Origin of the sequence: Rhodococcus sp. SJ-3, from assembly GCF_051918125.1 — a bacterium.
Classification (GTDB): Bacteria; Actinomycetota; Actinomycetes; order Mycobacteriales; family Mycobacteriaceae; genus Rhodococcus.
The window spans coordinates 4,348,295-4,578,980 of sequence record NZ_CM123306.1 but is presented as its reverse complement, the minus strand read 5'-3'; the positions used below and the strand labels follow the sequence as shown (position 1 = coordinate 4,578,980).

Sequence of the window (230,686 nt, the reverse complement as noted above, 5' to 3'; positions counted from 1 at the left end):
TGTCCTCGCTCATCAGGAGAACTGCGGCCGCGCCGTCGCTTACCTGCGACGAGTTACCGGCAGTGTGAATGCCGTTTTCGATGACCGGTTTCAGACCTGCCAAGCCTTCGGCGGTCGTCTCGCGGAGGCCGCCGTCGCGGGTGACGGTAGCGATCTCGCCGGTGGGCTCGCCTTCCTTCGTGACGACCGGCGCCTCGACCGGAACGATCTCGCGGTCGAACCGGCCCTCGGCCCACGCCTGCGCCGCCCGTCGCTGCGACTCCAGGCCGAATGCGTCGACGTCTTCGCGCTTGATGCCGCGCAACTGTGCGATCCGTTCGGCAGAAGTGAACTGGTCGCCCATGTCGATCGTCCAGTCGTCCGGGTAGGGGTTTCCGGTGCCGGGTGCGTTGGCCTGACCGAGGAACACCCGGCTCATCACCTCGACACCGCAGCCGATTCCGGCGTCGATCTGGCCGGACGCGATCAGACCTGCGACCATGTGCACTGCTTGCTGCGACGAGCTGCACGCACAATCGATGGTGGTCGCTGCGGTCGTGTACGGAAGCCCCGCGTGCAGCCATGCTTGTCGCGTGACGTTGTTGGACTGCTCCCCGGCCTGGGTCACAGCACCGCCGACGAGCTGACCGACCTGTTCGGCCGGCAGGCCGGTCCGCTCCAGGACTCCCTTCTGAGCAGCGCCCAGCAGCACTGCGGGGTGCACCCCGGCAAGCTGGCCGCGGCGACGACCGATCGGCGTCCGTGCTGCTTCGACGATGACAACGTTGTTCATGTCACTCCCTGCTTTTCGGCGATACTGAAATTTATTCTATTTCTGCCGAGAGATGGAGAACCGCATTGTCCCACCGAGCGAGACCACACTGGTCATCAACGCGAATCGATGCGGCCGGGATCCCGCCTCACACGAGTCCTCCGAGCAATCGATCGCATGCGATCCGCAGGTCCGATTCGATCTCGGGGATCGAAGTGCGTCCATTGAGCGCCGACTGCACCAGCCCGAACCACAACGCAACGACGAGCCTGAACACCGTCGCGTCCAGGACCGTCGGCTCTTCGATACCCGCGGCATCGAGAAGCAACCCGTCGAAAAGCCGGTCGATCCTCGCTACATCAGGGATCGTCGCCGCATTCGACATTCCGGCCGACTGGATCATGGCCGTCGCGAGGTGCGGCGTACGCAACAACGCTCGCGTCGCCTGTAGCAATGCGTCACACACCGCCTCGGGAGGTGTCGTTCCACCGACTGCTCGCCTCGAGAGCTGGCTGCCCATGCGGTCGATCTGATCGACCATGACCGCGACGAACAGGTGGGTCTTGGACGGAAAGTAGCGGTAGAGCGTGCCGATTGCGACACCGGCCAGCTTCGCGACCTCCTGCATCTGGACACGTTCGAGCTCTTTCTCCCCGCCGAGCTGGGTGGCCGCCTTCAAGATGCGGCCGTGCCGCGCGCGCTGCTCCATCGAACTCGGTTCGGCCGCGTCACGAACCTCTGAGAGCCTGGGCATTCCTCACCTCTTCCTCTGCCCGGACGGAGCCCGACAGTAGATCCGGCACACACGACACGGACGATTCCGTCCTGGTCAGCAGGATCTGCAACCGCAGGCCTGCCGACTCCCGTACAGCGGGACAGCATCCGCCTGCCGAGTCGGCCGAGCGCAAACTAGAATGAATACTAATTCTGGTTCGGAGCCGCTTCCAAGGAGCCGAACCGATCGAACACGGGAGACATCCATGGGTGAATCTGTCAGCCTCGCCGGACGCGCCGCAGTGGTCACCGGCGCCGGAGCCGGCCTCGGACGCTCCGAGGCCCTCGCGCTTGCCGCCGCCGGTGCCGCCGTCGTCGTCAACGACATGGGCGACGCTGCACACGCAGTCGCGGAGGAGATCGTTGCAGCAGGCGGACAGGCCATCGCCGTGACCGGCGACGTCTCCGACTGGTCGCTCGGTGGCCGCCTCGTCGAGGAATCCGTCAAGGCGTTCGGCTCGTTCGACATCCTCGTCAACAACGCAGGCATCATCCGCGACAAGATGATCTTCAACCTCACAGAATCCGATTGGGACGATGTGATCCGCGTGCATCTCAAGGGTCACGCCGCGACCTCCCACGCTGCTGCGGTCCACTGGCGTGCAGCCAGCAAGGAGACCGGCGGCCCCGTGTACGGCCGCGTCATCAACACCTCGTCGGAAGCCTTCCTGTTCGGCTCCGCCGGACAGCCCAACTACTCGGCCGCCAAGGCGGGCATCACCGCCCTGACACTGTCCACCGCCCAGGGACTCTCCCGCTACGGCGTCACCGCGAACGCGATCTGCCCGCGCGCACGGACCGCTATGACCGCCGAGGCATTCGGCGACGCCGACACTGCGCATGCCGGTCTCGACCCGCTCGCACCCGAGCGCGTCGGAACCCTCGTCTCGTACCTCGCCTCCCCCGCCTCGCACGAGATCAATGGCCAGGTGTTCGTGGTCTACGGCAAGATGGTCGCACTCATGGCATCGCCGAAGGTCGAGAATCGTTTCGACGCAGCAGGTTCCGCGTTCACGGTCGAAGAGCTCGATGAGCAGCTGTCGTCGTACTTCACCGGTCGCGGCAAGTACGAGACGTACGCTGCCTACAGCATCGCGGAACTGGAGAAGGCCGCACTCGCAGTCGACTGATCACCTCACCCGAAGGAGCACGGCATGAGACTTGCAGGGAAGGTCGCGATCGTCACCGGCGGAGCCGGTGGTATCGGTCGCGGTATCGTCCGAGCATTCACCAAGGAGGGCGCTCACGTCCTCTTCGTCGACATCGACGAAGCCAAGGGCGCCGACCTCGAGACCGAACTCGGCGGCGCGGGAAAGTTCATCAGTACAGATATTTCCCAGAAGGACAGCGCCGCAACGATTGTCGATGCTGCGGTCCAAGCATTCGGGAAAGTCGACGTCCTCGTCAACAACGCGCACGTGTCCCGTCAGGCACCACTGCTCGAGACCACGCAGGAGATGTTCGACCTGTCCTTCGGCACGGGCTTCTATCCGACACTCTGGCTCATGCAGGCGGCGCACGCAGAACTCGCCGCGAATCAGGGTTCGGTGATCAACTTCGCGTCCGGAGCCGGCATCGACGGTAACGTCACGCAGGCCTCGTACGCCGCAGCCAAGGAAGCAATCCGCGGGATCAGCCGGGTTGCTGCCAACGAATGGGCCTCCGACAACATCAACGTCAATCTCATCTCGCCGCTGGCCTTGACCGAAGGTGTGCAAGCGTACATCGAGGCCAATCCCGGTGTCGAGGACGTGTTGCTCGCCAAGACGCCGCTGCACCGGTTCGGTGACCCCGAGTCCGACATCGGGCGTGTCGCAGTGTTCCTCGCAAGCGATGACGCGTCGTACATGACCGGTCAAACGCTGATGGTCGACGGCGGCAGCATCAAACTGCGCTGACGCGTGTGCGGCGAAAGGCGTCCGCGGCGGCGGGTAGTCCAACGCACCGAGGCGGACGAGGTCACGAACTCGACAGGGTTCGTGACCTCGTTTTCCGCGGTTCGCAGACTATCGTTGTCTCATGGACCCGCCTGTGACGCGGTACGTCCAGCGCGACGGGCACGCACTGGCGTACCAGATCGTGGGCGAGGGGACGCACCCCGTGGCATGGTTCTTCGAAGACATGATGCACCCGGACCTGATGTGGACCGACCCTCACCTGCACTACAACTTCGAACGCTGCTCCAACTTCGCGCGCTCGCTGTTCTTCCAGCGCCGCGGATTCGGACTGTCCGACCCCGTCGACCACGTCCCGACACTCGAGGAGCAGGCCCACGACGTCCTCGCCGTACTCGACGACGCTGAAGTCGCGCAGGCCACCCTTGTCGGAGCATCCAGCACCTGCGGAGCAGTCGCTCTGGCTGCCGCCCGATGTCCCGACCGGGTTTCCGGACTGATTCTGGCCGAACCCTGGTCCGAGGCCCTGGTCTCCGACGGGGATCCACCTGCGGGGTGGACTACCTCCCAACGAGACCGGTTCGTCGATTGCTATCGCGGTGCGTACGCCCGCTGGGGCCACGGCGACCTCACGTCCCTGGCGCACCCTGCCCTCGATGTTCCGCACAACCGGCGCATCATGGCTCTGCTCGAACGATGTTCGGCCACACCGGCAACCGCACAACAACATCTCGAGTGGGCAATCCGGGCGAATTACGCGTGGGCGTTGCCGTCCATCCAGTGTCCGACGGAAGTGTTGCATCAGCCCGACAGTCTGTTCGCCCGGGCCGCAGTCCGCCGGGTCGCCGAACTCGTCCCCAAGGGCCGGTTCCACGACCTGCCTCCTATCCCCGCCGGCGCGACCCTGGGCGAGGCGCTGATCCCAGTACTCGACCACGTGGAGGAACTCGCCACCGGTTCGATCCGTCCTGTCGACGCGGACCGTTTCCTCGCCACCGTCCTGTTCACCGATGTCGTACGCTCGACCGACCTACTCGCGGAGATCGGCGACCTCGACTTCGCGTCCTTGCTGGCCGCGCACGACAGACTGGTGCGTGTCGAGGTCGAGGCAGGCTCGGGCGCGCTGGTCGGTATCGCGGGCGACGGCACTCTGAGTGTGTTCGACGGACCGGCAGCAGCCATACACTGTGCGCACCGAATCATCCGGAGCACGACGGGTCTCGGGTTGTCGGTCCGATCCGGTGTGCACGTCGGGATGATCACCCGCGCGGGCCCGGAGCTGACCGGGATGACGGTGCACCTCGGAGCCCGCATCGCCGCGTCTGCCGGGCCCGGGCAGGTGCGATGCTCCCAAAGCGTGCGAGATCTCGCGAGCGGCGCCGACATCGATTTCGCCGACCTCGGCAGACATCGGCTGAAGGGCGTCCCTGGCCAGGTTCAGATGTTCACCGCGACGCACCGGACCCGGCCCACACATCCGGCGGTGCCGCCCCGCACGTCCCTTTCCGACCGCGCAGTCCTCACCATGGCCCACCGGGCTCCCGGCATACTTCGTGACCTCGCACGTCTTGCGGGCCGACGCAGCCGATTCTGACAGACCACTCGGGCGGAACTCGGCCCCCGACAGGTGCCGCAGGGGCAGTACTCGGTCGAAACCGGGAGCGCGTCAGGCGCTCTTGTCGCGGCGTTCGCGATCGGGCTTGCGTGGCACGATCGTCGGGAGCACGTTGTCGGTCACGGTTTCTGCGGTGATGACAACCTTCTCGACATCATCGCGGCTCGGGATGTCGTACATCACCGGCAGCAGGACCTCTTCGATGATTGCACGAAGCCCGCGGGCACCGGTACCGCGCAGGATCGCCTGGTCGGCGACGGCCTCGAGTCCGTCCCTGGTGAAATCGAGCTCGACCCCATCCATCTCGAACAGTCGCACGTATTGCTTGACGAGTGCGTTCTTCGGCTCCGACAGAATCTCGACGAGCGAGTCCTTGTCGAGGTTGGTCACCGACGCGACAATCGGCAGGCGACCGATGAATTCGGGTATGAGCCCGAACTTGATCAGGTCTTCCGGCATGACGTCGGCGAAGTGATCGGTGGTGTCGATCTCTGCCTTCGACCGCACCTCGGCGCCGAAACCGATCCCCCGCTTGCCGACTCGGTCGGAAACGATCCGCTCGAGACCAGCAAAAGCACCGGCGACGATGAACAGCACATTCGTGGTGTCGATCTGGATGAACTCCTGATGCGGATGCTTGCGGCCGCCCTGCGGTGGCACCGACGCCTGCGTACCCTCGAGGATCTTCAGCAGCGCCTGCTGGACACCCTCGCCCGACACATCGCGAGTGATCGACGGGTTCTCGCTCTTGCGCGCAATCTTGTCGACCTCGTCGATGTAGATGATGCCGGTCTCGGCGCGCTTGACGTCGTAGTCGGCAGCCTGAATCAGTTTGAGGAGGATGTTCTCGACGTCTTCACCGACATATCCGGCCTCCGTGAGAGCGGTGGCATCGGCGATCGCGAACGGCACGTTGAGCATCTTCGCGAGAGTTTGGGCGAGGTAGGTCTTGCCACAGCCGGTGGGCCCGAGCAGAAGAATATTCGACTTGGCGAGTTCGACCGACTCACCGCGTGCATCACGCGTCTTGTCACCGGCCTGGATGCGCTTGTAATGGTTGTAGACGGCCACTGCGAGCGACCGCTTCGCAGAATCCTGGCCGATCACATAATTGTCGAGGAATTCCCGGATCTCGGCCGGCTTGGGCAGTTCGTCGAGCTTGACCTCGTTGGTTTCGGCAAGTTCCTCTTCGATGATCTCGTTGCAGAGGTCGATGCACTCGTCGCAGATGTAGACCCCGGGGCCCGCTATGAGCTTCTTGACCTGCTTCTGGCTCTTTCCGCAGAACGAGCACTTGAGCAGATCCCCGCCGTCACCGATACGTGCCATCTGTCAGGTCCCTACTTCCTCGTGTGCGTGCAACCGATCCCGTGTCCGTCGACGAACGCCGGCCCGGGGAGCGGGCCCTTTGATCGACCGTACCCGGACTTCGGTACGCGGGTCGACAGGTTCTCCGCGTTTCCGGTCATATTTGTGCGCGCCGACAGGGGCGCAGCTCACACCCTGCACAACGGCCCGGCCGAACACACTCAGGGGGTTCGACCGGGCCGGGCGTGACTATGCCTGAGCAGACAACTTGCGGTATTCGAGCACGTTGTCGATCAGACCGTACTCGACCGCCTCGGCTGCCGTGAGGATCTTGTCCCGATCGGTGTCCTTGCGAATCTGTTCGGGATCCTTACCGGTGTGCTTGGCCAGCGTCGTTTCCATCAAGCGGCGCATACGCTCGATCTCTGCGGCCTGGATCTCGAGGTCGGAGACCTGACCCTGGATGCCGCCGGTGGCCGGCTGGTGGATGAGCACGCGGGCGTTCGGCAGCGCAAGGCGCTTACCCGGGGTCCCTGCCGCGAGCAGCACGGCTGCCGCCGAGGCCGCCTGACCGAGGCACACAGTAGTGATGTCGGCGCGGACGTACTGCATGGTGTCGTAGATCGCCATCAGCGACGTGAACGAACCACCGGGCGAATTGATGTACATGGTGATGTCGCGGTCGGGATCGAGCGACTCGAGCACGAGCAGCTGAGCCATGACGTCGTTCGCGGACGCGTCGTCGACCTGGACTCCCAGGAAGATGATGCGCTCTTCGAAGAGCTTGTTGTACGGGTTGGATTCCTTGACGCCGTAGCTCGAGTGCTCGATGAACGACGGGAGGATGTAACGGCTCGCCGGTGAATTCGGGGCCTGGCCGCCGAGCTGGCGCGGATCGAACATGTTGGTCATCGCTTCTCCAAGAAAGTGTGGGACGTGGAGCGGGTCGGGGCCTCGTGGACTAGTTCGACGTGCCGCCGGCCTGCTGGGCCCGCGCGACGACGTGGTCGACGAAGCCGTATTCGAGTGCCTGCTGTGCCGTGAACCAGCGGTCGCGGTCCGAGTCGAGGGTGATCTGCTCGACGGTCTGCCCGGTGTGCTCGGCGATCAGCTCGGCCATCTCACGCTTGGTGTGTGCGAACTGCTCGGCCATGATGGCGATATCGCTGGCAGTACCACCGATACCGGCGGACGGCTGATGCATCATGATCCGCGCGTGCGGCAGAGCGTAACGCTTGCCTTTGGTTCCTGCCGAGAGGAGGAACTGCCCCATCGACGCAGCCAGACCCATCGCAAAGGTCGCCACATCGCACTCCACGAACTTCATCGTGTCGTAGATCGCCATGCCCGAGGTGACCGAACCACCCGGGGAGTTGATGTACAGCGAGATGTCGCGGGTCGGGTCTTCCGCCGACAGCAACAGGATCTGCGCGCAGAGCTTGTTGGCGATGTCGTCGTCGACCTGGGTGCCGAGGAAGATGATGCGCTCGCGGAGCAGGCGTTCGTACACCGAGTCGCTGAGGTTCAGCCCAGCGGTGGCCGAGGTCATCGTCGGACCGATGGATGTCGCCGGATTCTGAGGAGTCACGGGTACCTGCCTTCTCGTCAATCGTGGATTGCTGTCATTGACAGTAACGAAACAGGGCGGCACCGGATGCCCGGTGCCGCCCTTCTTCGCTCAAAGCGGAAAAGATCCGATTACTCGGATGCCTTCTCCTCGGTCGCCTCGGCGTCCTCGGCAGCTGCGTCCGAGTCGGCCTTCGCGCCACCGAAGAGCTCGGAGGTGTCGACGGTCGCGCCGGTGGTGTCGGTGACCTCGACACGGTCGACGACCGTGCCGAGAGCCTTGCCGCGACGAACGTCCGCGAAGATCGCGCCGAGCTGGTTGGCCTGGCTGATCTGCTGGATGAACTGCTCCGGCGGGATGCCGTAGCGCTGCGCCTGGAAGAAGATCCGCTCGGTCAGCTCTTCCTGCTCGACCGTCGTGTTCTCCGACTCGGCAATCGCATCGAGGAGCAGCTGGGTCTTGACGGACCGCTCTGCCGACTCGCGAGCTTCCTTGTCGAACTCTTCGCGGCTCGAACCCTGGGCCTCGAGCAGCTTGTCGAGCTCGGCCTCGTCGTGGTCGAGTTCGTGAATCGCGTCGTGCAGGGCACTGTCGATCTCGGCCTGAACGACTGCCTCGGGCAGCGGCACCTCGACCTTCTCGAGAAGCTCTTCGAGCACCTTGTCGCGGATCTGACCTGCCTGCTCGACCTGCTTGACGCGGCCGACACGCTCACGCAGGTCTGCCTTCAGTTCGTCGAGGGTGTCGAACTCGCTCGCGAGCTGGGCGAACTCGTCGTCCTCAGCGGGAAGCTCGCGTTCCTTGACCGTGTTCACCTTGACGGTGACGACGGCTTCCTTGCCCGCGTACTCACCTGCGACGAGCGTGGAGGTGAACTCCTTCGACCCGCCGGCCTCGAGCCCGACGACAGCTTCGTCGAGGCCCTCGATGAGCTGGCCGGAGCCGACCTCGTGGGACAGACCCTCTGTGGCAGCTTCGGTGACCTCTTCGCCGTCGACAGTGGCCGACAGGTCGATCGACACGAAGTCGCCGTCCTGCACAGCGCGCTCGACACCGGTGAGCGTTCCGAAACGCTGCCGCAGCGACAGCAGCTGCTCCTCGATGTCCTCGTCGGAGATCTCGACGGGATCGACGGTGACCGCGATCTCGGAGAAGTCGGGGAGGGTGACCTCGGGGCGTACGTCGACCTCGGCAGCGAAGACGAGTTCGACGTTGTCCTCGAGCTTCGTGATGTCGATCTCCGGCTGACCGATGGCCTTGACCTCGTTTGTGGTCACTGCCTCGGAGTAGCGCGACTGGATCGCGTCGTTGACGACCTGCTCGAGCACCGCACCGCGACCGACGCGAGCCTCGAGGATCTTGCGCGGGGCCTTGCCGGGACGGAATCCGGGGATCCGCACCTGACCTGCGAGGGACTTGAAGGCGCGGTCGAAATCAGGCTGGAGCTCCTCGAAGGGCACCTCAACGTTGATACGGACTCGCGTCGGGCTCAGCTGCTCGACGGTGCTCTTCACGGACATGACTCCTTCTTGTCGTGCTCTTGTCGGTCGTTCGTTCTCACTACTGAGCGCCCTGACGCTGTTCGATCTGGTCGGGATGACAGGATTCGAACCTGCGACCCTCCGCTCCCAAAGCGGATGCGCTACCAAGCTGCGCCACATCCCGTCGTACCTACTGCTCCCGCCGCGGTGCCGGGGGCCGGACTGAATCCTACGGCCCCCCGATTATGAATTCCAAAGCCGGGTTCGGTACAGTCTCATCCTGCAAGCGGCGAACGCCGGAGAACACCGGAAAACCACCCGGTGAGCACCGACGAAGCCACAGGCACGGGGATGTAGCTCAATGGTAGAGCCCCAGTCTTCCAAACTGGCTACGCGGGTTCGATTCCCGTCATCCCCTCCAGCGAACCGCCCGGATCTCATCGAGATCTCGGGCGGTTCTCGTTTCTGCACCGCCCGGATCACCGTTTCGACTCGATCCCCCGACGCCGACTCGAATCCGAGACCGAACACCCGACTGCTGTGAGAGCGTCGCCAGTGTGAGCGAGACACCCGACCGCACGTCGATGAGGTCCGGCGCGGCGGGGGCCGCCGCCGCCTCGCGGTCGTCCGTCGTCGCTGCAGTACTTCTCGACGCCGTTCCGGAATGGGATCGTGTCACCGCGATGCTCGCGCCCGGAAACCTGGAAGCAGCGGCGTTCCGGCACAGGGTGGTCGAGGTTCCCATCGGACTCGATGTCACTCGTCGCAGTGCTGAGTACGACGATGCACCGTGGCACCTCGACCGGATATCGCTGACGGGCACCGCCGGTTTCCCGGACGTGCTGGCGCTGACGCCCGCCGTCCCCGAGACCATCGAGAGCCCTCGTGCGAGCTGGGGCCTCACGCTCGTGGACGGCCTGACCGGTGGCCAGGCAGCGCTCGTGATCAGCATCGTCCGTCCCGAACGGGGCGGACACGGTGCACCCGGGCAGACCGACCGCGAACACCACGGCTCGGTATGGACGTGGCTGCGCAGCCTGTCGGAACACACTGCGGAAGCGATTCGCTCGTCGACCGAACTTGTCGTGGGCAGCACCACCGACCTGGTGAAGGCAATCGTCACACCGGCGTCGCAACCACTCCCGCACCATGCTCTCCCGACGAGCGGCCCGCACCGACTCCATACCCTCGACATCCCCCGGGGCGAGATGAGAGCCGCAGCGGGGCGCGCCGGTTGCGGACTCGAAAGCGGTGTCGCAGCCGCTGTGCTCCTCGGATATGCGTCGTATCGGCACATGCACGGCTCCCCCGCGGACGATCTGTTCGCCGCGATCCCCGGTGCCGGATCCGAGGAGCCCGCTCAGGTCTGCCTCGGCGGCACCGAGATCGACGACGGACCCGTCGCCTTGATGCAGCGCATCGACCGTGTGACCGCGGGCATGCCCGACGACCCGAGCGCACTTCCCAGCACGCGGATGTTCGGTCACGACGACGTGCTGACCTGCACGGTCCCAGGTTCGGCGACCCCACTGTTCGTAGCGGGCGCCGGCATCGCCCGCTATTACGGTTTCGGCCGCACCCTGGGGTCGGCGATCAACGCAACCCTGATGTCGTACCTGGACATGTGCTGTGTCGGTCTCACTGTCGACCCCGCCGCGGTGCCCGACCACACAGTGTTCGACGAATGCCTGCGCACGGGTCTGCGGACCGTCCTCGACAGCTGACCGAGTCGGTACGCTGGAGCGCAGACCGGAAGACCTCGTCGTAGGGACTCACCGTGGAACTCCTGCTGATATTCGCCGCTGTGGCGGTTGTCGTGTACTTCGTGGCCCGCTCACAGAAATCCACCACTCGCCACGCCGCCGGCAACCTCGATGACGCCAAAGCCGAGGCCCGTCAGGCCATCGAACGGCTCGGAGGCCAGGTCTACAACCTCACCGGTACCGACGACGCGTCCCGTCAGTCACTCGCCGACGCCGCCGAACGCTTCACCGCGGCGGGCTCACAGATCGACCAGGCGCAGTCGCCCGTCCAGGCCCGGCTCGCGAAGCAGACCGCGCTCGAAGGGCTCTACTACATCCGCGCTGCCCGCACCGCGATGGGCATGGATCCCGGTCCGGAGATCCCTACTCTCGACGGACAGAAATCGGCCGGGGCCGTGACCGAGGAACGGCAGGTCGAGTTCGAGGGCCGTCAGGTCGCTGCGTCGCCGTCCCCGTCCGCGCGCACACCGAACTACTTTCCAGGGGGCCGAGTCGCGGGCCGTCCGGTCCCGGCAGGGTGGTACTCGGAGCCATGGTGGAAACCTGCGCTCGTCGCGGGCGCGTGGGGAGTCGGGTCGATGCTGCTGTTCTCATCGTTGTTCGCAGGCATGGCCGGTGTGCCGTACGACGCACAGGCATTCGAGAGCGGTGCAGCGGACGGCACGGGCGGTGCCCCGGATGAGGTCGGAGGCAACGACGATCTCGGCGGTGGCGACGGCAGCAGCGGGTTCGACGGTGACAGTGGCTTCGACGGCGGGGGCTTCGACGGCGGGTTCGAGTTCGGTGGGTTCGACTTCTGATGTCGACGAACTCGTCTCAGTCGGACTGACAGACCGGACACCAGAACAGATTCCGCGCGCCCATCACCTTGTGGAGTACCGGCGTGCCGCAGACTCGGCACGGCTCGCCGGTCCGTCGGTACACATAGGTACGGGGCCGATCCTTCGCATAGGCCGGCGCGCCCTGATCGTGTTCGACGCGCACGACATGCATGCGGCCCCTCGCCATTCCCACCTGCATCAACTCGACCAGATCAGCCCAGAGTGCATCGAATTCGGCGTGTGAGAGGTTCTTTCCCGGTCTCTCGGGATGGATGCCGTGCCGGAACAACACCTCGGCCCGGTACACATTGCCGACCCCTGCGATCACCGATTGGTCCATGAGCAGACCACCGATCGGACTGCGGGAACGGCTGATCCTCGCCCACGCCCGCTCCGGTTCGGCATCGGCGCGCAGCGGGTCGGGACCGAGACGCGCTTCGATGGCGTCGACCTCGCCCTCGGTGAGCACCTCACACGCAGCCGGGCCGCGCAGATCACTACCGTGCCCGGATCCGACCATCCGCATCCGAACCTGACCCACAGGCTCTCCGAGCGGAAGCTCGGAGTCGGTGAATGCGCCGTAGATGCCGAGGTGCACGTGCACCGTGAGCGCGCCTTCGTAGTGGTGGAAAAGGTGCTTTCCCCACGCATCCGCGTGGGTGAGCACGCGGCCGCTCACGGTGGCCGCGCCGTCCTCGAAACGTCCCTGAGGACTCGATACCCGCACCGGCGCACCCGCATACCACTGGTGGTGCAACCGGGCGAGCCGGTGCAGGATGTGTCCTTCGGGCACCGGTCAGTTCGCGCCCGGCACCGCAGGGGCATCCCCGGAGGTCTCGTATGCCGCGAGAATATCGATGCGACGCTGGTGGCGTTCCTCGTTCGACCACTCCGTCGACAGGAAGGCGTCGACGATCGCGAGCGTCTCCTCGAGCGAGTGCATCCGGCCGCCGATACCGATCAGCTGGGCATTGTTGTGCTCACGGGCGAGCTTCGCCGTCTCGACGCTCCAAGCGAGCGCGCAGCGCGCACCGGGGACCTTGTTCGCGGCGATCTGCTCGCCGTTGCCGCTGCCTCCGAGGACGAGGCCGAGGCTGCCCGGGTCCGCAACGGTGCGGCGTGCGGCCTCGATGCAGAACGCCGGGTAGTCGTCGAGTGCGTCGTATTCGAAGGCACCGCAATCGACGGCTTCGTGACCGTTCGCCGTCAGGTGCTCGATGATCTGATTCTTCCGTTCGAAACCGGCATGGTCGGCTCCCAGGTAAACGCGCATGGGCAGAGTCTAGCCAGGAGTCTTCGGCGGACTTGAATCGCTGGCATCACCCGGGGACTGAGGTTTCCCTCACCTAACCCGACCCGTTAAGTTGAGCGAATGTTCACATCACAAGGACGATCGACACGCGTCCTCCTGGTCGCGGCCGCTGCCGCGACAGCAGTTCTCATGTCGGCCTGTGCCTCGACCTCGTCGGACGAGGCAGCACCCTCAGACGAGTCCTACACCGTGGAGCACGCCATGGGTGAGACGACGATCGAAGGCACTCCCGAGCGCATAGTCGTCATCGACTCCCCGCACCTCGACGCCCTCGGCATCACGCCGGTCGGCGCCACCGAATCAGGTGCCGCGACCGGCGTTCCCGCGTACCTCGCCGATGACCTTGCGGGCATCGAGATCGTCGGCTCGACGATGGAGCCCGATCTCGAGGCCATCGCAAGCCTGAACCGTTGCCTTCTGGTGAGCAAACGTGAGCACGCTCTGGGTGCTTCTTCATCAGGCAGCCTCACCTTCCGATGAGACAGTCCCGGTCTCACCCAGCAACTGCTGGTGCCGGGTTGACGCTTCCTCGCCTGCAGCGTTGACCACTCCCGTAGTCGCGGACTCCCGCGTGGCTCCACGTCCGTCCCCACCCGAATCGGTGGCGGCCGGGCTACTCCCGGTACCGGTCCCCGTAGCACCCATGCGCTGAGTCTCGCCGAGGCGGGCGAGGTTGATCGCGGCATTACGATCACGATCGATCGTCACTCCGCAGTGGTCACACACATACATCCGGTCCGCGAGAGCCAGGTTTGGTTTTCGCCTGCCACACCCCGAACACAATTTACTGGACGGAAAGTACCGGCCGGCCTCCACCAACACCGAGCCGTACCACGTGGTTTTGTAGCCGAGCATCCGGCGGACCTGCACCAACGCCGCGTCGGACAGAGCCAGGTTCAGGCCCCTCTTCCGCGCCCCACCCGCCGACCGCATCCCACTCGCGTTCAATGTTTCCACCGCGATCACCCGATGCCGCTGCGCCAACTCGGTGGTGGCGTTGTGCACCACGTCGCGGCGCACCGCAGCGGCGTGGGCGTGGGTGCGGCCGATCCGGCGTTGCTGTGTGATCCAGCGTTTCGACGGTTTCTGCTTCGTCTCGGTGGCCACATCGTAGGGGCCGTGCTGCCGCGCGACCCTGCGCTGCAAGGCCCGCAGCCGGGCTTGGGCTGCGGTCAGGGACTTCGGTGCCGGAACCCGGTCGAGTTCGCGTCCGTCCGGCGTCGCGACAACGATCAGGGAATCGGCCTTGACGCCGACGTCGACACCGACCACCGGCTCACCGGCCCCGATGTGACCGGGTACCGCGACCGCGCGCTGCACCAACACCTGAAAGGCGACGTGCCACCGACCGGCCGAATCCTCACTCAGGGTGGCGGACAGTATCCGGGCGGTGCCCGCCTCGAGGCGGCGGGCCAGTTTCCGGGTGGACTCGCAGGTGTGGATCCGCCCCAACCTCGGGAGGGTGACATGGCGTCGGTCGGTCTCGACACGGATCGTTCCGGTGGTGAACCGCACCGACCGGCGGGACTTCGCGGTCTTGAATTTCGGGAACCCGATGGTTTTCCCGGCCCGCGTACCTTTGCGGGACGTCGACCACGCGTCCAATCCCCGAGCGAGCGCGTCCAACCCGGAGTTGTAGGCCTCTTTGGAGTTCTCGGCCCACCACGGCGCCACCTCGTGCTTGCGGGCGTTCCACTGCTTGCGCAACGCAGGCAGTGACCATCCCAATGCGGGTGTCAACTCGTCGTCGGTGAGACCGTAGGTGCGTTCGGCCTGCCGCTGGTTCATGACCGCTTTCACGGCGGCGAGCATCGTGTTGTGCGCCTTACGGGCCCCGCCCGCGTGCGAGCGGAATGCCCGCACCTGGGTGGGTGTGGGGTCGAGAGCGAACTGGTAGGCCTGCGCGGTCCAGCCGTCCGGGATTTCGAAGCGCGCCATCACGCGACCTGCGGTTCGGGTATGTCCTGTGGGGTGGCAGTGACCGCCCGCATCGCACGAGTGCGCGCACGGCTGTGGCGGTAGAGGCGGGGACACCTCGAGGTCGGATCCTCGATGAGGTCCCGCACCGGATCGTGTTGCTGGCCATGGTCGCCCGCCACGATCCTGCAGCCCTGCGCCGGCAGGGCCGCCGTTGGGTGCAGGGCTCCGAGCCGGACCGGACGGTTGCGGTACGTCACGAGGATCATGCTCGCAGAGGGGTCCGACATGTAGCCTGTGGGTGCGCCCATTCGGTCGGCTTCACACACCTTGTGAACACATTCGATCATGTTTGTTCACATTTGCTCACAGAATGTCGAGCAGTTCGTAACCCCGATCTCATCATCGGCGCGCAGGTGCGACACGAGGCGCTCTACGAGCAGCTCTCGGCGATCGCGCCGACGGTCTTCTCCGTGAACTCTGGAACCGACTGGGAGGAGCAGGCCCGCATCACCGCCGCCGCGGTAGGCGAGACGGATCGGATGGAAACGTTGCTCACCGGGGTCGAGGAACGTGCCGCACAGATCGGCGACGAGATCGGTGCCGAAGGACAGACCGCCTCGATGGTGCGGTTCCGGCCGGACAACTTCCGTCTGTACGGTCCCGACACCTTCTCCGGCACGATCCTCACCCAAGTCGGCTACGACCTCGGCGCAGACCGCGCGTGGAACGAGTACTCGATGCTCGAACTCAGCCCCGAGAACTACACCGAGATCCCCGAGAACTACACCGAGATCGACGGCGAGGTCGTCTTCTTCACCAACCCCGGAGGCGATCCGGCCGCAACCACGATGGCAGCGGTGACCGGGCTCTGGGGCGCACAGCCCGGTGTCGCGGCAGGAAACGTCCACGAATTCGAGGACGAGACCTGGATGGTCGGCATCGGCGTGGTGGGTGCGAACACCATCCTCGACGACCTCGAGGCCACACTCGGCTGATTCCACCTCCACCAGGACTACGGTGCCCCTCCTGCTCGTGCGAGCAGGAGGGGCACCGTAGTCATAGCCGGATGATCAGTCGAACGACGGATCTTCGTCGCGGCTGCGCTTGAGCTCGAAGAAGTGCGGGTACGACGCGAGCGCAACCACTCCGTCCCACACCTTGCCCGCGTCTTCACCACGCGGGATCTTCGACAACACCGGCCCGAAGAACGCAACACCGTTGACGTGGATCGTGGGGGTACCCACGTCAGGGCCCACCGCATCCATCCCCTTCGCGTGACTTGCGCGTAGCGCCTCGTCATAGTCCTGGCTGTCGGCGGCCTGCGCAAGGACAGGGTCGAGGTCCAGCTCTGCAAGGGCACCGGCGACGACGTCGGTGAAGTCCTTGTTTCCCTCGTTGTGGATGCGGGTGCCCATTGCGGTATAGAGACCCTCGAGAATCTCGTCGCCATACTTCTGAGATGCGGCGATCGCCACACGCACTGGCCCCCACGCCGTCTTCATCATCTCGGCGTAGTCGTCGGGCAGCTCACGGCCTTCGTTGAGGACGGCGAGGCTCATCACATGGAAGCGTGCTTCGATATCGCGGACCTTGGTGACTTCGAGAATCCACCGCGAGGTGATCCAGCACCACGGGCAAAGCGGGTCGAACCAGAAGTCGGCGGTGTCCTTACCGGCGGCACCGGTTGTCTGGTTGCTCAAGACGGTCTCCTCACACGGATCGGTTTGCAGAGGGTGCAACACAGTCCCGCGGGGCATTCTTCCCGATCTTCGCCGCAGTCACGCGCGGTCCCCGTACCGTCGGACACGAAGACCCGGGACGTAGCGCATCGAGCGACGTAGCGCCATCGCGTACGGACAAGCGAACGAGAGGTCATGCGATGTCTGGTGAGAAGACCTTCGTGATCGTCGGTGCCGGACTCGCCGGCGCAAAGGTGGCGGAGGAACTGCGTGCACGCGATTTTCCGGGCCGGGTCGTACTGATCGGCGCCGAGGAGCATCTGCCGTACGAGCGACCGCCGCTGTCGAAGGAGTACTTCGCCGGCGCCAAGAGACTTCTCGACTTCACCGTGCAGCGCGGCGACTGGTACCGGGACCACCGTGTCGACCTTCGTCTCGGGACGACGGTCACCGCGATCGACCCCGCCGCGCACACGGTGTCGTTGCCGGACGGCTCGACGGTCCACTACGACAAGCTGGCACTCGCGACCGGATCGCGACCCCGGCGCCTCCCACTGCCCGGCGCCGATGCGCCGGGAGTTCACGTCCTGCGCACCGTCGGGGAAGCCGACGAACTCCTCGCCGCGATCCGCCGCGACGATGGCACTGCCGCTCGTCTGGCGATCATCGGGGCCGGGTGGATCGGTCTCGAGATCGCGGCGGGCGCACGAGGCCGCGGCGCTGAGGTCACGGTGATCGAGTCGGCGCACACTCCTCTGTCCGCGACGCTGGGCCAGGAAATGGGCGCGGTGTTCGCCGACCTGCACCGGTCCCATGGCGTGGACCTGCGGCTCGGGGCTTCCGTGGCCGAGATCGCCGTCGCGGGCGGCCGCGCCACCGGTGTCGTTCTCGCTGACGGTACAACGGTGGGAGCCGACGCGGTGCTCGTCGCTGTCGGCGCAGCACCGAATGTCGAACTCCCCCGGGAGGCCGGTCTCGACGTCGACACCGGAGTGCTCGTCGACGCATCACTGGTCACAAGCGATCCCGACATCGTTGCGGTCGGCGACATCGCGGCGGCCGAGCATCCCACACTCGGGTGCCGTGTCCGGGTGGAGCACTGGGCCAACGCGCTCAATCAGCCTGCAGTGGCCGCGGCCACGATGCTCGGAATCGACGCCTCCTACGACCGGCTGCCCTACTTCTTCACCGACCAGTACGACCTCGGGATGGAATACGTGGGGCTCGCCCCATCCGACGCGCACGTGGTCACCCGAGGAGACGTGGCGGAACACGAATTCCTCGCGTTCTGGCTCGACGACGACAACACGGTGAGGGCAGGCATGAACGTGAACATCTGGGACGCGGGCGACGACATCCGCGCACTCATCGCGTCGGGTTCGCGCGTCGACCCCGTCCGTCTCGCCGACGCGAACGTGCCGTTGGCGGACGTCGCCACCTGAACGCGGCCCCACCATGATGGGATGGATCCCGACCGACATCCCGTCGTGAGAAGGAGTTCTCCTGTGGCACCACCGAACCTGACCCGTGAGCAGGCCGCCGAGCGGGCAGCGGTCCTGCGCGTCGACAACTACACCGTCGTCCTCGACCTCACCGATGGGTCCGGAGGGCCGGGAGCCACCACTTTCCGCTCCGTCACCACGGTGACGTTCGATGCGACGGAGGGTGCGTCGACCTTCATCGATCTGATCGCACAGACCGTGCATTCGGCGACACTCAACGGCTCCCCCGTGAATATGGCCGGATACAGCGAGGACACCGGCATCGCGTTGTCCGGACTCGCCGCGCGCAACGAACTCGTGGTCGACGCAGACTGCATGTACACGAACACCGGCGAGGGTCTTCACCGATTCGTCGACCCGACCGACGACGCGGTGTACCTGTACTCGCAGTTCGAGACGGCCGACGCCAAGCGGATGTTCGCGTGCTTCGACCAGCCCGACCTGAAGGCCACCTTCACTCTGTCCGTGACCGCGCCCTCGGACTGGAAGGTGATCTCGAACTCCGAGACCGTGCAGACCACCGCGGCGTCGCCCGGTCAGCACCTCTTCCGAACCACGCCGCGGATGAGCACCTACCTCGTCGCGCTCATCGCGGGCCCGTACGCCGAGTGGACCGACACCTACACCGACGAGCACGGCACGATCCCTCTCGGCCTCTACTGCCGCGCGTCCCTGGCCGAGTTCATGGACGCCGAGCGCCTGTTCACGGAGACCAAACAGGGGTTCGGCTTCTATCACGAGAACTTCGGCATGCCGTACGCCTTCGGCAAGTACGACCAGCTGTTCGTGCCGGAGTTCAATGCCGGCGCAATGGAGAACGCCGGCGCCGTGACGTTCCTCGAGGACTACGTCTTCCGCTCCAAGGTCACCCGCTACTCCTACGAGCGACGCGCCGAAACCATCCTGCACGAGATGGCACACATGTGGTTCGGCGATCTGGTCACGATGCGCTGGTGGGACGACCTGTGGCTCAACGAGTCCTTCGCGACGTTCGCATCCGTCCTCTCGCAGGCCTCGGCAACCGAATACACCAACGCGTGGACGACGTTCGCCAACGTCGAGAAGTCGTGGGCATACCGGCAGGATCAGCTGCCGTCCACTCACCCGATCGCCGCGGACATCCCCGATCTCGCCGCCGTCGAGGTCAACTTCGACGGCATCACCTACGCGAAGGGCGCCTCGGTCCTCAAGCAGCTCGTCGCCTATGTCGGGCAGGAGCCGTTCCTCGAAGGCCTGCGCGCATACTTCCGCGACCACGCCTTCGGCAACGCCACCTTCGACGATCTGCTGGCCGCGCTGGAGAAGTCCTCGGGCCGCGACCTGTCGGGGTGGGGTGCCCAGTGGCTCAAGACGACGGGTCTGAACATTCTGCGCCCCGACTTCGAGCTCGACGCCGACGGCAAGTTCACGCGTTTCGCAGTCGTGCAGGAGGGCGCGCAGCCCGGAGCCGGTGAGTTCCGCGTGCATCGCCTCGCCATCGGTGTCTACGACGACAACGGTTCGGGCACACTCGTGCGCACCCACCGCGTCGAGGTCGACGTCGACGCAGCCGAGCGCACCGACATCCCCGAACTCGTCGGCGTGGATCGCGGCAAGTTCGTGCTCGTCAACGACGACGATCTGACCTACTGCTCGGTCCGGCTGGACGACGACTCGCTCGGTACCGTGATCGAACGCGTCGGCGACATCGCCGAGTCGCTACCGCGCACGCTGGTGTGGTCGGCGGCGTGGGAGATGACCCGGCAGGCCGAACTCAAAGCGCGCGATTTCGTTGCACTGGTACAGCGCGGCATCGCCGCAGAGACCGAGGTGGGTGTCGTGCAACGCCTGCTGATGCAGGCGCACACGGCAGTCGGCAGCTACGCCGACCCCGCATGGGCCGACGCCTCGGGTTGGAGCGACTACGCGAACCGGCTACTCGAGCTGGCACGTGAAGCGGAGCCGGGATCGGACCATCAGCTCGCCTTCGTCAACGCCCTGTCCACAGCTCGGCTCTCACCGTGGCACACCGAAGTGTTCGAAGAGCTGCTCGGCGGTGATCCGGCGAAGGTCGGACTGCCCGGCCTGGTTGTCGACACCGATCTGCGGTGGCGTCTCGTGCAGGCGCTCGCAGCCGCAGGTGAAGTCGACGCAGAGGGAGTGGAGTCGCCGTTCATCGACGCGGAAGCCGAGCGCGACCCGACCGCGGCCGGTGCCCGGCAGGCAGCGGCGGCACGTGCGGCGCGTCCGCAGGAAGAGGTCAAAGCCCAGGTCTGGCGGACAGTGGTCGGCGACGATACCGTTCCGAACATCACTGCCCGTTCGATCATCGGCGGTTTCGCGCCTGCCGGTCAGTCGGAGCTGCTCGAGCCCTACGTGGAGCGGTATTTCGCGGAGGTGCCCGATGTGTGGGAGCGCCGGTCCAGTGAGGTCGCGCAGACCGTCGTCGTGGGCCTGTATCCGTCCTGGTCGATCAGCGAGGCCTCGGTCGCTGCGGCCGACGAATTCCTTGCCGGTGATCGTCCTCCTGCGCTGCGCCGATTGATCACCGAGGGGCGCGCCGGGATCGTGCGGTCGCTGCGGGCACAGGCGTTCGACGCGTCCTGACATAGAACGCATACGGCCCGATGTCACCTTCGGTCACTCGAAGTGACCGAAGGTGACATCGGGCCGAAGCGGGTCCTACGGGGCGATGATCGCGTTGGCGATCACGCGAACGGCGCTGATGATGCCGTCGATGAGCTGTCCCTGACCGAACGGTCCGATCGCTGCGGTCACGCCGAGCTGAGCGATCCGGTCGGTGACCTGGGCGGCATCGCGTCCACTACGGACCTCGACGGCCTTCTGATTCGGGTACACCGCGATGAGCACCGAGTTCTCCGCCTCGGGCGTCGACGGGAAGATCGTGTCAGTGGCTGCAGCCGGGTCCGAGGCATCGGCGATGTATACGTTGAAGCGCACACCGGTGGCTCGGATCGCAGACGTGAGCGTGTCGTCGAGGGCGATCATCTCGTCGTCCTTGAACGGCGGGCCCGCGAACTCGATGCCGTCGGCACGAGCTTCGGAGATTCGGCCGCTCGGAGTCAGCGCCGCGGCATGCGGCAGGGGCGCGTCGCTGCGCGCCGGGGCATGAATCACGTCACCACTTGCCACTTGCGGTACCTCCGATCAGCTCTGCCGGTGCACCGGCTACGTGTCCGTGATGCGCGTGCCGACCGTGCTCGGTCACCTCGTCGGCGGCGGTCCACAGCAGTGCACTGTGGTTCCATTCGTCGCCGAGCTTGTACGGATGGTCGGACGCGGCCGGGCCGGGCTTGCGGGGCGCGGTCCAGGAGATAGCCCCGAAGACCAGAACGATCAGCAGCGGAATGCCGACGAATATCAGCGTTGTCTCGAGAATGCTCACACGGAGAAGGTATCCCAGGTGGCTGCGAAAGACCTCACATGCCCCGGATTTGGTCCCGACGAGAGGGCACTTGCCCGGCCTCGCCGATCAGGCAGCACCCTCGCCGAGGTATGGAAGCCAGGTCGGATGCAGGTCCTGCAACGTGGCCAGCAGGCGCCAGTGTCTGCCTTTCGGCGGAACCAGCGACGCACGCAACGTCCATCCGAGTTCGCTCAGTAGCTTGTCGGCCTTCTTGTGGTTGCAGGGCGCACAGCATGCAACGCAGTTCTCCCAGGCATGCGCACCACCGCGGCTGCGGGGAACCACATGATCGATCGTCTCGGCCTTGGATCCGCAATATGCACAGCGATTGCCGTCGCGGTGCATGAGCGCGGCCCGGGTCATAGGCACCCGAGCGTGATAGGGCACCCGGACGTAAGTGCGCAACCGGATCACCGACGGCAGCTGCACCGACCATTCGGCCGATCGGACCATCGGCGCGAGCGGGTCGTCGTGCACGGTGTCGGCCTTACCGCCGGCCATGAGAACAACGGCACGTCGTGCAGGCAGCGCCGTGAGCGGCTCGTAGGTGGCGTTGAGCAGCAGCACTCGACGTTTCACCCAGTCCGGCAGTCCGACGTCGTCGCGTACCACATGCAATGTGGTGGCCCCCGGCGTCCCGATCGGGACGTCCGCGGGCGGGAGTTGTCGATGTGCTGTGCTGCCGTGCTTCATACGACCTCCGGAAGACTGGAAACAGTGCACCACGGATACCTCCGAATCGCACCCGATTTCCGCGGACGAATCAAGGACTGTCCGATGAACATCCTGTGTTACGGGTACCGGCGGGTAAGCGACCCCGTACGGGCGCACCCGTGCCCGTACGGGCACAATGGCCGGTGAGAGGGAGGTAAGCAGAAAACGATGACCGACCAGCAGACCTTCTACGACGAAATCGGCGGCGCCGACACTTTCCGCAAGATCGTCGCGCGCTTCTACGAAGAGGTGGCGAAGGACGAGATCGTCCGGCCCCTCTACCCCGAGGAAGATCTCGGCCCGGCGGAGCGCCGCATGCGGATGTTCCTCGAGCAGTACTGGGGTGGTCCACGCACTTATTCGGACGAGCGCGGTCACCCGCGACTGCGGATGCGCCATCATCCGTTCAAGATCGGCCCCCTCGAGCGCGACGCCTGGTTGCGATGCATGCACACCGCGATCGCCTCGATCGACGATCGGACCCTCGACTCCGCGCATCGTCGGCAACTGGTCGACTACATCGATATGGCGGCGGATTCACTGATGAACTCGCCGGTGTGATCGGCCGAGGTCTCGCTCCGGACTTTCGTCAGAGAACGGTCAGACCGAGACCTCCGCTTCTGCGCAGGTAGACCGATCCGTAGCGGGCGTCGAGGCGGATCCAGGTGTTCGAGGCCCGCACCCGTACCACCTCGTCGGCGGCGATTCCGTCAGCGGCCATCGGGTCACGGCCGGTGGTGGGCACGAACCCCATTGCCCCGAGCGCGAACACCATCCGCATGGGCACACCGACGACGGTCTCACCGCCGCTGACCTCGAGCACCTCCTGCGCCAGCAGCGACGCAGGCGGCCCCTGTGCACCCGCGTCCCGTGTCAGCGCGACTCCCTGCTGGGCGAGTTCGACGAGAACCCGGGCCGGAACATCGTCGACATGTGCAAATCCCTCGTCCGGCGGCAGTGCTCCGCGCCACGCGGAGTCCATCGCCCATCCCGGATCGATCGCCTTCGCGGCTCCCACGGACGCGGTGAGTGCGGTGCGCAGCGAATCAGCGGCGACACAGAGGTCTGCGGGGTGGACGGTTCCTCGCACGAGCCGAGCCGCGAGCACATCGAATCCTGTCTGGATCCACGCGCTGAGCACGTCGTCGCCACGACGCCGCAACCTCACGACCGCGGCCTCGTCGAGACGCAGTGCGCGGGTGAGGAAGGCGGCGAGATCGGTGCGGTCGCTCTCGCCGGCGAGTGCGACCGCCCGCTCTCCGAAACTCGACGTGAGGTCAGTCACGTTTCCACCGAAGCAGGTAGGCACGTTCCTCGTCGGTGAGCCGACGGAGTTTCTGCCCGTCGATGTCGAATGCGGCGATCTGGGTGGACGCGACGATCGAGGGTGTCGAGTCGGCGGGCGCACCGCCTGGTCGTACCTCGTAACCGATCGTGAAGTCGACGGCGCGCACCTTTTCGGTCCACATCATGACGTCGAGGGGGCCGTCGTCGTGTCGCAGCTGTCTGCGATAGCGCACGTGGAGGTCGGCGATCACGGCGCCCTCGCGCAAGCTCTGGGTGGGTCGCCCGTCGGCGAACAGCCACGGTATGCGGGCTTCTTCGAGCAGAGTCACCATCCGTGCGTGGTTGATGTGCTGGAAGACGTCCATGTCGGACCACCGCACGGTCACTTCCGTGTGGAATCCGAACTGCTGGCCCGCATCACTCACGCGTCTACCTCCGATCGGGTGCGCCGGTGCGCACCATGCTCCTGATCTGCCGTGCGGCCACCGACAGGGTGGCCAGGTCCAGACTCCCAGATGCGAAGATCTCGTCGAGTGCCGACCTCGCGCGCACGAGTCGCGAGCCATTCGACATCTCCCAGTCCTCGATCATCTCCGGGCAGGTCTCCCCCGGCTCTGCCCCGGCGAGGACATCGAGGACGAGGGTGCGCAACGATCCGTACAGTTCGTCGCGCAGCGCGAGTCGTGCAAGGGAATGCCACCGGTCGCCGCGAGCGAGTTCCGTGACCGCCGACAGGAGCCGGTCGATGCCGAGGTGCGCATCCATCGCGTAGTACAGCTCGGCGACCTCGTCCTCCTCCCGTTCGACGATATCCGCGATGTCGATGACGTCGAGAATCGGGAATTGGTCGAGTAGGCGGTACACCATCGCGACCAGCTCCGGCGGCACCTCGCGCGACAGGATTCGCCGCGTCCGTTCCTCCAGATCCTGTACGTGGTGCCCGCGCATCCAATCCCCCACCATCGGTGCAAGATTCGCGAACAACTGCCGGTAACGGCTGATCTCTGCTCCCACCGCCAGCGGCTGGGGCCGATTCGACAAGAGCCACCGCGATGCACGGTCGAGGACACGACGGGATTCGAGCAGCAACTCGTCTGCCAGCTCGGTGGGCAGGCCGGCGGAGCGGATCCGGTTCCAGATCCCACGCAGGCCGAAGATCTCGGTGACCGCGGCGAACGCTCGGACGGCGTCGGTGCGCGAGGCCCCCGTCTCTTCACAGAGACGGAAGACGAAGGACACACCGCCGTTGTCGACGGTGTCGTTGGCGAGAATCGTCGCGACGATCTGTCTGCGGAGTGGATGTGCCTTGATACCCGTACGGAACTTCGTGCGGAGTGCGGGCGGAAAGTAGTCGGGTAACCGGGTCGCGAATGTGTCGCTGTCGGGCAGGTCGGTGTCGAGCAGGTCATCGACGAGGGAAAGTTTGACGTGGGCGAGCAATTGCGAGAGTTCCGGTGAGCTCAGTCCTTCTCCGTCGGAGCGACGCTGTTCGATCTCGGTGTCGTCCGGGAGTGCGTCGAGGACACGGTCGATTCGCCGTTCCTTCTCCAGTTCGGCGATGAGCCGCTGATGGACACCGAGCAACGCGGGTGCCGATGCTCGTTCCAGGCCGAGGACACCGTTCTGGTCGATGTTGTCCTCGAGCACGAGTTCGGCGACATCGTCTGTCATCGAGGCGAGCAGCGGGTTACGTTCCGCGAGGTCGAGGTCGCCGGAGGTGACCATCGAGTCGAGCAGGATCTTGATGTTGACTTCGTGGTCGGAGCAGTCGACACCGGCGGAGTTGTCGATAGCATCGGTGTTGATCTTTCCGCCGTTGCGCGCGTATTCGATCCGCCCGAGCTGCGTGACGCCGAGGTTTCCTCCCTCTCCGATCACCCGGACACGCAGATCCGCGCCGTCCACGCGAACCGTGTCGTTGCCTTTGTCACCGACGTCGGCGTGCGATTCGGTTCTCGCCTTGATGTAGGTACCGATACCCCCGTTCCACAACAGATCCACGGGTGAACGCAGGATCGCGCGGATCAGTTCGGATGGGGTGAGTTCCGTGACGTGACCGGGCAATCCCAGCGCCGCGCGAGCCTGTTCGCTGATCGGAATCGATTTGCGGGTGCGCTCCCACACTCCCCCTCCGGTTCCGATCAGGGCCGGGTTGTAGTCGGCCCAGGACGAGCGCGGCATCTCGAAAAGCCTGCTGCGTTCGGCGAACGAGGGCTCCGCCCGGGGGTTCGGGTCGAGGAAGATGTGGCGATGATCGAACGCGGCGACCAGCCGGATGTGTTTGCTGAGCAGCATCCCGTTGCCGAACACATCGCCGCTCATGTCGCCGACTCCGACCGCGGTGAAGTCCTGGCTCTGGGTGTCCACTCCGAGTTCACGGAAGTGCCGCTTGACGCTCTCCCATGCACCGCGCGCGGTGATCCCCATCTCCTTGTGGTCGTACCCGGCCGACCCTCCCGATGCGAATGCGTCGCCGAGCCAGTACCCGTATTCGGCGGCAACCGAGTTGGCGAGATCCGAGAAGGTCGCGGTGCCCTTGTCCGCGGCGACCACCAGATAGGTGTCGTCGTCGTCGTGTCGCACCACTCGCCGCGGCGGAGTCGCGGTGCCACTCGTGCGGTCGAGGTTGTCGGTGAGGTCGAGCAGTGCGGCGATGAATCGCCGGTAGCAGGCTTCGCCGGCAGCGCGTGCCGACTGCCGGTCCGTGGCCACATCGCCGGTGGGTGCCGGTGGACGCTTGACGACGAACCCGCCTTTCGCACCGACCGGGACGATCACCGCGTTCTTCACCGCCTGCGCTTTCACGAGGCCGAGGATCTCGGTGCGGAAATCTTCGTGGCGATCCGACCAGCGGAGGCCGCCGCGCGCGACAGCGCCGAATCGCATGTGCACACCCTCGACATCCGGGGAGTACACGAATACCTCGAACTTCGGCCGAGGCTCCGGGAGTTCCGAGATGCCGCTGGGGTCGAACTTGAACGCCAAAGTCCGGCCGCGCGCCTCGTCGTCCGTCTCCGGCACGAAGAAGTTGGTCCGCAATGTGGATCGGATCAACGACAGCACCGCCCGCAGGATGCGATCGGCCACGAGTGCGGTGACCGCGTCGATCTTCTCGAGCAGTTCGTCGGTGATCGTCTGTTCGCGCACATCGGATGCGTGATCGGGATCGAATCGGGCAGCGAACAGTTCCACGAGAAGCGCCGTCGTATCGGGTGTGCCGAGCAGGACACCTTCGATGTTGTATTGACTGTACGGAAACCCTGTCTGTCGAAGGAATTTCGCGTACGCGCGGAGCATCGTGATCTGCCGCCACGTGAGACCGGCGCGAAGTACGAGTTCGTTGAAACGATCCGTCTCGGCGTGACCACGCCACACCGCAGCGAACATATCGGTTATCCGGCCGGCAAGTGTGTGGTCGGTGCCGAACAGGCCGGGATCGACATCACCCGGAAGGTTCAGGCCGAAGTCGTAGATCCAGCAGTCGACGCCATCGGATCGCGGCAACAGGTAGGGCCGCTCGTCGACGACTTCCACACCGAGGCTCTGCAACACCGGAAGGACACGGCCGAGCGTCACCGGTTCCGCTCCGACGTACAGGGTGAAACGCCAGCTGCGGTGGTCCTCGGTGTCGGAGCGGTAGACGAAGGTGTCGAAGTCGCCAGGACCGAGCGCTTCGAGGCGCATCAGGTCGGCGAGTGCGCGTTCGGAACTGAAGTCCTCTTTGTATGCCTCGGGAGCGGCATCGACGTACCGCTGGACCAGTGCAGGGTCGACACTCGGACGGGACCCTGCAACCTCGGTGATCCGATCTTCCCAGCTGCGACTGGCCTCCGCGAGGAGTGACTGAATTCGTTGTCTGTTGCTCTCGGAGGTGTCGACCCGAGGACGTACATGCTCGGGAAACCGGACGGTCACGTGCAACAGCGCCAAGTCGCCTTCGGACACCCGCGCGGTGTAATCGAGAGTGCCACCGCCGAATTCGTGGAGCAGTATGTTCTGCATCCGGACCCGGACCTTCGTCGTGTACCGATCACGGGGAAGGTACACCAGGCACGACACATACCGTCCGTACGTGTCCACCCGAACGAAGAGCCGCACCTGTCGGCGGATCTCCACGACGGAGGTCACCGTCTCGTAGAGGGTATCCGGGTCCATGGACAGCAACTCTGCACGCGGCAGGGTCTGCATGATCTCGAGCATCGACTGCCCGCCGTACGACGACAACTCGACACCCGCGCGTGCGATCACTTCGCGTGCACGGCGTCGGAGCAGCGGGATATCGAGGATGTTCTCGTGCATCGCCGTCACAGTGAGGATGCCGAGGAAGCGGTGCTCGCCGACCGTTCGGCCCTCGTCATCGAGGATCCCGACACCGACGAAGTACGGATACACCGAGCGGTGCACAGTCGCCGGACGAGCACCTTGAGTGAGCACAAGCAGTGGCCGGCGGTCCGGATTCACCTCGGAGGGCAGGTCGATCGGGTCGTCCGTATCGGAGAGTGTGCGCAGCACACCGAGGCCGCTGTCCGGGACAGCACGGGAACGGCTCACGCCGGCAGTGTCGAGTTCGTCGAATTCGTAGCAGCGATACCCGAGCATCGCGTAGTTCCCGCGAGCGAGCCATCGCAGCAACTCCGCTGTTTCGGTGAGGTCGTCCGCGGACTGGGTCGACGGCGGGTCTGCAACGAGCACGTCGAGTTCCTCGGCGAGCCGGTTCTGCACGGTACTCATGGCATCGCTGTCGATGACGACCTGTCGCACATCGTCGAGTACACCATCGATCTCGCCTTCGATTCCGGCGAGGACGTCCGGCGGTGTGGACGGTTGCAGCTGGATATGAATCCACGATTCCGCGGGTGCGTCGCTCTGCAACGCACCATCCGGCGTCATTTCGAGAAGCGCCCCGTCCGAGTCGCGGTCCACCGCGAAGACCGGGTGGACGAGCGCGGCAATGATCGCACCGAGACGAGAGAGCAGTGCAGTGATGGACTCCACGAGCAGCGGCATGTCGTCGGTGACGATCTGGACGGCTGCACCGGCCGCCTCGTCCGTCCGGTATACACGCGTCGCGGTCGTGCCCGCAGGTCGGTCGAGTCCGAGCGCCAGATGCGCCGCTGCAGCAGCCTCGGGGTCACCTATTCCGTCGGGCGACTGCGCATACGCGCGTTTCAGAACTCGCACCGTAGACGAAAGATCGCGCGAATCCGCGGATTCCGACATCAACATCACTCCCCTCGCTTGCCGCCGAAACCGCAGACGCCGCGGACGGGCCCGTTGTCGAGCCTATCCGCGGCGTCCGATGCCAGGAGGTGAAAGCGCACGCAGTCACCGATCCGATCCTGCTGTCAGCTCGTCGCAACAACCCGATGCCGGGCGAGGACCTCGCGTTCACCGTCGGTGATGGGTCGCGGACGCTCGGTCGCCTGGTCGAACCCGACCAGGACCGCGTCGCCGCGGGCACACACGCCACCGTTGCGGTCGAGCACCGTATGCCTGAGCGTGTAGGAGGTGTTTCCCACATGCAGGGCGATGATCTCGATCGTGAGCGGGCCCGACTCGTCCTTGATGGGTCTCAGGAACTCGACGTCCATTTTCCTCACGGCGATCGCACCCCGCCTCAGTTCACCGGACTGCAGGAACTTGATCCGCCCTTCCTGCATGTACTCGACGACCTTGGTGTTGTTGACATGTCCGAGCCGATCCGAATCCGCCCAGCGGACCTCGATCTGCGCCCGGTAGGGCTCGACCGAGTCGCCGGGCACGGACCGCTCAGTCACGCGTCAGCTTCCGGTGGGTGACCCGGTGCGGACGTGCCGCGTCGGCACCGAGACGCTCGACCTTGTTCGCCTCGTATGCTTCGAAGTTGCCTTCGAACCAGAACCATTTGCCCTCTTCGACGTTCCCTTCCCACGCCAGGATGTGGGTACAGGTGCGGTCGAGGAACCAACGGTCGTGGGAGATCACGACAGCGCAACCCGGGAACTGCTGGAGCGCGTTCTCGAGCGAGCTCAGGGTCTCGACGTCGAGGTCGTTGGTCGGCTCGTCGAGCAGGATCAGGTTGCCTCCCTCTTTGAGGGTCAGCGCCAGGTTCAGGCGGTTGCGCTCACCACCGGAGAGCACCTCGGCCTTCTTCTGCTGGTCCGGCCCCTTGAACCCGAAGGCGGAAACATACGCGCGGGACGGCATCTCGTTCTGGCCGACCTCGATGAAGTCGAGTCCGTCGGAGACCACTTCGAACACCGTCTTCTTCGGGTCGATGTTCGCGCGGGACTGGTCGACGTAGCTGAGCTTGACCGTCTCGCCGACCTTGACGGTGCCGCTGTCGGGCTCTTCGAGGCCGACGATGGTCTTGAACAGCGTGGTCTTTCCGACACCGTTGGGACCGATGACACCGACGATGCCGTTACGCGGCAGCGTGAAAGACAGGTCCTTGATAAGGACGCGGCCGTCGAATCCCTTGTCCAGATGCTCGACCTCGACGACGACATTCCCCAGGCGCGGAGGCGTCGGGATCTGAATTTCCTCGAAGTCCAGTTTGCGGTGCTTCTCGGCTTCGGTCGCCATCTCCTCGTAGCGAGCGAGACGCGCCTTGTTCTTCGTCTGCCGGGCCTTCGCACCGGAGCGGACCCACTCGAGCTCCTCCTTGAGGCGCTTCTGCAGCTTCTGATCCTTCTTGCCCTGGACCTCGAGGCGCTCGGCCTTCTTCTCCAGGTAGGTCGAGTAGTTGCCCTCGTAGGGGTGCAGCTTGCCGCGGTCGACCTCACAGATCCACTGGGCCACGTGATCGAGGAAGTACCGGTCGTGGGTCACGGCCAGGACTGCGCCGGGGTACGTCGCGAGGAACTGCTCGAGCCACAGCACCGACTCGGCGTCGAGGTGGTTGGTGGGCTCATCGAGGAGCAGCAGGTCGGGCTTGCTCAGCAGCAGCTTGCACAGCGCGACACGGCGGCGCTCACCACCTGAAAGATGGGTGACAGGCTCGTCCGGCGGCGGGCAGCGCAGCGCATCCATGGCCTGCTCGAGCTGCGAGTCGATGTCCCATGCGTTGGCGTGGTCGAGCTCCTCCTGCAGCTTGCCCATCTCGTCCATGAGCTCGTCCGAGTAGTCGGTCGCCATGAGCTCGGCGATCTCGTTGAACCGGTCGAGCTTGACCTTGATCTCGCCGAGGCCCTCCTCGACGTTCTGCTTCACCGTCTTCTCCTCGTTGAGCGGGGGCTCCTGCAGCAGGATGCCGACGGTCGCCTCCGGATCGAGGAATGCCTCGCCGTTGCTGGGCTGGTCCAGACCCGCCATGATCTTGAGGATCGACGACTTACCCGCGCCGTTGGGCCCGACGACACCGATCTTCGCGCCCGGGTAGAAGCTCATGGTGACGTCATCGAGGATGACCTTGTCACCGTGCGCCTTGCGCACCTTCTTCATTGTGTATATGAACTCCGCCATGGCGACCAGCGTATCCGTCTCGCGCGCAGATCCCATATCCTGCGGTTCTGCCTGCGCCCCGGCATAGCCGAAGGCGACATTCATGCAGTTCAGCGCACCCGAGATGACATCGGGCCACGAGGCCGTAGGTCAGGGTGCGGTGAACAGGTCCGCGACGAACGGTGTGGTGTCGGGCAGCGACGCAGCCATCGTCTCCGAATGCCCCGTCGGGTAGGTCCGGAACAGCGGTGCTGCACCCCCGGCGGTCAGGTCGGCGGCGAGCTTGAACGACAACGGAGCCGGCACCATCGTGTCGCGTAGCCCCTGGGCGAGGAACATCGGCCGGTCGAATCTCGTGACGGGAACACCGAGGTAGTCGATGAACGCGGCACGGAAGCGGTCGTCGGAGAGCGGTCTCGTCAGCAGGTCGCCGATGCCCACGCCCGCGTAGCGCTCGGTCAACTCGTCGTAGCAGAGGTCCTCGGCCGCGGCGAGCACCTCACGACCGGTATCGGTGAGATAGCTGTCCAGGTTCAGGTCCGGGTCCGCGTCACGGAGCCCGGCGAAGATGTAGGCACTGAACGTGGTGAGGCCGTCGAGACCGAGACCGAGATCGGGGAATCCGGGGAAACCGAGAGGGAAGACCAGTTCAAGATTGGACGGTGCACCGGTGGTCACCGTGCCGAGGAAGTCGAGTTCGGGCGCACGGGTGGTCGCGAGGTGCGCGGTGTGGAGCGCGGCGTGGCCACCCTGCGACTGTCCGACCACGACCCACTCGGCAGACACATTCGGCTCGGCTGTGCGAGCGGCGCGAACGAGGTCGACGATACTGTTCGCGGCGCTCTGTCCGTCCAGATAACGGTGCAGTCCCTCACTCCCCAGCCCGGGGTAATCCGCTGCCACCACCGCGTAGCCCTGCCCCAGCCAGTGGTCGAGGTAAGCAGTGTCGCGGGCACTGCGCGGGTTACGCGATGGGGCACAGGAATCCGACAGTCCCGTCGTGCCATGCGCCCACGCGAGTGTCGGCCACCCACCCTCGGGTGCCTCACCGGGCGGTAAGAACAGCACACCCGTACCGACCGTGTCCGCCCCGGAACGCCATTGCGTCCGGTAGGTGATCTTCCGAATGCTCGAGGCACCGGGCACCGACAGTTCGTCGGCCGGCGATTCCACCGAGACGACGGCACCGGGCGCTTCCTGTGCGTGAGCCGGTGGTGCAGCCACCACGGCGGCGGCGAGTAGAACACACATCACGATGCCGGTGACGGTCGGTGTCACCCGCCGGCGCACAGCAGGTGCGCTCATCCTATTTCGGCTCGACACACCGAGCACAATACGTGCTACACAGGCCGGTTCGTCTGCTTCGGTGAACACGTCCCGATTGAGGCCTCGGGTTGTGGGTAATCAGCGCGTATGACACAGCCGCCTTCCATCACACCTACACCGTCCGAAGATCGGTTGCACCGCACTGATCACCTCCGTGTCGTCGTGGTGGCGGTGAGCTCGGTTGTAGCCGTGGCCGGGTCATTCTTCGGCTCCGGCGCTGTGGCAGGCACACCGGTATCGGAGGCCGCAGGCGGCGCGCTGGGATCCGACGCCACAGCCGTTGCCCCCGGTGGCGCCGCCTTTTCGATCTGGACGCTCATCTATCTCGGGCTTCTCGCGCTCGCCGTGTGGCAGGCACTGCCGGCCCACCACGCCGACTCCCGCCAGAGGACCCTGGGATGGTGGATCGCTGGGTCGATGATTCTCAACGCCGCGTGGATTCTCGCGATCCAGTTCGACCTGCTCTGGGTGAGTGTGGTCGTGATAGCGGTGCTCCTCGCGCTACTCGTTCGCATCTTTCTCGGCCTGAGCCACTCCGAACCCGCGAGCACGTTGGAAGCGGTGGTCGTCGACGGCACCATGTTCCTGTATCTGGGCTGGGTCATGGTTGCGACCGTCGCCAATACGGCGGCCGCCCTGAACTCCGACGGCCTCGATCCGTTCGGATGGGGTGCCGACGCATGGGCCGTCATCGTGCTCGGTGTGGTCGCGGCGGTGTCGGTGCTGGTGGCTTTCGCAGGCCGCGGGCGACTGGCCGTAGCCGCAGCGACAGCGTGGGGCCTGATCTGGATCGCCATCGCCCGAACCGGCGAGGGCGGGCTGGTTTCGACGCCCGCTGCGGTGGCTGCGTCGGTCGCGGCGGCAGTCGCAGTGGTTGCCGCGGTGGCTGTCCGACTCTCGACCCGCAGCCGTCGAGCGGACTGACCGCTATCTGTTCTCCCGGTCCCGTCGCGCCAGTTCGGCGAACATCGCATTGTGCGCGGCCAGATCTGCATCGTCGTCGCGATCGGCGGCGCGGTCCACGCGACGCGCCGTGCGTTCGTCACTGTTCGACCACTGCACCAGGAGCGCGATCATCACGAGTACGAGCGGAATTTCCCCGGCCGACCACGCGATACTGCCACCAACTTTCTGATCCGAGAACAGATCGGCGTTCCACGGCAGGGCCAGCCCGCGATAATAGGGCTCGGCCATGACCGAACCCATGCTCATCAGCGTCACGCCGAAGAACGCGTGGAACGGCAGTGACCCGAACACCATCGCCAGCTTCGTCACGGGCTGCACATCGCGTGGCGCCGGATCGACCCCGATCACTACCCAGTAGAAGAGGTAGCCGCTCAACAAGAAGTGCAGGTTCATCAGCACGTGCGCGGTGTGACTGTCGGCAAACGTGGTGAAGATCCCGCCCAAGTACAGGGCATAGAACCCGCCGACGAACATCACGGAGGCGACGAGCGGGTGGGTGAAGAAACGTGACGGGGGGCTGTGCAGAAACTCGAGGATCCATTCGCGCGGACCGGGAGGCGCACCGCGCCCTGCGGGCTTGAACGCACGCAACGCGAGCGTCATCGCACCGCCGAGTGCAAGCAGCACCGGAGTGAGCATCGACATCGCCATGTGGGCGCCCATATGGACACTGAACATGGCCGGCGAGTACATCCCGACACCGGAACTGGTCGTCACGAGCAGGACGAAGCATCCCGCGAACCACGCGATGGACCGACCGATCGGCCAGGTGTCGCCGCGCTTGCGAAGCGTCCACAGCCCGATCGCGTAACCGGCCGCGAGCACCAGCGCTGCCGTGCCGAAGATCAGATCGAAACGCCATTCACCGAAGAACAGGCTCATGAACGTGGGAGGTTCGCTGAGGTTGTAGCCGAGTTCCACCTCGAGTACCGAGGGTGGTGCCGCGGGCGCGGGCGGGGGCGTGCGTCCGAGTCCCACCGCCAGGCCGACGGTCGCGGCGAGGACGAGGGACTCGACCGCCGCGAACCGCACGAACGCGCCGCGGTTCGTCGGATCGGCTTCGAGGTCGGGTAACGCTCGCCGTCGCTGCGCCCAGCCGAAGATGCCGAGCACGACCAGAGCCACGGTCTTCGCGACCACCAGCCTGCCGTACGTAGTGGTGAACAAATCCTCGAACGGCACCCGCACCGCCGAATTGATCACACCGCTGATCGCCATGACCACGAACGCGATGGACGCCACGAACGAGAATCTCCGGGCAGCCAGGTCGGAGTGGTCACCTCTGCGCCAGGCGTGGGCGAGCACCGCGAACAGCCCGCCTGCCCATACCGACGCAGCCACCAGATGCAATACCAGGCTGTTCGTGGCCATATCGTGGGAGCCTCCGGTGGACGAGTGTCCCGTCAATGCGATCGGCATCAACGTCACGAGCGAGAGCAGCAGCAGATACGGAGTCCACGACCAGCGCAGGGCGAGCCGGATCAGGATCGCAGTGATCAACGCAAGCACCGTGGTCCAGGCCCATGCGAGGGACGTCTCGACCTGGCCGAGCGCCGAGAACAAGTTCTCAGGCCGGATCGCCTCGGCAAGCGGTTGGCCCGAGGTGTCCGACAGTGTCAACGGAACCATCAGCGCGGCTGTGACGGCCCACACCATCGCGGATACGCCAGCGGTCCGCACCGCGCGATATCCGCCGACGTCGAGGACCCCGTTCGCCTGCGGAGGCACGAGGAACGCGGCGAAGAACAACGATCCGATGGTCAGAACCGTCGCGATCTCCGACACCGCACGTACCATCGGCAGGCCGTAGGTGGTGAGCGGACCGGGGTCGGGAATGCCGAGCAGGACCAGCGCCTGCGCTGCCGACAGACCCACGACGATCGCCGCGACGATCGCCGCGACGATGCCGAAAAGGACGAACAGCGCCGAGGTGTTGCTGCGCGCAGAGGTCGGCGCGGGCTGCGGCGCCTCCTGCTCGAGATCCGGTGTTGCCATACCTACCAGGGTAGGACCTCGCTGAACCCGGCTACGACGCCCCGTCGGAGACTCGTGTCACCCGGCGATGCTCACTCACGACGCGATTCCCCGGGGTGACGACACCGTGATCGAAGGCATACACGATGGCGGCGGCGCGGTCGCGGAGATCGAGTTTGACGAAGATGTGGCCCACGTGACTCTTCACCGTCACACCGGCGATACCGAGTTCCTGCGCAATCTCCGCGTTACTGAATCCGCGCCCGATGAGTGCGAGCACATCGACTTCGCGAGCGGTCAGCTCGTCGAGCCCCGGGCTGCCGTTCCCCGTGGGCTGTGCGGCGGTGCGATAGGTGGAGAGCACACGACCGGTCACCGTGGGGTCGAGGAAGCCGTCACCCGACGCGACCCTCCGAACCGCGCGGATGAGATCCTCGGCCGGTGAGTCCTTGAGGATGAAGCCCTCCGCGCCCGCACGCAGGGCGCCGGACAGCAGTTCGTCGTCGTCGAACGTCGTGAGCACGAGCACCGGCGGTGAGGTCTCGAGGTATCGAAGCGCACGGGTCGCCTGGATTCCGTCGACGTTCTTCATTCTGATGTCCATGACGACGACGTCGGGGTTGTGTTCGACCACGGCCGAGGGTACCTCGGCGCCGTCGCCGCACTCGGCGACGATCACGAAGCCGTCCTTGCGACGGAGGATGCGTCGCAGGCCGGACCGTACGAGTTCTTGGTCGTCGACGAGGAGCACCCCGATCTCCGGGGCGGTCACGTCAGCCCCGGGATACGGCGCACGATCGGGCACGAATCTGCCGCGAGCGGGACACGAGCGTGTACAGACCACCCTCCGCCGTCCGGGCCGGCGCGCAGTTGACCGCCGAGCAGCGCCGCGCGCTGCCGCATGCCGCGCAGCCCCGAGCCCACCTCACCGCTCGGGGGCATCGCCGGGGTACGGAGGCCGTTGTGGATCTGCAGAGTCAGCACCTGTGCTCCGATCTCGAGCCGCACGTCCGTCTTCGCGGCGGGGGCATGTTTGACGATGTTGGCCAGCGATTCCTGGCAGATGCGGTAGATGCCGTGGCCGATGGCGCCGGGGGCCCCGTCCACGTCTCCCGACATCTCGAATGTCACGGGAAGACCCGCACGACGGAAGTCGTCGATCAATTCGGGGATGTCCCCGATCGTCGGTTCCGGCCGGGTACCCGAGGGCCCCGCATCGAGAAGACCCACTGTGCGCCGGATGTCGGCCATCGCTTCGCGCCCCAATCTTTCTGCGTCGGTCAGGGCATCGACGGCCTCGTCGATGTCGCGGTCCTGCTCCAGCGCGCGACGAGCAGCCGTCAGATGCAGCAGCGTGACACTCAACGAGTGCGCCACGACGTCGTGGACCTCGCGGGCGATGCGTTGGCGCTCGGAGGTCGCGGCCTGTTCGGCCTGGATCGCTTGCGAGGCGCGCTCCTGGTGCAGAAGGCGCAACTGGGTGAGGAGCAGGCGCCCGACGATCCACCCGAGCACGACGCCGCCGAGGTAGTACAGCACGCCCTCCAGATGACCGGCGAACGCGAACGCCGAGAGCGTTGCTGCGGCCGCGGCCAACGCCCCGACGCTGATCGAGAAGGGCGTCATGGCCGCGATCTCACCGACCATCAACACGAGAACGAGTGGGGCGAAATCGAAGGCCGTGTCCGGTGGCTGCACGAGCAGCAACGAGGTCGCCGCCAGCACCACGAGTCCCATGAGTAGTCGCACGAGCATCGAATCCGGTTCGATCGCGTCACCCAGGATCGGTGCTGTCGCGGCGATCAGCCCGAACAGGAGCACCCACCCCGGCGGCACGATCCCGTCACGCTGCGCCACCGCGATACCGGCGACGACGACCAACCCGATGTGGCCGAACAGCATCACACCGACCGGATAGTCGTAGCCGCTCGACGCAATACGACGACGGAGGTACGCCATCAATTCCACACGATCAGCGTAGGCGGAGAAATCCGCTTCGGCGTCGTTCCCGGAGCGGATTCCTTCTCCACCCACGGTAGGAGAGAAAGACTCGACGGTGGCACGACGAAACAGGGGCCGGATCTCCGTAGCGTTTCCTCGAAAGCAGCGAACGTACCGATTCAGGGGGTTGACGGGGATGTCCTGGGAAACATACAGAGCACGGCAGGCTGTACTCGATGACGTGCTCACCCGAGCACAACGAGATCTCGACGCGTCGCTCCGGTTCGATGAGATCCCCCGCGCGATGGAGCTTTTCGGATCCGGAGACAACGTCCTGCTCACCTTGCAGCGTCATTGGACCACGCACCTCGCCGTCCGCCTCGATCAAGCGCTCGAGGACGGCACATCGCTGGACGCGGCATACGTCCGGCTGGCAGACGATATGCCGATGGTTCGAGCAGTCCTCGACGCAGGCACTCGCATGTCACCGGCGTTGCGAAATGTTCGACGCGGTGAGGTCGCAATGATCGATGCCCACAAGGCAATCGAGCACAACACAACGCGCACACACGGCGTACTCCGCAGACTCTGCGAACGGGCGGCAGCGGTGAAAGCACCGGCGGCACCCATGACCACGGCAAGCCTGTGGGCAGGTAACTACGCGTGGAGGTGAGACCGAGCGCAGCGACGCCTACGACACCGCAATCCGCTCGAACGGCGATGTCCGGAGTCTCGCGAACTGCGCACCGGCGACGACATCGATCGCGTCGTGCAGGGCAGTTAGAGTGTCTGCAGGTAGCAGCGCGTCGCAGTGCGGCAGGGCCGCAGTCATCGACCCTGTTGCCGGGGTGAAATCGCGCAGACCCGCACGCGGGTTGAGCCACACCACCCGGTGCGCGCGGCGACGGATCTGTCTCATCACGTGCGCCAGGTCGTCGGGATCGTCGCTGTCCCACCCATCCGACGCGATCACGACGATCGCGCCGCGCAGCACGTGGCCACGATGTGAGCGGAGGACGGAGGACAGCGATCCCGCGATGCGGGTCCCGCCGAAACGCGTATCGACGCGGTCGTTGAGGGCGTCGATCACCTGCTCGACGGATCGGTTCTTCAACGTCGGTGTCAACCGGGTCGCTGTGGTCGAGAACGCGAAGACCTCGGCGTCGACAGTGCGCACGACGACGCGCATGAGGTGTAGATAGATATCGGCGTAGACGCGCATCGAGCGGCTGACGTCGCAGAACAACACAAGTCTTCTGCGACGCCGCGCAGACCGGGCACGAACGAGCCGTACCGGCTCGTACCCCGTGTGTCGTGACGCCGCGATGGTCGCGCGCAGCTCGAGTCGTCCGCTGTGATGCGATTCGCGGCGGCGTCCGACCCGGGTCGGCCACGTCACCGCAGCGTGCTCGAGCCACGAGGTGATCTCAGCGACGCGAGCGGGGTCGAGGTCGGAAAACCGCTGATCAGCGCGCACGACGAGCGCACTGGGGATCCGGTCTCCGGGCCTGGTACCGTCCCGCGACGGCCTCTCCCCCAAGGCGCCGGTCACAGTGCGAGTCACCCACGGCACATCGCCACCCCCGTCGGCGCGTCCACCGACGATGGACGACGAACTCGTCGGCGGCCGATCGTGCCCGCCCTCGTGGAGTCCCGCACGGCGAGCGTGCGGATCCAGCGGCACGACACCGTGATCGAACACCGCCGCGAACACGGCGTCGAACCTCTCGAGGTTGTCGCGTCGATCCACGAGGGTGAGCCGCGCTGTCCAGTACAGCTGCGAACGAGTACGCGGAGGTTGCAGACGCAGCGCACGCGTGAGAGTCGCGGCACCATCGACCGTGACGGGGATGCCGGATCGGCGAAGCCGATCGGCGAGCCCCACCGCGAATGCCGCCAGATCGATACCCGGGAGGAGAAAAGCGGTCACGGTGCGCCGGCCACCAAGAAGTCGGTGAACGCCTCCACCACGACGTCGCGATCGTCGGGGGTCTTGGCGAGCGCCGCCAACGACACACCGGCGCCGGGACGCGCCAGATCCGAGACACCGAGAGCCGAGAGCGCGGACACCCAGTCGATGGTCTCCGCGATGCCGGGTGCCTTGTCCAGGTCGAGTGCGCGCACGGTCGCAACGAAATCGGTGGCCCGCTCGATCAGCGCTGCACTGGCCTCCGGGACTGTGCGCCGCAGAATCGCGACGGCACGCTCACGGTCCGGATAGTCGATCCAGTGATACAGGCAGCGCCTCCGCAACGCGTCGTGCAGATCGCGACTGCGGTTGGACGTCAGCACCACCACCGGTCGCTGTGCAGCAGTGAGTGTTCCCAGTTCCGGTACGGTGACGGTGAATTCACCGAGGAACTCGAGCAGGAGAGCCTCGAATTCGTCGTCGGCACGGTCGATCTCGTCTACGAGCAGAACAGCCGGAGCGTCACCTCGATGTCTGACGCACTGCAGGATCGGGCGCTCGAGCAAGTATTCCTCGGTGTACAGATCGTCTTCCGTCGGCGTGGTCCCGTGCGCTTCGGCAAGCCGAATCGCAAGCATTTGACGTCGATAGTTCCAGTCGTACAACGCTTCCGAGATCGACAGTCCCTCGTAGCACTGCAATCGGATCAGTGGACTCCCCAGGATCTCTGCGAGCACCTTCGCCGCCGTGGTCTTGCCGACACCGGGTTCCCCCTCGAGAAGCAGCGGCCGGCCAAGTTCGACCGCCAGATACATCGCGCTCGCAGTGCCCTCGTCGAGGAGATGGTCACGAGCATCGAATCGTGCGACGACATCGCCGACGTCGTCGAAGGCCCCAGGTCGGGTCGGGTCGGTCACGCTGCGTGTTCCTTCTGGTAGGCGCGTCGGCAACCGGGGCAGCAGAACCACACGTCGGTGTCTGCGACGACGAGGTGTGGCGTCGAGTCCGTCACCGTCACCGTCATCCCGCACACCGGGTCGACTGAGGTCCGTGTCGCCGAACGAACCGTACGCGGCACCCGGCCGAGTTCGCCGCTACGCACCACCCGCACGATGTCGGTGACGATGGACAGCCCTATCTCCGCGGCGGTGCGCGCCCCGACATCGAGTCCCGCGGGGGTATGGATCCGGGCGCGTTCATCGGAGGTCAGCTCGAGCTCGTCGAGGACGGCGGCACCGCGTGTCCGGCTTGCGACGAGTCCGATGTACCCGGCGCCGACATCGAGCGCGCTGCGGATCACACCTGCTTCGTCGCCGCCGTGCATCGCAAGGATCACGACCGACGCGCCCGGCGGAACGAAGGATTGGTGTATCGCTTCGACCGTGTACCCGACCCGGCGGGCGAAGTCCTCAACCGCCTGCGCCACCGGAGATGTGCCGGACACGGCGACCAGCGTGGGCGGCAGCTGCGGCTCGAGGAAGATCTCCATCGCCCCGCCCGACATGCAGGGGTTGACCGCAATCGTCGCACCCGGCGTCTCGGGAAATCCTTCCGATTCGGCGGGCACTACCCGCAGAAGCAGGCTTTCGCCTCGGTCGAGCACCTGCTGAGCGGCGGCACGCACCGACGACTCGGTGCACTGCCCGCCCACGAATCCTTCGATCGTGCCGTCTAGGAGAACGAGCGCGCAATCGCCGGAGTGCGCCGAGGTCGGTGGCTGCGCCCGCACCACGGTCGCCCGAACGAACGGGAGCCGTTTCTCGTGCAACTGTGTCTCACGGATGCTCAGATCCATGCCCGCTTCTCCTCTCGCTCCCGGACGGTTCATCAGATCGGGGGTGCCGCCCGCCCCTGCATCGCTTCCCACACCCGCGACGGGGTCAGGGGCATGTCTGCGTGCCTGATCCCGAGCGGCTTCAACGCATCCAGCACCGCGTTGACGATGGCGGGCGGCGAACCGACCGTCGCGGATTCACCGATTCCCTTCGCACCGATCGGATGGTGCGGCGACGGGGTGACGGTGTGCCCGGTCTCCAGTGCCGGGACCTCGAGCGCAGTGGGGATCAGATAGTCCATGAACGAGCCACCGAGGCACGTGCCGTTCTCGTCGAACGCGATCATCTCCATGAGGGCCATTCCGATGCCGTCGACGATGCCGCCGTGCACCTGGCCCTCGATGATCATCGGGTTGATCCGGGTGCCGCAGTCGTCGACCGCGAGGAATCGACGGACCGTCACCTCGGCCGTGCCGGGATCGATGTCGACGACGCAGAAGTATGCACCGTATGGATAGGTGAGATTCTCCGGGTTGTAACAGATCTGGGCTTCGAGACCACCCTCGAGCCCTTCGGGGAGATCGCCGGCACCGTGCGCACGCATCGCGATGTCCTGGATCGTCACGGCCGCGGACGGGTCACCCTTGACGTGGAACGAGCCTTTCTCCCACTCCAGGTCGGCGACGGAAACCTCGAGCATGCCCGATGCGATGATCTTCGCCTTGTCTCGTACCTTGCGGGCGACGAGGGCGGCGGCCGCACCCGATACCGGGGTGGATCGGCTTCCGTAGGTGCCGAGACCGAACGGGGTGTTGTCGGTGTCTCCGTGAACGACATCGATGTCCTCGGGAGGGATGCCGATCTCCTCAGCGACGATCTGCGCGAAGGTGGTCTCGTGTCCCTGCCCCTGGCTCTGTACCGACAGCCGCACCACTGCTTTACCGGTGGGGTGGACACGCAGTTCGCAGCCGTCGGCCATGCCTAGTCCGAGGATGTCCATGTCCTTGCGGGGGCCGGCGCCGACTGCTTCGGTGAAGAACGCCATGCCGATACCCATGAGTTCGCCGCGGGAACGCCGCTCTGCCTGTTCGCGCCGCAGGTCCTCGTAGCCGATCATGTCCATGGCCTTGCGCATCGTTGTCTCGTAGTCGCCCGAGTCGTACTTCCAGCCGGTCTTGCTGGTGTACGGGAACTGGTCGGGCCGCAGCAGGTTCTTCAGCCGTAGCTCCGCCGGATCCATCCCGAGGTCGAATGCGAGGCAGTCGACGAGTCGTTCGACGAAGTACACGGCCTCAGTGATCCGGAACGAACACGCGTACGCGACCCCGCCGGGCGCCTTGTTCGTGTAGACGGCCGTCATGTGGCAGTAGGCCGCGTCGATGTCGTAGCTTCCGGTGAACACGCCGAAGAACCCGGCCGGATACTTCACTGGCGCGGCGGTGGCATTGAAGGCGCCGTGATCAGCGAGGACCCGCGAACGGATCGCAAGGATCCTGCCTTCCTCGGTCGCCGCGATCTCGCCGACCATGATGTAGTCACGCGCGAAGCCCGTACTCATCAGGTTCTCGCTGCGATCCTCCATCCACTTGACGGGCTTGCCCAGGATCAGTGATGCGACGATCGCACCCACGTAACCGGGGTAGATCGGCACCTTGTTGCCGAAACCACCGCCGATGTCGGGTGAGATCACCTGAATCTTGTGTTCGGGCAGGCCGGCGACCAGCGCATACAGCGTGCGATGGGCATGCGGTGCCTGGGATGTCGACCAGAGTGTCAGCTTTCCGGTGACCCGGTTGTAGTCGGCTACGGCACCGCAGGTCTCCATCGGCGCAGGATGCACTCGCGGGTAGACGATCTCCTGACGGGTGATGACGTCGGCTCGCGCGAACACCGCATCGGTCGCTGCAGCATCACCGGCTTCCCAGTCGAAGCAGTGGTTGTCGGTCTTGCCGTCGAGGTCGTCCCGGATGACGGGCACATCGGGCGAGAGAGCAGTGCGGACATCGACGACCGGATCGAGGATGTCGTAGTCGACATCGATGAGCTCGAGCGCATCGCGGGCCGAGTAGCGGTCCTCGGCGACGACGAACGCAACTTCCTGTCCGTGGAACCGCACCTTGTCGGTGGCGAGGACCGCCTGGACGTCGTTCGACAGGGTCGGCATCCACGCCAGGCCCTTCTCTGCGAGGTCGGCGCCGGTGATGACAGCCTTGACCAACGGATGCGCCAATGCCGCGGCAGTGTCGATCCCGGTGATCCGGGCATGCGCGACCGGAGAGCGCAACACCGCGAGATGCAGCATGCCCGGCAGCTGGACATCGTCGACGTAGTGTCCCTGGCCCCGGATGAACCGGGGGTCCTCCTTGCGGAGCATGCGGCCGTGCCCGCAGGGCTTGTGGTCGTTGTCCTCTGTCACCGGGGCTTCGAAGCCGGGATCGACGGTGGTCATGAGGTGGCCCCCGCGTTCTGTGACGAGTGAGCATCCTGGGCTGTGTGCTCGGCCGCCCATCGCACCGAGCGCACGATCGTGGTGTAGCCGGTGCACCGGCAGATCTGTCCGGAGATCGCCTTGCGGATCGTGGCTTCGTCCGGGTCGGGGTCGCGGTCGAGCAACGCACGGGCAGTGATCATCATGCCCGGCGTGCAGAAGCCGCATTGGAGTCCATGACACTGCATGAATCCCTCCTGCACCGGGTCGAGAATTCCGTCCTGCTCGAGGCCTTCGACAGTCCCGACCTCGTGGCCGGAAGCCATCACAGCGAGCGTCGTGCACGACTTGACGGGCTCACCGTCCACAGCAACGACACACGTCCCGCAATTGCTGGTGTCACAGCCCCAGTGGGTTCCGGTCAGCCCCAGATGGTCGCGGAGGAAATGCACGAGCAGCGTGCGTGGTTCGACGTCGGCCTCGACGTCTTCACCATTGACGGTCATCGAGATTCTCATCGACGTCGATTCCCTTCGAACAAGTCGAGTCGTTCGGCCGCACGGCGCAGTGTCCGTACGGTCAGCTCCGAGGCGAGGTGCCGCTTGTATTCGGCGGTGCCACGCTGGTCGGATTCCGGCGAGCAGGCAGACGATGCAAGTGCTCCGGCGTCACGGAAAAGCTCTTCCGCCGGGGCCCTGCCGCGAAGCAGATCTCCGATCGCAGCGAGGGCGTCGTCATCGGCGCGGACTGCCGTGAGTCCGATGCGGACGTCGGAGAACACGCCATCGGCCATCCACACCGCAGCGCCGACCGCAGCGACGGCCCAGTCGCCTGCGCGACGCTCCACCTTCGCGTAGGCGCTCGAGCAGGGCCCCTTACGTGGCAAGCGGATCTCGACGAGAAGCTCGTTCGGAGCCACCGCTGTTTCATATGGGCCGAGATGGAACTCTGCGAACGGCAACTCACGCACTCCCGACGGGCCGCGGAGGACACACCTGGCGTCGGACACCGAGCACACCGTGGACAGATCCTCGGCAGGGTCGGCCTGACACAGCGAGCCGCCGATCGTGCCGCGGTTGCGCACCACCGGATCGGCGATGACCTTCTCGGCGTCCCGGAAGATCGGGAAGACCTCGGCAAGGTCGTCGGACTCGAGCAGCGTGCGATGACGGGTGAGCGCGCCGATCCGGACCACGTCGGGCTCGATCTCCACATAATCGAGCTCGCCGCCGAGATCGTTGATGTCGATCAGATGCTGTGGATCGGCGAGCCTGAGCTTCATCATCGGCAGGAGGCTGTGCCCGCCCGCGATGACTCGGGACTCCTCACCCAACCGGTCCAGCAGCGCTATCGCGTGCTCGACGCCGGTAGCGCGCTCGTAGTCGAATGGGCCCGGAACCTGCATGTTTCACTCCCCACTGGTGTGAACCCCGCCACATCGAACATGCGATGTGTACGCCATCTCCCCCGTGATGCCCAGGGTAGCGCCGACGTGGCATTTCAGAGCCGAAATCGGACTTTTACGACTCACTTTCGTGCAGTCCCGACGAAGAACCAGAACGGCCACTCCCCGAGAGCGTCCGAAGCCACCGACCGAGCCGGGACAGAGATCGGGACTCACCCTGATGTGCTCACACACGACTGCGAATACCGTAGAAGCAGTAACCTCCGTGACCCGACAGGAGTATCACCGCCCCCCATGGACGTGATCAACGAATTCATCATCGGCCAGGCAGCAGCCCTGTGGGTCTATCCACTCTTGTTCTTCGTCTGCATCATCGACGGTTTCTTCCCTCCGGTGCCGAGCGAGACCATCCTGGTCACCCTCGCGTCACTCTCGGGTTCCACGGGCAAGCCCTATTTGTGGGCGGTCATTCCTCTCGCAGCACTGGGCGCAATCGTCGGCGACAACATCGCTTACACGATCGGACGGAAGGTCGGCACCGAGAGGTTCGGGTGGATGCGCAAACCCAGAGCCCGAGCAGCGTTCGCCTGGGCACGCAAGGGCCTCGACAAGCGCGGCGCCGCGATCATCATCACGGCTCGGTACGTCCCGATCGGCCGGATCGCGGTGAACATGACCGCAGGCGCGACGCGCTACCCACGCAAGAAATTCGTGCCGCTGACCATCATCGGAGGAATCACCTGGGCGGTGTACTCGTCGATGATGGGTCGACTCGTGGGCGGCTTCTTCCACGAGCAACCGCTCCTCGGCGCGGCGGTCTCGATCTGCGTCGCGGTACTGCTCGGCATCGGGGTCGACCACGTGATGCAAAGGCTGCAGAGCAGCAAGGCAGATGCGAGCGACGACGACGCGGCGCCGTTTCACGACGCCAGCGAGACCGGCGACGTCGGGGATTCCGGAGAACCGGGACCCACCCGCACCCTGTAGTCGACCCTGCCTGCACCCGACACCGCGGCCCCGTTAAGATTCTGGCCGCGCCCCCGTAGCTCAGCTGGATAGAGCAAGAGCCTTCTAATCTCTAGGTCGCAGGTTCGAGTCCTGCCGGGGGCACCCACATCGCAAGCACCCCGACCAGGCCGGATTCGCCCGGACGGGCAAGACACCCTGGATCGCGCCGTACGCACTGGTCACGGCCATGCATCACTTCGAAGTATCCGGACGTTCATCGGGCGCGCCGGTAGACTCCTACGTGCTGCTCGAGCACCCGCCGCGATCGAGAACATGCGCCCCATGCGCCTCACCGACGCTCATTTCCACGATCCTCGACAGCTGTGTTCCTTCTCGCACAAGCAGACCGGATTACCAGACAGTATTGATCGGCCCCTATAGTTCACGACGTAAATACGGTGTAACAGTCTTCTCACAGTCAGGTAGGTGGGCGTGTCGACCTCGGACCGCATCGAAGAGATCTACGAACAGGTCAAGGCCCGTAACGCGGGTGAACCCGAGTTCCATCAGGCTGCGGCCGAGGTGTTCGAGTCTCTGCACGTCGTACTGGAACGGCACCCGTCCTACTTCGATTCCGGGCTCATCGAGCGTCTCTGCGAACCTGAGCGCCAGATCATCTTCCGCGTGCCGTGGATCGACGACGACGGCCAGGTGCACGTCAACCGCGGCTTCCGCGTGCAGTACAACAGCGTGCTCGGTCCCTACAAGGGCGGACTGCGCTTCCACCCGAGCGTCAACCTCGGCATCGTCAAGTTCCTCGGCTTCGAGCAGATCTTCAAGAACGCGCTCACCGGCCTGCCCATCGGCGGCGGCAAGGGCGGCTCGGACTTCGATCCCAAGGGTCGCTCCGAGCAGGAGATCATGCGCTTCTGCCAGTCGTTCATGACCGAGCTGCACCGCCACATCGGTGAGTACACCGACGTTCCCGCAGGCGATATCGGCGTCGGTGGCCGCGAGATCGGCTACCTGTTCGGTCAGTACAAGCGTCTGACGAACTCGTACGAATCGGGTGTCCTCACCGGCAAGGGCCTCACCTGGGGCGGATCACAGGTCCGCAAGGAAGCCACCGGCTACGGCGTCGCGTACTTCGTGGCCGAGATGGCCAAGGCGCGTGGCTACTCGCTCGAGGGGTCGACCGCTGTGGTGTCGGGCTCGGGCAACGTCGCGATCTACGCGATCGAGAAGATCCATCAGCTCGGCGGCAAGGTCGTCGCGTGCTCGGACTCGTCCGGTTACATCTACGACAAGAACGGCATCGACTGTGCGCTGCTGAGGGAGATCAAGGAAGTTCGTCGCGGTCGTATCTGCGAGTACGCGGACGAGCGCACCGACGCCGAGTTCTTCGCCGATGGCAACATCTGGACCGTGCCGTGCGATGTCGCACTCCCCTGTGCCACCCAGAACGAACTCGACGAGGATGCCGCCAAGACCCTCGTCAAGAACGGTGTCAAGGTTGTCGCCGAGGGCGCGAACATGCCGACCACGCCGGGTGGTATCTCCGTGTTCCGTGAGGCGGGTGTCCGCTTCGCTCCTGGCAAGGCAGCCAACGCAGGTGGCGTCGCCACCTCCGCGCTGGAAATGCAGCAGAACGCATCGCGCGATTCGTGGCACTTCGACTACACCGATGAGCGTCTCGCAGGCATCATGGCCGACATCCACGGTCGTTGCATCGAGACCGCCGCCGAGTACGGCAAGCCGGGCGACTACGTGCACGGCGCCAACATCGCCGGCTTCGTGAAGGTGGCCGACGCGATGTTCGCGCTCGGCGTCATCTGACGAAGATCGCAGACCTGATGTAGAGCTCGCAGCCCTGGTGGTCGTCCACCAGGGCTGCGAGTTCTCGGTTCGTCCTGCTTATTTCTCGTCGAGGTTCTCGTCCTTGCCGAAGACCTCGTCGCTGCGGTGATCACTGCGCGCCTTCCGCGAGGCTTCGCGCATCTCGATCCCTTCGGTGATCAGGTCACCTATTTCACGGGTCACGTCGCGGACCGCGCCTGCGATGATGCTTGCGATCGCCCCGACATGTGTCGCCGTCGATTCGGTGACCTCCTGGATCACGTCCTTGTTTCGCTCGAACTTTCCAACCATGCCGGATCCCCTCACGCGTTGTCCCGCGCGAGAGTACCCGCAGTCTCGACACCGCGCGCGGAACTGGGCACCCGATCGAGGAACACCGTCGTCCCCGGCTCCGGCGACACCAGCGAAGGCGGAAGAGCGAACCGGAAGATCTTCCTCCAGACGGACGAGACCTGCGCAAACAGACCGCCGGTGTTGTAGGGCAATCCGTGCTTCTCGCAGAGCGCCTGTACCTGCGGTGCCAGTTCCGGATACCGGTGCGCGGGCAGATCCGGGAACAGGTGGTGTTCGATCTGATGTGACAGGTTGCCCGACATGATGTGGAACAGCGGGGTGCCGCTGATGTTCGCGCTGCCCAGCATCTGACGGACGTACCACTCGCCGCGTGTCTCGTTCGCGGTCTCTTCTGTCGAGAAGGACTGCACTCCCGACGGGAAGTGGCCGCAGAAGATGATCGAGAAGGTCCACAGGTTGCGGACCAGGTTGGCGGTCGCGTTCCCGACCAGTGTCGGAACGAACATCGGGCCGCTCAACAACGGAAACGCGATGTAGTCCTTGACCACCTGACGCCGCACCTTGCGCCACCAGCCCTTCGCCAGCGGAATCACGTCGCGCCAGTTCCGCTCACGCGAGACTATTCGCTCCACCTCCGCGTCGTGGAGCATCACGCCCCATTCGAACAACAGCATCAAAGCTGTTGCATACACGGGGTTTCCGAGATAGTACGGATGCCACTTCTGCGCGGGGTCCATCCGAAGGATGCCGTATCCGATGTCCCGGTCCCTCCCCACGATGTTGGTGTAGGTGTGATGCATGTAGTTGTGCGAGTGCCGCCACTGGTCCGACGGACAGACCGTGTCCCATTCGAAGGTGCGGGAGTTCAGCGACGGCTCGCGCATCCAGTCGTACTGGCCGTGCATCACGTTGTGGCCGATCTCCATGTTGTCGAGAATCTTCGACACGCTGAGCGCGGCAACACCGGCCACCCACGCCGGAGGAAAGAAGCCGAGGAACAACAGTCCGCGACCGGTCACCTCGAACCCTCTCTGGGCCTTGATGATCCGGTAGATGTAGTCGCGATCCTCGGTGCCGAGCGAAGCCACAGTACGCTCCCGGAGCGCATCCAGTTCGCGTCCGATCTCGTCGATCTGATCGCGACTGAGCACGATTGGTTCCGCGACGGCGGGTTCCGCACGACTGCGCGACAGAAACGGCAGGAACGGGATCGTCGGAAGAGTCAAGCCGAACATGCTGTCCTCCAATGTTTTCGGTTCTGAATGAAGTGTCGTCTGCGTTCGACGGTGGTTTACGTCAGAGCTCGACGGTGACGTTGCCGATCGGCGCGCTGACGCAGATCTGGATGCGCGCACCCGGTTCGGAGTCGGTTTCGCCCGTCCTGATATCGCGCGTACATCCGGACGACCGGATCGCGGTGCAGGTGTGACAAATTCCCATGCGGCAGCCGTGTTCTGGCGTGAGTCCCGCATTCTCGGCCTGCTCCAGAACGGTCGCACCACTGTTCGCAGCGACGATTCCGGATTCGGCGAACGACACCGACCCCGACACATCGTCCGGGTCGACGACGTATGCGGGCGGCATGAATTCCTCGGTGTGCAACAGCTCCGAGGAGCCGGTTTCGGCGTACAGCTCGCGTACGCGCTCGACCAATCCGGACGGCCCGCATACGTAGGTAGGGGTGTCGGCGAACCACGGTGCGACCGCATCGAGGTGCGCGCGTTCGAACCGACCGCGCAGGTGCCCGCCCTCACCACGAGTGTGGACCAACACGACCTCGACGTTGGGGAGCGAGGACAGCGCATCGAGTTCTGCGCGGCGGGGGACGTGCCCCGAACTACGCGCGTAGTGCACGAACGTGACCGCGGTCGCGCCGCTTTCGGAAGCAAGCGATCCCAGCATCGACAACACGGGGGTGATACCGGACCCACCGCTGATCATCAGCAGACGCAGGGGCCGCGGCTCCGGGAGCACGAAGTTCCCCGCGCCGTCACCGACTTCGACGACATCTCCCACCCGCGCATGTTCCGCGAGATGACCCGATACGAGCCCACCGGGCCGCGTACCGACGGTGAACACCACGTCGCGCGACCCGGGCATGATCGCAGGTGAGAACGTACGCACGTGCCGCACCCCATCTATCACCACCGCGAGCTGGACGTGCTGCCCCGGAACGAACCGGCAGGGTCGTGCTGGGCGTACTGTCAGCGTCGTCGATCCGTGCACACTTGTATCGATATGTGTGATCCTCGCCCGATTCGACGCGGTCGCGAGTAGCGGGTCGGCAAGTTCCAGATAGCGGTCGAGGTGGTGCGGTGAGGACAGTGCACCAAGCGCTCCGAACAGGAGTTTTCTGGCTTTTCCCCCGACTGGGGCACGGCTCGGCACTTGGGTCGAAGTCATGGTGTCCACCCTTCCTGATCCGGAGGCGCTATTTCAGTGCACATTCGTACACTGAACCCAGTGTGCCAGGAGCGGGCCGAACGCTGTCAACCCTGCTGTGACGGCGGTAACACCCCACGAGGGGGCGACACGACCGCGCAACACACCGCCTGCCTACACTCGGGACCGTGCCCGTAGCCCCCACTCCTGAACCGACCAGCCGGGCCGAACGCAAGGAGCGCACCCGCCAGGCGATCCTCGACGCCGCACTCGAGCTGTCCTCGGACCGCAGTTTCGCGAGCGTGAGCCTGCGCGAGGTCGCCCGATCGGTCGGCATCGTGCCCACGGCGTTCTATCGCCACTTCGCGTCGATGGAGGAGCTCGGTGTCGCACTCGCCGACGACACGATGCGGTTGCTGCGCTCCGTCCTGCGCGACGCGCGTCGTAATCCGGGTCCTTCCAACGCTCAGGCGTCGCTGGCCGCACTACTCGGGCAGGTTCGCGACCACGAACTCGCCTTCCGATTCCTCGCGCGCGAACGTCATGGTGGTCACCCGGAAGTGGCGCGGGCCTTCACGGTCGAACTGCGCCTGCTCACCCGCGAACTCGCAGTCGACCTCGCTCGTATCCCTCAACTCGCCGGATGGGGATCCGACGATCTCGAGATGGCCGCCGACCTGCTCGTCACCTCCATGTTCGAAGTCGCGTTGGACCTGCTCGCCGTCACTCCAGGGCGCGCCGCCGAAGCGGAGGTCCTCACCCGCGCAGAGAAGCAGATGCGCCTGATCATGCTCGGAATGGCTGCGTGGAATCCGCTACACGGCTGACTTCGGGACGTACCGTTGAAGGGTGCCTGAAACAGCAGCATCCGAGTCAGCAGGGTTCGCGTCTGCTGCCGTCACACTCGGTGATCTGACCTTCGACGTCCGGGTCGCGGGCCCGGCGGACGGACCTCCCATCCTGTTGTTGCACGGATTTCCCCAGACCTCGCGCTGCTGGAATGCGGTGGCCGCGGGGCTCGCCGGCGACGGTATGCGGGTGCTGCTGCCCGATCAGCGCGGCTACTCTCCCGGCGCCCGCCCGAGCGGGGTAACTGCGTACACGATCGACCACCTGAGCGCTGATGCCCTCGGAATTCTCGATGCATTCGACATCGACGACGCGCACATCGTCGGACACGATTGGGGTTCATCGGTCGCATGGCATGTAGCTGCACACCACCCCGAACGGGTGCGAACACTGACCGCGCTGTCGATTCCGCACCTGGCTGCGTTCGGTATGGCATTGCGTGGAAACGACGACCAGAAAGCACGTTCGACGTATTTCTCCCTGTTCCGTGAAGCAGGCAAGGCCGAAGACGTCCTGCTTGCGGACGACGCACACCGACTCCGCGCTCTGTACGGTCACGCCGTGCCGTCGGACGCGGTCGCCGAGTACGTGCGCGCACTCCGTGAACCGGGCGCGCTCACCGCTGCCCTCAACTGGTACCGGGCGATGACCGCCGACACCGGGCGTCTCCCGCCGGTGAAGATACCGACCACCTACATCTGGAGCACCGATGATGCTGCGGTCGGCCGGTTCGCCGCGGAACTCTGCGGCGACTTCGTCGATGCCGACTACACCTTCGAGGCGCTCGACGGCGTTTCTCACTGGATCCCGGACGAGGCTCCCGGTGCCGTCACGACCGCCATCGGCACACGGGTGAGGCAAGGTCGATGAAACGCGGTGCGCTGTTGCTGGTCGTGTTGATCGCAGCCGCGGTGGCGGCGTTCTTCATGGTGTGGGAGCAACCGAAGGATCCGCAACAGCACGCCCTCGACGACAGCGCGTTCGTGTTGGACGGGCACTCCACGACCTGCACCGCATTGTTCGGCAATCCCTGCGACTACGAAACCCAGCTCGAATTCAACCGTCGCGGCACGGACCTCGACACGTTCGTGCACTCGACCGACCTCGGCCCGTGGGGCAACTCCCTGCCTTTCGCGGACGCGGCCGAGCTCGTTCTGCAAGCCTGCGTGTACTCGCGCACAGCGGGAAAGACGGCCCTCGAGTTCATCGAGCTGGGGCAGCGCGATCACCCTGACGCCGGACCGGTCGAGCTCTCGCCGTTCTGGAACAAAGCACGTCAGGAGTTATGTGCCACACCGTGGCAGTAGTTCCTCGGCCATGTTCGACGACGCTTACCCGGGTGGTAATCGAGCGGCGTCGTCGACTCTGGTTTCATGTCGTCATGTCCGAAACCGAGAACGCCGTCCACGTCTTCGACGCCGCTGTCGAGCTCACCGCTATCGACGCGGGCCGCTATACCGGAAACACGCACTCCGCATACGCAAACATGGTCGGACCGTTCGGAGGTGTCACGGCCGCCACGCTGCTCCAGGCCGTACAGCTCCACCCGGAGGTCCTCGGAACACCGTTGTCACTGACGGTCAATTTCGCCGCGGCGATCGCGTACGGGGAGTTCGAGATCGTCGCCCGACCGGTGCGTACCAATCGCTCGAGCCAGCACTGGGTGGTCGAGCTGACCCAGGACGGGTCTGTCACGACCACCGCTACCGCAGTGTTCGGCAATCGTAAGGACACCTGGGCATCGACCGAGCTCGCCGCGCCCACCGCACCACCTGCGGACGAGGTGGCGGCCACTCCCTTCCCCGATTTCGTGGCGTGGGGCAAGAACTACGAGATGCGCTTCGTCGAGGGCCCGATTCCCGGCCCCGACGCCGCCCCGCACCCCGATTCCACCTCCACCCTCTGGGTCCGTGACGAACCCGCACGCCCACTCGACTTCACCTCACTGACCGCCCTGTGCGACGTCTTCTACCCCCGCGCGTTCCTGCGCCGCGGCCACGCGCTGCCCGCAGGCACGGTGACGCTGACGATCTATTTCCACGCGGACGCCGCCGAGATCGAAGCCCAGTCGGATCATCCGATCCTCGCCACAGCCCGCAGCCACCGGTTCGGTCGGAACTACTTCGATCAGACCGCGCATCTGTGGGGCTCGGGCGACACATTGCTCGCCACCGCCCATCAATTGGTGTATTTCAAATCCTGAGACCCATTCTCCTGACAGATCAGGCACACCCCGTCATGATGATCGTCATCAGACGACGGGGGGGCACGTGCGCTGGTCGAACGAATGTCGATTCTCTGCAGCCGCCTTCGCAGCGGCCGGAGTTGTTGCTCTGAGCGTCGCACCACCGGCATCGGCGGAGCAGGCGATCGGCTCGTACGTCGCGCTGGGTGATTCGTTCGTGGCCGGACCGGGAATCCCACCGAGCACGAGCGACGAGTGCGGACGTTCCGAAGTGAACTACCCCACCCTGGTAGCCGAAACGCTCGGCGTCGACGAATTCGTCGACGCCTCGTGCAGCGGTGCCGTCTCCAGCGATCTGCATGGTCGACAGATCTCCGTCCTGACCCGCTCGGCAGTGCCACCGCAGTACGACGCACTGCGGCCCCACACCGACCTCGTCACGGTCGGAATCGGCGGAAACGACATCGGCCTGGTCCAGCTGGCGATCTCCTGCACCAATGTCGCTCCTCCCCCGCAGGGTGTGTCGTGCGCGGAGAGCAATTCCGGCCGGCCCGATCCCTACGACATCGCGATCGATACCTTCGCGTCCAGGTATGCCGTGATAGTCGAGGAAATCCGGACGCGGTCACCGCACGCAGACATCGTGTTCGTCGGCTACCCGACGGGGATCCGTGACGGCGGCTGCTTTCCGGAACAACAGATGTGGCCGCAGGACGCCACATATCTGCAGTCCAAGATCGACCGGCTCAACACGGTGATGGCCGAGCAGGTCGTCGGCGCCGGAGCCCGATTCGTGGACCTTCGCACATCGACGATCGGGCACGACGCGTGCGCCACCCCCGAGCAGCGATGGATGGAAGGGATCGTTCCGACATCTCCGGGTATCCCACTGCACCCCAATGCAGCGGGCCATCGCAATGCGGCGGAGCGGGTGGTCAGCGCGTTGTCAGCCGACAACTGAGCGTTCGGGTGCACGCACGGCGAGCAGCGCGACCAGACCCGACGCCAGCACGAGAAGCAGACCCGCGATGCCCGCCCGGTCCGCGCCGAACCACCACGCGAAGAATCCGAACAACGTCGGCGCCAGGAACGACACTGCACGGCCTGTAGTGGCATAGAGACCGAACATCTGGCCTTCGCGGCCGGCCGGGGTGATGCGAACGAGGAAGGTACGCGCCGACGACTGGGCGGGGCCGACGAACAGGCACAGAAGAAGGCCGAAGACCCAGAACATCAGGGGCCCGGACACCACCAACAACACCCCACCGACCACGATCATCGACGCCAACGAAGCGACGATGACTGCCTTCGGGCCCACCCGATCGTCGACGCGGCCCGCTACGAGCGCACCGACCGCCGACACCACGTTCGCGGCCACACCGAACAACAACACGTCGGCGGCGCTGATCTCGTACACGGTGACCGCGAGGACCGCCCCGAAGGTGAACACCCCCGCAAGACCGTCGCGGAACAAGGCGGACGCACCGAGATACCAGACGATGCGCCGGTCCTCGTTCCACAGCTCCTTCAGATCGTTCCACAGCACGCGGTACGACTCGACGAAACCCACCCGGCGGTCGTCGTCGGAACGTTGGTGGGGTTTCTCGGGCACGGCAAACAACACCGGCAAGGCGAACACCGCGAACCACACCGCAGCGAGCAATGCCACCAGCCGGATGTTGAGTCCGTCGCCGGTGGTGATCGACAAGAATCCTCGGGTGTCGCCGTCTCCGGCGATGAACCCCGTATAACACAACAGCAAGAGCACAATGCCACCGAAATAGCCCATGGACCAGCCGAATCCGGAGACCCGGCCGATGTTCTTCTCGGTGGAGACCTGACTGAGCATCGCGTTGTACGGAACATTGGCGAGTTCGAAGATCACCGAGCCTGCTCCGAGGAGTACAAGCCCGAGCCACAGGAAATGGTGGTCGTCCCGAACGAAGAACATTGCTGCCATCAACGCCACTGTCGCGAAGGTCAGAACCCCCAACGAGCGTTTCCGGCGCCCGCTCGCGTCGTACTTCTGTCCCGACACGGGTGCGAGTACGGCGATGGCGAATCCTGCGATGCCGAGAGCCCAACCGAGCCAGGTACTCGCCGAGATCGACCCGGGAAGATCATCGCCGACCGCATCGGTCAGGTACACCGAGAACACGAAGGTGAGGATCACCGCGTTGAATGCTGCCGAACCCCAGTCCCACAGGCCCCATGCGAAGACCTGCCGACGTGTCGCGTCAGTACCCGTGCCGGGTCTGAAGTCCGTATGTGCGTTCATGCCCCGCAGCTTATGAGCGACCGGTCGGCGATGCGACTGCGCGCACGCAGTGGTTAGTCTGTCGTCTCATGGTCCCGAAGATCCGCGCCGCCAGCCTTCGCGGATTCGCGTCGTTGGTCGAAGAACTCGGCGGCGATCCGGATCGGCTGCTCGGGCGGTTCGCGCTGTCTCGGGAACTCCTGACGTCCGATGACGAACTCATCCCGATCGATGCCCACGACTTGATGCTCGAGACCGCTGCGACCGAGCTGGAATGTCCCGACCTCGGTCTGCGACTGGCAGCGGTGCAGGACGTGAGTGTCCTCGGACCGCTCGCATTGGCGATCCAGAAGTCCTCGACCGTGGCCGAAGCACTCCATTGCGCGTCGCGGTTCCTGTACGTACACAGTCCCGCACTCAGGGTGGACGTCGAGCCCGACCCCTACGGCCGCCGCGGGGTCGTCGCGTTGACGTACCGCAAGGATCTCCGGGAATCGTCGTACTCACGGCAGGGCATCGAGTTGGGACTCGGCCTCTTCTTCCGGATCGCGGAACTGCTCATCGGAGGCCGGATCGGACTCCGATCGGTCGAGATCCCACACCGTCCGCTCTCATCCGTCCGCCGATACACCGACTTCTTCGGCAGCGACGTGAAGTTCGGCCGCGCGGTCGCCGCCATCTGTGTCGACAGGCGGATCCTGGACGAACGCTTCGCGCATGCCGACGAGACCATTCGGCAATACGCTTTCCAATTCCTGGCAGAGAACTTTTCCGACCCGGCCACCGAGTTGCCTGCACGCGTGCGCAGCATCCTCGCCGCGACATTGTCCGCGCCGCCGTCCCTGCCCGAGGTTGCGCGCGCGCTCGCGATGCACCCTCGAACATTGCAACGGCGGCTCGCCGCGGAGGACACCACCTTCGACACGGTTCTCGACGCCATTCGCCGCGACACTGCTCATCGACTCATCACTACCGGCAATGTGCCGTTCTCGCAGGTGACCGGACTCGTCGGTTTCACCGAACAAGCCACTCTCAGCCATGCGGTCCGGCGCTGGTACGGGATGAGCCCCAGAGAACTCCGCAACACCGTCGAACCCAGATTGTCGCGCTGAAACAAGTTTTCGCGAGACGCGCCTTGCACCCTGGACCGAGGACGATTCAGCCGCAAGGAGTGATCTGATGGCGACTCAGGCAGAGCGAACCGACGTCGAGCTTTCGAACATCGGGGCACGCATCATCCCCGAGTTCGAGGGTGTACACGACGTCTGGCCACGGGGTGAGCGTCTGAAAGCCGTGCGCCGCGCCGCGCAAATGTACAAGCAACGCTTCACGTCGCAGGGCCGCATCCGTGCGATCAAGTCGGTCGATATCGCCGCAGCACCGTACCCGGTCGAATACGCCTTCCACAACGCCGTGGCGGCACCGACCCTCCCCCTGATCTCGATGATCAACCGCATGATCGTCGTTCAGTACGACGACTGGAACGGCACCGCACGCACACTGGTGTTCGAACCCACCGTGCCTGATGGGTCGGCCGAAGCCCCGTTCTACCGAAACCTGCGCGCGCTCATCGACAAGGTCCCCGGTGGCCGCCTCGCGGAGAAACTCGTCCTGAGCTACTACAACGAGCCGAGCGACGTGCTCGAGAAGCTCGGCCTGGCACCGGACGACATCGACTTCTGCACCTTCGACCACCTTCACGTGCAGGACCCACGGATGATCCTGGGCTCCACCGAGATCATCGAAGGCGAGACCGAACCACGCAGAGCGCTGTTCGGCGACGCGAAAATGCTGGTGCACAGGCGCGAGCTGGCCACCTTGCAGTCCCTCCACCCCATGCAATGGGCGTGGTACGTCGACGGCGGGCTCGGCGGGGTGGATCCCGCCAAATTCGTGGCATTCGACGGCGACATCGAACTCGGCCCGGGAATCGCGCTCCTGTGGACGCCCGGCCATACCGACGGCAACCATTCTCTGGTGGTCAACACTCCGGACGGGGTCTGGGTCTCGTCGGAGAACGGTATTGCCCTGGACAACTGGCAACCGGAGCTCTCGAGGATTCCCGGTGTGCGCAAGTACCACGAGCGATTCGGCCGCGAGATCTGCCCCAACGCGAACACGCTGGAAGATTCTCTCGATCAGTACGATTCGATGATCAAGGAGAAGACGCTCGCCGACCCCTGCAAGACCGACCCTCGCTGGCTCCAGATTCTGCCCTCGACCGAGCTTGCTCCGCGCAAACGGCAGTGGCCTGTCGTACCGACCTACGTTCACGGCGGTATCGAGTACGGCACGATCGAGGCCGGGCAGCGATGAGTCGTGCTCGCGCAGGCGCAGTCGTCACCGGTGCAGGCCGTGGCCTGGGCAAGAAGATCGCTGCCCTCCTCGTCGAGCGTGGCTACCGGGTGCTGGTCACCGACGTCGACCCCGCGACTGCGCAGGCAACAGCCGACGAACTCGGCAGCCGCACCATAGCTCTGGCGGTCGACGTCCGTGACCATGCCCAGGTCGACGCCGCCCGCAAGGCGATCATCGAACACGCGGGACGTCTCGATCTGTGGGTGAACAATGCCGGAGTGTTGCTCACCGGCCCGGCCTGGGAACAGGACGAAGCGACCCGCCGGCTGATGATCGAGGTCAACGCACTCGGCACGATCAACGGGACCGTTGCCGCCATTACTGCAATGCGAGACACCGGCGGCGGCCACGTGGTCAACATCGTGTCGCTCGCGGGCCTGACCGCCGTGCCCGGCGAAGCGGTGTACGCGGCGTCCAAACACGCAGCCCTCGGATTCAGCCTGAGCACGATGGCCGATCTCCGGCTCGAGGGCATCACGAATATCGACATCTCCTGTGTCTGCCCGGACGGCATCTGGACACCGATGCTGCACGACAAGCTGGACGATCCGGCCTCGGCGCTGTCGTTCTCAGGAAAGCTGCTGGGGGCCGACGACGTCGTCGATGCGGTCCGCGCAGTGCTCGACAAACCCCGACTCGTCACCACGATTCCGCGTTGGCGTGGACTCGTCGCCCGGTTGGGCGACGCTCTGCCCCGATTCGGCCTTGCGGCCGTCCCACTCATGGTCGCGCAGGGTCGTCGCGTACAGAAGAAGCTGAGAACCACCGGCGGACAGCGTAACTCGTGATCCCGGCCGGGCCCGCATCATCCCAACGCGACGTGAACAGCTGCTGCCAGGAGCGCAGAGACCGATTGGCGCATGACCGCGACCGCTTCGTCCACCGTAAGCTCGTATTCGTCGCGCAGCACCGACCATGAGGCCCATGTGGATGCGATCCCGAGCGCCTGCACTGTCTGGGTGCGGCGGTGACGAGTCAAGACGGCAAGCTCGCGCGCGAACAGGACCTCGATCTCGTCGGTCACACGATTGATGTGCAGCAGTCGATTTGCGCGGAGTTGTGGCGAGACCGCTTCACGAAGCCCAGCGGCCCGCGCCTGCGGCGCAACGTATTCGAGTAGCCGCGCCCGCTGGGCGCAGAATGCGTCGATCCGGTCGGGAAGACTCAGTTCCGGAGCGACCGGTACGAACTGTGAGTCCTGACGGCGCAAGACCTCCTCCCCTGTCGCAGCGAACAGAGTTTCGAGATCGCTGAAGTTGGCCCACAGCGCGCGAAGTGAGACCCCCGCAGCCTCTGCGATCTGCCCGCCGGTGGGCTTCAGTTCGCCGCCCTCGATGAGCCGGATGTGCGCCTCGATGACCAACCGGCGGGTGCGCTCGGCACGGGCGGTCCGGCCGTCGGAGCCGTTCATCCCCACACTTCCTCGCTTCGTTCGTGACACATCTGGATCCCACACAGTCTGCCAGTGGATCGGAGGCACGGCCGCATACTTCGCACCTGGCTGCGCCACCCACATCGCCAACTTTCGCCGGACAGTAGGAATCTACACTCTCAGTGTTGTAACCTTTCGCCGAACGTGATGTCGATCTCAACTTCAACACGGTTCGCGCTCAACATCCGCGGATCACCAATCAGAAGGTGCATCGCCAGTGCAGCTACCAACCCTTTCTCGCACCGACAGTGCCGACACCGCACGACTCGAACTGGCCGGTATCGGAGTTCGCTTCGGAGGTATCGTCGCGCTCGACGACGTCTCCCTGCAGGTCCCCGCCGGGTCCGTCGTCGGGATCATGGGACCGAACGGCGCAGGCAAGACCACATTGTTCAACGTCATCTGTGGTTTCATCCGCCCCGGCGACGGCACCATGTCACTCGACGGGAAGCCGTTCACCCCCGTCCCACACCGGCTCTCCGCCCGCGGCGTCTCCCGGACCCTGCAGAGTCTCGGCCTGTTCGCCGGACTCACCGCCGTCGAGAACGTCGCTGCAGGCGCCTCGGGGCGACATCGTTCGCCGTTCGTCGCCGGCATGCTCGGACTACCCCCCGCAGCCCACCGCAATCGACAGGCCCTCGCCGACGCCTCGAACCTGCTCGATGACCTCGGCATCGGCAGCTACGCACATACACTCCCGCCTGCGCTTCCCTATCCGGTCGCAAAGAAGGTCGCGATGGCGCGCGCACTCATCTCCGACCCCACCCTGCTACTTCTGGACGAACCCGCCGGCGGACTCGATCAGACCGATATCGACGACCTGCGCGAGCTCATCAGAGCTCTGCCGCAGCGCGCGGACAGCGTCGTCTCCGTCATGCTCGTCGAGCACAACGTCGACCTGATCATGTCGGTGTGCGACCACATCGCGGTCCTCGACTTCGGCCGGGTGATCTCGCAAGGCGCGCCCCACGAGATCAAAGCCGATCCCGTGGTCGCACAGGCGTACCTGGGTGACCGGGAGGCATCATGAGCACTCCATTACTCGCGGTCGAAAACCTCACGGCCGGTTACGGTCCCGTACCCGTCCTCCAGGACGTCGGATTCGAGGTACCGTCGGGCACGATCGCGGCTGTCGTTGGCCCCAACGGAGCGGGCAAGACAACGCTGCTGCGCGCGCTCTCCGGCACACTGCCTACTGTCCAGGGCTCGATCAGTGTCTCCGGCACTTCTCTGATCGGGGTACCGACCGAAAAACTGGTCCACCACGGCGTAGCTCATGTCCCCGAAGGACGCGGCGTGATCGGCGAACTCACCGTCGACGAGAATCTCCGCCTCGGCGGGTTGTGGCGAAAGGACCGCGCCGACGCCAAGCGCGCAGTTGCCGAGATGTACGAGATGTTCGAGCCGCTTGCCCGGCGCCGCGACAGCTCGGGACACCAACTCTCCGGCGGGGAACGACAAATGCTCGCGATCGGCCGCGCCCTCGTCGCACGACCGACGTTGCTGTTGCTCGACGAACCGTCGCTCGGACTCGCCCCGCGCATCGTCGAACTGATCATGACCACCCTTCGCGACCTGCGCGACCGGACCGGACTCACGGTCGTGCTCGTCGAGCAGAACGTCCACAGCGCTCTCCCCGTCTCCGATCAGGCGATCGTGCTTTCACTGGGGCGCGTCGCGGCCGCCACATCCGCTGCCGAACTCGCACACGATCCCGAGTTCCGTACCACCTACTTGGGTTTCTGAGGAGGCACCATGGACAGATTCCTGTTTCTCACCGTCGACGGCTTCGCCCGCGGCGCCGTTTTCGCTGCATTCGCCCTCGCTCTCGTCCTGATCTGGCGTGGTACCCGGGTGATCAACTTCGCGCAGGGTGCGATGGCAGCGGCCACGACCTACATCGCATATTCGGTCACGTCAGCAACGGGCTCGTACTGGTACGGCCTCATCGCTGCCGTAGCAGGTGGTTTCGTCCTCGGCGCGCTCGTCGAGCGGGTACTGATGCGGCGACTAGACCCGAAGCGCCCATTGTCCGCGGTCATCGTCGCGCTGGGCCTGGTGATGGTTTTGCACGCTGTCCTCGGAATGCTCTTCGGCAACGATTTCCGTCCGATGCAGCTGCCCTTTGCCCGCGAGCCGTTCCGCGTCGGCGACGTCGCGTTGCTCTCCCCCTACGACCTCTTCGTGTTCGCCACGGTCGGCATCGTGGTCCTCGCGCTGGCAGTCCTGTTCACCCGGACCGACATCGGCCTGAAGATGCGCGCATCCGCATTCTCACCGGATGTGTCGCGGCTGCTGGGCGTGAAGGTCTCAGCGATGCTCACCCTCGGCTGGGCCCTGGCCGGCGCCGTCGGCGCCCTTGCTGCGTTGCTGGTCGTCCCCACCGAGCTCGGACTCAACCCCCACGCCGTCGATCTGGTGTTCATCTTCGCTTTCACCGCCGCCGTCATCGGCGGACTCGACAGCCCCGTCGGCGCAGTCATCGGCGGCCTGGTCACCGGACTGCTACTCGGCTACGTCAGCGGCTATCTCAGCGGAAGCATCGCGCCGATCGCGGTACTCCTCGCACTGATCGGAGTGCTGCTCATCCGACCCAATGGCATCTTCTCCGGCACAGCAACAAGGCAGGTCTGACATGTTGTCGACACAACTCGCCGCCTCCGCAACCCGTACGGCGTGGATCGTCGCTGCAACCGCAGTGGTGATCGTTGCGATCTTCGTCCTGCCCCCGTTCCGGAACTACCAGCTGGCCACCATCGCCGCGTACGCGTGTGCCACAGCCGGTTTGACGGTGCTCATCGGACGCAACGGCCAGCTCTCACTCGGCCACGGAGCACTCATGGCCTTCGGCGCCTACACCTTCGCACTCACCGCCAACAGCATGGGCGACGCGGGAAGCACCGGCATCGCAGTACTGCTCGTCCCGCTGGCCGCCGCGGTCGTACTCACGTCGGCTCTAGGGGTGATCCTCGGTGCGGCCGCCGCACGGCTGCACGGCCCGTATCTGGCGGGCCTGACCCTCGCGCTCGTCGTTGCGATCCCGTCGATCACCACCACGTTCTCGGGGCTTCTCGGCGGAGATCAAGGATTGTGGGCGTACGTCGAAGGCCCGCCGACCGGGATCGCCTCGCTGTTCACCGTCGAACAGTGGCAGGCCACCGTAGCGGTGCTCGCTGCCACGGTGACCGTCCTCGCGCTTTCCAACCTGATCTCCGGTGATTTCGGGCGACGAATGCAGGCGGTCCGCGACGACGAGATCGCCGCTCGGCTTGCCGGAATCGACGTCACGCGCACCAAGATCGCCACTTTCGTGGCGAGTTCCGGAGCAGCGGGGCTCGGCGGCGGCGTCCTGGCGATGGTGACGCAGAGCGTGTCGCCCGGTGCGTTCGGTGTGACATTCTCGCTGTTCCTGCTCATGGGTGTCGTCGTAGGGGGTGTCGGTTCCCTACTCGGCGCGGTGTGCGGCGCAGTGCTGCTGGTCGTGCTGCCCGCACTGGTCGCAACAGTCACCGATTCACTGCAGATGTCCCCGGCCCTCGCCGAACGCCTCGACGGCAATCTCGCGATCGCGCTGTTCGGTCTCGCCGTGATCGCCGTCGTGCTCGTAGCTCCGTCAGGTCTTCATGGCCTGCTCTCTCGCGCTGTGCACGCCGTGTCACCGGGCGGGCGCTCCCCGCGCCACCGATCAGGTTCGGTTCCCGCGACCATCCCCGTTTCCACCACACCGAAAGCAGAGGCACACAGATGATCAGATCCCGGCGACACCTGATCCCGATCGTCGCACTCGCGGCGACCGTGGCTCTCACCGCGGCCGGATGCGGCAGCGGAACCAGCGCGACGGACGGCACCACCGGCGAGGGTGACACCACCGGTGTCACCGACACATCGGTCCTCATCGGCACCCACATGCCGATGACCGGTCCTGCTGCGGCCGGCTATTCGAAGATTCCGGCCGCCACGCAGGCGTACTTCGACCACGTCAACGAGCAGGGTGGTGTACACGGGCGCACCATCGAATACAAGGTCCTCGACGACGGCTACAACCCGGCGAACACTCAACAGGTGGTGCGCGAACTGGTGCTGCAGGACCGGGTGTTCGCGATCCTGGGTGGTCTCGGCACACCCACCCACTCTGGTGTTCTCGATTTTCTCGACACCAACGGAGTGCCCGACCTTTTCGTCGCATCCGGATCGCGCACCTGGAACCAGCCCGACAAGTACCCGCTGACGTTCGGGTTCAACGCCGACTACACGGTCGAAGCGAAGGTCATGACCGACTACGTCCAGAAGAACCTGCCGGGAAAGCAGATCTGCACATTCGGCCAGGACGACGACTTCGGAGCCGACTACCTCGGCGGGGTCGAGCAGATCGTGGGGGCCGAGAACGTCATCGAACGCCAGACCTACTCCACGAGCAACACCAACGTCGCACCTCAGATCGGGGCTCTTCGAGCCGCGGGTTGCGAGGTGGTCATGCTGGCCACGATCCCCGGCTTCACCGCGCTGGCGATCGGCACTGCAGCTCGTCTGGGGTTCGCTCCCCAATGGACCACTGCGTCGGTCGGGGGCGATCTCGTGACGTTGTCCGCGACGCTCGGTGAAGCCGCTCCACTTGCGGAAGGTCTGCTGAGCACCAACTACCTACCGTCACATTTCAGTGAGAACGACGAGTGGACAACCCTCTTCCGGGAGATAAACGACCAGTACAACGACGGCGCCCAGTTCGACGGGAACATCGTCTACGGAATGTCGATGGCGCACCTGTTCGTGCAGGCGCTCGAAGCGGCCGGGGAGAATCCGACCCGAGAATCGATCGTCGCCGCGATCTCCGAGAACGATTTCGACGGGCCGAACCTCGTCCCGTTCCGCTTCTCGGCCGATGATCACGCGGGGGCAGGCGGGGCGCGCATCAACCAGGTCCGAGGCGGGATCCAGGAGTACATGGGGCCGTCCTACACCACCACCGACGCTCCCGGCGACCCCGTCGTCGAGTACGCAGCAGGATAAGTGTCACTCCGGATCGGATCTCGGGGTGCGGGGTCGGTCGTCATCGGGGGACGACCGACCCCTCTCTCGTTCGACCGGAATTTGCGATCGGACAAGGTCTGCTCTCTTGTACGAGAAGACCGGTCGCCGACCTGTCCCTTCCGATAGTCTGCTGCGTAGCAGCGAATTGTCGCGACGATGGGAATCCAGATGGCAAAGCTTGTGAACACGCTGTCCGAGGACGAATTCGTTCTCATCCGGGAAACGAAGAAGTCGCAGATTGCCGAACTCACCGAAGACGACCTCATCGACCTGCACACTCGGACCCGTCGGGCGCGCAACAAGTACGTCAAGCTCTACCGCAGAAGCGGCGCAGACAAGGTCGGTGAGAAGAAGTCCCGCGCCTCGGGTCGTGCAGCGAACAAACGCAATGCCGGTAAGGCCGAGTTGTTCGAAGATGCACTTGCGCGAGTCAGCAGTCGACTGGCCAAGGTTGCACGGCAGTCTGCTCGCGAACTCAAGGAAGAACGGCTGGCGCTCGCCAGAAGCGACTCCCCCGTGTCATCGGACGGTGCTGAAGGAAAGGGCGGCGCGGGAAAGGGCAAAGTGAAATCGGCGGGAAAATCGCGCGTCGATTCGACCCGTGATTCTTCCGGCCGCAAGAAGTACGAAGCATCGACGATCGCCGCGGGTGCACGCCGTCAGGCCAAGAAAGACAAGAAGAACGCGTGACCGGCACAGGGGTCGGCCGTTCGAACGAGAGATTCTGCCCGGCTAGGCTGAACGCCGTGACTCTGCCGAACCCCCACCCCGATGCCCGTGCCGTTGTCACCGGAGCCTCCTCCGGTATCGGCGAGGCTCTGGCCACCGAGCTCGCGGCGCGCGGGCATTCGCTGATCCTCGTTGCGCGACGTGGCGACGTCATGGAGAAGCTCGCGACCGAGCTCAGGTCCGCACACCGCGTCGAAGTCGACGTGCGCGCGTGCGACCTGTCCGACCCCGAATCCCGTACCGATCTCGTCGACGAGTTGTCCTCGCGACGGATCAGCATTCTGTGCAACAACGCGGGTATCGCCACGTTCGGTGCTGTGGCCGAGCTGGACCCGTCCTACGAGCGCGCGCAGGTCGAACTCAATGCAGTTGCGGTGCATGATCTTACGCTCGCTGTTCTTCCGGGAATGGTGGAGCGCAGGTCCGGCGCGATCCTGATGGTCGGGTCTGCAGCAGGCAACATGGCGATCCCCAACAACGCGACCTACGCCGCGACCAAGGCGTTCGTGAACACCTTCTCCGAATCGCTTCGCGGGGAACTCAAGGGCAGTGGCGTGCATGTCACCCTGCTGGCTCCCGGACCTGTGCGCACCGAGGTGCCGGATCCGTCCGAGGCGTCGATCGTCGATCGGATCGTTCCCGACTTCCTGTGGATTTCGAGCGAACACACCGCGAAGGTGTCGTTGGACGCGCTCGCACAGAACCGCATGCGCATCGTTCCCGGCCTGATCTCGAAGGCGATGTCGGCGGCGGGACAGTTCTCTCCCCGGTCCATCTCCGCCCCTATCGCTGGCGCGTTCTACAAGAAACTCGGAGGCTGACGCCTCCACCTGCTCCCCAGACCGGCGTCCGGCGCATCTCGCATCGGACGCCGGCCCCGTCGTATTACAGTGATCCCCCTCACTCTCCGAGGGCGTGCTTCCCACTTCGTTTCACCTGCTCCCATCTGCTGTTTCCCTGTCAACCCGAGCGCAGTCGGCATGCGTCTCGAAAATTCCCACAAATCGATACCTGTGTTAACAAGTAGTTACGGAAAATTTTCACAAACACAGGGAGTAGTGCATTGTCGCCGAAGATCGCGATTCTTGGAGCAGGACCGAGTGGGCTCGCGCAGCTGCGCGCCTTCGAGGCAGCACGGAAAGCCGGTCTCGACGACGTCCCCGACATCGTGTGCTTCGAGAAGCAGGCGGACTGGGGCGGAATGTGGAACTACACGTGGCGCACCGGCCTCGATGCACACGGCGAACCGGTCCACGCGAGCATGTACCGGTACCTGTGGTCCAACGGCCCCAAGGAATGCCTCGAGTTCGCCGACTATTCCTTCGAGGAGCATTTCGGACGACCCATCCCTTCGTACCCGCCGCGCGCGGTCCTCCTCGACTACATCATGGGTCGGGTCGAGAAAAGCGATGTGCGCAAGTACGTCCGGTTCAACACAGCGGTGCGGTGGGTGGACTACTCCGAGCAGACCGAGAAGTTCACCGTTACCGTGATGGACCACGACAAGGGCGAACTCGAATCCGACGAGTTCGACTACGTGGTCGTCGCGACCGGGCACTTCTCCACTCCGAACGTGCCCGAGTTCGAGGGCCTCGACCGGTTCCCCGGTCGCGTCCTGCACGCGCACGATTTCCGTGACGCCGCCGAATTCGCAGGCAAGCGACTGCTTCTCGTCGGTAGCAGTTACTCGGCCGAGGACATCGGAACGCAGTGCTACAAGTACGGTGCAAAGGAGGTCACGTTCAGTTACCGCTCCGCACCGATGGGACACGACTGGCCCGATGCGTTCTCCGAAGTGCCACTGCTCACGCGTGTCGACGGCAGCACAGCACATTTCAAGGACGGCAGCACCCGCGAGGTCGACGCCATCGTCCTCTGCACCGGCTACCAGCACCACTTCCCGTTCCTACCCGACGAGCTGCGACTGCGTACCAACAACCGATTGTACCCGCGAAACATCTACAAGGGCATCTTCTTCCAGAACAACCCGCGCCTGATGTACCTCGGCATGCAGGACCAGTACTTCACATTCAACATGTTCGACGCCCAGGCCTGGTACGCGCGCGACGTGATACTGGGACGGATCGCGTTGCCCGACTTCGATGGACGCGACGCAGATATCGAGTCGTGGCGAACCCGCGAAGAGGCCCTGAGCAACCCGATCGAGGACATCGACTTCCAGGCCGCGTACATCCGGGATCTCGTCGCACCGACCGACTATCCCGAGTTCCACGTCGAACGCCAGGGTGAAGTGTTCAAACAGTGGAAGAAGGACAAGAAGGACGACATCATGGGCTACCGCAACCGTAGCTATACGTCCACCCTCACCGGAACCACCGCACCGCCGCTCCCCGCACCATGGCTGGACATTCTCGACGATTCCCGAGAATCCTTCCTGTGCAATGATTTCGAAGCCGATACAGAGGACGCACCCGGGGAGAAAATCGTCGCCACACGAACCGAGCGTCTACGCATCCCGGGCACCCTCCGCTCTCCCGAGGCGCGCGTCACCGCGAATGTCTAGCGACTAGCGTCGGCGGCGCCTGCCGGTCCCGAAGATGCTTCGTGAGATCTCCCGGCCCGCCGCCGACGCTGCCGAACGCAGAAACCCCTTCACTGCACTGCTGCCGAGCACCTGCTCGACGAGGGACGGTCCATCGTCGGGCGGTGCGGCGGGTGCCTGCCCTGCGGCGTGGTCAGGAACAGGTGGCGCCTCGAAATCCGGATCGTTGTTCGGGGCGCCCGCCACCGTCGCGGTGAGCTTCTCGTATGCCGACTCGCGATCGATGGTGCGGCCGTACTTCCCGTACATCGGGCTCGCCTGCGCCGCCGCCCGCATGGCGTTCTCACCGACCGTGTCCATCAGCGATCGAGGCGGGCGGATGCGCGTCCACGCAACGGGCGTCGGGGTTCCCATCTCGGAGAGCACCGTGACGATGGCCTCACCTGTTCCCAACGTCGTGAGCGCTTCCTCGAGGTCGTAGAACTCCGTCATCGGGTACGTACGGACCGTCTTGGTCAGTGCTTTCTGATCATCGGGGGTGAATGCGCGCAGCGCATGCTGCACCCGCGCGCCGACTTGCGAGAGCACCGCGTTCGGAATGTCGGTCGGCAGCTGGGTGCAGAAGATCACGCCGACGCCCTTCGACCTGATCAGCTTCACCGTTTGCTCGACCTGCTGCAGGAACGCTTCGGAGGCGTCCGCGAACAGCAGGTGGGCCTCGTCGAAGAGAAATACCAGTCTCGGTTTGTCGAGGTCGCCGACTTCCGGTAGGGCTTGGAACAGGTCTGCCAGCAGCCACATCAGGAAAGTGGAGAACAATTGCGGGCGCATTGCCTGATCACCGAGCTCGATCAGGTTGAGCATCCCCTGCCCACCGACGACATCGAGCAGATCCTCGGTTTCGAGTTCAGGCTCCCCGAAGAACGTGTCGCCGCCTGCAGCCTCCAGGTTGACGATCGCGCGCAGGATCACGCCGGCGGTCGCCTTGGAGATCCCGCCGATCCCCTGAAGTTCTGCCTTCCCCTCGTCGCTCGTCAGGTGCGCGATGGTCTGGCGCAGATCCTTCAGATCGAGCAGGGCGAGTCCGTTCATGTCGGCCCAATAGAAGATCAGTCCGAGTGTGGATTCCTGGGTCGCGTTCAGTTCGAGCACCTTGCTCAGCAGGATCGGACCGAACGCGGTGACAGTCGCGCGAACGGGGATCCCCACGCCTTCGGTTCCCAGTGAATAGAACCGCACCGGAAAACCGGTCGGGCTCCACCCATCGTCGCCCGTGTCCACTGCGCGCGCAGCGAGCACATCACTCGTCTCCCCTGCCGCAGACAGCCCCGACAGGTCACCCTTGACGTCGGCAACCACAACAGGCACACCCGCAGAGGAGAGCTGTTCGGCAATGAGCTGCAGTGTCTTCGTCTTGCCGGTGCCCGTTGCGCCGGCAACCAGGCCGTGCCGATTCAGGGTTGCCAACGGTATCCGCACGTGGGCTGTGGGATCGACTGTGCCGTCGTGCACGACAGCACCCAATTCCAGTGCCTCTCCGATGACGGCATAACCGTCGGCGATCGTTGTGCTCGGACGCGAAGTTTCGGCCATCCGATCTCCCCTATCGATGTGTGACAGACCTCGGCGCACCCCACCGACGACTTTAACCGTTCTTCCTCCTGGCTACTCTGTGAGTCGTGCAGGACAAACTCGTATGGATCGATTGTGAGATGACCGGGCTGCGGATCGGCAGCGACAAGCTGATCGAGATTGCCGCGCTGGTCACCGATAGCGACCTCAACGTGCTGGGCGACGGAGTGGACATCGTCATCCACGCCGACGACGACGCTCTCGCCTCCATGCCGGAGGTGGTGCAGCAGATGCACGCGAAGTCCGGACTCACGGAGGAGGTGCGCCGCTCGACGGTCAGTCTCGCCGAGGCCGAGAAACTTGTGCTCGACTACATCCGGGAGCACGTCGCGGAACCGGGCACCGCACCGCTGGCAGGTAACTCGATCGGAACCGATCGCACCTTCATCGCACGGGACATGCCCGAGTTGGACGGCTTCCTCCACTACCGGATGGTGGATGTGAGCTCGATCAAGGAGCTGACCCGGCGCTGGTTCCCGCGGATCTACTTCGGTCAGCCCGAGAAGGGGCTCTCGCACCGCGCGCTGGCCGACATCAAGGAATCGATCCGCGAGCTGCGCTACTACCGGCGTACCGCATTCGTTCCCGAGCCCGGACCGACGTCCGCCGAGCTCATCGCCGTCGTGAAGGAGCTCGGACCCGCCTGACCAGGCGATTCGGTGTTTCCACCAAAGTCACGCTAGTATCTGTACCGCAAGCGCACGCGGTCGAAGACCGTACGCGATTGCGATGGTGAGTGTAGTTCAGTTGGTAGAGCACCAGGTTGTGATCCTGGCTGTCGCGGGTTCGAGTCCCGTCACTCACCCCCAAGGGAAAGCCCCTGACCAGTGGAGACACCGGTCAGGGGCTTTCTGTTTCCTGCTCCATGCAACAGGATATGCGGGTTATAGGGGACCGTTGACGCGGAAGAGTCCCGCGACGAACGGCGTCGTATCGGGCATCGACCGTTCGATGGCGGTGAAGTGCCCGGCCATGTAGACGCGATAGTCCACATCGGCGCCCGACGCGGTCATCTCCGCGGCCAGTTTCGCCGACAGCGGGATAGGCACCATCACATCGTGTATGCCGTGGCCGAGGAAGACCGGACGGTCGTAGCCGTCGGTGGGGACGGCCAGATACTCGGCGAGGACGGCGGGCAACTCTCCTTCGAACATCGGACGCGCCGGCAGGTCACCGATGCTCACCGATTGCGCGACCGCGTCCAGATCGTCGTAGCAGAGCACCTCCGCCTGATCGAGGATTTCCTGACCGGCCGGAGTGAAGTAGCTGTCGATGTCGACGTCGGGATAGGCATCACGGACTCCCGAGAACAAGTACCCACTGAACGACACGAGCCCCCACAGACCGGGATCAGGCAACCCGGGGACTCCGAGGGTGAACGCCGACTCGAGATTGGCCGGGGCCCCGGTGGCGACAGTGCCTCGGAAGTCGAGTTCCGGCGCTCGGGAGGTCGCGATGCGGGCGGTGTGCAGGGCCGCGTGACCACCTTGCGAGTGTCCGATCACCGCCCAGCTGTCGGACAGGGTCGGATCGGCTGCGCGGGCGGCGCGAACACTGTCGACGACACTGTGCGCGGCGCTCTGGCCGTCGAGGTACCGGTGGAGGCCCTCCGAACCGAGTCCTGGATAGTCGGCCGACACCACCGCGTAACCCTGGTCGAGCCAGTGCCCGAGGTACATCTTTTCGACATCGGAGCGGGGGGTACGGGTCGTCAGCGAACAGTCGTCACCGACACCGGTGGTCCCGTGCGCCCACGCGACGACGGGCCGGCCGCCCTCGGGCGGATCGCCCTGCGGCACGAACAACGCGCCGGTGGCGATGGTGGCTTCACCGGAGCGCCACTGCGTGCGGTATTCGATCTTCTCCGCAACTGCGGTGCCGGGCAGGGAGAGTTCGACCGGGAGCGGTTCGACCGAGACGAGTGCGCCGGGTTCCGGCCCAGCGGGTGCGCCCGCAGCGGGTGCGGCGGCCGCAATGTGCGACCCGATCAGCTGAGGAACAACGAGGCCCAGCGCCGCAACAGCGCTGAGCCACGTTCGAATGCCGGTCACCGGCTATGCATTCGCGTTACCGGCTTTCCAGGTGTCCCACGGAATGTTCCAGTCTCCGAGCCCATCGGTGCCGGACAGCACCCCACCGACGGTGTTGCTCACGATGACGATGTCGCCGCGTTTGGTGTTGTCGAAGATCCACTTGGCGTTCGCGGGGCTCAGGTTCAGGCACCCGTGGCTGGTGTTGCGGTACCCCTGGTCGCCGAGTGACCACGGAGCCGAGTGGAAGAAGATACCGCTGTAGGACATGCGGGTGGCCCAGTCGACCGGTGTGCGGTACCCCTGAGACGAGTCGACGGCCACTCCGTACGTCGACGAGTCCATGATCATGTGATCGAACCGGTCGCCGATCGTGTAGACGCCGTTGGGGGTGGGCGTGTCGTTCTTCCCCATCGAAGTCGGCATCGTGATCACGTCGGCACCGTTGCGGTTGACGACCACCTGCTTGGTGTTGTCGTCGACCCTGATGATCACCGAGTCGCCGATCGTGAACGAGGTCGCGACATCGGACTGGCCGAACAGGCCGTCGCCCAGATCCTTGCCGTAAGCCTTCACATCGACCGAGACGGTGGTGCCGGGCGTCCAGTAGTTCTCCGGTCGCCACCGCACTTCGCGGTTGTTGACCCAGTAGAACGCACCCTCCACCGGCGGGTTCGTCGTGACGGTGATCGCTTCCTCGGCAGCGAGGCGATTCGGGATGTTCTCGTCGAACTGCACCGCGACCGGCTGACCGATACCGACGACAGACCCTTCACCGGGCATCACGTACGGCTGGGTGAGATTCGACGGAGACGATGTCGTGAACGACAGGCTCGAGGTGGTGGCACCTCCGAGTCCGTAAGCGACGGCTTCGAGAACGTACTGGCGGTTGTACCCGAGCGGCTCGGTGTTCACCCAGGTTGCATCGTCCTCGATCGCACCGGAGACCGGTTCTCCCTCTGGGGTGAGGAGGGTCACCGATTCGAGCTTGCCGTTGACCACCGACACCGTGACCGGGTCGATCGGAGAGAAGCCGACGCCGCCGTCTTCCACACTGGCCGACACTGTCGGTTTGATGAGTGCCGCGAGTGGGTTCGAGTCGATCGGCACTTCATCGGCCCCGCCACCCGATCCCGGCGAGCAGGCAGTGACGAAGGCCATAAGCCCGACGATCATCAACCCCAGTACCGCCGCGGTCCGCCGCCGACGCGGACTCGTCACTTGTTCTTGTTGCACTGCCACTCTCCGCTCCCGCCTCCCCACAGACACCAAAACTGCAGGTAACACATGTAAAAGCAATCTTGCCAGCCCATGTTTCGGGCAGGCCCTACGACGCCCCCCGACGTCGATAACGTTCGAATACCGAATCGCACCCACCGCGCCATCCGTTACAGCTCCAGCGCCTCGAAAGGCCCCTGAGCAGGCGATTTGGCGCGATCTTCCGAGGTGTGTAATCTTCTCTTCGTCGCCGGGACAACGGACCGGAGACAGAAACACCAAGCGCCATTAGCTCAATTGGCAGAGCAGCTGACTCTTAATCAGCGGGTTCGGGGTTCGAGTCCCTGATGGCGCACAGCGGAAAGCCCCACATCCGGAACACTACCGGGGTGGGGCTTTTTCGGCACTGTAGAAAGAATCACCCTTCGATGATCACCGGATCTCCGAGTTTCACGTTCTCGTAGTACCAGCCGGCGTTCTCGGTGCTGAGGTTGATGCAGCCGTGACTGACATTCGCGTATCCCTGAGAATCCACCGACCACGGTGCAGCGTGCACGAAGATTCCGCCCCATGTGAGCCTCACCGCATATTCGGTGTCGATGCGGTACCCCTCGGGCGCGTCGATCGGCACTCCGTAGGTAGACGAGTCCATCACCAGATGGCGGAATTTCTCGAGCACCGGGAATGTGCCGACGGGGGTTTCGTATCCCGGTTTACCCATCGACGTCGGCATCGTCCTGACGACCTCGCCGTTCAGACTGACCGTGAACTGGTGCGTCGAGCGATTCGCGACCGCGATGAACGAGTCACCGACCTGGAAGTGGGTCCGCGACCCTCCGACCAGGACCGTGACGTCAGTACCTCCGGGCCAGAAGCCGTCCGGTACCCATTGCAACTCCCGATCGCTCACCCAGGACGTATACCCCTCGACGGGCGTCGCGGTGATTATCTGCACTGCGTTCTCGGCCGCTACCCGATCCGTGACGGGTGCGGTGAAACGCACGATCACCGGATGCGCGACCCCCACCACGTCCCCGGTAGCGGGCTCGACAGACGAGATACCGACGCCTCCGGGCGGCGCCTCGACGACGGTTCCCGCAGCGGCGGCGGCTCCGGAGCCGAACCACACGGCGGTTGCGAGAATGGTGGCCAGAAGCAGTCGTGCGCTCCGCTGACAACCCCGCATGACGGTCGCCTCCTTCGAACCAGGCCAGACCCCGACCCATCCAGTGAAGCACGTCACACCTATGGGCGCGGCATATGAAAGGTTGTCGTGCACGAATGCACAGTGCCCGCGTCCGTAAAGACGCGGGCACTGTGCGGATCCAATGGGGTCAGCGCAGAATCTTGCGCAACACGAGCAGACCCACCACCGCACCCACAGCGATGGCGGCGTATTTCTTGACCTGAGGCTGATTGACCTTCGCCACGACGCTCTGCTTGGTGTTCGCCACCAAGGTCTTCGGGTTGGCGCGGAGGCTCAGTTCGTCGAGCGTGCTCGCGAGCTGGTTGCGGGCCTTTTCGATGTCCCGCTCGATGTCGCCGGTGTCCCTAGCCACGTGATCCTCCAGAAAGTCGCTGCAGTGTGCTGCGACCACGGTAATGGACGAACGGTCTACTACTGTCGCGGACATGACGGAAAACAGCAGACTCTCCCCCGGTGACACCGCACCCGACTTCACACTTGCCGACGCCGACGGCAACGAGGTGTCGCTGTCCGACTACCGCGGACGCAAGGTCATCGTCTACTTCTACCCCGCTGCGAGCACGCCCGGCTGCACGAAGCAGGCTTGCGATTTCCGCGACAACCTCGCCGAACTGGGCGATGCCGGACTCGACGTGGTCGGAATCTCCCCCGACAAGCCCGCGAAACTGGCCAAATTCCGCGACAGCCAGGAACTGAATTTCCCGCTGCTCTCCGACCCCGAGAAGACCACGCTCACCGCATGGGGCGCCTTCGGCGAGAAGAAGATGTACGGCAAAACAGTGACCGGCGTGATCCGATCGACTTTCCTCGTCGACGAGCAAGGCAAGATCGAGGTTGCGCAGTACAACGTACGGGCGACCGGACACGTAGCGAAGCTGCGACGCGATCTGTCCGTCTGACTATTCGGCCAGGGAGCTCAGCAGCACCGCTTCCGCGACGGCGAGGTTCTCGATCTCGGACGGATCGACACTCTCGTTCGGGGCGTGGATGACGCAGCGGGGCTCCTCGACCCCGATCAGGGCGATCTCCGCTGTCGGCACCGCGCGTTGAAGTGCGGTGCACAACGGGATCGACCCGCCTTGACCGGCGGTGCCCACCTCATGTCCGTACGCAGCCTCGAGCGCAGACCGTAGAGCGGTGTATCCGGGCCCGTCGGTCACGGCGCGGAAGGGTTCGCCGACGGCTTCGCGCTCGATCCGTAAGTGGGCACCCCATGGAACATGCGCTTCGAGGTGGGCGACGAGCGCGTCCTGCGCGGCCGTCGCGTCGACCCCGGGCGGTACCCGCAGGTTCAGGCGCGCCGATGCGCGGGGCACGATCGCGGCGGCCGAGCCGACGACCGGGGGCGCATCGATTCCGAGTACGGTCAATGCAGGACGGGCCCAGACGGCGTCGGCAATCGAGCCCGAGGTCGGCAGCGTCACTCCGTCGAGCACACCGGCGTCGGCGCGAAATCTGTCTTCGGGATACGGCACGCCGTCCCAGGTCGCGGTGGCGTCGAGACCGTCGATGACCGTGTTCCCGTCGGTGTCGCGCACGGTGGCGAGCATGTGCACCAATGCGGCGAGCGCGTCGGGTGCTCCCCCGCCGTACATGCCGGAATGCACTTCGCCCGTCAACGTCTCGATGTGGATGTCGACGTTCGCGATACCGCGCAAGGTGGTAGTCAGTGTCGGCTTTCCCACTTCGGCGTTGCCACTGTCGCCGATGATGATGAGGTCGGCCTGAAACAACTCGGGCCGCTCCTCGACCAGGTGGTCGAGCCCTTCGCCGCCCATCTCCTCGGATCCTTCGATCACGATCCGTACACCCACCGGGATGCGCCCGTCTTCGAGGACCGCCCGCAGCGCGAGCAGGTGCATCATGATGTTGCCCTTGCAATCGGCGGCGCCGCGCCCGTACCAGCGGCCATCTCGTTCGGTGAGCGTGAACGGCGGACTGTCCCAGAGGTTTTCATTACCGGGAGGCTGTACGTCGTAGTGGCTGTACAGCAGGACGGTGGGGACTCCGGCGGGGGCGGGGGTGTGCCCGACGACGGCGAGCGATCCGTCGGAGGTCTCGATGAGTTCGACGTGTTCGATCCCCGCCTCGGCGAATGCGTCACGAACCCAGGTTGCAGCTCCGACGCATTCTTCGACGGGGAACTGCCGGGGGTCGGCCACCGAGCGGAAGGCAACCATAGTAGCGAGCTCGTCACGAGCCGCAGGCATCGCTGCGCTGACGCGGGTCCGCATTCGTCGGGTCAAGCCTGTCATCTGTTTGCCTCCTTGTTTCGGATGAGCACGTCGATTCCATCGAGGAGCCGCTCTAGTCCGAACCGGAAGTCGTATTCGTGCCATACCGCGGGGTCTTCGTCCTCGTCTGTATCGAATGCTCCCGCAGCAACGGCTGCGAGTACCCACGGATACTTCTCCGGGTCGAGGATGCGAGGCATCACCGAGGGGTAGTCCACCCGATCGTCGACGACGGCGGATTCGAGTTCCCATGAGAAACGCGCACGACTGATGACATACAGCGAGATCGTGAGCGTGACCTGCACCTTCTCCTCCTCGTCGAGGAGGGTGTCGGACATCGCACCGAGGCCGGCGTCGAGCCAGCGCATGTTGTTGGGCCAGTAGGGAGCCGTTCGGATCTGATGCTCGGTCAGCCATCGGTATTCGCGCAGCGCTCGGTACTCCGCTGTGGCCCAGGCGTCGAGTCGCTGCCGCCAGGACCCCTCGGCGGGCAACTCGGGCGGCGGTCCGAGCGCGCGGTCCCACGCGAGTTCGACGAGTTGATCCTTGCTGTCGACATAACGATAGAGCGACATCGTGGTGAAGCCGAGTTCCTTCGCCACCCGGCTCATCGAGAGCGCCCCGAGCCCTTCGGTGTTGGCCACGGCGACCGCGGCGTCGAGCACCTGATCCAATGTCAGGCCTCGGCGGGGCCCCCGGGTACCGGGGTTGTTCAGCCCCCACGCCAGCCGCACGTCGCGCGGTAGCTCGTCGTCGGTTCCGGGACTGTGCATAGCTCTCCGTCGTTCGGGGTCTTGCCGCAATCCTAAAACTGCGTATCATCTACACAAAAGTCTATGACATACACAGTTAAGGACCGGGACATGTCCGATCGCTTCGCCGCTCTCCATGTGCAGGCACTACGCAAGACATTCGGCTCCACCACGGTGCTCGACGGCATCGACCTGCGGGTCGCGCCCGGATCCGTATTCGCCCTGCTCGGCGCTAACGGCGCCGGAAAATCCACGACCGTGCGGATCCTCACGACACTGCTGCCCTTCGACTCCGGCACCGTCGAAGTCGCCGGGCTGGCCCTACCCGCCCACGCCCGTTCGGTCCGTCAACGAATCGCCCTGACCGGACAATATGCCGCTATCGACGACGTGCTCACCGCACGAGAGAACGTCCGCCTCGCCGCGCAACTGGCACACCTGCCCTCGTCGACGATCAACGGCCGTGTCCGAGAACTGATCGAGCGATTCGATCTCGGGCACGTCGCCGACCGGCGCGCGGGCACCCTCTCCGGCGGCACCGCTCGCCGGCTCGACATCGCGATGAGCCTGGTCGCTTCACCGCAGGTGCTCTTCCTCGACGAACCCACCACAGGCCTCGACCCCCGCAGCCGCCTCATCATGTGGGAGGTCATCCGCGAACTCGCCGCCGAAGGAGTCACCGTCTTTCTCACCACGCAGTACCTCGAGGAAGCCGATCGCCTCGCCGATCGGGTCGCGGTCCTGGATTCGGGACGCATCGTCGCCGAAGGCACACCGGACGAGCTCAAAGCGCTGGTGCCGGGCGGTCACCTGGAATTGCGATTCACCACCGAACCCGACCTCGATCATGCTGCGGCACTACTCGGCGGCGAGACCGACCCGAGCACCCTCACTCTCGAAGTCCCCACCGACGGCGATCTCCCCCACGTGGCCGCCCTACTCACCCGGCTCGCCGACGACGCAGTTCCGGTCGAGAAATTCGGCCTCCACTCCCCCACACTCGACGATGTCTTCCTCACCCTCACCGGCACGGCCAACCGAAAGAAGTTCTCGCAGTGACGATCACCGACTCACCGACCCGCACTGCCGGTCACCTGCCCCGCGACTATGCGGCGGTGACCGGAAGAAACCTCAGACGCATACTCCGCAGCCCCGACGCTCTGCTCATGGGGCTCGCGTTGCCGGTCCTGCTGCTCGTGCTGTTCGTATACGTGTTCGGCGGCGCCATCAACACCGGCACCGACTATCTCAACTACGTGGTTCCGGGCATCGTGCTGCTGTCGGCCTCGTTCGGCGCCGCGCAGACCTCGGTTGCCGTCGCGTCCGACATGCAGCGAGGCATCGTCGATCGGTTCCGGTCGATGCCCATCGCGCGTTCGGCAGTCCTCACCGGCCACGTCGTCGCCAGCCTGCTCCGCAACCTCGCCAGTACCGTCGTCGTGTTTGCCGTCGCCGCGGTGATGGGATTCCGGGCCGACGCCACCTTCGTCGAATGGATCGCGGCCATCGGGGTCATCGCGCTGTTCATTCTCGCGATCTCGGCGGTGTCCGCGGCATTGGGGATGCTCGCCGGAAATGAGGAGGCCGCAAGCGGCTTCACCTTCTTCCTCCTCTTTCTTCCGTATGTGAGCAGCGCATTCGTACCGCCGGACACGATGCCCAGCTGGTTGCGCGGATTCGCCGAACACCAACCGGTGACGCCGGTCATCGAAACGGTACGGGGCTTGCTCACCGGCACCCCGGTCGGCAACTCCGCACTGGTCGCGGTGGGCTGGTGTGTGGCATTCATCGCCGTCGGACTGGTCGCGGCCACGGCATTGTTCCGCCGTCGAACCGCGCGGTGAACCCGTGCCGATGGGAGCACAACCCGTTTGGTGACACTTCTTTTCACACTCATGTTCGGCTTTCGCACAGTGTGCCGCTAGCCTGGGCGCGTGGAGTCAGCAACGAACGGCCGCCGCGCCCCGCAACGGATCGACCCCGCACTCGAGGTCCAGGCGGAGCCGCAGGAACTCGTGCCCAGACGACGTCCGACGCAGGAACGCAGCCGGCGCAAGTTCGACGCGCTCCTGGCAGCCTCCCGCGACCTACTCACCGAAGTCGGATTCGAGTCGTTCACGTGCGAAGAAGTCGCATCCCGCGCCGACGTCCCCATCGGTACCCTCTACCAGTTCTTCGCCAACAAGTACGTGATCGTCTGCGAACTGAATCGGCAGGATCTCGTCGGTGTCCAGAACGAACTCGCCACCTTCAACGGCAGGATCCCATCGGTCGACTGGCTGCGATTCCTCAACAATTTCGTCGATCACATGGCGGGTCTGTGGACCACCGATCCATCCCGACGCGAAGTGTGGCTGGCGATGCAGTCCACCCCATCGACGCGTGCCACCGGCGCCATCCACGAGAAAGAATTCGCCGAACAGGTCGCGCGGATGCTGGCGCCCCTCACCCCGGACACTCCCCGAGCACGCCGCAAGCTCATGGCCGAGGTGCTCGTCCACATCGTGTACTCGATGTTGAACTTCTCGGTGCAGGACGACCAGACCCACGCCGACGCCGTGGCCGAACTCAAGCGGATCATGGTCGCATATCTGCAGGTCGCCGAACAGGACTCGCGTGCCCAGGCGAAACGTCAGAAGCGACGTGAGGATTCCGAACGCGCACGCGCCGCCACGTCCGGCGCCGCCGGTTCCGAAACGACCAAGGCCGAGGAAGCATCCGCTCCCTCGGCCTGATCGTGTGTAGCTCCCCGCTGCTACCTGTCGTCCTCCCCGGACGAGTACCCGCCGGCGGCGTCTTCGAGTACCACGAACGCGCCGGCCATGTCTCCGTCGTGCGTCAGTGACACATGGATCCGCCGATCGCCGAGATGCTCGGCAACCTCACGGTGCAACCGGATGCTCGGCCGTCCCCATGCGTCGGACACCACCTCGATCTGCTGGTGGATCGTCTCCGGCAGCACCGGCGGACTCCCGAACAACGACGCCGACCACGCTTTGATCACGGCTTCCTTCGCCGCCCAGCGCGCGGCGAAATGCCGGGCAGGATCGGAGCTGCGGGTATTCGCATCGCGACGCTCACCCGGGGTGAAGTTCGCCAGCATCGTCGTGCCCGGCCGGCGCAACTGCGCAGCGAACTCCGGCACCGACACGAGATCGAACCCGACACCCGCAACTCCCATCACTACGTGGTTCCCTCGAGTCCCCGGCCTACTTGCAGCCGGGCATACCCGAGCGGTACACGTCGCCGTCGCCGAGGCGTGCTTCCTCGGTGAGCAGCACATCCGCTTCGAGCTGACGTGCAGCTGCGGCAGGCACCGCGTCCCCACCGAACCGGCGATCCGCGGGACGCTCGTACAGTGCCGCGCCTCCGGTCATCGCCGAGACCAAGCGCCGCTTACCCGAGATCGTGCGCTCGGCAGCCTGTGCGAGGTACGCCTCACGACGGTCGGCAGGCAGCGACTCCACGAACGCCTGCGGGTGCACCACCGCGATCAACCCGGACACGTGGCCGAAGCCGAGGCTGGTCAGCAGACCCGCCTTCAGCGCGTACTGCTCGCCGAAACGGATCGGCGTACGTGCCCATACGAGGTGCTCGTACTCGGCCATCTTCTCGTCGACGCAATCGAGGCTGCGGTTCGGCGGGACGACACCCTGGCTGAGTACCTGGCAGAGACCGACCAGCTGGAAGGCCGCTGCGCCACCCTTGGCGTGTCCGGTGAGCGACTTCTGTGAAACCACGAACAGCGGGTTTCCCTCGCCGCGGCCCAGCGATCCGGCCAGGCGCTCGTGCAGTTCCGACTCGTTGGGGTCGTTCGCCGCAGTCGACGTGTCGTGCTTGGAGACGACCGCGATGTCGTCCGCAGTGACACCGAGCTTGCGCAGTTCCTTCGCCAGGGCCGACTCACGTCCGCCGCGACCCGCGCCGAGCGCGCCGATGCCGGGCGCCGGGATCGACGTGTGGACACCGTCCGCGAACGAGCTCGCGTATGCCACGACACCGAGGACAGGAAGCCCCATCTCCAGCGCGAGGTCGCCGCGCGCCAGCAGGACGGTGCCGCCACCGGCCGACTCGACGAAACCACCGCGCCTGCGATCGTTGGCCCGCGAGAAGCGGCGATCGTCGATGCCCTTGGCGGTCATCTCGTCGGACTTCGCGGTCGCCGACATATCGCCGAACCCGACGATGCCCTCGATACCGAGATCATCGAAACCACCGGCGACAACCAACTCGGCCTTGCCCAGCTTGATCTTGTCGACGCCCTCTTCGACCGACACCGCAGCCGTGGCGCACGCCGCGACCGGGTGCACCATCGCACCGTAACCGCCGACGTACGACTGGACGACGTGCGCGGCGATGACGTTCGGCAGGGCTTCCTGCAGGATGTCGTTCGCGCGGTTCTCGCCGAGCAGCGTGTCGATGTACAGCGACCTCATCGAGGTCATGCCGCCCATGCCGGTGCCCTGCGTGTTCGCCACCATCGACGGGTGCACCCAGCGCAGCAGTTCGGACGGGGTGAAGCCACCGGTGAGGAACGCATCGACCGTGGACACGATGTTCCACAGACCCACTCGGTCCACCGCATCCGCCATGTCGGCGGGGATGCCCCAGCGGGTGACGTCGAACCCGGTCGGGATCTGGCCACCGACCGTGCGGGTCAGCTTCGCCTTACGCGGCACGCGGATTTCGGTGCCTGCCTTGCGGGTGACCGTCCAATCTCCGGACTCAGGATCGACCGCAGCGACCGTGTTCTCCGGATCGGAGTCGACGAACGCACGGGCTTCCGCTTCGGAGCCGACCACGAAGGACAGATCCTTGTCGAGGAACACCGACGTCATCAGCGGAGCCGTGTTGTCGACCATCGCTCCGTCGTCGGCGTAACGACGGATGCCGCAACGCTCGACAACCGCGTCGTTGTAACGGTCGGCGATCTCCGACTCGGGGACGAGCTCACCGGTCTCGGCATCGTAGAAGCCGGGCTTCGGTTCGTTCTCCCACTCGATCAGACCCGTGACCCACGCCAGTTCGAGCACACCGGCAGCCGACAGTTCCTCGTCGACCTCCATCTCGAAGCGGGTACGCGACGATCCGTACGGGCCGAGCTCGCCTGCACCGACGATGACCACGAGATCCTCGGGAGCCGCGGTGACCTGGCTCCACTCGGGAGCCGGAGTGGCATTGAGACGCGGAGCCGCAGGCAGTGCCGCGATGGTCGCGGCCTCATCCTCGATATCCTCGTCCGCGGCATCGGCCGCGTCCTGTGCCTGCTTCGCGAGCGCAGGCAGATCGAGCCCCGCGTCGGCGAGTCCGCCGGTGAGGTCCGCGACCAACGGCGCATCCTTCGCGAGACGCTTGGCCTCCGGACCGACGAGCTTCAGCAGTTCGGTCGCCATCTCGGGCGTCGACCACGTGCGCACACCGACAGCTTCCACGGCCTCGACCAGCGGATCGTTGCCACCCATCAGCCCGGTGCCGCGCACCCAGCCGATGAGCGCGTGCGCCAGGGTGACGCGCTCGGCCCACGTGCGCTCGGCGCCCCAGCGAGTGACGATTGCGTCGAGCGCTGCCTTCGACTCGCCGTACGCGCCGTCGCCACCGAACATGCCGCGGTTCGGAGACCCGGGCAGCACCACGTGCAGGTGGGTGTCGACGTCGTGATCGGCACCGATACCGGACAGGCCGGCGATGAGCCGCTCCACGGACCACAGCAGGACCCGCATCTCCATCTCGGCGCGCGCACCGGCATCGGCGAGCGAACCGGCCACGCGAGGTGCGGCGAACGGGAAGAGCAGCGTCGGGGTCAGCGCATCCTTGATGAGCTTCTTGGCGCCGCCCGCGTTCTCCACGGTTTCGGTGCCGATCCACTCGATCAGGGCGTCGACGTCGGCGTAGGACGCCATGTTGGCGGGCACGACCCACAGGGCCGCGCCGGTGCGAGCGTGGCGTGCGTACAGGTCCTTGTAGAACCCGAGACGGTTCGAATCGAGCCGCGACGTGGTGACGATCACCGTCGCACCGCCGCCGAGCAGCTTCGCTGCGACGGCAGCGCCGATACCACCCTTGCTGGCACCCGTGACGACAGCGACCTCACCTGCGTACTCGGCGTCGCCCGTGTGTGCCGCAGCCGTCGCGATGCGCCCGTAGGTGTCGGCCAGCAGCGTGCGACCTGCGTCGCTCGCCTTGGCCTGCCAGTAGGTCGCATGAGCGGCAACCGTCTTACCGGCACCGTCGAAGCGTTCGACCTCCACCGTGTCGCCGAGCCAGACACGCGCAAGATCCTCACGCGCGGTGGCCCATCGGTCGTCGATGAGGACGGCCTTGCGGGCGTCGAACGCGGGTGCAACCTGCCGCGGCCAATCGGAACCGAGCTCGGCCGAGACCAGATCGACGAGTTCGTCGTCGGCCTTGTCCGCGAGGCCGGACACCTTCTCGTTCAGTCCCAGCTGCTCGAGCACGAGGCGCGCGGCGCTGGCGAGCACACCGTCGCGACCGGTGATCTGCTCGGTGAACTCACCGAGAGCAGCAGCATCGACAGTGGCTCCCCCGCCACCACCGGCCGACGGCATCGACACAGTGATTCCGCGACGTGAGCCGACCGACTGGACGGCGGCGTCGATCAAGGCGTCGACCGAGGCGGTGTCGCCGAGCGCGCCCTGCGACAGACCACCCAGATCGCCACCGCGGATCGAGGATCCGTCGCGGCTACCGAGAGCCACCTCCGCGGTCACGTGCTGGGTCCAGCCTTCGCCCAGACCCCACACCTTGGTGACGCGGTCGGCGACGTAGCCGGGCCGCTTGCCCGACGGGCCGAACACCTTGCGCAGGTGATCGTTGATCGAATCCGACAGCACCGGGCCGAACGGGCGGTAGGTGCGGGCGAGGCGGTCGACCGTGCCTGCCAGCGCGCCCATGTCGGCGTCGGCAGCACCGTCGATCGCACCGAGCGACAGCTCGGAGCCGAGGTCGACGAGAAGCTGGTTACGACGCGAGGACACGCCGTCGCACAGTGCCTCGATCGTGTCGACGGGGCCGATCTGATCGGGACGCAGCTTGGTCCACAGCGCGATGAGCACCTTCGTGGCATCCGCGGCCTTGAACACGATGTCGTCGGGGGTCGGGCCGCCGGTCGGCGCTGCCGGAGCAGCAACCGGAGCCGTGGCAGCAGCAGGCGCAGCAGCCTCGGACGACGGCGCTTCGGGCTCGTCGTCCTCGACCGGAGCCGGATCCACATCGGTCGAGTACACGATCGACGCTTCGCGCTCGATGTTGAGCACCTCGACCGGCTGACCGAACCGACCCGGCAGCTTGAGGGTCTGCGACGCGAGGTTCGCGACCGTCGGGGCGGCACCGAGACCGACCTCGACGAAGCGCTCCACACCCAGACCACCGTCGGCTTCCTCTGCGAACAGGAGGTCTTGCGTCTCGATCCAGCGCACCGGCGACGCGAACTGCCACGCCAGAAGCTCGGCGAGCACCACACGGGTCAGCGCAACCGGCTTCGCGGCCCACGCATCGAAGTCCGCGAGGACCTCGGCGAGCGGCTCCGACGGCACCAGATCAGCGATCTCCTGGATGAACTCACGACCCAGGTTGAACGGCTTGGGCACCAGATTCGGGATATAGCGGCCGATGAGGATGTTCGGGTCGATCTCCTCGGGCAGCAGGTTCAGCAGCCGCTCACGGAAGTCGTCCACACCGCCACGCAGGACGGTCGAGTGGAACGGCACATCGATGCCCGGGACCAGGATGAACGCGCGCTTGCCACCGAACTCGGCGACCTTGCGTTCGATGACGAGCTCGAGTGCTTCGAGCCCCGCCACCGTTCCAGCGATCGCGTACTGCGAACCGCGCAGGTTCAGGTTGACGATCTCCAGGAATTCGTCAGCACTCGCTCCGACTTCGGCGATGAAGTCATGCAGGTCCTCGTCGGCGACACCGAACTGCGACGGCCGAATCGCAGCCATGCGGTAGTTCGAGCGGCCGCGCTCGTCACGCGGCACGAGGGCGTGCATCGCCGAGCCGCGCTGGAAGACGACCTCGAGAACCGCTTCGAGCGGAAGCACACCGGCGACCGCGGCGAGAGCGTTGTACTCACCGACCGAGTGACCGGCCAGCAGCGAACCTTCGACGAATGCGCCTGCCTCGCGGAGTTCCGCGATCTGCGCGACACCGAGCGTCGCCATCGCGACCTGGGTGAACTGGGTGAGGTGCAGTACACCGTCCGGGTGCTTGTGGGTGACACCGCGGGCCTTGAGGACCGTCGGGTTGTCGCGCACCACAGCAAGGATCGAGAAGCCGAGGGCGTCGCGGGTGTGCTTGTCGGCGCGCTCCCAGATCTCACGGGCAGCCTTGCTGCGGGCGCGAGCGTCCAGACCCATACCGGGGCGCTGGATGCCCTGGCCGGGGAAAGCGTAGATCGTCTTCGGTGCGGCGATACGGCCCGTCGCGACCATCACCAGGTCGCCGTCGACACGGCAGCCCACCTCGACGATCTCGGCGCCGCGATCGGTTGCGATGCGATCGACGCGCACATCGATCTTCGCGCCCGGGCGGACCATACCGAGGAATCGCGTCGTCCACGCCGTCATCCGGCGCACCGGCAGCTTCGCATCCGACTCGATGGCCGTGGCGACCTGCTGCGCAGCGGCGGACAGCCACATGCCGTGGACGATCGGGCTACCCAGACCGGCCAGCAGCGCGGCATTGTCCGACGTGTGGATCGGGTTGTGGTCGCCCGAAACCCGAGCGAACGCGCTCATGTCGGTCGGGGCGACGATCACGGCATCGCGACGCCGGCGACGCGGCGTCTCGATGACATCATCACTCAGCGAACCACCGGCACGGACCGGATCGGCCAGCTCGGCGGTGCCGGTGCGGCCGCGGATCGCGAAACGCTCGATCAAGGTCGCAACCGTGTTGTCGCCCGAGCCGTCACCGTTGTCGGCGGAGATGGTCACGTGGACCTCGACGACGCGGCCCAGATCGGTGTCGGCGACGTTCTCGACCTGCGCCTTCACACCCAGGATCGACGGGTCGGTGGACAGGCCGTTCTTCACGTCGATCGCGTGATCGAGGTGGACGAGATCGAGCATGCCCTCGATGACCGACAGGTTCTCGTCGGTGCGGGCAGCACCCAGCGCCGCGAACACGGCCGGCCAGCACGCGCCGACGAGGACATCGGGCACACCGTTGGTGCTCGGGCTCAGGTTCTCGGGCAGACCCGCACCGGTGACACCGGCGTGATCGGCGATCTTCTCCGGCAACCAACCGAGGGTGATACGCGCGGCACCCTTCTTGACGGTCGGAAGTTCCTGTCCCGCAGCCACACCGAGCAGCGCCGACATGGCGGCGTCGGCGTCGGCCTCGGTGATGACAGGTGCGCCGCCGGTGCTCACGGATGCGGGCACGGTGATGCGGATCTCGACGGCGCGATCGTTACCGAGGGGCACCCGCAGGCCGACGTGCTCGGCATCGAGGACCGTCAAGGTCGCGCCGGTAGGCGCATGCACCGCAGCAGCCTCCGACTCGACGACCCACTCGTCGAGGTCACCGAGACGATCGATCGGATTACGCGTCTGGCGGCCGGCCCACGCGACATCGGGCGACGACAGCACAGCGTCGAGCAGACCGGTCGCGACGTCGCGGTGACGGCGAGCAACCACCGGGGTGGGCTCGACACCGGACTCGACAAGCTCGTCGACCGTGGCCTTCTCGAAACGGTCGAGCAGCTCACCGACCGGCTCATCGACGCGGGTGATGCCCGCGACGGCGACGGTGCCGGGGATGACGCAGACCTGATCGGCGGTGTAGCGCGGATCGTGTGCCTGCCACAGCGAGTCGGACCGCCACCAGCGACGCACATCCTGGTCGACGACCGGCACGAAGTTCACCGGCTTGCCGGGGGTCTTGCAGAGCGAGACGAAGAACGGGACGTCCGCGGGGTGTAGAACCACGTCGCCTGCATCGGTGTACTGAGCCGTGAGCGACTTGACCGCCGCGTACGGACGCTCGAGCACCGCATCGTCGTCGAACAGCGTCGGGATCGGGCCGCGATCCACAGGATGCAGACGGGCCTCGGCGCGCTGCAGCATCTCGCGGAAACGCTCACGCCACGACACGTCGAGCCACGGGCTGACATGCGCGTCGGCGACGGCGTCGCCCAGATCGCTGCCGCAATCGAACTCGGTAGCGCAATCGGAACCGATCGCGAGCTCGAGGTAGCGAGTCAGCCACTGCAGGTAGGTCATCTCGGAGACATCCCCGAAGTACGGCTTCGCGGTGATGTCGAGCGCGGCAATGATCTCGTCGCGACGGGCAGCCACAGCATCCGCATCGCCCGCGACCTCGTCGAGCAGACGACCCGTACGGGAAGCAGCGTTGTCGATCTCATGGATATCGGCGCCGAGCTGGCTCCGTCCCGAAGCCATTCCACCGTTCGCGGTACCTGCTCCCACCCAATCGGGGGTGCCGGGCGTGTCGACCAGAAGCTGCTTGACCTCGGGAGCCGTGGTGGCCTCCAGCGTCGCCATCGCAGCGGTGCCCACCAGGATGCCGTCGAGCGGCATCGCCGGGAATCCGTGCACGGTCGACCAGCGGCCCGTCAGGTAATCGGCGGCCTTCTCCGGCGTACCGATACCGCCACCGACACACAGCACCAGATTCGAGCGCGTGCGCAGCTCCGCGTAGGTGTCGAGGAGCAGGTCGTCGAGGTCTTCCCACGAGTGGTGACCACCCGCGCGGCCGCCCTCGATGTGAACGATGATCGGGTAGCTCGGGACCTCGTTCGCGATGCGGATCACCGAACGGATCTGCGCGACCGTGCCCGGCTTGAACGCAACGTGCTCGATGCCCGCATCACGCAGATCGGAGATGATCTGCACGGCCTCTTCGAGCTCAGGAATACCCGCGGTGACCACGACACCGTCGAACGGTGCGCCCGCGGCACGGGCCTTCGGCACGAGACGCTTACCGCCCACGTGCAGCTTCCACAGGTACGGGTCGAGGAACATCGAGTTGAACTGCGCAGCGCGACCGGGCTCGAGCAGATCGGTCAGCTCGGCCACATGGTCGGCGAAGATCTGCTCGGTGACCTGGCCGCCACCGGCGAGTTCCGCCCAGTGACCGGCGTTCGCGGCAGCAGCCACGATCTTCGGATCGACCGTGGTGGGGGTCATACCCGCCAACAACATCGGCGAACGACCCGTCAAACGGGTGAAGGACGTCTCCACACCGATCCGGCCGTCGGGCAACGCCACCGGCTTCGGAGCGAACTCCGACCATGCGCGCGGCACCTCGGGCTCGGCACCCGGCGTCAGCAGGTTGCGCTGACCACCGCGGGTTGCAGCGGCGATGATTCCGACGCCCTGACCACGCAATCCGGACTGGGTCAGGCGGGTGAGAAGCTCGCCGGGGCCCAGATCGAGGATCCAGGACGCACCCGACGCAACAGCGCCATCGACCTGCTCGACCCAGTCGACCGGTGTCACGAGAATGGACTCGGCCAGCGTGCGAGCCAGCTCGGCGTCCAGATCGCAGCGCGACGCCCACTCCACGACCTGTTCGACGGCGTCCGCGAACGCGGGGTGGTGGAAGCCGACCTCGGCGGGAACAGACTCGAAGGTGGGCGCGAACACGGCGCCGCCACGCTTCTTCGAATCACGCTCGCGGGTTTCGGTTGCGGAGATCTCCTCGCAACGCTGCTGCACACGCTCGAGCGCAGCCGGCGGGCCCGACAACACGACGCGGCGACGGCCGTTGCGGATGGCGACAACCGCGCTGCGCTCGGGATCCTGACCCTCGAACACCTCCGCGACGACCGCGCGCACGCGTTCGCTGTCGGCGCCCGACACCGCGAGCATCGGGAACTTTCCTGCGCCGGCGATCAGCCCGCGGCGACGGCCGACGAGCGAGGCAGCGGCACCGATGAGCTGAGCGATCGCGAGGATCTCGGCGTCCTTACGACCACCGGCCGCGACTGCCTCGACGGCGAGAACGCCCTGCGAGTGGCCGATCACAGCGCTCGGCGCGTGGGTGGCGACGTCGAAACCCTGGTTTGCGAGCGCGCGCAACGCAGCGACCTGGGTGAGGAAGACACCGGGCTTGGAAACCGCGGCGGAGGTGAGAGTCGCTTCGGACGGGCCGTTTGCGGGGGTCTCGTCCTCGTCGTCGACGAGTTCCTGCTCGAGAATCCACGCGATGGGATCGAACCCTGCCGGGCGCACAACCATCAGTTCGCCTGCGACGGGCGCGAGGTGTGCTGCCGCCGAGTTGACCAGTTCGGTCAGGACCGGCTCGAGGCCGTTGTCGCGGCTGAGTTCTTCGAGGGAGCTGAGCCAGGGCGCACCCTGGCCGCCGAAGGCGAGCGCATAGGGCTCACCCGCGAGAAGCTTGTCGACCAGTGCACCGTTCGGGGCGGTCGCCGCCCGCTGGCCGGTGCGTCGTGATGCCTTCGAGTTCCGTCCGTTGTCGCCTGGTGTGGTCTCGTCGATCGTCACGCGTGTGGTTCCTCTCCTGAACACCCCTGCGTGGAGGCATTTCGTGTTGCAGCGCTGCCCGCGCCGGTGTGTTGCATGGACTGGTGTTCTGCTCAAACGGGCACGCCAAGGTTCGCACAGAATCATGAGGGGTTCCTCATGTTTCTTCTCCCGTAACCCACAGGGCGACGCAGCTACCAGTGACTTCACTCACACAACCCGGAAAAGTGACCGATGGGTAACCCGAATCCGCCCAGGCTGCGTCGATGCGTGGACGTCCACGAACCCGAGGAGTCCTCACGTTTTATTGTTATCCAATCGTTACCATCTTGACGGCCGGTCCGGGCCGTGCCTCACCTCCCGGAACATGTCGGACCCTCCCGCTAGCTTCAACCACGATCGAACATTCATTCGACAAGGGGGCACTATGAGCAGGGCGGTCAAGTACACGAAGGAACTTCTGGAGGAGGCAGTGCGGGCCTCCTCGAGCATGTCAGGCGCGCTTCGATGGATGGGTGCAAGGCCCGACGGTGGCACGCATACGCACATCAGCAGACGGATCAAGAGGCTGGGAATCGATACATCGCATTTCACAGGCCGGGACTCCCAGAAAGGGAAACCGCCGCAAAACCGACTCGATTGGACCGAGATCCTCGTGCTCAAGCCGGTCGAATCGAATCGCCAGGCTCCGAAACGCCTGCGCCGCGCCCTACTGGAGTCCGGGCGGCAACACAAGTGTGAAGGATGCGGTATGGATCCGATTTGGTGCGGGGAGGCTTTGATCCTCCATGTCGACCACATCGATGGAAACCCGAACGACTCCCGCCCTGAGAATGTGCGCTTCCTGTGTCCCAACTGTCATAGCCAGACGCCGACTTGGGCCGGCAGGCGACGTTTCGGCTTCAACTCGGATCTGTCGGAGTCATGACGTAGTGTGTCCGTGACGCGCGAGTGGCGGAATTGGGATACGCACCAGGTTTAGGTCCTGGCGCCCTTACGGGTATGGGGGTTCGAGTCCCCCCTCGCGCACCACGGATAGTGAGTGTGGATCCAGCCCCATTACGGGCCCGGATCCACACTTTCGTTCACTCCCCTTCACCCTCTGCGGGTGAAGCGCACGACCAACCGCGGTAGCAGTCTTGGAGCGGCATCGGTGCGGGCGCAAGCCGTGCGCTCCGGCGGGCACGTAAAGGCAGGTCTGTCATGACAGGCTCCGACGACCGATCCGAGAACACACCGCTGAATGCCGACGAACGGCGCGAACTCGAAGTACTGCGCGCTGAGGTTGCCAAGTTGCGCGGTGAGTCCACCGTCGCGCCGGCCGAGACTGTTTCCCGGCCACATCGACACACTCTCCGCTGGGCCGGTGTGGTCATCCTGCTGGTGCTCGTGTTCCTGCTGGCCATCTCGTCCGTCGTCGCCCGATACGCGCGCAGTCAGATTCTCGACACCGACCGCTACGTGACCATGGTGACCCCGCTCGCGTCCGATCCCGAGATCCAAGGGGCAATCACCAACCGTGTGACGGATGAAATCTTCGCCCAGGTCGATGTCCAGGGCCTGACGGAAGAAGCATTGACAGCCCTGACCGAAGATAGGCCGCGACTCGAACCCGTGGTGGGTCTGGCGCCGGTCATCGCCGGACAGGCGGAGAGTTTCGTGCACGACACCGTCGGCAGCCTGGTTGCATCGGACCAATTCGAAACCCTCTGGGTCCAGACGAATCGCGCCGCGCACGACAGACTGGCCGCAGTGTTGACCGGCGATACGCAAGCGGACGCAATTTCGATCGACGACAGCGGGACGGTAAGCCTGAATCTCGCTCCGATCATCGACAAGGCCAAGAGCCTCCTGGTCGACCGGGGGTTCGCATTCGCCGATCAGATCCCGGAGATCGACAAGCAGTTCGTGCTGTTCCAGTCGCCCGAACTCATCAAGGCGCAACGCGCTGTCAATGCGCTCGACAGAGCATCCGGCATTCTCCCGTGGCTGACGCTGCTGACGGCTGCGGGCGCGATCTGGACGGCCCCGCGCGGCTCCCGGCTTCGAACTCTGGCCATCACAGGCGTCACCTTCGTCGTCGCGATGCTCGTCCTCGCACTCGCGATCATGATCGGCCGGTCGCTGTACCTCGACAACCTTCCGGCCGAGATCCGCTCGCCGGGCGCAGCGGCAGTGCTTTTCGACGCTCTCGCCACACCGCTACGTTCGACATTGCGGGCGGTGTTGGTCGCGGGATTGGTCGTGGCGGTCGGCGCCTACCTCATCGGTGGATCGGCGTCGGCGATGGCGGTCCGTCGCGGGTTCGCCTACGGGATGGACAAGTTACGGAGGCCGGACAGCACCCGCACGCCGAGCACCGTGGAGGTGTGGCTGGCCCGCGCCCGAGTTCCGTTGCGCGCCGCAATCGTTGCGGTGGCCGTGCTGGTTGTCGTGTTCTGGAATTACCCGACAGGCGCGGTGGTGGGGTGGACGGTGTTCATCGCCTTGCTCGCTCTACTGCTGCTCGAAATCGTTGTCCGGCCATTGTCCCAGGCCGGTCGCCCTCAGGTGTAGTCGACGACCACTGTGTCGATGGTTCCGCTGAAGGGGAACGGCGCGCGGTCGTAGTAGTCGAGCGAGACCGGGGAGCCGAGGCACGTCCCGATGTCGAGGCAGTCGTTCGCCGTGAACAGCAGCGGCGCGCTGACCGGCACCGTGGTCTCCCCCACCGTCTCCTCGTCGACGAGCATCCGGACGTTCAGGGGCCCGCCAGGGCGCGCCTCGGCGTATTCGGTGATCACCTCGATGGTGTGATCGCCGGGCGGGATCTGCGTCGCCGAGCGCATCTTGGTGCGCATCAGGATGAACAGGTTGTACTCGTAGCAGAGGTAGCCGTCGTCCAGGTAGCAGGTCAGTCCACCACCATTTCCGCCGAGGGCATAGAGGACACCACTGGCCCGGTCGGGTGCAGTCAACTCGACGGTGACATGGTTGTTCTTGTTTCCGAGTGCGGGGGCGCAGAATTCGGGCATTCGGGTGACGTCCCCCGTGAATTGCCAACTCGTGTAGGGAGTCGAGATGCGTTGTTCGGGATGCATCGCGACGACCCAGAGCCCTCCGCCGACGGGCAGGACATTGTTCTTGGCCGCCTCGATCGCGAACATCTCGCGTAGCTGAGCCAGTTTCTCGGGATGCTGCTGCGCGAGGTCGCGGTTCTGGGTCCAGTCTTCGTCGAGGTGGTAGAGCTCCCATACGTCGTCGTCGGGGTTCCAGTCGCGGATTCCGCCGGGCATACCCTGCAGCCAGGGTGCGCGTGGTCCGAACGCCGATGCCATCCAGCCGTCGTGGTAGATCGCGCGGCTGCCCATGATCTCGAAGTACTGGGTGAGCTTGCCTGCTTTCGCGTTCCTGTCGCTCAGGGTCTGCGCGAAGCTGGCGCCGTCGATCACGTCCTGAGGGATTCCGTTCACGGTGCGGGGCGCGGTGATGCCGAGCAGGTCGTAGAAGGTCGGTACGAGGTCGTTGCAGTGCAGGAACTGGGGCCGCGGAATCGGGTCCGGAGTGACCTGCGCCGGCCACCGCACCACCATGGGATTGCGGGTCCCTCCGAGATGCGAGGCGAGAAGCTTCATGCCCTTGTAGGGCGTGCTGCCCGCCCACGCCCATCCTGCGTGGTACATGTTGTCGGTTTTCGGGGAGCCGAGCACGTCGAGTCCACCGAGCTGGTCGAGCGCTTCGATGTGCTGCGCCGTGGTCGTCGGGATCCCGTTCTGCGCCAGCAATTCGCTGATGGTGCCGTCCTGGCCCTCACCGGACGAGCCGTTGTCGCCCCAGATGTAGACGACCAGGGTGTTGTCGCGGTAGCCGAGTCGGTCCAGCTCGTCGAACAGCCTGCCCACCTGAACATCGCAGTGCTCGGCGTATCCGGCGGCCACTTCCATCAGTCGTCGCTGGAATGGTTTTTCCTCGTCGGGAATGTCGTCCCAAGCGGCCATGGTCGGGTCGCGGTCGGTGAGTTCCGCTTCCGGCGGGATCCAACCCGTCTCCTTGGCCCGGGCGAACACGCGCTCGCGGTAGGCGTCCCAGCCGTCGTCGAACTTCCCTGCGTACTTGTCGGCCCACGGTTTCATGATGTGGTGGGGGCCGTGCAGGCAACCGCTGGCCCAGTACATGAAGAAGGGCCTGTCGGCGTCGAGCGCTTTGTGCCTGCGAAGCCACCCGATGGCGTCGTCCGCAAGATCCTCGCTGAGGTGGTAGCCCTGCTCGGGCGTCTTCGGCGGCAGGACGACGGTGGTGTTTCGGACCAGGTTCGGCTCGTACTGCGATGCCTCCCCGGCGAGGAAACCGTAGAAGTAGTCGAATCCGACGCCGGTGGGCCAGTTGTCGAAGGGGCCGGCGGCGGTGGTCTCCTCGGCCGGAGTGTTGTGCCATTTCCCGAACGCCGCCGTGGTGTAGCCGTACTGCTTGAGAACCTCGGCGCCCGTCGCGCTCGACTTGGGGATGTGTCCGGAGTACCCGTCCCAATCGTTGGCCAGTTCGGCTATCTGCCCGTTACCGACGCGATGGTGATTCCGGCCGGTGAGCAATGCAGCCCGCGTCGGCGAACACATGGCTGTCGTGTGGAAACGGTTGTAGCTGATTCCTTCGCCGAGCATGCGGTCGAGGGTTGGGGTGTTCACCTCGCCACCGAAGCCACTCGGCAGTCCTGGTCCCGCGTCGTCGATCAGAACGACGAGGATGTTCGGGGCGTCGTCGTCGAGTCGTTTTTCCTCAGGTCGGGGGCTGTAGACGGACTCCTGCATGGTTCGGCCCGCGATGCTGCCCGACGGGGTGGGAGGGAACGGCAATGTGTCGCCATTGGGTATCGGTTTCGCCCGCAAGTCGTTGCTCATTGTCGGTTGCCTCCCCGTGCCCCACCTGCTCGGGTCAGTACACCAGGCAGATCGCACCTCGGCTTCACCCTGATGGGGTGAAAGATCGGCAGGATCATGCAGGTGACCTCGCCCACTGCGCCGGATCCGTCTTGGCAGGTCGGTGCCGCGCTCGGGTACCGTCGATGTCGTGTCCGAGTATCGTCCGCCGCGCCGTGTAGCCCTGATTGTGTTGGTGGTCGTCGCCGCGGCCGGATGCCTGGCTCTCGGCTATTGGCAGTGGACGCGCTTCGAGGAGGTCGGCGGTAACGGACAGAACCTCGGCTATGCGTTCCAGTGGCCGGCGTTCGCGTTCTTCTGCATCTACGCGTACCGGCGGTTCGTCAAGCTCGAGGCCGAGGAAGCTCAGACGGACGATCCTGACGATGCCCGAGCATCGAAGGCCGAGGAGCCCACAGAGATCCCGGCGGAGCTCCTGCCGAGCCGCCCGAAGGTCGCGATCGACGACGCCGCGACCGATCTCGAGGCGAAACAAGTCCGGGAGTACAACGAATACCTCGCGCAACTCTCGCGCGGGTCCGATAGGAGCGGTCAGTGAGCACCACCCCCGAGGCGTCCGATCAGGCTGCCGCGACGCCCCGCAACGTCAGCGACGCCGATCGCAAGAAGATCGGCTCCGCGTTGCTGCGGTACCGCGTTCTCGCGTACGCCACCGGTATCTGGCTGCTCGTACTCACCGGTGAGATGATCGCGAAGTACGTCATCGGGATCGAGAACGTGCCGTCGTGGATCGCAATCGTGCACGGTTGGGTGTACGCGGTCTACCTCGTACTCACCTTCGACCTGTCGATCAAGGTGCGCTGGCCGGTCTCCCGCACCATCGGCACGCTGCTCGCGGGCACCGTCCCGTTCCTGTCGTTCTACGTCGAACACCAGCGCACCAAGCAGGTCAAGGCCGACTTCGGGGTCTGATCGACCCCCGGCTACCCGCGCTCAGCGCGTGGGTAGCCGCACCACCTGGACGAAGAACTCATCGATCTGTTTGACGGCCTTGATGAACTGGTCGAGGTCGACGGGTTTCGTGACGTATGCGTTGGCGTGCAACCGGTAGCTGCGCAGAATGTCCTCTTCGGCCGACGACGTGGTGAGCACAACCACCGGGATCGGCGCGAGGTCGGGGTCGGACTTGATCTGCTCGAGCACCTGCCTGCCGTCGTACTTGGGCAGATTCAGGTCGAGCAGGATCAGGTCCGGCTTGGGTGCATCAGCGTGAGCGCCTCGGCGATAGAGGAAGTCGAGTGCCTCCTCACCGTCGCGGGCAACGTGCAGAGAGTTTCCGATCTTGTTGTCCTCGAACGCTTCACGCGTCATCAGTTCGTCTCCGGGATCGTCCTCCACGAGCAGGACGTCGATCGGCTTACCGGTAGGGGTCATGCTGATGCTCCTTCCAGAGCAGTGTCGGTCGCAGGTTCTTCATCGCCCTCGACCGGGATTGTGAAGCAGAAGCGAGTACCGTCGGTGTGCGCTTGGTCGATCCAGATCTCCCCACCGTGGTACTCCACGATCTTGCGGCAGAGTGCCAGCCCGATGCCGGTGCCTCCATAGGACTCCCGGCCGTGCAGACGCTGGAAGATCACGAACACCTTCTCCGCGAACTCTTCGGCAATGCCGATACCGTTGTCCGTCACGCTCACCGTCCACACGGCGTCGGTCTGCTCGCATGCGATGTGCACCACCGGGGTCCTGTCGGGATGCCGGAATTTGATCGCGTTTCCTACCAGGTTCTGCCACAGCATGATGAGCAGAGTCGGATCTCCGAGGACTTCCGGGAGTGATTCGGGACGCTCGATCACGGCATCCGAATCCTCGAGGGCTTGCCCGAGGTTGTTCAGACCCGAATCGAGTGCCCGATCGAGACCGATACGAACGTGCTCGTCGCTGATCCGCCCAACACGTGAGAACGTGAGCAGATCGTTGATGAGGACCTGCATCCGCTTGGCGCCGTCCACTGCGAAGTCGATGTATTGGACGCCGCGCTCGTCGAGTTTGTCCCCGTATCGCTTCTCGAGCAGCTGGCAGAACGACGCGACCTTCCGCAGCGGCTCCTGCAGATCGTGCGACGCGACATACGCGAACTGTTCGAGTTCTGCGTTGGAGCGGCGCAGGTCGACCGCCTGACTTTCGACCTGCTCGTGGCGGCCCCGGGAAATCGTGAGTTCCTCTGCAAGACGCTCACGCATGCCATCGACATCCGCGGCGAGTGCCCTGATGTCTGCTGGTCCCTGCGGGACGATCTGCTCGTCGAATCTGCCTCCGGCGACCATACGGGTTTGCTCTCGCAATCTGTCCAGTGGGCGCACAACGAGAATCTGGACAAGCACGGTGAGCCCCACACCGCTGAGCAGAAATGCCGCAACCATCGAGCCGAGGACACGATCGCGCACGGTCCGCACATGCTCGAGCTCGGCGATACCTTGCGCTCTCACCTCCTCCAGATCCTTGTTCTGGATCTCGAACAGGGCCCGCAACTTGTCGAATGCCACCCTCCCCGCTTCGACAGCGCCGACGTCCACGGGCTGCGGATCGCCCGGTACCACGCTACTGACGAGGGGGAGGGTGTAGGCCCGGCGCCATTCGTCTGCCGCGTTCTCGATTTCCTCGAGGTCGTCGAGCAGCTGCCCTTCCTCATCGGGCATCGGGCCGGGACGCTCGATCAACGCACGCATCGTGTCGGCGGCGTCCTGTTCCTCGGCCCGTCCGGTCTCGTATGGTCCGAGGAACTCGGGATCAGCGGTGATGATGTATCCGCGCGCCCCCGTCTCCTGACTGATCAACGCTGCCTGAAGCCGGTGGGCCTCGACCCGTGCGGGTTGCACGACATCCCTCAGGTAATTGGAGACCTCGGTAGTACGGGACAGGAAATGGCTACCGACGACGGTGCCGATCACCACGAGCACCCCCATGAACCCGAGCACCAGGAGGATCCAGCCCTGCACTGTCACCTGGGATCGTCGCGTCTTCCGCGGTGCCTCGCTCGGCACGTCGGAGGCTTCGGTGTCTGTCGGGTTCGTCATTCAGCCGGTGTCGCTTTCCCGTTCCATCGCACATGCACGACTGCTACGTCGTCGGTCAATCCGCCGTGGGCATCGGCGAGCTCTTCCGCGCCCTGGATGAGAGTGTCGGCGAAGTCGTCGGGTCCGAGGTGCCCGCACCGGCGGGCGAGCTCGAGGAGTCCTTCTTCGCCGAGTCGCTGTCGGCCGGCGCCGGTATGACCTTCGAAGAGTCCGTCGGTGAACAACACGACAGCTCCCTCGGCGGGCAGCTCCAGTCTGTGAACCGGCCACGATGCCGAGCCGGGCAGCAGGCCCAGAGCGGGCCCACCGGGCGCTTCGACCCATTCCACATCGCGTCCACGACGCACGAGGATGCCGGGGTGGCCTGCTCGCATCACCGTGAAGGTTCGGCGATCGGGCGTCATGGCCAGGCTGGTGACGGTCGCGAAAACGCGGTCGGCCGCTCGCTCTGCGACAAGGATCTCTTCGAGCTTCGCCAACTGCCGTTCTCCACTGATGCCGGTGAGAACGAGTGTGCGCCATGCGATTCGCAATCCCACGCCGAGGGCGGCCTCGTCGGGACCGTGCCCTGCGACATCACCGACGAGCACGTGGACGGTGCCGTCTCCGGTCTGCACCACGTCGTAGAAGTCACCTCCGAGGAGGGCAGAGGTACGCCCCGGTCTGTAACGCGAGACCACTTCGAATTCGTCGGTGCACAACAGCGGGGACGGCAGCAGCCCACGCTCGAGTCGGGCGTTCTCCTGGGCGCGCAGTTGGCTGGCCTGGAGCGCGGCGGCGTTCTGTTCGGCTTGTTTGCGCTGGATCGCGTAGCTCACCGCGCGCCCGAACAGCTCCGGCTCGACTCTGCCCTTCACGAGGTAGTCCTGAGCGCCGACGGCTACGGCTGCGAGTCCGGTCTCTTCCTCCGCCATACCGGTGAGCACGACGATGGGGACGGATTCGGCGTATTCCTGTACCCGTGCGACAGCTTCGAGTCCGTGCGCGTCGGGGAGGTGGAGATCGAGCAACACGCAGTCGGGTAGACCGGCCGCGAGAGCGTCACGTGCGGCAGCGAGTGACTGCACCCACACGACGTTCATCTCGGGCGCACTGTCCGCGACGAGTTCCTCGACGAGTAACGCGTCGCCGGCGTCGTCCTCGATCAGCAACAAGGACGCGGGTGATCCCGAGTTGTGCGGTCGTCCATGCGTGTGCACGGCGGTCGTCCTTCCTTCGGCGGTGGATCCCTCCCGAGGATCGGCACACCGCCGACGCCACCGCTGAACAATACCCAACCTTCTCGTACACATGTGCGCACGACCTCAGGGCCTCTGCCTGCGCGTCTCGCATGTCCGAGCGCCATCCTGCATGATGGCCACGTGAATGAACGATCGAGCGAACATCCGCATATGGGCCTGAAGACGACCCGCTCGGATTCCGTCGCGGTGTTGTCGGTGAGTGGCGATGTCGACTTGTCCAGCGCTCCGTTGCTGGAAGAGGAAGCTCTCGGGTTGCTCGACGAGGATCTGTCCGGCCTGATCGTCGATCTCACCGATGTGCATTTCCTCGCGTCGATGGGTATGGCACTACTTGTGGACCTGTCCAAGCGCGCGGCCGACAGCGTCGCCTTCGCCGTAGTAGCAGAGGGCAACGCCACCGCGCGGCCACTCGAGCTGCTCGGGCTCGGCGATGTCCTCTCCATCCATCCGCGCCTCGAGGACGCGCTCGCGGCCGTGAAGCCGGCGGAGATTCCTGAGAAGTAGGCAACTGCGCACGCGCTGTCCGTCTAGAACCGAGGAGCCATGCAGACTCACACCGACGGGTCCGCATCGTTCACCTCCAGGGGGATCTTCTTCCGGGGTGTGCGCGCGGACGCGACTCAGATCGCCGGCCTGCGCCAGGCTGTACGGCAATGGTTGGGGACTCTGCACCTCGAACCGGACCACGAGCATGATGTGGTGTTGGCCAGCTACGAGGCGCTGGCCAATGCGGTGGAGCATGCCTACTCGGCCGACGACGAGATGGCCACGGTAGACCTGGAAGTGACTTTTCGCCCGCACGAGCGTCATCTCGAGGTGACCGTTGCCGATCACGGGCGGTGGCGCGACGTGATCCACGATCCGAATGCCTCGCGCGGGCACGGTCTCGCCCTGATTCGTAAACTCACGACGGAGATGGTGGTCACCCCGGGGTCGGACGGTACCCACGTCGCGATGCGCTGGGCGCTCTGATCACCGATGAGGTCCGGAATTCCGGACCTCATCCCCCGGGCTCGATCTCCCTCAGAGTTCGAGGGCTCCGACGTCGGCGCGAGCACCCGCGAATTTGAGCCGGAGTTCTCGTCGTGCAACCCGGTCGCCGAGATACTCCAGGAAACGCCGCCCCTCCGGTGTCCTCTTGATCAGCGTCGATTTCACGACGTTCTTCGCGATGACCGGCGCCACCGCCACAGGCGGTACCGTCGGCAACCCCAGATCCTCGAGGCCTCGTTTGCCGAGGAAGAATCGAAGCATGCTCAGCAGTCTCAGTCGCTCGTATCGACCGACCAGACCCGAGAATCTCCCGTAGTCGAGGGTGCGGTGGCCGTCGACGAGTGCGCGCGAGAGAGCGGCGCCCGCGGGCGTGACGTCGTCCTGCACCAGCACCACGTGGTAGTTGAAGTGGTGTTGTTCGCGCTCCGTGTCGAAAAGGAAGTCGTCATCGACGCCCATGAGCCATCCGATGTACTTCCACATGTGCATGATTGCGGCGGATTCCTCGCGCGTGACCAGATAGCCGAGGGCACGCGCGCCGATCAGTAGCGTGCCGTTGAACAATCCGAGTGTTGCGGCCTGGTCGGTCTGGTTGATGGGTAATCCCCAGTACCCGATGTCCCATCGACCGTTCGTTTCGAACCGCTGGTTGACGAGGGCGTGCATGGCACGCACATGCACGGTGAGCTTGAATCCGTCACCGTCACGACGCATAGCGCCGGGTTCCCCCACCGCGGTGCCCCACTTCTGGGTTTCGCCGAGGCGTCGCATCGCGGTGGATCCGGTCAGGCCGCCGGTCTCGACCAGAAGGTCGGGTGGTCCACCGAATCGGTAACCGCCGATGAGTGCGAGTTGCAGCAGCACGTCGTTGCGCGTCCGCCCCATCCGCCGGAATGCGCGTGCTCCTCTTTCCAGCAGGTTCCAGTCCACCCAGTCGGGAACTTGTTCGACGTGGGAGAAGAATGTGCGAAGAGCGCCGGGTGCGTTCGGGACGGTGTCGACGCCGTGCTCGAGTGCCTGATGGAACTGACGCATGGTGACGCGCTCGGGGTCGTTGCGGTCGAGGCGCATGGCCTGTACGAGGGCGGCGCCCACCTCGTCGCGGGCATACATGCGGCGTCCGATCCGGTCGAGCAGTTCGTCGTCGACCTCGCGAATCTTCGCGAAACGCGTCAGAGGCCTGCCGATGGCTTCGTTACGGGGTCGGTTGCCCTCGTAGCGGCTCGGGTACGGGGATGCCTCGAGGTGCGAGTCGAGTTCCTGCGTCATCATGTCGCTATGCTCACACGAGTGATTACTCGCATTCAATTCGTATTTCAGGCCGCGAGATGACCTCGCCGGAACGGCGCCGAACCCGACGGGCACCTCAGCAGGATCGCTCACGCGCAATGGTCGAGCGCATCATCGACGCAGGCCGGGCCGTACTGCTCGAACGCGGCTACGACGGTGCATCCACCAATCGCATCGCGGAGCAAGCCTGCATCAGTCCCGGGTCGTTGTACCAGTACTTCCCGGACAAGGACGCGATCGTCGCCGAGGTCGTCGACAGATGGACTGCGGAGCTCCACACTCGCATTTCGCGTGTGTTCACGAGGGCGTTGGAAGGCCCTGCGGAAGACATGTCGGTACGCGAGACACTCCTCGAACTACTGGGCGCGCTCGGCGAGAATCCGCGTCTGCTCCGCGTGTTGATCGAAGAGCTGCCCAAGGCTCCCGACAGTCGCCTCTCCGACTTCGAGAAGCGAATCGATGCGCTGCTCGGCATGTGGCTGCGGTTCCACCTCACCGATCGCGGACGTCGCCCTGTCGACGCGATCGCGTGGATGTTGGTGCGCACTGTCGAGAACGTCGCGGTGTCCTACGTTCTGGAACAGCCGGACATCACCCGCGAGCAGGTGGCCGACGAACTCACGGCAATGGTCACCGCGTACCTAGGTGAGATGACCGGTGTCGGGTAACGCGTCCGGGTGCATGCCCGGGATGCGGTGGGTCGCATCCCGGGCCAGGGGATCAGCCCGCGGAGAATGCGGCGAGGGCGGGCACCAGCAGGGCGAGCGCGCGACCCCGGTGCGACGCAGCGTCCTTTTCCTCGGCGCTGAGTTCCGCTGCAGTGCGGCTTTCCCCTTCTGGCACGAAGACGGGATCGTAGCCGAATCCGTTCTCGCCGCGGGGGGAACGGGCGATCGCGCCACGCCATTCGCCGCGCACCACGGTCACCGCGACCGCGTCGCCTTCGGGGACTGCGAAGGCGCAGGCGGACACGAAGGCTGCCCCGCGCTGCGGATCGGGCACATCGCTCATCTGTGCGAGCACGAGCGCGGTGTTCGCAGCGTCCTCACCGTGAGTGCCGCTCCAACGTGCCGACAGCACACCGGGCATGCCCCGCAGCGCATCGACCTCGAGACCGGAGTCGTCCGCGATGCACGCCATCCCGGTCGCGCGGGCGCCGTCTCGTGCTTTCGCGGCCGCGTTCTCCTCGAACGTCGCGCCGGTCTCGGGGGCCTCGGGGTATGACGGGACGGCATCGAGGCCGACCAGTTCGATCCCCGCGATGTCTGCCGCGTCGAGGACCCGCTGCAACTCTCGGAGCTTCTTCGCGTTCCGGCTCGCCACGAGGACCCGCGTAGGCATGTCAGGCACCGAACTTCTTCTTCGCCGGCTCGGCGACGAGGGGTTCGGGCAGAACACCCGGGTACGGCTGTTCGAGGACCTCACGCTGGATGCGGCACAGTTCCTCGATGCCACCGAGTGCAGAGTCGAGCAGTTTGTCGAGGGTCGTGCGAGGGAAGGTGGCCCCCTCGCCGGTGCCTTGGATCTCGACGAGGGTTCCGGTGTCGGTGGCGATGACGTTCATGTCCACCTCTGCGCGTGCATCCTCCTCGTACGGCAGATCGAGCCGGACACGGCCGTCGACGACACCGACGCTGATGGCCGCGATCTGGCACGAGAGCGGCTGCGGATCCGCGAGGCGGCCTGCCGCGCGGAGCCAGGTGACCGCGTCGGCGAGTGCCACGTAAGCACCTGTGATGGCTGCGGTTCGGGTTCCTCCGTCGGCCTGCAGGACGTCGCAGTCGAGGGCGATGGTGTTCTCGCCGATGGCGGCGAGGTCGATGCACGCTCTCAAGGAGCGGCCGACGAGCCGGCTGATCTCCTGGGTACGACCGCCGACCTTGCCTTTGACGGATTCACGTCCGCTGCGAGTGTGGGTTGCGGCGGGCAGCATCGCATACTCGGCGGTGAGCCAGCCCAGACCCGATCCGCGACGCCACCGCGGCACCCCTTCTTCGACGCTCGCGGTGCACATCACACGGGTCTGTCCGAATTCGACGAGGACCGAACCCGCGGGGTGATTGGTGAACCCCCGGGTGATCTTGATGTTGCGGAGTTGGTCGTCTTCCCTGCCGTCTGCTCGTGTCGTCACCCGAACGAGCCTAGGGGATGCACGTCGAACCGACTCGGAGGACCGCTTCAGATGCGGTACACGTCTCCGGAGGTCACTGCATGTACCGGACCGTGGAACTCGGCCTTCGCTTCCGCGATGACGTCTTCGCGAGACGTCCACGGCGGGATGTGGGTGAGCAGCAGTTCGCCGACCCCGGCGCGGGCGGCCACCCGTCCTGCCTCGGTTCCCGAGAGATGGATGCCTTCGGGCCGCACTCCGGGCGCGTGGGTCCAGGACGCCTCGGACAGCAGGACGTCCGCGCCACGGGCCAGTTCGATCACCTGATCGCACATGCCTGTGTCACCGGTGTAGACGAGTGTGCGACCGGAGTCGCTGGTGATGCGGAATCCGTAGGCCTCTGGGGGATGGTTGACCTTGGTGGGGCTGATGGTGAGCTCACCGAAGCGGAACGCTTCTCCGTCGCTCAGCGACCTGACGTCGAGGGTGTCGGAAATATCGTCGAGCTCTCCCGCAACCTCTGCCGATGCGACACCGAGGCGTCGCGCGGTACCGGCAGGACCGTAGACCAGGGCTCTGCCGGTGGGGGCATTCGGGGAGTAGCGGCGCCACACGAGGAGACCCGGAATATCGAGACAGTGGTCGGCGTGCAGGTGCGACAGGAGCACGGACACTTCGCCTGGGTCGGCGTGGCGTTGCAATGCTCCGAGCACTCCCGGGCCGAAGTCGATGACCAGGGGCGGGGTGTCGGGCGCGGTGAGCAGATACCCGGATGCGGGAGAATCCGGCCCGGCCACACTGCCCGAGCACCCCAGAACGGTCATGCGCATATGGCTCATGCTGCCATGCCGAAGGTCCCCGATGAAGCCAACACCCGTTTTCCGGTCGGACTCACAATGACAACGGAGCTGTGACCCAGGGTTCGACACCCGGGCGGTGCGTGACGGCCGTCGCTGTATTCAGTGCAGCCGGTCTGCGGTTCTCACCGATCGTGCGCGGCGCGCATCCGACGAGAGCACCCACGCCGCGATGACTCCGCCGATCGCTCCGAAGAGGTGCCCCTGCCACGACACGAACGGATCGCTGGGAAGGACGCCCCACAGCATGCCGCCGTAGAAGAACAGCACAACCAGCCCGAGCACGATCTGCCCGCCCTTGCGGGTGAAGATCCCGCGGATGATCAGGTAGGTCAGCCAGCCGAATATGAGCGACGACGCGCCGATGTGGTTGTCGCCGGAGCCGGCGAACAGCCAGGTTCCGACGCCGGCGACAACCCAGATGATGGCGGTCGCCGCGATGCCCCGGGTGATTCCCGATGACCACAGGACCAGGAAGCCGAGGACGAGCGCGGGCACCGTGTTTGCGGTCAGGTGCGTCCAGTCGCCGTGCAGGATGGGTGCGAACAGGATTCCCCACAGGCCGTCCCCGGTTCGGGCCTCGATCCCCGCCGACTGGAGATCGGCGGGCAGGATCCGATCCACGATCTCGACGACGTAGAGGAAGGCGACGAAACCGCCGATCCATATACCGGAACGCAGCCACGTCGGCCGTTCGGTCGGTGGTGTGCCCGTCGGAATGGTCATGCGTCCATTGTGACGTCTGTCCGGGTGGCGTGTGGGTTTGTCGTGGTCACAGCTTCCGCGCGGACGGAAAGGTGTCGAGGTAGGTGGGGATTCCGGCGACGGATTCGGCGGCGAGCACGGCGTCGACGATGGCGCGTTCGACCGCGTCGGCCGCGGCTACGCATACGGCAGCGAGAATCGGCAGGTCGGCGGGGAAGGCGTCGGGCACGCCCTCCGGTGGTGGGAGCTCTGCGGTGCCGGTGGAGAGCGCGAACAGCGTGTCGCCGTCGAGGGGTGAGTGTGCGGGTCGGATCGCCCGGGCCAGCCCGTCGTGTCCGGCCACGGCGACCCGGCGACACGCAGCTTTCGTCAGGGGGGCGTCGGTCGCGACGACTCCGATGGTCGTGTTGAGCACGGTGCCTTTGTCGCCGAGCGCATTGGCGGCGGCGAGTTCGTCGGCATCAGGGACGCCGAGGCCGAGATCGGCGGCGCGAATCGCGTCGAGCCCCCACGGCAGACCGGTGTGGGGGTCGAAGACCGACCCGACAGGATTCGCCACGACCAGCGCGGCGACGGTGACTCCCGCCGCGGGCCCCGCCGTCAGCCGGACACTCCCGGTACCGATGCCGCCTTTGAGGACACCGGCGCGTGCTGCGGTCCCTGCTCCGACGGAGCCTCGCCGTAGTTCCGTGTCGGTGGCCGCCACAGCCGCCGCGTGGCCGCTGTCGGCAGTGGGCCGGGTGTGCCAGCGCCCGACCGGCAGATCGAAGATCACCGCGCCGGGGACGATCGGCACCACGGCGCCGGGCGCGCCCATCGGGATGCCGCGACCCTGTTCCTCGAGATAGCGCATCACTCCGTCGGCGGCAGCCAGGCCGAACGCGCTTCCCCCGGTGAGCAGGACAGCGTCGACGTGCTGAACCGAGTGGCTCGGATCGAGCAGGTCGGTTTCGCGGGTGCCCGGACCTCCGCCGCGCACATCGACGGCCCCGACCGTGGGTCGGTCCGCGAGGATCACGGTGCAGCCGGTAGCGGCTCCGGTGCCGGGTTGTTCTCCAGCGACGGTGACGTGGTCGTCGAGTTGCTGCCAGTGCCCGACGCGAAGGCCCGGTACGTCTAGCAGGGAATCCGTGGGACCGGGGGTCATGGCAGCAATGCCTGGACGAGCGAGTCCTGCATCCAGGTCAGCCAGTGGTAGACGTCGAGGTGCGGCGCGCGGGGGTCGTCGTCGTCGAGGGTTTCGGGGGTGTCGGCGTCGATGCCGAGCGTGGTGCCCAACGCGAGTCGGACGTCGTTGAGCCCGTACAGCCAGGCTTCGGCCTGCTCCGGGTTGAGAACGACCTTTCCGCCGTCCTCGGGAACGGTCCGCAGGATGACGGCTCCGGCGGCCAGTTTCGCGTCGATGATGCTCGGCTCGTGGAGGCTGCGGAGCGCTCCGTTGAGGTCGCCTGCCTCGTCGTCGGGGTTGACGGTGGCGTCTGCGCCGGGTCGGTGGAAATCGGGAAGTAGTCGCTCGAGCGCGGGTATCTCGGGTGGGGTCGGGTTGCCTGTGCGCAGCCCGGTGAGTTCCGCCAGGTCGTCCTGAGGTGCCTGCGCGGAACGATCCTCGAGCATCCCGAGCACCGAAGCGACGAGGGAGCGCAGTACGGAGGCCTCGTGGCCGTCCATCTCCGAGCGAAGTTTGGGGCCGCTCAGCGAATTCTTCCTGGTCCACTGCCGCACGTCGGTCGGATCCTCCTGTAGGCGCCTTATTCGTCTCGTTGCATCGTGGCCCACAGCCCTGCGGCATGTAGACGCTGTACATCGTGTTCCATCTTGTCACGGGACCCACTCGACACAACGGCTCTGCCTTCGTTGTGCACCTTGAGCATGAGTTCGGTCGCTTTGGCCTTGCTGTAGCCGAAAAGCTTCTGGAAGATGAACGTCACGTAGTGCATGAGATTGACGGGGTCGTCCCACACCACCGTCACCCACGGTCGATCGACCGCCTCGGCTTCTTCGACGACTTCCGCTTCGGCAGGCATGGCCTGGCCCGCGGTGATCAAGTGGACGTCGAGGGGGGTTGTCCTGGAACACGGCGCCATGCGTCAAGGGTACGGCGTTCTCGCGGCTCGAAAAACCCGTCGTCACCGTGCTCGCTCTAGAGTGAGCGGATGGCTGTCACATCCGCCGGTACGAAGCCGGTGAGCACCGCACTGTTCACGGACAAATACGAACTGACGATGCTCGAAGCCGCTCTGGCCGACGGCTCGGGCAACCGCCCCTGCGTCTTCGAACTGTTCGCCCGCAAGCTTCCGGCCGGTCGCCGGTACGGGGTGGTCGCAGGCACGGGGCGGCTGCTCGATGCTCTACCGGCGTTCCGATTCGGCGACGCCGAACTCGCTGTGGCGGCGGAGTTCCTCGAACCGTCGACCGTCGACTGGTTGCGCAACTTCCGGTTCAGCGGCGACATCGACGGCTATCGCGAAGGCGACTTCTATTTCCCCGGCTCGCCGGTCCTGTCCGTCCACGGCACGTTCGCCGAATGCGTCCTGCTCGAGACGCTGGCCCTGTCGATCTTCAATCACGACAGCGCTATCGCATCCGCTGCAGCGCGCATGGTCAGCGTGGCCGACGGTCGCACCTTGATCGAGATGGGTTCGCGCCGCGCGCACGAGGAAGCAGCTGTATCGGCAGCGCGCGCGGCATACCTTGCGGGCTTCGACTCGACGTCCAACCTCGAAGCTGCGCGTCGCTACGGCGTTCCCGCAGCCGGAACCGCGGCCCACGCGTTCACACTTCTGCACACCACTGCCCACGGCCGCGACGAGGCGTCGGCGTTCCGCAGTCAGATCGAGTCGCTCGGTGTCGGTACGACCCTGCTCGTCGACACCTACGACATCACGCAGGGGGTGGCGACGGCGATCGAGGTGGCGGGTCCGGAACTCGGCGGTGTCCGGATCGACTCCGGCGATCTCGGGGTCCTTGCACGTCAGGTGCGCAGACAGCTCGACGGCCTCGGCGCTCGGCGGACGAAGATCGTAATGTCCGGCGACCTGGACGAATACGCGATCGCCGGACTGCGCGCCGAGCCGGTCGACGCCTACGGAGTGGGGACCTCCGTGGTCACGGGTTCGGGTGCACCGACCGCGGGCATGGTCTACAAGCTCGTCGAGGTCGACGGTATTCCGGTCGAGAAACGCAGTACGGCCAAGGAATCGCGGGGCGGCGCGAAGCGCGCCGTGCGGTATGCGCGCCGCACCGGCACCGTCGTCGAAGAGGTCGTCTACCCCGAACACCTCGAGGTGCCGACGGGTGAGGGGCGGTCTGCGACCGACCTGACGGTTCCGCTGGTTCGCGGTGGCGAGCCGGTCCCCGGCCTCCCTACCCTGGAGGACAGCAGGAAGTATCTGAGGAGGTCGATGGTGAGTCTGCCGTGGGAAGGGCTGACGATCTCGGCAGGCGACCCGGCGATCCCCACTCGTTTCGTGACTTCGGCGGAGCAGAGGTGAGGGCGGTGCGAGCACTACTCGTGGTCGACGTACAGAACGATTTCTGCGAGGGAGGCGCGCTCGCAGTGACCGGTGGCACCGCGGTCGCGTCCGCCATCACGTGTCTCCTCACCGAGCGTGGGGACGACTATTCCCATGTGGTCGCAACACGCGACCATCACATCGATCCGGGTGAGCACTTCTCGGACGATCCCGACTTCCTCGATACCTGGCCGCCGCACTGTCGCGCCGACACCGCCGGCGCCTGCTTCCATCCGGATCTGGAGCTGTCACGGATCGAAGCGGTGTTCTCGAAGGGCGCGTACGAGGCCGCGTACTCCGGTTTCGAAGGCGTCGACGAGTCGGGGCAGCCCCTCGCGCGGTGGTTGCGCGAGCGCGGTGTGACGGACGTCGACGTCGTCGGGATCGCCACCGATCACTGCGTGCGCGCGACCGCGTTGGATGCCGTCGAGGCGGGATTCGGGACGCGGGTGCTGCTGGGTTACACGGCCGGTGTCGCCGAGGCGACCATCGAGTCCGCGCTCGATCAGATGCGCAGCGCAGGCGTCGACCTGGTCGAATGGGTCGGCGCCGAAATCTGACGGTGGGTCCCGCTACCCTGGCTCGGTGCCTGAACTCCCCGATGTCCCCGAATTGCTACGTACGGCGGTGCACGCTCTGGGCGGCAAGGAGCGGCGCAATCAGCTGACCATGGCGTCCGCGGTAGCACACAGCATCGACACCGGTGAGCACCTCGCGGTGCAGGCGGGCACCGGCACGGGAAAGTCGCTCGCGTACCTCGTTCCGAGCATCCGGTATGCGGTACAGACCGGCCGCACGGTTGTGGTGTCCACCGCGACGATCGCGCTGCAACGTCAGCTCGTCGACCGCGATCTCCCGCGTCTCGCCGAGGCACTCGAGGACGCCCTCGGCAGGAGGCCTCGCTTCGCCATCCTCAAGGGCCGCGGAAACTATCTCTGCCTGAACAAGATCCACACGGGTCTCGCCGAGGAGGCGCCGGCCGAGGCCCAGCTCTTCGACGCGTTCACGCTCTCACGCATCGGCCGCGAGGTGCGCCGCGTGACGGAATGGTCGTCGAGCACGGAAACCGGCGACCGCGACGACCTCTCCCCCGGCGTCTCCGACCAGGCGTGGCGCCAGCTCAGTGTCACCGCACGCGAATGCCTCGGCAAGGCACGCTGCCCGGTCGGCGACGACTGCTTCGCCGAGATCGCACGCACCGAAGCGTCTCAGGTCGATGTGGTTGTCACCAATCATGCGCTCCTCGCGATCGACGCCATCACGGGAATCGCGATCCTGCCCGAACACGACGTGGTCGTCATCGATGAAGCCCACGAGCTTGTCGACCGGGTCACCGGTGTCGCTACCGCCGAGTTGTCGAGCAGCAGCATTTCCGCAGCCGCGCGGCGCTGTCTCAAGCTCGTCGAGGACGAAGACGTCGATCGGCTAGAGGGTGCGGCCGAGAACTGGGAGTCGCTGCTCGAGGAGCTGCCCGCCGCCCGGTGGGATTCGATGCCCGAGGGTGCGGCAGCTGCCCTTGCGTCGATCCGCGATGCCGCGTGGGCCGTACACACCGCCATCGGGCCGGCCAAGCCCGGCACCGATCCGGAAGCCGCCGCAGCCCGCAGCCAGGCTCTCTCCGAGATCGACGAAGTGCACGATTGCGCGGTGCGGGCTCTGACGACGTTCGAGCAGCCCGATCCCGCACAGCGTCAGGATGTAGTGTGGCTGGCGGCCGACGAGTTCCGCGGAAATGTGCGGCGCACGGTACGGATCGCGCCGTTGTCGGTCGGGGGTCTGCTGCGGTCTCGACTGTTCGGCGAGTCGACGGTGGTGCTCACTTCTGCGACGCTCACGGTCGGCGGATCGTTCGACGGTCTGGCCGTCAATTGGGGGCTCCCCCCGCAGGCACCCTCGCGCAGCGAGACCACTGCCGCATCGGGGGTCGAACCGCCCGCCGACAAGAGTGAACTGAAGTGGAATGCCGTCGACGTCGGGTCGCCGTTCGACCACGCGAAATCCGGGATTCTGTACATCGCGAAGCACCTGACGCCGCCCGGCCGCGACGGGCTTGCGTCGTCGCATCTCGACGAGATCGCCGAGCTGGTCACGGCAGCAGGTGGTCGCACCCTGGGTCTGTTCTCGTCGATGCGCGCCGCGAAGGCCGCGAGCGAAGCTCTGCGAGACCGGATCGATACCCCGATCCTGTGCCAGGGCGACGATTCCACGGGTGCACTGGTCGACAAGTTCGCAGCCGACGAAGCGACGTCGCTGTTCGGCACCCTGTCGCTGTGGCAGGGCGTCGACGTGCCGGGCCGGTCGCTCTCGCTCGTTCTCATCGACCGGATCCCGTTCCCCCGCCCCGACGATCCGCTGTTGGTCGCCCGGCAGCGTGCTGTCGAGTCCCGCGGCGGCAATGGGTTCATGGCCGTCGCAGCGAACCATGCTGCGCTGCTCCTCGCCCAGGGTGTCGGCAGGTTGTTGCGGTCAACCGACGATCGAGGGGTCGTTGCCGTGCTCGACTCTCGCCTGGCCACGGCCCGTTACGGTGGTTATCTGCGCGCGTCGCTCCCGCCGTTCTGGGAGACCGCCGACCCTCAGGTCGCCCGGAAGTCGCTCTCCCGACTCACCGGTTCGTGAAAATGTGGGTTCCGAGCCCGGATTCCGGCCTCGGAACGACACTTTCGTCACTCACGGCAGCGCGACCATGCCGAACTCGGCGGGAGTCGCCATCAGGTCGTGGTGCGGGAGTACCCGGACGGTGTAACCGACCGCACCCGAGAGCGGCAGCGGCACGTCGACGGTGAACTCTTCCCCGAGCGGATCGGAGCCGGAGTGTTTCATCGCCACCGTCACCGTGTCCGTGAGGGTGTCGTCCGATCCGACCTTGCCGAACACCGCCTGTACCTGCACATCGTCGGGCGACAGTCCGCCGAGTTGGACATGGGCGATCAGGCCGAGACTCGATCCGATGACGGGGCTTTCCGGCAGTCCGTGACTGTCGACCTGCGCGACCCGCACCGCCGGCCATGCGGAGTCGATACGGTGCCGGTAATCGGCCAGCGCCTTGGCTCCCGCGAAGTCGTCGGCGACAACCACGCGCGCCGCCTCCGCAGCGGGTGTGTAGTAGTCGACGGCGTAGTCGCGCACCATGCGTGATGCGAGGACCTTGGGTCCGAGCTTCTCGAGGGTGTGACGCACCATCTCGATCCATCGGGTGGGCACGTCGTGATCATCGCGCTCGTAGAAGCGCGGCAGTACCGAGCGTTCGAGCAGCTCGTACAGGGCTCCGGCTTCGAGGTCGTCGCGTCGCACGTCATCGACGCCGTCGGCGGTCGGGATGGCCCACCCGTTCTCGCCGTCGAACATCTCGTCCCACCATCCGTCGCGGATGGACAGGTTCAGTCCGCCGTTGAGTGCCGATTTCATGCCCGACGTTCCGCATGCTTCGAGCGGGCGCAGCGGGTTGTTGAGCCATACGTCGCATCCCCAGTACAAGAAGCGCGCCATCGACATGTCGTAGTCGGGCAGGAACACTATGCGGTGCCGCACGTCGTGCTGGTCGGCGAAACGCACGATCTGCTGGATCAGGCCCTTGCCTCCGTCGTCGGCGGGATGGCTTTTACCTGCGACGACGAGCTGCACGGGCCGTTCCTCGTCGAGCAGCAGGGCGCGCAACCGTTCGGGGTCGCGCAGCATCAGTGTCAGCCGCTTGTAGGTGGGCACGCGGCGCGCGAAGCCGACGGTGAGGGCGCCCGGATCGAAGACGGTGCTGACCCAGCCGAGCTCTGCCTCGGTGGCGCCGCGTTCGAGCCACGAGTTGCGCAGACGGCGTCGAACCTCGTCGACGAGCTGTCCGCGCAGCACGTTGCGGGTGGACCACAGTTCGGCCGGGTCGACGCTCTGCAGCAGCTCCCAGCCGCGGGCTTCCTCGACGCGATCCGGTCCGGCGAGCCGGTTGGCGAGGGTGATCCATTCGCGGGCGGCCCAGGTAGGTGCGTGGACGCCGTTGGTCACCGACCCGATAGGCACCTCGGCGGCATCGAATCCGGGCCACAGCCCTTCGAACATCCCGCGGCTGACCTCACCGTGCAGTCGGGACACGCCGTTGGATCGCTGTCCGAGACGCAGACCCAGATGGGCCATGTTGAACACGTGGGGGTCGTCCTCGCGACCGAGCGCAAGGATCCGGTCGACCGGCAGGCCCGGCAGCAAAGCCGATTCGTTCTCTCCGTTGGGACCCGCGAAGTAGTGACGAACGAGATCGACAGGGAAACGGTCGATGCCCGCGGGCACCGGGGTGTGGGTGGTGAACACGGTTCCGGCGCGCACCGCGACCAACGCTTCGTCGAAATCCAGGCCGGTGGTGGTGACGAGTTCGCGGATTCGTTCCGCCCCGAGGAACCCGGCGTGGCCCTCGTTCATGTGGAATACCTCGGGATCGGGAAGCCCGTGGATGCGGGTGTAGGCACGCACGGCCCGTACCCCGCCGATGCCCGCGAGGATCTCCTGTTTGATGCGGTGGTCCTGTCCGCCGCCGTACAAGCGATCGGTGACCTTGCACATGTCCTCGTCGTTGCTCGCGATGTCGGAATCGAGGAGCAGCAGCGGCACGCGGCCCACCTGCGCGATCCACACCCGTGCATCGAGGGTGCGGGCACCGGGCACGTCGACACGCACGAGTGTCGGCGTGCCGTCGGATTCGGTGAGGAGCCGCAGCGGTAACCCCTGGGGGTCGTACGACGGGTAGTGCTCGAGCTGCCAGCCATCGGCGCTCAACGACTGTTTGAAGTAGCCGGAGCGATACAGCAATCCGACGCCGATGAGCGGTACTCCCAGATCGGAGGCGGCCTTGAGGTGGTCGCCTGCGAGGATGCCGAGCCCACCCGAGTAGTTCGGAAGGACCTCGGTGACACCGAATTCCATCGAGAAGTACGCGATGCCCTCCGGCATAGCGGTGCCGCGTTCGCGTTGGAGTTGGTACCAGGCCGGGCGCGACAGGTAGTGGTCGAGATCCGCGGCGGCTGCGTCGAGGCGCGCAAGGAATTCACTGTCGGTCGCCAATGCATCGAGACGCGACGGTGCGATCTCACCGAGCAGTCGGACCGGATCCTCGTCGACCTTCGCCCACAGCTCAGGGTCGATGGAAGCGAACAAGTCCTGTGTCTGCGGGTGCCACGACCAGCGCAGATTCGTTGTCAGTGCCTCCAGCGCGGCGAGCGGCTCGGGCAGATGGGCTCGGACAGTGAACCGACGCAAGGCTTTCACCCCGCGAATCCTACCCAGGTTCTCGTGTGTGCGACGGGTCCTGTTGCGGCCCCCTCAATTGACGTGACCCACGGGTCGACCGATCCGGACAGATGCTACAAAGGGGGTGTTTCGCCCTTCCGGCATGCATGACCGGAACTCTGGGGTCGCCTGGAATAGGGTTGTGGTCGTACACCCCACGGTTCATTTCGGCGCGGGCCGCCCGCCCGCCCCAGCGAACGGAGAACACGTGACAGGTCGTCTCGCCATCGACGACGTTCGGCCCGCGATCGACGGCGGGAGGTACCCGACCAAGGCTGTCGCCGGTGAGGTCGTCCCTGTCTCGGCGGTGGTGTGGCGCGAAGGCCACGACGCACTCGCGGCGACGCTGGCGGTGCGCGGTCCGGCCGCGGACCCCGAGACCATGGGCAAGCTCGTGCGGATCCCCATGGCACCGGGCCGCGAACCCGACACGTTCAACGCGGTGTTCACCCCGACCAGCCCTGGCAGATGGACTTACCGTATCGAAGCCTGGAGCGATCCGATCGGCACGTGGCGTCACGCCGTCGAAGCGAAAATCGATGCGGGCCAGGGGCCGGAGGATCTGGCCAACGACCTGGAGATCGGCGCCCGGCTGTTCGAGCGCACCGCCGAGGCGGCTCCCCGCGGGAGCCGGCCGGCGCTGCTCGCAGTATCCGCAGCGCTACGGTCGCATCGCACACTTCCCGAACGTGTCGCGCCTGCCTACTCTGCCGACGTCACCGAGGTCCTCCGCGCGCATCCACTGCGCGAGCTCGTCACCCGCGGTCGCGCGTACACGGCGATCGTCGAGCGGCGCCGCGCGCTGTTCGGTTCGTGGTACGAGTTCTTCCCCCGGTCCACGGGGGGCTGGAACGATGACGGCACCCCGCGGCACGGCACATTCGCGACAGCAGCTGCCGACCTTCCGCGCATCGCCGCGATGGGGTTCGACGTGGTGTATCTGCCGCCGATCCACCCGATCGGCAAGATCAACCGGAAGGGCCCGAACAACTCGTTGGTCGCGGGACCCGACGATGTCGGATCGCCCTGGGCGATCGGATCAGCAGAAGGCGGCCACGACGCCATTCACCCCGACTTGGGTACCGAGGAGGATTTCCGCGACTTCGTCACGCGCGCCCGCGAACTCGATCTCGAGGTTGCCCTCGATCTCGCGCTGCAGTGCGCACCGGACCACCCGTGGGCGCAGTCGCATCCCGAATGGTTCACGGTGCTGCCCGACGGAACGATCGCATATGCGGAAAACCCGCCCAAGAAGTACCAGGATATCTACCCGATCAATTTCGATCTCGACCGCGACGGCATCTACGCCGAGGTGCTACGTGTGGTCCGGCACTGGATCGCGGCGGGCGTACGCATCTTCCGGGTCGACAATCCGCACACGAAGCCACCGGACTTCTGGGAGTGGTTGATCGAGGAGGTCCGCAAGAGCGATCCGGATGTGGTGTTCCTCGCCGAGGCGTTCACCCGCCCCGCACGAATGTACGGTCTCGCGCGCCGGGGCTTCGCGCAGTCCTACACGTATTTCACGTGGCGGATCGCGAAGTGGGAGCTCACCGAGTTCGGGTTGGAGATCGCAGCCAAGGCGGACGAGGCGCGGCCGAATCTGTTCGTCAACACCCCCGACATCCTCCACGAGTCGCTGCAGCACGGCGGTCCAGGAATGTTCGCCCTGCGAGCAGCGTTGGCCGCAACCCTTTCTCCGACGTGGGGTGTGTACTCAGGTTACGAACTGTACGAGCATGTTCCGCTGCGACCCGGCAGCGAGGAGTATCTCGATTCGGAGAAGTACCAATTGCGTCCGAGGCGGTTCGACGACGCCCGCCGTCGCGGGGAATCCCTCGAGCCATGGCTGACCGAGCTCAATCGGATCCGGCGGGCGCATCCGGCGCTACAGCAGCTCCGCAACATCACGTTCCACCACATCGACAACGACGCTCTGATCGGGTACTCGAAGTTCGACCCGACGACCGGCGATACGGTGCTCACCATCGTCAACCTGAATCCGTATGCCGCGGAGCAGGGCACGATCTGGCTCGACATGCCCGCCCTCGGCCACGACTGGCACGACCATCTGCCGGTGTACGACGAAGTGAGCGGCGAGCAATACCACTGGGGCCAGGCCAATTTCGTACGGCTCGAACCGTGGCGATCGGTCGCTCACATCCTGGTGTTGCCCCGCATCGGAGTTCCCGTTCGCACAACTCTCGCGCACAGGAGGCAACCGTGACCGTGCCGCCGTCATCACCGGAGCCCACACCGGAGCGTGGTCGAGCTACGCCCCCGCGCGACCGGTCGAGCACGTCCGCGCCGCGTCACGCGCCGCATCCCGACGAGCTGGCACGCCTTGCAGCCGGCGAGCACCACGATCCCCATTCGATCCTCGGTGCGCATCCGCACCCTGAGGGCACAGTGTTCCGGGCGTTGCGGCCCGGTGCACAGAAGGTCGACGTGCGTGTGGGGGGAACGGATCATCCTCTCGAATCGGTCGGACACGATGTGTTCAGCGCGTTGCTTCCGATACACGATCCCGCCGATTACCGGTTGGTCGTGACATATCCGTTCGATCACACAGTGGTCGTCGCAGACGGGTACCGGTTTCTGCCCACTCTCGGCGAACTCGATCGTCATCTGATCAGTGAAGGTCGGCACGAGCGGTTGTGGGAAGTCCTCGGTGCCCGTCCCCGCTCGTACGACACTCCCGACGGCACGGTCACCGGAACGTCGTTCGCGGTGTGGGCTCCAGGTGCTCGGGGCGTGACGGTGATCGGCGAGTTCGACCTGTGGGGCGGTGGTACCGCTCCGATGCGCGTTCTGGGGTCGAGCGGTGTGTGGGAGTTGTTCGTGCCCGGCGTCGAGCCGGGTCAGCTGTACAAGTATCGCGTCCACGGGCACGATGGTTCGATCCGCGACAAGGCCGATCCCATGGCATTCGCCACCGAGGTGCCACCGGCGACCGCGTCGGTGGTCACACGCAGCTCGCACGAGTGGCGCGATGAGCAGTGGCTCGCCGCGCGCGCCCAAGCCCAGCCCTGGCAGGAACCGATGAGTGTGTACGAGGTGCATCTCGGGTCGTGGCGTCCGGGACTGACGTATTCCGAGCTCGCCGACCAGCTGGCCGAGTACGTGCGGGAGACCGGTTTCACCCATGTGGAACTCATGCCCGTCGCCGAGCATCCGTTCGGTGGGTCGTGGGGTTACCAGGTCACCTCGTACTACGCGCCGACAGCGCGGTTCGGGACACCCGACGAATTCCGCGAGTTCGTCGATCGACTGCACGCCGCGGATGTCGGCGTGATCATGGACTGGGTGCCCGCGCACTTCCCGAAGGACGAGTGGGCACTTGCCCGTTTCGACGGCACCCCCCTCTACGAACACGCCGATCCCCGGCGCGGCGAACAGCTCGATTGGGGCACCTACGTGTTCGACTACGGGCGTAAGGAGGTGCGCAACTTCCTCGTCGCGAACGCGCTGTACTGGATCGAAGAGTTCCACATCGACGGATTGCGAGTCGACGCCGTGGCGTCGATGCTCTATCTGGACTACTCCCGGCCCGAGGGCGGCTGGACCCCGAACGAATTCGGTGGACGCGAGAACCTCGATGCCGTCGCGTTCCTGCAGGAACTCAACGCGACAGTGCACAAGCACCATCCCGGTGTCGTGACGATCGCGGAAGAATCCACGGCGTGGCCCGGTGTGACGCGGCCGACGAATGTCGGGGGGCTCGGGTTCTCGATGAAATGGAACATGGGCTGGATGCACGACACCCTCGGGTATCTGATGCACGACCCGGTCCACCGGACTTTCCACCACCACGAGATCACGTTCTCCCTGATGTATGCGTGGAGCGAGCATTTCGTGCTGCCGATCAGTCACGATGAGGTCGTCCACGGCAAGGGCACGTTGTGGACGCGCATGCCCGGCGACGACCGCACCAGAGCTGCCGGGTTGCGCGCGATGCTCGCGTACATGTGGTCGCATCCCGGGAAACAGTTGCTGTTCATGGGACAGGAATTCGGACAGGTCGGTGAGTGGTCCGAGGAGCGCGGTCTCGACTGGTGGCAGCTCGACGATCCACACACCGGAGCACTGCATACCGGTATCCGCACGCTGGTCGCCGATCTGAACCGCATTTACCGCCACCACCCGGCGCTGTACACGCTCGATACCACCCCCGGCGGGTATTCGTGGATCGATGCCAACGATGCCCACAACAATGTGCTCAGCTTCCTGCGCTACGGCAGCGACGGTTCGGTGATCGCGTGCCTGTACAACTTTTCGGGCAGCATCCACGCCGACTACCGTGTGGGGCTGCCGGAGCCGGGTGCCTGGGAGGAAATTCTCAACACGGACGCGACCGCGTATCAGGGAAGCGGCACAGGTAATCTCGGCGCGGTGATCGCCACGACGCATTCGTGGCACGGTCGCCCGGCTTCGGCTCGGGTGACGCTTCCGGCGCACGGCGCGCTCTGGCTGTCGCCGCGGCGGTGATCGCCGGCAGCGACTGATGGAGAATGGTTCGACGTGACACGACGACGCCGATGGTTCACCCCGGTACTTCCGGCTCTTGCGGCTGTCCTGGTGGCCGGTTGTACGCAGCAGGTCTCGGGAACAGCGGTGTCGATCTACGACAATCCGTTCACCGTCGCAGGTCTACCTGTGGTGTCGGGCCCGACCGGGCCACGCAGCGGTGTCGCCGATGCCGACGTGACGATCGAGAACACCGATGGCGGTGAGATCGACATCCTTGCGGGCAACGCGATCGCCGACCTCGAGGAGTACTGGAGGCAGGAGTACAGCGCGGTCGCGCGAGGCGACTTCGAACCGGTCGGCACGATCATCTCGTGGGATCCCTCCGAGCGTCGCGGCCCCCGTTTCTGCGGCGAGTCCACCTATGACTTCATCAATGCGGCGTACTGCAGCGGTGGGGACGTCATCGGCTGGGACCGCGCCTACCTCATGCCGCAACTCGTCGAGGACTTCGGCCCCATGTCGGCGGTCACCGTGCTCGCCCATGAATACGGGCATGCCATCCAGTACTCGGCGGGGATCGTTGGTGACGATGATCCCGGCATCGTGTTCGAGCAACAGGCGGACTGTTTCGCCGGGGCCTTCATGCGACATGTCGCCGAGGGCGACTCCGAGCATTTCGAACTCAATACTGCGGACGGCCTCAACAAGGTCCTGGCGTCGATGGTGTTGTTTCGCGACAGCGACCCGAACGATCCGGATTCGATCCACGGATCCGCGTTCGAACGCGTAACGGCGGTGCAGATCGGCTTCACGGACGGCGCCGCGACCTGTCCGCGTATCGATGCGGCAGAGATCGAATCCCGGCGTGCGGATCTGCCCCAGTATTTCGACAGCATCGACGACGGCGAACTACCTGTGACTGCGGAGTCGGTCGAGACCATCTTCGAGTCGTTCCACCACGTGTTCGATCTCGAATCGCCTCCCGAACTGGAACTGTCGGGTGCGGATCTCGGCTGCCCGGACGCGAAGACGACGGTGCCGGTGTCGTACTGTCCGGCAACGAATACCGTGGGGGTCGACCTCGAGGAACTCGCCGCGGTCGGCACCCCGGATAGTTCACGACGCGACGGTTTCAGTGCCGATGTGCGCGGTGACTACAACGCCTACGTCCTTGTCGCGTCCCGGTACGCGCTCGCGGTGCAGCAGGATGCGGGCCAGGGTCTCGCAGATGCCCGGACCGCCTTGCGTGCTGCATGCCTGTCGGGGGTGATCAGCGCGGCCTTGAGTCCTTCGAGCACCGTCGCCTCGGAACTCGACTCGGACGCCGAGATGGTGTGGCTCTCCCCTGGGGATCTCGACGAGGCCGTGTCCGGATTGCTCCGCGACGGCCTCGCGGCGAGCGATGTCAACGGCAACACCGTGCCGAGTGGGTTCGCGCGGGTGGATGCGTTCCGCACCGGGGTCCTCGGCGGCGAGAACTCGTGCACCGGCCGCTACCGCTGAGACAGCGGCCGGTGAGTCCTCGTCGCGAAGGGATGGAGTCGCGAAGGGATGGAGTCGCGAAGGGACTGGTCAGTAGAGCGCTGCCGCAAGCTTGCGACGTGCAGCCACCACGAATGGCTCCGCCGTGTCGAACAGCTCGAACAGCTCCAGTAGCCGTGTGCGTGCTGCAGTGCGGTCGTCGCCGGCGCTGCGCTTGACGAAAGCGATGATCCGCTCGAAGGCCGCCTCGGGGTCCTGCGCGGACAGTTCGGCGTCGGCCGCAACGAGTTGCGCCTCGAGATCTGCGGGAGCAGCATCCGCACGCGCTATCGCATCCGCAGGAATGCCCTGGGACCGGGCCAGGAATTTCACCTGCCGTAGCGCGGCCTTGGCATCGGCATTGTCGGGCTCGGAGTTGAGAATCAGGTTGTACGCGGCTTCGGCGCCCTCGAAGTCGCCCTGCTCGAGAGCCTGTTCGGCAGTGGTGAAACGCGGATCCGCGGGCTGCTCGGCCGGCTCACCTTCCGCAGAGGGAGGGCCCGACAACTTGCCTTCGACAGCCTGGGCGATCGCCTCCAGCCACTGTCGCAGAGCCGGTTCGGGTTGGACGCCTTGGAAGTCTGCCAGTGGCTGCCCTGCGGCAATCGCAACGACGGTCGGTACCGACTGGACTCCGAAGGCCTGGGCGATCCGAGGGTTGGCGTCGACGTCGACCTTGGCGAGCACCCACGCGCCTGCGGCCTCGGTGGCGAGCTTCTCGAGAAGTGGCGAGAGTTGTTTGCAGGGCTCGCACCAGGTGGCCCACAGGTCCACGATGACGGGCACCTGGGTCGAGCGCTGGAGCACTTCGGTTTCGAAGGTGGCCTCGGTGACGTCCACGATCGGCGGGAGTGCACCTTGCGTGCCGTCACCGGAGGGGGGGTGGAGGAGGCGGCGTGGCAGCCCTCTCTTTGAGGGGCGCGAGATCCACCGCGCCGGACAGCGCCGCGGCCGCGGCGGCGGAACGTGAAGGACGGGAACCGGGTCGAGTCACGCCTTCCAGTTTGGCATGCCGCGGCCGCTGAAGCTGCGGACGGTCAGACGGTGGCGGGTGCGTCCTTGCGGCTACCGGGCTCGGAGAGTTCCGCGAGGCGGCCGGTCTTGACGGCCCAGCGCTCGAAGACGATGGTGCCGAACGGCGGGACACTCGACACGAGCGCCAGGAACGTGGTCTTGATGTCCCACTTCAGCGCCCACGCGGTGATGAAGGTGACGACGACGAACAGCATGAATCCGGCAATGCCGTGCACCATGCCGGGGATGCGGATGGCTTCCTCGTACCCGAGAACCCATTTGAAGAACATCGCGATCAGCAGGGCCAGCCAGGTCACGGCCTCCCAGATGGCCACGAGGCGGAACCTCTTCGCGGGAGTGGACAGGTCGAAGATCGTCGTCATAAGGGCCATTGTGCCCATTAATCTACGACGACTCGTAGTGGAGTGAGAGACATCACGGCCCTCGACGCTGGACGTCGAGGGCCGTGAGGGGTTCGAGTTCGAGGATCAGGCCTTCGGCACCCGTACGATCAGCGCGTCGCCTTGCCCGCCACCACCGCACAACGCAGCCGCACCGATGCCGCCGCCGCGGCGCTTCAGCTCCAACGCGAGATGCAGCGCGATGCGGGCGCCGGACATACCGAGCGGGTGTCCGAGTGCGATCGCCCCACCGTTGACGTTGACCTTGCCAGCATCGATGCCGAGCTCGCGAGCCGATGCGATACCCACTGCGGCGAACGCCTCGTTGATCTCGACGAGATCGAGATCCGCGGGGGCGATGCCCTCGCGGTCACACGCCTTGGCGATCGCGCGGGCCGGCTGCTGCTGCAACGTCGAGTCGGGGCCTGCGACGACACCCGACGCACCGATCTCCGCGATCCAGCTCAGACCGAGCTCCTCGGCCTTGGCCTTGCTCATCACGACCACCGCTGCCGCACCGTCCGAGATCTGGGATGCCGAGCCTGCGGTGACAGTGCCGTCCTTCGCGAACGCAGGACGCAACTTGCCGAGCGATTCGACGGTGGTGTCGGCGCGGATGCCCTCGTCGGTGGCGAATACGATCGGATCGCCTTTGCGCTGCTGGATCGACACGGGCACGACCTCGTCGTCGAACAGACCGTCCTTCCAGGCACGCGCCGCATTCTGGTGCGAGGCCGCGGCGAACGCGTCCTGCTCCTCACGAGAAACGAAATCGGAATCGGCATTCGCCGATTCGGTCAGCAGTCCCATCGCCTGGTCGGTGAAGATGTCGTGCAGACCGTCGTAGGCCATGTGATCGCGCAGAGTGACATCGCCGTACTTGAATCCGGCGCGGCTCTTCTCGAGCATGTGCGGGGCCTGCGTCATCGACTCCTGGCCGCCTGCGACGACGATGTCGAACTCGCCCGCGCGGATCAATTGATCGGCCATCGCGATGGCATTGAGGCCCGACAGACACACTTTGTTGATGGTCAGAGCCGGTACATCCATCGGGATGCCTGCGGCAACAGCGGCTTGACGTGCGGGGATCTGGCCGGCGCCTGCAGTGAGCACCTGGCCCATGATCACGTAATCGACCTTCTCCGGCTCGACCCCGGCTTTGTCCAGGGCGCCTTTGATGGCGACACCGCCGAGATCGGCTCCCGAGAAGTCCTTCAACGAACCCTGCAGGCGGCCCATCGGTGTACGGGCTCCAGCGACAATGACAGAACTGCTCACGGGAAATGTCCTCCGAATAGACAATGCGGATGCTCACTCGGTGGAATACCTGGGACCCGATATGAGCTTGACCAACGGTACCGCTACCGTCAGAGGCATGACCGAGACCTCTCCCACAATGTCGCCTGCAGCGGCCGCTCTGTCCTCCGGGCTCGTCACGGCGATCGATCACGTCGGCATCGCCGTGCCCGATCTCGACGCCGCACTCACGTGGTACGCCGAGAACGTCGGGCTCGTGTCCACGCACGAAGAGATCAACGAGGAGCAGGGTGTCCGGGAGGCCATGCTCTCCGTTCCCGGCAGTCCCGACGGCGCCACCCAGATCCAGCTGCTGGCCCCGCTCGACGAGAACTCGACGATCGCGAAGTTCATCGACCGTAGCGGCCCCGGGTTGCAGCAGCTCGCTTACCGGGTCACCGACCTCGATGCGATCTCCACGCACCTGCGTGAACAAGGCGTGCGGCTTCTGTACGACGCACCGCGCCGCGGCACCGCCGACTCGCGGATCAACTTCCTGCATCCGAAGGATGCCGGTGGCGTTCTGGTGGAGCTCGTCGAGCCCGCCGCGAACTCCGCTCACTGACCCGATGCGTGGGTAGCTCCAGCACTGTGGTGCTGGAGCTGCCCAAGTGATTCCGGATTCGAGCGGGTAGATTGGCTTCATGGTCTTCGATCGTGATCGCGCTCCCAGTCACCTGCCGTTCTCCCTCGTGCGGAAGGGCTTCGACCGCGACGAGGTGACCAACTACTTCGCCCGATTCGAAGCCGAGCTCCGCGTGACGGCAACCGACCGCGACGCGGCATCCGCACAGGCCCGGGATCTGGCCCGTCAGCTGGAGAATGCACGGAACGAGATCGACGATCTGCGCAAGGACGTCGATCGCCTCTCGGTTCCTCCGACCACCGCCGAAGGCATGAGCGACCGCATCTCCCGGATGCTCCGATTGGCATCCGACGAAGCGTCGGAGCTTCGAGCCCGCGCTGAGAGTGATGCCGCCGAGATGGTCTCTCTCGCCGAGCAAGAAGGCATTCGTCTCCGCGGTGATTTCGAGAAGCGACTCGAGGACCTCGAGAATCGGCGCCTCGCCTGCGAGGAAGAACACTCCCGCACGATGGCTGCCGCGCGCGCCGAAGCCGACCGGATCATTGCCGCCGCGCGCGCCGAGGCCGACCGTCGTGCCGCCGAGGCCGAAAGCAAGCGCGAGCAGGTGCAGCAGGACTTCGAGATCACGATGTCCGAACGCCGGTCGAAACTACTCGGTTCACTCGACGAGCTCGAGCGCTCGAGCAAGGGCGAAGCAGAGCGTCGCCTCGAACAGGCCACCTCCGAAGCGAGCCGACGCCTCGCGGTGGCCACCGAGGCCTCCGAACGCAAGATCGCGAACGCCAAGGGGCTCACCGAGGAATTGCTCGTCATGCGGGGACGCATTCTCGGCCAGCTCGATGCCGTCCGTGAACAACTCGACGGCGTACCCGACATGCTCGCGGCGGTAACCGAGGAAACCGACCTCCTTGCCCGCAACCTCTCGGACGACACCGCAGCACCGTCGGATGCCGGGGACGACTCGTCCGCCCAGCCCGCACCGAAGGCCGAGCCCGACAGTGCCCAGCGCGGAGGCAACAACGGCGACCCCGGCACCACGAACTCGGGACCGGGGTCCGGCAAGCCCGGCGCCCGCACCGAAAAGAGTGCGAGCAACAGCACGGACTCGAGCGAAGCCGAAGCACGCGTGAGCGATCGAGGCACAACGCCGAAGGCTCCGAAGCAGACTCAGCAGCCCGCTCCGGCCCGAGGCGAGTCTCCGCGTCCCGGTGGCAGTGGCCGTTCGCCTGCGGTGGCGAGCAGAGTACGGCGGTAGTCGCAACCACGCCGGGTCCAGGATCGCAGTCAGGTCAGGACCGCCGTCGGGTCAGGACCGCCGTCGGGTCAGGACCACCGTCGGGTCGGCCCCCGCCGTGCGCGGGCCGACCAGCATCCGTTGTGCCAATGCCGACGATCATCGGCGCCGCCGGGAACGTCGGTCGACCACGCCACGATGTGGGGCGTCCCGGGCGCGATCTCGTGGTCGCATCCCGGACAGCGATACGGCTTCGTCGCTCGCGACCCCGGCACCGTCCGCACCGTGAACTGTTCGGACTCCGCACCGGCAGGTCCCGACTCGGACCGCGTGGTCGCCCAACCGAAAGACGACGACTCCGAGCCCGACGACTCAGCGTCCGCCTTTGAGTGTTTGCGCGACGCATGAGGACGATTCCGGCGTGGCATGGCTCAGAACAGCCGGAATTCGGTGCTCTCGGTCCCCCGCAACGCCTCGTAATCGAGTACCAGGCAGCGGATACCGCGATCGGTCGCGAGCGTCTTGGCCTGCGGCTTGATCTGCTGGGCGGCAAACACTCCGCTCACGGGCGCGAGAAGCGGATCCCGATTGAGCAGTTCGAGATAGCGCGTGAGCTGTTCCACCCCGTCGATCTCGCCACGCCGCTTGATCTCGACCGCGACGGTAGCGCCGTCGGCATCGCGGCAGAGTAGGTCGACAGGGCCGATGGCCGTAGGAAACTCGCGGCGCACCAGACTGTATCCCGCACCGAGGGTTTCCACATGTTCGGCGAGCAGTTCCTGCAGGTGCGCTTCGACGCCGTCCTTGATCAGGCCCGGATCGACTCCGAGTTCATGGCTCGAGTCGTGCTCGATCTCCTCGATGGTGATGCGCAACTGCTCGCCGGCCTTGTTCGTGACCACCCAGAGCGCCTCGGCATCCTCCTCTGGAGCCTCTTCCGACAACCAGCACGGCGGGCTCATCCAGTTGAGGGGTTTGTAGGCACGGTCGTCGGCATGCACGCTCACCGACCCGTCCGCTTTCACCAACAACAATCGGCGTGCGGTGGGAAGGTGTGCGGTCAGACGTCCGATGTAGTCGACACGGCAACGAGCAATCACTAGGCGCACAGAGCCCACCCTAAAGGATGACCTCGTCTACGCTCGAACGACCATGTCAGCACGCAACAGCCGTACCGCGCCGCTCGGTTCCGCGATCCTGGGACAGCCGGAGGAGCCGGTCCGGCGACTCCGAATTCGGGTCCAGTCGTTGCTGACTCTCTCGCTGGCAGGCACTCACATCGTCGGCGCATTGATCGCAGCGACCCTCATCAATGTCGTGATCCCCGGGCCGTCGTTGCTCACCTCGGAGTTTCTCATTGTGATCGCCGTCCTCGCCCCGGCGTATGTGGTCGTGGCGATCGTGGTCGGGACCATTCTCGGCACCCGCTACGGTGTGGATCATCTGGGCTGGGCTCTCGACGGCCGTCGTCCCACCGCCCGAGAGCAACGGACAGCCCTGAATCTGCCGCTGCGGATGACCCTGCAACAGGGTTTGCTCTGGGTCATCGGGCTGGTCCTGTTCACCACGTGTCTCGGGATAATCGATCCCGACACTATTCCCAAGGTGTCCATCACGATCCTGCTCGCCGGAACCACCGTGTGCGGATTCGTCTACCTGTTCACCGAATTCGCGCTTCGGCCGATCGCAGCAAGGGCGCTCGAGGCAGGGGCACCCCGACGTCATCGCTTTGCCGGAACCACCGGCCGGGTGATGCTCGCGTGGGCCCTCGGCAGCAGTATCCCCGTGATCGGACTGATGCTCATCGCGGTGTTCAGTTTCATTCGGCCGGTAACCCCGGTCCGTTTCGCTGTGACCATCCTCGCGCTCGGCAGCATCACCCTGCTCGTCGGTTCGTTGCTGCTGTTCCTCAGCGTGCGCTCGAGTATTGCCCCGATCGAATCGGTGCAATACGGCATGTCACAGATCGAGAAAGGCGACCTGGACACCAAGATCGTGGTGTACGACGGGACCGAACTGGGCGAACTCCAGGCCGGATTCAACCGTATGGCCGATGGATTGCGGGAACGCGAGCGCATCAGAGAGGTCTTCGGTAGGCACGTCGGACGAGATGTCGCAGCCGAAGCTCTCGAGAGCGCAGACATCCTCGGCGGCGAGGAGCGTGATGTCGCGGTGCTGTTCATCGACATCGTCGGGTCTACGGCCCTGGCAAGCGAGCGGCCCCCTGTCGAAGTCGTCGCCTTGCTCAATCGCTTCTTCGCGGTGGTCGTGGAGGAAGTCCACCGCGCCGGTGGGTCGGTCAACAAGTTCGAGGGTGACGCGGCGCTGGCGATCTTCGGTGCACCGCTGCGGGTCGACGATGCGTCGGGTCGTGCGTTGCGGACCGCTCGCACGATGGCACATCGACTCGCAGCCGAGGTCCCCGAGTGTCGCGCCGGGATCGGGGTCGCGGCAGGTCGGGCGGTCGCGGGAAACATAGGTGCCGCAGAACGTTTCGAGTACACCGTCATCGGCGACCCGGTGAACGAGGCGGCGCGTTTGTCCGACCTCGCGAAAACCGTGCCGGGCTACGTCCTTGCATCGAGTCGCGCCCTCGACACCGCCACGAGCGACGAGGCATCCGAATGGACCGTGCAGAACGAAATCACATTGCGCGGCCGGGCAGAGGCCACTCGGCTGGCAGTACCGACCGAGTGACCTCGATCCCTCACTCCCCTGCGAGGACTGCGTCGAGAAACTTGCGTGTCCGCTCCTCTGTCGGATTGGTGAAAATGATCTCGGGCGGTCCCTGTTCGATGATTCGCCCCTTGTCGAACATCAGAACACGGTTGGAGACGTCCCGAGCGAAGTGCATTTCGTGCGTGACGATCAACATCGTGATATCGGTGGTGTCCGCGATCTGCCGCAGAACGTCGAGCACGTCGGCGACCAGCTCCGGGTCGAGCGCTGATGTCACCTCGTCGAGCAGCAGGATGTCGGGATCCATCGCCAGTGCGCGGGCGATGGCCACGCGCTGCTGTTGACCACCCGACAGCTGAGTCGGGTGCGCTCTCTCCTTGTCGGACAGACCCACCATCGCGAGTAGTTCGCGCGCCCGAGCTTCCGCGTCGGCCTTCTTGCGACCCAGCACGTGGATGGGCGCCTCGGTGAGGTTCTCCATGACGTTCATGTTCGGAAACAGGTTGAAATGCTGAAACACCATGCCGATGCTCTGCCGCACTTTGCGCAGATGCTTCTCGGAAGCGGGAACAAGCTTCGTTCCCTTGCGTTCGTGGCTCAACGGCTCTCCCTTGACCCACACCACGCCGCCGTCGACTTTCTCCAAGGTCATGAGAAGCCTCAGGATCGTGGTCTTGCCCGAGCCACTCGGCCCGATCAGGGTCACTCGGTCGCCGGGGGCGACATCGAAGTCGAGGTGGTCGAGCACGACGTTGTCGCCGAACTGCTTCACTACGGATTCGAACCGGATCATCGGCTCGTCCGACGTTCCGCCACTGGATGGATCCGCACCTCCACCGGTGTCCTTGGTCAGATCAGTAGGCAAGGCGACGCTCCAATCGGCGAATCAGCAATGAGGTCGGGTAGCTCGCAATCAGGAAGATCAATCCGGCCAATGTCAACGGCTCGAGATACTGGAAATTCCTGGCACCGAACTGCTGTGCTGCAGTGACCATCTCGACCACGGAAATGGTGAAGAGAAACGGCGTGTCCTTGAACATCGAGACTGCGTAATTTCCCAGCGCAGGAACCACCCGGCGTACGGCCTGCGGCAAGATGACCGCCCGCCACGTACGGATGCTCGGCAACGACAACGCCCTTGCTGCCTCCCACTGCCCCACAGGTACGGCTTCGATCCCAGCCCGATACACCTCGGCCATGTACGTCGCGTAATGGATGCCCAATACCGTGATACCGATCTGCAGCGCACTGAACTGCGGAAGCATGTAGTACACGAAGAGCAACTGGACGACCAACGGTGTGAGGCGAATGAACTCGACGACGGCGCCGAGCACCATCGACAAGGGACGCGGCAGACTTCGTCGGGCGATTGCCACGACCAAGCCCAACACTGCGGCGAGAACGAAACCGAGGACGGTGGCGAGCAGGGTTATCTTGAATCCTTCGAGCAACACCGGAAGCGCATCCCAGGCGCGTTGCCAACTCCAGTCGACGGTCATGTCTTCACCTCCTCGGGCTTGTCGATCACCGGTGCGAGGCCGAAGATCTCACGCATCGATGGACCTGTCCCCAGCCTGCTCTTCGCCCGTACCTCGAGCGCATTCATCAACAGTGTCAACGCATATCCCACAATGAAGTACAAGACGAGCCCGACACCGAAGGCAAACAGGGTGTCGCCGGTGGTGCGACGTAACTGCTCGATCTCGAAGGTCAGGTCCTGCAAGAGGATATAGCTTGCGAGCGCTGTCCCCTTGAGCAGCTGGATCAGCAAGTTCGTCAGCGGTGGGATCATTTCAGCCCATGCTTGCGGAAAGATGACTCTCCGAAGACGTTGCCAATAACTGAAATTCAGCGCTGTCGCGGCCTCCCATTGCGGACGCGGGACCGACGCGATCGCGCCGCGCACCACTTCCGCACCGTACGCACCGTAGTTCAACGACAGTGCGAGGATGCCGCACACGATCGGCTCGAGCCGGTAGCCGAACAGCGGCATGACATAGAAGAACCAGAACAACTGCACCAGAAGCGAAGTGCCCCTGAAGAACTCGATGACAATCCGGGAACTCCCCCTCAGGACCAGGTTCTTCGCGCCGGCCGCCAACCCGAAGGCGACGGCCAGCAGGAACGCGAAGAACGCACTACCGATCGTGAGGTAGAGAGTGACCAGGATTCCATCGAGTATTCGAGGAAACGCACTGGTCAGCGCCTCGATCTTCGAACCGAAATCCATTCTGGCGAACCCGCTCTCAGGAGACGCCCTCGCAGAGCATCGCCGTGGTCAGTTCCGGATCGGGCAATTCCTCTTCGGTGAAACCGAATTCACCGACGATCGACAGGTACTTGTCCTTGTCCGACGTGATCTTCTGAAGCTCCTCGTTGTAGGCGTCGCGAAGTTCTTCGTCGCCCAAGCGGAAGACGGTGCCGCCCGCACCGACCTGAGGCACTCCGTCGATCTCGGCAACGAATGACTGCGTGACGTCGACCGGTGCCGACTCGTTGTTCTGCTTCATCCAGTTGAGCGAGATACCGGTGAGAGCGAAGACATCGGCACGACCGTTGATCACCGCATCCATGCCGTCCTGCGCGGATGCGACCTGCATCGCGTCGATTCCCGACTCCGCGGCATAGTCCGACTCGATCGCGCCCGTCATGACCGCCAGGCTGGCGCCCGCGTCGCTGATCGACTGGATGTCCGACAGGTTCTGAGGATTGCCCTCAGGCACCATCAACGCTGTCGTGTAGTTGAACTCGGGCTCGCTGAACAGCGCCTGCTCGCATCGCTGCGGCAGGATGGACATGCCGGCACTGACGACGTCGAACCGACCCGCTTGGAGACCGGGAATGAGCGCACCGAAGTCGGTGGCGACGCCTTCCACGTTCTCGATACCGAGGTTCTTGAAGATCTCACGGTGAAGTGCAACGGTCGCGCCGGTGAGTTCACCGTCCTCCATGAAGCTGTACGGGGCCTCGCCGGCGAATCCGACAGTGACAGTTCCGGCCTCTCGCAAGCTCTCGAGGGACGTCCCACCCTCCGTACTTCCGGTGTCCGTACTGGTACAGCCGGCAATCGACGCACCGACCAATCCCAGTCCGGCAACACCAGCGGCGAACTTCACGGCCGCGTTTCTACCAAGTCGCATACTCATCGTCCCAATCCCTTTCGTCGTCACTAGGAACGACCCGGGAGGATCCGTACCGCCTTGCAGCACGACCCAACGGATCTGCCCAGCGGACGTTACCGACAGAAAGAGTCAAACCGGAAACCAGAATCGCGTTGTTACCATCTCGTAACCTACGCGGAGGCTGCAGCGCGGACCGGGACACGGAACTGTTCAGACAACACGAAGGGGGACCCACAAAGTGAGTCCCCCTTCGGAACGGGTGCACGGCGGCGACCTACTCTCCCACACCCTGACGAGTGCAGTACCATCGGCGCAGACAGGCTTAGCTTCCGGGTTCGGAATGGGACCGGGCGTTTCCCCATCGCTATAACCACCGTAACTCTATGAAACTATACCCACGCTCACGCGTGTCGAACCGAGTGAACACAGCCCCCTCACATCAGGAGCTCCGCCCACCCAATTCTGACGAATCGGGTGCTGTTTCAGACACCGCACAGTGGACGCGTAACACCTTCATGATAAGTCCTCGGCCTATTAGTACCAGTCACCTCCACACATTACTGCGCTTCCAGTTCCGGCCTATCAACCCGGTGGTCTGCCGGGGGCCTTACCCCAATAAAGGGTGAGAAACCTCATCTTGGAACAGGCTTCCCGCTTAGATGCTTTCAGCGGTTATCCCTTCCGAACGTAGCCAACCAGCCATGCCCCTGGCGGGACAACTGGCACACCAGAGGTTCGTCCGTCCCGGTCCTCTCGTACTAGGGACAGCCTTCCTCAAGTTTCTTACGCGCGCGGCGGATAGAGACCGAACTGTCTCACGACGTTCTAAACCCAGCTCGCGTGCCGCTTTAATGGGCGAACAGCCCAACCCTTGGGACCTACTCCAGCCCCAGGATGCGACGAGCCGACATCGAGGTGCCAAACCATCCCGTCGATATGGACTCTTGGGGAAGATCAGCCTGTTATCCCCGGGGTACCTTTTATCCGTTGAGCGACACCGCTTCCACATGCCGGTGCCGGATCACTAGTCCCGACTTTCGTCCCTGCTCGACCTGTCAGTCTCACAGTCAAGCTCCCTTGTGCACTTACACTCAACACCTGATTGCCAACCAGGCTGAGGGAACCTTTGGGCGCCTCCGTTACATTTTAGGAGGCAACCGCCCCAGTTAAACTACCCACCAGGCACTGTCCCTGAACCCGATCAGGGCCCGAGGTTAGACATCCAATACGATCAGAGTGGTATTTCAACAACGACTCCACAAACACTGGCGTGCCCGCTTCACAGTCTCCCACCTATCCTACACAAACCGAACCGAACACCAATACCAAGCTATAGTGAAGGTCCCGGGGTCTTTTCGTCCTGCCGCGCGTAACGAGCATCTTTACTCGTAATGCAATTTCGCCGAGTCTGTGGTCGAGACAGCAGAGAAGTCGTTACGCCATTCGTGCAGGTCGGAACTTACCCGACAAGGAATTTCGCTACCTTAGGATGGTTATAGTTACCACCGCCGTTTACTGGGGCTTAAATTCTCAGCTTCGCCACCACAAGGGCAGCTAACCGGTCCTCTTAACCTTCCAGCACCGGGCAGGCGTCAGTCCGTATACATCGTCTTACGACTTCGCACGGACCTGTGTTTTTAGTAAACAGTCGCTTCTCTCTGGTCTCTGCGACCCCACCCAGCTCACACCGTAAAGGCGATCACCAGACGAGGTCCCCCTTCTCCCGAAGTTACGGGGGCATTTTGCCGAGTTCCTTAACCACAGTTATCTCGATCGCCTCAGTATTCTCTACCTGACCACCTGTGTCGGTTTGGGGTACGGGCCATGTGAAAGCTCGCTAGAGGCTTTTCTCGGCAGCATAGGATCACTGAATTCACCACAACGGCTACGCATCACCTCTCAGGCACATGAGTGGCGGATTTGCCTACCACTCGCCCTACAGGCTTACACCGGCTATTCCACCAGCCGGCCCAGCTACCTTCCTGCGTCACCCCATCGCTTGACTACTACCACCGAAGGTCCCGTGCATCCACACACCCATCCCCCGAAGGGAACAGACCTGCTTCAGGACGGTTAGTACCAGTGATTCATCAGGGGCGCGTTCACACGGGTACGGGAATATCAACCCGTTGTCCATCGACTACGCCTGTCGGCCTCGCCTTAGGTCCCGACTCACCCTGGGCGGATTAACCTGGCCCAGGAACCCTTGGTCATTCGGCGGACGAGTTTCTCACTCGTCTTTCGCTACTCATGCCTGCATTCTCACTCGCATGGCCTCCACAACTAGTTCACACTGCTGCTTCCACGGCCACACGACGCTCCCCTACCCATCCACACCACTGCACAAGTTTCCGCAGAAACAAGCGTGTGTCATGCGAATGCCGCGGCTTCGGCGGTGTACTTGAGCCCCGCTACATTGTCGGCGCAGGACCACTTGACCAGTGAGCTATTACGCACTCTTTCAAGGGTGGCTGCTTCTAAGCCAACCTCCTGGTTGTCTCAGCGATCCCACATCCTTTTCCACTTAGTACACGCTTAGGGGCCTTAGCCGGCGATCTGGGCTGTTTCCCTCTCGACTACGAAGCTTATCCCCCGCAGTCTCACTGCCGCGCTCTCACACCCTGGCATTCGGAGTTTGGCTGACGTCAGTAACCTTGTAGGGCCCATCGGCCATCCAGTAGCTCTACCTCCAGAGTGAAACACGCGACGCTGCACCTAAATGCATTTCGGGGAGAACCAGCTATCACGGAGTTTGATTGGCCTTTCACCCCTACCCACAACTCATCCCCTCAGTTTTCAACCTAAGTGGGTTCGGGCCTCCACGACGTCTTACCATCGCTTCACCCTGGCCATGGGTAGATCACTCCGCTTCGGGTCTAGAACATGCCACTGCACCGCCCTATTCGGACTCGCTTTCGCTACGGCTACCCCACACGGGTTAACCTCGCGACATGCCACTAACTCGCAGGCTCATTCTTCAAAAGGCACGCCATCACCCACCAGCCACCAAAGACTGCACAGGCTCTGACGGATTGTAAGCGCACGGTTTCAGGTACTATTTCACTCCCCTCCCGGGGTACTTTTCATCTTTCCCTCACGGTACTAGTCCGCTATCGGTCACCAGGGAGTATTCAGGCTTATCGGGTGGTCCCGACAGATTCACACCGGATTTCACGGGCCCGGTGCTACTTGGGTACCTTTCACGAGAGCCGGCAAATTTTCGTCTACGGGATTCTCACCCTCTACGACAGGCCGTTCCAGACCACTTCGACTAATCCACCGGTTTCTTACTCTCGCTCATCATGACAGTGATGAGAAGAAAAGCCCCACAACCCCACAAGTGCAACCCCTGCCAGGTATCACACACCCATGGTTTGGCCTCTTCCGCGTTCGCTCGCCACTACTGACGGAATCACATATTGTTTTCTCTTCCTGTGGGTACTGAGATGTTTCACTTCCCCACGTTCCCTCCACACGCCCTATATATTCAGGCGCGGGTAACACGACATCACTCGTGCTGGGTTTCCCCATTCGGAAATCCTCGGATCACAGCTCGGTTGACAGCTCCCCGAGGCATATCGCAGCCTCCCACGTCCTTCATCGGCTCCTGGTGCCAAGACATCCACCGTACGCTCATAAACACTTACAACAAAGATGCTCGCGTCCACTGTGCAGTTCTCAAACAACACACAACAACCCCTACCGGAACCCACCCTGAAGGCGGAAAACTTTCGCAGGTCATCGTCGCTGATCAAACACAAACAACGTGTTCTCTCAGGACCCAACAGTGCACCGATATAACCCCTCGAATTCGCCACAGTGGACAAACCCGGATGAGAAGTACTTGTCAGCGTTCCACCCATGAGCACCACCGGACAACATGTGTGTCCGTAATGGCTCTGCCTGCTCCCCCGACACCAACGTGTCGATCCGAGACAGGAGATGCTCCTTAGAAAGGAGGTGATCCAGCCGCACCTTCCGGTACGGCTACCTTGTTACGACTTCGTCCCAATCGCCGATCCCACCTTCGACGGCTCCCTCCCACAAGGGGTTAGGCCACCGGCTTCGGGTGTTACCGACTTTCATGACGTGACGGGCGGTGTGTACAAGGCCCGGGAACGTATTCACCGCAGCGTTGCTGATCTGCGATTACTAGCGACTCCGACTTCACGGGGTCGAGTTGCAGACCCCGATCCGAACTGAGACCGGCTTTAAGGGATTCGCTCCACCTCACGGTATCGCAGCCCTCTGTACCGACCATTGTAGCATGTGTGAAGCCCTGGACATAAGGGGCATGATGACTTGACGTCGTCCCCACCTTCCTCCGAGTTGACCCCGGCAGTCTCCTGCGAGTCCCCACCATTACGTGCTGGCAACACAGGACAAGGGTTGCGCTCGTTGCGGGACTTAACCCAACATCTCACGACACGAGCTGACGACAGCCATGCACCACCTGTATACCGACCACAAGGGAAACCACATCTCTGCAGTCGTCCGGTATATGTCAAACCCAGGTAAGGTTCTTCGCGTTGCATCGAATTAATCCACATGCTCCGCCGCTTGTGCGGGCCCCCGTCAATTCCTTTGAGTTTTAGCCTTGCGGCCGTACTCCCCAGGCGGGGCGCTTAATGCGTTAGCTACGGCACGGATCCCGTGGAAGGAAACCCACACCTAGCGCCCACCGTTTACGGCGTGGACTACCAGGGTATCTAATCCTGTTCGCTACCCACGCTTTCGCTCCTCAGCGTCAGTTACTGCCCAGAGACCCGCCTTCGCCACCGGTGTTCCTCCTGATATCTGCGCATTTCACCGCTACACCAGGAATTCCAGTCTCCCCTGCAGTACTCGAGTTTGCCCGTATCGCCTGCAAGCCCGCAGTTGAGCTGCGGGATTTCACAGACGACGCGACAAACCGCCTACGAGCTCTTTACGCCCAGTAATTCCGGACAACGCTCGCACCCTACGTATTACCGCGGCTGCTGGCACGTAGTTGGCCGGTGCTTCTTCTCCAGGTACCGTCACTTGCGCTTCGTCCCTGGTGAAAGAGGTTTACAACCCGAAGGCCGTCATCCCTCACGCGGCGTCGCTGCATCAGGCTTTCGCCCATTGTGCAATATTCCCCACTGCTGCCTCCCGTAGGAGTCTGGGCCGTGTCTCAGTCCCAGTGTGGCCGGTCGCCCTCTCAGGCCGGCTACCCGTCGTCGCCTTGGTAGGCCATTACCCCACCAACAAGCTGATAGGCCGCGGGCTCATCCTGCACCGAAAAACTTTCCACCAAAAACCATGCAGCCTTTGGTCATATCCGGTATTAGACCCAGTTTCCCAGGCTTATCCCGAAGTGCAGGGCAGATCACCCACGTGTTACTCACCCGTTCGCCACTAATCCACCCAGCAAGCTGGGCTTCATCGTTCGACTTGCATGTGTTAAGCACGCCGCCAGCGTTCGTCCTGAGCCAGGATCAAACTCTCCGTTAAAGACTCATAATCAAAACCCCGAAGGGTCGATCAGTCAAAGACATCGAGCCAAATCACTAGCAAAAAAACTCAAACTAGCAAAAACACTGACCACCACAGACGGAAGAATGTGATGATCAGCAAATTCGACCACCGAACATCATCGGTGATCGCACCAAAATAATTGGCACTGACATTCATCGGCACACTGTTGAGTTCTCAAAGAACACGCACACACCTTTGATCCCGGACCGTTGTCCGTTTTCTCGGGGGTTACTTGTTCGTTCTCACAACCACTTTCGGAAGCGGTGCGGCCTCCAACCTTACCAGAAGATTGATGGCCGGTGAAACTTTCAGGCGCCTTCGTCCAACCTCGTTGTCCCTGACCTTGCGGTCCGGGTCGGTGTCCGTGTCGCTCTGACCTGGATTAAGTTACGCGACTGTGAACGGACTGCCAAACCCGCTGGTAGGGGAGTTTTCATCCGGTATTCACCCAGGTCAGACGTGCGATACCGGTCCGCACGCGGGCAGATCGCAATTCGTGACACGCAGCACAGCGCTGCGGTAGGTCCCGGCGAGGAAACCGACGTGCGACGAACGACCCGATAGCGCAGGGGATTTCGATGTTCAACGGACGTGGCGCACTTCAACCCACGACCGAACCAGCCGAAGGCTCGGTGGAAGCTCGGGCCTGTCTCACAGAAGCCGGCCACACCTCACACCATCGCAGCCGAACGTTCGGTCTCGCCTGCCGCTCTCCCACCGACTTCGCACGTCGCCACTGGTTCGACGCATCGAAGGCTTCGCGCGCTCTCGGCTGACGTGGGTTTGATCGCGGAGCAGGTTTCGTCGTGCACCAAATGGGTGTAACCGGCATTTCCGTACAACTCCGACGCAAAGATCTCGGCGAGTCCTTCGGCGATCATGTGTTCGCCGACGGTCACCATGTGGGGGACCCACAGGACCCCCGCTTGCTGCAGCGGCGAGCGCTTCGACACCGTCCCTGAGTGCTTTCTCGATACGGGTCCACACTTCACCGAGGAAGTCGGCCCTTACGGCAAGGTCAGACGGCTTCCCCGATCGAGGGGGCTACGTGGCGGTCAGTCCTCGCTACCGACACGCTCGATGTTTCCTCCGAGCTCGCTCAGGATCTCCACGAACCTCGGATATCCGCGATCGATGTGATAGACGTCGTGAACCTCGGTCACCCCATCGGCGCACAAGCCCGCGAGGACGAGTCCCGCTCCGGCACGGATGTCCGATGCCCACACGGGAGCGCTCGACAGTTCTTCGACGCCTCGTACGACAGCGTGGTGTCCGTCGGTACGTGCGTCTGCACCGAGGCGGATCATCTCCTCGACAAATCGGAAGCGCGCCTCGAAGACGTTCTCGGTGATCATCGACGTTCCGTCGGCGACGGCGGCCAGTCCGATCGCCATCGGCTGAAGGTCGGTCGGAAACCCCGGGTACGGCAGCGTCGCGAAGTTGACCGCGCGAGGCCGGTCCTTCTGGACCACGTGGAACCCGTCCATGTGCGGTGTCACCTCCGCGCCTGCCCCCCGAAGCTTCTCGAGGACCAATGCGAGATGCTTCGGGTTCACTCCGCGGACGACCATGTCGCCCCGGGTCATGACTGCGGCGATCCCCCATGTGGCCGCCACGATGCGATCTCCGATGCACCGGTGCGTTGCGGGCTGAAGTGAAGGCACACCGACGATATGAAGCGTCGTGCTTCCGGCACCGGTGATTCGTGCACCCATCTGGACCAGCATCGTGCACAAATCCACAATTTCGGGTTCACGAGCTGCATTGTCGATGGTGGTCTCGCCCTTGGCCAGAACAGCAGCCATGAGAATGTTCTCGGTCGCGCCCACAGAGGGGAACGCCAACCGGATCGCAGCGCCACGCAGATCCTCAGCCTCGGCCACCACACATCCGTGCTCGATCGAGCTTTGTGCACCGAGGAGCCGAAGCCCTGTCTGGTGCATATCGAGAGGACGGGAGCCGATCGCGTCCCCACCGGGCAGGGCCACTACCGCGCGCCTGCACCGCGCGACCAACGGACCGAGCACGCACACGGATGCGCGGAACTGCCGAACCGCAGCGAAGTCAGCGTGGTATTCGGGTTGCGCAGGCGTCGTGATGCGAACTTCGTCGCCCTCGAGCACCACCTCGCAGCCGAGTCCGCGCAGCACATCGGCCATCAGGGGGACGTCGAGGATGTCAGGGCAATTCGTGATCGTGCTGGTGCCCTCGGCCAGAAGGGCCGCTGCCATCAGTTTGAGCACACTGTTCTTGGCACCGCCGACACGGACGTCACCGACCAGCCGGCTACCGCCGGTCACAAGAAAGCGTTCACTCACAACGACACAGCGTAACCAGGTCTCTGCGACTGCATCGGAGCCGGTACCGTGGCGGCCATGGCTGTCCACCTCACAAGGATCTATACCCGCACCGGCGACGACGGAACTACGGGCCTCAGCGACTTCTCCCGAGTATCCAAGAACGACGCGCGGTTGGTCGCGTACGCCGACTGCGACGAGACGAATGCGGCTTTGGGTGTAGCGCTCGCACTCGGGTCCGTTCCGGACCGTGTGGTGCCGGTAATCCAGCAGATCCAGAACGATCTGTTCGACGCAGGCGCCGATCTGTCCACTCCGGTCGCCGAAAACCCCAAGTATCCGCCGCTGCGGATCACACAGGAGTACATCGACCGGCTCGAACGCTGGTGCGACGAATTCAACGAGGAGCTCGAACCGCTGAATTCGTTCATTCTTCCCGGGGGCACTGCAGCGGCAGCGCTACTGCACACGGCACGCACCGTGGCACGCCGCGCGGAACGAGCAGCATGGGCTGCAGTCGACGCCGCGCCCGACACCACGAGTGTTCTCCCTGCGAAGTACCTCAACCGGTTGTCCGACCTGTTGTTCATTCTCAGCCGGCTCACCAACCCGGATGGTGACGTGCTCTGGAAACCCGGCGCGGGAGCCTAGGTCAGGCTCACCCGAGGCGGCGGCGCTGCGAACGTTCGTCCGGCCTGGACTCGAGCCAGGACAGGAACGCCGTACGTGCGCCGCTGTCGAGTGCCACCTCGAAATTGCTGTCATTGTCGACGATGTCGAGAATGACGATGTCGTCGGTCATGATGTCGAATTCGCTCCCCTCAGGAGAACGACGGGACCGCACATCGATGCCCTGGCGACTCATTCGTGAATCCGGGCCCGGCTTGATGCTCGAAAGCTTGTAGAAGACGAGTGTGTTGTCGCCGTAGCGGATGATCCCGTGCCTCCAACCGGAACCATTGCTGCGTGGCATGACACGCACAATCGCGGCGGTACCACCGCGACGCAACTTGATGAAGCGAAAAAGAAGAGCCGCGACGGCAGCCGCGAGCAGCAACACCAGGATGATGAGAACGATCATTCCTACTGACACTGCTCGTCGGCTCCGTCGCGGCTTTCCTTGATGTCTTGCTCAGGCTCGCTCGACGGCGCGCAGGCGCCCCTTGGCCGCCGCGATCTCGGCGTCGTCCTGGCTCTCGGCCAGAACGGCCTTGGCCGCTTCGACGTCGATGGTCTCCACCAGATCTGCGGATTCCGCCAGCACGGTCACGGTCGTCGCGGTCACCGAAAGGAACCCACCGTGCACCGCGAGGACGATACGCTCACCGTCCGCGGTCTTGATGGACACGACACCACCTTCGACGAGCTGGCCGAGGACCGGCTCGTGACCGGCCATCACGCCGATCTCACCTTCAGTGGTCTGAGCGGTGACCAGCGTCGCCGTCCCGGACCACAGGCGCTCCTCGACAGCGACGACGTCCACGGTCATTTCAGCCATCGCGGCCTACTTCCCGGCGATCTTCTTGGCTGCGGCCTCGACGTCGTCGAGTCCACCGCAGCTGTTGAACGCCTGCTCGGGCAGGTGATCGAACTCGCCCTTGCAGACGCGGTCGAACGCCTCGATGGTGTCGGCCAGCGGCACGACGGAGCCCGGCTGGCCGGTGAACTTCTCAGCGACGATGAAGTTCTGGCCGAGGAACTTCTGAAGACGACGTGCACGGTTGACCGTGACCTTGTCCTCTTCGGAGAGCTCGTCCATACCGAGGATGGCGATGATGTCCTGCAGTTCCTTGTACTTCTGCAGGATCCGCTTGACCTCGTTGGCGACGCGGAAGTGATCCGCGCCGACAATGCCGGGCTCGAGGATTCGCGAGGTCGACGTCAGCGGGTCCACAGCGGGGTAGATACCCATCTGCGAAATCGGACGCGAGAGCTCGGTGGTCGCATCGAGGTGCGCGAACGTGGTCGCGGGCGCGGGGTCGGTGTAGTCGTCGGCGGGGACGTAGATCGCCTGCAGCGAGGTGATCGAGCGACCGCGGGTCGAGGTGATGCGCTCCTGGAGCTCACCCATCTCGTCAGCCAGCGTCGGCTGGTAACCCACGGCGGAAGGCATACGACCGAGAAGGGTCGACACCTCCGAACCGGCCTGGGTGAAACGGAAGATGTTGTCGATGAACAGCAGGACGTCCTGGCCCTGAACATCGCGGAAGTACTCCGCCATGGTCAGCGCGGACAGGGCGACGCGCATACGCGTTCCCGGCGGCTCGTCCATCTGGCCGAAGACAAGGGCCGTGTCCTGAAGGACGCCCATCTCTTCCATCTCGAGGTGGAGGTCGGTGCCCTCACGGGTGCGCTCGCCGACGCCGGCGAACACCGACGTGCCGGAGAACTCACGCGCGATACGGGTGATCATCTCCTGGATCAGAACGGTCTTGCCGACACCGGCACCACCGAACAGACCGATCTTGCCGCCCTTGACGTACGGGGTGAGCAGGTCGATGACCTTGATACCGGTCTCGAGGATCTCGGTCTTGCCCTCGAGCTGATCGAAGGCCGGGGGCTTGCGGTGGATGCCCCACTGCTCGCCATCGCGACCGGTGCCCGGTGCGTCGAGGCAGTCGCCCAGCGCGTTGAACACGTGGCCCTTGACGACGTCGCCGACGGGCACGGAGATCGGACGGCCGGAGTCGGTGACGGCTGCGCCGCGCACCAGGCCGTCGGTCGGCTGCATCGAGATCGTGCGGACCAGGTTGTCACCCAGGTGCTGCGCGACCTCGAGGGTCAGGGTCTTCGCCACGGACGGCAGAGTGACCTCTGCGTGCAGGGCGTTGAACAGCTCGGGCACGGCGCCACGCGGGAACTCCACGTCGACGACGGCGCCGATGACGCGGACGACGCGCCCGGCAAGGGCCGACGCCGCACCGGCGTTGTTGTCGGTAACTGCTGCGGTCATTGTGGTTCAGTCACTTCCTGCACTCGAGGCGAGCGCACCGGCACCGCCGACGATCTCGCTGATTTCCTGGGTGATCTGGGCCTGGCGGGCCTGGTTGGCCTGACGGCTGAGGGTGTTCACCAGTTCCGTGGCGTTGTCGGTTGCGGCCTTCATCGCGGTACGACGGGCAGCCGACTCGGAGGCTGCCGCGTCCAGCAGCGACGCGAAGATTCGCGTGCTGATGTACTTGGGCAGAAGCGCGGCGAGGAGCGTCCCGGCTTCGGGCTCGAAGTTGTAGTCGGGCTGAGGTCCGGAGCCGCGATGACCATCGCTGAGCATGTCTTCGCCCAGTTCGATCTCGTCCTCGGTGACACTGACCTCGAGAGGCGCCATGCGACGCACCTCGGGGGTCTGGGTCAGCATGGACACGAACCGGGTGTAGACGATGTGGAGCTCGTCGACGCCCTCGATGGTGCCATCGCCATTCGGAGCGGGAACCTCGGAACCGGAACCGGCCATGAACAGCTCGACCAGATGCCGGCTCGCCTTCGCGGCGTCGGTGTACCGGGGCTCCTGCGAGAACCCGGTCCACGCACCGGAAACCGCACGCTCACGGAACGTGTAGAACGCCAGACCTTTACCGCCCAGCACGTACAGCACGGGCTCTTTGCCCTCGCTGATCAGCAACTGGCGAAGCTCCTCCGCCTCCTTGAGGACGTTGGAGTTGTAACCACCGGCCATACCGCGGTCACTGGTCACGACCAGCACTGCGGCACGCTTCGGGTTCTCGCGCTCGTTGAGCAGGGGGTGATCCAACGACGCGGACGCGCTCGCCAGTTCCGAGAGGACCTTGGTGATCTCCTCGGCGTACGGCTTGGATGCTGCCACTCGGGCCTGAGCCTTCGTGATGCGCGACGTCGCGATCAGTTCCTGCGCCTTGGTGATCTTCTTGGTCGAGTTGACCGACTTGATCCGCGAGCGGAGCTCACGCAAGTTCGCCATTCGTCGATCACACTCCCTTCACTGGACGCTGGGTCATGGTCTCCACGCTCACTTACGTACGGAGGTGCGCTTGACGGAGACCTGCTCCTGCTCGACCTCGTCGGCTCCGAGAGCTTCGGCCTCGGGGTCGTTCACGACGCGGCTGCCGTCGGAGGCGATGAAGCCTTCCTTGAACTTCTCGGTTGCTGCCTTGAAGGCGTCGGCGGACTCGTCGGTCAGTGCCTTGCCGCCGGCGATCTGCTCGTAGGCGCCTGCAGCGTTGCGGTGCAGGTCCTCGAGAAGCTCTGCCTCGAAGCGACGGATATCGGCGACCGGAACGGAGTCGAAAACACCTTCACCGGCGAGGTAGATCGACACGATCTGGTCCTCGACAGCGATCGGCGAGTACTGGTCCTGCTTGAGCAGCTCGACCAGTCGCTGACCGCGCTCGAGCTGAGCCTTGGAGGCAGCATCGAGGTCGGATGCGAAGGCCGCGAAGCCTTCGAGCTCACGGAACTGTGCAAGCTCGAGACGCAGCGAGCCGGAGACCTTCTTCATACCCTTGGTCTGTGCGGCACCACCGACACGGGAGACCGAGATACCGACGTTGATCGCCGGACGGACGCCCTTATTGAAGAGGTCGGACTCGAGGAAGACCTGGCCGTCGGTGATGGAGATGACGTTGGTCGGGATGTAGGCGGAGACGTCGTTCGCCTTGGTCTCGATGATCGGCAGAGCCGTCAATGAACCGCCGCCGAGTTCGTCGGACAGCTTGGCGGAGCGCTCGAGCAGACGCGAGTGCAGGTAGAAGACGTCACCGGGGTAAGCCTCGCGTCCCGGCGGGCGACGCAGCAGGAGTGAGATGGCACGGTATGCCTCGGCCTGCTTGGTGAGGTCGTCGAACACCACGAGGACGTGCTTGCCCTGGTACATCCAGTGCTGGCCGAGAGCCGAGCCGGTGTAGGGGGCGAGCCACTTGAAGCCGGCGGAGTCGGAGGCCGGAGCCGCGACGATGGTGGTGTACTCCATCGCGCCGTTCTCCTCGAGGGCCTGCTTGACGCCCGCGATGGTCGAACCCTTCTGACCGATTGCGACGTAGATGCAGCGGACCTGCTGCTTCGGGTCGCCCGTCTCCCAGTTCGCCTTCTGGTTCAGGATCGCGTCGATGCAGACGGCGGTCTTGCCCGTCTTGCGGTCGCCGATGACGAGCTGACGCTGTCCACGGCCGATCGGGGTCATCGCGTCGATGGCCTTGATGCCCGTCTGGAGCGGCTCCTCGACGGGCTGGCGCTCCAGCACGGTCGCAGCCTGCAGCTCGAGGGCGCGGGTCTCGTCGGCTTCGATGTCGCCGAGACCGTCGATCGGCTGACCGAGCGGGTTCACGACACGTCCGAGGAAGTTGTCGCTCACCGGCACCGACAGGACGTCGCCGGTCCGCTTGACTTCCTGGCCTTCCGCGATGCCCTGGAAGTCACCAAGGATCACGGCACCGATTTCGGTTGCCTCGAGGTTGAGGGCCACGCCCAGCACGCCACCGGGGAACTCCAGCAGCTCATTGGCCATCGCCGACGGCAGACCGCTGATGTGCGCGATGCCGTCACTGGTGTCGACGACGACGCCGACCTCCTCGCGGGAGGCCTCCGGGGAGTAGCTCGCGGTGTAATTGTCAATCGCGCTACGGATCTCGTCGGAGGAGATCGTCAGCTCCGCCATGTTCTTCCTGCTCTCGGTATCTGGTCTTCGAAAAGATCTAGGTGTGTGTTCGGAAGTGGACTACGTGAGGCTCTTGCGCACTGCTGCGAGTCGCCCCGCCGCCGTGCCGTCGATGACCTCGTCGCCCACCCGGACGACCAATCCACTGAGAAGCTCGGGATCGACCTCGACGTGCACCGTCACAGGCTTCCCGTAGACGCGGGTCAACGTCGCGGCAAGCCTGTCCGACTGCTCTTCGTTGAGAGCAGCCGCGCTGCGCACATGGGCCACGGCCCGGTCGCGCTGCGTCGCGGCAAGTGCCGACAACTCGTCGAACGTGTCGGCCGGGGACGCCTTCAGGCGGCCGACCGCATGGACAGCGAGAGTCGAGGTGATTGCCGTCGACTTGCCGTAGAGCAGGCGCGACAGAAGCTCGCGCTTGGCCTCCACCGACGTGTTCCGATCGGAAAGAGCCTGCTCGAGTTCGCCGTTGCCCGCCACAATGCGGCCGAGCCGGAAGAGCTCGTCCTCGACGGTGTCGAGCTGGTCCTGGTTCGCTGCTGCCTGGAGCAGGGCCTCACGACCGAGCTGCACGAGCGAGTTGGTCAGGTCGGATTGCGCCGACCAGTCCTGGCCCACCGCGGCTTTCACGGTCGCGAGAGCTGGGGCCGAAACCTTGCTCCCGAAGACCTGCTCGGCCAACGTCTCGCGAATGGCCGCGGGGGCCGAGGCGTCGGCCAGCGCACCGCGAAGGGTTCGCTGGCTGTCGAGCGCCTCGACCACCGAGAGCAGTTCCGAGCCGGCCTGAGCCGCAGCGGCAGTCTCGGCACCCGAGCCCAAGGCGGACTGCAGTGCGGACCGCGTATGAGCGAGTGCCTCACGGCTTGCTGCGTACATTGTGCTCACTTTCCGGATGCAGAGTCAGCGCTGAGGGAGTCGAGTTCGTTGAGGAACCGATCGATCGAGCCGGCACGCTTGACGTCGTCGGCGAGAGACTCACCGATGATCTTCTCGGCGAGATCGACCGAACTGCGACCGAGGTCGCTCCGGAGCTCGGCCACGATCTGCTGACGCTGGGCCTGCAGCTGGTTGTGACCGGCAGCGACAATGCGGTCGCTCTCCTCTTGTGCCTGAACCTTCATATCGGCGATGATCTGCTGGCCCTGAGTGCGGGCCTCCTCGCGGATCTGTGCAGCCTCGGTGCGAGCTTCGGCGAGCTGAGCGCGGTACTGCTCGAGCGCTTCCTTCGCCTCTGCCTGGGCTTCTTCCGCCTTCTTGATGCCGCCTTCGATCAGCTCCGAACGCTCGTCGAGCACCTTCTGGAACATCGGAAGTACGTACTTCCAGAAGACGAAACCGACGATGATCAGGGCGACCAGCGACCAGACGATGTCGTACGTCGCGGGCAGGAGGGGATTGGGGGTCTCCCCTTCCTCTGCCGCGAGAATCAGGATGCTGTCAGCCATGGTGGTCGTCGAATCAGAAGATGAAGCCGGCAACGATGCCGATCAGGGCCAGGGCCTCGGTGAATGCGATACCGAGGAACATCGTGGTGCGCAGCTGTCCGGCCATCTCGGGCTGACGGGCCATGCCCTCGATCGCCTTGCCGACGACGATGCCGATGCCGATGCCAGGGCCGATGGCGGCGAGGCCGTAGCCGACCGCACCGAGACCGCTGAAGGTGGTCTCCTGCTGGGCGAGGACGTCTGCTGCCTGAAGCGCAACGCTCATTGGTGTTCCATTCCCTTTCTTGTGGCTCGGCCCCGGGGGTCGGCAACCGAGTCAGTCTGTGTGTTTCTGTCGGTCGTGCTGGTCGGCGAGCTAATGCTCTTCCGCGTGCAGGGCCAGATCGATGTACACCGCGGTGAGCAGCGCGAAGATGTAGGCCTGCAGAACGATCACGAGGAGCTCGAAGAAGGTGAACGCGATCCCGCCGATGAGCGAACCGATACCGAACACCTTCATGATTCCGTCGGAATCGAAGAAGAAGAACTGCGTGGCACTGAAGAACAGCACCAGCATGATGTGACCGGCCAGCATGTTGGCCATGAGACGGATGGTCAGCGTGAACGGGCGCAGGAGGAAGGTCGAGACGAACTCGATCGGAATCACCAGCACGTGCAACGCAGGCGGAAGATTCGGGATGACGATGCTGCTCTTCACGTAACGGAAGAAGCCGTACTTCTTGATGCCCACGTAGTTGAAGACGATGTAGGCAAGCGCGGCGAGCACGATCGGCATGCCGATTCGGGCGTTCGACGAGATATTGAGGAAGGGGATGATCGATGTCAGGTTCAACCCGACCACCAAGAAGAAGATGGTGACGATCACCGGGAGGAATCGACGTCCCTGTTCCTTACCGAGGATGTCCTCGGCGATATGGATCCGGACGAAGTCGAGCATGATCTCGGCGACGTTCTGAACGCCGCGGGGCACGATCTTCGGGCTGCGCATCGCCAGAACGAAGAACAGCGCAACGATCACTGCCACGGCGACGCGGATGATCATCAGCCTGTCCATCTCGAAGGGGGTACCTTCGAACAGGACTGCCGGTGGGAAAAAATCAGCTAGTGACGGCGCGTGGAATTCTCCGGCTGCCAAGGTGGTGACGCTCAGCGCTCTCTCCCGTAGTCGGCCGCAGGCATTGCCGTCTGCGGTTCGATCGGACATTGACGATCCAACAAGTCGACCAGGTCGGCTCGCATGTGCGCCAGTGCTCCGAACCGCATTGCTCGGTTCTGCTTCTGCCGTTGTCGGCGACTCTCGTCGACTCGGCGGCCATTTGAACACGACCGCCTACCAAGTGACAACTGCTCGCGCTCACCCAGTAGGTGCACACAGTGCCACTCGCGTAGGGCTCACACTATCAACTGTTCTACGACAGTGCGTAGGTGGGGCACTCGCTGCGAAGTAATTGACAAACGCATCTACTACTGCGTGTCGTTCTCGCCGTTTTCTTTGCCGCCGGACGAACGGGGTTCGACATACAGTGCACGCTGCGACAGCACGCCGTAGGTCTCGGCTCCGAGCACGATGATCAACGCGAAGATGATTGTGAGAACCAGTGCGCCCTTACTGTAGAAATCGAGCGGTTTCAGCAGGACCATCACGACGATCGCCAAAATGAGCTTGAGAAGCCACGTCCCGAGCAGGACAGCACCCGCAGTGATCGCCGGAAGCTTCGCTGTCAGGAGCACTCCGAGTGCAGTGAACAGGATGAATCCCCCACCGACGGCCGCTCCTATCAGGGCTCCCCACACTCCGGGAAGACCGGCGACGAGGTAACCGATCACCGCCGCGATCACGGTGAGTGCGAGCAGACCCAGCACGCCGTAGCGGACTGCTGCGCGCATCGGAGCCGACGAGTCGGGCAGCGCGGGCAGGATCGGATCGGAACCGTGCGAATCAGGAGAGCTCACGGTCACCGAGCCTAACGGACGCGTTTCCGACGCCCGGTTCGGCCGCCGCGACCACCGTCATCGTGCAGACGCAACGACGGCACCGCGGTGACAACCAGGGCGAAAACCAGCCCTCCTGCCGTCAGCAGAACGACAGCCGTCCGGTCGAGCAGAGAAGCCCCCACCGCGCCGAACGCGAGAACACCGACCCACAGGTACAGCAGCAGCACAACCCTGCGGTGCGAATGACCGATCTGCAGCAGGCGATGATGCAGATGCATCTTGTCCGGGCTGAACGGGCTCACACCCGCGCGAGTGCGACGGACGATGGCGAGCAGTAGGTCGAGGATCGGAATGAACGTGACCGCGCCGACCAGGATCAACGGCGAAAGCAGGCCGAGCAGGTCGCGGGAACCATAGGCACTGAGCGGGATCCGCCCGGACGCGCTGGTCGAGACTGCCGCGAGCATCAGGCCGATCAACATCGATCCCGAGTCGCCCATGAAGATCCGCGCAGGCTGGAAGTTGTGAGGAAGGAAGCCGAGGCATGCCCCGGCAAGCGCGGCGGCGATCAGCGCCGGTGGATACGCAGAGACGTCGCCGCCCTGATCGAGCAACAAGCCGACCGAGAAGATGCAGATCGCCACTGCGGCGATCAGACCCAGCCCCGCCGCGAGACCGTCGAGCCCGTCGACGAAGTTCATCGCATTGATCATCACCGCGGCCACTGCAACCGTGATGAGACCACCCTGCAATTGGTCGAGCACGAGAGTGGAGCCGTCGAACGGGTTGTAGATGACGATCCAGCTCACACCCATCACGACGAGCACCCCGGCAGCGGTGACCTGCCCGACGAACTTGGTGAGCGCGTCGAGGCCCCATCGATCGTCGATGATGCCGACCAGAACGATGATCGTCGCAGCCACCAAGGTCGCCCCCATGTCGGGGGTGAATTCGAATCCCCTTGTCAGGGCAGGGAGTTGCTGCGCAAACAAGACTCCGACGACAAGGCCGAGGTAGATACCCACGCCTCCCATCCGAGGGGTGGGCGTCACGTGCACGTCGCGGTCGCGGGGCTTCGCCACCGCCCCGAACTTCGTCGCAAGTATGCGGATGAGGCCGGTGGAAAGGAACGTCACCACCGCCGCGGTGAGGAGAACGAGTAGCAGCTCTCGGATCGGCACCCCGGCGCCCTGCCCCGACTGGGCGAGCACCACGGCTGCTGAGTCGACTGAAGTCACGAACTCCTGTCCTCCGCCGTCACTCCCCGCCGGAGCGCAGACGCTCGGGGTCGTCGCCCAGCACCTCCGCAATGGCTTCGGCGGATACGGCACCTTCACGGATGATGCGCGGCCTGTTACCGGTCAGGTCGACGATGGTCGAGGCGACGCCGTGCTCGGTCGGCCCCCCGTCCAGATACACGGATGCGGACTCCCCGAGTTGCTCACGCGCCTCGGCGACCGTCGTGGCGGGCGGTTGGCCGGAGACGTTCGCACTCGAGACCGCGAGGGGGCCAACCTCACGGAGAAGTTCGAGAATCACGGGATGCAGCGGCATCCGGAGCATGACGGTTCCGCGGGTGTCGCCGAGATCCCAGGCGAGTGACGGGGCAGCGTGCACCACAAGGCTCAACCCGCCCGGCCAGAACGCCCGTATGAGCTCGCGGGCTTCCGGACGCACGGTGGTGACGAGCCCATCGATCGTCGTCCACGATCCCACCAGAACGGGGACCGGCATATCGCGGCCTCGCCCCTTCGCGCGCAGAAGTGCTGCCACCGCGGAACTGTCGAACGCGTCTGCCGCGAGACCGTACAGCGTATCGGTCGGGACGACCACGAGACGACCCGCTTTGAGCGACCCCCGGGCGGCGTTGAGGCCCACCGAACGCGAATCCGGCTGATTGCAGTCGTACACAGTGCTCACGCTGTCATCCTTTCACTCGCGTCGGTACACCCGAAGATCGACCCCGTTCGCCGAGTGCGTTCAGGACTCGGCCGCCGGTACCGACTGCACACGACTCGCCTCCCGTTCCGTCGGGACCCTCCGCGCAACGACGAAGCGCGGCTTGCCCGCCAGATCCGGATGCTCGACCACGTCACCGAACACGCGGCGCTGAGAGAACAGGGCCGCGACATGCCCGCCGTTGGTGTCGTCGTGTTCAACGGCCACGGCTCCCCCGATCCGCAGCCAGCGAGCGACATTGGAGATCATCGGCTTGATCACGGCGAGTCCGTCCGGCCCGCCGAAGAGAGCCGAGTGAGGGTCGTGATCGATCACTTCCGGATCGAGTTCCGCGCCTTCCGGAATATATGGCGGGTTGGACACGACGACGTCGACAGCGCCTTCGAGCGACGCAAGCAGCCCCCGGTCGGTCACGTCGCCCTGATGCAGGACGATCGGTGTATCGCCTTCCCGTGCCCTGGTCTCGGCATTGCGTCGGGCCCACGAAAGAGCCTTCGGTTCGAGTTCGACGGCGTGCACCACCGCATCGGGTCGAGCGTTCGCGATCGCAAGAGCAAGTGCGCCGGATCCGGTGCACAGATCGAGCACCACAGGGTTACGCCGGTCGTACTGTTCGAGGAAAGCCAGCGCCCACCCGAGTAGCAATTCGGTCTCCGGGCGCGGGACGAACACACCGGGACCCACAGCGAGATCGATCGCTCCCATCGGAGACGTTCCGGTGATGTATTGGAGGGGAATCCGTTTTGCACGCTGCGCGATCATTGCCCGGTATGCATCGACCATCGCGGGATCGACGAGAGGCACCAGACCGAGGCGGGTGCGTTCGATTCCGAGGAGGTGAGCAGCCAGCAACTCGGCGTCCACGCGGGGACTCGGGACACCCGCTTCTTCGAGCACCGATACGGCTTCGATGATGGCCAGGCGCAGGGGTTGACGACTCACGAGTACAGGGTCCCATGCGATCACGAACAGAACACGGATAGGTCTACTTCGCCACATCCGGCACCCCATCGTCGATAACGTCCCGGAAGTTGGGGAAACCGAAAGGAGCGTCATGAACAAGAACGCATCACGCGCTGTCCGCGCCGCGGCAGTGGTCGCGGTGGGCGGTGCGGCAGCATTCGCAGGGGCCGGCACCGGAGCGGCTGCGCCCATCGACTTCCAGCCGATACCGGTGTTGTGCCCCGCCGGAATCGCGGAGACCCAGTCGTTGACACACACCGAGAACGACGCTGTCGAGGGGGACGAAGTCCTTTATGTCGTGAACCAGCAGAGTGTCGGCGGCGGGACGGTGTCCTGGATCAACGTCAACACCGGAGTGACCGGCACGGCCACTCTGGAATCGACAGAGGGTTTGTGGGGGGCTCCCGCGGCGTTGACCGAACCCGAGGCAGGAACGGTGTTGGCTGCAATCTGGGGTATGCACGAGAACGAAGCGGGTGAGCAGTGCTTCCTTCTCCCGGGCGTCGACATCGCCCAGGTTCCGGGAGAAGTGGAGACCCCCGAGGACGAGTAGCAACTCTCGGTCATGGTTCGTGAAGCCCGGTTCGGACGGGTCATTCTGCCGCGAGCCGGGCTTCCCTGTCTGCGGTGCCCAAAGCATCGAGCAGCGCGTCCATCTCACCGTCGAGTACGGCGTCGAGGTTGTGAGCCTTGAACCCGATCCGGTGATCCGTGATCCGATTCTCCGGGAAGTTGTAGGTGCGAATCCTCTCGGAACGGTCGACGGTGCGCACCTGGCTGGCCCGACCCGCCGAGGCCTCGGCGTCCGCAGCTTCCTCCGCCGCTGCCTGCAACCGTGCCGCGAGCACCTGCATGGCGCGGGCCTTGTTCTGCAACTGCGAACGTTCGTTCTGACAGGTGACGACGATGCCCGTAGGCAGGTGGGTGATGCGGACCGCGGAGTCCGTCGTGTTGACTCCCTGCCCGCCCTTGCCGGACGAGCGGTAGACGTCGATCCGCAGGTCGGTCTCGTCGATCTGGACTTCTTCGACCTCGTCGGGCTCCGGGTAGATGAACACACCTGCCGCGGAGGTGTGCACGCGCCCCTGCGATTCCGTCACCGGAACACGCTGGACGCGGTGGACGCCCCCTTCGAACTTGAGCCTGGACCACACCCCGTCACGCACGTCGGTCTTGGATTTGATCGACAAGGTCACGTCCTTGAATCCCCCGAGATCGGAGTAGGTGGCTCCGAGAACTTCGACACGCCACCCGGCGTGCTCGGCGAAGCGCGTGTACATGCGGGCGAGATCTCCCGCGAACAATGCGGATTCTTCGCCGCCCTCACCGGACTTGACCTCGAGCACCACATCGTCGGCGTCGTGGGGATCACGGGGAGCGAGCAGGTCGGTGAGCGTCTTGTCGAGCTCGGCGACGCGTTCTTCGAGGTCGGGAATCTCGGCGGCGAACGACGAATCGTCGGCCGCGAGTTCGCGGGCGGCCTCGAGGTCGTCACGCGCGGCCGCCAGCTTCGTGTAGGTCGACATGATCGGCGCGAGCTCTGCGAACCGCTTGCCCACTTTGCGAGCGGCCGACGGATCGTTGTGCAGTGACGGGTCGGACAGTTGCTGTTCCAGGCCGGCGTGTTCGGCCAGGATGTCGTCGATGGCCGACGGCTTGGTCTGCCCCGCCATGGGTTCGCTCCGCTCTTGTCGTGAAAGTGCTGTGTTCTGCAGGAATCGGGCTCTCTGCAGGATCCGTTCCTCGGACGGGAACGAAAATGCCGACGCCCGGTCTGTACGAAGACAGAACCGGGCGTCGGCATTGCAGCTAGCTGTCGGCCGCAGCCTTCTTCGCCGTGCGCTTGCCGTAGCGAGCCTCGAAGCGTGCGACGCGTCCGCCGGTGTCGAGGATCTTCTGCTTGCCCGTGTAGAACGGGTGGCAGTTGGAGCACACTTCGACGTTGACACGGCCGGACTCGGACGTGCTGCGGGTCTCGAACGTGTTTCCGCAACCGCAGACGACGGTCGTCACCTGGTAGTTGGGGTGGATTCCTGCCTTCATGGTGTCCCTTTCGTGGTCGCCGGGTCGCCTTCGCCATTCGAAGCCGTGAACCGGAACCGGACTCAACTGCTCGATTATGCCAAACGTATGAGCCCGGAAAAAATTCCCGGGCCCCGACGTCAGTCTTCCAGCGCCCCCGGCGCGGTCTTCGCGACCTGCATGAGGAACTCGATGTTCGTCTTGGATTTCTTGAGCCGGTCGATCAGCAGATCGATCGCCTGGTGTGAATCCAGACCCGACAGCACGCGACGCAGCTTGTGCACGACCGCGAACTCGTCGGGACTCATGAGAAGCTCGTCCTTACGCGTACCCGAGGGATTGACGTCCACGGCGGGGAACACGCGACGTTCGGCGATCTTGCGATCGAGCTTGAGCTCGGCATTGCCGGTGCCCTTGAACTCCTCGAAGATCACGGTGTCGCCGGTCGAGCCGGTCTCGACCATCGCGGTCGCGATGATCGTGAGCGACCCACCGTTCTCGATGTTGCGCGCCGCACCGAGGAAACGCTTCGGCGGATACAGCGCAGTCGAGTCGACACCACCGGAGAGAATGCGTCCCGATGCGGGCGACGAGTTGTTGTATGCGCGGCCGAGGCGAGTGATGGAGTCGAGCAGGACCACCACGTCGCGCCCCATTTCGACGAGACGCTTGGCACGTTCGATCGCGAGTTCGGCAACCGAGGTGTGGTCTGACGGCGGCCGGTCGAAGGTCGAGGCGATGACCTCGCCCTTCACCGAGCGCTGCATGTCGGTGACCTCTTCGGGGCGCTCGTCGACCAGAACCACCATCAGGTAGCACTCCGGGTTGTTGACGGCGATCGCATTGGCGATGTCCTGCAACACGGTGGTCTTACCGGCCTTCGGCGGCGAGACGATCAGCGCGCGCTGCCCCTTACCGATCGGCATCACCAGGTCGATCACGCGCGTGGTGAGGATGTTCTGCTGCGTCTCGAGACGCAGGCGCTGGTTCGGGTACAGCGGGGTCAGCTTGTTGAACTCGGGGCGACGCTTGGCTGCGTCGACCTCACCGCCGTTGACGGTATCGAGCCGCACCAGCGGGTTGAACTTCTGACGCTGATTGGCCTGCTCACCCTCACGCGGCACACGCACCGCGCCGGTGATGGCGTCGCCACGGCGCAGACCGTTCTTGCGCACCATGTTCATCGACACGTACACGTCGTTCGGGCCCGCGAGGTAACCGGAGGTCCGTACGAACGCGTAGTTGTCGAGCACATCGAGGATGCCCGCGACCGGCTGGAGGACGTCGTCTTCCCGGATCTCGGGTTCGCGCGAATCTCCGCCCCCGGATTCTCCGCGGTCGCGTCCGCGACGACGCTCGCGGAAGCGACGACCGCGGCGGCCGCGGCCGCCCTCTTCGTCGTCGTCTCCGCGGTTGTCGCGGTTGTCCTGACGCGGGCCCTGGTTCCGGTCGCCCTGGTTGCGATCATCGCGGTTGCGGTCACCCTGGTTGCGATCACCTTGGTTGCGGTCACCTTGGTTGCGGTCACCCTGGTTGCGATCACCCTGGTTGCGATCACCCCGCTGGCGTCCGCCATCGGATTCGCCGCGGTCCTGAGTCTTCCCGCGGTCAGTCGACCGATCACGGGACTCGCCGCCGCGCTCGGGGTCGGAGGTCTGCGACTCGCCGGGTACCTGCGACTCACTGTTCTGATTCTGATCCTGCTGGTCCGCACCGCGACGACCGCGACGCTGACGGCCGCGGCGCGGTGCCTCATCGTCCGAGTCGGATGTCGGCGCGTCGCCGGCAGATTTCTCGGCGGCTGCAGGCTTCTCGGCGGCTGCAGGCTTTTCGGCAGGGGTCCCCGACTGGGCGGGTTCGTCCTGGGACGCCTCGGCGGCGCGGGTGCGGCGAGTACGCGCGGGGCGACTCGGTGCCTCCTCTGCGGCTTCGGCAGGAGCCTGAGCCGGCTCGGCCTGCGCCTTGGCAGCAGGCGCGCTCTTCGCGGCGCTTCCTTGCTTGTCCTTGATCGCAGCGATGAGGTCGCCCTTGCGCATTCCCGACGTGCCCTTGATACCGAGTTCGGCAGCGAGAGCCCTCAACTCGACGAGCACCATGCCCGCAAGGCCGGTGCCACGGCGGGCTCCGCGTGCGGACTGTGCAGAATCGCCGGATCGGGTTCCTGCGGAAGCCTCGGCGGTGTCGGAATCTGGCGTAGCGATCAGGTCCGTATCTGTCACGGAGATCCTTTCCTTCCCTCGCCCACTCATGCAGAGTCGAGGGTTCGTTCCGCAGATCAGCTACATGAACTGAGCTGGGATTTGCCGTACGAGTTCACGGAAGTCGAACGGTCGGCACGTCCGCCACCACACCGATGTCGGTTGGGTACGGCCTTGTCCCGTTCCCAAGATCGAGAGCAGGTGAGGATCGACCCAGGATCTGACGCCCCGATGGAGCTGGAGTGAATGCCCTGGAGAACCCGGCGACACGAGCGCACGACGTGCGGACACCCTCAGGATAGCGACGTTCTGCACGCAGGGCAAGAATCTGTGTGACGCGAGGTTCCTGTGCGATGCACCACTCTCGTTCCTCTGGTCGGGTCCATCGACGACAACGGCCGGCCCGGATCTCCGGGCCGGCCGTCTCGTCTCGACCACAGGCGGCGTGATCACAGTGGTGACCGTCAGTCGACCTGTACCCCATCGGCGATGGGAAGGTCGAGCACGGTGAGGTCATCCGCCTCTGCGGCCGCGCGAAGCTCCGCCGGAATCGGTTCGGTTGTCAGGGCAAGTACCGTCGGCCCCGCCCCCGACACGGTCGCCGCGATCCCCGCACCGCGAAGAAGCGAGATCCACTTGGTGGTCAAGGGCAGCGCCGGAGCACGCTGCGCCTGATGGAGCAGATCCTCGGTTGCCTGCATCAGCAGATCGGGTCGCTCCGTGAGCGCGACGACCGCGAGCGCAGCGCGACTGACATTGAACGCGGCATCACGATGCGGCACCAGGTCGGGCAGCAGTCCACGAGTGTGGGCGGTCGACGACCGGACGGACGGAACGAGCGCGACGGCGTTGATGGACGGGTGCACCTTCAACGACACCGCCTTGTAGGCGCGACGCTCCGAGTCGACCTCGGCCTCACTCCACGAGACGACAGCACCGCCCAGAACGCTCGCCGAGGCATTGTCGGGATGCCCCTCGAATTCCGACGCCAATTGCACGAGCTGCGCTGAGTCGAGAACCCGCTCCGGCGCAATCTTCCGCACCAGACCGTTCGCGGCAGCAAGGCCACCCACCGCCGCAGATGCCGATGAACCCAAACCTCGCGAATGCGGAATCACGTTGCGGCACAAGACATCCAGTCCGTCCGCCCACACTCCCGCGGCTTCGAGCCCACGTTCGACCGCGCGCACTACCAGGTGCGACGGCCCCCACGGCACCTCCTGCGCGCCCTCCCCTTCGACACGCACGTCGAGGCCGGAACCGGTTGTGGTGACGGTGATCTCGTCGTACAGCCCGAGCGCCAGTCCGAGTGTGTCGAATCCGGGCCCCAGGTTGGCGCTGGAGGCCGGCACCCGGGCTGTCACCGAGACCCCTACGGGCAACGTCTGCGTCATGTCCTGTTTCCCAACGGAGGAGGGCGAGGCGGTCACTAGGCCAGCTCGAGCGCCGATGCCACGGCCACAGGATCGACCGGGATGGGTTCGACCACGGGCACGTCGCGCAGCGCGGTGTCGGGATCCTTGAGGCCGTTGCCGGTGACGGTGCACACGATCTTCAGGCCGGGCTCGAGCCAGCCTTCCTTCCGTGCCGCGAGCAGACCCGCGATCGACGCTGCCGAGGCAGGCTCGACGAAGATCGACTCGGTCTTGGCGAGAAGCCGGTAGGCCTCGAGGATTTCCTCGTCGGTAGCCGCCCGGAATGCCCCGTCCGACTCGTCCTTCGCCGCAACAGCACTGTTCCAGGAAGCAGGCGCACCGATCCGGATAGCGGTGGCGATGGTCTCGGGATTGTTGACCGGATGACCGAGGACCAACGGGGCAGCGCCGGCTGCCTGAACGCCGAGCATGCGCGGGCGACGAGTGCTCATCCCATCGGAGAAGTACTCGGAGTACCCCTTCCAGTACGCGGTGATGTTGCCTGCGTTGCCGACGGGTAGCACGTGCACGTCCGGTGCATCGCCGAGCGCGTCGACGATCTCGAACGCCGCGGTCTTCTGACCTTCGATGCGCACCGGGTTGACCGAGTTGACCAGACCGATGGTGTCGAACTCGGAGGTCGTCTTACGGGCCAGTTCCAGACAGTCGTCGAAATTGCCCTCGACCTGAACGATCTTCGCACCGTGCATGACGGCCTGCGCGAGCTTGCCCATGGCGATCTTGCCCTGCGGGACGAGGACGGCACATCCGATCCCGGCCTTCGACGCGTAGGCGGCGGCAGAGGCCGAGGTGTTGCCGGTGGAGGCGCACAGCACGGCCTGCTTGCCGGATGCGAGCGCCTCGGTGACCGCCATGGTCATGCCGCGGTCCTTGAACGAGCCGGTGGGGTTGAGACCCTCGACCTTGATGTGCACTTCACACCCGGTGAGCTCGGAGAGCCGCTCCGCCGGGAGCAGCGGGGTACCGCCCTCGCGCAGTGTCACCGTCTTCCAGTCGTCGCCGATCGGGAGACGACCGCGGTACGCCTCGATCAGGCCCGGCCACGGGGTGTGCACGGGGGTGGTGTTCTTGTCGACCGCACTCATTCGGCGGATCCCTCCAGTCTCAGGACGCTGGTGACAGCAGTAACGGATTCGAGATTTTCGAGCGCGGCGACGGTGTCCGCAAGCGCCCGGTCGGTGGCTCGGTGCGTGAGCACCACCAGACGAGCGCCGTCGCCGGCCCCCTCCTGGCGCACAGCGGAGATACTGACGCCCCTCGTGGCGAATTCGGCGGCGACAGCAGAGAGCACGCCGGCACGGTCGGCGACCTGCAGGTTGACGTAGTACCGGGTGACGATATCGCTCATCGGAGCGATCTCGAGCTTGGCGTACTTCGATTCACGCGGGCCCCGGCCACCTTGGACACGATTACGCGCCGCCATCACGAGATCACCCATGACGGCGGATGCGGTGGGCGCTCCCCCGGCGCCCTGGCCGTAGAACATGAGGCGACCGGCTGCCTGTGCCTCGACGACGACGGCGTTGAACGCTCCGGCAACGGTCGCAAGGGGATGCTCACGCGGCACGAGAGCCGGATACACGCGCGCCGAGACACGGTCGCGGCCGTCGGGCCCTGAGATGCGTTCGCAGATCGCCAGCAGCTTGATGGTGCAGTTGAGCGCACGGGCCGAGGTGAGGTCGGCGGCGGTGATCGAGCTCATGCCTTCGCGGTAGACATCCGAGGCGGTCACGCGGGTGTGGAAGGCGATGGACGCAAGGATCGCAGCCTTGGCCGCGGCGTCGAATCCTTCGACGTCTGCAGTCGGATCGGCTTCGGCGTAACCGAGGCGGCCTGCTTCGGCCAATGTCGTCTCGTAATCGGCGCCGCTTTCGTCCATCGCGGACAGGATGTAGTTCGTCGTGCCGTTGACGATGCCCATCACCCGGTCGACGCGGTCGCCTGCGAGCGACTGCGTCAGTGGGCGGATCACCGGGATGGCGCCGGCGACGGCGGCTTCGAAGTACAGGTCGGCGTTGTGCGACTCGGCCGCCTCGGCCAGTTCACCGGTGTAGGCAGCGAGGAGAGCTTTGTTCGCAGTGACCACCGACTTGCCTGCGTCGAGCGCGGCGCGCACCAGCGTACGGGGTAGTTCGATACCCCCGATGAGTTCGACGACGAGGTCGACATCGTCGCGACGGACGAGCGCTTCTGCGTCGGTCGTCAGCAGCTCGGCGGGAAGTCCACGATCAGACGATGTGTCGCGCACCGCGACGCCCCGCAGTTCCAGGGGTGCACCGATGCGCTCTTGCAGGTCGAGCGCATCCTGCCGGATGATGTTGACGACCTCGGCACCAACGGTGCCGTGGCCGAGAACCGCGACACCGAGGGGCCGCTGCCCGGATGCACCTTGCGCCGTTGTGCTGGTCACTCCGTAACCTCCAAGCTCAGCAGATCTTCGATCGTTTCCCTGCGCAGCAGGACACGAGAGACGCCGTCCTTGACTGCCACGACAGCGGGACGGGTCAGCATGTTGTACCTGCTGGACATCGAGTAGCAGTATGCACCGGTCGCCGCGACAGCCAGCAAATCTCCCGCACCGACGTCGCCTGGCATCCAGGCATCGCGAATGATGATGTCACCACTCTCGCAGTGCTTACCGACCACCCGCGCGACGACAGGTTCGGCTTCACTCCTGCGCGACACGAGCCGCGACTCGTACTCCGCCTGATACAGGGAGGTACGGATGTTGTCGCTCATCCCACCGTCGACGCTGATGTAGCGCCGGCTCTGGCCGGCACCCACGGCCACGTCCTTGATGGTGCCCACCTCGTAGAGGGTGATGGTGCCCGGGCCGGCGATGGCGCGTCCCGGCTCGACGGCAAGGGTCGGCATAGGCAATCCGACCAGTGCCGACTCTGTGCGCACGATGTCGTTGAGTTTTGCCGCAAGGTCGGTGACCGGCGGCGGATCGTCGCTCGGCACGTACGAGATTCCGAGACCACCACCGAGGTCCACGATGTGCAGCTGCGAGGTTTTGTCGACCCCGAACTCGGCAACGATGTCGCGCAGCAGCCCGATGACACGGTGAGCAGCGAGTTCGAATCCGTCGACGTCGAAAATCTGGGAGCCGATGTGGCTGTGCAGCCCGACCAGACGCAGGTTGTCGGCCGCGAATACCCGGCGTACAGCGTCCATCGCGTGGCCGCCCGCCAGGGAGAGACCGAACTTCTGATCCTCGTGCGCAGTGGAGATGAACTCGTGGGTGTGTGCTTCGACACCGACGGTGACGCGAATCAGCACATCCTGGACGGCGTCCAATTCACCGGCGACGGCATCGAGACGGTCGATCTCGGCGAGCGAGTCCAGCACGATGTGTCCGACACCGAACTCGACGGCGGTGCGCAGTTCGGCAACGGACTTGTTGTTGCCGTGCAGCGCGATCTTCTGAGCCGGGAACCCGGCGCGCAGCGCTACCGCGAGTTCGCCCCCGGATGCGACATCGAGGCACAGACCCTCCTGGTGTACCCACCGGGCGATCTCGGTGCACAGAAAGGCCTTGGACGCGTAGTGGACACGCGCTTCGGGGCCGAAGGCCTCAGCGATCTCACGGCACCGCGACCGGAAATCGTCCTCATCTACGACGAACAGCGGTGTGCCGTATGTCTCGGCGAGTTCGGTTACGGAGACACCGGCGATGTGGGTGACGCCGTCGTCGTCGCGGCTGGTGTTACGCGGCCAGACGTGCCGGTGGAGCTCGTTCAGTTCGGTGGCGTTCTCGGGTCGTTGCGGCAGCCCGGGCGCGTGCGGGATCTCGGCGTGACGCGGGCCCGCGGGATGCGCGTTCACATCCGCTCCGGTGCGCTGACGCCGAGAAGGCCGAGCCCGTTGGCGAGGACCTGACGTGCGGCGGCACACAGAGCCAGACGAGCGGTGTGCAGGTCGCCGGGCTCTTCGTCGCCCTGCGGCAGGATGCGGCACGCGTCGTAGAACCGATGGTAGGTACCGGCAAGTTCTTCGAGATACCGCGCCACGCGGTGCGGCTCCCGCAGTTCCGCAGCCTTCGCGACGACCCGCGGATATTCACCGAGGGTGCGGATCAGGTCGCCTTCGCGGTCATGGGTGAGCAGGGCGAGGTCGGCGCCCTCCCCGCTCAGACCGAGGTCGGCAGCGTTCCGCGCGATCGACGACAGCCGCGCGTGCGCGTACTGCACGTAGTAGACGGGGTTCTCGCTCGAGGCGGAAGCCCACAGTGCGAGATCGATGTCGATGCTCTGATCCACGGACGAACGCACGAGGGAGTAGCGGGCTGCGTCGACGCCGATGGCCTCGACGAGGTCGTCGAGGGTGATGACGGTGCCTGCGCGCTTGCTCATCTTCACGGCCTGACCGTCGCGCACGAGATTGACCATCTGGCCGATCATGACCTCGACGGTGTCGGGATCGTCGCCGAAAGCAGCGGCAGCCGCCTTGAGCCGTGCGATGTAGCCGTGATGGTCGGCGCCGAGCATGTAGATGCACAGGTCGAAGCCGCGTGAGCGCTTGTTCTGGAAGTACGCGATGTCGCCTGCGATGTAGGCTGCATTGCCGTCCGACTTGATGACGACGCGGTCCTTGTCGTCGCCGTAGTCGGTGCTCTTGAGCCACCACGCACCGTCGTCGAAGTACAGGTTGCCGGAGGCCTTGAGGGTCTCGACCGACTTTTCGACGGCGCCGGACTCGAACAGCGAGTTCTCGTGGAAGTACACGTCGAAGTCGACGCCGAACTCGTGCAGCGTGCGTTTGATGTGTTCGAACATCAGCTCTACGCCGATCGACCGGAACGCTTCGTTCCGCTCGTCCTCGGGAAGCTCTAGCACCCCGGGCCGCTGGTCCTGGACCGATTTCGCGATGTCGACGATGTACACGCCGGCGTAGCCGTCCTCGGGGGCGGGCTGTCCGAGCGCGGAGGCGATGAGCGACCGGGTGAAACGATCGATCTGCGCGCCGTGATCGTTGAAGTAGTACTCGCGGGTGACCTCCCCGCCCTGCGCAGTGAGGATGCGGCCGAGCGCATCGCCGACCGCCGCCCAGCGGGTGCCGCCGAGGTGGATGGGACCGGTCGGGTTCGCGGAGACGAATTCGAGGTTGATCTTCTTGCCCGCGAGGATGTCGGCGTTGCCGTACGCGTCGCGCTCGCCCAGCACCTTGGCGACGATCGCACCCTGTGCGTCGGCCGCGAGCCTGATGTTGAGGAAGCCGGGGCCTGCAACATCGGCGGAGTCGATGCCGTCGGCAGCGGTGAGCGCTTCGGCGAGCCACGTCGCGAGATCACGGGGATTCACGCCGACCTTCTTGGCAACCTGCATCGCGACATTGGTTGCGTAGTCGCCGTGCTCGGGGTTGCGAGGCCGCTCGACAGTGAGGGTCGCAGGCAGTACAGACGCGTCGAGGTCACGGTCGGCGAGCACTCTCGCAGCGGTTCCGTGGAGCAATTCGGCAAGATCGGCAGGAGTCACAGGTGTTCATCCTATTGGCTGGGGGGTGAAGGCGCGGACGGTCCCCCGCCGCCGGCGCCCGTAGAGTTGACGATGTGCCGTACCCATGGTGCGCACGTTCGCCTGTCCATCCGTAGAAAGAGCACCCAGCGATGCCCAGCGGTCCGAGCAACGGCAGTTCCGGCAAGAAGAACACCGGCGCCAAATCGTCGAAGGCCATCCAGGCCGCCAAGAAGAACAGTGGCGGGGCCAAAGGCCTCCCGAAGCAGCGTCAGATTCCGTGGCTGACGATCGGTGGCATCGTCGCCGTCGTCGCACTGGTCGCTGTGATCGCGGTCAGCATCATTCCGCAGTACCAGGACAAGCAGGAGTTGTCGGCGTGGGTGCCGACCGAGGAGAACCAGGACCCGTCGCTGGCCATCGACGGCGTGGTGAACATCGAGTACCCGGCGGGTCAGCACGTGGCTCCTACCCAACGGGTGGCCTACGACCAGAACCCGCCGTTCGGCGGACCGCACGACGCGATCTGGGCCACTTGCACAGGGACCGTGTACGAGCAGGCCGTTCGCACCGAGAACATGGTCCACTCACTCGAGCACGGTGCAGTCTGGATCGCCTACAACCCCGATCTCCTCGACGACGCAGCAATCGAGACGCTCGCGGCGAAGGTCGACGGACGCACGTACATGTCGATGTCCCCGTACCCCGGACTCGACGCGCCGATCTCGTTGCAGTCGTGGGGTCATCAGCTCAAGGTCGACAGCGCCGATGACGAGCGCATCGACCACTTCATCGAAGCACTGCGCCTGAACCGGTACACCTACCCAGAGGTCGGTGCGAGCTGCTCGACGCTGCCGTCGTCGTTCGATCCCGCGAATCCGCCTCCGTTCGATGCGTCCGCACCCGGCCCCGACGCGGTACCGATGGACGGCGGCACCACGGACGGCACCGAGCAGATTCCCGCCGACATGCAGGCACCGGCAGGGAGCTGACGGTGAGCACCTCGGACGACCTGTCGCGCGACTCGACCGGCCCGGCCTACGGGACCGGCAACCGTCGGATGCTGCTGGTGCTCGCCGCCGTCGCTGTGCTGGCGGTCGGCTTCCTGCTCGGGTTTCTCGCGCGGATCCCCCTCGAGGACTCGCGGCCGGCGGATCCGACGGCAGGTTCGGTGGATGTCGGGTTCTGTCAGGACATGACGGTGCATCACAACCAGGCGATCGAGATGTCGGCGATTGCGGTGACGAGCTCGCAGGATCAGTACGTCCGCAACCTCGCCTACGACATCCTCACGACCCAGCAGAATCAGGTCGGGCAGATGGAGGGCTGGCTCACGATGTGGGGGCAGCCACCGCTGCCGTCAGGCCCGTACATGACCTGGATGAGCGAGGACAGCGGTCATTCGCACGCGGGTACGGGTGAGGGGCACGGATCCGGCTCGAAGGCAGGCTCCGACGGCATGGCCATGATGCCGGGGATGGCCTCTTCCGAGGATCTCGCGAACCTGCGCGCGGCGACCGGTATCGAGCAGGATGTGCTGTTCCTGCAGTTGATGCTGCGTCACCATGAGGGTGGGCTGCCGATGATGGAATACGGCGCGCAGTACGCGAGCGAATCGGTCGTCCGGGGTCTGGCTCAGAAGATGGTCGACACGCAGACCAGCGAGTCCGAGCTGATGACGTCGATGCTTGCGGAGCGCGGCGCCGAGCCACTCCCGATGAACTGATCGATGGTCCGGCGTACCTCGCCTGGGTCAGTAAACCGGCCCTGACCAGCCGATGTGGTGTTGAGCCGACAATGCGCTAGGCTGACTCCCGCACCGCTGGTCACCCGGCGGGTCCGGATTGCCCTCGTAGCTCAGGGGATAGAGCGCTTGCCTCCGGAGCAAGAAGTCGCAGGTTCGAATCCTGCCGAGGGCACCACGACGCCCCCCGCTTCATTACGAGGCGGGGGGCGAACTCGTTCCGGTAGGTCCTCAGACCCGCACGAAACGGGCGGGATGACTGCCGGGTACGAGTCGAGCACGTCCACGTTCGATGAGGTGACGCAGGTGCGCCGACCCTTCGGACATCGCCATCTGCTTGCCGCGCGCCGGGGTCTCGTCCCACGGCCGGTACCACTTCATGCGGGACGTGGCCTCCCACAGCGTGAGCCCTTCGTCACCCAGCGATTCGTAGAGGTCGTCGAGGCGATCCTCGTGGTGTTCGACCAGTGCCGCCGTCCTGGCCGCAAGGTCGTCGATGGGTTGGCGATGTGCAGGAAGAGTACGCCGCGCAGGAAGTTTCCCCACCGCACCCAGCGACGCGATGAATTCGCCGAGCGCATCCCGCTCCGCAACGGGAAAATCGAATTCACCGACGTGCGGTGTGGTCTTGGCGAGCACGTGGTCGCCGCTGAACAGGATCTCGTGTTCCTCGATATAGAAGCACGCGTGTCCGGGAGTGTGGCCGGGCGTGAACACGGTGCGGAGCGTGCGTCCGGTGAGCGGGATGATCTCCCCGTCGGTGAGTCTGCGATCGGGTGCAGCCTCCGGTTTGCCCTCACCCTTGCCCGAGTCGGCGAGGTATTCCTCGATCTGCTCGGGTGGGGCTCCCGCAATGCGCCATTGCTCGACAGCGCGTTCGCTCCAATCGGCATCGGACATCATGTGGCCGAGCTGCTCGAAGTCCGATTCGTGCATTCCTACCCAGCAGCCGGAGGCCTCGCGGAGACGCGCCGTGAGGCCGACGTGGTCGGGATGGAAATGGGTGACCACGACGCCTTCGACGTCGGTCACGGACAGGCCTGCGGTGGCAAGCCCCTGCTGCAGTGCGTTCCACGAGGTGTCGTTGTTCCAGCCGGCGTCGACCAGAACCACGCCGCGCGGGGATTCCATCGCGTAGACCTGGGTGTCTCCGACCGGGAGGTCAGCAACGGGAACGGGGATCGCGAGAATTCCGTCGCCGATATCGAGTGAAGATGTCATGGCACCGCCTTGATTCCGAATTGGTACTGCTTTTCTCACTATTCATCCGATTCGAAACTAGCTCAAAGGTTCAACTCATTGTTGGAGAGGGCTCGATGATCGCAACGATCGACCGAATGTCGCCTGCGGGGATGTGGAAGTGCTCGACGACCGAAACCGTCGTCGTCCGGTTCGGCCCTGCAGCGATGTCGAGTAGAAAGCGGGCAACGACGTCGTGGTGCCACTCGTGGAACGTCAACTCGCGCACCCGCCGGAGCGACCGGTACTCCGCCCCGTTCTCGAGGCGATCGCGGATCTCGATCCCGCTGTCGCCGGTACGCTGACCGTTCTCGACGCGCCATGCGTCTTCGGCAAGCCGCACATGCGTTGCATCGTGGCTCAGGAGCGAGCGAATGTAGGCGCGCGCCATCGCCACCCGCGCACTGTCCGTGGGCTCGTCCGCGTGTTCGGACACGGCGGCCATCAGCGTCGGAGCCCAGTCCGGGCGGCAGATCACCAGATCGGGCAGGTACGGATGAGGCCTGTTGTATTCGAGCGGAGTGCCGTCGATTCGGGCGCAGAACATGCCCGCAGCCTGCGCGACCGCGACGGGTGCAGCCGAATCCCATTCCCATTGACCCCCTGCGTGCACGTACGCGTCGGCTTCGCCGCGTAGGACCGCCATGGCCTTGGCCCCTGCAGATCCCATACGCACGAGGTCAGCGCCCACCTTGCTCGCGACCTCACCGATGAACGCAGGAGGACGGCTGCCGCTGATCACGATCGAGGGCCGGTACCGTCCGAGGGGTTCGTGGGCGACGGCCGGTTCGTCGTTCGTCGAGTAGACGGCCCCGATCGCGGGCTGCGCGACGGCCGCGGCGGTGAGTCCCTTTCCCGCCTGCCACAACGCAACGTGGACTGCCCAATCGATGTATCCGGGCCTACCGTATTCTTTCGAGCCGTCGAGCGGATCGATGATCCATACCCTCTCCGCGTCGATGCGTGCCGGATTGTCGGCCGATTCCTCCGAGAGCACCAGGTCGCCGGGTCGCGCAGACGCGATCCGCTCGAGGATGAATGCGTTCGCAGCGTGATCACCACGGCGTCCGAGTTCGCGTCCGTAGTGCTCGTACCGTGCAGTCGCGCGAATGGTCAGCAACAGTTCTCCTGCGCCCGCGGCAATCTCGGTGGCCAGGGCTGCGTCGTCGGTCATGCACTCCACAAAACCATGGTTCCTGCTCGGCGGGACCCGCGGCCGTTGACCATTTACTAGAACGCGTTCTATTGTCGGCTGCGGAAGAAGCTCATCGCAGCGGTAGACATCGGACCTTCAGGAGAACCGCGTGCTCACCGATCCACTGACAGCGGCCATCGCCGAAGCCGAGAAACTCGTGGCCACCGCACCGCACATCCGCACCGAACAAGACTTGACGGAGGGCTACGAGTACCTCGCCGGGGGAATCTCCGCGTGCGTGCACGCCGCGTTCGCGCACAGCAGCACACATCCGACATTCATCACGGGCACCGGCCCCTACGCAAAGATGGGTCTCGACAATCCCGACACTCTGTATTGGGGCGCTCCCGTGCGGGACAACGCCGAGTACCTCGTCACCGGACGTCGCGGCACCACCTGTGATCTGAGCTTCCAGGTGATGGCAGGCAATTACACCGATACGAACGTGCCCGGCAATGTGACAGCGTTCGACGACCGCGCGATCAGCATCGCCGACGACGGCACCTTCGAGATCCGGTTCGGGCCCGGCCCCGCAGATCCCACGCGCAACTACTTCCACCTGTCCCCTGGTTCGTCGCAGCTCGTCGTCCGGGAGGTCTACAGCGATTGGACCCAGCGGCGCGGAACGCTGCGCATCGACCGGCTCGACACTCTGGGAATCCCTGCGCCTGCACCCGCCCGAGACGACATCACGCGACGGTACGAGCGCGCAGCCCGCGCCCTGGTGTCGCGCGTGAAGACATGGCTGCAGTTTCCGCAGTGGTTCTATCTGGATCTTCCCGTCAACACCCTCACCGAACCGCGTCGCACGCCCGGCGGGCTCGATACCCAGTACTCCTCGGTCGGTCATTTCGAACTCTCGGACGACGAGGCGATGATCATCACGCTGCCCGCATCGGACGCCCCCTACCTGGGCTTCCAGCTCGGCAGTCTGTGGTACGTCTCGCTCGACTACACCGGCCATCAGACGTCGCTCAACAACTCCCAGGCACAGGTCGATCCCGATGGAAACATCCGGATCGTCGTTTCGAACCGCAACCCGGGGGTGACCAACTGGGTCGAGACCGTCGGTCACGACCGCGGCATCCTGCAGTTCCGCTGGCAGCGCCTCGACCGCCACCCCGGGCCCGCAGAGGGCCCGGTTGCCGAAATCGTCGCGGTCGACCGAGTCCCCGAGCTACTGCCGTTCCACGGGTCGAATCGCATCACGCCGGACGACTGGGCGGCGCGCATCGCCGCCCGCCAGAGCGGCATAGCGGATCGGATGCTCGCATGAACACCGCAGCCGGTCTCCTACGCGATCGGGTGGTCGTCATCTCGGGCGTCGGCCCCGGCCTCGGCCGCACACTCGCGGTACGGTGCGCCGAGCACGGCGCCGATGTCGTTTTGGCCGCTCGCACCCCGGAGCGGCTCGAACAGGTCGCGGCAGAGGTCACCGCACTCGGCCGCCGCGCGGTGACCGTACCGACCGATATCACAGATGACGACTCGGCCGCCCACCTCGCACAGGTGGCCGCGCACGAGTTCGGGCAGGTCGACACCCTGGTGAACAACGCGTTCTCGATTCCCGCGATGAAATCGTTGGCGCGCACAGATTTTCAACATATTCGTGACAGCATCGAACTCACCGTGCTCGGCGCGCTCCGACTGACCGGACTGTTCACCGACCTCCTCGGAACCTCCAAAGGGTCCGTGGTGAATATAAATTCGATGGTTCTTCGGCATTCCCAAGAGCGCTACGGCAGTTACAAGCTGGCGAAGTCTGCACTGCTCGCATCGTCACAGTCGCTTGCGACGGAACTCGGGCCCAAAGGAATTCGCGTCAATTCCGTTGCTCCCGGATATATCTGGGGCCCGATCCTGCGCGGCTATTTCGAGCATCAGGCAGAAAAGTACGGCATGACAGTCGACCAGATCTACGACCACACCGCAGCCGCGAGCGATCTGAAGCGGCTGCCCACCGTCGAGGAGATCGCCGATGCTGTGATCTTCCTTGCCTCGCCGATGGCGTCGGCGATCACAGGCCAGTGCCTCGACGTCAACTGCGGCGAATACCACCACTGACGGGAAGATCATGACAGAACGCACCTCGATCGGTACCGCCGAATCGCTCCACGACTCCGCCACCCGCCTGACGGGCCTGACAGACTTCGGAACCGACGACTATCGCGAGGCTCTCTCCGTGCTACTCGATTCGTACGAGCGCGACGAGAAACTCACCCCGCTCGGAAGTAAGATGTCGCGGGTGTTCCTGCGCGGCGCACTCGTCGCGCGATTGCTGTCCGAGGCGGCGTGGGCACAGCATCCCGCGCATGCGGACGTCGAGATCACGCGCCCCATCTTCGTGACGGGCCTTCCCCGCACAGGTACCACCGCGCTGCATCGCCTCCTCACTGCCGACCCCGGCCACCAGGGCCTCGAGATGTGGCTGACGGAGATGCCGCAACCACGTCCGCCTCGCGAGACATGGGCAGACAATCCGGTGTTCGCCGGGATCGAGTCGGCGTTCTCCCAACATCACGTCGAGCACCCCGAGTTCATGGGAGTGCATTACATGTCGGCCGCGGAGGTCGAAGAATGCTGGCAACTGCTGCGCCAGTCGTTCCGATCGATCTCGTACGAGTGCCTCGCCAATCTGCCCGGCTACTCGCAGTGGCTCGCCGGGCAGGACTGGACCCAGGCGTATGCGCGCCACCGGCGCAATCTCCAGCTGATCGGCCTGCCCGACGCCGGTAAGCGGTGGGTGCTGAAGAACCCGAGCCACCTCTTCGCTCTCGATGAATTGCTCACCGTGTACCCGGACGCCCTCGTCGTGGTCACCCATCGCGACCCACGCACCGTCATCCCATCCGTGTGCAGCCTCGCCGCCCAAGCAACCGAAGGTTGGTCGGAGACGTTCGTCGGCCACACCATCGGCCGTAGCCAACTCAATCTGTGGGCACGGGGTCACGCAGCATTCACCGAGGCGCGGTCGCGGCACGACCGCGCACACTTCGTCGACGTCGATTACCGGGACTTCGTCGCGGATCCTCTGGCGACCGTCGCCACCATCTACGACCGGCTCGGCACCGACCTCAGCGCTGAGGCAGAGCGTGCGATGACGTCGATGCACGCGGAGAGCCGCAGCGGGGAACGCAAGCCTGCACACCGGTACACCCTCGAGGAGTTCGGGTTGCGCGCCGAGGACGTCGACGAACGTTTTCCCGATTACGCATATCGTTGACCGCGCCACCCTGCGGTGGCCGGGTCGTTTCCGGCGTGGCGCGTGGTGAGGATGTCGAGCAGGGGAAACAGGGCCGCCGCGATCCGGTCTCCGGTCTCGACGTACTTGCGTTCCGAGAGACCGACCGGGTCGGGGATCGCCGGGATTCCCTCGGCATTGCTGGTGGAGCGGTAGGCGTCGAGCCTCGCGACGGTGTCGGCTCCGGTCACGACCGCGATCAGGTGCGCCTCGGTGAGAGTGAACGACTTCATCGACGAACCTGCAGCCAGTGCGCCGACCCGGTCGCGCTGATCCTCGGTCATGGTGAGGACCAGGTTCGCCCGGGCGATCATGCCCGCATCCACCCGGCGCGCACGCCGTTCGATCACGTTGCCGCCCAGCCCCTCGATCACGGCAGCGGCGCGCGGTTCGACCGGGTAACCGACGAGAGCACGAGTCCCTGCACTCTCCGCGGCCAGGTCGTTGATCCGTCGCTCCGAGGCGTACGCGAGCGTGAGCCGCTCCGCAATCACTGAGCGGCACACGTTCCCGCTACAAACGAACAAGATGCGCACCGGCGTACTGTAACCGGGACAATTTACGCACCTGACGTGCCCAGATTCTCGTCACCTCGGGTGAACTCCCCGTTCATCCGGACAATAACTGCAGTTCATAGAGCGCAGACGAGACCGGGGCGGTGCGACTGATCGACACTTCGGTTAGCCTGACCTTCCCGCGGAGACTCCGCGGTCAGGAGGTGTTGTGTACGTGTCGCTTCGAAGAAGGATCATCCCACTGTGCGCCGCGATGTTGACCGCGTTCGCACTGACCGCATGCGGACAGGACTCCGGGACGGGCCCGGGAACGGACTCGACAGAACAGACTTCTGCGGAGACGACCCGCGCCGTGGCGACCCCCATGGGGGAAGTGACGATTCCCGCTGAGCCACAACGCGTCGTCGTGTTGAACTACGCGCTCGCCGGCTACCTCTACCATCTCGACGTTCCCGTCGTCGGCGTCACGCCCGAGGATGCAGACGCGGCGGGCCAGTTCTCCGAATTCTGGGCGGACGACGCGCAGGACGCCGGGACCGAATTCCTTCCGTGGTCCGTGGACGGCTTCGATATCGAGGCCATCGCAGCGATGGACCCCGATCTCATCATCGCGGGCGGCGTCGGGTTCCCGTACTTGCAGGCATCAGAGGCCTACGACAACCTCACCACGGTTGCTCCGACCGTGCTCGTGGATCGGCAGTTCCAGACCTGGCAGGAACAGTTCGGGTTCCTCGCAAACGACGTGTTCGACCAGTCCGACGTACTCACACAGCTGACGCAGGAGTACGAGGACCGCAGGACCGAGGTCATCGAGTCGATCACCCCACCGCCCAACCCGGTCTCGTACGTCACGATCACGGCGGACGGCACTCCGTACGTCCTGATCGAGAACATGGGCCTGCCCGCCGATCTCGCCGACTTCGGGTTCGAACCGGCCCCCGTGTTCGCAGACAGCGGCGCCGAGCCGTACACGGAAGGCGGCGACATGTTCGAAGTCTCCCTGGAGACCATCGGGCAGGTCGTGACCACCCCATCGGTGTTCGTCACCGGGTTCAACGGCCCCGGCCCGTCCGTCGAGGAACTGAAGGCCAACCCCATCTATGCCTCCCTTCCCGCATTCGCCGCCGGACACGCCTACGACATGCCGTACTGGGCGATCCGCGCCGACTACGACGAGTCGATGGCGTTTCTCGACCACCTCGAGGAGCAGTTCGCCTGACAGCCGCTCCGACGTGGGATGATCGAAAGTATGCCCGCACCACTTCCGCTCGACCCCATCGCCGAAGCCCACCGCCAGTGGACCCTCCACGGCTGGGGCGAGGTCGCCGACGGCATGGCCGCTGTGACCTCGGTGATGCGGGCCCAGCAGATCATGATCGCCCGCGTCGAGGAGGTCCTCAAACCGTTCGGTCTGACCTTCGCACGCTACGAACTGCTGACCCTCCTTCACTTCACGAAGTCGGGGGCGCTTCCGATGGCCAAGGCCAGTGCTCGACTACAGGTGCACCCGACCAGCGTCACCAATGCAGTCGACCGACTCGAAGCCGCAGGCCTCGTTCGACGCACACCGCATCCGAGCGATCGTCGCGCCACATTGATCGAATTGACCGACGCCGGGCGCACGCTCGCCGTCGAGGCAACGGAGAAGCTCAATGCGGAGGTGTTCGCACGCCCCGGCATCCCGGAGACAGACCTCGACGAATTGCTCCGGGTGCTGTCCGTGATGCGCCACGATGCAGGTGATTTCGATACCGGTGGCGCACCGACGAAATGGTGAACAGAGCAGTGAGGGCCGCCCCGATCGGGGCGGCCCTCACTCGTCTGAGTCGAACTCGGTCGGTCAGGCGTTCTTGAACTCCGGTGTGCGCTTTTCGATGAACGCTGCCATGCCTTCCTTCTGGTCGGCTGTGGCGAACGTCGAATGGAACACTCGGCGTTCGAATTTCACGCCCTCGGCGAGCGTGGTCTCGAACGCGCGGTTCACCGCTTCCTTCGCCATGATCGCGACGGGCAACGACATCGAGGCGATAGTCGTCGCCGTCTCGAGCGCGGCGTCGAACAGCTCGGCCACCGGCACGATCCGCGACACGAGTCCGGCGCGTTCGGCTTCCTCTGCATCCATGTTGCGACCAGTGAGAACCATCTCCATCGCCTTGGCCTTGCCCACGGCGCGGGTCAGTCGCTGCGAGCCACCGATACCCGGGATGACGCCGAGCTTGATCTCGGGCTGTCCGAACTTCGCGGTGTCGGAGGCGATGATGAAGTCGCACAGCATCGCGAGTTCGCAGCCGCCACCGAGCGCGTAGCCGGAGACCGCGGCGACGATCGGGGTGCGTGCCGCCGAGAGGCGGTCCCACTCGGAGAAGAAGTCCTCCCCATAGACCTCGCTGAACGTCTTGGGCGCCATCTCCTTGATGTCGGCGCCTGCGGCGAAGGCCTTGTCGGAACCGGTGAGCAGGATCGCTCCGATCTCGGCGTCGGTATCGAGCTCCTCGACTGCCGCAACGACCTCGTGCATCAACTGGCTGTTGAGGGCATTGAGCGCCTTGGGCCGGTTGAGCGTGATGATCCCGACGCGGCCCTTACGGTCGACCAGGATGGTCTCGAACTCGCTCACTTGCTGTCCTCTTCTGTCGAACGGGTACGGATGTCGTTGATGATCGCAGAGAAGTCGAGACCACCGCCGCCACCCTCGTTGAACCGGTGGTAGAGCTCGGCCGCACGCAACCCGAGCTCGGCATCGACACCGTTGGTACGCACCGCGTTCGATGCCAGACCGAGGTCTTTGTCCATGAGTGCGACAGCGAATCCGGGCTGGTAGCCGTTGTTGGCCGGGGTCGTCGGGACCGGGCCCGGCACCGGACAGTTGCTCGTGAGTGCCCAGCACTGACCCGACGCGTTGGAGGCGACGTCGAACAACGCCTGGTTGGTCAGACCCAGCTTCTCGCCGAGGACGAACGCCTCGCTGATCGCGATCATCGATACACCGAGGATCATGTTGTTGCAGATCTTCGCAGCTTGACCGTTGCCCGATCCACCGCAGTGCACGACCTTGCGGCCCATGACCTCGAGCAGCGGCTGAGCCGACCCGAAGTCGGTCTCGGGACCGCCGACCATGAATGCGAGAGTGCCTGCTGCCGCGCCTGCGACACCGCCGGAGACGGGTGCGTCGATGGCACGGTGTCCCGCAGCCTGTGCGCGGGATGCAGCCTCACGAGCGTCGGCGACGTCGATGGTGGAGCTGTCGATGAACAGCGTGCCGGCCTTCGCCACGGGCAGAAGCTCGTCGTAGAGGCCGAGCACGAGCTTGCCGTTGGGCAGCATGGTGACAACGACGTCGGCACCGTTGACAGCCTCGGCCGCGGATGCGGCGACGGTGAGGCCGTCTTTCGTGGCCTGTTCCTGAGCCGCGGGCACCGGGTCGAACCCCGTGACCGGATAGCCGGCCTTCACGAGGTTCGCAGCCATCGGGCCGCCCATGTGCCCGAGGCCGAGGAAGGCAACGCTGGGGAGAGTGCTCATCTATCGATCTCCTTCGTCGGCGGCGAGCCCGAGTTCGAGATCACCGAGCGGCTGGAAGTATGCGTCGACGTCCGCGTCGGTGACGTCGGTGAGGGTCGCGGGAGACCACGCGGGATTGCGGTCCTTGTCGACCACCTGTGCGCGAATACCCTCGACCAGATCATGGGTCTTCAACGACGCGAGCGACACCCGGTACTCCTCGTTGAGAACCTCTTCGAGGGATCGGAGTTGCCGAGCGTGCCGGAGGGACCGCAGGGTCGCCTCCAGCGCAACCGGCGACTTGCCGAGGATCGTCTCCGCCGTGGCCTGCGCCTCGGGAGCATCGCTGGCACGGAGGCGCTCGACGATTTCGACGACGCTGTCCGCTGCATAGGCCTCGTCGATCCAAGCCTGCTGTGAGAGCAGGATCGATTCGGGCGCGGGCTGAGAATACTCGGCCAGAGCCTCGTCGACCGAACCGGATTCCAGTGCGCCGAGGAACTTGTCGAGTGCCTCCGACGGGACGAAGTGGTCGGCGAACCCGAGTGCGATCGCGTCGCCGGCATTCATGCGCCCGGTGGTCAGGGCGACGTGGGTGCCGAGCTCACCCGGTGCGCGCGAGAGCAGGTAGGTACCACCGACATCGGGAATGAACCCGATTCCGACCTCCGGCATTGCCAGAGAGGAACGTTCGGTGACGATCCGGACGTCGCCGTGCGCCGAGATCCCGATACCGCCGCCCATCACGATGCCGTCCATGATCGCGACGTACGGCTTCGGGTAGCGACCGATCGCGGCGTTGAGGATGTACTCGTCGCGCCAGAAGTCCTGCGTACCGGTGCCGCCGTCCTTCGCATCGTGGTAGATCGCAACGATGTCACCCCCCGCGCACAGACCACGTTCGCCCGCGCCGGAGACCACAACGGCCCGGATCGTGTCGTCGGTGGACCATTCGAGCAGCGCCTCGGCCATCGCTTGAACCATGGTGTGGTTGAGCGCGTTGATCGCCCTGGGCCGGTTCAGAGTGATCCGGCCGAGCCCGTTCTTCGCCTCGATGAGGATCTCGGGTTCGTTCCCCGTCATGCCGCTCCTGTCTGGGCCGCCGCCACCACGCTGCGCGCGATGACCAGCCGCATGATTTCGTTGGTTCCTTCCAGGATCTGGTGAACGCGCAGATCTCGCACGATCTTCTCGATCCCGTACTCGGCAAGGTAACCGTATCCGCCGTGTAGCTGCAGTGCTTCGTTCGCCGCGGAGAATCCTGCGTCGGTCGCGAACCGCTTCGCCATGGCACACAGTTCCACCACGTCGGGGGCCTCGGCGTCGAGCGCATCGGCGGCCCGCCAGAGCAGGGTGCGCGCCGCTTCCAGTTCGGTGCGCATGTCGGCGAGCCGGAACTGCAGCGCCTGCGCATCGAGCAGTCGCTCGCCGAATGCCTTGCGCTCGGCGAGATATGCGACCGTCCGATCGAGGGCGGTCTGGCCGCCGCCGACCGAACACGCAGCGATGTTCAGTCGCCCGCCGTTGAGCCCGTGCATCGCGATCCGAAAGCCGCCGCCGTCCGCACCGAGGAGATTCTCAGCGGGAACACGGGCGTCCTCGAAGATCACCTGACGGGTGGGCTGGGCGTTCCAGCCCATCTTCTTTTCGTTGGCGCCGAACGACAGCCCGGGGGTGTCCTTCGGGATGATGAACGCGGAGATCCCGCGGGCTCCGGTATCGCCGGTGCGGGCCATCACCACGTACACATCGGAAGTGCCTGCACCCGAGATGAATTGTTTGACACCGTTGAGCACGTACTCGTCGCCGTCCCGGACGGCTTTGGTGCTCAAGGCAGCGGCGTCCGACCCGGCACCCGGTTCTGTGAGGCAATAGCTGCCGAGGTGTTCCATCGAGCACAGGCTCGGCAGCCACCGGCGGCGCTGTTCGTCGTTGCCGTACTTGTCGATCATCCACGCCACCATGTTGTGGATCGAGATGTACGCGGCGATCGACGGACAGCCCTTGGCGAGTTCCTCGAATATGCGGACGGAGTCGAGGCGTCGCAGCCCGGACCCGCCCACGTCCTCTCGAACATAGATTCCGCCCATGCCGAGTGCTGCGGCCTTGCGCAGCACGTCGACCGGGAAGTGCTTCTCCTGGTCCCATTCGACCGCGTTCGGAGCCAGGTACTCGCTGGCGAAGTCGCGGGCGGTCTCCCGGATCGCCCGGTCGTCGTCGGTGAGTGCGAACATTGTCGGTGCCGCCTAGTCCATGGTCGGGATGACGAAGTGGTCGGTGTCGGCCACGTGGGCGCCCTCGAGATCGCCTTCCTTGACACCGGAAGGCCACCGCTGGGTGATCGTCTTGGTCTTGGTGTAGAAGCGGAATGCATCCGGTCCGTGCTGGTTGAGATCGCCGAAACCCGAGGCCTTCCAGCCACCGAAGGTGTAGTACGCGATCGGCACCGGGATCGGGACGTTGACGCCCACCATGCCCACCTCGACGCGGTTGGTGAAGTCGCGGGCGGTGTCACCGTCGCGCGTGAAGATCGCGACGCCGTTGCCGTATTCGTGCTCGGTGGGTAGACGCAGCGCGTCCTCGTAATCGCGTGCCCGGACGACGGTCAGGACCGGCCCGAAGATCTCTTCCCTGTAGATCGACATGTCGGTGGTGACCTTGTCGAACAGCGTTGCACCGGAGAAGAAGCCGCTCTCGTGGCCTTCGAGGACGAATCCGCGACCGTCCACGACGAGTTCGGCACCTTCCTCGACGCCCTTGCCGATGTACTCGTGGACGCGGTCGCGTGCGGCGGCAGTGACGAGCGGACCGAAGTCCGCCTTCTCGTCGAAACTGGTACCGATGCGCAGTTCGGCGATGCGCTCGGTGAGCTTGGCGACGAGCCGATCGGCGGTGTCCTCGCCGACGGGGACAGCCACCGACAGCGCCATGCAGCGCTCCCCGGCCGAACCGTACGCGGCACCGATCAGTGCATCGGCCACCTGATCGAGGTCGGCGTCGGGCATGATGATCGCGTGGTTCTTCGCCCCACCGAAGCACTGTGCGCGCTTGCCGTGCTGCGCAGCCGTCTCGTAGATGTATTGCGCGATCGGTGTCGATCCGACGAAGCCCACGGCCTTGATGCGCGGGTCGGTCAGCAGGACATCGACGGCAGTCTTGTCGCCGTTGACGACGTTGAAGACACCCGCGGGCAGGCCTGCCTCGAGGAAGAGCTCGGCCAGGCGCAGGGGAACGGACGGGTCACGCTCGGACGGCTTGAGGACGAACGCGTTGCCGGAGGCGAGAGCCGGGCCGGCCTTCCACAGCGGAATCATGGCCGGGAAGTTGAATGGAGTGATGCCCGCGACCACGCCGAGGGGCTGACGCATCGAGTAGACGTCGATGCCGGTGCCTGCCGATTCGGTGTACTCGCCCTTGAGCATGTGGGGGGCGCCGAGGCACACCTCGACGACCTCGAGACCGCGCTGGACGTCGCCCTTGGCATCGGCGAGGGTCTTGCCGTGCTCGCTCGACAGCAGTTGCGCAAGCTCGTCCATGTTGTCCTGCACGAGTTGTACGAACTTCATCAGGACGCGGACACGTTTCTGCGGGTTCCAGGAAGCCCAGACCTTCTGCGCTTCGACGGCGTTGGCGATGACCGCTTCGACCTCGGCGTTGCCGGCGAGCGGCACACGCGCCTGAACGGCACCGGTGTTGGGATCGAAGACGTCGGCGAAGCGACCGGACGCACCGGTGAGGTGCTCGCCGCCGACGAAGTGGGTGAGTTCTCGAACGCTCATGTCGAACCGTCCTCGGAGATAGTCGTGTCGGTGACCGGGGGTGGCAGAAAACCACACCCCGAAGTCTTCGCCCATCCTATAGTTGGAAGTCCATGTATGTCTACAGTCACATTCGAGCCCGGCGATCCGAGCGGCGACTCAGCGCAGGCGGCGGTAAAGATCCTCCAGATCGGACATGCCGCGGATCACCACGGCCTCGTCGGTTCCACCCGCCCGCAGAGCCCGGCGCAGCAACATCGGATCCAGATCGTCCACGGCAGGCCGGAAACGCTCGACCGGAAGCTCCGGTAGTTCGGTATCGTCCCCGTAGAAATCACCGTCGTCGGGCTCCTCCTCCTCGACCCCTCCGATGAGCATCGACACCTCCACCCCCCGCAGCGTCAAGACGGACATGGGGTTTTCATCGACGTGCTCGGCCAATAGGAACGCGACCGCCGCAGCATGCTTACACGGCCAACCGTCGTCGGGGCACGTGCAGTCGAAGTCGAGTTCACCGGCGCGGCGCGGCAGCAACAGCGGCCCGAGTTCCTCGGGCAGCACTCCCCCCGCCAGGCGCGCGAGCAATCCGGGCGACGAACGCACCCGTTCGATCAGTTCCTCGACGGCCTCGTCCGACAACGTGCGCACCGTGACGGTGGCCGTGAACGGGCGCAGCTGGCTGCCCTGCACCTCGCCGATCACGGCGCCGGGCTCGAGTCGCATGGACACCACCTGACCTGATCGCGCATACGCACGACCCCGGGTCAGCCGCCCCTTCTCGGCCACCTGTTCCATCGTCGCGATGAGTTCCTTCGACCACCAGCTGCGGCCGATCGCGCCGCGCTTGGTGCGAGCCTCCACGCCGTGCATCGCCGATTCGGCGGTGCCGTGCCTGCCCCCGTTCCTCCGGCCCGCCATCAGTCACCCACCGCATCGTCGCCGAGGGTCAACAGCGAGTGCAGCTGATCGGTGGACAGTTCGGTGATCCAGTTCTCCCCCACTCCGACCGCGAGATCGGCGAGTTCCTGTTTCCCGGTGAGCATTTCATCGATCCGCTCTTCGACTGTGCCCACGCACACCAGCTTGCGCACCTGCACGTCGCGGCGTTGCCCGATGCGAAAAGCGCGGTCGGTGGCCTGGTTCTCGACCGCTGGATTCCACCAACGATCCAGATGCACCACGTGGTTGGCGGCCGTCAAGTTCAGACCCGTGCCGCCCGCTTTGAGCGACAGGAGCATGATCGGGGGCCCTGCACCGTCCTGTTGGAATCGGGTGACCATGTCGTCGCGCTTCGCCTTCGGCACACCGCCGTGCAGGAACGGCACCTCGATCGCGAAACGCTGTTCGAGATACGGCGCGACGAGGGTGCCGAACTCACGGAACTGAGTGAACAGCAGGACCTTCTCGCCGTCCCCGAGCACCGATTCGACGATGTCCTCGATCAGCCCGAGTTTGCCCGACCGGTGCCGCCCGCGGCGCAGCACCGGAGAGCCGTCGCCGAGATAATGGGCGGGATGGTTACATACCTGCTTGAGGCGGGTCAGCGCCGCGAGCACTGCGCCCTTGCGGGCCATTCCCTCTTTGTCGCGAATCTTGCGCATCATGTCGTCGACAACAGCCCGGTACAGCGCGGCTTGTTCGGCGGTGAGGTTGGCCCGCACGGTCTGCTCGAACTTCTCCGGCAGATCGGAGATCACATCAGGGTCGGTCTTGACGCGTCTCAACACGAACGGTGCAGTCAGCGCACGCAGTCGTGCGGCCGCCGCTGAATCATGATCGCGTTCGATGGGTACCGCGAACTTCGCTCGGAACCCTGCAGCGCTGCCGAGCAGTTTCGGGTTCGCGAAATCGAGGATCGAGCGGAGTTCCTCGAGCCGGTTCTCCACAGGTGTGCCGGTGAGTGCGATCCGGTGTGCTGCATGAATAGCGCGGGTAGCCCGTGACTGTCCGGTGCTCGCGTTCTTCACGTGCTGCGCCTCGTCGAGCACGATCCGCCGCCACGACAGCTCCATCAACTGCGCGATGTCACGCGCGACGATTGCGTAGGTGGTGATCACCAGGTCGTGATCGGCTACGGCTGCGGCAAGTGCGTCGTCGCGCAGACGCGAAGGACCGTGGTGCACGTAGACGCGCAGACCCGGAACGAACCGCTCTGCCTCCCGATGCCAATTGCCGACGACGGACATCGGACACACCAGCAGCGTCGGCGCCGAGCCCTGACCGGGCGAACCGCCTGCCTGTGACACCTCTTGTTCGTGGGCCAGCAGCGCGAGCACCTGCACTGTCTTGCCCAAACCCATATCGTCCGCGAGCACAGCACCGAGACCGAGCCTGGTCATGAAAGCGAGCCAGTCGAGTCCCCGCTGCTGGTAAGGGCGTAGTTCGGTACGCATGTCCTTCGGCACCGGCACCGGCTCGGGATGCACCTGACCGTCGAGCAGCGTCTCGACCCACCCGGATGCGGTGATATCGGTGACTTCGACCGGCGGCGGGTCATCTCCGGTGAACTGCGCGAAGAAGGAACCCAGCGAGCCGTCCTGCTCCGAATGGGCATTGACGTATTCGGCGGCGCGTGCCAGCGCCTCATTGTCGGCGCGAACCCATTTGCCGCGCAGCTTCACCAGGTCGCTGTTCGCGGCGACGAGTTCTTCCATCTCGGAGTGTGTGAGCAACATGTCGCCGACGGCGAGTTGCCACTCATAGGAGACAATCGCGTTCATTCCCACCGAGCTCTCGTCGGCAGTCACCGGTGCGACCGATGAATTCACCTTCAGGCGCAGCGACGGGTCGACCGTGGCCCACGCTCTCGGCAGTAGCAGCGACACGCCCGTCGCCTGCAGAGCGCGCGCGCCGTGCTCCACGAGATCGATCACAACCGGGGTCGGCAGCAGCAGATCCAGCGTGTCGGGGTCGCGCGGGACATCCTGTAGTCGCGGGTACGCATTGAGCGCGGCCCCGAGCTTGCGGACACCGATCTGAAGCAGATGCGCGTCGGTCGACTCCACCGGCAAGGGAAGCGGCGACCGGCCCTCCGTCTGCAGGCACACTTCGAGACGCCACAACGCGTCGGCACCGACGCCCGCATCGTCACTGTCGTCCGGCTCCACCAGGCGAAGCACGAGGTCGGGTTCGAATCCCGCGAGGCTGGCCCGCCATTCGTCGAGTGCGTCGGCCATCCGTTGGCTGCCGCGCGGATGCGGGTTGCCGTCGGCCAGCGCCGCAACGAGGGGATGCAGCGACGTCGATGGTCGGTGCAGACCCCGCACGATCGGGTCGGTCAGCTCGGCACACAGGTCGTCGAGCAGTGCCGCAGGACGGCCGAGCTGGCGCTGAACCGGCGGCATCGCCGCAGCGAGCTCCGCAAGCCACGCTCGTGTCTTCTCGCCGCCGAGGAGCCGCCAGCGAGCCCACCACTGTTTCTCGGCCCGCACCAGTTCGGGCGCGACCCGGCCGGCCTGCGCCCACCGTTCGATGCCACGCGCCACGTGGACGAGGAAACGCAGATCACCCGCAATTCCCTGAGCGCGGCGCGGAACGTCGAGCAGGAGTTCGGCGGCGTCCGGCGGTGCGACGGCGATGGCGGGCAGGACGCGCGGTTCGGTGTCGCCGGGCAGCGTCAGCTCGACCCGGTGCCGGAAGGGCCGGTCGGTCCACCGGCGCAGCGCCGACGGCAGCTCCGCGATGTCGGCGGAGCCGACGGCGGGTGTTTCGTCCGGTTCGCGCCACAGCACGAGACCCGATCCCGGTGACCAGAGCCCGTGCAAGAACATCCCTATATGGTGCCAGCCCCCGTCGACATCCGAAGTGGCAGGCTGTGACCATGGCGATTGCGTACGGTTTCTCGGAATACGGCGGACCCGACACCCAGCAGGTCTTCGACCTGGAAGTACCTCGGCCTGGACCTGGTCAGCTCGTCGTCGCCGTTCACGCCGCCGGAGTGAATCCGGCCGACTGGAAGGTACGGACGGGCACCCGCAAGGACACCGTTCCGGTGACACTGCCTGCCGTCCTCGGACGGGAGGTGTCGGGTGTGGTCACGGCAGTCGGCGAGAACGGCCGGGACTTCTCGGTGGGCGATGCCGTCTTCGGTTCGACCGCCACGGGTTTCGGCGGGTATGCCGAATACACGGTGCTCAACGCCGACAGTGCCGCGCACAAGCCCGAGGCGCTCGGTTTCGCCGCGGCCGCGACCGTTCCGGTTGCGCTGGGCACAGCGCTCGACATCGTCGAGCAACTCGAGATCGTGGATGCGGACACCGTTCTGGTACTGGGCGCCGGGGGCGGTGTCGGCTCGGCCGTCACCCAACTGGCCCACGCGCGGGGCGCGGCGGTACTCGGTGTCGCGAGTGCAGGAAAATCGGATCTCGTGGAGTCCAACGGCGGAATCTGGATAGAGTCCGGACCCGGCAGCGAAGGCCGGATCGTCGCGGCAGGTGAGCGCGTGGGGAAAGTGACGGTGATCGTCGACCTGGTGGGCGGGGACGTCCTGGTACACGCCGCAGCTGCCTGCGGACCCGCCGTGCGCCTGGTCAGCGTCGCCGATCCGGCCCTGGGGTCCGAGCTCGGCGGTTCGGGTGTCGACCGTCGCCGCACCACCGAGGCGTTCACGCGTGTCGCGGCACTCGTCGAAACGGGTGTCCTCGACCCGAGGATCGAGCAGACCTTCCCGCTCGGCGAAGCCGGACGCGCCCTGGCGCTCGTCGAGGAGGGGCACGCGCGCGGCAAAGTGGTCGTCACCGTCCGCTGAACACTCCGCCGCCGGGTACTGAACTCGAGCACAGTCTGGCTCGAGGCGCGTGGGCGGAGGAGGATGTGCGTATGCCCGTCCTGATTCAGGTCCTCGAGCAGACATACAGTGCTCACACGCCGTGGGAGCAGGTGAAGTACGCGTTCATCGACTGGGACCACGTCACCACGTTGCGCCTCGACGGCCAGTGCGGGGTGTGGCTCGACGGGACCAAACACGGTGAGTCGCACCGGCTCGCCGCGACCGCCAGTCCCGAGGATGCGATCTTCTTCCTGCTCAGGGTCTACGACCGGATCGCCGAATGCCGCCAGTCCGGTGGTTCCTGGATCGTCGGACACGACGGACGTACGGTCGCATCGATCCGCGCGACACGTTTCCCGCTGACCACCGAGAACTGATTTCCCGGGTGCGTTCCGCCTGCGGCGCCGCTGCCGCGCAGGTGGGTGCGTGCCCACAACACCACGCGCGCAAGTCCGTGGAGCGCGCAAACACGACATGTCGACGCAAACCTGTCACCATCATCCGATGCGTGGGGGAAACGCGAAGTGGTGGGTGCCGGTGGTGGTGATCGCCATGGTCGTGTCGTGGTGGTACGACTCGTCTCCGCCACGGTCGGATCCCGCTCCCGGTAGTCCGTCGCGCGCGCTGATCGACGAGTTGCTCGCTGCGGTGACGGTTGTGCCCGTGCGGCCGCACCCCGGTGGTTACGTGCGCGAGTGTGGAAGCGAAGGCGGGTGTGTCTTCGGAGAAGCGTGGACGGACGAGCACCCTGGGCCGGGCGGGCACGACGGCTGCGACACCCGCAACAACGTGCTCGCACGGGACCTTCGCGACGTCGCATTCCGGCCGGGCAGCGACGAGTGCGTCGTCCTCAGCGGAACACTCGACGATCCGTATACCGGCGCGCGCGTGCAGTTTCGGCGCACCCATGCGAACGCGGTACACATCGATCACATCTATCCACTCGCGGCAGCCTGGGATCACGGGGCCGCGGATTGGTCTGCGGAGCTTCGGCGGCAGTTCGCGAACGACGTGGTGTACAACCTCATTGCCGTCGACGGCGCCACGAACATGACCAAACGCGACCACACCCCAGCGGCGTGGCTACCTCCCGCCACCGGGTACCGGTGCTGGTTTGCAGGCAAGTATCTGACGGTCGCGCTGAGGTATGGGTTGCCGATCACGGTGGAGGATCACAGCGCCCTCACCGACTCGGCCCGGACGTGCCCTCGATGACGATCAGACGGACGGCAGATTCTGCGGAATCCAGGCGGGATCACGCTTTTCCATGAACGCCCGCATTCCTTCACGGGGCTCCGGGGAAGTCTCGAGGGCGCCGAACATGGTTTGGTAGTCGAACAGTCCGTAGCGCTCGTTGAGCATGCGTTTGACCTGGGCGCGCGCGATCGGCGCCGTCTGCAACACCTCGCGGGCCGCAGTGAGGGCGGCTTCCCGCAACTGCTCGTGCGGGACGACGCGGGAGATCACGCCGAGCCGCAGGGCCTCGGCCGCGTCGAATTTGCGGGCGGAGAGGATCAGATCGCGGGCCGCTGCCAAACCGACATGTGCGGGCAGGGCCGCGGCATAGGTTGCGTCGGGGATTCCGCGCAAGAGTTCGGGCACGCGGAAGGTGGCGCGGTCGCTGGCCACCGCGATGTCGGACATCATGGCCACGAGCAACCCACCCGCCTGGCAGATTCCGTTGACGGCAGAGATGACGGGCGCGCGGCTGTCGCGGATGGTCAGGAACGGGACGACTTCGTCACCTGAAAGCCCTTCCGGCAGGTTGTCGCCCGGCTCCGAGCGGCCACCCAGATCGCCGCCCGGCGCGAAGACGTCGTCGACTCCGGTGATGATCAGGGCGCCGAGATCGGGGTCGGTGTTGACCAGTTTGACCGCGCGTTTGAGGCCGTAGTACATGGCCGGGGTGAATGCGTTGCGTGCGGCAGGCCGGTCGATGATGCACCACCCGATCGCACCCTCACGTTCGAATCGCAGTCCACCGGCACCCAGATCGTCTCCCATATCGCGAACATACAGCATTCTCGTTTGCGAGAACAGCATTCCGGCCGTGGTGCGGGCTACCGTATCAAGATGGTCTCGCGCATCTCCAAGGACACCCAGCTGTGCATCTCGCTCTCGGGAAGGCCCAGCAATATCGGCACCCGGTTCCACAATTACCTCTACGCCGAACTCGGGCTCGATTTCGTGTACAAGGCGTTTCGACCCAGCAATATCGCCGATGCCGTAGCCGGAATCCGAGGACTGGGAATCCGGGGCGCGGGCGTGTCGATGCCGTTCAAGGAAACGGTGCTGCCGATGATGGACGTACTCCACGACTCCGCCCGAGCGATCGAATCGGTCAACACGATCGTCAACGACGATGGCATTCTCCACGCCTACAACACCGACTACCAGGCCGTGGTGGACCTGCTTGCCGCACACGAGGTCGACCCCACCGTACCGGTCGTCATCGCCGGGAGCGGCGGCATGGCCAAGGCGGTCGCGGCGGCACTTCGCCACAGCGGCTTCACCGAGGGCACCGTCGTCGCGCGCAACGAGATCAGCGGCAGGTCACTTGCACAGAAATACGGCTACGCGTGGCGTAGCGATGCAACAGACCTCTCGGCGGGATTGCTCGTCAACGCCACGCCGATCGGAATGTCCGGCAGCGGAGCGGACTCCGAAGCGCTGCCGTTCCCCGGCAGCCTGATCGCCTCGGCATCGACAGTGTTCGACGTGGTCGCCATGCCCCCGGAGACCCCGCTCATCCGCGACGCCAGGGAGCACGGGGTGCACACCATCACCGGAGCCGAGGTGATCGCACTCCAGGCGGCGCTCCAGTTCGAGCTCTATACGGGCGTGAAGCCGACCTCCGAACAGATCCGGCGCGCATCCGAGTACTCCAGGCAGTGACGCGCGGCCGTACTCACCGCACCGCTGTACTCACACTGTTCCGATGGCCTCCAGCCCGTCCAGAACCACGCTCGCCGCGTCGACCGCAAGGTTCATCTCGGCGCGGGTCAGATCTCGGGTCGCGGGGTTCTGCAAGCCGAAGCTGTTGATCCAGGCCACCGTTCGTGCCGATTGGAACATGTACGTCGTGGTCGGGGTGGCTCCGACGAGGTCCTCGACGAACCAGCCGGTGAAGAACGGTTCCATATCAGTGCCGTAGACGCGCTCGAACTCGTCGGCGATGACCGGCGCCGCCGCGACGAGAGCCTCACCGAAGGTACAGAAGTCGCGGGTGTGCTGCGGTGTCGATCCGATCGCCACGATCGCCTCGGGGAAGTCGATCGCCAGATGCGCCACGATCGCGCCCGTGAGCACTCGCCCCGGGCTACGGTCGCACTGCTCGGCGAGCGCGAACGCCGCTGCCCAGTGGGGAGCCGGTAACATACACAGTCGCTCTCCGCCGAGTCACTCCCGGTGCACACTTGCCGCCCCGCTGCGTCATCCGGTCGCGACCTCCCGGCGCGCATCACCCGACCACTGCGACCACGATCCGGGGAACAGGGACGCCTCGATACCCACGATCGCCAGCGCTGCGATCTCGTGCGCCGCGGTAACCCCCGAGCCGCAATACACAGCCACATCGCCGGTCACACCCAGCTCCGCAAACCGGGCCGCGAGCTGATCCGCGGGCCGGAAGGTGCCGTCCTCACGGAGATTTCCGCCGGTCGGCGCGTTGATCGCACCGGGAATGTGCCCCGCACGCGAGTCCACCGGTTCCTCGTCGCCGAAATAGCGCGCCGCGCTACGGGCATCGAGGAGTACCCCGTGCGACGGAAACTCTGCGACCTCGTCGATGTCGACCGTCGGCATGTGCCCTGCGCTGAGAGTGACCGACCCCGATCTGTGTTCCGCCCCTGGGCCGGCCGCGACAGGATGACCTCCTGCGATCCACGCGGGAAGCCCGCCGTCGAGCAGGCGGACGTCCGCCAGACCGGCCCACTCGAGCAGCCACCACGCGCGCGCCGCCGCCATTCCACCAGTTGCGTCGTACGCCACTACCGTGGAGCCGTCTGAGATCCCCCACCCACGGGCTTCCACTTGCAGGCGCTCGATGTCGGGCAGGGGATGACGGCCCAGTTCGACGGAGGGCGGATCGGCGAGTTCGGCGTCGAGATCGACGAACACGGCACCCTGAATGTGGCCTTCGCGGTATTTCTCCCGACCTTGCCGGTCGCCGAGCACCCAGCGCACATCCAGCAGGATCGGTGGCACACCACCATCGATACGGTCAGCGAGTTCGGCAGCGGAGATGAGCACGTTTCTGTGGGTCATACCGAATAGTGACACGTGGAACCGCATGAACGCGTCGCAATTGCGCCCGATTCGTCCTCTTTCGGTGTCGGTTCTGCAATGTGAGCACTGTTGATGGGAATTGCTGTCCGGATAGCACTATCGTCGAGGCGTGACCAACCGCCAGCCGACGACACCCACAGCCGAACCGGGACAATTCCCGGTGCTGTGGCCGGTTCAGACCCGCTGGGCCGACAACGATCACTATGGCCACGTCAACAACGTGACCTACTATTCGTATTTCGACTCGGCGGTCAACGGCTGGCTCATGGCCACAACCGGCGTGGACATCCGCGAACTCGACGCGATCGGCGTTGTCGCCGAAACCTCGTGCCGCTATCTCGCAGAACTGTCGTTTCCCGATCGCCTTCAAGTGGGCCTCTCGGTCGAGGGCCTCGGCCGCCGATCGGTGACCTACTCACTCGCCATTTTCCGCGAGGACGCCGACGGCACGCTCGTTACTGCTGCCACCGGACGCTTCACACACGTGTACGTCGACATGAACACCCGGCGTCCCGTCCCGATCCCCGAGCAGATCCGGAAAGCCGTCCACAAACTCGTCATCCGTTCGACCTGAGCCGCACGTGAGGTCGGTTGCCGACCGTCACCGAGGGATCACCCCAAGGAGCGGCACGGTGCGCTGGCGAACGAGTTCACGCATCACCAGCGACATGTTGGTGCGCTCCACACCGGGGATTTCGAGAATCTGCCCGGCAAGCCGGTACAGATCGTCTGTATCGCGAGCGACGATCTTGACCGACAGATCGATGGGACCCGCAAGCCCGTAGACCTCGACGACCTCAGGAATCCCCTCCAGCGCATCGACCACCTCGGCGAGACGATGCTGGTCGACCGTGGTCGCCACATACGCCGCGAGCGGGTAACCGAGCACCACCGGATCGACTCTCCGCTCGAACGACGCCAGCAACCCTTCCGCATCCCAACGTGCGAGGCGCGCCTGCACGGTGTTGCGGGACAACCCCAGTCGCTGTGCCAACTCGACACCCGTGGCCCTCGGCGTGCGGGCCAGTTCGATCAGCAGACGGGCATCGGTCGCGTCCACATTGGTCATCTTTCACAGTGTGCCACTAGTTGGAAGCCGATTTCCGTGCTTCTTGCACAACCAGGCCGCATTCGATTGCGCACCTTCACCGAACGTGGATCATGTGATGTACAGCACAATATGAGTCCGGTTCGTCCCACAAGGGCCTCCGGGCCTGCACCGACGAGGTGATCGAAGATGGTTGCATCCCCGACCTATCCGGTCCAGCTCATCCAGCCCGACGGCCGGCGCGTCCACAGCCCCGAATACTCCGCGTTGGTCGCCGACGTCGATGCCGGACGCCTGCGCGAGATGTATCGCGATCTCGTCGTCGTCCGCCGACTCGACACCGAAGCCACCGCCCTCCAGCGACAGGGCGAGCTCGGTCTCTGGGCCCCGCTGACCGGCCAAGAGGCCGCCCAAGTGGGATCCGCCCATGCGCTGCGGCCCGACGACTACATTTTCACCAGCTACCGTGAGCACGGAGTCGCCTGGTGTCGCGGAGTCGACCCCGCCGACATGACCCGGATGTGGCGCGGCTGCGCCCACTCCGGCTGGGATCCGGCGACCGTGAACATGACGAATCCGGCCATCGTGGTCGGCTCGCAGGGCTTGCACGCCACCGGCTATGCGATGGGTGCAAAACTCGACGGTGCCGACATCGCCACCGTTGCGTACTTCGGCGACGGCGCCACCAGCCAAGGCGACGTCTCCGAGGCATTGGGCTTCGCGGTGAGCTGGGGGGTCGGCGTCGTATTCTTCTGCCAGAACAACCACTGGGCGATCAGCGCCCCCACCCACGTCCAGACACCGGTTCCGCTCGCGCAACGCGCCGCCGGATTCGGGATGCCTGCGGTGCAGGTCGACGGCAACGATGTGCTCGCGGTCCTCGCAGTCACCCGGCGTGCGGCGCGACACGCACGTGACGGCGCCGGACCGTTCTTCGTCGAGGCCCTGACCTACCGGATGGGCCCGCACACCACCTCGGACGACCCCACGCGCTACCGCACCGACGCCGACCTCGACGAATGGCGGGTTCGCGACCCGATCGAACGGGTTCGAAAATTGCTCGAACGCGAGGGCCTCGCCGACGACGCGTTCCTCGCCGACGTGAAGGACGCCTCCGACACCGCTGCAACACGCCTGCGCAACGGCACTCTCGCCCTGCCCGACCCGGAACCGCTGAGCATGTTCGACCACGTGTACACCACCGAACATCCCCTGATCGCACGCGAACGCGCCGACTACGCCGGCTACCTCGCGAGCTTCGATACGCCGAAGTTCGATATCCCGGAGGAGGCTGCACGATGACCACCACGACGATGACGCTCGGCGCAGCGCTCAATGCCGGTCTGCGACGGGCCCTCGAACACGATCGCAAGGTCGTGATCATGGGCGAGGACGTAGGCAAGCTCGGCGGTGTCTTCCGCATCACCGACACACTGCAGAAGGATTTCGGGGACGGCCGGGTGATCGATACCCCACTGGCCGAGTCCGGAATCGTCGGTACCGCGTTCGGGATGGCACTGCGCGGCTACCGGCCGGTGTGTGAAATCCAGTTCGACGGGTTCGTCTACCCCGCGTTCGACCAGATCGTTTCGCAGGTCGCGAAGATCCACTACCGGACGGCGGGTGCCGTCCGAGCCCCTCTGACGATCCGCATCCCGTATGGCGGGGGTATCGGCGCGGTCGAGCACCATTCGGAATCGCCCGAGGTGTATTTCGCGCACACCGCGGGCCTGCGGGTGGTCTCCCCCAGCAACCCCGCCGACGCGTTCGCGATGATCCAGCAGTCCATCGCCCTCGACGACCCGGTGATCTTCCTCGAACCGAAGCACCGCTACTGGGAACGCGGCTCCGTCGACGTCGACGCGCAGCCGGACCTGCCGCTCGATCGGGCCCGCATCGTCCGCCCCGGGACCGATGCCACCGTCGTAACCTTCGGCGCACTCGTGACGACGGCCCTTCACTCCGCGGATATCGCTGAAGGCGAGGGACATTCGATCGAGGTTATCGACCTGCGGTCGCTGTCCCCGATCGATTTCGACACGATCGAGGAATCGGTGCGCCGCACGGGCCGGCTCGTCGTCGTGCAGGAGGCGCCCGTGTTCTGCGGGGTGGGAGCCGAGATCGCGGCGCATATCAGTGAACGTTGTTTCTATCAGCTGGAGGCTCCGGTACTCCGGGTGGGCGGATTCGACATTCCGTATCCCCCTGCAAAGCTCGAGTCCCACCATCGCCCCGACCCCGACCGGATACTCGACGCCGTCGACCGCAGCCTCGCGGCGTGACCAGTGGAGGACCGATGGTCGACACCGTCAAGGAATTTCGGTTGCCCGATCTGGGTGAGGGCCTGACCGACGCGGATCTTGTCGCGTGGAAGATTCAGGTAGGCGATCACCTCGAGCTCAACCAGGTGATCGCCGAGGTGGAGACGGCGAAGGCTGCGGTGGAGTTGCCGTCGCCGTACGCCGGCACCGTCGCCGAACTGCTCGCCGCCCCCGGCGACACCGTGCCGGTGGGTGCGCCGTTGCTGCGGATCACGGTGTCCGGGAGCGGTGGCTCCGAGGCCGACACCTCCGCCGCGAAGCCAGAGCTGCAGGAGACCGAGCAGCGACCGCAGGTTCTCGTCGGTTACGGCCCCGGTGACGCCCCTGTCAGCAGACGGACTTCCCGGAAGGCCATGTCCCAGAACGATTCCGATGAATCGACGAGCACCAGCGGTACTGTCGCGCTTCGGCCCGATGCGAAGCCCGGCGCCCGACGGGAGGCGAAGGCCCTCGGCGTCGACCTCGCTACCGTCGAGGGCACGGGCCCCGGTGGGGTGATCACCCGCGCCGATGTGCGGCGCCGCGCCGACCGGGATCTTCCGCAGGCACCCGGTACCGAGGACGAGACGCGCGTGCCCATCCGCGGGATACGCAAGCGCAGCGCCGCGGCCGTCGCACGCAGTGCCTTCACTGCTCCCCATGCGACGGTGTTCCTGACGTGCGATGCCACGAACACTGTCGAACTGGTGACGCGGCTGCGGTCGTCACCTCCGTTCGACGGCACGCACCTGACATCGTTGCCGATCGTCGCGACCGCACTGATGCGTGCCATCGCCGACGAGCCGTCGCTGAATTCGTCGTGGGACGAGGAAGCCCAGGAGATCGTCGTTCACCGCCGTGTGCATCTGGGCGTCGCGACTGCCACCGACGAAGGCCTGAAGGTACCGGTGGTTCGCGATGCGCACGCGATGCGTCTACCCGAGTTGGCCGACGCGATCGCTTCGGCCTCGGGCGGCGCGCGCTCGGGCGAAGCCTCGCCGGCCGATCTGACGGGGTCGACGATCTCGATCACCAACGTGGGCGTGTTCGGGATCGACGCGGGCACTCCCATCCTCAATCCCGGGGAGGCCGCGATCCTGGCAGTCGGAGCGATCACCGACCGACCCTGGGTGGTCGACGGTGCTCTTTCGGTGCGGAAGGTCGTGACGTTGTCGCTAGCGTTCGATCACCGGCTGGTCGACGGTGAACAGGCCGGGCGTGCGCTTGCCGCGGTGGGCGCCATCCTGAGGGATCCGGTACCGACTCTCATCGCGATACCCTGACAGCCCGCCTCACAGAATCCCGCTAGCGTGGGGCCACGTGATCGATGCTGTTCTTACACGCGCCCGCGCCGCCGTGTTCACCGTCTTCGGTGTCAACGGCTTCCTCCTCGCGATGTGGGTCGTCCATATCCCGGTGGTTCAGCAGCGAGTAGGTGTCGGTCACGCCGCGCTGGGAACCCTGCTGCTTGCCCTCGCGGTCGGCGCCCTGATGGGTATGCAGGCGACCGGGTACCTCGCCGACCGGTTCGGCAGCAATCGCACCACCGTGGTGTTCGCGGCAATTCTCGCTGTCGCGGTGATCGGACCCGGTCTCGCCACCGCGCCGTGGCAGCTCGCCGTCGCCCTGGTCGTCTTCGGTTTCGCGAACGGTGCGCTCGATGTGTCGATGAACTCTCAGGCAGTACTCGTGGAGAGGCGTTACCACCGCCCGATCATGGCCGCGTTCCACGGGTTGTTCTCGATGGGCGGGATCGCCGGGTCGCTAGTGGGTGCCGCGACACTCGCTGCGGGAATCGACCCACCCGTGACGTTGGCGGCGGCCGGAGCAGCCGGTCTCGCCGCGATACTGTGGGCGGCCCCTCATCTCGTGCGAAGTGAGCCGACGCCGCACGCACCCGCGGAGAGCCGCGCGGGTGGCTACTCGATGCGGGTGATCTTGCTCGGCGGCGTCGCATTCGGGCTGATGCTCAGCGAAGGCGTCGCCAACGACTGGAGTGCGCTCCAGGTCAAGGAGCATCTGGGCGCCTCGGATTCCGTGGCGGCGCTGGCGTTCGGTGCGTTCTCCGCGACGATGACGCTGGGCCGTTTCGTCGCCGACCGGGTGAGCGCGCGGATCGGCGGTGTCGCCGTGGTCCGGTACGGCACTCTCGTGGCTGCAGCGGGCATGGCTCTGGTGATGACGTCGCCGTGGGTGCCGCTGACCCTCTCCGGGTGGGCGTTGTTCGGGCTCGGCCTGTCAGGGGCCGTCCCTCAGATCTTCACCGCCGCGGGCAACATCGCGACCGGCACCCCGGGCAAGAACATGTCGCGGGTCGTCGGTCTGGGCTACATCGGGTTCCTTGCCGGACCGGCGGCGATCGGCTGGATCTCCGAGGTGTCGTCGTTGACGGCGGCGATGGTGGTGCCGTTGGTGTGTGTCCTCGTCGCAGCGGCGCTCGCCCCGGCCCTCAAATGAGAAGTGTGGATCCGAGCCCGTTTCCGGGCTCGGATCCACACTTCAGGGTGAGCGACTAGAGAGCCTTCAGCTCTTCCGTGACCTCACCGACCATCTTCTTCGCGTCACCGAACAGCATCGACGTCTGATCGAGCGTGAACAACGGGTTCTCGATACCGGCATAACCGGAGGACATCGACCGCTTCATCACGATTACCGACCTCGACTGATCCACATTCAAGATCGGCATACCGTAGATCGGAGACGACGAATCCTGCCGCGCCGCAGGGTTGGTCACATCGTTCGCACCGATGACGATGGTGACATCGGTACGACCGAACTCGCCGTTGATGTCGTCCATCTCCTTCATCGCGTCGTACTCGACATCGGCCTCGGCCAACAGCACATTCATATGACCGGGCATCCGACCGGCGACCGGGTGGATCGCGTACTTGACCTCGACACCACGCTCCTCGAGCAGCGCCGCCATCTCCTTGACCGCGTGCTGCGCCTGCGCGACCGCCAGACCGTACCCGGGCACCACGATGACCTGATTGGCATACGCCATCTGGATCGCGGCATCGGAAGCCGAGGTCGCCTTCACCGTGCCACCACCGGGGCCCGCCGCAGCGCCACCCTCGTCGCCGCCACCGAACGCACCGAACACGATCGCCGGGATCGAACGGTTCATGGCCTTGGCCATCAGGTTGGTCAAGATCGTGCCGGACGCGCCGACGATCATGCCTGCAACGATCATCGCCTGATTGTTCAGCGCCAAGCCGGCCGCAGCAGCGGACAGACCCGTCAGGGCGTTGAGCAGCGAGATCACCACCGGCATGTCGGCGCCACCGATCGGCAGCACCACGAACAGACCCATCAGGCCCGCGATGACCAGCAGCAGCACGATCCACCATGACGCGAGCGGCTCACCGTCGGCGCTGATACCGATGTACACGGCGACCGCAATGGACGCGATCACGAGCACGATGTTGGCGAGCTGGAACAGCTTCGCGGCGGAGACCAGCTTCTTCTCGAGGTTCTTGTTCAGCAGCTCCTGCAGTTTGGCGAACGCGACGAGCGAGCCCCAGAAGGAGATCGAGCCGATGATCGCAGCGAACAGCGATCCGACGATCATGGTGACGGTCGGAACGTCGTCGAGGGTGGTGAAGCTCGAGGACTCGAGGTACTCGGCCCACGCGATCAGCGCGACGGTGCCACCGCCGACGCCGTTGAACAGCGCGACCAGCTGCGGCATCGCCGTCATCTTGGTCTTCAAGGCCGGCGGCACACCGAGGATGACACCGACGGCCAGACCGCCGATGATCAGCCCCCAGTTCTCGGTCTCACGGATGTCGATGAGCACCGCGACGACCGCGACACCCATACCGACTGCGGCGATGTAGTTGCCGCGCACTGCGGTCTTCGGTCCGGTCAGGCCCGACAGACCGTAGATGAACATCGCGAACGCGACGATGTACAGGACTGAAACGAGGTAACTCATCAGGCGTCAGCCCCCTTCTCGGCAGCCTTCGGGGCCTCCTTGCGCTGCTTGAACATCCCCAGCATGCGGTCGGTGACGACGAAGCCGCCGACCACGTTCAGGGTGCCGAAGACAAGAGCGACGAACAGAATGATCTTGATTCCCCAGTGGGCGTCGCCGGGCAGATGCCCGAGGACCACCAGGGCGCCGAGCACGACGATGCCGTGAATGGCGTTGGTACCGGACATCAGCGGCGTGTGCAGCGTGTTCGGAACCTTGGAGATGACGGCGAATCCGACGAATCCGGCAAGGACCAGAATCGCGATGTTCGCGAGCAGTTCGTTGTACATCTAGACGTTCTCCTTCGACCGCGTCACGCATGCACCCGAAAGGATCTCGTCCGAGAAGTCGGGGGCGAGCGCGCCGCTCTCGTCGAGCAACAGCTCGATCAGCGCGGACACGTTCTTCGAATAGAGCTCGGACGCGTGCTCGGGCATTGTCGCGGGCAGGTTCAACGGCGAGCAGATCGTTACATCGTGCTTGACGACCGTCTGTCCGGGCTCGGTGAGCTCACAGTTGCCACCGGTTTCACCGGCGAGGTCCACGATGACCGAACCGGGCTTCATGCCCTCGACGGCAGCGGCGGTCACCAGACGCGGCGCCGGACGACCCGGCACCAGAGCGGTGGTGATGACGACGTCGAAGCCCTTGATGGCATTCTCGAGCGCCTGCTGCTGCTGGGCGCGTTCCTCGTCGGTGAGCTCACGGGCGTATCCGCCCTCGCCTGCGGCATCGATACCGAGATCGAGCCACTGCGCACCCACCGAGCGCACCTGATCGGCAACCTCGGGACGCACGTCGTACCCGGTGGTGCGACCACCGAGACGCTTGGCGGTGGCCAGAGCCTGCAGGCCCGCGACACCCACACCGAGCACCAGCACGGTCGCCGGCTTCACGGTGCCTGCCGCGGTGGTCAGCATCGGGAAGAAACGCGTCGATTCCGACGCGGCGACGAGCACCGACTTGTAGCCGGACACGTTGCCCTGCGACGACAGCGCGTCCATCACCTGGGCACGCGAGATACGCGGGATCGCCTCGACGGCATACGCCTCGACCCCCGCGGAGGTCAGTGCACCGATCTGATTCTCTGCATTGCGCGGAGCAAGGAAGCCGATCAGCTTCTGCCCCGACTTCAACCGGGCTACCTCGGCGTCCGACGGCGGTGCGACCTTGACGACGATGTCGGCCGACCACGCGTCACCGATCGTGGCGCCCGCTTCCTTGTATGCACCGTCCGGGATCAGTGCGTTCTGCCCGGCGCCGGGCTCGACTATGACGTCGAAGCCCTTCGAAACGAGTGAGAGCACAACTTTCGGCACCAGCGCGACCCGCCGCTCGCCGTCGTTCGTCTCACGAACGACACCGACGGCCGGGCGGCGGCGGTCCCCGCTCTCCGTGTTCGATCCTTCGCTACTCAATATTCTCTAACTCCTGCGTCGAATGAAATTGCCGCGCGCGGCGCCGCGATCGGCGGCGAATGGCGTGTCTGTCGGCCATGTAACGGCCTTACACGTGTGTTGTAAGCCTTGCCAGACCTACCGCGCCCACACGCGAGCCGCAAGCGGCCCGGACTGTCTGAATCGAGTCCGAACAGTAAGAAAATGCAAGAATGTGAGGCACCTCACTTCACAGGCGCACCTTCGCATCTGTGAGAAGTCGACTTCGGGAGGTACACATGTCGCGACGTGAAGTCAGTGTCGAGCGGGTCTACGACCACCCTGGCGCCGAGGATTCTGTGCGTGTCCTCGTGGACCGGTTGTGGCCCCGAGGACTTCGCAAGGATGCTTTCCATTACGACGACTGGGCGAAGGAACTTGCACCATCGACGGATCTGCGGAAGTGGTACTCGCACGACACAGCGTTGTTCGCAGAGTTCCGCGATCGGTACATCGACGAGTTGACGTCGCCCGGCGGTCGCGCCGCGATCGAGCGGCTCGACAAGCTTGCCGACGGACGCCCCCTCGTACTTCTCACCGCAACCCGCGACGTCGAGCACAGCGGCGCGGAGGTTCTTGCCGAGCATCTGCGCGAGGAGTAATACGAAGCGAATGAGCGATGATTTCGGCGGCGACCCGGTGTGCTGGCTCAACCGCGTCTGCCCGGAATGCGGTCTGTTCCTCGACGACCTCGATGCGCCGTGCCCGCGCTGTGGACACGAGTGGGACAACTCCCCCACGACTTGATCTCAGTCCCTACGATCTGACGGCATGGCCGTTCCCACTGCGATCTACGACCTCGCATCTCCGGCTCGGCGCATCGCCGTGCTCACCGGCGCCGGCATGTCCGCCGAGAGCGGAGTACCGACTTTCCGTGATGCGCAGACCGGATTGTGGGAGAAGTTCGATCCCGCGGCGCTCGCAACACCCGAAGCATGGAACGACGACCCTTCACTTGTGTGGGCGTGGTACCAGTGGCGCGTCGGATCGGTGCGGCGAGTGCAGCCGAACGCCGGCCACCTCGCGCTGTCCGACTGGGGACGCACGACGGATCTGCAGATCACGACGCAGAACGTCGACGATCTGCACGAGCGGGCAGGCAGCGCGGTGCTCGCACACCTGCACGGCAGTCTGTTCGAGCCGCGCTGCGCCGACTGCGGCAGCGCAGCCGAGGTCCCCGATCCGCCTGCGACTGCCGTCGAACGACTCGAGCCGCCGGTGTGCGCGGACTGCAGCGGACTGGTCCGTCCCGGGGTCGTGTGGTTCGGGGAAATGTTGCCCGATCGTCCGTGGCACGCCGCCACAGCATCGCTACGTGAGGCGGATCTGCTGCTCGTCGTCGGCACTTCCGGAGTCGTGTATCCCGCAGCGGGCCTGCCTTCACTTGCACGAGACCACGGTGTTCCGGTCATCGAGATCAACCCGGAGGACACCGACCTGTCGGATCAGGCCGACCACGTGTGGCGCACGACCTCCGCGGTAGGGCTGCCGGAACTGGTGTCGGCGATACAGTGAGCAGGTGGACTCCTGCGTGTTCTGCGACATAGCCGGAGGTGCCGCGCCGGCCGCACTCGTCTACCAGGACGACCACGTGGTCGCGTTCCTCGACATCCGGCCCCTGGCGCGCGGGCATCTGCTGGTGGTGCCGCGCGCCCATTCGGACCGGCTCGAAGACCTCGACCCCGTGCACGCGGCGTCGATGTTCCAGGCAGGCCAGCGCATGGCCCGCGCACTGTCTCGATCCGACCTCGCCACCGACGGCGCCAACCTGGTGGTCAACGACGGTCGCGCCGCATTCCAGACCGTTTTCCACATGCACCTGCACGTCATTCCCCGATGGAACGGCGACCGCTTCCGTCTGGGTGTCGGCGTCCTCCGCCGCAAACACCGCCACCCTGAATCCACCGCTGCGGCCATCCGCGTCGGCCTCGACCGTCTTTCGAAAGAGGAGAATCTGTGACCACCTCGTCCGGCAGTTCCGAAACCAGCGAATTTTCCATCGACGTCATCCGGCCGTTACTCCTCGAGCAGTTCGAGGTTCTCGACACTGTGCTCTCCGACATCGACGGGGATGCGTGGTTCACGCCCACCGAGCTGCCCGGATGGACGGTCAAGGACATCGCCGCGCACCTGATCGGAACCGAATCTCTGCTCGCCGGGGTCGCAGCACCTCATGTCGACATCGACGTGCACACACTGGCCCATGTCCGCAACGAAATCGCGGCGTTCAACGAGCTGTGGGTCGAGCATCTGCGCCGTGTCCCGGGACCAGAGGTACTCGCCCGCTACCGCGACATCGTCGCGCAGCGACGCGAGAGTCTGAATGCGATGACCCAGAACGACTTCGACGCCCCGGCCGACACTCCGGTCGGTCCGGCAACCTATGGCCGGTTCATGCGCATCAGGGTTTTCGACTGCTGGCTCCACGAACTGGACATTCACGACGCGCTGGGTACCGTCGGAAGCGAAGGCGGTGCCCGAGCGCAACTCGGGTCCGCCGAGATCTTCGGTGCGGTGCCGTTCGTCGTGGGCAAACGTGGCAAAGCTCCCGAAGGTTCGCGGATCACGATCGAGCTCACGGGGCCCCTCGCCCGCACGATCCATCTGGAGGTGGCAGGACGTGCGAATGCCGTTACGTCGTTGTCGGGACCCGCGACGAGCACGATCACGATGGAATCTGCGTTGTTCGTGCGGCTCGCAGGTGGGCGTGTCAGCGGCGTCGACAAACTCGGTGAGGTGGTTCTCGGCGGAGACACCGAGGTGGGACGCCGTATCGTCGAGAATCTCGCGTTCACGATCTGACCGATGCGCCTGTTCCTGTCCTCCTACCGGTTCGGGTCCGATCCTGCGCGTCTACTGGAGGTGACGCGCGGGCCCGGACCCATCGCCGTCATCGCCAATGCCGGTGACGCATGGCACGCTCGCGCGCGAGGGTCAAGCGTGACCAGCGAGTTCGGTCCTCTGCGGGGCCTCGGATACGAGCCGGAGGAGGTCGATCTCCGCGATCATCTTGCGGATCCGGGTGGGCTCCGGGCGCGGCTGGCCGCCTTCTCTTCGGTGTGGGTGCGCGGAGGTAACACCTTTGTACTGCGCGCCCAGCTCGCCCGCAGTGGCGGCGACGCGGTACTCACCGACCTGGTCGGATCCGGCGCCCTCGCGTACGCGGGCTACAGCGCCGGGGCGTGCATCGCGACTCCCACGCTGAGGGGGCTCGAGTTCTCGGACGATCCCGCAGAGGTCATCGAGATCGGGGCAGGGCCGGTGCTGTGGGACGGGCTCGGCTGGATCGATCACTCGATTGTCCCCCATGCGGGAGATTCGGTGCTGGGCGACGACGGCGTGGGCCGCACTCTGGAATATCTTCGCCGCGAGTCCATCCCATTCGTGGCGCTGCGCGACGACGACGCGCTGGTGTTCGAGACCGACGACCCGACCCGGATGTAAAGTCGTGAGCATGTCGAACAACACTGAGACCGCCATCCGCATCGAACACCTGCCCGAACAGTCGCGGTTCGCACTGTTCATCGGTGACGATCTCGCAGCCTACGCCGACTACAGCGAGGCCGGCGGACTACGCGACTTCGATCACACGGTCACCGAAGCGGACTTCCGTGGCCGCGGGCTCGCCGGACAGGTCGTGCAGTACGCCCTCGACACGACCCGCCAGCAAGGTTTGAAGATCGGCACATCCTGCTCGTACGTCGAGAAGTTCGTCTCCGAGCATCCCGAGTACCGGAACTGACGCCACCTTCGTCACACCGTAATATCGCGGCGGCGGAAGCCCACGACTGCCGCCGCGACCAACACCACCGCAGCTGCGCCGAGCATGAGCATCGGTGCAACACTCGCACTTTCGTAGGGTACGAGCGGTATATGCGAGAACGGCGAGAGGTCGCGCAGCCACTGCGACAGATTCAGCAGTTCACCGAACCACGCTACGAACACCGCATAGATGACGAGGACCCAGGCCAGGTTTGCCAGTCTCGGGACGAGGCCGACCAGCGCTAGCGACACCGCGAAGACGAACAACACCGCGGGCGCGTACGCCAGTGCAGCACCACACATCCGGATGATCCAGTCGGCCTCACCGGTCGCGATGGACATACCCAGACCCGTGGCAGCGCCCGTGACGACCGATGCGACGACCACCTGCGCCACGATGACCGCGACGATCCACAGGAACGATCGCGTACGCGGTGTCCCGGTGACGATCACCAGTCCGATCCGGCCGGCATCCTCGTCTGCGTGGATACGCATGACCGCTGAGACAGCGAACGCCGCGATCCCCACGACGAGGAACAGCAGCATCGTCGCACCGAACGAGGCGGTGAGCGATTGTGTGTCGCCACCGAGGAATTCGCCGATGTCGGGGACGCTGTCGACCATGTTCTGGATCGAATCTGCGAGGGTGCCCATCGCCAGTCCGAGGAGTGCAAGGGCTGCCGTCCACGCCACGAACGTCCCGCGCAGCAGCCGCCACGCCGGTCCGGGCGGAGTGAGCAGCGACGCTGAGGCTTCGGCCGGACCCGGCTTCGGAGCACGCAGCCCGGCGCCGATGTCCCGGCGCCGCGAGAGCGCAACAGCGAGTACCAGCAGCGCACCGATCGTCACCATCGACAGCAGCAGCGGCCACCACCGCTCGTCGACGTAGAGGCGGGTCTGCTGCGCCCACGCGATCGGCGACAACCATGACAGCCATGACCCTGTGGGTTCGAGAATGTCGCCGAAGCCGCGTACGAGGAAGGCGACCGCGAGGACCGCGAGCGCAGTGCCCGACGCTGTCCGCGAATGCTCACTGAACTGCGCCGTCACAGCAGCCACCGCGCCGAACAGCAGGCCCGTGACAGCGGTGGCCACACCGAACAGCAACGATCCCGCGACAGGGAGGCCTCCCGCAAGCAGCGCGAGAGTGACACCGGCACCGACGATCGAGTCTGCGACAGCGACGGCGAGCAGAGCCGCTGCGGGGGGTGCGAACGGGCCCACCGGGAGCGCACGGAGCAGTTCGAGTCGCCCGGCTTCCTCTTCGGCACGCGTGTGCCGCACCACGAGCAGAATGTTCATGATTGCGACGGCAACGATGAGCGTCAAGCTCAGTTCGTTGGCGGTCATCGCGCCCAGAGTGTAGTTGTCGGCACCGTACGCCGGACCGGTCATCAGCACCGCGGCGGGATTTTCGAGCAGCGCCGCGCGGGCCTGCCTGGCCGCCTCGTCCGGATACGCCGCGATGAGACTTTCGACGGTCACATACACGGTGAATGCGAGTGCGAGCGTCCACACCGCGATGCGTACACGATCCAGCCGGAGGTAGAGCCGGAGCAGGTCGCCGATTCCACTGAATCGGTGCGCACTTCGGGCATCGATGTCGGCACCGGAAGCGAGTACGGCGGTCATCGGGTCGTCACCTCCTCTTCCTCGGGCGCATCTGTGGGGGTATCGCCGTAATGACGCAGGAAGAGTTCCTCGAGTGACGGCGGGGTGATCGTCAGATTCGCGATGTCGAGTTCTGCGAGTGCGCGCAGTACGGGGGTGACCGCAGCATTGTCGACGTCGAAGGCGAGATGACCGTCGTCGTAGGTCAGGTCGTGCACGCCGGTGAGCGATGCGAACCCACCCGGGAGCGTCGGCACGGTGGCTCGCACCGCGGATCGGGTCAGGTGCCGCAACTGCGCGAGAGTCCCTGTCTCCACGTCTTTTCCGGAGCGGATGATCGTCACGGTGTCGCAGAGTTTCTCGACCTCGGCGAGAATGTGACTCGACAGCAGCACCGTTCGTCCGGCGTCACGCAATGCGCGCACCTCGTCGGTGAACACGGCCTCCATCAGTGGGTCGAGTCCGGACGTGGGCTCGTCGAACAGGTACAGTTCGACGTCCGACGCCAACGCTGCGACGAGTGCGACCTTCTGCCGATTACCTTTCGAATAGGTGCGAGCCTTCTTGGTGGGGTCGAGTTCGAATCGCTCGAGAAGTTCGGCTCGGCGGGAAGGACTGTCACTGCCACGGATACGAGTCAGCAGATCGATGATCTCGCCGCCGGTGAGCGCAGGCCACAAATTGGTGTCACCCGGAACATACGCGATGCGACGGTGGATCTCGACCGCATCGGTCCACGGATCGAGCCCGAGGACACGTGCCGAACCGGAGTCGGCACGCAGCATGCCGAGGAGCACGCGGATCGCCGTTGACTTTCCGGCACCATTGGGGCCGAGAAACCCTGCCACTGTTGCAGTTCCGACTTCGATCGAGAAGCCGTCGAGGGCACGGGTGGTGCCGAACGTCTTGACGAGGTCGACGGTTTCGATGGCCGGTGTATCCATGATGCAACCTCCGTGATCGGTTACGAGAGAGCCGCCTCGCGAGCGGCCAGATACGCGGTGAGCATGCTCGAGTCGGTAAGGAGCGGTTCGGTGTAGAGCTCGAGCAACGGGAGCAGGAGACGGTCGGTGTAGGAACTGAGCCAAGCGGGCAGCGTGTCGAGGTCGAGGGGCTCGTTCGGCCCGGGGACATGCAGCAGGAGCGCGCCGGTACTCAATTCGACCAGAGCCCGCGCCCGTGCCTCAGGGTTGCGACTGCGACTCACGACGCCGGACTCGGTGCCTTTCGCGAGGTAATCCTCGGTGGTGGCCACCAGATGATCGAGGAACTCTTCAGAGGCGGGGCCGCGGGCCTGGAGACTCCGGATCAGGTAGCCGATGAGCGGGGCGTAGCTCCCGATGTTCTCGAGCTGAGCGAGCATTGCCGCGACGCCGCTGCCCGGCTCGAGGACCGAGGACTTGAGCTCTCGGATGCTGCCCAGGACGTACGCGTCGCAGTGCTCGCGCAGACCGGCTCGGGAACCGAAGTGGTGCACGATGAGCGAGGCGCTCACGCCGCATTCCGAGGCAATGGCCCGAAGTGAGACGTTCACCCCATCTCGAGCAACGCAACAGATCGCCGCGTCGCGGATGCGAGCGCGTGTGGTGAGGTCGGAAACGCCCTCGGTTGAACGCATGTTCCAAGGGTTGCACACGCGTTCAACGACGTCAAGACTGCGCCCCCGACCCGGTTCAGGAGAAACCCATCACCTGCGCGCCCCACACCTCACGCATTGCGCCCTCCGGATCCGCGACCACTGTGTCCCGTGCATCGATGAGTAGGGTGGCCCGCTCGCGCGGCTCGTACTGCGGCCAGTGCTTCGACGCGTCCAGCGCGGCAGGAACCGCGTGCTTCGCGAACGCCAACCATCGCCGCTGAATCCTGCCCGACACCTCGATCGCACTCCTACGCCCACCGAGCCAGAAACTCGGATCTCGACCGAGCGTGCCGAAATTACCGAATACGTAGGGTAATTCGGTTGCATGCCCGGCGCCGATCCGCGCCGCCTTGAGCATCGGCGTCGCGTGGTCGAAGCGGTACACCCACGTCTGGGAATGCTCGGAGTGCGCTTCCGCCACCCACAACACCGGCATCCGGAACCCGGCGTCGCGCGACAAGGCCATCGCCCCGCTCGGCTTCGGCAGATCGGGATACGCTGCGGCGATTTCGGCGAGCCGTTCGGGCTCGAGATCGGGGCGGTCCTTCGCAAGCGCCTCCAGCATGGCGCGCACGGACGAATCGTCGACCGGCATCAACGGCGACTTCATGAAACGGAAAATCGACGGCTCGTCCTTGTTCGAACCGATGATGAGCGGCACCCGGTGCGACAGGCCTTTCTGGAATGCCGCGACCGGGTACTTGGGCACGAGGTCGCGATCGACCACCGGCGTCATGGCCAATGTGCCCGGAACTTTCGTGGGGATCTCCCCGACCACCGTTTCGGCCGCCTCGACGAGCTGCTCGAAAGGCATCTGCCGGAGACGCCCCACCCGAGCCGGAGACACCTCGAGGATCCCGAGGAACCGCTCGGCGACCACCGCGGCACGCTCACGACCGTATACCGACGTCGCCGGCGGCGACTGCGCGATCGCCCGATGAAACAGCCCCTCCGCACGAGGCACCGTCATCAGCGTCGTGACGGAGCCCCCACCGGACGATTCGCCGAACAGGGTGACATTATCCGGGTCGCCTCCGAAGTCCGCGATGCAGTCGCGGACCCATTCGAGCGCCGAAATTTGATCTCGCAGACCTAGATTCGACTCATATGTGTCGCCGGCGGACGAGAACGACGACAGATCGAGGAATCCGAGGGCACCCAGGCGATAGTTGAGGGTGACCACCACGACGTTCCCCGCTTCACAGAGCGCACGTCCGTCGTAGATCTTCTGACCCGAGTAGCCGATGACATACGCACCACCGTGGATCCACACCATCACCGGGCGCTTCTCGCCGTCCGGTTCGGGCGCCCAGATGTTGAGAGAGAGGCAGTCCTCCCCGATCGACATCTCGGACGAGATTCCGATCGGGCTGTTCGGGCTCTGTGGAGCGATCGGACCATACCGCTCGCAGTCGAGCACGCCCGACCACGGCCGGGGGCTCTCCGGCGAGCGGAATCTCATGTAGCCGCCGGTCGGGGCCGCGAACGGGATCCCTTTCCACGAGTACACCGCGCCGTCGCGATACCCGCGGGCGTCACCGTACTTGCATCCGACAACGAGCGTCTCGGCGTCCACATGACCTCCCGGTGAGCTTCTCGCATCCCAACGTACCCATCAGCAGCCGCGCCCACGGCCCGCCCGGGGTGCTATCGTCGCCTCCGACCGACACGGGGTGCTTCGCGACAGCGGGGCTGAGATCACACCCGTCGAACCTGATCAGGTAATGCTGACGAAGGGATGATTCGGGATGACTGTGCCTGCGCACGATTCACCGACCGACCGTTTCACCGATGTCCTGTGGGACCGCACGAAGGTTCTGCGCGACTCCATCGACGACCTCGAGTTCCTGCGCCGCCTGGGCGACGGCACACTGCCACTCGAATCGTTCCGCTTCTACATCGAGCAGGATGGGCTCTACCTGGCCGGATACGCCAAAGCCCTCGCGCTGCTTGCGTCCAAGGCGCCCGACCCGGTCACCGGCGCATTCTGGGCGACGAGCTCCGCGACGGCGGCCACCGAAGAGTCCTCGCTGCACCAGCGCCTTCTCCACGGTGGGGTACTGCCCGCCAACGACGCTCCTGTCGCCCACTCCCCCGCTTGCCTCGGCTACGTCTCGTACCTGACTGCCACGGTGGCGACCGAGCCGTACCCGGTGGGTGCCGCCGCAGTGCTGCCGTGCTTCTGGATCTACGCCGAAGTGTGCCGCGATCTGGCGTCTCGCGCGGCCGACGTGCTCGCCGCCGATCCGGCCCATCCCTACGCACAATGGGTGGCTGCCTACGACGACCAGGACTTCCAGGATTCGGTCGCGGGTGCACGTGCACTGGTCGATGCCGCCGGAGCCGCGGCGACCGAGACCGAACGAGACGCGATGATCGATGCCTTCATCTTCGCGACCCGCTACGAGCTCATGTTCTGGGACACCGCCCTGAACACGCATCCGTGGCCTGCGTCGTGACGCTCCGGCACCGGATCACCGCCCTCACCATCGCTGTCTGGACCCTGTGCACTGCCACTGCGTGCGCCAGCGGCGGTTCCGACGACACGATCCGGTTCGCACTCGACTGGACTCCCAACACCAACCACACCGGTCTGTACGTAGCGTTGCAGGAAGGATTGTTCGACGACGCCGGGCTCGACGTCGAGATCCTTCCTTACAACGATGCGTCACCCGACACTCTCGTCGACGCGGGCAATGCGGAATTCGGGATCTCGACGCAAGGAATGGCGACGTTCGCACGCGCCGCAGGAGCGCATACCGTTTCGGTCCTCGCCCCGTTACAACATTGGGCGACAGGTATTGCGGTCAAGTCCGACCGCGGCGATCTCACACGGCCGGCAGACCTCGACGGCCGAATCTACGCAGGTTTCGCCGATCCAGGTGTCTCGGAGACATTGGCGCAGGTCATCCGCAACGATGGCGGGCGAGGCGAGTTCGACGAGGTCGTTCTCGGAACGTCGGCGTACGAGGCCGTCTATTCGGGCACCGCGGACTTCACCGTCTCGTATCTGGCGTGGGAGGGACTCGAAGCGGAGCATCGTGGATTGCCGATGCGCTATTTCGACTACACCGACTACGGATTCCCCGATCAGTACGCGATCGTCGTCAACGGCAGCGAGGACTGGCTCGCCGAGAACCCCGATCGTGGTCGCGCGTTCGTGCAGGCACTGCAGCGTGGCTACGAGATCGCTGCCGACGATCCCGATCGAGGCGCGCGTGCACTGCTCGACGCCAACCCGGGTGTGTTCTCGAACGAAGAACTCGTCTTCGAGAGTCAGCGGATGCTCTCAGCCGACTTCATGCGCGACGACCAGGGACGCGTCGGGACTCTCGACACGAGCAGGTGGGCCGGGTACTCCCGGTTCCTCTACGAACAGGGCCTTCTCACCGGCCCCGACGGCGCGCCCTTGACCGCCGAACCCGACTGGTCGACCTACCTCACCGATGACTACCAAACGCCCTGAGCCCGCAGGGGCCGATATCCGGGTCACGACGGACCCGGCCGGGACGCTCCGACACCGCATCGATCGTGTACTACCTGCAATGGTCGTCGCGGTGGTGCTCGTCGCGGCGTGGCAGCTGTACGTGATGATCAGCGGAATCCGCCCGCAGGTGCTGCCGTCTCCCGCGCGCGTGCTGCAGCAGGGGTGGGCACATCGCACCGCTATTGCCGAGCACGCCGCTGCGACACTGCAGGTCACGATCGTCGGTTTCGTGGTGTCGTTGACCGTGGCGTGGATACTGGCGATCGCGGTCGATTTCTCGCCGTTCCTACGGCGAGCATTCGTGCCGCTGTTCGTCGCCTCGCAGACACTGCCGATCATCGCGATCGCCCCGCTCATGATCATCTGGTTCGGCTTCGGTCTCCTGCCGAAGATTCTGGTGATCGCCCTGGCCACATTCTTTCCGATGGCGATCGGCTTGATCGAGGGATTTGCCGCGACGGACCGCGAGGCCGGGGCACTTCTGCGCAGCATGGGAGCCACTCGGTGGCAGGAGTTCCGGTATGTGCGTCTTCCCTCGGCGCTGCCTCGGTTCTTCACCTCGCTGCGCATCGGCATCACCTACGCCGTGGTGGGTGCGGTGTTCGCGGAGTACGTCGGCGCCACATCGGGGCTCGGCATCTACATGGCCATCCAGAAGAATTCGTTCCGTACCGATCTGGTGCTCGCTGCGGTACTGGTCACCGCGACAGTGTCATTGGTGTTGTACCTGCTCACGTATGTGGCACAGCGCCTGATCGCACCGTGGGCCCTCGGCACAGAGAATCGAACAACCGGGAGCCACGCATGAGTGCCGTCACCCTTTCCGGCGTCCACCGGTCGTTCGACGGCAACCACGTGCTCGACGGCGTCGGGTTCGACGTGTCCCCAGGGGAATTCGTCTCGGTCATCGGTCCGAGCGGGTCAGGGAAGTCCACGCTGTTCGGCCTGATCGCGGGACTCGACACGCCCGACGAAGGGATCGTCACGGTCGGCGGCGCTCCGGCGTCCCCGGGACGCGCTGCACTGATGCCCCAGAAGGATCTCCTGTTCCCCTGGCGCACAGTCCTCGACAACTGCGCGCTCGCCCTCGAAGTTCAGGGCGTACCACGTCGGGAGGCACGCGCGCGGGCGCGCGCACTGTTCCCCACGTTCGGACTCGCCGGGTTCGAGGAGGCTCGTCCGTCGCAACTGTCCGGCGGGATGCGTCAGCGTGCAGCATTGGCGCGAACCGTGATCCAGCAACGCGAGATTCTGCTGCTCGACGAACCGTTCGGCGCTCTCGACTCCCTCACCCGCACCGACATGCAGTTGTGGCTGCAGGCGGTGTGGCTGCGCGACCGCTGGACCGTCCTGATGATCACGCACGACGTACGTGAGGCCGTCCTGCTGTCCGACCGGGTACTGGTCCTGTCGCCGCGACCTGCACGGATCCTGCACGAAGTCCGGGTCGGGCTACCGCGACCACGGTCGTTGGAGTTGCTGACCTACCCTGAATTCGTGGCAGTCGAACGTGAACTCGTGTCGGTCCTGCACGCAAGGTCCGACATGCTTTGAGCGCTCGCGCTATTCGGAGAACCCGCAATATCGAATCGGTAACAGGATGCCGCCCCACCTGCACCGGGCGTGCCACGTCGTATCTATCGGATTACGAGGCCCACCGGCACCACATGTCGGGCGTAGCTTGAATGATCCGTAGTTCGAACACCGGTCCGGTGTTGCTACCAGTGGCGAGGAGGCGATCAGATGAGCAGCGCATTGTCCGTCCCACTCGTCGCGCCTGCTCCTGCACGTACCACCCCGCAGATCGAGGAGCACGGCGGCGTCAGCATCGCCTCGCGTGCCCTGAGTATCTCCTTGCGCCACACGGTGCGCCCGTTCCTCGACGCGTGGGCGCTCACCCCGTCTCTTCCGTGGCCGACGGGTCTGGTCGACCGCGCAGCGTTCCCACTTCTCCCGGTACCGGGGACCGAGTACCACCGCATGGCGTTGGAAACCTGCCCCGCCGAGTTCGTCCGCGCCCCCGGCGCAGGCGGCCGCAGCGCAATCCTGTACCTGCACGGCGGAGCTTTTCTGTGCTGCGGTCTGACCACCCACCGCCAGCTGGTGTCGCGCATCTCGGCGGCAGCAGGCGCCCCGGTGCTGTCGGTGGCCTACCGGATGCTCCCGCGTCACCCGATCCGACATGCGGTCGACGACGGCCTCTCCGGACTGCGTTGGCTGATCGCCCATGGCTACTCGACCGATCGCATCGTCATCGCAGGCGATTCCGCGGGCGGATTTCTCAGCTTCTCCGTGGCCCACGAAGCACTGCGGCTGGGGCTGGGGCGCGCCGCGGGCACCGTCGCGATCTCGCCGCTGACCGACCTCGATCCCTATCGCAAGCTCGACCATCCGAATGCCCGGAAGTGTGCGCTGTTCCCGCGGCGAGCGGTGCCTGCATTGTCCACCTTGATCGAGAGGGCCGAACGGATCGATGACCGCTACGAGCCCGTGCCTTCTCCTGTGGATCTCGACCTGACCGGCATGCCGCCTGCCCTGCTGCAGACCGGATCCGAGGAGATGACGTTCGTCGACGCCGAGACGATGGCGTACCGTCTCGCCTCGGCCGGTGTCCCGACGGAACTGCAGGTGTGGGAGAAGCAGGTGCACGTGTTCCAGGCTGCCGCGTCGCTGGTTCCCGAGGGCAGCCGTGCGGTCGCCGAGATCGGAAGGTTCGTACGCTCACTCGACACGGTGTGATTCGGCGAACAGCGGGACCCGCTGCGGCGTCCACAGGTAGGAGTCGGGTGGGCGGTACTGTGCGTCACGGCGTCCGGTTCGAGCCGGTTGCCCGAATCGCAATGTATCGATCGAAAGGGTCAGTGTGAGCTCTCTCAATTCCGGCCAAAGCCTCGCTGTGGGCCAGGAACTGAAGTCCGACAACGGCAAATACACTCTCGTGCTCCAGCGGGACGGCAACCTGGTCCTGTCCGAGGGCGGCAAGGCCGTGTGGGCGGCGGGAACCGACGGCTCGGGCGCGGTGCGCGCGAACGTACAAGAGGACGGCAACTTCGTCCTGTACAAGGATGACAACTCCCCCGTCTGGGCGTCGGAGACGAGCGGTAATCCAGGTGTGCGCCTGACGGTGCAGGACGACCGCAATGTCGTGCTGTACGCGGGAGACAAGCCCGTCTGGGCGAGCAACAGTGTTGCTCCGAAGGCCGCAGGGCCCGTTGCCGAGCCGGCCCACGTGGCTGCCGCACCGGCCGAGCCCGCTCCCGCCGCTGCCCCGGCACCTCGTACCCACACCGTCGCCTCCGGCGACACTCTCTGGGCGATCGCCGAGCGCTTCTACGGCGACGGCAACCAGTACCAGCGCATCGCCGATGCGAGCGGTGTGTCCGATCCGGACCTGATCCAGCCAGGCCAGGTGCTCACCATCCCGTGACGACCACAGGCCGGTAGTGCCGAACGTCCCCACACCGACTCCGGTTGTGGGGACGTTCGGCATTCACCGTCTCTCGGTTCACGGATCCTCGTCGTCGAGAGGCTCCTGACCTGCCTGCCGGCGCCGGTGCTTCGCCGTGAACATGAACAACCGCACCACCAGGGCAAGAAAGACCAGATTGCCCACGATCTGCGCCGAGACCACCGCCCTCGTTCCGTCGGTGACCGCGGCGATGTCCCCGAATCCCACGGTCGCGAACACCGTGAGGCTGAAGTACAGGGCGCCCATCCGGGTGAGGACCTCAGTGAATCCTTCCGGCTCGACCTGCGAGATCACCACGTACAGCGACGCGAAGCCGACGATGTAGACGGTGACGGTCGCGGCGATCCCCTCCATGGCCTGGACCATCGGATGCGGCGACCGCAGGACCGACCACACCTGCCAGCCGCAGACAGCGCACACCACTACTGATCCGAATACGAGCAGGAACAGTGTGGGGAGGTCGTCGAGTCCCGAGAACGGAAGCGTGAAGTAGGCGGTACCCACCACCACGAGCGTCGTCACGGTGCGAAGCAACGCCCGCCACGTGAGTGCGCGCAGTTGCGCTGATCTGTCGGTTCCGGCTGCATCGGATGGCTGCGCGCTGTTCGGCACAGGTGTCAGTATGCGCCCGGCACCCCGCCCGGCGCGCTCACCGACGGGCACGGTGTCGGTGGGTCCGACTAGTGTTCACGACACACGGGTCAAAGTCGGGAAGGGAAGGGGGCAGGTTCATGGGCGAACCGGAAAGCGGATTCGACCGCGACGTCGACCGGGCCTGGCGCGAGTTCCGGGGGGACCTCGCCGACCACGTCGCCGCCATGCGCGATGGAGGCGGACTCGTGCTGGAGCCACTGGCAGAGGAAGCCGGCGGACCGGCCGGGCCGTGCGTGCAGTTCTACGCGTGGGGTGATCAGCAGGTGCGCTGCGAAGTACCGTCGAATCTCCATCTGACCGAGGATCGCCACCTGTCGCCGCACGACGAGGCGTTGCTGCTGGATTTGGGATGGCAGACACCGTCGCGCGATCCCGACACACCGGAGGACGGCGGCTCGCCCGCGTTCTGGATGGACCTCCCCTCGTCGTGGGCCGATCGGCTCGCCGAGGTCGCGGTGCGCGCGTTGCGCGAGGTATGGGGCGTTCCGCATCCGCTTTTCCTGCGTGCGGAATCCTTCGGGACCGCCAGCAGCCACGAGTTCGAAACTCCGGCACCGGTGGCCGAGGCCTCTCCCAAGGTGCCGGTGCGAGGCCCTGTCCATCCCCTCGGGGAAGAGCACCTGCGAGAACTCATCGAGGACACCGTGGGCGACCGGGTCGGCGACACCCCCACGTGGGACGAAGACGGCGATCTCGTGCTGCGTATCGCCGACGTCCTCGTGTTCGTCGGGGTCGGTGCGGGCGCAGCAACGGTGGATCTGCTTGCGCCGATCGTGCATTCGATCAGTGGGCGCACACGTGCGATGGAGGTGGTCTCCGATCTCAATCGGCAGTGGCCGCAACTGAAGTTCGTGCTCATCGACGATCGCGTCGCCGTCGTCAACCACCTGCCTGCGTCGCCCTTCGTGCCGGAACACCTGGAATCCGCTCTCGATCGCATGTCCGGCTTCCTCGAGGGCGTCGACCACGACTTCGCCGCGCATATCGGCGGCCTTCCGATGCGCGGCCACGGTCACGATCATTATTTCGAGGCCCCGGATTTCGAAGCCTCCGACGAGCGCGATCTGTTCGACGACGACCTGTGGGAACCTCGCCTCGAAGACGATCTTCCGGCGGCACTGCTCGAACTTCGTGATCATCACCTCCGTGGGCGCTCCGATATTCCGGTCGAGACGGTCGCGGCGATCGGAGACCGGGAGGCTTCCCGGCTGCAGCAGTTCCTCGAACTCAGCACCGAGCAGCACGTGGGCTGGACCAGCGAATCCCTCAACCGTGCCTTTGTGGGCGATGACGACGGTGTCGCCGCTGCCGACGCAAAGGCGCTCGAGTGGAAGCTGACGAGCTGGTCTCTTGCCGCAGCACTGAGCTACCTCGACCTGCCCACGGAGATCCCGAACCACCGGCGCCCGCCGGCGAAGCCGAGCACCGACCAGCCGCCGCTGTTCGACAATCCGGACGAGCCGACACTCTTCGACGGATTCGGCGACTAGCGTCCCGCCACGGCCCATCGCAGCACGTCGGCGGCGTCGACGATGGCGTCGACCGCGATCGTGGTGATATCACCCTCGACGACGTCGATGATTGTCATGCGCTCTCTCGTTCGTGGTAGTGCCACCACGGGCGTTTCCTGGCATGATTCCAGAGCGTGACGTCGTCGGACAAGCTTCGCGAACTCGCCGGGTACCACGGGGTGTCCTGCACCTACCGTGGATGGGACACCCTCGAACATCATGTCCCCGATCGGACGCTGCGCTCGATCCTGGCAGCACTCGACGTCCCCGCCGGTTCGGACGCCGAGATCGACAAATCCCTCGCGGATGTCGCGAACGCGCCGTGGCGGCAGATGCTGCCGCTGTCGCTGGTTGTCGCCGAAGGCGATAGGCGTCCTTTTGCCGTACACGTGCCGCACGGCGATCCGGTCTCGGTGTGGGTAGTGGCCGAGGACGGCTCCGAGGTCGACGCCGAGCAGCTCGACGTGTGGGTCGAACCGAGGATGGTCGACGGACGGCTCGTCGGACGGGCCACCTTCACGGTGCCTGCGCTACCACTGGGCTGGCACACGATCCATGCGCGCAGCAACGACATCGAAGCGACCGCGACGCTCGTGGTGACGCCGGCGCGACTGTCCACGGCAGACCGCGTGCTGCGCTCCCGACAGTGGGGTTTGGCCGCACAACTGTATTCGGTCCGGTCGAGCCGGTCTTGGGGTATAGGCGACTTCGCCGATCTTGCCGATCTCACAGCAGTGACCGCGGGCCATGGCGGCGACTTCGTGTTGATCAATCCCGTCCACGCCGCCGAGCCGCGGCCTCCACACGAGCCGTCTCCGTACCTTCCGTCCTCGCGGCGGTTCGTGGACCCGCTCTACCTGCGCGTCGAGGACATTCCCGAGGCCGCCTATCTTCCGCGCAAACAGCGCAGACTGCTCGACGAGAACGCACGGGACTGCGCGAAAGCGAACCGGAAAGGCGAACGGCTGAAGCGGAATCCGGTGTTCCGCGCCAAGCTCGAGGTGCTCGAGCGGATCCACAGTGTGCCCCGGGGTCCTGCCCGCCAGGCTCGTTACGCGGCATTCTGCGCTGAAGGTGGCCGGGCACTCGACGACTTCGCATTGTGGTGCGCACTCGCAGAGAAGGCCGGGCCGCGCCACTGGGACGAGCGGGCCACGGCTCCGGACGACCCCTGGGTGAAACGCCAACGCGTCGTACTGGCCGAGCGCATCGATTTCCACCGCTGGTTGCAGTGGTTGTGCGACGAGCAGCTCGCCGCCGCGCAGATCGCGGCACGAGCCGCGGGCATGGGCATCGGTGTCGTACACGACCTGGCGGTGGGGGTGAAACGCGAGGGCGCCGACGCGTGGACACTGGGCGATGCGCTGGCCGCTGGGGTCACAGTGGGCGCCCCACCCGACGACTTCAACCTGAACGGACAGAACTGGAACCAGCCGCCGTGGCGTCCCGATCGCCTCGAAGAGCTCGGCTACGGCCCGTACCGCGAGATGCTCCGGTCGGTGCTGCGTCATGCCGGTGGTGTGCGCATCGACCACATCCTCGGTCTGTTCCGCACATGGTGGGTGCCGGAAGGGTCGTCGCCGAGCGAAGGCGCGTACGTGCGGTACGACCACGAGGCGATGATCGGCATCCTGGTACTCGAGGCGCACCGTGCCGACGCGGTCGTCATCGGTGAGGATCTCGGAGTGTTCGAGGGATGGGTCCAGGAGTATCTCGCCGAGCGTGGGGTCGCGGGTACGTCGATCCTGTGGTTCGAGAAGGACGGCGACACCCCGCGCGCACCTGAGAACTACCGCCGGTTGTGCCTGACGTCGGTCACCACACACGACCTACCGCCGACGTCCGGCTATATTGCCGGGGAACATATTTCGATCCGCTCGAAGCTCGGGTTGCTGAAAGGCGATCTGGAGACCGAACTCGCTGCCGCGGCAGCCGAACGCGATGCGGTGCTCGGTCTCGCCCGCGACCGCGGGCTGCTCGACCCTGCAGAGGGCGAGAACCTCGAGCAGCAGGTCGAGGCGTTGCATCGGCTCGTCGCGGCGAGCCCGTCGGCCATGCTGGCGTTGTCGCTGGCCGACGTGGTCGGTGAACCCCGGAGCCAGAATCAGCCGGGCACCGTAGATGAGTATCCGAACTGGCGTGTGCCTCTCGCAGACGTCGACGGCGAGGCCGTCCTCATCGACGATCTCACCGGTCACGAGCGTTTCGCGCGACTCGCGGAGGCGTTGTCCCCGGCCGAACCCGGATGAGCTTCACCGCTTCACGTAGATGCTCTCGATGTCGGCGGCGAACTTCTCGGCGACCACATTGCGCTTGATCTTCAATGTCGGGGTCAGCTCACCGGTCTCCTCGGTGAGGTCGCGATCGAGAATCACGAACTTCTTGATGGCCTCGGCATGCGAGACAGTGCGGTTGGCGTCGTCGACGATTGTCTGCATCGCGTCCCGCAACGATGGATCGTTTCGCAGGTCTGCGACGGTGGAGTCCGCCGGCTTGCCGTTCTCCCTCTTCCAGTTGTCGAATACCTCGGGGTCGACCGTCAGCAATGCCGAGATGAACGTCCGCCCATCGCCGAGAACAACGGCCTGCGAGACCAGCGTGTGCGATCGCATCCGGTCTTCGAGCGGCCCTGGAGAGACGTTCTTGCCACCGGCGGTGATGATGAGGTCCTTCTTGCGCCCGGTGATCGTGGTGTAGCCGTCCGCGTCGAGTGAACCGAGATCGCCGGTGCGGAACCAGCCCTCGTCGAACGCGTCCTCGGTAGCCTTCTCATTGCGCCAATAGCCGTTGAATACGACCCCTCCGCGAAGTTCGATCTCGCCGTCCTCAGCGATACGAACACTGTTGCCGCCCAAGGGCTGACCCACTGTGCCGATCTTCTGCGATCCGGGCATGTTGACGGTGTGCGCCGCTGTCGATTCGGTCAGTCCGTAACCCTCGAAGATCGGTACGCCGACACCGCGGAAGAAATGTCCGAGTGTGGTGCCGAGCGCTCCGCCACCGGAAATGGCCATCTGGCACTGACCGCCCATGGCCTCGCGCAGCTTGCTGAAGACAAGCCTGTCGGCCATGACCCGCTTGGCTTTCAGGAACAGGCTCGGCCCACCATGGTCGAGCGACTCGCTGTAGGCGACTGCGGTTTCCTCAGCGAACTGGAATATCGCCGCATTGAGCTTTCCACCTGCTGCCGCCTTCGCTGCTGCGGCGTCGCGTACTTTCTCGAACACGCGAGGCACGCCGAGAATCATGTGTGGCGAGTAACGGGAGAACTGGCTCGATACGGTTCCGAAATCAGACCAGTGAGACTGTGCTGCACCACCTTCGAATGCTGCAAGCGACACTGCACGCGCCAGTACGTGCGCGAGGGGCAGGAACGTGAGAATCCGGTTACCCGGCTTGGCGGCCATCTGACCGATCGGCGCTGTCAGAATTCCGCGAACCTCCGAGAGGAAGTTCCGGTGGGTGAGGATGCAACCCTTGGGCCGGCCTGTGGTGCCGGAGGTGTAGACGAGGGAAGCGAGGTCGTCGACGCGGATGCCCTCGCGGCGAGCGGTGAGTTCGGCGTCGCCGATTCCGGCGCCCGCAGCGATGAGCGCATCCACTGCCCCGCCCTCGATCCGGTGGATCCCGCGGAGGGTGTCGGGCATACCGACGAAGAGCGCTTCGTGGGCGGCGGTCTCGACGACAGCGAGACAGGACCCGGAGTCCTCGAGGATCCAGCGGATCTGTTCGGTTGACGACGAGTCGTAGATCGGCACCGACACCGCGCCTGCCGCCCAGATCGCGTAGTCGAACAATGACCATTCGTATCGTGTGGCCGAGAGCAACGCGACACGGTCTCCGGCCTTGACGCCTTCGGCGATCAATCCCTTCGCGACACCGGCGACCTGCTCCGCGAACTGCGATGCGGTGACTGCGACCCATTCGTCACCCAGCGGGCGCGAATACATCACGCGGTGCGGAAACTCCTCCGCCTGGGTGAATACGGTGTGGACGACGGAATCGCCGTCTGCAACGGTGAACTGGGCGGGGGTCGAGTACTCACGCACTGAAATCTCCATCGTTCTGGTCGGTCGAAGGCGCGGACGGATCCACACCGGAGCGGAATCGGCGCAGCAGGTGGACGAACGTGTCGATCTCATCCTGGCCCCATCCCGTCAGTCCTGCGGTGACTTCGCCGTATCGGCGATTCACTGTGACGGCGAGCACGGAGTGCCCCTGATCCGTCAGGCTGAGCGGGTGTCCCAGCCTTGTCGGTCCGGAGTCCGCCGAGAGCCAACCCTCGTCGATGCAGTGGCGTACTTGCCTCGAGACGGTCGACCGATTGACGCCGAAAACCTCCGAGATCTCGGTGGCGCGGCAACCCGGATTGCGGGCGATGAACCCGAGCAGCGAATGCTGCGCAAGCGAGAGGGAACCGCCGTCGGCCCGCCCCTCTGCAGTCAGAAAGCGCACGAGGTGAACGAATTCGTCGTAGACCTCGGCTACCGAGGTTCGATTCGGTGAATCGGACCTCCGTTTCTGTTGCATACGGCAACTATAAGCCCGGTGTGCTCCACGCCTCAAACCAGGGCAATCCACCGCGTTCGATCAGCAGAATCGCTCGGCAGCAGCCTGCACCCGGGCATGGTGAGCACGCACCTGCGCCTCCTCGTGGTACTGCAGATTGTCGAAGTCTCGCCGCCATCCGGCCGAGCCGTCGATCATTTCCCGCACGATGTCGGCGTGCCCGGCGTGGCGGGCAGTTTCACTGTTCATGTGCACGAGGATGCGGTGCAGCGTCACGCGGCCCTGACCCCACAAGTCCACCTGCGTCACGTCACCGAGTTCGGTCATAGAGAATGTCTCCGAGGCGTGTTGCCACGAACGGCGATACAGTGCCACCAGGTACTCGCGCGACTCATCGGCAGTCGCCCACATGTCTGCGTCAGGGCCGGCAGCACCGTCCGGGGCCACCCAGCGCAACTCGACCGGGGCCGGTCGGCCGAATACCTCACCGAAGTAGCCGAATTCGCAGGTGGCCAGGTGCTTGACGAGCCCGAGAAGGTTGGTGCCGGTCGGTGTCATCGGGCGCCTCGCGTCGTACTCGGACAGGCCGTCGAGCTTCCACAGGATCAGGTCGCGCGAGGCCTGCAACTGCACGACCAGGTCGGCCGCAAACCCGTCGGTACCGCTCATGGCCCCATCGTATGCGCGATCCCCACATCACCCCGGCGCCCGACGAAAGCGAAGGACTAGCATATGCGTACCGGGGAGGCGCGAAGGAGGGACGACCGATGGGCAATGGGGGGTCCCGCGGGTTGTTCCGTTACCTGGTCGCCGACGAATCCGACGACTACGTCGCGATCATGACCTACTTCACAGACGTTCTATTCGCCGACGCGACTGCCGCCGACATCGCCGCCGCCCTCACCGCGGGTGGACATCGCATCGACCGGGACGTCGTGGATGTCCGGTGCCGGCAACTCGTCGCGTGGGGCAACCTCGGTGAAGGAGGCCGTGACACCCGCGGCGGATCGATCGGCGACTACGTCCGCGCCACCGCCCGATATCGTCCGACAGTGCTCGGCGGCCGCATACACCGCGAGGCCACCGCGCTGCTGTCGTCCCACGAAGGCGCCCGCGAAGTCACCCGAGAATCCCTCGCGCGCATCTGCGACGCACTCACGCACATCGGCGCAGCGACCCACACCGGATTCGCCATCGATCCGAACACCCTCGCGGGACACGTCACCGGAGTGTTCGTTCACCACAGAGCATTCACCGACAGCGTTGCCGACTTCTACAACTACCTGGCGGAGATCTCGGGTCGACCGGATCTCTCCGACGACGACTACACCGAGCTCAAGCTCCTGCTACTCGACTACATCGACGTCATCACCTCCGATCTGAGCCGCTACGCGACCCAGGTCTGCGCGGCGGTGCAGCGCCTGCTCCCACACATCGACGACCTGCTCGCGGCGCTCCCCGATCCGGGGCTCCCCAGCGGCACCGTCTCCCGTTCCCCCGGGCGCACGCGAGACGAATGGGAACAGCTCGTGTCCTGGTACGACGAGGAAGCAGGCCCGCGTGAGCTGCGCGACGCCGCGACCACGGCACTGAACCGGCTGCTCACTCATACCCGGACCCGCACCTCCGACGCTCCCGGGTTCTCCCACCGAGCCGATCTTCTACGCCTGGCCTCGTGGTTCTCGGAGTCCTCGGACGAGCAGGCCCACCGGCTCCATGCCGCCACATTCGGAGCCTATCCGAGCCGGCACCTGCTGCTGGGCCCGGAAGAACCGGACCCGCGGATCGGAGCCGGAACATCTTGGTGGAGCGCCGATCCGGTGTCGGTGCCGGTGTCGCTGCGCGAACGTGGCGACCGCTCGCCGCGTGGCCGAAACGCCCGGATTCCCGACCCGGCCGCCGATCGAACCCTCATCGCAGCGCTGGCCGAACAGGAATCGGGCGAACTCGCCGACGCCGTCGCCGAACTACGCGCATCGGGCGACCTGCACGGCGAGCGGATCTCCACGACCGCGCGCGACGTACTCCTCGACCGGCTCGCGGCACTTCTCGCACGACACCAGGAACTCGACGGCGTGTACCGCATCGACGACCACGACCTCGGCCTCACCCTGACCGCCGAACCCGGTCGCGACACCACAGTGCACTGCCCGGACGGCGATCTCACCGTGCACGGGTTGATCCTTCGCACCTCGTCGCCACTGCTGGCGCCCGCCGATTCCGGTCACACGATCGGGGCGTGGTGAACACCGGTACCGCAGTACAGGATGCTGCAGGCCGGCGCGACGGCGCCCGCGCCTTGCTGCAGCGGCCGATCCTCACGGCCGTCCACGACCCCGACATCTTCGATCTGGTCCGCCGCCATGCAACAGCACTGCGCGCCATGTTCGCCGATCAACTGGGCTACACGCTGATCGTGGAGACGGAGTTCGCACGGCTGGTGAAGACACCGCTCGATCCCGCGGCGCCCCTGCGACCGCTCCCTCGCGCGACCGGCGGGGAGTTCGGCGCGGTCGGATACACCTATCTCGCATTGACCGCCGCCGCACTGCTCGCACCTGGTCAAGGCGACCACATTCCTATGGCGGTACTGGTCGGGCAGGTCCGAGCCGACGCCGCCGCGCAGAACATCGAGATCGCCGACGGGTTGTCGGAGCGGCGACATCTGGTGGCCGCGCTGCAGGCGTTGATGGAATGGGGTGTTGTCGGGGAAGCCGATCTCGGCGACGCCCGAAACGAGGACGAGGTGGTCCTCACCGTCTGCCGGTCACTGCTGCGGCACCTCACCGCCTTCGCCTTACACGACCTTCCCGGTCCGTCGGCAGCGATCACCGCACGACCCGAGACACCGCGGTGCCGTCTGTATCGCAGACTCGTCGAAGACCCGTTCACAGCGCGCGACGATCTCGATCCTGAAACTCTCGACGTGTTGATCCGCGAACGAGCCGAGATCGCACGTCGTCTGGACGAGGATTTCGGTCTGGTCCTCGAGGTACGCACGGAAGGCGCGCTCGCCTACGACCCGGACGGCAACCTCACCGACCTTCCCTTCCCCGGTCCGGGGACCGTGAATCAGGCTGCGCTTCTATTGATTTCGGAATTGTCCGACGTAGTCGATCCCGTACCCGGCAGCGCGGTGCGCATCGACACGACCACCCTGGACAACACCTTGACCGGGCTCGTAGCCACCCACGCCCGGAGCTGGCGCGGCGAGTACGTCCGCGATGTCACCGCACTGCGCCGCGATGTCACGGCGTTGCTGGTGCGACTCGGTCTCGCGCGTGCCCTCGACGACGGAATTCTCCTCGCTGCCCCCGCTGCCCGGTATCGCCCGACCATCGCCGAAAGCCCCCGACCATGACCCATTCGTCCGACGCGCCCGTACTCGATGCCGCCACCTCCTCACCGCACCCGCACCGGTGGAAACTCTCCCGCGCGGGCATCGTCAACGTCTGGCACTACCTCGATACCGAGTTCACCCTCAGCGACGGGCGCATGATCCTGCGCGGCACCAACGGTTCCGGGAAATCACGTGCCCTCGAGATGTTGCTGCCGTTCCTGCTCGACGCCGACCGCAAACGCATGGATGCCACCGGCGCGGGCAAGGTCGATCTCGACGAACTGATGCGGATCGGAGCGGGCGGCCAGAACAACCGCATCGGATATTTGTGGCTCGAATTGTCGCGTCCTGACGGTGTTCTCACGATCGGCGCATACGTGCGCTACAGCGCGACCGCGCATCGGAGCGAGGTGCACTTCTTCACCTCCGATACCCGGGTGGGCACCGATCTCCCGCTGGTCGACGAGCATCGGGTGCCGCTCTCGCGCGACGACCTCGCTGCCCGCATCGGTCCGGACCGGATCACGCGCAGCCCCGAGGAACACCGCGACACCGTCCGCACGCTGGTGTTCGGTCTGGACGGTGACTCCGGGCGCGATCGGTACACGGGCCTGCTGCAGCTACTGCACACCCTGCGGTCACCCGATGTCGGCAACCGAATCGACGAAGGCCGTCTGCCTCAGATCCTGTCCGACGCGCTCCCCCCGCTCAACGAGAACATGCTCGCCTCGGCGGGTGATCGTCTCGATCTGCTCGGCGAGAGTCGTGCAGCCCAAACTCGGCTGGAATCCTCGCTCACCCGAGTCCGCCAGTTCCACGCCGTCTATCGTCGTTACGCGGCCGACCTGCTGCGGGCAAGTGCGGATGTCGCCGCACAGACCGCCGACCGGGTCGCCCGGACGCGTGCCGAACTCGACGAGGCCGAAGCCGAGGTCGCGGATCTCGACGCTCAGGTCGCCGCAGCCGACACTCGCCTGAGCGAACGACGTGACCAGCTCGCCGAACTCGATCGCGCCATCCGAGGCCTCGAATCCCATGCGCTGTTCCGCCACGCCGATGATCTGGCTCAGCGGACGCTCGCCGTCGACGCACTCGGCCGCGCCGCCGACCTGGCCATGCATCACGCTGAGCAGGCCAGAGACCGCGAGTCCCTGGAAGCCGCGCGCGCAGATACGCATCTGGCCGATCTGGACGTCACGGTCGCCGGGGCGTCCGAGATGCTCGCGGCCGCGAAGCTCCGCCTCACCACCGCGGCCGTAACGGCAGACACCCTCCCGGAGCGGATCCGCCTCGACATCCGACGACTCCAAGACCATTCCGAACCGGTCCGCACGCGGCGCGAAGCCGTCGCAGAGACCATCGTCAGACCCACGGTCGCGCAGGTGCGGCTTCTTCCGGAGGGCTGCGAAGATGCCCGCGTCGCCGCCGATCACGCGGCGGCAGCCGCGCGGCGCAGGCGCGACCAAGCATCGAGACGACTGGTCGAGGCCCGTCGCCTCGAACTCGCCGAACGTGGGGTGCGGGACGCCGAAGCCGAGGCCGAGCGCGCCGCACACGATGCCGAACGCGAGATCCTCGAACGCGATGCCGCTGCTCGCGCGCTGGACGACGCCACTCTCGACCTCGAGCACCGATGGCGTGCATGGTTCACGTCCGAGCGCACCACTACGCTGCTGCCGCACCTCGACCAGCACGGTGCGGCGTTGATGCAGCGCCTCGTGGACGCCGTCGAATCACTCTCCGGCGACGACCCCGACCCGGCGGCTACCGACGCGGTCCTCACCGAACTCGTGGCACTCACCCGAACCGCAACACCCGGCGACCTCGGTATCACCACCGGGACAGGCACGGCCGAGTCCGGCAGCACAGCCGAGTCCCACACCGCAACAGAGAGCGTGTTGCGGTCGGCTCTGCTGGAGGAACGACAGCGTCTCGACCCCGGCTCCGAGGGCCCTGCGATGGCACCGTGGCGGAGTCTCCAGAGCGGAGTTCCGCTCTGGAGGGCCGTCGATTTCGTCGATACCCTCGGCGATGACGATCGGGCGGGTATCGAATCCGGACTGCTGGCGGCAGGGTTACTGACTGCCACCGTGGACGGTGAAGGTCGGCTACGTGCGTCGTCAGGGCAGATCCTCGTCTCGCCACGCGGCGAACCTCCGCTCCGGCCGCTATCAACAGTCCTGCAGCCCGACCCGACTTCCGAGGCGCCGGTTGAGGCGGTCGCCTCGGTTCTCTCCGCGATCGGGTTCGAGGATGCCTCGGCGTTCGCATCCGTCTCACGCGACGGCCGCTGGCACAACGGCGTACTGCGCGGACGGCACACCGCGGAGGCTCCCGGATTCATCGGTGAGGCCGCCCGGAGCAGAAACGAGGCCGCGCGCCGGACCCGGCTCGACGAGATCGACGGTGAACTGGTCCGATTGGACCTCGTCGAGCAGAGACAGTCGGTCGACAACCGTGTCGCGCCGAGACCACGCGACGAACTCGATGCTCATCTTTCCTCTGCACCCACCGCGCATGCTCTGCACCGGGCATACGCACGGTCTCGCGCACACGCCGAGCACGCACTCCGCCGTACGGAGGCCGCCGCCCGGGCCCGGGATCGGGCGGGTGCACTGCGCTCCCGGTGGGCGGCCGATCTCGAATCCCACCGGAGCGCCTGCGCCCATTTCGCGTTGCCGATCGGTGTCGCCGACCTCGACGCAGTCGTCGTGGCCTGTGCCGAGGCGGACACCGCGTGCACAACCCTGGCCCGCGGCATCGGCGACGTCCTGGCCGACTACGCAAGATTCGGCGGTTCCGCACGCGCAGTCACCGAGTCGGCAGAACTGCGCGCGCGAGCCGAGCACGAGGCCGAATCCCGATGGCACGAGTGGCACGAGCGGGCAGCGGTGATCGCCGCGCAGACTCAGGCGGTCGACATCGCGGTCGCCGACCTCGCGGAGGAATTGCGAAGTTCGGAGACGGAGCGAGCCCGGACCGACGAGAAGTGCCGCCGCACCCTTGCTCACCGCGAGCAGCTGGGCAAGGCTGTGGCAGCGGCGATGCAACAGGCCTCGGCAGCGCGGGAGCGACTCACCCGTCACCGCGAGGAACTGGAGGTGGCTGCGGGCACACTCGGGGCTCAGCTCGCCATCCCCGCCCTCTCCGCAGCAGCCGATGTCGTAGGTGGTCCGATCGCGCATCTCGACGCGCACCATGTCCGTGAGGCTGCCGATGCCTTGCTGACAGCACTGCCACGCGCCACGGACACGGGCGAGAACCGGATCCTCGCTGCGCTGCAGCGATTCGATCGGGAGATCTCCGAAGAAATCGACATCGAGCACACCGTGGAATCGGGCGCCCATGTGGTGCGCCTGTCCGGCACGGGTCCCGACACCACCCCGACGGGGGTACTCGCCCACCTCACCGCCCGAGTCGAAGAGGGTAGGGCCGCGCTGTCCCAGCGTGAACACGATGTGTTCACCGGCTTCGTGCTCGGAGGCGTTGCCGATGAGCTCCGCAGGCGGATCACGCAGGCCGAGAATTTGATTGCGGCGATGAACGAGAGCCTCGCCGACAGCAGGACCAGCCACGGCATCGGTGTCCGCATCGGGTGGCATCCGGTCCGTGAAGACGCCGACGCGGCGCGGATCACCGAACTCCTCACCGGCAGCGCCCGGTCGATCGAGGACAGTGACGATCTGATCGAGTTGCTTCGTCACCGCGTGGAGGTCTCGCACGGCACCGACCCGTCGGCCGGATACGCGGCGCATCTGTCGCGAGCACTGGACTACCGGGCGTGGCACACCATCGACGTCACCATCATCGGCCCGGAGCCCGATCAAGAGCGGCGTATTTCGAAGCGGGCGAAGATCTCCCAGGGCGAAACTCGATTCGTGTCGTACGTTGCATTGTTCGCCGCCGCAGACGGCTATCTCTCGGGACTGCCCGACACCGACCTCGCGCTGCGGATGGTGCTGCTCGACGACGCGTTCGCCAAGATCGACGAGCCGACGATCGGTGAGCTCATGGGCCTGCTGGTGCGCCAGGACATCGATTTCGTCATGACCGGGCACGCGTTGTGGGGATGTGTGCCGCAGGTACCGGCACTCGACATCTACGAAGTCCGTCGCCTCGGCGACAGTTCTGCCGTCACGACCCGTGTGCACTGGGACGGGCGCAGCAGACACGTGCGCGGGGGCGACTGACTAGGCTCGCGACGTGAGTTTCCGCCGCCTCCGCCACTCGGTCCGCGCACTTCTCGTCGACCCGGACGATCGACTTCTGCTGTGCCGTGCGCGCACGCCCGACGGGCACACCGTGTGGATCGCCCCCGGGGGTGGCATCGAGACCGGGGAGACCCCGCTCGAGGCCTTGGCGCGCGAACTCGTGGAGGAGGTCGGATTCGAGCTCTCCACCGAACCATCACACGTATGGCATTCGACGATCATCTCGCCCGATCACGTTCCCGGTTTCGACGGCATCATCAACGACTACTTCCTGATCCGCACCGCCCCGTTCGTCCCGAGCCCCACTCTGACTGCAGACGAACTCGCGCTGGAGAACCTCACCGCGTTCCGCTGGTGGGCGCGTTCCGAGATCGCCGGATACACAGGTCCGGATCTGCTCGCACCGCGTTCGCTCGCCAGTGACTATCCGCGTCTGCTCGACAGCCCGGCACCGAATCTGCCCATCGATCTGTCCCCTCCTCGGTAGACCGCGGCCGCTATTCTCTGTGACACACACCACACAGAGGAGTCCGCATGCCCGCGTCGCACTCGTCCACGCTCGTCGGCCGCCTGGAACATTGGGCCCAGACCATCCCCGACTCTCCCGCGGTCCAGTATCTGGGCCGGGCGCACAGTTGGCGCGAGTGGTACGACCGGATACGGCATCTTGCGGGGGCACTCGCCGCGGCCGGGATCGGCGCAGGCGACACCGTCGCGTTCGTCGACAAGAACAACCTCGCCTGCGTCGAGGTGACCTACGCGGCGTCGGCGCTGGGCGCGGCCAACGCGATCCCCAATTTCCGCTTGGCCGGAGACGAGCTGACTTACATCCTCCGCGACTCGAACGCGAAGATTCTGTTCGTCGGAGCAGAGTTCGCCGAGATGATCGCGTCGATCCGAGACCGGCTCGGTACGGTGACGCAGGTGATCGTCGTCGGTGGCGACGGTGACGAGTTCGAGTCGTTTCTCGGATCCGGCGACCCGGTACGGCCCCTGCCGGACGTCGAGCCCGATACGACGGCGCTCCTGCTGTACAGCTCCGGAACCACCGGACGCCCGAAGGGAGTTCAGCTGACCCACCACAACCTCACCGCGCACGCGGAGGCCATGCTGTCGATACTCCCTTTCCACGACCAGGACTGCCTGCTCGTGGCGATGCCACTGTTCCACGTCGGAGGTACCTGCTACGCGATCATCGGAATCCACGACGGCCGACGGTGCATCTTCACCCGCGAAGCGGACGCACAGTCGCTGTTCGGCGGGATTGCGGCAGGCGCGAATGTCGCATTTCTCGTGCCTCCCGTGATCTCTGGCGTCCTCGCGGCAGGTGAACAGGCAATCGCCGCACTGTCTCGACTGAAGCGCATCACCTACGGCGCAGCTCCGATGCCGCTGCCTTTGTTGCGCGCGGCTCTGGCCGCATGGCCTGATTCCGAATTCGTGCAGGTGTACGGGATGACCGAACTCGCCGGGGTCATCACCGCACTGATGCCGGAAGTCCACCGCGACCCCTCGCAGGAGCGGCGGATGGCGTCGGCGGGAACCCCGATACCGGGCATCGAGATGCGTATCGTCGATCCGGTCGGAGAGGCCGACCTTCCGGTGGGTTGCGTCGGCGAGTTGTGGTGGAGGTCGGCGCAGACGACACCGGGGTATCTGGGTCGGCCGGACGCGACCGCCGAGGCGATCGTCGAGGGCGGTTGGCTGCGCAGCGGCGACATGGGCCGCGTCGACGAAGGCGGGTTCGTGTTCATCGAGGACAGGCTCAAGGACATGATCATCACAGGCGGCGAGAACGTCTATTGCCCGGAGGTCGAGCGCGTACTGATCGAGCATCCGGCGGTCGCGGAGGTCGCGGTGATCGGAGTGCCCGACGAGAAGTGGGGTGAAGCGGTCAAGGCCGTGGTGGTCCTCACCCCCGACGGGTCGGTCGGCGAGGACGAACTGATCGAGTACGCACGCACAGAAATCGCAAAGTTCAAGTGCCCGAGCAGCATAGACATCGTCGGTCACCTCCCCCGCAATCCCACGGGGAAGATCCTCAAACGGGCGCTACGCGAGCCCTACTGGGACGGACACGAACGAAGCATCTGAGACCGGGGCGGGGGCCGGGGCGACCGGCCCCGACCTCGGCCTCAGGGTCTATCCGCTCTACGGGTTTGTCAGCCGACCCGACGCAGCAATGCGGCGAGGGCCTGGCCACCGCCGATGCACATCGTGACGATGCCCAGTTCGAGGTCGCGGCGGACCAGGTCCTTGGCGGCACGGACGGTCAGGATTGCGCCGGTGGCGCCGACCGGGTGGCCGAGCGCGATTGCTCCGCCGTACGGATTGGTCTTGGCGGGGTCGAGCTTCGCGTCGCGGATCACGGCGATCGCCTGCGAGGCGAAGGCCTCGTTCAGTTCGATCGTGTCGATGTCGGACGGAGTCGTGCCGGTCTGCTCGAACAGCTTCGCAAGCGCGTGTGTGGGGGCGTAGCCCATCAGGGACGGATCCATCGCTGCGACGGCGACCGAATCGATCACCACGGAGCCTGTGAGGCCACGTTCCTGCGCTACCGACTGTTTTGCCAGCACCACGGCGGCGGCACCGTCGTTGATGCCCGACGCGTTGCCTGCGGTCACCGTGCCATCCTTGATGAACGCCGACCGCAACTTACCGAGCCCTTCGAGGGTGGTCTCCGGCTTGGGATGCTCGTCGGTGGTCACGGTGACCGGCTTGCGTCCACCGACCTCGACAGGGGTGATCTCTTCGGCGAAGGCGGCCTTGGCCGCGGCACTGTCTGCGCGTCGCTGCGATTCGAGGGCGAACTCGTCCTGTTGCTCGCGGGTGACGTTGTATTCGCGGGCTACGTTCTCGGCCGTGACACCCATGTGCTTGCCGCTGAACGGGTCGGTGAGCATACCGGTGGTGCCGTCGACGAGCTCGCGGTTGCCGAGCTTGTAACCGCTGCGGGCGCCGAAATCGTAGAACGGCATCCGCGACATGTTCTCGTCGCCACCTGCGACGGTGATGTCGGCGCCGCCCCAGTGCATCTGCTGTGCAGCCGACCAGATGGCCTGCAGTCCGGAACCGCACAGGCGGTTGACGGTGAATGCGGGGGTCGAGATCGGCAGGTCCGCCGCGAGGGCGACTCGGCGCGCGTTGTATGCGTCGCCACCGACCTGCCCGATGCAGCCCATGACCACTTCGTCGATGTCGCTGCCTGCCACACCGGAACGCTCGAGCGCTGCTCGGACGGCAACCGCGCCGAGTTCGTGGGCGGGGACATCTTTGAACGCGCCGCCGAAGCTTCCCACTGGGGTACGTGCGCCGTCGACGATGACGATCGGGTCCGGAGTGGTCATATCTGAAATCCAATCTGGTCGAACACTCTCGTGTTGGGCTGCCGTGCTGCACACCCCGAACGCAGGCTACGGCACTCGGTGCCGCAGACTCCATTACGCAATCTACTCTCAACCCCGACTATATGGAAGTGTCGCTCTCGATTCCAGAGAATCCCACTTTCATTCGCCGGGCCGGTCAGGGACGCGAAGGTCGGCTCGCCGGAACCTCTCGACCGCCCGCGGGGTACCGAGTTCGCTCCGCGCGGCAGGGTGACACGTGTAGAACTCGAGCATCCTGTGAAGCAGCACCGCGTCGACCGCGTAGCGCCGCGAGTCGATCTCTATGCGCGGCGTCTCCGGGAACCTGTCCAGCCGGAACAGCGCACTGGTGCGGCGACGCGCCCACGCCGCGGTCGTCGTTCCCTCGACCCACGTTTCCGGGTATCCGAAATCCAGTGCCTGTACGCCGGCCACCGACATCCACGGCAGATACGACTCGAACGACCATCCGCGCTGACGAATGCCGTCGGCGCTGAGCACGAGCGCCCCCACCGCCAGGCGACCGAGCGCCACCTCGATCACGAAGGCCACGCACGGCACGCCCAGCAACGCCAGGACCAGACTCACCCAAGGGATGCCGTTGTTGAACAGGAACACCTCGACGGCGGCCCCCACGGCGAGCGCTGCCGCGCAGCCCACCATCGAAACGAGAGCAACGAAGACCGACATCCGTGAGCGCACTTCGGTCCCCGCGCCGAGACCACCCCGGCGTAGAGTCCGCACCCCCGGGGCACCGCGCCTCGGCCACCAGAGCACACATCCGAAGGCCGCAGTGAGCAGCATCAGCGCGGAAAGGATCAGGAAGAATCTGGACTCGGGCCCGAAGCCGGAGCCCGCGGACGACAGTCCACCGACGAAGGCGAGGACACTGACCACGGCTGCCACCACGATCGAGATCGCGGCCCGGACATTCCACCGCGGCCGCCCCCACTCACCCGGACGCACCAGGCCGTTCGCGTACTCCTGACGTTCCCCCGAGCCCTGCCCGTTCCGAAGAATCGGCCGTTGCATAGGTACTCCCTTCCGGAGCACCGGAGGCCCCGACGCCTCCGGTGAATGCCGGTCGCGGCCCGACGCTACCGCACCCGACCCCACCGACGAGTACCCCGTCAGGTGCTCAGCACAAAGTCTTTGCACACGCCAGTGTGACGATTACCATACTCACCGGTCAGATGGCGTATTTATCCTGTTCACAGTGCCTTTGAGGGGGGTTGATTCGGTCGTGGCTGCAGAGCCGGAGAATTTTCATGTACGGATGAGTAACACCCTCGCCGACGAACACGACACAATCTGTGACGATTCAGACGAGACCGGAGGAATCTGCATGACCATCCAGCTTGATTCGCCTGGCATCGAGCGCGCCGAAGCAGCATCGTCGGCCAACGATACGGACCTGGGGAGCCTTTTCGACCAGATCCGCGACCTCGACGCCCATATCCTCGAGGCGGTCAAGCGGCGCTCCGAATTGTCCCAGCAGATCGGCGCCGCAGCGAGAGAATCGGGCGAGACCCGCGAAGCACAGTCCAACGAGATGAGCGTGCTCGACCGGTTCGCCGAACTCGGCAACGACGGCAAGACCCTCGCCATGACCCTGCTTCGCCTGGGACGTACGCGCCGGTCCTGACCACACTCTCCCGAGCGAGGCCCCCGCACCGATGGTGCGGGGGCCTCGTGCGTAGATGCGCGTCCCATCGGCCGACCACGACTATCCGACGACCGCCCGAGACTCGTCCAGTTCGAACTCGGCGAGCGCCCGGCCGGCCAGCGCCGCAACACGCGCGGGGGGAAGTCCGTCATATGCGCTCAGCACTATCGTGACCTGCTCGAGCGGGGACAGCGCTCCGAACAGCACCGTGTCGTCGACACCGAGATCCGGATGAGGCGGACCGCAGTGAGGCCGCTTCGCCTGCAGCAGATACCCGAACCAGTACAGGACGTAGGCGCACAATTCGGGCCCCACAGGCTCACGCCATGTCGCCGCGGCACGAGCGACCGCCCGATCGAGCAGTGCGGTGTCCACGTCATGACTGCCTGCCAGGAGTCGTGCGCAAGGCGCAAGATCCGGAAGCCGGGCCTCGAGGACACTGCGCAGTGGCGGTTCGGCACCACGACGACTGGGCGGCGAGTTCCCGTCCGGAACGCCGCCGTGGCCGAACCCGCCAACTCCGTCACCTGCATTCGCCGACCAATACATAGCCGCGCTTCTTCCTGTGCCGTTGTACTGTGCGCCGCGATCGATCACATGTTTCGAGCTGCGATTCGTCGCCCACTTCGACTATCGTCCGAAACGTGTCGAACGTCACACACCGTCGGAATCGGCGTGTCGCGGTGCACGGCACGCGGTGCCGATCAGCGCAGGATGGTCTTGATCTCCAGGAACTCCTCCAGCCCGAAGACGCCGGCCTCACGGCCGATGCCCGACTGCTTGTACCCGCCGAACGGAGCGTCGGTGTTGAACGCGCCGCCGTTGATGTAGACCTGGCCTGTGCGGATGCGGCGTGCAACGGACTCGGCGCGCGCAGGGTCTCCCGACCACACACCACCCGACAGTCCGTACTCACTGTTGTTGGCGATGCGCACAGCGTCGTCGTCGTCCTTGTAACCCATGATCGACAACACCGGTCCGAAGATTTCTTCCTTGGCGATGGTCATGTCCTCGGTGACATTGCTGAAGACCGTGGGACCGACGAAGTAGCCCGTGGAGAAGCCGTGCTCGCGCCCGTCGAGGGTCAGTTCGGCGCCCTCTGCCACACCCTTGTCGATGTAGGACAGCACCCGTTTCTGTTGCGTACCGCTCACGAGCGGTCCGAGCTTCGAATCGGGCTCGGACGGGATCCCGACGGTGTAGGCCTTCGCCACCTCGGCGGCGATCGCGGCAGCCTCGGGCAGTCGATCAGCGGGCACGAGCATCCGAGTGAGCGCCGTGCAGGTCTGTCCGGAGTTGAGGAAGCACTTGCCTACGCCCTCGGTGACAGCGGCGGCGAGGTCGGCATCGTCGAGAATGAGGTTCGCCGATTTACCGCCGAGTTCGAGCGCCACCTTCTTCACGGTCTCGGCGGCAACCACCGCGACCCGCTTACCCGCGCGCGTCGACCCGGTGAACGACACCATGTCGACGTCGGGATGCGCGGCGATGGCCTCTCCCACGACAGGGCCGTAGCCGCTGACGACGTTGAATACGCCCGGGGGCAAGCCCGCTTCGTCGACGATGTCCGCAAGCGCGTAGGTGATCAGCGGCGCCACTTCGGTGGGCTTGAGGACCACAGTGCATCCGGCTGCCAGCGCCGCGAATACCTTGAGGACCACCTGATGTAGCGGGTAGTTCCATGGGGTGATCGCACCGACGACCCCGATCGGTTCACGCACCACGAGGGCGTTGCCGATCTCCTGGTCGTCGAAATCGTAGGTGCCTGCCAATGCGGCATATGCGGCGATGTTCTTGAGCGGCATGCCGATCTGCACCGGCTTCGCCAGACTCAGCGGCATCCCCATATCCTGAGACACGGTCGCGGTCAGTGCATCGACACGCTCGTTGGCGAGGGACGAGATCTTCTCCAGGTAGGCCGCGCGCGCAGTCCCGCTCAACGACGACCATGCCGGGAATGCCCCGCGGGCAGCTGCCACCGCACGGTCGACGTCGGAGGCCACTCCTTCCGCAACCTTCGCGATGACCTCTTCGGTGGTGGGATCGACGACCTCGATGTGTCCGGCGCCGTCGGATTCGACCCATTGCCCACCGATGTAGATCTTGGTCCGGTCGAGAACTCCACTCATCTGCAACACCCCTGCTCTTCTTCGATACCTGCACGTACGGATCGGACGACGATCGCAGCGTATCCGACCTCTGTGACCTGCGGCACTCACGTGGATGCCACCCTGCCTGTGACGCACGACGCGGACCCACGGCCGTAACCTGTGCGCTACACTCGACAACGCTGCTCGCGCGCTCCACCGTCGCAACGCTCGGCGCATTCGGACAAAGACGTCTGTTTCCTGATCTTTGGTCACCGTCGCAGGCACCGGTCTACCCTTGGCGCTTTCCGTGCGTATACACACGCGCCCTCCGCCGCCGCCGTCGGTCGACTTCGAATCGCCGAGGAGGCTGGCCCGTTGACGCATGACGCCGACACCGGATTATACGACCGCGCGCTCGACAAGAGCAGCTGTGGAGTTGGATTCATCACCCGCAAGGACGGTGTCCAGACCCACGAGATTCTCGTCCGCGCCCACGAAGCGCTGTGCGTGGTTCCCCACCGCGGCGGCATGTCGGCCGAGGGTGTCGGCGACGGCGCAGGCGTCAACGTCGATCTGTCCGTCGATCTCTTCTCGGCTGTCACCGGACATCCCTTGCGCGCGAATGAATTCGGTGTCGGCAATTTCTTCATGCCCGTCGGCGGATCCGCCCGCGACGCGGAGGCCTTGATCACCGGCGCACTCACCGCCGCCGGCATCGATGTCCTCACCATCCGTGATGTTCCGGTAGACCACTCGGTGCTTCGTCCGGCGGCCGCAGCACACCAGCTGCCGATCCAGCAGTGGATCTTCCGCCGACCCGAGAGCTGCTCGTCGGCAGAAGAATTCGATTCGATGCTGCACGAGGTCCTGCTTGCAATCGAATCGCGCGCCTACATCGATCCCGAATCGGCAGGCCTCTATCCGCTGTCGCTGAGCGCGCGAACACAGGTACTCAAGGGACGCTTGAACTCTCACGAAGTCATCCCCTACTTCCGCGACCTCGTCGACCCACGACATGCGGTGCACACCCTGTTCTTCCATACCCGCTTCTCGACAAATACCGACCCGCATCCGACGATGGCGCAGCCGTTCCGGCTGATGGCCCACAACGGTGAACTCAACACCGACCGGAAGAACCGCCTGTTCGAAGGTGCCCAGGCGCGAGCCGCCGGACGCGACATCATCCGCCCGCCCGGGCAATCAGACAGCTGCCGCTTCGACCAGACGCTTGCGGCACGCATCGCATCCGGCGACCTGGATCTCGTCACCGCTGTCGTGCAGATGGTGCCGCCCGCGTGGGAGAACGATACGACCGTGTCGCCGCAGGTCCGCGCAATGCTCGAGTTCTTCTCGCTATACGAGGAGAAGAACGACGGGCCCGCCGCACTCATCTTCGGCAACGGGACCGTCGTGGGCGCGCGACTCGATCGGCTCGGCCTGCGCCCCTTACGGACCGTCGAAACCGACGACTACCTCGCAGTCACCTCCGAAGCAGGGCAGTTCGACTTCGAACCCGAAACGGTCACTCGTCGCGGTCGTATCGAAGCCGGCGGCATGCTGTACTTCGACCACCGCACCGGCCGGTCGTACGGAACCGACGAGGCACTCGAAATCCTTTCTTCCCAGCGGGATTATGCGGCACTGGTCGACGAAGCCCGCCGCAACCTCGATGCACTGCCGGAGGTCCCGGCCGAGAAGGCCGGTTCACCGCTGCGCTACAACGGCAACCTCGAACGCCACCAGCGCTACGTGTCCTACTCACTCAACCAGGAATCGTTCCGGTTCATGCTCGACCCCATGCTCGCGGCGGGTCAGGAACGGATCTCGGCGATGGGCTACGGCAACGCGATCAATGCCCTGTCCGACCAGGAGGGTGGTGTCGCCAAATACTTCTCCCAGCGATTCGCCCAGGTCACCAACCCGTCGCTCGATTCCATCCGCGAAGCCGACGGGATGACGCTGCGGGTCGCACTCGGCGCACGCCCCGGTAGCG

206 protein-coding genes, 7 tRNA genes, 3 rRNA genes, 1 pseudogene and 1 riboswitch (2 of these 218 cut by a window edge) are annotated in these 230,686 nt (G+C 65.3%); of the genes and pseudogenes, 96 read left to right on the top strand and 121 right to left on the bottom strand.

Annotation, left to right across the window (positions count from 1 at the left end):
- Positions 1-772 carry the 5' portion of a steroid 3-ketoacyl-CoA thiolase gene (locus ACTDXD_RS21340; RefSeq protein WP_440124229.1) on the bottom strand. The gene continues 392 nt to the left of window position 1, outside the view, so the window shows 772 of its 1,164 coding nt (coding positions 1-772); its start codon is at positions 770-772; its stop codon lies off the left edge, out of view.
- A gap of 127 nt (positions 773-899) precedes the next feature.
- Positions 900-1,505 carry a TetR family transcriptional regulator gene (locus tag ACTDXD_RS21335; protein ID WP_440124228.1) on the bottom strand — a complete coding sequence of 202 codons (606 nt, stop codon included), beginning with the start codon at positions 1,503-1,505 and terminating at the stop codon, positions 900-902.
- A gap of 226 nt (positions 1,506-1,731) precedes the next feature.
- Between ACTDXD_RS21335 and ACTDXD_RS21330 the strand changes: the two genes are divergently transcribed.
- From ACTDXD_RS21330 to ACTDXD_RS21320, 3 genes are all read left to right on the top strand, one after another.
- Positions 1,732-2,655 (top strand): 3-oxoacyl-ACP reductase, encoded by a 924-nt coding sequence (locus ACTDXD_RS21330; RefSeq protein WP_440124227.1) that lies wholly within the window; start codon positions 1,732-1,734, stop codon positions 2,653-2,655.
- A 24-nt stretch (positions 2,656-2,679) separates the two neighbouring features.
- Complete coding sequence (locus ACTDXD_RS21325) at positions 2,680-3,423, top strand: SDR family NAD(P)-dependent oxidoreductase (RefSeq protein ID WP_440124226.1); 744 nt, start codon at positions 2,680-2,682, stop codon at positions 3,421-3,423.
- 121 nt (positions 3,424-3,544) lie between these two features.
- Positions 3,545-5,014: an adenylate/guanylate cyclase domain-containing protein gene (locus ACTDXD_RS21320; RefSeq protein ID WP_440124225.1), complete on the top strand. Its 1,470-nt coding sequence runs from the start codon at positions 3,545-3,547 to the stop codon at positions 5,012-5,014.
- A gap of 72 nt (positions 5,015-5,086) precedes the next feature.
- Here the strand turns inward: ACTDXD_RS21320 and clpX are convergent, their stop codons facing one another.
- The 5 genes from clpX to ACTDXD_RS21295 all read right to left on the bottom strand — a co-directional run bounded on the left by clpX (position 5,087) and on the right by ACTDXD_RS21295 (position 9,575).
- Positions 5,087-6,364 (bottom strand): ATP-dependent Clp protease ATP-binding subunit ClpX, encoded by a 1,278-nt coding sequence (clpX, locus tag ACTDXD_RS21315; protein ID WP_440124224.1) that lies wholly within the window; start codon positions 6,362-6,364, stop codon positions 5,087-5,089.
- A gap of 228 nt (positions 6,365-6,592) precedes the next feature.
- A complete protein-coding gene (locus tag ACTDXD_RS21310; protein WP_054716287.1) occupies positions 6,593-7,255 on the bottom strand; it encodes an ATP-dependent Clp protease proteolytic subunit in 663 nt (220 codons plus the stop codon).
- 49 nt (positions 7,256-7,304) lie between these two features.
- The gene (locus tag ACTDXD_RS21305) at positions 7,305-7,931 is read right to left on the bottom strand and encodes an ATP-dependent Clp protease proteolytic subunit (protein WP_132470665.1); all 627 of its coding nucleotides are present in this window, start codon (positions 7,929-7,931) and stop codon (positions 7,305-7,307) included.
- A gap of 110 nt (positions 7,932-8,041) precedes the next feature.
- Entirely contained in the window at positions 8,042-9,430 is a 1,389-nt protein-coding gene (tig, locus tag ACTDXD_RS21300; protein WP_440124223.1) for a trigger factor, read from the bottom strand.
- Between the two features lie 68 nt (positions 9,431-9,498).
- Positions 9,499-9,575, bottom strand: a tRNA-Pro gene (locus ACTDXD_RS21295).
- A gap of 163 nt (positions 9,576-9,738) precedes the next feature.
- On the opposite strand from ACTDXD_RS21295, the gene ACTDXD_RS21290 reads away from it, so the two are divergent.
- The 3 genes from ACTDXD_RS21290 to ACTDXD_RS21280 all read left to right on the top strand — a co-directional run bounded on the left by ACTDXD_RS21290 (position 9,739) and on the right by ACTDXD_RS21280 (position 11,954).
- Positions 9,739-9,812, top strand: a tRNA-Gly gene (locus ACTDXD_RS21290).
- A gap of 136 nt (positions 9,813-9,948) precedes the next feature.
- Positions 9,949-11,115, top strand: a complete 1,167-nt coding sequence (locus ACTDXD_RS21285; RefSeq protein WP_440124222.1) for a WS/DGAT domain-containing protein — start codon at positions 9,949-9,951, stop codon at positions 11,113-11,115.
- A 53-nt stretch (positions 11,116-11,168) separates the two neighbouring features.
- A complete protein-coding gene (locus ACTDXD_RS21280; protein ID WP_440124221.1) occupies positions 11,169-11,954 on the top strand; it encodes a DUF1542 domain-containing protein in 786 nt (261 codons plus the stop codon).
- A 16-nt stretch (positions 11,955-11,970) separates the two neighbouring features.
- On the opposite strand, the gene ACTDXD_RS21275 is transcribed toward ACTDXD_RS21280, so the two are convergent.
- Together ACTDXD_RS21275 and ACTDXD_RS21270 are read right to left on the bottom strand one after the other, a co-directional pair.
- Positions 11,971-12,768 (bottom strand): Fpg/Nei family DNA glycosylase, encoded by a 798-nt coding sequence (locus ACTDXD_RS21275; RefSeq protein ID WP_440124220.1) that lies wholly within the window; start codon positions 12,766-12,768, stop codon positions 11,971-11,973.
- A gap of 3 nt (positions 12,769-12,771) precedes the next feature.
- Complete coding sequence (locus ACTDXD_RS21270) at positions 12,772-13,248, bottom strand: ribose-5-phosphate isomerase (protein WP_440124219.1); 477 nt, start codon at positions 13,246-13,248, stop codon at positions 12,772-12,774.
- A 99-nt stretch (positions 13,249-13,347) separates the two neighbouring features.
- Between ACTDXD_RS21270 and ACTDXD_RS21265 the strand changes: the two genes are divergently transcribed.
- A complete protein-coding gene (locus ACTDXD_RS21265) occupies positions 13,348-13,767 on the top strand; it encodes a hypothetical protein (protein ID WP_440124218.1) in 420 nt (139 codons plus the stop codon).
- On the opposite strand, the gene tnpB is transcribed toward ACTDXD_RS21265, so the two are convergent.
- Positions 13,744-15,225 (bottom strand): IS607 family element RNA-guided endonuclease TnpB, encoded by a 1,482-nt coding sequence (tnpB, locus tag ACTDXD_RS21260; RefSeq protein WP_440124217.1) that lies wholly within the window; start codon positions 15,223-15,225, stop codon positions 13,744-13,746. The genes ACTDXD_RS21265 and tnpB overlap by 24 nt on opposite strands.
- A complete protein-coding gene (locus tag ACTDXD_RS21255; protein WP_440124216.1) occupies positions 15,225-15,515 on the bottom strand; it encodes a hypothetical protein in 291 nt (96 codons plus the stop codon). The genes tnpB and ACTDXD_RS21255 overlap by 1 nt, the downstream gene beginning before the upstream one ends.
- A gap of 51 nt (positions 15,516-15,566) precedes the next feature.
- Between ACTDXD_RS21255 and ACTDXD_RS21250 the strand changes: the two genes are divergently transcribed.
- Positions 15,567-16,202, top strand: coding sequence for an ABC transporter substrate-binding protein (locus ACTDXD_RS21250; RefSeq protein ID WP_440124215.1), 636 nt, complete (start codon positions 15,567-15,569; stop codon positions 16,200-16,202).
- 75 nt (positions 16,203-16,277) lie between these two features.
- Here the strand turns inward: ACTDXD_RS21250 and ACTDXD_RS21245 are convergent, their stop codons facing one another.
- A complete protein-coding gene (locus tag ACTDXD_RS21245; RefSeq protein WP_440124214.1) occupies positions 16,278-16,907 on the bottom strand; it encodes a mycothiol-dependent nitroreductase Rv2466c family protein in 630 nt (209 codons plus the stop codon).
- A gap of 179 nt (positions 16,908-17,086) precedes the next feature.
- On the opposite strand from ACTDXD_RS21245, the gene ACTDXD_RS21240 reads away from it, so the two are divergent.
- Both ACTDXD_RS21240 and pepN read left to right on the top strand, forming a co-directional pair.
- The gene (locus ACTDXD_RS21240) at positions 17,087-18,328 is read left to right on the top strand and encodes an NAD(P)/FAD-dependent oxidoreductase (RefSeq protein ID WP_440124213.1); all 1,242 of its coding nucleotides are present in this window, start codon (positions 17,087-17,089) and stop codon (positions 18,326-18,328) included.
- Positions 18,329-18,391: 63 nt separating this feature from the next.
- Positions 18,392-20,974, top strand: a complete 2,583-nt coding sequence (gene pepN, locus ACTDXD_RS21235) for an aminopeptidase N (RefSeq protein ID WP_440124212.1) — start codon at positions 18,392-18,394, stop codon at positions 20,972-20,974.
- A gap of 75 nt (positions 20,975-21,049) precedes the next feature.
- Here pepN and ACTDXD_RS21230 read toward each other — a convergent pair whose 3' ends face one another.
- The 3 genes from ACTDXD_RS21230 to ACTDXD_RS21220 form a co-directional block, all read right to left on the bottom strand.
- A complete protein-coding gene (locus ACTDXD_RS21230) occupies positions 21,050-21,520 on the bottom strand; it encodes a DUF5130 family protein (RefSeq protein ID WP_440124211.1) in 471 nt (156 codons plus the stop codon).
- Positions 21,507-21,773: an aa3-type cytochrome oxidase subunit CtaJ gene (gene ctaJ / locus ACTDXD_RS21225; RefSeq protein WP_169688562.1), complete on the bottom strand. Its 267-nt coding sequence runs from the start codon at positions 21,771-21,773 to the stop codon at positions 21,507-21,509. Before ctaJ ends, ACTDXD_RS21230 begins: the two co-directional genes overlap by 14 nt.
- A gap of 87 nt (positions 21,774-21,860) precedes the next feature.
- Positions 21,861-22,487 (bottom strand): HNH endonuclease, encoded by a 627-nt coding sequence (locus tag ACTDXD_RS21220; protein WP_440124210.1) that lies wholly within the window; start codon positions 22,485-22,487, stop codon positions 21,861-21,863.
- Positions 22,488-22,676: 189 nt separating this feature from the next.
- Here ACTDXD_RS21220 and ACTDXD_RS21215 point away from each other — a divergent pair, with 189 nt between their 5' ends.
- Complete coding sequence (locus tag ACTDXD_RS21215; RefSeq protein WP_440124209.1) at positions 22,677-23,069, top strand: globin; 393 nt, start codon at positions 22,677-22,679, stop codon at positions 23,067-23,069.
- A 28-nt stretch (positions 23,070-23,097) separates the two neighbouring features.
- On the opposite strand, the gene ACTDXD_RS21210 is transcribed toward ACTDXD_RS21215, so the two are convergent.
- From ACTDXD_RS21210 to ACTDXD_RS21185, 6 genes are all read right to left on the bottom strand, one after another.
- Positions 23,098-23,793 carry a hypothetical protein gene (locus ACTDXD_RS21210; RefSeq protein WP_440124208.1) on the bottom strand — a complete coding sequence of 232 codons (696 nt, stop codon included), beginning with the start codon at positions 23,791-23,793 and terminating at the stop codon, positions 23,098-23,100.
- Entirely contained in the window at positions 23,786-24,220 is a 435-nt protein-coding gene (locus ACTDXD_RS21205) for an acyl-CoA thioesterase (RefSeq protein WP_440124207.1), read from the bottom strand. Before ACTDXD_RS21205 ends, ACTDXD_RS21210 begins: the two co-directional genes overlap by 8 nt.
- Before the next feature lie 4 nt (positions 24,221-24,224).
- On the bottom strand, positions 24,225-29,015 hold the full coding sequence (locus tag ACTDXD_RS21200) for an NAD-glutamate dehydrogenase (protein WP_440124206.1): 4,791 nt from the start codon (positions 29,013-29,015) through the stop codon (positions 24,225-24,227).
- Between the two features lie 125 nt (positions 29,016-29,140).
- Positions 29,141-29,572: an acyl-CoA thioesterase gene (locus tag ACTDXD_RS21195; RefSeq protein ID WP_440124205.1), complete on the bottom strand. Its 432-nt coding sequence runs from the start codon at positions 29,570-29,572 to the stop codon at positions 29,141-29,143.
- A complete protein-coding gene (ettA, locus tag ACTDXD_RS21190) occupies positions 29,565-31,238 on the bottom strand; it encodes an energy-dependent translational throttle protein EttA (RefSeq protein WP_440124204.1) in 1,674 nt (557 codons plus the stop codon). Before ettA ends, ACTDXD_RS21195 begins: the two co-directional genes overlap by 8 nt.
- Positions 31,239-31,367: 129 nt before the next feature.
- Entirely contained in the window at positions 31,368-32,468 is a 1,101-nt protein-coding gene (locus ACTDXD_RS21185; RefSeq protein ID WP_440127738.1) for a lipase family protein, read from the bottom strand.
- A 162-nt stretch (positions 32,469-32,630) separates the two neighbouring features.
- Between ACTDXD_RS21185 and ACTDXD_RS21180 the strand changes: the two genes are divergently transcribed.
- Complete coding sequence (locus ACTDXD_RS21180) at positions 32,631-33,467, top strand: tryptophan-rich sensory protein (RefSeq protein WP_440124203.1); 837 nt, start codon at positions 32,631-32,633, stop codon at positions 33,465-33,467.
- A gap of 3 nt (positions 33,468-33,470) precedes the next feature.
- On the opposite strand, the gene ACTDXD_RS21175 is transcribed toward ACTDXD_RS21180, so the two are convergent.
- From ACTDXD_RS21175 to ACTDXD_RS21165, 3 genes are read right to left on the bottom strand one after another with little or no spacing between them, the layout of a single operon-like run.
- Positions 33,471-35,504, bottom strand: coding sequence for a cytochrome c oxidase assembly protein (locus ACTDXD_RS21175; RefSeq protein ID WP_440124202.1), 2,034 nt, complete (start codon positions 35,502-35,504; stop codon positions 33,471-33,473).
- A 31-nt stretch (positions 35,505-35,535) separates the two neighbouring features.
- The gene (locus tag ACTDXD_RS21170) at positions 35,536-36,255 is read right to left on the bottom strand and encodes a response regulator (RefSeq protein ID WP_440124201.1); all 720 of its coding nucleotides are present in this window, start codon (positions 36,253-36,255) and stop codon (positions 35,536-35,538) included.
- Complete coding sequence (locus tag ACTDXD_RS21165; protein ID WP_440124200.1) at positions 36,252-37,517, bottom strand: sensor histidine kinase; 1,266 nt, start codon at positions 37,515-37,517, stop codon at positions 36,252-36,254. The genes ACTDXD_RS21170 and ACTDXD_RS21165 overlap by 4 nt, the downstream gene beginning before the upstream one ends.
- A 103-nt stretch (positions 37,518-37,620) precedes the next feature.
- Here ACTDXD_RS21165 and ACTDXD_RS21160 point away from each other — a divergent pair, with 103 nt between their 5' ends.
- Positions 37,621-38,097 carry a hypothetical protein gene (locus ACTDXD_RS21160; protein WP_440124199.1) on the top strand — a complete coding sequence of 159 codons (477 nt, stop codon included), beginning with the start codon at positions 37,621-37,623 and terminating at the stop codon, positions 38,095-38,097.
- A gap of 18 nt (positions 38,098-38,115) precedes the next feature.
- Here the strand turns inward: ACTDXD_RS21160 and ACTDXD_RS21155 are convergent, their stop codons facing one another.
- From ACTDXD_RS21155 to ACTDXD_RS21130, 6 genes are read right to left on the bottom strand one after another with little or no spacing between them, the layout of a single operon-like run.
- Complete coding sequence (locus tag ACTDXD_RS21155) at positions 38,116-39,354, bottom strand: vWA domain-containing protein (protein ID WP_440124198.1); 1,239 nt, start codon at positions 39,352-39,354, stop codon at positions 38,116-38,118.
- Positions 39,351-40,250 carry an AAA family ATPase gene (locus tag ACTDXD_RS21150; RefSeq protein WP_440124197.1) on the bottom strand — a complete coding sequence of 300 codons (900 nt, stop codon included), beginning with the start codon at positions 40,248-40,250 and terminating at the stop codon, positions 39,351-39,353. Before ACTDXD_RS21150 ends, ACTDXD_RS21155 begins: the two co-directional genes overlap by 4 nt.
- Positions 40,247-41,128, bottom strand: a complete 882-nt coding sequence (locus ACTDXD_RS21145) for an XdhC family protein (protein WP_440124196.1) — start codon at positions 41,126-41,128, stop codon at positions 40,247-40,249. Before ACTDXD_RS21145 ends, ACTDXD_RS21150 begins: the two co-directional genes overlap by 4 nt.
- A gap of 32 nt (positions 41,129-41,160) precedes the next feature.
- Positions 41,161-43,557: an aerobic carbon-monoxide dehydrogenase large subunit gene (locus tag ACTDXD_RS21140; protein WP_440124195.1), complete on the bottom strand. Its 2,397-nt coding sequence runs from the start codon at positions 43,555-43,557 to the stop codon at positions 41,161-41,163.
- Positions 43,554-44,054: a (2Fe-2S)-binding protein gene (locus ACTDXD_RS21135; RefSeq protein WP_440124194.1), complete on the bottom strand. Its 501-nt coding sequence runs from the start codon at positions 44,052-44,054 to the stop codon at positions 43,554-43,556. Before ACTDXD_RS21135 ends, ACTDXD_RS21140 begins: the two co-directional genes overlap by 4 nt.
- Complete coding sequence (locus tag ACTDXD_RS21130; RefSeq protein WP_440124193.1) at positions 44,051-44,941, bottom strand: FAD binding domain-containing protein; 891 nt, start codon at positions 44,939-44,941, stop codon at positions 44,051-44,053. Before ACTDXD_RS21130 ends, ACTDXD_RS21135 begins: the two co-directional genes overlap by 4 nt.
- Before the next feature lie 294 nt (positions 44,942-45,235).
- Between ACTDXD_RS21130 and ACTDXD_RS21125 the strand changes: the two genes are divergently transcribed.
- The 3 genes from ACTDXD_RS21125 (at position 45,236) to gdhA (ending at position 47,725) form a co-directional block, all read left to right on the top strand.
- Positions 45,236-45,928, top strand: coding sequence for a DedA family protein (locus ACTDXD_RS21125; RefSeq protein WP_440124192.1), 693 nt, complete (start codon positions 45,236-45,238; stop codon positions 45,926-45,928).
- 49 nt (positions 45,929-45,977) lie between these two features.
- Positions 45,978-46,051 (top strand) — tRNA-Arg (locus tag ACTDXD_RS21120).
- A gap of 330 nt (positions 46,052-46,381) precedes the next feature.
- Complete coding sequence (gdhA, locus tag ACTDXD_RS21115; protein WP_440127737.1) at positions 46,382-47,725, top strand: NADP-specific glutamate dehydrogenase; 1,344 nt, start codon at positions 46,382-46,384, stop codon at positions 47,723-47,725.
- 78 nt (positions 47,726-47,803) lie between these two features.
- Here the strand turns inward: gdhA and ACTDXD_RS21110 are convergent, their stop codons facing one another.
- From ACTDXD_RS21110 to ACTDXD_RS21100, 3 genes are all read right to left on the bottom strand, one after another.
- Positions 47,804-48,037, bottom strand: coding sequence for a hypothetical protein (locus tag ACTDXD_RS21110; RefSeq protein ID WP_440124191.1), 234 nt, complete (start codon positions 48,035-48,037; stop codon positions 47,804-47,806).
- Positions 48,038-48,048: 11 nt separating this feature from the next.
- Complete coding sequence (locus ACTDXD_RS21105; RefSeq protein WP_440124190.1) at positions 48,049-49,275, bottom strand: fatty acid desaturase family protein; 1,227 nt, start codon at positions 49,273-49,275, stop codon at positions 48,049-48,051.
- A gap of 61 nt (positions 49,276-49,336) precedes the next feature.
- Positions 49,337-50,443: a ferredoxin reductase gene (locus ACTDXD_RS21100; RefSeq protein ID WP_440124189.1), complete on the bottom strand. Its 1,107-nt coding sequence runs from the start codon at positions 50,441-50,443 to the stop codon at positions 49,337-49,339.
- A 167-nt stretch (positions 50,444-50,610) separates the two neighbouring features.
- On the opposite strand from ACTDXD_RS21100, the gene ACTDXD_RS21095 reads away from it, so the two are divergent.
- From ACTDXD_RS21095 to ACTDXD_RS21075, 5 genes are all read left to right on the top strand, one after another.
- A complete protein-coding gene (locus ACTDXD_RS21095; protein WP_440124188.1) occupies positions 50,611-51,249 on the top strand; it encodes a TetR family transcriptional regulator in 639 nt (212 codons plus the stop codon).
- 22 nt (positions 51,250-51,271) lie between these two features.
- Positions 51,272-52,141 (top strand): alpha/beta fold hydrolase, encoded by an 870-nt coding sequence (locus tag ACTDXD_RS21090; protein ID WP_440124187.1) that lies wholly within the window; start codon positions 51,272-51,274, stop codon positions 52,139-52,141.
- Positions 52,138-52,578, top strand: a complete 441-nt coding sequence (locus tag ACTDXD_RS21085) for a hypothetical protein (RefSeq protein WP_440124186.1) — start codon at positions 52,138-52,140, stop codon at positions 52,576-52,578. Before ACTDXD_RS21090 ends, ACTDXD_RS21085 begins: the two co-directional genes overlap by 4 nt.
- 74 nt (positions 52,579-52,652) lie before the next feature.
- On the top strand, positions 52,653-53,474 hold the full coding sequence (locus ACTDXD_RS21080; RefSeq protein ID WP_440124185.1) for an acyl-CoA thioesterase: 822 nt from the start codon (positions 52,653-52,655) through the stop codon (positions 53,472-53,474).
- Between the two features lie 67 nt (positions 53,475-53,541).
- A complete protein-coding gene (locus tag ACTDXD_RS21075) occupies positions 53,542-54,417 on the top strand; it encodes an SGNH/GDSL hydrolase family protein (protein ID WP_440124184.1) in 876 nt (291 codons plus the stop codon).
- On the opposite strand, the gene ACTDXD_RS21070 is transcribed toward ACTDXD_RS21075, so the two are convergent.
- A complete protein-coding gene (locus ACTDXD_RS21070; RefSeq protein WP_440124183.1) occupies positions 54,403-55,734 on the bottom strand; it encodes an MFS transporter in 1,332 nt (443 codons plus the stop codon). The two genes, ACTDXD_RS21075 and ACTDXD_RS21070, sit on opposite strands and share 15 nt — an antisense overlap.
- Positions 55,735-55,802: 68 nt before the next feature.
- Between ACTDXD_RS21070 and ACTDXD_RS21065 the strand changes: the two genes are divergently transcribed.
- The 3 genes from ACTDXD_RS21065 (at position 55,803) to ACTDXD_RS21055 (ending at position 58,859) form a co-directional block, all read left to right on the top strand.
- The gene (locus ACTDXD_RS21065) at positions 55,803-56,825 is read left to right on the top strand and encodes an AraC family transcriptional regulator (protein ID WP_440124182.1); all 1,023 of its coding nucleotides are present in this window, start codon (positions 55,803-55,805) and stop codon (positions 56,823-56,825) included.
- A 67-nt stretch (positions 56,826-56,892) separates the two neighbouring features.
- Positions 56,893-58,029, top strand: a complete 1,137-nt coding sequence (locus ACTDXD_RS21060) for a hypothetical protein (RefSeq protein WP_440124181.1) — start codon at positions 56,893-56,895, stop codon at positions 58,027-58,029.
- On the top strand, positions 58,026-58,859 hold the full coding sequence (locus ACTDXD_RS21055) for an SDR family oxidoreductase (RefSeq protein WP_440124180.1): 834 nt from the start codon (positions 58,026-58,028) through the stop codon (positions 58,857-58,859). The genes ACTDXD_RS21060 and ACTDXD_RS21055 overlap by 4 nt, the downstream gene beginning before the upstream one ends.
- A gap of 17 nt (positions 58,860-58,876) precedes the next feature.
- Here the strand turns inward: ACTDXD_RS21055 and ACTDXD_RS21050 are convergent, their stop codons facing one another.
- Entirely contained in the window at positions 58,877-59,482 is a 606-nt protein-coding gene (locus ACTDXD_RS21050) for a TetR/AcrR family transcriptional regulator (RefSeq protein ID WP_440124179.1), read from the bottom strand.
- Between the two features lie 238 nt (positions 59,483-59,720).
- On the opposite strand from ACTDXD_RS21050, the gene ACTDXD_RS21045 reads away from it, so the two are divergent.
- The 8 genes from ACTDXD_RS21045 (at position 59,721) to ACTDXD_RS21010 (ending at position 67,784) form a co-directional block, all read left to right on the top strand.
- A complete protein-coding gene (locus tag ACTDXD_RS21045; RefSeq protein ID WP_440124177.1) occupies positions 59,721-60,533 on the top strand; it encodes an ABC transporter ATP-binding protein in 813 nt (270 codons plus the stop codon).
- The gene (locus ACTDXD_RS21040) at positions 60,530-61,249 is read left to right on the top strand and encodes an ABC transporter ATP-binding protein (protein WP_440124176.1); all 720 of its coding nucleotides are present in this window, start codon (positions 60,530-60,532) and stop codon (positions 61,247-61,249) included. The genes ACTDXD_RS21045 and ACTDXD_RS21040 overlap by 4 nt, the downstream gene beginning before the upstream one ends.
- A 9-nt stretch (positions 61,250-61,258) precedes the next feature.
- Positions 61,259-62,137, top strand: a complete 879-nt coding sequence (locus tag ACTDXD_RS21035; protein ID WP_440124175.1) for a branched-chain amino acid ABC transporter permease — start codon at positions 61,259-61,261, stop codon at positions 62,135-62,137.
- Between the two features lies 1 nt (position 62,138).
- Positions 62,139-63,251, top strand: coding sequence for a branched-chain amino acid ABC transporter permease (locus ACTDXD_RS21030; protein ID WP_440124174.1), 1,113 nt, complete (start codon positions 62,139-62,141; stop codon positions 63,249-63,251).
- Complete coding sequence (locus tag ACTDXD_RS21025) at positions 63,248-64,510, top strand: ABC transporter substrate-binding protein (protein WP_440124173.1); 1,263 nt, start codon at positions 63,248-63,250, stop codon at positions 64,508-64,510. The genes ACTDXD_RS21030 and ACTDXD_RS21025 overlap by 4 nt, the downstream gene beginning before the upstream one ends.
- 189 nt (positions 64,511-64,699) lie before the next feature.
- The gene (locus tag ACTDXD_RS21020; RefSeq protein WP_440124172.1) at positions 64,700-65,221 is read left to right on the top strand and encodes a hypothetical protein; all 522 of its coding nucleotides are present in this window, start codon (positions 64,700-64,702) and stop codon (positions 65,219-65,221) included.
- Positions 65,222-65,277: 56 nt separating this feature from the next.
- A complete protein-coding gene (cmrA, locus tag ACTDXD_RS21015; RefSeq protein ID WP_440124171.1) occupies positions 65,278-66,081 on the top strand; it encodes a mycolate reductase in 804 nt (267 codons plus the stop codon).
- Between the two features lie 242 nt (positions 66,082-66,323).
- Positions 66,324-67,784, top strand: a complete 1,461-nt coding sequence (locus ACTDXD_RS21010; RefSeq protein WP_440124170.1) for a flavin-containing monooxygenase — start codon at positions 66,324-66,326, stop codon at positions 67,782-67,784.
- 3 nt (positions 67,785-67,787) lie between these two features.
- Here ACTDXD_RS21010 and ACTDXD_RS21005 read toward each other — a convergent pair whose 3' ends face one another.
- On the bottom strand, positions 67,788-69,356 hold the full coding sequence (locus tag ACTDXD_RS21005) for a helicase HerA-like domain-containing protein (RefSeq protein WP_440124169.1): 1,569 nt from the start codon (positions 69,354-69,356) through the stop codon (positions 67,788-67,790).
- Positions 69,357-69,442: 86 nt separating this feature from the next.
- Between ACTDXD_RS21005 and orn the strand changes: the two genes are divergently transcribed.
- The gene (gene orn / locus ACTDXD_RS21000; protein WP_440124168.1) at positions 69,443-70,042 is read left to right on the top strand and encodes an oligoribonuclease; all 600 of its coding nucleotides are present in this window, start codon (positions 69,443-69,445) and stop codon (positions 70,040-70,042) included.
- 84 nt (positions 70,043-70,126) lie between these two features.
- Positions 70,127-70,204: transfer RNA gene (locus ACTDXD_RS20995), tRNA-His, on the top strand.
- Between the two features lie 75 nt (positions 70,205-70,279).
- Here the strand turns inward: ACTDXD_RS20995 and ACTDXD_RS20990 are convergent.
- Together ACTDXD_RS20990 and ACTDXD_RS20985 are read right to left on the bottom strand one after the other, a co-directional pair.
- Complete coding sequence (locus tag ACTDXD_RS20990; protein WP_440127736.1) at positions 70,280-71,407, bottom strand: lipase family protein; 1,128 nt, start codon at positions 71,405-71,407, stop codon at positions 70,280-70,282.
- Between the two features lie 42 nt (positions 71,408-71,449).
- Positions 71,450-72,586 carry a L,D-transpeptidase gene (locus ACTDXD_RS20985; protein WP_440127735.1) on the bottom strand — a complete coding sequence of 379 codons (1,137 nt, stop codon included), beginning with the start codon at positions 72,584-72,586 and terminating at the stop codon, positions 71,450-71,452.
- Positions 72,587-72,925: 339 nt separating this feature from the next.
- Between ACTDXD_RS20985 and ACTDXD_RS20980 the strand changes: the two genes are divergently transcribed.
- Positions 72,926-72,998 (top strand) — tRNA-Lys (locus ACTDXD_RS20980).
- A 63-nt stretch (positions 72,999-73,061) separates the two neighbouring features.
- Here ACTDXD_RS20980 and ACTDXD_RS20975 read toward each other — a convergent pair.
- Both ACTDXD_RS20975 and ACTDXD_RS20970 read right to left on the bottom strand, forming a co-directional pair.
- A complete protein-coding gene (locus ACTDXD_RS20975) occupies positions 73,062-73,829 on the bottom strand; it encodes a L,D-transpeptidase (protein ID WP_440124167.1) in 768 nt (255 codons plus the stop codon).
- Between the two features lie 148 nt (positions 73,830-73,977).
- Entirely contained in the window at positions 73,978-74,202 is a 225-nt protein-coding gene (locus ACTDXD_RS20970; RefSeq protein WP_169688522.1) for a DUF3618 domain-containing protein, read from the bottom strand.
- Positions 74,203-74,275: 73 nt separating this feature from the next.
- On the opposite strand from ACTDXD_RS20970, the gene bcp reads away from it, so the two are divergent.
- Positions 74,276-74,749 (top strand): thioredoxin-dependent thiol peroxidase, encoded by a 474-nt coding sequence (gene bcp / locus ACTDXD_RS20965; RefSeq protein ID WP_440124166.1) that lies wholly within the window; start codon positions 74,276-74,278, stop codon positions 74,747-74,749.
- Here bcp and ACTDXD_RS20960 read toward each other — a convergent pair whose 3' ends face one another.
- Together ACTDXD_RS20960 and ACTDXD_RS20955 are read right to left on the bottom strand one after the other, a co-directional pair.
- Entirely contained in the window at positions 74,750-76,105 is a 1,356-nt protein-coding gene (locus ACTDXD_RS20960) for a dipeptidase (protein ID WP_440124165.1), read from the bottom strand.
- Positions 76,102-76,857: a TetR/AcrR family transcriptional regulator gene (locus tag ACTDXD_RS20955; protein WP_440124164.1), complete on the bottom strand. Its 756-nt coding sequence runs from the start codon at positions 76,855-76,857 to the stop codon at positions 76,102-76,104. The genes ACTDXD_RS20960 and ACTDXD_RS20955 overlap by 4 nt, the downstream gene beginning before the upstream one ends.
- A 90-nt stretch (positions 76,858-76,947) precedes the next feature.
- Between ACTDXD_RS20955 and ACTDXD_RS20950 the strand changes: the two genes are divergently transcribed.
- The 3 genes from ACTDXD_RS20950 to ACTDXD_RS20940 all read left to right on the top strand — a co-directional run bounded on the left by ACTDXD_RS20950 (position 76,948) and on the right by ACTDXD_RS20940 (position 79,571).
- Positions 76,948-77,895, top strand: a complete 948-nt coding sequence (locus ACTDXD_RS20950) for an ATP-binding cassette domain-containing protein (protein WP_440124163.1) — start codon at positions 76,948-76,950, stop codon at positions 77,893-77,895.
- The gene (locus ACTDXD_RS20945) at positions 77,892-78,680 is read left to right on the top strand and encodes an ABC transporter permease (protein WP_440124162.1); all 789 of its coding nucleotides are present in this window, start codon (positions 77,892-77,894) and stop codon (positions 78,678-78,680) included. The genes ACTDXD_RS20950 and ACTDXD_RS20945 overlap by 4 nt, the downstream gene beginning before the upstream one ends.
- A gap of 90 nt (positions 78,681-78,770) precedes the next feature.
- Positions 78,771-79,571: a TetR/AcrR family transcriptional regulator gene (locus tag ACTDXD_RS20940; RefSeq protein WP_440124161.1), complete on the top strand. Its 801-nt coding sequence runs from the start codon at positions 78,771-78,773 to the stop codon at positions 79,569-79,571.
- A gap of 20 nt (positions 79,572-79,591) precedes the next feature.
- On the opposite strand, the gene acpS is transcribed toward ACTDXD_RS20940, so the two are convergent.
- Both acpS and ACTDXD_RS20930 read right to left on the bottom strand, forming a co-directional pair.
- Complete coding sequence (acpS, locus tag ACTDXD_RS20935; protein WP_440127734.1) at positions 79,592-80,017, bottom strand: holo-ACP synthase AcpS; 426 nt, start codon at positions 80,015-80,017, stop codon at positions 79,592-79,594.
- Positions 80,018-80,045: 28 nt separating this feature from the next.
- The gene (locus tag ACTDXD_RS20930; protein ID WP_440124160.1) at positions 80,046-89,330 is read right to left on the bottom strand and encodes a fatty acid synthase subunit beta domain-containing protein; all 9,285 of its coding nucleotides are present in this window, start codon (positions 89,328-89,330) and stop codon (positions 80,046-80,048) included.
- A gap of 924 nt (positions 89,331-90,254) precedes the next feature.
- On the opposite strand from ACTDXD_RS20930, the gene ACTDXD_RS20925 reads away from it, so the two are divergent.
- Both ACTDXD_RS20925 and ACTDXD_RS20920 read left to right on the top strand, forming a co-directional pair.
- Positions 90,255-90,341: transfer RNA gene (locus ACTDXD_RS20925), tRNA-Leu, on the top strand.
- A gap of 171 nt (positions 90,342-90,512) precedes the next feature.
- Positions 90,513-91,865 carry a hypothetical protein gene (locus ACTDXD_RS20920; RefSeq protein ID WP_440124159.1) on the top strand — a complete coding sequence of 451 codons (1,353 nt, stop codon included), beginning with the start codon at positions 90,513-90,515 and terminating at the stop codon, positions 91,863-91,865.
- On the opposite strand, the gene ACTDXD_RS20915 is transcribed toward ACTDXD_RS20920, so the two are convergent.
- The gene (locus ACTDXD_RS20915) at positions 91,856-94,183 is read right to left on the bottom strand and encodes an arylsulfatase (protein ID WP_440124158.1); all 2,328 of its coding nucleotides are present in this window, start codon (positions 94,181-94,183) and stop codon (positions 91,856-91,858) included. The two genes, ACTDXD_RS20920 and ACTDXD_RS20915, sit on opposite strands and share 10 nt — an antisense overlap.
- Before the next feature lie 169 nt (positions 94,184-94,352).
- On the opposite strand from ACTDXD_RS20915, the gene ACTDXD_RS20910 reads away from it, so the two are divergent.
- Together ACTDXD_RS20910 and ACTDXD_RS20905 are read left to right on the top strand one after the other, a co-directional pair.
- Positions 94,353-94,760: a transcriptional regulator gene (locus tag ACTDXD_RS20910; RefSeq protein WP_440124157.1), complete on the top strand. Its 408-nt coding sequence runs from the start codon at positions 94,353-94,355 to the stop codon at positions 94,758-94,760.
- A complete protein-coding gene (locus ACTDXD_RS20905) occupies positions 94,757-95,134 on the top strand; it encodes a DUF3817 domain-containing protein (RefSeq protein ID WP_169688509.1) in 378 nt (125 codons plus the stop codon). Before ACTDXD_RS20910 ends, ACTDXD_RS20905 begins: the two co-directional genes overlap by 4 nt.
- A 21-nt stretch (positions 95,135-95,155) precedes the next feature.
- Here the strand turns inward: ACTDXD_RS20905 and ACTDXD_RS20900 are convergent, their stop codons facing one another.
- From ACTDXD_RS20900 to ACTDXD_RS20890, 3 genes are read right to left on the bottom strand one after another with little or no spacing between them, the layout of a single operon-like run.
- Positions 95,156-95,596, bottom strand: coding sequence for a response regulator (locus ACTDXD_RS20900; protein WP_169688508.1), 441 nt, complete (start codon positions 95,594-95,596; stop codon positions 95,156-95,158).
- The gene (locus ACTDXD_RS20895; RefSeq protein ID WP_440124156.1) at positions 95,593-97,236 is read right to left on the bottom strand and encodes a sensor histidine kinase; all 1,644 of its coding nucleotides are present in this window, start codon (positions 97,234-97,236) and stop codon (positions 95,593-95,595) included. The genes ACTDXD_RS20900 and ACTDXD_RS20895 overlap by 4 nt, the downstream gene beginning before the upstream one ends.
- Positions 97,233-98,435 (bottom strand): PP2C family protein-serine/threonine phosphatase, encoded by a 1,203-nt coding sequence (locus ACTDXD_RS20890; RefSeq protein ID WP_440124155.1) that lies wholly within the window; start codon positions 98,433-98,435, stop codon positions 97,233-97,235. The genes ACTDXD_RS20895 and ACTDXD_RS20890 overlap by 4 nt, the downstream gene beginning before the upstream one ends.
- A gap of 162 nt (positions 98,436-98,597) precedes the next feature.
- On the opposite strand from ACTDXD_RS20890, the gene ACTDXD_RS20885 reads away from it, so the two are divergent.
- Both ACTDXD_RS20885 and ACTDXD_RS20880 read left to right on the top strand, forming a co-directional pair.
- Positions 98,598-98,981, top strand: coding sequence for an STAS domain-containing protein (locus ACTDXD_RS20885; RefSeq protein WP_440124154.1), 384 nt, complete (start codon positions 98,598-98,600; stop codon positions 98,979-98,981).
- Between the two features lie 39 nt (positions 98,982-99,020).
- The gene (locus ACTDXD_RS20880) at positions 99,021-99,449 is read left to right on the top strand and encodes an ATP-binding protein (RefSeq protein ID WP_440124153.1); all 429 of its coding nucleotides are present in this window, start codon (positions 99,021-99,023) and stop codon (positions 99,447-99,449) included.
- Positions 99,450-99,500: 51 nt separating this feature from the next.
- Here ACTDXD_RS20880 and ACTDXD_RS20875 read toward each other — a convergent pair whose 3' ends face one another.
- Positions 99,501-100,742, bottom strand: coding sequence for an oxygenase MpaB family protein (locus tag ACTDXD_RS20875; protein ID WP_440124152.1), 1,242 nt, complete (start codon positions 100,740-100,742; stop codon positions 99,501-99,503).
- A 116-nt stretch (positions 100,743-100,858) separates the two neighbouring features.
- On the opposite strand from ACTDXD_RS20875, the gene ACTDXD_RS20870 reads away from it, so the two are divergent.
- The gene (locus ACTDXD_RS20870; RefSeq protein ID WP_440124151.1) at positions 100,859-101,428 is read left to right on the top strand and encodes a TetR/AcrR family transcriptional regulator; all 570 of its coding nucleotides are present in this window, start codon (positions 100,859-100,861) and stop codon (positions 101,426-101,428) included.
- Between the two features lie 52 nt (positions 101,429-101,480).
- On the opposite strand, the gene rdgB is transcribed toward ACTDXD_RS20870, so the two are convergent.
- From rdgB to clpS, 7 genes are all read right to left on the bottom strand, one after another.
- On the bottom strand, positions 101,481-102,101 hold the full coding sequence (gene rdgB / locus ACTDXD_RS20865; RefSeq protein ID WP_440124150.1) for an RdgB/HAM1 family non-canonical purine NTP pyrophosphatase: 621 nt from the start codon (positions 102,099-102,101) through the stop codon (positions 101,481-101,483).
- Between the two features lies 1 nt (position 102,102).
- On the bottom strand, positions 102,103-102,891 hold the full coding sequence (gene rph, locus ACTDXD_RS20860; RefSeq protein ID WP_440124149.1) for a ribonuclease PH: 789 nt from the start codon (positions 102,889-102,891) through the stop codon (positions 102,103-102,105).
- Between the two features lie 47 nt (positions 102,892-102,938).
- Positions 102,939-103,700 (bottom strand): cyclic nucleotide-degrading phosphodiesterase, encoded by a 762-nt coding sequence (locus ACTDXD_RS20855; protein WP_440124148.1) that lies wholly within the window; start codon positions 103,698-103,700, stop codon positions 102,939-102,941.
- A gap of 129 nt (positions 103,701-103,829) precedes the next feature.
- The gene (locus tag ACTDXD_RS20850) at positions 103,830-104,453 is read right to left on the bottom strand and encodes a rhomboid family intramembrane serine protease (protein WP_440124147.1); all 624 of its coding nucleotides are present in this window, start codon (positions 104,451-104,453) and stop codon (positions 103,830-103,832) included.
- Positions 104,454-104,499: 46 nt separating this feature from the next.
- Positions 104,500-105,588 carry a P1 family peptidase gene (locus ACTDXD_RS20845; RefSeq protein WP_440127733.1) on the bottom strand — a complete coding sequence of 363 codons (1,089 nt, stop codon included), beginning with the start codon at positions 105,586-105,588 and terminating at the stop codon, positions 104,500-104,502.
- Positions 105,576-106,154: an oxidative stress transcriptional regulator AosR gene (gene aosR / locus ACTDXD_RS20840; RefSeq protein WP_440124146.1), complete on the bottom strand. Its 579-nt coding sequence runs from the start codon at positions 106,152-106,154 to the stop codon at positions 105,576-105,578. Before aosR ends, ACTDXD_RS20845 begins: the two co-directional genes overlap by 13 nt.
- A 26-nt stretch (positions 106,155-106,180) precedes the next feature.
- Positions 106,181-106,516, bottom strand: a complete 336-nt coding sequence (gene clpS, locus ACTDXD_RS20835) for an ATP-dependent Clp protease adapter ClpS (protein ID WP_169688496.1) — start codon at positions 106,514-106,516, stop codon at positions 106,181-106,183.
- A 69-nt stretch (positions 106,517-106,585) separates the two neighbouring features.
- Here clpS and ACTDXD_RS20830 point away from each other — a divergent pair, with 69 nt between their 5' ends.
- From ACTDXD_RS20830 to ACTDXD_RS20820, 3 genes are read left to right on the top strand one after another with little or no spacing between them, the layout of a single operon-like run.
- A complete protein-coding gene (locus ACTDXD_RS20830) occupies positions 106,586-107,923 on the top strand; it encodes a nicotinate phosphoribosyltransferase (protein ID WP_440124145.1) in 1,338 nt (445 codons plus the stop codon).
- A 5-nt stretch (positions 107,924-107,928) separates the two neighbouring features.
- Positions 107,929-108,504, top strand: a complete 576-nt coding sequence (locus ACTDXD_RS20825; protein ID WP_440124144.1) for a nicotinamidase — start codon at positions 107,929-107,931, stop codon at positions 108,502-108,504.
- Between the two features lie 25 nt (positions 108,505-108,529).
- On the top strand, positions 108,530-110,563 hold the full coding sequence (locus tag ACTDXD_RS20820) for an ATP-dependent DNA helicase (protein WP_440124143.1): 2,034 nt from the start codon (positions 108,530-108,532) through the stop codon (positions 110,561-110,563).
- Positions 110,564-110,614: 51 nt separating this feature from the next.
- Here the strand turns inward: ACTDXD_RS20820 and glgP are convergent, their stop codons facing one another.
- On the bottom strand, positions 110,615-113,191 hold the full coding sequence (glgP, locus tag ACTDXD_RS20815; RefSeq protein WP_440124142.1) for an alpha-glucan family phosphorylase: 2,577 nt from the start codon (positions 113,189-113,191) through the stop codon (positions 110,615-110,617).
- A 229-nt stretch (positions 113,192-113,420) separates the two neighbouring features.
- Here glgP and ACTDXD_RS20810 point away from each other — a divergent pair, with 229 nt between their 5' ends.
- The 3 genes from ACTDXD_RS20810 to ACTDXD_RS20800 all read left to right on the top strand — a co-directional run bounded on the left by ACTDXD_RS20810 (position 113,421) and on the right by ACTDXD_RS20800 (position 119,185).
- Entirely contained in the window at positions 113,421-115,439 is a 2,019-nt protein-coding gene (locus ACTDXD_RS20810; RefSeq protein ID WP_440124141.1) for an alpha-1,4-glucan--maltose-1-phosphate maltosyltransferase, read from the top strand.
- 107 nt (positions 115,440-115,546) lie between these two features.
- Positions 115,547-117,700 carry a 1,4-alpha-glucan branching protein GlgB gene (gene glgB, locus ACTDXD_RS20805; protein WP_440127732.1) on the top strand — a complete coding sequence of 718 codons (2,154 nt, stop codon included), beginning with the start codon at positions 115,547-115,549 and terminating at the stop codon, positions 117,698-117,700.
- 33 nt (positions 117,701-117,733) lie between these two features.
- Entirely contained in the window at positions 117,734-119,185 is a 1,452-nt protein-coding gene (locus tag ACTDXD_RS20800; RefSeq protein ID WP_440124140.1) for a metallopeptidase, read from the top strand.
- A gap of 69 nt (positions 119,186-119,254) precedes the next feature.
- Here ACTDXD_RS20800 and ACTDXD_RS20795 read toward each other — a convergent pair.
- The 3 genes and pseudogenes from ACTDXD_RS20795 to ACTDXD_RS20785 all read right to left on the bottom strand — a co-directional run bounded on the left by ACTDXD_RS20795 (position 119,255) and on the right by ACTDXD_RS20785 (position 121,896).
- Positions 119,255-120,146: pseudogene (locus ACTDXD_RS20795) on the bottom strand (tetratricopeptide repeat protein).
- Positions 120,147-120,240: 94 nt separating this feature from the next.
- A complete protein-coding gene (locus tag ACTDXD_RS20790; RefSeq protein WP_440124139.1) occupies positions 120,241-120,600 on the bottom strand; it encodes a DUF3817 domain-containing protein in 360 nt (119 codons plus the stop codon).
- Between the two features lie 105 nt (positions 120,601-120,705).
- Positions 120,706-121,896, bottom strand: a complete 1,191-nt coding sequence (locus ACTDXD_RS20785) for an acetyl-CoA C-acetyltransferase (RefSeq protein ID WP_440124138.1) — start codon at positions 121,894-121,896, stop codon at positions 120,706-120,708.
- 97 nt (positions 121,897-121,993) lie between these two features.
- Here ACTDXD_RS20785 and mce point away from each other — a divergent pair, with 97 nt between their 5' ends.
- Both mce and ACTDXD_RS20775 read left to right on the top strand, forming a co-directional pair.
- Positions 121,994-122,479, top strand: coding sequence for a methylmalonyl-CoA epimerase (gene mce / locus ACTDXD_RS20780; RefSeq protein WP_440124137.1), 486 nt, complete (start codon positions 121,994-121,996; stop codon positions 122,477-122,479).
- A gap of 79 nt (positions 122,480-122,558) precedes the next feature.
- Positions 122,559-123,755 carry a hypothetical protein gene (locus ACTDXD_RS20775; protein WP_440124136.1) on the top strand — a complete coding sequence of 399 codons (1,197 nt, stop codon included), beginning with the start codon at positions 122,559-122,561 and terminating at the stop codon, positions 123,753-123,755.
- 68 nt (positions 123,756-123,823) lie between these two features.
- Here the strand turns inward: ACTDXD_RS20775 and ACTDXD_RS20770 are convergent, their stop codons facing one another.
- The gene (locus ACTDXD_RS20770; protein ID WP_440124135.1) at positions 123,824-124,162 is read right to left on the bottom strand and encodes an ATP/GTP-binding protein; all 339 of its coding nucleotides are present in this window, start codon (positions 124,160-124,162) and stop codon (positions 123,824-123,826) included.
- A 3-nt stretch (positions 124,163-124,165) separates the two neighbouring features.
- Complete coding sequence (gene nucS / locus ACTDXD_RS20765; protein ID WP_440124134.1) at positions 124,166-124,843, bottom strand: endonuclease NucS; 678 nt, start codon at positions 124,841-124,843, stop codon at positions 124,166-124,168.
- Between the two features lie 43 nt (positions 124,844-124,886).
- Here nucS and ACTDXD_RS20760 point away from each other — a divergent pair, with 43 nt between their 5' ends.
- On the top strand, positions 124,887-126,431 hold the full coding sequence (locus ACTDXD_RS20760; protein ID WP_440124133.1) for an adenylate/guanylate cyclase domain-containing protein: 1,545 nt from the start codon (positions 124,887-124,889) through the stop codon (positions 126,429-126,431).
- Between the two features lie 10 nt (positions 126,432-126,441).
- On the opposite strand, the gene ehuA is transcribed toward ACTDXD_RS20760, so the two are convergent.
- The 9 genes from ehuA to murA form a co-directional block, all read right to left on the bottom strand.
- Entirely contained in the window at positions 126,442-127,206 is a 765-nt protein-coding gene (gene ehuA, locus ACTDXD_RS20755; RefSeq protein ID WP_440127731.1) for an ectoine/hydroxyectoine ABC transporter ATP-binding protein EhuA, read from the bottom strand.
- Positions 127,207-127,267: 61 nt separating this feature from the next.
- Positions 127,268-127,912, bottom strand: coding sequence for an ectoine/hydroxyectoine ABC transporter permease subunit EhuD (gene ehuD / locus ACTDXD_RS20750; RefSeq protein WP_440124132.1), 645 nt, complete (start codon positions 127,910-127,912; stop codon positions 127,268-127,270).
- Positions 127,909-128,643, bottom strand: a complete 735-nt coding sequence (ehuC, locus tag ACTDXD_RS20745) for an ectoine/hydroxyectoine ABC transporter permease subunit EhuC (RefSeq protein WP_440124131.1) — start codon at positions 128,641-128,643, stop codon at positions 127,909-127,911. Before ehuC ends, ehuD begins: the two co-directional genes overlap by 4 nt.
- A gap of 16 nt (positions 128,644-128,659) precedes the next feature.
- Positions 128,660-129,559 (bottom strand): ectoine/hydroxyectoine ABC transporter substrate-binding protein EhuB, encoded by a 900-nt coding sequence (gene ehuB / locus ACTDXD_RS20740; protein ID WP_440124130.1) that lies wholly within the window; start codon positions 129,557-129,559, stop codon positions 128,660-128,662.
- A gap of 237 nt (positions 129,560-129,796) precedes the next feature.
- Positions 129,797-129,913, bottom strand: a 5S ribosomal RNA gene (rrf, locus tag ACTDXD_RS20735).
- 136 nt (positions 129,914-130,049) lie between these two features.
- Positions 130,050-133,184: ribosomal RNA gene (locus tag ACTDXD_RS20730) — 23S ribosomal RNA — on the bottom strand.
- 304 nt (positions 133,185-133,488) lie between these two features.
- A 16S ribosomal RNA gene (locus tag ACTDXD_RS20725) occupies positions 133,489-135,010 on the bottom strand.
- The 16S, 23S and 5S rRNA genes sit together here, the layout of an rRNA operon.
- A gap of 695 nt (positions 135,011-135,705) precedes the next feature.
- Positions 135,706-135,987: a DUF2268 domain-containing putative Zn-dependent protease gene (locus ACTDXD_RS20720; protein WP_440124129.1), complete on the bottom strand. Its 282-nt coding sequence runs from the start codon at positions 135,985-135,987 to the stop codon at positions 135,706-135,708.
- Between the two features lie 102 nt (positions 135,988-136,089).
- The gene (gene murA / locus ACTDXD_RS20715) at positions 136,090-137,352 is read right to left on the bottom strand and encodes a UDP-N-acetylglucosamine 1-carboxyvinyltransferase (protein WP_440124128.1); all 1,263 of its coding nucleotides are present in this window, start codon (positions 137,350-137,352) and stop codon (positions 136,090-136,092) included.
- Between the two features lie 57 nt (positions 137,353-137,409).
- Here murA and ACTDXD_RS20710 point away from each other — a divergent pair, with 57 nt between their 5' ends.
- Complete coding sequence (locus ACTDXD_RS20710; protein ID WP_440124127.1) at positions 137,410-137,982, top strand: cob(I)yrinic acid a,c-diamide adenosyltransferase; 573 nt, start codon at positions 137,410-137,412, stop codon at positions 137,980-137,982.
- Positions 137,983-137,989: 7 nt separating this feature from the next.
- Here ACTDXD_RS20710 and ACTDXD_RS20705 read toward each other — a convergent pair whose 3' ends face one another.
- The 13 genes from ACTDXD_RS20705 to prmC all read right to left on the bottom strand — a co-directional run bounded on the left by ACTDXD_RS20705 (position 137,990) and on the right by prmC (position 149,238).
- Positions 137,990-138,412 carry a DUF2550 domain-containing protein gene (locus ACTDXD_RS20705; RefSeq protein WP_440124126.1) on the bottom strand — a complete coding sequence of 141 codons (423 nt, stop codon included), beginning with the start codon at positions 138,410-138,412 and terminating at the stop codon, positions 137,990-137,992.
- Positions 138,413-138,463: 51 nt separating this feature from the next.
- Complete coding sequence (locus ACTDXD_RS20700; protein ID WP_440124125.1) at positions 138,464-138,829, bottom strand: F0F1 ATP synthase subunit epsilon; 366 nt, start codon at positions 138,827-138,829, stop codon at positions 138,464-138,466.
- Positions 138,830-138,835: 6 nt separating this feature from the next.
- The gene (gene atpD / locus ACTDXD_RS20695; protein ID WP_169689880.1) at positions 138,836-140,284 is read right to left on the bottom strand and encodes a F0F1 ATP synthase subunit beta; all 1,449 of its coding nucleotides are present in this window, start codon (positions 140,282-140,284) and stop codon (positions 138,836-138,838) included.
- A 6-nt stretch (positions 140,285-140,290) separates the two neighbouring features.
- On the bottom strand, positions 140,291-141,265 hold the full coding sequence (locus ACTDXD_RS20690) for a F0F1 ATP synthase subunit gamma (protein WP_440124124.1): 975 nt from the start codon (positions 141,263-141,265) through the stop codon (positions 140,291-140,293).
- A gap of 48 nt (positions 141,266-141,313) precedes the next feature.
- Entirely contained in the window at positions 141,314-142,957 is a 1,644-nt protein-coding gene (gene atpA / locus ACTDXD_RS20685; protein WP_169689878.1) for a F0F1 ATP synthase subunit alpha, read from the bottom strand.
- A 60-nt stretch (positions 142,958-143,017) separates the two neighbouring features.
- Complete coding sequence (locus ACTDXD_RS20680) at positions 143,018-143,833, bottom strand: F0F1 ATP synthase subunit delta (protein ID WP_440127730.1); 816 nt, start codon at positions 143,831-143,833, stop codon at positions 143,018-143,020.
- Positions 143,834-143,838: 5 nt separating this feature from the next.
- A complete protein-coding gene (locus ACTDXD_RS20675) occupies positions 143,839-144,402 on the bottom strand; it encodes a F0F1 ATP synthase subunit B (protein WP_440124123.1) in 564 nt (187 codons plus the stop codon).
- A gap of 13 nt (positions 144,403-144,415) precedes the next feature.
- Complete coding sequence (locus ACTDXD_RS20670; protein WP_054715748.1) at positions 144,416-144,667, bottom strand: ATP synthase F0 subunit C; 252 nt, start codon at positions 144,665-144,667, stop codon at positions 144,416-144,418.
- A 90-nt stretch (positions 144,668-144,757) separates the two neighbouring features.
- Positions 144,758-145,606: a F0F1 ATP synthase subunit A gene (gene atpB, locus ACTDXD_RS20665; protein WP_440124122.1), complete on the bottom strand. Its 849-nt coding sequence runs from the start codon at positions 145,604-145,606 to the stop codon at positions 144,758-144,760.
- 260 nt (positions 145,607-145,866) lie between these two features.
- The gene (locus tag ACTDXD_RS20660) at positions 145,867-146,289 is read right to left on the bottom strand and encodes a hypothetical protein (protein WP_440127729.1); all 423 of its coding nucleotides are present in this window, start codon (positions 146,287-146,289) and stop codon (positions 145,867-145,869) included.
- Positions 146,290-146,366: 77 nt separating this feature from the next.
- The gene (locus ACTDXD_RS20655) at positions 146,367-147,575 is read right to left on the bottom strand and encodes an MraY family glycosyltransferase (protein ID WP_440124121.1); all 1,209 of its coding nucleotides are present in this window, start codon (positions 147,573-147,575) and stop codon (positions 146,367-146,369) included.
- A gap of 19 nt (positions 147,576-147,594) precedes the next feature.
- The gene (locus ACTDXD_RS20650) at positions 147,595-148,257 is read right to left on the bottom strand and encodes an L-threonylcarbamoyladenylate synthase (RefSeq protein WP_440124120.1); all 663 of its coding nucleotides are present in this window, start codon (positions 148,255-148,257) and stop codon (positions 147,595-147,597) included.
- A 60-nt stretch (positions 148,258-148,317) separates the two neighbouring features.
- Entirely contained in the window at positions 148,318-149,238 is a 921-nt protein-coding gene (prmC, locus tag ACTDXD_RS20645; protein WP_440124119.1) for a peptide chain release factor N(5)-glutamine methyltransferase, read from the bottom strand.
- Between the two features lie 112 nt (positions 149,239-149,350).
- On the opposite strand from prmC, the gene ACTDXD_RS20640 reads away from it, so the two are divergent.
- Positions 149,351-149,812, top strand: a complete 462-nt coding sequence (locus ACTDXD_RS20640; RefSeq protein ID WP_440124118.1) for a hypothetical protein — start codon at positions 149,351-149,353, stop codon at positions 149,810-149,812.
- Between the two features lie 40 nt (positions 149,813-149,852).
- On the opposite strand, the gene prfA is transcribed toward ACTDXD_RS20640, so the two are convergent.
- From prfA to argS, 8 genes are all read right to left on the bottom strand, one after another.
- Positions 149,853-150,932 (bottom strand): peptide chain release factor 1, encoded by a 1,080-nt coding sequence (gene prfA, locus ACTDXD_RS20635; protein WP_440124117.1) that lies wholly within the window; start codon positions 150,930-150,932, stop codon positions 149,853-149,855.
- 136 nt (positions 150,933-151,068) lie between these two features.
- Positions 151,069-151,302, bottom strand: coding sequence for a 50S ribosomal protein L31 (rpmE, locus tag ACTDXD_RS20630; RefSeq protein WP_440124116.1), 234 nt, complete (start codon positions 151,300-151,302; stop codon positions 151,069-151,071).
- A 119-nt stretch (positions 151,303-151,421) separates the two neighbouring features.
- On the bottom strand, positions 151,422-153,500 hold the full coding sequence (rho, locus tag ACTDXD_RS20625) for a transcription termination factor Rho (protein WP_440124115.1): 2,079 nt from the start codon (positions 153,498-153,500) through the stop codon (positions 151,422-151,424).
- Between the two features lie 443 nt (positions 153,501-153,943).
- Positions 153,944-154,873, bottom strand: a complete 930-nt coding sequence (thrB, locus tag ACTDXD_RS20620; RefSeq protein ID WP_440124114.1) for a homoserine kinase — start codon at positions 154,871-154,873, stop codon at positions 153,944-153,946.
- A gap of 35 nt (positions 154,874-154,908) precedes the next feature.
- On the bottom strand, positions 154,909-156,000 hold the full coding sequence (gene thrC / locus ACTDXD_RS20615) for a threonine synthase (RefSeq protein ID WP_440124113.1): 1,092 nt from the start codon (positions 155,998-156,000) through the stop codon (positions 154,909-154,911).
- Entirely contained in the window at positions 155,997-157,325 is a 1,329-nt protein-coding gene (locus ACTDXD_RS20610) for a homoserine dehydrogenase (protein ID WP_440124112.1), read from the bottom strand. Before ACTDXD_RS20610 ends, thrC begins: the two co-directional genes overlap by 4 nt.
- Entirely contained in the window at positions 157,322-158,743 is a 1,422-nt protein-coding gene (gene lysA / locus ACTDXD_RS20605) for a diaminopimelate decarboxylase (protein ID WP_440124111.1), read from the bottom strand. Before lysA ends, ACTDXD_RS20610 begins: the two co-directional genes overlap by 4 nt.
- Positions 158,740-160,392 carry an arginine--tRNA ligase gene (gene argS / locus ACTDXD_RS20600; RefSeq protein ID WP_440124110.1) on the bottom strand — a complete coding sequence of 551 codons (1,653 nt, stop codon included), beginning with the start codon at positions 160,390-160,392 and terminating at the stop codon, positions 158,740-158,742. The genes lysA and argS overlap by 4 nt, the downstream gene beginning before the upstream one ends.
- Positions 160,393-160,523: 131 nt before the next feature.
- Here argS and ACTDXD_RS20595 point away from each other — a divergent pair, with 131 nt between their 5' ends.
- From ACTDXD_RS20595 to ACTDXD_RS20585, 3 genes are all read left to right on the top strand, one after another.
- A complete protein-coding gene (locus ACTDXD_RS20595) occupies positions 160,524-161,363 on the top strand; it encodes a DUF3105 domain-containing protein (protein WP_440124109.1) in 840 nt (279 codons plus the stop codon).
- A gap of 68 nt (positions 161,364-161,431) precedes the next feature.
- Positions 161,432-162,097 carry a DUF305 domain-containing protein gene (locus ACTDXD_RS20590; protein ID WP_440127728.1) on the top strand — a complete coding sequence of 222 codons (666 nt, stop codon included), beginning with the start codon at positions 161,432-161,434 and terminating at the stop codon, positions 162,095-162,097.
- Between the two features lie 120 nt (positions 162,098-162,217).
- Positions 162,218-162,293 (top strand) — tRNA-Arg (locus ACTDXD_RS20585).
- Positions 162,294-162,346: 53 nt separating this feature from the next.
- Here the strand turns inward: ACTDXD_RS20585 and ACTDXD_RS20580 are convergent.
- Entirely contained in the window at positions 162,347-163,336 is a 990-nt protein-coding gene (locus ACTDXD_RS20580; protein ID WP_440124108.1) for an MBL fold metallo-hydrolase, read from the bottom strand.
- A 70-nt stretch (positions 163,337-163,406) separates the two neighbouring features.
- Positions 163,407-164,528, bottom strand: a complete 1,122-nt coding sequence (locus ACTDXD_RS20575; protein ID WP_440124107.1) for a 3'(2'),5'-bisphosphate nucleotidase CysQ — start codon at positions 164,526-164,528, stop codon at positions 163,407-163,409.
- Positions 164,529-164,658: 130 nt separating this feature from the next.
- Between ACTDXD_RS20575 and ACTDXD_RS20570 the strand changes: the two genes are divergently transcribed.
- Genes ACTDXD_RS20570 through ACTDXD_RS20560 form a run of 3 tightly spaced genes read left to right on the top strand, consistent with a single transcriptional unit; the run spans position 164,659 to position 167,772 of the window.
- On the top strand, positions 164,659-165,825 hold the full coding sequence (locus ACTDXD_RS20570) for a hypothetical protein (RefSeq protein WP_440124106.1): 1,167 nt from the start codon (positions 164,659-164,661) through the stop codon (positions 165,823-165,825).
- Positions 165,822-166,613: an SDR family oxidoreductase gene (locus tag ACTDXD_RS20565; protein WP_440124105.1), complete on the top strand. Its 792-nt coding sequence runs from the start codon at positions 165,822-165,824 to the stop codon at positions 166,611-166,613. The genes ACTDXD_RS20570 and ACTDXD_RS20565 overlap by 4 nt, the downstream gene beginning before the upstream one ends.
- A gap of 10 nt (positions 166,614-166,623) precedes the next feature.
- On the top strand, positions 166,624-167,772 hold the full coding sequence (locus ACTDXD_RS20560) for a sulfotransferase family protein (RefSeq protein WP_440124104.1): 1,149 nt from the start codon (positions 166,624-166,626) through the stop codon (positions 167,770-167,772).
- Here the strand turns inward: ACTDXD_RS20560 and ACTDXD_RS20555 are convergent.
- Entirely contained in the window at positions 167,757-168,326 is a 570-nt protein-coding gene (locus ACTDXD_RS20555) for an arsenate reductase/protein-tyrosine-phosphatase family protein (RefSeq protein ID WP_440124103.1), read from the bottom strand. The genes ACTDXD_RS20560 and ACTDXD_RS20555 overlap by 16 nt on opposite strands.
- A 232-nt stretch (positions 168,327-168,558) precedes the next feature.
- Here ACTDXD_RS20555 and ACTDXD_RS20550 point away from each other — a divergent pair, with 232 nt between their 5' ends.
- Both ACTDXD_RS20550 and ACTDXD_RS20545 read left to right on the top strand, forming a co-directional pair.
- On the top strand, positions 168,559-169,524 hold the full coding sequence (locus ACTDXD_RS20550) for an ABC transporter substrate-binding protein (RefSeq protein ID WP_440124102.1): 966 nt from the start codon (positions 168,559-168,561) through the stop codon (positions 169,522-169,524).
- 30 nt (positions 169,525-169,554) lie between these two features.
- Complete coding sequence (locus ACTDXD_RS20545) at positions 169,555-170,082, top strand: MarR family winged helix-turn-helix transcriptional regulator (protein WP_440124101.1); 528 nt, start codon at positions 169,555-169,557, stop codon at positions 170,080-170,082.
- Between the two features lie 63 nt (positions 170,083-170,145).
- On the opposite strand, the gene ACTDXD_RS20540 is transcribed toward ACTDXD_RS20545, so the two are convergent.
- From ACTDXD_RS20540 to ACTDXD_RS20510, 7 genes are all read right to left on the bottom strand, one after another.
- Positions 170,146-170,922, bottom strand: coding sequence for an enoyl-CoA hydratase (locus ACTDXD_RS20540; protein ID WP_440124100.1), 777 nt, complete (start codon positions 170,920-170,922; stop codon positions 170,146-170,148).
- Positions 170,919-171,827 carry a 3-hydroxyisobutyrate dehydrogenase gene (gene mmsB / locus ACTDXD_RS20535; protein WP_440124099.1) on the bottom strand — a complete coding sequence of 303 codons (909 nt, stop codon included), beginning with the start codon at positions 171,825-171,827 and terminating at the stop codon, positions 170,919-170,921. The genes ACTDXD_RS20540 and mmsB overlap by 4 nt, the downstream gene beginning before the upstream one ends.
- Positions 171,828-172,889: an enoyl-CoA hydratase/isomerase family protein gene (locus ACTDXD_RS20530; RefSeq protein WP_440124098.1), complete on the bottom strand. Its 1,062-nt coding sequence runs from the start codon at positions 172,887-172,889 to the stop codon at positions 171,828-171,830.
- Entirely contained in the window at positions 172,886-174,040 is a 1,155-nt protein-coding gene (locus tag ACTDXD_RS20525; protein WP_440124097.1) for an isobutyryl-CoA dehydrogenase, read from the bottom strand. The genes ACTDXD_RS20530 and ACTDXD_RS20525 overlap by 4 nt, the downstream gene beginning before the upstream one ends.
- Positions 174,041-174,052: 12 nt before the next feature.
- Positions 174,053-175,585, bottom strand: coding sequence for a CoA-acylating methylmalonate-semialdehyde dehydrogenase (locus tag ACTDXD_RS20520; protein WP_440124096.1), 1,533 nt, complete (start codon positions 175,583-175,585; stop codon positions 174,053-174,055).
- Positions 175,586-175,723: 138 nt separating this feature from the next.
- Positions 175,724-176,482 carry an SWIM zinc finger family protein gene (locus tag ACTDXD_RS20515; protein WP_440124095.1) on the bottom strand — a complete coding sequence of 253 codons (759 nt, stop codon included), beginning with the start codon at positions 176,480-176,482 and terminating at the stop codon, positions 175,724-175,726.
- Positions 176,482-179,334: a DEAD/DEAH box helicase gene (locus ACTDXD_RS20510; protein WP_440124094.1), complete on the bottom strand. Its 2,853-nt coding sequence runs from the start codon at positions 179,332-179,334 to the stop codon at positions 176,482-176,484. Before ACTDXD_RS20510 ends, ACTDXD_RS20515 begins: the two co-directional genes overlap by 1 nt.
- 50 nt (positions 179,335-179,384) lie before the next feature.
- On the opposite strand from ACTDXD_RS20510, the gene ACTDXD_RS20505 reads away from it, so the two are divergent.
- The 3 genes from ACTDXD_RS20505 to ACTDXD_RS20495 all read left to right on the top strand — a co-directional run bounded on the left by ACTDXD_RS20505 (position 179,385) and on the right by ACTDXD_RS20495 (position 181,547).
- Complete coding sequence (locus ACTDXD_RS20505; RefSeq protein ID WP_440124093.1) at positions 179,385-180,311, top strand: NADP-dependent oxidoreductase; 927 nt, start codon at positions 179,385-179,387, stop codon at positions 180,309-180,311.
- A 71-nt stretch (positions 180,312-180,382) separates the two neighbouring features.
- Complete coding sequence (locus ACTDXD_RS20500) at positions 180,383-180,709, top strand: hypothetical protein (protein WP_440124092.1); 327 nt, start codon at positions 180,383-180,385, stop codon at positions 180,707-180,709.
- A 127-nt stretch (positions 180,710-180,836) separates the two neighbouring features.
- Entirely contained in the window at positions 180,837-181,547 is a 711-nt protein-coding gene (locus ACTDXD_RS20495) for an HNH endonuclease family protein (protein WP_440124091.1), read from the top strand.
- Positions 181,548-181,550: 3 nt separating this feature from the next.
- Here the strand turns inward: ACTDXD_RS20495 and ACTDXD_RS20490 are convergent, their stop codons facing one another.
- Positions 181,551-182,336, bottom strand: coding sequence for an enoyl-CoA hydratase/isomerase family protein (locus tag ACTDXD_RS20490; protein WP_440124090.1), 786 nt, complete (start codon positions 182,334-182,336; stop codon positions 181,551-181,553).
- Positions 182,337-182,405: 69 nt separating this feature from the next.
- Between ACTDXD_RS20490 and ACTDXD_RS20485 the strand changes: the two genes are divergently transcribed.
- The gene (locus tag ACTDXD_RS20485) at positions 182,406-183,227 is read left to right on the top strand and encodes a shikimate 5-dehydrogenase (protein WP_440124089.1); all 822 of its coding nucleotides are present in this window, start codon (positions 182,406-182,408) and stop codon (positions 183,225-183,227) included.
- Positions 183,228-183,257: 30 nt separating this feature from the next.
- Here the strand turns inward: ACTDXD_RS20485 and ACTDXD_RS20480 are convergent, their stop codons facing one another.
- On the bottom strand, positions 183,258-183,710 hold the full coding sequence (locus tag ACTDXD_RS20480; RefSeq protein ID WP_440124088.1) for a DUF5995 family protein: 453 nt from the start codon (positions 183,708-183,710) through the stop codon (positions 183,258-183,260).
- 54 nt (positions 183,711-183,764) lie between these two features.
- Entirely contained in the window at positions 183,765-184,598 is an 834-nt protein-coding gene (locus ACTDXD_RS20475; protein WP_440124087.1) for a sulfurtransferase, read from the bottom strand.
- Between the two features lie 130 nt (positions 184,599-184,728).
- On the opposite strand from ACTDXD_RS20475, the gene ACTDXD_RS20470 reads away from it, so the two are divergent.
- Entirely contained in the window at positions 184,729-185,193 is a 465-nt protein-coding gene (locus tag ACTDXD_RS20470; protein ID WP_440124086.1) for an acyl-CoA thioesterase, read from the top strand.
- 27 nt (positions 185,194-185,220) lie between these two features.
- On the opposite strand, the gene ACTDXD_RS20465 is transcribed toward ACTDXD_RS20470, so the two are convergent.
- Positions 185,221-185,688: an Lrp/AsnC family transcriptional regulator gene (locus ACTDXD_RS20465; protein WP_440124085.1), complete on the bottom strand. Its 468-nt coding sequence runs from the start codon at positions 185,686-185,688 to the stop codon at positions 185,221-185,223.
- Between the two features lie 168 nt (positions 185,689-185,856).
- Between ACTDXD_RS20465 and pdhA the strand changes: the two genes are divergently transcribed.
- Genes pdhA through ACTDXD_RS20445 form a run of 4 tightly spaced genes read left to right on the top strand, consistent with a single transcriptional unit; the run spans position 185,857 to position 190,424 of the window.
- Complete coding sequence (gene pdhA, locus ACTDXD_RS20460; RefSeq protein WP_440124084.1) at positions 185,857-186,969, top strand: pyruvate dehydrogenase (acetyl-transferring) E1 component subunit alpha; 1,113 nt, start codon at positions 185,857-185,859, stop codon at positions 186,967-186,969.
- Entirely contained in the window at positions 186,966-187,949 is a 984-nt protein-coding gene (locus ACTDXD_RS20455) for an alpha-ketoacid dehydrogenase subunit beta (RefSeq protein WP_440124083.1), read from the top strand. The genes pdhA and ACTDXD_RS20455 overlap by 4 nt, the downstream gene beginning before the upstream one ends.
- 14 nt (positions 187,950-187,963) lie before the next feature.
- Positions 187,964-189,250 (top strand): dihydrolipoamide acetyltransferase family protein, encoded by a 1,287-nt coding sequence (locus ACTDXD_RS20450; protein ID WP_440127727.1) that lies wholly within the window; start codon positions 187,964-187,966, stop codon positions 189,248-189,250.
- A gap of 40 nt (positions 189,251-189,290) precedes the next feature.
- Complete coding sequence (locus ACTDXD_RS20445; protein ID WP_440127726.1) at positions 189,291-190,424, top strand: MFS transporter; 1,134 nt, start codon at positions 189,291-189,293, stop codon at positions 190,422-190,424.
- Positions 190,425-190,479: 55 nt separating this feature from the next.
- On the opposite strand, the gene ACTDXD_RS20440 is transcribed toward ACTDXD_RS20445, so the two are convergent.
- The 3 genes from ACTDXD_RS20440 to ACTDXD_RS20430 are packed head-to-tail and all read right to left on the bottom strand — an operon-like array spanning position 190,480 to position 193,361.
- Positions 190,480-191,904 (bottom strand): NAD(P)(+) transhydrogenase (Re/Si-specific) subunit beta, encoded by a 1,425-nt coding sequence (locus ACTDXD_RS20440; RefSeq protein ID WP_440124082.1) that lies wholly within the window; start codon positions 191,902-191,904, stop codon positions 190,480-190,482.
- Entirely contained in the window at positions 191,904-192,233 is a 330-nt protein-coding gene (locus ACTDXD_RS20435; protein ID WP_378491393.1) for an NAD(P) transhydrogenase subunit alpha, read from the bottom strand. The genes ACTDXD_RS20440 and ACTDXD_RS20435 overlap by 1 nt, the downstream gene beginning before the upstream one ends.
- A complete protein-coding gene (locus ACTDXD_RS20430) occupies positions 192,234-193,361 on the bottom strand; it encodes a Re/Si-specific NAD(P)(+) transhydrogenase subunit alpha (RefSeq protein WP_440124081.1) in 1,128 nt (375 codons plus the stop codon). It lies immediately after the preceding gene.
- 257 nt (positions 193,362-193,618) lie between these two features.
- On the opposite strand from ACTDXD_RS20430, the gene ACTDXD_RS20425 reads away from it, so the two are divergent.
- The 7 genes from ACTDXD_RS20425 to ACTDXD_RS20395 are packed head-to-tail and all read left to right on the top strand — an operon-like array spanning position 193,619 to position 197,121.
- Positions 193,619-193,981 (top strand): DUF488 domain-containing protein, encoded by a 363-nt coding sequence (locus ACTDXD_RS20425; RefSeq protein WP_440124080.1) that lies wholly within the window; start codon positions 193,619-193,621, stop codon positions 193,979-193,981.
- A 10-nt stretch (positions 193,982-193,991) separates the two neighbouring features.
- Positions 193,992-194,126 carry a hypothetical protein gene (locus ACTDXD_RS20420; RefSeq protein ID WP_440124079.1) on the top strand — a complete coding sequence of 45 codons (135 nt, stop codon included), beginning with the start codon at positions 193,992-193,994 and terminating at the stop codon, positions 194,124-194,126.
- Between the two features lie 24 nt (positions 194,127-194,150).
- Positions 194,151-194,894: an SIR2 family NAD-dependent protein deacylase gene (locus ACTDXD_RS20415; protein ID WP_440124078.1), complete on the top strand. Its 744-nt coding sequence runs from the start codon at positions 194,151-194,153 to the stop codon at positions 194,892-194,894.
- Positions 194,895-194,898: 4 nt separating this feature from the next.
- Positions 194,899-195,339 carry an HIT family protein gene (locus ACTDXD_RS20410; protein WP_440124077.1) on the top strand — a complete coding sequence of 147 codons (441 nt, stop codon included), beginning with the start codon at positions 194,899-194,901 and terminating at the stop codon, positions 195,337-195,339.
- Between the two features lie 38 nt (positions 195,340-195,377).
- On the top strand, positions 195,378-196,181 hold the full coding sequence (locus ACTDXD_RS20405; RefSeq protein WP_440127725.1) for a maleylpyruvate isomerase family mycothiol-dependent enzyme: 804 nt from the start codon (positions 195,378-195,380) through the stop codon (positions 196,179-196,181).
- 3 nt (positions 196,182-196,184) lie between these two features.
- Positions 196,185-196,823 carry a Type 1 glutamine amidotransferase-like domain-containing protein gene (locus ACTDXD_RS20400; RefSeq protein WP_440124076.1) on the top strand — a complete coding sequence of 213 codons (639 nt, stop codon included), beginning with the start codon at positions 196,185-196,187 and terminating at the stop codon, positions 196,821-196,823.
- 10 nt (positions 196,824-196,833) lie between these two features.
- Complete coding sequence (locus ACTDXD_RS20395; RefSeq protein ID WP_440124075.1) at positions 196,834-197,121, top strand: GNAT family N-acetyltransferase; 288 nt, start codon at positions 196,834-196,836, stop codon at positions 197,119-197,121.
- 11 nt (positions 197,122-197,132) lie between these two features.
- Here the strand turns inward: ACTDXD_RS20395 and ACTDXD_RS20390 are convergent, their stop codons facing one another.
- From ACTDXD_RS20390 to ACTDXD_RS20375, 4 genes are read right to left on the bottom strand one after another with little or no spacing between them, the layout of a single operon-like run.
- Complete coding sequence (locus ACTDXD_RS20390; RefSeq protein ID WP_440124074.1) at positions 197,133-198,773, bottom strand: ABC transporter permease; 1,641 nt, start codon at positions 198,771-198,773, stop codon at positions 197,133-197,135.
- Positions 198,770-199,696, bottom strand: coding sequence for an ATP-binding cassette domain-containing protein (locus tag ACTDXD_RS20385; RefSeq protein WP_440124073.1), 927 nt, complete (start codon positions 199,694-199,696; stop codon positions 198,770-198,772). The genes ACTDXD_RS20390 and ACTDXD_RS20385 overlap by 4 nt, the downstream gene beginning before the upstream one ends.
- 20 nt (positions 199,697-199,716) lie before the next feature.
- Entirely contained in the window at positions 199,717-200,370 is a 654-nt protein-coding gene (locus ACTDXD_RS20380; RefSeq protein WP_440124072.1) for a TetR family transcriptional regulator, read from the bottom strand.
- Between the two features lie 55 nt (positions 200,371-200,425).
- Positions 200,426-201,967, bottom strand: a complete 1,542-nt coding sequence (locus ACTDXD_RS20375; RefSeq protein ID WP_440124071.1) for a carboxylesterase/lipase family protein — start codon at positions 201,965-201,967, stop codon at positions 200,426-200,428.
- Positions 201,968-202,050: 83 nt separating this feature from the next.
- A riboswitch (TPP riboswitch) is annotated at positions 202,051-202,147 on the top strand.
- Between ACTDXD_RS20375 and ACTDXD_RS20370 the strand changes: the two genes are divergently transcribed.
- From ACTDXD_RS20370 to ACTDXD_RS20345, 6 genes are all read left to right on the top strand, one after another.
- Positions 202,140-202,850, top strand: coding sequence for a TenA family protein (locus ACTDXD_RS20370; RefSeq protein WP_440124070.1), 711 nt, complete (start codon positions 202,140-202,142; stop codon positions 202,848-202,850). (Overlaps the previous riboswitch by 8 nt.)
- A gap of 29 nt (positions 202,851-202,879) precedes the next feature.
- The gene (locus ACTDXD_RS20365; RefSeq protein ID WP_440127724.1) at positions 202,880-203,857 is read left to right on the top strand and encodes an ABC transporter substrate-binding protein; all 978 of its coding nucleotides are present in this window, start codon (positions 202,880-202,882) and stop codon (positions 203,855-203,857) included.
- A 79-nt stretch (positions 203,858-203,936) separates the two neighbouring features.
- Entirely contained in the window at positions 203,937-204,686 is a 750-nt protein-coding gene (locus ACTDXD_RS20360) for an ABC transporter permease (RefSeq protein ID WP_440127723.1), read from the top strand.
- Entirely contained in the window at positions 204,683-205,432 is a 750-nt protein-coding gene (locus ACTDXD_RS20355; RefSeq protein ID WP_440124069.1) for an ABC transporter ATP-binding protein, read from the top strand. Before ACTDXD_RS20360 ends, ACTDXD_RS20355 begins: the two co-directional genes overlap by 4 nt.
- Before the next feature lie 189 nt (positions 205,433-205,621).
- Complete coding sequence (locus ACTDXD_RS20350; RefSeq protein ID WP_440124068.1) at positions 205,622-206,617, top strand: alpha/beta hydrolase; 996 nt, start codon at positions 205,622-205,624, stop codon at positions 206,615-206,617.
- A gap of 124 nt (positions 206,618-206,741) precedes the next feature.
- Entirely contained in the window at positions 206,742-207,305 is a 564-nt protein-coding gene (locus tag ACTDXD_RS20345) for a LysM peptidoglycan-binding domain-containing protein (protein WP_440124067.1), read from the top strand.
- 78 nt (positions 207,306-207,383) lie between these two features.
- Here the strand turns inward: ACTDXD_RS20345 and ACTDXD_RS20340 are convergent, their stop codons facing one another.
- Positions 207,384-207,959: a potassium channel family protein gene (locus tag ACTDXD_RS20340; protein WP_440124066.1), complete on the bottom strand. Its 576-nt coding sequence runs from the start codon at positions 207,957-207,959 to the stop codon at positions 207,384-207,386.
- A gap of 119 nt (positions 207,960-208,078) precedes the next feature.
- On the opposite strand from ACTDXD_RS20340, the gene ACTDXD_RS20335 reads away from it, so the two are divergent.
- Together ACTDXD_RS20335 and malQ are read left to right on the top strand one after the other, a co-directional pair.
- Positions 208,079-209,491 (top strand): T3SS (YopN, CesT) and YbjN peptide-binding chaperone 1, encoded by a 1,413-nt coding sequence (locus tag ACTDXD_RS20335; RefSeq protein ID WP_440124065.1) that lies wholly within the window; start codon positions 208,079-208,081, stop codon positions 209,489-209,491.
- A gap of 155 nt (positions 209,492-209,646) precedes the next feature.
- Positions 209,647-211,761 (top strand): 4-alpha-glucanotransferase, encoded by a 2,115-nt coding sequence (gene malQ / locus ACTDXD_RS20330; RefSeq protein ID WP_440124064.1) that lies wholly within the window; start codon positions 209,647-209,649, stop codon positions 211,759-211,761.
- 3 nt (positions 211,762-211,764) lie between these two features.
- Here the strand turns inward: malQ and ACTDXD_RS20325 are convergent, their stop codons facing one another.
- Genes ACTDXD_RS20325 through ACTDXD_RS20315 form a run of 3 tightly spaced genes read right to left on the bottom strand, consistent with a single transcriptional unit; the run spans position 211,765 to position 214,690 of the window.
- Positions 211,765-213,561: an AMP-dependent synthetase/ligase gene (locus ACTDXD_RS20325; protein ID WP_440124063.1), complete on the bottom strand. Its 1,797-nt coding sequence runs from the start codon at positions 213,559-213,561 to the stop codon at positions 211,765-211,767.
- Positions 213,554-214,042: a MarR family winged helix-turn-helix transcriptional regulator gene (locus tag ACTDXD_RS20320; protein WP_440124062.1), complete on the bottom strand. Its 489-nt coding sequence runs from the start codon at positions 214,040-214,042 to the stop codon at positions 213,554-213,556. Before ACTDXD_RS20320 ends, ACTDXD_RS20325 begins: the two co-directional genes overlap by 8 nt.
- Positions 214,043-214,102: 60 nt before the next feature.
- Positions 214,103-214,690: a DinB family protein gene (locus ACTDXD_RS20315; protein ID WP_440124061.1), complete on the bottom strand. Its 588-nt coding sequence runs from the start codon at positions 214,688-214,690 to the stop codon at positions 214,103-214,105.
- A 98-nt stretch (positions 214,691-214,788) separates the two neighbouring features.
- Here ACTDXD_RS20315 and ACTDXD_RS20310 point away from each other — a divergent pair, with 98 nt between their 5' ends.
- From ACTDXD_RS20310 to ACTDXD_RS20290, 5 genes are read left to right on the top strand one after another with little or no spacing between them, the layout of a single operon-like run.
- The gene (locus ACTDXD_RS20310) at positions 214,789-216,267 is read left to right on the top strand and encodes a DUF2397 domain-containing protein (protein ID WP_440124060.1); all 1,479 of its coding nucleotides are present in this window, start codon (positions 214,789-214,791) and stop codon (positions 216,265-216,267) included.
- Complete coding sequence (locus ACTDXD_RS20305; protein WP_440124059.1) at positions 216,261-217,382, top strand: TIGR02678 family protein; 1,122 nt, start codon at positions 216,261-216,263, stop codon at positions 217,380-217,382. The genes ACTDXD_RS20310 and ACTDXD_RS20305 overlap by 7 nt, the downstream gene beginning before the upstream one ends.
- A complete protein-coding gene (locus tag ACTDXD_RS20300) occupies positions 217,379-221,551 on the top strand; it encodes a TIGR02680 family protein (protein WP_440124058.1) in 4,173 nt (1,390 codons plus the stop codon). The genes ACTDXD_RS20305 and ACTDXD_RS20300 overlap by 4 nt, the downstream gene beginning before the upstream one ends.
- Before the next feature lie 13 nt (positions 221,552-221,564).
- Entirely contained in the window at positions 221,565-222,059 is a 495-nt protein-coding gene (locus ACTDXD_RS20295; RefSeq protein WP_440124057.1) for an NUDIX domain-containing protein, read from the top strand.
- A gap of 47 nt (positions 222,060-222,106) precedes the next feature.
- Positions 222,107-223,666: a long-chain-fatty-acid--CoA ligase gene (locus ACTDXD_RS20290; protein WP_440124056.1), complete on the top strand. Its 1,560-nt coding sequence runs from the start codon at positions 222,107-222,109 to the stop codon at positions 223,664-223,666.
- A 68-nt stretch (positions 223,667-223,734) separates the two neighbouring features.
- Here the strand turns inward: ACTDXD_RS20290 and ACTDXD_RS20285 are convergent, their stop codons facing one another.
- Complete coding sequence (locus ACTDXD_RS20285) at positions 223,735-224,919, bottom strand: thiolase family protein (protein ID WP_440124055.1); 1,185 nt, start codon at positions 224,917-224,919, stop codon at positions 223,735-223,737.
- Positions 224,920-225,078: 159 nt separating this feature from the next.
- The gene (locus tag ACTDXD_RS20280; RefSeq protein WP_440124054.1) at positions 225,079-225,969 is read right to left on the bottom strand and encodes a hypothetical protein; all 891 of its coding nucleotides are present in this window, start codon (positions 225,967-225,969) and stop codon (positions 225,079-225,081) included.
- A gap of 313 nt (positions 225,970-226,282) precedes the next feature.
- Between ACTDXD_RS20280 and ACTDXD_RS20275 the strand changes: the two genes are divergently transcribed.
- A complete protein-coding gene (locus tag ACTDXD_RS20275) occupies positions 226,283-226,582 on the top strand; it encodes a chorismate mutase (protein WP_440124053.1) in 300 nt (99 codons plus the stop codon).
- 81 nt (positions 226,583-226,663) lie between these two features.
- Here the strand turns inward: ACTDXD_RS20275 and ACTDXD_RS20270 are convergent, their stop codons facing one another.
- Together ACTDXD_RS20270 and ACTDXD_RS20265 are read right to left on the bottom strand one after the other, a co-directional pair.
- A complete protein-coding gene (locus tag ACTDXD_RS20270; protein ID WP_440124052.1) occupies positions 226,664-226,978 on the bottom strand; it encodes a hypothetical protein in 315 nt (104 codons plus the stop codon).
- Positions 226,979-227,307: 329 nt separating this feature from the next.
- Complete coding sequence (locus ACTDXD_RS20265) at positions 227,308-228,732, bottom strand: aldehyde dehydrogenase family protein (RefSeq protein ID WP_440124051.1); 1,425 nt, start codon at positions 228,730-228,732, stop codon at positions 227,308-227,310.
- 336 nt (positions 228,733-229,068) lie between these two features.
- Here ACTDXD_RS20265 and ACTDXD_RS20260 point away from each other — a divergent pair, with 336 nt between their 5' ends.
- Positions 229,069-230,686: the start of a glutamate synthase-related protein gene (locus ACTDXD_RS20260; protein WP_440124050.1), read on the top strand. 3,866 nt of this gene lie beyond the right edge of the window; only the first 1,618 of its 5,484 coding nucleotides appear in the window; the start codon lies at positions 229,069-229,071; its stop codon lies beyond the right edge, outside the window.

Bases quoted from the DNA above. Each gene is read 5' to 3' on its own strand.
- ACTDXD_RS21335 (WP_440124228.1), bottom strand. From the start codon at position 1,505: ATGCCCAGGCTCTCAGAGGTTCGTGACGCGGCCGAACCGAGTTCGATG.
- ACTDXD_RS21330 (WP_440124227.1), top strand. From the start codon at position 1,732: ATGGGTGAATCTGTCAGCCTCGCCGGACGCGCCGCAGTGGTCACCGGC.
- ACTDXD_RS21325 (WP_440124226.1), top strand. From the start codon at position 2,680: ATGAGACTTGCAGGGAAGGTCGCGATCGTCACCGGCGGAGCCGGTGGT.
- ACTDXD_RS21320 (WP_440124225.1), top strand. From the start codon at position 3,545: ATGGACCCGCCTGTGACGCGGTACGTCCAGCGCGACGGGCACGCACTG.
- clpX (WP_440124224.1), bottom strand. From the start codon at position 6,364: ATGGCACGTATCGGTGACGGCGGGGATCTGCTCAAGTGCTCGTTCTGC.
- ACTDXD_RS21310 (WP_054716287.1), bottom strand. From the start codon at position 7,255: ATGACCAACATGTTCGATCCGCGCCAGCTCGGCGGCCAGGCCCCGAAT.
- tig (WP_440124223.1), bottom strand. From the start codon at position 9,430: ATGTCCGTGAAGAGCACCGTCGAGCAGCTGAGCCCGACGCGAGTCCGT.
- ACTDXD_RS21270 (WP_440124219.1), bottom strand. From the start codon at position 13,248: ATGCGCGTTTACCTGGGAGCCGACCATGCCGGTTTCGAACGGAAGAAT.
- ACTDXD_RS21265 (WP_440124218.1), top strand. From the start codon at position 13,348: ATGTTCACATCACAAGGACGATCGACACGCGTCCTCCTGGTCGCGGCC.
- tnpB (WP_440124217.1), bottom strand. From the start codon at position 15,225: ATGGCGCGCTTCGAAATCCCGGACGGCTGGACCGCGCAGGCCTACCAG.
- ACTDXD_RS21255 (WP_440124216.1), bottom strand. From the start codon at position 15,515: ATGGGCGCACCCACAGGCTACATGTCGGACCCCTCTGCGAGCATGATC.
- ACTDXD_RS21240 (WP_440124213.1), top strand. From the start codon at position 17,087: ATGTCTGGTGAGAAGACCTTCGTGATCGTCGGTGCCGGACTCGCCGGC.
- ACTDXD_RS21220 (WP_440124210.1), bottom strand. From the start codon at position 22,487: ATGAAGCACGGCAGCACAGCACATCGACAACTCCCGCCCGCGGACGTC.
- ACTDXD_RS21215 (WP_440124209.1), top strand. From the start codon at position 22,677: ATGACCGACCAGCAGACCTTCTACGACGAAATCGGCGGCGCCGACACT.
- ACTDXD_RS21200 (WP_440124206.1), bottom strand. From the start codon at position 29,015: ATGTCGGAATCCGCGGATTCGCGCGATCTTTCGTCTACGGTGCGAGTT.
- ettA (WP_440124204.1), bottom strand. From the start codon at position 31,238: ATGGCGGAGTTCATATACACAATGAAGAAGGTGCGCAAGGCGCACGGT.
- ACTDXD_RS21185 (WP_440127738.1), bottom strand. From the start codon at position 32,468: ATGTGTGTTCTACTCGCCGCCGCCGTGGTGGCTGCACCACCGGCTCAC.
- ACTDXD_RS21180 (WP_440124203.1), top strand. From the start codon at position 32,631: ATGACACAGCCGCCTTCCATCACACCTACACCGTCCGAAGATCGGTTG.
- ACTDXD_RS21175 (WP_440124202.1), bottom strand. From the start codon at position 35,504: ATGGCAACACCGGATCTCGAGCAGGAGGCGCCGCAGCCCGCGCCGACC.
- ACTDXD_RS21160 (WP_440124199.1), top strand. From the start codon at position 37,621: ATGTCCTGGGAAACATACAGAGCACGGCAGGCTGTACTCGATGACGTG.
- ACTDXD_RS21145 (WP_440124196.1), bottom strand. From the start codon at position 41,128: ATGGATCTGAGCATCCGTGAGACACAGTTGCACGAGAAACGGCTCCCG.
- ACTDXD_RS21140 (WP_440124195.1), bottom strand. From the start codon at position 43,557: ATGACCACCGTCGATCCCGGCTTCGAAGCCCCGGTGACAGAGGACAAC.
- ACTDXD_RS21135 (WP_440124194.1), bottom strand. From the start codon at position 44,054: ATGAGAATCTCGATGACCGTCAATGGTGAAGACGTCGAGGCCGACGTC.
- ACTDXD_RS21130 (WP_440124193.1), bottom strand. From the start codon at position 44,941: ATGCAGGTTCCGGGCCCATTCGACTACGAGCGCGCTACCGGCGTCGAG.
- ACTDXD_RS21125 (WP_440124192.1), top strand. From the start codon at position 45,236: ATGGACGTGATCAACGAATTCATCATCGGCCAGGCAGCAGCCCTGTGG.
- ACTDXD_RS21110 (WP_440124191.1), bottom strand. From the start codon at position 48,037: ATGGTTGGAAAGTTCGAGCGAAACAAGGACGTGATCCAGGAGGTCACC.
- ACTDXD_RS21105 (WP_440124190.1), bottom strand. From the start codon at position 49,275: ATGTTCGGCTTGACTCTTCCGACGATCCCGTTCCTGCCGTTTCTGTCG.
- ACTDXD_RS21100 (WP_440124189.1), bottom strand. From the start codon at position 50,443: ATGACTTCGACCCAAGTGCCGAGCCGTGCCCCAGTCGGGGGAAAAGCC.
- ACTDXD_RS21085 (WP_440124186.1), top strand. From the start codon at position 52,138: ATGAAACGCGGTGCGCTGTTGCTGGTCGTGTTGATCGCAGCCGCGGTG.
- ACTDXD_RS21080 (WP_440124185.1), top strand. From the start codon at position 52,653: ATGTCCGAAACCGAGAACGCCGTCCACGTCTTCGACGCCGCTGTCGAG.
- ACTDXD_RS21070 (WP_440124183.1), bottom strand. From the start codon at position 55,734: ATGAACGCACATACGGACTTCAGACCCGGCACGGGTACTGACGCGACA.
- ACTDXD_RS21065 (WP_440124182.1), top strand. From the start codon at position 55,803: ATGGTCCCGAAGATCCGCGCCGCCAGCCTTCGCGGATTCGCGTCGTTG.
- ACTDXD_RS21060 (WP_440124181.1), top strand. From the start codon at position 56,893: ATGGCGACTCAGGCAGAGCGAACCGACGTCGAGCTTTCGAACATCGGG.
- ACTDXD_RS21055 (WP_440124180.1), top strand. From the start codon at position 58,026: ATGAGTCGTGCTCGCGCAGGCGCAGTCGTCACCGGTGCAGGCCGTGGC.
- ACTDXD_RS21050 (WP_440124179.1), bottom strand. From the start codon at position 59,482: ATGAACGGCTCCGACGGCCGGACCGCCCGTGCCGAGCGCACCCGCCGG.
- ACTDXD_RS21040 (WP_440124176.1), top strand. From the start codon at position 60,530: ATGAGCACTCCATTACTCGCGGTCGAAAACCTCACGGCCGGTTACGGT.
- ACTDXD_RS21035 (WP_440124175.1), top strand. From the start codon at position 61,259: ATGGACAGATTCCTGTTTCTCACCGTCGACGGCTTCGCCCGCGGCGCC.
- ACTDXD_RS21030 (WP_440124174.1), top strand. From the start codon at position 62,139: ATGTTGTCGACACAACTCGCCGCCTCCGCAACCCGTACGGCGTGGATC.
- ACTDXD_RS21025 (WP_440124173.1), top strand. From the start codon at position 63,248: ATGATCAGATCCCGGCGACACCTGATCCCGATCGTCGCACTCGCGGCG.
- ACTDXD_RS21020 (WP_440124172.1), top strand. From the start codon at position 64,700: ATGGCAAAGCTTGTGAACACGCTGTCCGAGGACGAATTCGTTCTCATC.
- ACTDXD_RS21005 (WP_440124169.1), bottom strand. From the start codon at position 69,356: ATGGCCGAAACTTCGCGTCCGAGCACAACGATCGCCGACGGTTATGCC.
- ACTDXD_RS20985 (WP_440127735.1), bottom strand. From the start codon at position 72,586: ATGGCCTTCGTCACTGCCTGCTCGCCGGGATCGGGTGGCGGGGCCGAT.
- ACTDXD_RS20975 (WP_440124167.1), bottom strand. From the start codon at position 73,829: ATGCGGGGTTGTCAGCGGAGCGCACGACTGCTTCTGGCCACCATTCTC.
- bcp (WP_440124166.1), top strand. From the start codon at position 74,276: ATGACGGAAAACAGCAGACTCTCCCCCGGTGACACCGCACCCGACTTC.
- ACTDXD_RS20960 (WP_440124165.1), bottom strand. From the start codon at position 76,105: ATGACAGGCTTGACCCGACGAATGCGGACCCGCGTCAGCGCAGCGATG.
- ACTDXD_RS20955 (WP_440124164.1), bottom strand. From the start codon at position 76,857: ATGCACAGTCCCGGAACCGACGACGAGCTACCGCGCGACGTGCGGCTG.
- ACTDXD_RS20950 (WP_440124163.1), top strand. From the start codon at position 76,948: ATGTCCGATCGCTTCGCCGCTCTCCATGTGCAGGCACTACGCAAGACA.
- acpS (WP_440127734.1), bottom strand. From the start codon at position 80,017: ATGGGAGTTGCGGGTGTCGGGTTCGATCTCGTGTCGGTGCCGGAGTTC.
- ACTDXD_RS20920 (WP_440124159.1), top strand. From the start codon at position 90,513: ATGACAGGCTCCGACGACCGATCCGAGAACACACCGCTGAATGCCGAC.
- ACTDXD_RS20915 (WP_440124158.1), bottom strand. From the start codon at position 94,183: ATGAGCAACGACTTGCGGGCGAAACCGATACCCAATGGCGACACATTG.
- ACTDXD_RS20900 (WP_169688508.1), bottom strand. From the start codon at position 95,596: ATGACCCCTACCGGTAAGCCGATCGACGTCCTGCTCGTGGAGGACGAT.
- ACTDXD_RS20895 (WP_440124156.1), bottom strand. From the start codon at position 97,236: ATGACGAACCCGACAGACACCGAAGCCTCCGACGTGCCGAGCGAGGCA.
- ACTDXD_RS20880 (WP_440124153.1), top strand. From the start codon at position 99,021: ATGCAGACTCACACCGACGGGTCCGCATCGTTCACCTCCAGGGGGATC.
- ACTDXD_RS20875 (WP_440124152.1), bottom strand. From the start codon at position 100,742: ATGATGACGCAGGAACTCGACTCGCACCTCGAGGCATCCCCGTACCCG.
- ACTDXD_RS20870 (WP_440124151.1), top strand. From the start codon at position 100,859: ATGGTCGAGCGCATCATCGACGCAGGCCGGGCCGTACTGCTCGAACGC.
- rdgB (WP_440124150.1), bottom strand. From the start codon at position 102,101: ATGCCTACGCGGGTCCTCGTGGCGAGCCGGAACGCGAAGAAGCTCCGA.
- ACTDXD_RS20855 (WP_440124148.1), bottom strand. From the start codon at position 103,700: ATGCGCATGACCGTTCTGGGGTGCTCGGGCAGTGTGGCCGGGCCGGAT.
- ACTDXD_RS20850 (WP_440124147.1), bottom strand. From the start codon at position 104,453: ATGACCATTCCGACGGGCACACCACCGACCGAACGGCCGACGTGGCTG.
- clpS (WP_169688496.1), bottom strand. From the start codon at position 106,516: ATGGCGCCGTGTTCCAGGACAACCCCCCTCGACGTCCACTTGATCACC.
- ACTDXD_RS20830 (WP_440124145.1), top strand. From the start codon at position 106,586: ATGGCTGTCACATCCGCCGGTACGAAGCCGGTGAGCACCGCACTGTTC.
- ACTDXD_RS20790 (WP_440124139.1), bottom strand. From the start codon at position 120,600: ATGACGACGATCTTCGACCTGTCCACTCCCGCGAAGAGGTTCCGCCTC.
- mce (WP_440124137.1), top strand. From the start codon at position 121,994: ATGACCGAGACCTCTCCCACAATGTCGCCTGCAGCGGCCGCTCTGTCC.
- ACTDXD_RS20775 (WP_440124136.1), top strand. From the start codon at position 122,559: ATGGTCTTCGATCGTGATCGCGCTCCCAGTCACCTGCCGTTCTCCCTC.
- ACTDXD_RS20770 (WP_440124135.1), bottom strand. From the start codon at position 124,162: ATGCCACGCCGGAATCGTCCTCATGCGTCGCGCAAACACTCAAAGGCG.
- ACTDXD_RS20760 (WP_440124133.1), top strand. From the start codon at position 124,887: ATGTCAGCACGCAACAGCCGTACCGCGCCGCTCGGTTCCGCGATCCTG.
- ehuA (WP_440127731.1), bottom strand. From the start codon at position 127,206: ATGATCCGGTTCGAATCCGTAGTGAAGCAGTTCGGCGACAACGTCGTG.
- ehuD (WP_440124132.1), bottom strand. From the start codon at position 127,912: ATGACCGTCGACTGGAGTTGGCAACGCGCCTGGGATGCGCTTCCGGTG.
- ehuC (WP_440124131.1), bottom strand. From the start codon at position 128,643: ATGGATTTCGGTTCGAAGATCGAGGCGCTGACCAGTGCGTTTCCTCGA.
- ehuB (WP_440124130.1), bottom strand. From the start codon at position 129,559: ATGAGTATGCGACTTGGTAGAAACGCGGCCGTGAAGTTCGCCGCTGGT.
- ACTDXD_RS20710 (WP_440124127.1), top strand. From the start codon at position 137,410: ATGGCTGTCCACCTCACAAGGATCTATACCCGCACCGGCGACGACGGA.
- ACTDXD_RS20705 (WP_440124126.1), bottom strand. From the start codon at position 138,412: ATGATCGTTCTCATCATCCTGGTGTTGCTGCTCGCGGCTGCCGTCGCG.
- ACTDXD_RS20700 (WP_440124125.1), bottom strand. From the start codon at position 138,829: ATGGCTGAAATGACCGTGGACGTCGTCGCTGTCGAGGAGCGCCTGTGG.
- atpD (WP_169689880.1), bottom strand. From the start codon at position 140,284: ATGACCGCAGCAGTTACCGACAACAACGCCGGTGCGGCGTCGGCCCTT.
- ACTDXD_RS20690 (WP_440124124.1), bottom strand. From the start codon at position 141,265: ATGGCGAACTTGCGTGAGCTCCGCTCGCGGATCAAGTCGGTCAACTCG.
- atpA (WP_169689878.1), bottom strand. From the start codon at position 142,957: ATGGCGGAGCTGACGATCTCCTCCGACGAGATCCGTAGCGCGATTGAC.
- ACTDXD_RS20680 (WP_440127730.1), bottom strand. From the start codon at position 143,833: ATGTACGCAGCAAGCCGTGAGGCACTCGCTCATACGCGGTCCGCACTG.
- ACTDXD_RS20675 (WP_440124123.1), bottom strand. From the start codon at position 144,402: ATGGCTGACAGCATCCTGATTCTCGCGGCAGAGGAAGGGGAGACCCCC.
- ACTDXD_RS20670 (WP_054715748.1), bottom strand. From the start codon at position 144,667: ATGAGCGTTGCGCTTCAGGCAGCAGACGTCCTCGCCCAGCAGGAGACC.
- atpB (WP_440124122.1), bottom strand. From the start codon at position 145,606: ATGTCCGATCGAACCGCAGACGGCAATGCCTGCGGCCGACTACGGGAG.
- ACTDXD_RS20660 (WP_440127729.1), bottom strand. From the start codon at position 146,289: ATGCGCGCAGCAGTCCGCTACGGCGTGCTGGGTCTGCTCGCACTCACC.
- ACTDXD_RS20640 (WP_440124118.1), top strand. From the start codon at position 149,351: ATGAACAAGAACGCATCACGCGCTGTCCGCGCCGCGGCAGTGGTCGCG.
- prfA (WP_440124117.1), bottom strand. From the start codon at position 150,932: ATGGCGGGGCAGACCAAGCCGTCGGCCATCGACGACATCCTGGCCGAA.
- rpmE (WP_440124116.1), bottom strand. From the start codon at position 151,302: ATGAAGGCAGGAATCCACCCCAACTACCAGGTGACGACCGTCGTCTGC.
- thrB (WP_440124114.1), bottom strand. From the start codon at position 154,873: ATGACGCAGACGTTGCCCGTAGGGGTCTCGGTGACAGCCCGGGTGCCG.
- thrC (WP_440124113.1), bottom strand. From the start codon at position 156,000: ATGAGTGCGGTCGACAAGAACACCACCCCCGTGCACACCCCGTGGCCG.
- ACTDXD_RS20595 (WP_440124109.1), top strand. From the start codon at position 160,524: ATGCCCAGCGGTCCGAGCAACGGCAGTTCCGGCAAGAAGAACACCGGC.
- ACTDXD_RS20590 (WP_440127728.1), top strand. From the start codon at position 161,432: ATGCTGCTGGTGCTCGCCGCCGTCGCTGTGCTGGCGGTCGGCTTCCTG.
- ACTDXD_RS20580 (WP_440124108.1), bottom strand. From the start codon at position 163,336: ATGACATCTTCACTCGATATCGGCGACGGAATTCTCGCGATCCCCGTT.
- ACTDXD_RS20575 (WP_440124107.1), bottom strand. From the start codon at position 164,528: ATGACCGACGACGCAGCCCTGGCCACCGAGATTGCCGCGGGCGCAGGA.
- ACTDXD_RS20565 (WP_440124105.1), top strand. From the start codon at position 165,822: ATGAACACCGCAGCCGGTCTCCTACGCGATCGGGTGGTCGTCATCTCG.
- ACTDXD_RS20560 (WP_440124104.1), top strand. From the start codon at position 166,624: ATGACAGAACGCACCTCGATCGGTACCGCCGAATCGCTCCACGACTCC.
- ACTDXD_RS20550 (WP_440124102.1), top strand. From the start codon at position 168,559: ATGTTGACCGCGTTCGCACTGACCGCATGCGGACAGGACTCCGGGACG.
- ACTDXD_RS20545 (WP_440124101.1), top strand. From the start codon at position 169,555: ATGCCCGCACCACTTCCGCTCGACCCCATCGCCGAAGCCCACCGCCAG.
- mmsB (WP_440124099.1), bottom strand. From the start codon at position 171,827: ATGAGCACTCTCCCCAGCGTTGCCTTCCTCGGCCTCGGGCACATGGGC.
- ACTDXD_RS20530 (WP_440124098.1), bottom strand. From the start codon at position 172,889: ATGACGGGGAACGAACCCGAGATCCTCATCGAGGCGAAGAACGGGCTC.
- ACTDXD_RS20525 (WP_440124097.1), bottom strand. From the start codon at position 174,040: ATGTTCGCACTCACCGACGACGACCGGGCGATCCGGGAGACCGCCCGC.
- ACTDXD_RS20520 (WP_440124096.1), bottom strand. From the start codon at position 175,585: ATGAGCGTTCGAGAACTCACCCACTTCGTCGGCGGCGAGCACCTCACC.
- ACTDXD_RS20515 (WP_440124095.1), bottom strand. From the start codon at position 176,482: ATGGCGGGCCGGAGGAACGGGGGCAGGCACGGCACCGCCGAATCGGCG.
- ACTDXD_RS20510 (WP_440124094.1), bottom strand. From the start codon at position 179,334: ATGTTCTTGCACGGGCTCTGGTCACCGGGATCGGGTCTCGTGCTGTGG.
- ACTDXD_RS20505 (WP_440124093.1), top strand. From the start codon at position 179,385: ATGGCGATTGCGTACGGTTTCTCGGAATACGGCGGACCCGACACCCAG.
- ACTDXD_RS20500 (WP_440124092.1), top strand. From the start codon at position 180,383: ATGCCCGTCCTGATTCAGGTCCTCGAGCAGACATACAGTGCTCACACG.
- ACTDXD_RS20495 (WP_440124091.1), top strand. From the start codon at position 180,837: ATGCGTGGGGGAAACGCGAAGTGGTGGGTGCCGGTGGTGGTGATCGCC.
- ACTDXD_RS20490 (WP_440124090.1), bottom strand. From the start codon at position 182,336: ATGGGAGACGATCTGGGTGCCGGTGGACTGCGATTCGAACGTGAGGGT.
- ACTDXD_RS20485 (WP_440124089.1), top strand. From the start codon at position 182,406: ATGGTCTCGCGCATCTCCAAGGACACCCAGCTGTGCATCTCGCTCTCG.
- ACTDXD_RS20480 (WP_440124088.1), bottom strand. From the start codon at position 183,710: ATGTTACCGGCTCCCCACTGGGCAGCGGCGTTCGCGCTCGCCGAGCAG.
- ACTDXD_RS20475 (WP_440124087.1), bottom strand. From the start codon at position 184,598: ATGACCCACAGAAACGTGCTCATCTCCGCTGCCGAACTCGCTGACCGT.
- ACTDXD_RS20465 (WP_440124085.1), bottom strand. From the start codon at position 185,688: ATGACCAATGTGGACGCGACCGATGCCCGTCTGCTGATCGAACTGGCC.
- pdhA (WP_440124084.1), top strand. From the start codon at position 185,857: ATGGTTGCATCCCCGACCTATCCGGTCCAGCTCATCCAGCCCGACGGC.
- ACTDXD_RS20455 (WP_440124083.1), top strand. From the start codon at position 186,966: ATGACCACCACGACGATGACGCTCGGCGCAGCGCTCAATGCCGGTCTG.
- ACTDXD_RS20450 (WP_440127727.1), top strand. From the start codon at position 187,964: ATGGTCGACACCGTCAAGGAATTTCGGTTGCCCGATCTGGGTGAGGGC.
- ACTDXD_RS20440 (WP_440124082.1), bottom strand. From the start codon at position 191,904: ATGAGTTACCTCGTTTCAGTCCTGTACATCGTCGCGTTCGCGATGTTC.
- ACTDXD_RS20435 (WP_378491393.1), bottom strand. From the start codon at position 192,233: ATGTACAACGAACTGCTCGCGAACATCGCGATTCTGGTCCTTGCCGGA.
- ACTDXD_RS20425 (WP_440124080.1), top strand. From the start codon at position 193,619: ATGTCGCGACGTGAAGTCAGTGTCGAGCGGGTCTACGACCACCCTGGC.
- ACTDXD_RS20420 (WP_440124079.1), top strand. From the start codon at position 193,992: ATGAGCGATGATTTCGGCGGCGACCCGGTGTGCTGGCTCAACCGCGTC.
- ACTDXD_RS20415 (WP_440124078.1), top strand. From the start codon at position 194,151: ATGGCCGTTCCCACTGCGATCTACGACCTCGCATCTCCGGCTCGGCGC.
- ACTDXD_RS20400 (WP_440124076.1), top strand. From the start codon at position 196,185: ATGCGCCTGTTCCTGTCCTCCTACCGGTTCGGGTCCGATCCTGCGCGT.
- ACTDXD_RS20395 (WP_440124075.1), top strand. From the start codon at position 196,834: ATGTCGAACAACACTGAGACCGCCATCCGCATCGAACACCTGCCCGAA.
- ACTDXD_RS20390 (WP_440124074.1), bottom strand. From the start codon at position 198,773: ATGACCGCCGTACTCGCTTCCGGTGCCGACATCGATGCCCGAAGTGCG.
- ACTDXD_RS20385 (WP_440124073.1), bottom strand. From the start codon at position 199,696: ATGGATACACCGGCCATCGAAACCGTCGACCTCGTCAAGACGTTCGGC.
- ACTDXD_RS20380 (WP_440124072.1), bottom strand. From the start codon at position 200,370: ATGCGTTCAACCGAGGGCGTTTCCGACCTCACCACACGCGCTCGCATC.
- ACTDXD_RS20370 (WP_440124070.1), top strand. From the start codon at position 202,140: ATGACTGTGCCTGCGCACGATTCACCGACCGACCGTTTCACCGATGTC.
- ACTDXD_RS20360 (WP_440127723.1), top strand. From the start codon at position 203,937: ATGGTCGTCGCGGTGGTGCTCGTCGCGGCGTGGCAGCTGTACGTGATG.
- ACTDXD_RS20355 (WP_440124069.1), top strand. From the start codon at position 204,683: ATGAGTGCCGTCACCCTTTCCGGCGTCCACCGGTCGTTCGACGGCAAC.
- ACTDXD_RS20350 (WP_440124068.1), top strand. From the start codon at position 205,622: ATGAGCAGCGCATTGTCCGTCCCACTCGTCGCGCCTGCTCCTGCACGT.
- ACTDXD_RS20335 (WP_440124065.1), top strand. From the start codon at position 208,079: ATGGGCGAACCGGAAAGCGGATTCGACCGCGACGTCGACCGGGCCTGG.
- ACTDXD_RS20320 (WP_440124062.1), bottom strand. From the start codon at position 214,042: ATGCAACAGAAACGGAGGTCCGATTCACCGAATCGAACCTCGGTAGCC.
- ACTDXD_RS20315 (WP_440124061.1), bottom strand. From the start codon at position 214,690: ATGAGCGGTACCGACGGGTTTGCGGCCGACCTGGTCGTGCAGTTGCAG.
- ACTDXD_RS20310 (WP_440124060.1), top strand. From the start codon at position 214,789: ATGGGCAATGGGGGGTCCCGCGGGTTGTTCCGTTACCTGGTCGCCGAC.
- ACTDXD_RS20300 (WP_440124058.1), top strand. From the start codon at position 217,379: ATGACCCATTCGTCCGACGCGCCCGTACTCGATGCCGCCACCTCCTCA.
- ACTDXD_RS20290 (WP_440124056.1), top strand. From the start codon at position 222,107: ATGCCCGCGTCGCACTCGTCCACGCTCGTCGGCCGCCTGGAACATTGG.
- ACTDXD_RS20285 (WP_440124055.1), bottom strand. From the start codon at position 224,919: ATGACCACTCCGGACCCGATCGTCATCGTCGACGGCGCACGTACCCCA.
- ACTDXD_RS20280 (WP_440124054.1), bottom strand. From the start codon at position 225,969: ATGCAACGGCCGATTCTTCGGAACGGGCAGGGCTCGGGGGAACGTCAG.
- ACTDXD_RS20275 (WP_440124053.1), top strand. From the start codon at position 226,283: ATGACCATCCAGCTTGATTCGCCTGGCATCGAGCGCGCCGAAGCAGCA.
- ACTDXD_RS20265 (WP_440124051.1), bottom strand. From the start codon at position 228,732: ATGAGTGGAGTTCTCGACCGGACCAAGATCTACATCGGTGGGCAATGG.